Source organism: Cryobacterium sp. 10S3, from assembly GCF_034344045.1.
Taxonomy (GTDB): domain Bacteria; phylum Actinomycetota; class Actinomycetes; order Actinomycetales; family Microbacteriaceae; genus Cryobacterium; species Cryobacterium glucosi.
Map to the genome: position 1 here is coordinate 1,256,647 of NZ_CP133773.1, position 227,722 is coordinate 1,484,368.

A 227,722-nucleotide genomic window follows, 5' to 3' on the forward strand; every position below is an offset into this window, starting at 1 on the left:
TCACGGCAGAGAGGGCGACGCCCCAGCCGATGTGCACCGAGAGCAGCAGGGCCCCGACGGCGGCGCCGGCGCAGATCAGCAGGATCGCGGCCACCCGGCGGAACCAGGGCTGGCCCTTTCCTCCGCCGAGCCTCGAGTCGGCGGCCAGTCCCGTGATCGTCGACGTCACGACGACCGTCGTGACGTCCTTGACCCCGATGTGCCGGGCGACCCCGGCCTGGAGTCCCATCATCGCGGCGAGGAGGCTCGTGATCACCAGGTCGAAGGGCTGTGGCGGATGCCCGCCCCCGAGGAACAGGGCGATCGCCAGTCCCGCCATGATCACGCCCTGCACCGCGAACAGCACCGTCGCGTGGGTCGTCCAGCCGATCGCAACGGGCCGCAGCACCCGCCCGCCGACGGCGGCCCCGAGCATGAAGGTGAACAGGGCGAGCAGCGGGCCGAGCACAGGCAGGTTGCTCGCGCCGGCGAGGGCCATCCCGAGGATGACGACGTTCCCCGTCATGTTGCCGGTGAACACCTTGTCGAGCCCGAGGTACCCGACGGCATCCGCCAGGCCGGTGGAGAACGTCAGTGCGAGCATGAGGCCGAGGTGGAGGTTCGCGGGATGGCGGCGGAGCTTCTCGAGCACGGGTGATCCTTCGGGACGGGGACTGCTGCAATTGTTTCCTGGAGGTAAAACTCATGTCGATCGTGTCAACAGTGACCTGAAACGTACCGGCTGGTCGAATGGCACGCAAACGGGAGATAGCCTCGATCGCGAGGCACCAATAGTGTGAAGAACCACGTTCTTGTTTCCGTGTTCCTGGAAGGCGCTCCCATGTCGCACGTCGTATTGCAGCCCGGCATGGGGAGCATCGCGCCCGGGCACTACCTTCCGGCCACCCCGCAGACCGTGCTGTGGGGACGCCTGCCCTGCGCAGCGGATGCCGCGGTGTTCTCGATCGGATCCGGTGACACAGTCACGATCGACACTCTCAGCCACGAGGGACTGCTCGAGGACCAGGGTCGGGACCCGCTCGCCTTCTTCGGCGGCCACGGCGTCGCAGCGGGCGATGTGCTGGCGGATGCCGTCGCGCTCGCCGCAAGCAACTACCCGCGGGATGCTGAGGCGGACGGCCCGCACGTCGTGACCGGGCCGATCGAGGTGCGCGGGGCGCTGCCGGGCGACCTGCTCCGGATGACCCTGCTCGAGGCGACTCCCCGGGTGCCGTACGGCGTCATCTCGAGTCGCCACGGTCGCGGGGCGCTCCCCGGCGAGTACCCCGTCGGACCGGGGACGGTCTCCGTGTTCACCGAGGTCGACACCGATCCCGACTTCGGGACGGAAGCCGGGGCGCTCTTCGGCACCCTCCCGCTCGTTCCCGGTGGTGACCGGGTCGTGCGCTTCCCGCTCGACCCGTTCCTCGGCATCATGGGCGTCGGCGTCGCGGGAGACGCCCGGCCGCACTCCGTCCCTCCGGGCGCGCACGGCGGCAACCTCGACATCAGCCTGCTCACCGTCGGCAGCGCGCTCTACCTGCCCGTGCAGGTGCCTGGCGCGCTCGCCTACGTCGGCGACCCGCACTTCGCCCAGGGCGATGGCGAGGTGGCGCTGACCGCACTCGAGGCCAGCCTGCGGGTGCGCATCCGCTTCGACGTCATTCCGGCGGTCGAGGCGGCTGCGCTCTTCGGCGAACTGACCGGACCGCTCGCCGAGACGGGCGAGTTCCTCGTGCCGACCGGCCTCGACCCCGACCTCGACGAAGCGATGCGGGCCTGTGTGCGCGCCGCGATCGCCCTGCTCGGGGCGCGGTACGGCATGGACCCGACCCTCGCGTACGCCTACCTGAGCGCGGCGACCGACTTCAACATCTCCCAGGTCGTCGACCGTGTCACGGGCGTGCACGCCCGTATCCGGACGGCGGACTTCGGTGCCTGAGCGCACCCTCGCACCCCACCTCGTGCCGACCTCGGTCACGGGCGAGCTGCCGGCCGGCCTGCTCAGCGCATTCGAGGACTACGAGGCCGCGCTCGCCGCCAATGACCTCGGGGCCCTCGCCGGGTTCTTCGTGCCCGGACCGCACACGCTCCGCGGCGACGCGGCCGGCCTGCTCGTCGGGAGTGATGCGATCGCCGGGTTCCGCGCCGGCCGTCCCGGTGTCGTGCGGCGCAGCATCCGCTCGTTGCACGTGCGCGCCATCGGGACAGACCACGCCCTGATCGTCTCGGAGAACGAGCCGTTCGCCGGCGGGGCCGGGCTCGTGACCCAGCTGTGGAGCCGGACAGCCGCGGGCTGGCGGATCGAGACCGCGCAGGTCGCAGCGTCCGCTCCCGCGATCGACCGCAGCATCTGGCGGGTGGCCGGCACGCCGCTCGTCGCCGGCGAGGCCGGCGGGACCCTCGCGGGCGTTCGGGTCGCGGTCAAGGACCTCTTCGACGTGGCCGGGTTCGCGGTCGGGGCGGGGAACCCGTCCTACCTCGAGAGCGCGACACCCGCGACCGCGAGCGCGCCCTCGCTGACCGCACTCCTCCGGGCAGGGGCCAGCGTGATCGGCATCGCGCAGACCGACGAGTTCGCGTACAGCATCGCCGGGGCCAACGTGCATTCGGGCACGCCCCCGAATCCGCGCGTTCCGGGTGGGCTTCCGGGCGGTTCGTCAAGCGGGCCGGCCGCCGCCGTCGCTCTCGGCCAGGCCGACCTCGCCCTCGCCACCGACACCGCAGGGTCGATCAGGGTGCCGGCCTCGTACCAGGGGCTCTGGGGGCTGCGCACGAGCCATGGCGCCGTCAGCCGCGACGGGGTCCTGCCGCTCGCGCCCTCATTCGACACGGTCGGCTGGCTCGCGAGGGGCCAGGAGGTGCTCAGGACCGCCGCAGCGGCCTCGCTCGACACCGACCGGCAGCTGCCGGTGCTCGCCCGGTTCGCCGTGTGCGCCCAGACCGTCTTCGCCGCGGACGAGGGCGTCCAGGCCGCGTTCGTCGACGCGGTCGACCGCCTCGAGAGGAGCGGACACATGTCCGCGGTCGAGATCATCTCCCTCGACCCGCTCGCCGACCTGTTCGAGACCTTCCGCACCGTGCAGGCGGCCGAGGCCTGGCGGGCCCACGGCGACTGGGTCGACGCCCACCCCGGGACGCTCGGCCCCGACGTGCGCTCCCGTTTCGCGTTCGCCTCCCTCATCGACGAGGACGAAGCCGCCGGGCACCGGATCGACCTCGCCGAGGCCAGGGAACGGCTCGACGCGGCCCTCGACGGCCGGATCCTGCTGCTGCCCTCCGCCTCGTCGACCGCGCCGGCCCGCACCGCGTCAGGGGCCAGGATCGAAGCGATCCGCACCGCGACACTCTCACTGACCTGCCTCGCCGCGATCGGCGGATACCCCGCCGTGTCCCTTCCCGGCCTCTCCGTCGCAGGGGCGCCGCTCGGGCTCAGCCTCGTCGGGCCGCGGCACAGCGACCTCGCGCTGCTCGACCATGCCGCAGGCCTTTCCCAGGGGCTGGCCGCCGAAGTCGCGGCGGATGTCGGGACCGGCACGGCGGGGATCGTGGGTAACACCGTGGAAACGCTCCGTGCCTAAGCTGATGATGTGACGTATCCGCTGCAGTCGACCCCCGTTCCGAGCCTTCCGATCAACCCGCCGCAGCGCCTGCTGATGGGGCCGGGGCCGATCAACGCGGATCCCCGGGTGCTGCGCGCCATGTCCGCGCAGCTCGTCGGCCAGTACGACCCGGCGATGACGGGCTACATGACCGAAACGATGGGCCTGTACCGCGACGTATTCCGCACCGGTAATGAACAGACCCTCGTGATCGACGGCACCGCGCGCGCCGGGATCGAGGCCGCCCTCGTCTCGCTGATCCAGCCGGGCGACCGCGTGCTCGTGCCCATCTTCGGGCGCTTCGGGCACCTCCTCCGCGAGATCGCCGAACGCGTCGGCGCCGAGGTGCACGTGCGCGAGGTGCCGTGGGGCACCGTGTTCACGCCCGCCGCGATCGAACAGGCGATCATCGAGACCCGGCCGGCGCTGCTCGCGATCGTGCACGGCGACACCTCGACGACCCTCGCCCAGCCGCTCGACGAGCTCGGCGACATCTGCGCCAGGCACGGCGTGCTCTTCTACACCGACGCGACGGCCTCGCTCGGCGGCAACACCTTCGAAGCGGATGCCTGGGGCCTCGACGCCGTGACCGCCGGCCTGCAGAAGTGCCTCGCCGGGCCATCCGGTTCTGCGCCGGCAACGTTCTCGGCCCGCGCCGTCGACGTGATCGAATCCCGCCGGAGCATCGAGGCCGGGATCCGCGAACCCGGGGACGCGGTGCTGTCCAACCGGATCCGCTCGAACTACTTCGATCTCGCGATGCTCTTCGACTACTGGGGTCCCCGTCGGCTCAACCACCACACCGAGGCGACGACCGCCCTCTACGGCGCCCGGGAGTGCGCGCGCCTCCTGGTCGAGGAGGGGCTGGCGGACGCCGTCGCCCGGCACCGGCTGCACGGCTCGGCGATGCTCGCGGGAGTGCACGGGCTGGGGCTTTCCGTCTTCGGCGACCCGGCCCACCGGATGAACAACGTCGTCGCGGTCGAGATTCCGGACGGCGTCAACGGTGACGCGGTGCGCGGCTCCCTGCTCGAGGACTTCGGCATCGAGATCGGTACCTCCTTCGGTCCGCTGCACGGCAAGGTCTGGCGGATCGGCGTGATGGGCTACAACGCCCGCAAGGACACCGTGCTGACCACCCTTGCGGCGCTCGAACAGGTGCTCCGGCGCGCGGGGGCATCCGTCACGGGCGGCGGGGGAGTCGGCGCGGCCTGGGACCTGTACGCCGACGCGGACCGTGCCGGTGCCGACGCCTCCGGGGCCGCCGCCGACGCAGCTGCGGTGCTCTCATGACGGCGGCGGTGCCGACGGTGTCGGATGCCGACGCGGCCGTGATCCTCGCCCGGTGCGAGGAACTCGCCCGGCACTCGTCCCTCACCGACGGGATCGAGCGGACCTACCTCTCCGCGGAGCACGCCGCCGTCAACTACCGCGTCGCCGGCTGGATGGCCGCTGCCGGACTCACGACCTGGCAGGATGCCGCGGGCAACCAGTGCGCACGGCTCTCCGGCCGCACCCGCGGGCTTCCGGCCCTGATGCTCGGCTCCCACCTCGACACCGTGCGCGCGGCGGGCCGCTACGACGGCATCCTCGGCGTGCTCGTGGCCATCACGGTCGCCGGGCGGATCGCCGCCTCCGGCCGCCCGCTGCCGTTCGCCCTCGAGATCGCCGCATTCGGCGACGAGGAGGGCACCCGCTTCGGCACGACCCTGCTCGGCAGCCGGGCCGTCGCCGGCACCTGGCTCGAGTCCTGGTGGGACCTGCGCGACGCGAGCGGCACGAGCCTCCGCGAGGCATTCGCCGCCTTCGGGCTCGACCCCGCCAAGGTCGGCGACGCCGCCCGCGCCCCACAGGAACTCGTCGGCTACCTCGAGGCCCACATCGAGCAGGGGCCCGTGCTCGAGGAGGAGAACCGCGCCCTCGGCGTCGTGACCGGGATCGCAGGGGCCCGTCGCTTCCTGTTGACGGTCACCGGGTCTGCCGGGCACTCCGGGACCCCGTGGCCCCGCCGCCGCGACGCCCTCGCCGGGGCCGCGGAGTGCATCACCACGATCGAACGCATCGCCCGCGCCGAGGGTCTCACCGCGACCGTCGGCCACCTGAGGGTGCTTCCGGACGCCGTCAACGTCATCCCAGGGAAGGTCGAGTTCAGCCTCGACCTGCGTGCGCCGGACGACGCCGACCGCGACAGGGGCTGGACCCTGATCGAGGCCGCCCTCACCGACATCTGCGCCACACGCGCCCTGCATCTCGACAGCAACCAGGTTCACGAGGCGGCCGCCGTGGCCTGCTCGCCGCGGTTGCGTGCGGCGATTGCGGCGGGCATCCGCTCGACCGAGGGTGGCGCGGAGGCCCCGGCCGAGCCGGCCCCGCGCGAGCTGCCCTCGATCGCCGGTCACGACGCGATGGCGATCGCCGCGATCACCGACGTCGGCATGCTCTTCGTGCGCTGTGCCGGCGGCATCAGTCACCACCCGGACGAGTCGGTCACCTCGGCCGACGTCGCCCTCGCCGTTGACGCCCTCGAGGCCGCCGTCCGAGCCCTCGCCGCAGACTACCCGGCCCGGTAGTCACCTCGCCGCCGTCATGCCTCTGGCACGCCGGGGAGCGTGTCGACGTCGGCGCCCGTCGTGAGGTCGCCGCATTCGACAGGGAGCACGCCGTGGGCGAGCAGATAGGGCCGCGCCCCGGTGTCGCCGGTGAGCTGCGCCCGCAGCGGTTCCCAGTGCGCGCGCCCGATCAGCACCGGATGCCCCGGCCGGCCGCCGAAAACGGCCTGCCTCAGGCTATCCGGGGTCACGCCCGCGTCAGCGTCGAGCACCCGCGCGACCGTTGCGGCGTCGAGGTCGGGGACGTCCACGGGAACGACCGCAACGGCGCCCACGGCTCCGGCGAGACCGAGGACCGTGTCGATCCCCGCGTGCAGCGACGCCGACAGCCCTTCTGCCCAGTCGGCGGCATGAACGACGACCGTCGCACGGTCGGGGCAGGCAACCGCAGGGGCCGCCGCGTCGATCAGACCCGCCTCGGTAAGCAGAGCGGCGGCCGCGGCACCCTCGGCTCCGAGCACGACGATGACGGGCGAGCAACCCGCCGCGCGGAGCACGCGGACGGTCCGTACGAGCCACGGCACACCGTCGGCCCCGCGCACGAGCGCCTTCGGTTGCCCGAACCGGGAACCGGCCCCCGCTGCCAGCACAAGCCCCGCGACCGGGGCTTTCCCGGCATCCGCCCGGTCGCGCGCTGCGTCTGCATTCACCATGCCCGCCATCGTATGCGCTCTCGCCACGGGCACTCTAGGCTGGACCAGGACGAGGAGAACTGCCATGAAGAGGATGTCGACACCTGAGCTTCGCGAGGCGCTCCTGACCTGTCTGGCCGTACCCCGCTGGGTCGACGAGGTCGCGTCGCAGTCACCGTTCGATTCGGCAGCCGCCCTGCTCGCCGCCGCCCGCACGGCCGCGACACCGCTCAGCCGCAGCGAGATCGACGAAGCGCTGTCCGCGCACCCGCGGATCGGCGAGACCCCGCGGGGAGACTCGCAGGCCGCGCGGTTCTCCCGCAGCGAGCAGTCATCCGCCGACGCCGCAGACTCCACCCTCGCCGCGGCCATCGCCGAGGGCAACCGGGCGTACGAGGAGCGGTTCGCCCGGGTCTTCCTGATCCGCGCAGCCGGCCGGTCGCGCACCGAGATCCTCGCCGAACTGCACCGGCGCCTCGCGCTCGACGACGCCGCCGAGTTGAAGATCGTCGGCACCGAACTGCGCGACATCGCCCTGCTCCGGCTGGCCACGCTCGCCGGAACCGTCGCAGAACGCCTCGCCGCCGAGCGGGCCGCCCGGAATGGCGCCGCCGACTCGCCGGACTCCGAGGATCTCGTCGCGAGCGTGGTCGCCGACGTCGTCGCCGCGACGGCGGCCGCCGGCACCACGACCGCTCCGGCGACCCCTTCCGCCGCCGCGGCCGCCGCCGCGACCGCGACTCCCCGAAGCCGCATCACGACCCACGTCCTCGACGCCGTGTCCGGCCGGCCCGCAGCCGGGGTTCCCGTCGAGCTCGAGCGGAAGCTCGAGACCGGCTGGCACGTGCTCGCGAACGCCGGCACGGATGCCGACGGCCGGGTCTCCATGCTCGGTCCCGTCGATCTCCCCGCCGGTCGGTACCGCCTCACCTTCGACACCGGGCGCTACTTCGCCGGAACCGGCCAGCCGACCCTGTACCCGGAAGTCTCGGTGACCATCGACCTGACCGACCCGGCCGAGCACTATCACGTGCCGCTGTTGCTCAGCCCCTTCGCGTACTCGACGTACCGCGGCAGCTGACCCGAGCGGCTGACCGAGGCGTCTGCCCGCCCCTGACCGGCCACAGTCATCCGGGACGACCGCCGGATGAGAGACTGGCGGGGTCGGTGTCCTCACTCGTTCGCACGTGCGGTGATGCGTGCCGAAGTTCGGCCCGCTCATTGCCGCGTTCTCGATCGCGCTCGCGAATGCCCTCGAGAAGGAGCACCCCGAGCCCTGATCGGCGCCGGGAGCTCGGTGCCGCGGGGCGGGGCCGCGCTACTCGGGGGCGAGCACGCGGCGTCCACGCACGAACACTCCCGTGATCGCGGGCTGGCGGAGCGCGAGCAGCAGGGCGAAGAGGGTCTGGTCCGTGGCCATCCGCTCGTCGTCTGCCCGGATGCCACGGTTCAGGACGGTCGCAAGCGGCTCCCAGCGGTCCGGTTCGATGAGCAGGAAGTCGGCGTCCTTGCCCACGTCGAAGTTGCCGAACCTGGCCTCCATGTCGAGGGCGCGGGCGCCGGCAAGGGTGCCGGTGAAGAGCAGCGCGGCGGGGTCGAGCGAGAGACCGGCGTCGCCCGGCTCCGACAGGTGTACCTTGAAGCAGTCGTTGAGCACCCGCGAGACCAGCCACTCGTCGCCGGCGCCGATGTCCGAGCCGATCGCGACGTTCACGCCGAACGAGGTCGTACGCAGCCACGGCATCGTCCCGGAACCGAGGAACTGCTGCGAGGTCGGGCAGTGCGCCACCGAGGTGCCGGTCTCGGCGAGCCTGGCGAGCTCGGCATCCTCGCAGTGCACGGCATGGGCGAGGATGCTGCGCCGACCGAGCAGGCTCGACCCGCCCCGCTTCGACCCCGGCAGGAACAGCCCGTCGTAGGTGTCGAGGTAGGTGTCGACCCCGTACACCGCCTTCACGGCGTCGATCTCGCCGGTGCCGGGCCGGTTGTTCTCGTTGAGGTGCGAGTGGAAGTACACGCCGCGCTCGCGCGCGTCGTCGTAGAGTTCGCCGAGGCCGGCGAGGGTCTTCGGGGTCACCGAGAGGCTGAACCGGGGCACGACCGCGACCTGCAGCAGCGCCGTCGCGGGGTCGCCGGTGTCGACGGCGTGCCAGCGATCGATCTCGGCCCCGATCAGGTCGAGGGCCTCGGCCTCGCCGGTCAGGAGCGCGCCGGCAGGGCCCGACCCGACGGTCTGCACCCCGCGGCCGCTGACCAGGCGGAGCCCGGCGGCCTGGCTCTCGGCGAAAAGTGCATCCTGGGCGTGCGGGAACGCCGACCCGAAGACGAGGGCGCTCGTGGTGCCGGCCGCGACCCGTCGCCGGGTGAAGTCGCGGGCGATGCGCGCCGCGAACTCGGGGTCGCGCAGCCGGGTCTCGGCGGGGAACACGCAGTTGTCGAGCCACTCGAGCAGCTGGCCGCCGCCGTAGGCGTCGGTCGAGTAGGTCTGCGGGTAGTGCAGGTGGGTGTCGACGAAGCCGGGCAGGATGAACCCGCCGCGGTTGTCCGTCACCGGGTGGTCGCGGAACGCGGCCGGAAGAGCGGCGAATGGCCCGACCCAGGCGATTCTGCCGTCCGCACCGGTGACGAGGGCGCCGTCGGGCAGGGAGACGAGGTGCTCCCGGGCGTCGGCGACCACCGGGGATCCCGCGATGTGGAAGACGTGACCGCGATAGACGTGGGCGGTCGGCGCGGGAACGGCCGACGGATCGGGGGAGGCCGCAGACGCCGGCGCGGGGGTGCTCATCACAGCCATCGTACGGGCGGACCCGCAACGAAAATGACCACCTAGACGAGCCCCGTGTACGAGTCCCAGGCGGATCCTGCGTCCGCGGCGTCGTCGTGCAGCACGGTCGCCTGGATCAGCCCGTACGGGCGGTCGGCCGCGTGGTACACCTCGTTGTCGTTGGCCACGCCGAAGGGGGAGAGGTCGTAGAGGAAGTGGTGCTTGTTCGGGGCGGACAGGCGCACCTCGGCGACCACGGGAAAGGCCTCGAGCACGGCCCGGCCCATCTCGTAGAGGGTCTGCTGCAGGGCCAGGGAGTGCACGGTCGCGAACTGGGTGACGAGCACCTGCTTGATGCCGTCGTAGGTGGCCTCCCAGTCGACATCCGTCGTCGAAAAACGCCAGCCGGCCGTGAGCGAGGTCGCCATCACCCGGTCGGAGGTCGGCTGCAGGAGCGTGTACGGATCCTGCATGAAGCCGGCGAACTCGGAGCCCGTCGACTTGAGGATCACGAGGTCCTTGAGCCCGCCGACCACCCAGGTGCGCCGGTCAGCGCCCCTGCCCTCGACCGTGATCGCCGCCGTGCGCACCTCCTGGCCGCGCCGCACCCAGGTGTGGTCGTGCTCACTGCCGTCGATGAGAACCCGTTGCCAGGCGAACTCCTCGATCTCGACCCTGGCGGTGTGCACGGGCTCGACCGTGTCGACGAAGTGGGCGGCGAGGTCGAGGCCGTAGTTCTCGATCGAGAGCAGCCCCTTCTCTTTCGCGAAGGAGTATGCGGTCTGCTTCTGGGTGTCGGTCGGCAGCACGTTCAGCTGGTCGCCCGCGAGGTGCGCACTGGCGAAGTCGCCGCGGAGCGCGGTCGAGACGCTGATGTCGTGGATCTCGTGCCGGGGGGAGTCGCGGTAGATGCGCACAACCCGGTTTTCCGCTTTTCCGTACCGGTTGGGTCCGAGGATGATCGACATCGGGTGGTGCTCCTTCTGGTGGGTGGGGAAGGGTGGGGATTCAGAGCGTGGGGGCCGGGCGCGTGGGGGCCGGGCGCGTGGGGGCCGGGCGCGTGGGCGCCGGGCGGCGGAGCAGGGCGCCCCGGGGAGGGTGTTCCGGGCGGGCGGATGCCGCGGGCGACGTGATCCCGTTACCCGCCCCGGTGTCGTGCACGAGCGCGCCGGCGAGCCAGGTGCCGTGCACCCGTCCCCTGAGCGTCGCGCCGTCGAACGCGCTCACCGGGTTCTTGTGCTGCAGGGCGCCGACGTCGACCGTGAACGACTCCTCCGGCGCGAAGGAGACGAGGTCGGCATCCGCCCCCGGCCGGATGATCCCCTTGCCGGTGAGCCCCGCGAAGCGCGCCGTCGCGGTCGACATCCAGCCGATCACCCGGTCGAGGCCGATCCCGGCCGCGCCGGCGGCCGTCCAGACCGCGGGCAGGCTCAGCTCGAGGCCGGAGATCCCGCCCCAGGCGAGGCCGAAGTCGCCACCGTGGCCGAGCTTGAGCTCCCGGGTCGCTGGCGAGTGGTCGGAGGCGACGAGGTCGATCGTGCCGTCGAGCAGGCCGGCCCAGAGCAGCTCGCGGTTGGCGGCGTCCCGGATCGGCGGGCAGCACTTGAAGGCCGTCGCTCCGTCCGGGATCTGTTCCGCGGCGAAGGACAGGTAGTGCGGGCAGGTCTCGACCGTGATCGGCAGTCCCTCTGCCCGTGCCGCCCGCAGCCGCGGCAGCGCGGCGCCCGCCGAAAGGTGCAGGATGTGCGCGCTCACGCCCGTGCGGCGGACCGCGTCGATCACGCGGTCGATCGCGCTCGCTTCGGCCTGCGGCGGGCGGCTCGCGAGGAAGCCGGCGTAGGAGCGCCCGGTGGCCGGCGGGGCCGCGTCGAGTTCGGCGGGGTCTTCGGCGTGCACGAGCAGCAGGCCGCCGAATGCGGAGATCTCGGCGGCGGCCGCGAGGAGTTCCGCGGAGGAGAGCGCGGGGAACTCCTCGACGCCGGAGGGGGAGAGGAAGGCCTTGAACCCGAATACACCGGCTGAGTGCAGCTCGCGCAGGGTGCCGAGGTTGCCGGGGACCGCCCCGCCCCAGAAGCCGACGTTGACGCTCGCCTGCGGGCCGGCGGCCGCACGCTTGAGGTCGAGGCCGCTGACCGTCGTCGTCGGCGGGATGCTGTTGAGCGGCATGTCGATCACCGTCGTGACCCCGCCGGCCGCGGCGGCGCGGGTGGCGCTCGCGAAGCCCTCCCAGTCCGTGCGACCTGGCTCGTTGACGTGCACGTGGGTGTCGACGAGACCGGGCAGAAGCACGCGCCCGCTCGGCAGGCGGATGTCCGTGGCCGCCCCGTCGGACAGGCCGGAGTCAGCGATCGGCCGGGTCTCGACAGGTTCGTCGATCGGCAGGATCGCGGTGACGATCCCGCCCGTGATCGTCACCGCCCCGCGCACGAAGCCGGCAGGCGTGAGCACGGCGTCCGCCCGGATCACCCGGTCGACTCGTTCGCGCATCTGTCCTCCTGCCTGCTGGAATCTCAGGCCGTGACGCTGGCCAGATGGTCTAGCAAACACCCTGGTGAGGACCGCGGGGTGCCAATCGGGACTCTTGAAACGCGATCGTCACACGCCGGACGGTTGTCCGTAATACGGGCCCCGCCGCGCCTCCCTGGCAGGGTTCTGCGGGACCGGTTTCGCGGGCCGGACCGGCCTCCGGTCCCGGCTAGGCCGGGTTCGCCGCGAGGAAGGCGTCGATCTCGGAGAGGTACCCCTGTCGGTCGGCGTCGGACAACCAGCTCGCCTCGAAGGAGTTCCGGGCCAGCTGGACGAGCTCGTCCCTGCCGATGCCGGCCTGCCGGGCGAATGCCGTATAGGTGTCGGCGACATAAGCCCCGAAGTACGCGGGGTCGTCGGAGTTGAGGGTGACGAGCACGCCGAGGCCGAGCAGCTCGACGATCTCCCTCGCCTTCATGTCCGAGGTCACGAAACTGTTCGAGACCGGGCAGCAGGTCAGGCCGATCCGGCGTTCCCGGACGAGGGCGACGAGCGCCGGGTCCTCGAGGATGTTCGTGCCGTGGTCGATCCGGTCGACCCTGACCTCGCCGAGCACCTGGCGGATGTTCTCGATGCTGCCGACCTGGTCGATGTCGCAGTGCATCGTGAGCCTGAGGCCGGCCTCACGGGCGAGCCGGAAGACCTCGGCGAACTTCGCCGGGGGATTGCCGCGCTCGTCGGAGTCGAGCCCGACGCCGACGATCAGGTCGCGGTAGGGCAGGGCGGCCAGCAGGGTCTCGTGGGCGCTCTCGGCGGATGCGTCACGCAGGAAACAGAGGATCAGCTCGGCGGAGAGACCGTAACCGGCCGCATCCGCTGCAGCACGGTGCAGTCCGGTGATCACGGTCTCGAAGGGCACGCCGCGCGTCGTGTGCGCCTGCGGGTCGAAGAAGGCCTCGACGTGGCGGACCCCGTCTGCGGAGGCGCGACGGAAGTACGCGGTGGCGAGGTCGTAGAAGTCCTGCTCGGTGATCAGCACGTTCATCGCGGGGTAGTACACCGCGAGGAAGCTTGCGAGGGAGTCGAAGGCATAGCTCGCGCGCACCTCCTCGACCGTCGACTGGCCGATATCGACACCGTTGCGCGTGGCGAGGGCGAGTCTGAGGTCGGGTTCGAGGGTGCCTTCGAGGTGCACATGCAGCTCTGCTTTGGGCAATCCGGACACAAACGCGGCAGTAGGCTCAGTAACGGACGGCATCGGGGCTCCTTTTCGGGCGGACGCCGTGACCGTATCACGCGGCAGATGCACTTTTCCTCCCGCGACGGGTACCCAGCATGCTGCAACACGACGGAAACACTGTCGAGGTCGCAGCGTCATCTGCGGGGCCTAAATTCAGGGAACCCGCACGTGTGCCGCACAGCATTACACAGCAGCCGTCTTCCCTGACGGCACCCCCCCAACGGCACCCCACGAGCATCATCGAGAGGAACAGCTTCATGACCCGGACCCAAGGTTTAACAGCACACCGTTCACCGGCAGGGCGTCCCGCCCGTCGCATCCTGCAGGGAATCGCCGCTGCGGCAGCCGTGACCATCGCGCTCACCTCCTGCGCGACGAGTTCCACGCCGGCAGCCTCGGCTTCCGGTGCGCCCGCGTCCTTCGGCACCGCGAGCATCCAGCTGTCCTGGATCAAGAACACCGAGTTCATGGGTGAGTTCCTCGCCGACTCCAACGGCGACTTCACCAAGGCCGGCTTCGATTCCGTCGACCTCATCGCCGGCCCGGCATCCGCTGAAGCCGGCGTCATCTCCGGCACGGTCGACCTCGGCATCGGCAACGCGATCTCCACCGGAACCGTCATCGCGAACGAAGGCGCCCCGATCAAGATCATCGGCGCCACGTACCAGAAGAACCCGTTCTCGATCCTCTCGCTCGCCAAGGTGGGCAACATCAAGACCCTCGCCGACCTCAAGGGCAAGAAGATCGGCGTGCAGGCGAGCAACCAGAGCCTCTGGGACGCGTTCCTCAAGGTCAACAACATCGACCCGACCTCGCTGACCACCGTCCCCGTCGAGTACGACCCGACCCCGCTCTTCAACGGCGAGGTCGACGGCTGGTTCTCCTACCTCACCAACGAGGGCATCGACGCAGACCTCAAGGGCCTCGGCCCGGTCAACCTGCCGCTCGCCGACAACGGGCTCCCGTTCGTAGCGGAGACCTTCACGGCCTCCGACAAGGAGATCTCGGGTGACCGCGCGAAACTCAAGGGCCTCCTGATCGCCGAGATCAAGGGCTGGGCCGCCGCCATCAAGGACCCGGCCGCCTCCGCCAAGCTCACGATCGACAAGTATGGGGCAGACCTCGGCCTCACGATCGAGAAGGAGACGAAGCAGGCCACGATCCAGTCGACCGACCTCATCGTCAGCGACGACACCGTCAAGAACGGCCTCTTCACCATCAGCGATAAGCTGCAGCAGGAGAGCATCAAGACGCTCGCTGCCGCCGGTGTCACCATCACGGCCGACAAGCTCTTCGACATGAGCCTGCTGTCCGAGGTCTACGCGGAGAACCCCGACCTGGTCAACTACGCCAAGTAGGCGGTTCCTCTTCAAGCACGACAGCACCACCAGCAGTACGCAGGCACACCGAAACGAGGCCGCCCCGAAAGCGGCCGACGACGCCCAGTAAAGGAACGCACCCTGTGAGTACGACCGATGCCGGTGTCCAGAGCAACGCTCTGGGCACCGGCCTCCACATTTCCGGGCTCCACAAGGTCTTCACCGTGGGCCGGAAGGAAGTCTCCGCGCTCGAGGACGCGACCCTGCACACCGACAAGGGCAGTTTCCTGTCGCTGCTCGGCCCGTCCGGCTGCGGGAAGTCCACGATCCTGCGCATCCTCGCCGGCCTCGAGGAGCCCACGAGCGGCACCGCTAAGGTCGACGGCAAGACGCCCGCCGAGCTGCGCAGCGGCCACGAACTCGGCATCGCCTTCCAGGACGCCGCGCTGCTGCCCTGGCGCAGCGTGCGCGGCAACATCAAGCTTCCCTTCGAGGTCGCACGGATGCCCGTCGACGAGGACTACGTCTCCGAACTGATCAACCTGGTCGGCCTCAAGGCCTTCGAACACGCCAAACCCGCGCAGCTCTCCGGCGGAATGCGGCAGCGGGTGTCCATCGCCCGGTCGCTCGTGCTGAAGCCCTCCGTTCTGCTGCTCGACGAACCCTTCGGCGCCCTCGACGACATGACCCGCCAACGCCTCAACATCGAACTCCTCAGGATCTGGACCGAGAAGCCCGCGACCACGATGATGGTCACGCACGGCATCTCGGAGGCCATCTTCCTCTCGGACCAGGTCGCGGTGATGAGCCCCCGACCCGGCCGCATCAAGGAGGTCATCGACATCGACCTGCCCCGTCCGCGGCATCCGGACATGATGCGCTCCCACGAATTCCACGCCCTGCACGACCGCGCCTCCGAACTGCTCTTCAGCCCCGACGCCCTCTCCGTGGCGGAGACGGACTGATGCGCGGTCTCGCCTCGTTCCGCACGCTCCCGGCCTGGGCGACCGGGCTGATCGGCGTCGTCGTCGTCATCGTCCTGTGGTGGCTCGGCGCCGCCACGATTTTCCGCGGCATCGGCACCGTACCCGGCGGGGCGATCCCGACACCGGGCGCCGTCGTCGCCCAGCTCGTCTCGGACGGGTGGGCGTTCTACCTGTCCCACGTGTCGATCACCGTGGGTGAGGCGATCGTCGGCTTCCTCTGGGGCAATGCGGCCGCGCTCGTCCTCGCCGGCCTCGTGCTCGTCGTTCCCCGGATCGAGAAGGTCGCGCTGCAGATCGCGGTCATCACGTACTGCATCCCGATCGTCGCGATCGGCCCGATCGCCTACATCGTGATCGGCGCCCCGCGCGGCGGTGAGCTTTCCGGCACCGCGATCTTCCTCGCGGCCATGTCCGTGTTCTTCACGACCGTCGTCGGTTCCCTCGTCGGTCTCAAGGCCGCGACCCCCGCGAGTCTCGACCTCGTCACCGTCTACGGCGGCGGACGGTTCATGCAGCTCCGCAAGGTGCGGCTGATGGCCGGGCTGCCGAGCGTGCTCTCCGCCCTGCAGATCGCGGCCCCCGCCGCGCTGCTCGGCGCGATCCTCGGCGAATACCTCGGCGGCGTCGACCGTGGCCTCGGCATCGCGATGCTCGCGGCCGGGTCCGCGGCGAACGTCGACAGGGTCTGGGGGCTCGCGCTCGTCGCCGGTCTCCTCGCCGGCCTCGGCTACAGCCTCTTCGGACTGATCAGCAAGCTCGCGACACCCTGGCTGACTGGACGGAGCTCCTGATGGCCCTCGAGACCATGTCGGCGGCCCGCCCGCCGAGCGCAGCGAAGGTCGCCCGCGGCCTCGGCGCCGTCATCGGGCGCGCCGCGCTCACCGGCCTGATCACCCTCGTCATCGTCCTCGTCGCCTGGCAGGGCCTGATCCTGCTTCTCGGGGTGTCCCCGTTCATCGCCAAGGGACCCCTTGACGTCTGGAACTGGCTGTTCACCGTTCCGAACGCCGCCGTCAACCGCACGACGATCCTGACCAACCTCACCGTCACCCTCGGGGATGCCTTCCTCGGCTTCGTCGCCGGCCTCGTCGTCGCCCTCGTGCTTGCGATCGCGTTCACGCTCTCCCGCGGTATCGAGAGCGCGCTGATGCCGATCGCGCTGCTGTTGCGCTCGGTGCCTCTCGTCGCCCTCGTGCCGGTGATCAGCCTGATCACCGGGCGCGGACCGAGCCTCGTCGTCGTGATGGGCGCAATCGTGGTGCTGTTCCCCGCGCTCGTGAACATCGCGTTCGGGCTGCGGTCGTCGTCGCCGCAGATCAACGACGTCATCGCGGTCTACGGCGGCAACGCCTTCACGGCGCTCCGCAAGGTCGCGCTGCCGAGCTCGCTGCCGTCGTTCTTCGCGGCCGTCAAGATCTCGATCCCCGGCGCGATCACCGGCGCGCTCCTCGCCGAATGGCTCTCGACCGGACAGGGCCTCGGCTACGGCATCGTGATCGCCGTCGCCCAGGTGAAGAACTACGAGGTGTGGGCATCCGTCGTGGCGATCACGCTTGTGTCGATCGTGCTGTACGGCGTCGCGCAGCTCGTGGAGAACCTCGTGCTGCGCCGGATGGGCATGGAGAGCAGCACCGGGGCCTAGCCTCGCGCTCGGCGGTTGCGACAGCCGTAGTGGGCGCATCGGCGCGGGACTACTGTTCCTGGCATGGAGACGTCACAGAACCGTAAGCCGATGGGCAGTCTCAAGACTCCGACCCCGTTGCTCAAAGCACTGGCCGCCCAGCTCGGGCATCCGAGCGGGTGGCGAGGGCGGCTGGTGGGGCGGATGCTCAACCGACGCAACCGGGGAATCATCCGCGCCGCCGTGGACGCACTCGAGGCCACGCCGGATGCCCGGCTCGCCGATGTCGGTTTCGGCGGCGGTGTCGGGATCGAGCTGCTGCTCGACACGGTCGGACCGGACGGGCACGTCGCCGGAGTCGACCAGTCGGAAACGATGGTCGATGCCGCGCATCGGAGGTTCCGCGACGACCTCACCGCCGGTCGGCTGTCGCTGTTCGAGGCGTCGATGGAGTACCTCCCGCTCGCGGATGCGAGCCTCGACGGGGTGATCACCCTCAACACGTTCTACTTCCTGCCTGACCTCGGCCGGGCGGCGGCCGAGTTCGCGCGCGTGCTCCGGCCCGGCGGCCGTCTCGTGGTGGGCGTTTTCGACCCGGCCGCGATGCAGCGGATGCCCGTGGTCGAGCACGGCTTCCGGGTGCGTCCCACCGAGGAGATCACCTCCGCCCTCGAGGCCGCGGGCCTCGTGCAGACCCGGCATCTCCGTGTCGGACACGGCCCGGACGCGTACCACCTGCTGCTCGCATCGCCTGCCCCCGCCCGCGCGTAGCGAGGGGTACCTTTCCGGTCGAGGGGTACCCGTGCACCGGGCGCTCTCGACCGGAAAGGTGACTCTCAGGGGTGCATCAGACGCCAGATGCGGTCTCGGGACATCGGCAGCTCGTACGGGCGGATGCCGATCGCGTCACGGACCGCGTTCGCGAGCGCAGGAGCGACCGGGTTGTACGGCGACTCGCTCATCGACTTGGCGCCATAGGGGCCGAGGTCGTCACTCGTCTCCGCGAAGTACACCTCGGTGACGGGCAGGTCCGCGAGCAGGGGCACGTGGTAGTTGCGCATCACGCTCGTCGTCACGGTGCCCGCGCCGTCGAGCTGGACTTCTTCGTAGAGCGCCGTGCCGATCGCCTGGGCCACACCGCCCTCGATCTGGCCACGGCACTGCGCCGGGTTCATCACGACGCCGGCATCCGCGGACTGGATCGACTGCAGGATCCGCACCTCGCCGGTGAGGGTGCTCACGGCGACCCGGAAGGCCTGCACGTTGAAGGCGACCGAACGCACGGCGCCCTCCTCGGAGCTCGTGCCGCGGAGAACGGTGCCGGCCGCCGCGCGCGCGGCGAGGTCGGTGAGGGAAACGACGGTGCTGCCGCAGCGGAGGCCGTCGGGCTCGAGGAGCCAGGCGTCGGCGGGGGCGCCGGGGTGGGCATCCGTCGCCGCCTGCCGGAGCACGGCCGCGAGTGCGGTCGCCGCACCCAGCACGGCCTTACCGGCGACGACGATGCCGGCCGAGCCGAACGCGCCGGTGTCGTAGCCGATCGTGTCGGTGTCGGACTGCAGGATGTCGATCCGGTCGGGGCTCGTGCCGAGCGCGGTCGCGGCGAGCTGGGTGTGCACGGTCGTGGTGCCGTTGCCGAACTCGGCGGTCCCGACGCGCACGGCGTAGCGGCCGTCGCTACCCAGAGTGACGGATGCCTGGGCGAAGTGTCCGCGCGGCGGGATCGTCGCGATCATCGCGGTCGCCATGCCCTCGCCGACCCGCCACTCGGGTCCGTCGGGCACGGGAGTGCCATTGCCGCGGGCGAGGGCGGCCTCGGCGAGGTCGAGGCACTGGTCGAGCCCGTAGCTGCCGAAGATCAGGTCCTCGCCCTCGACGTGGGTGACGACGAGCGGGTCGCCCGGACGCACCGAGTTGAGCCGGCGCAGGTCGAAGGGGCTCATGCCGAGGTCGCGGGCGAGGTCGTCGAGCGCCGATTCGACACCGAAGATGACCTGGCCGAGACCGTAACCGCGGAAGGCGCCGGACGGGAGGTTGTTCGTGTAGACGCTGCGGGCATCCACCCGCTTGTTGGGCACGGAGTACAGGCTCACCGACTCGGAGCTGCCGTGGTACATGACGCCGGGCCCGTGGTTGCCATAGGCGCCGGTGTCGCTCAGCAGGTCGAGGGCGAGCGCGGTGAGGCGGCCGTCGTCGGTCGCGCCGAGGGTGACGCCGACCCGCATCGGATGCCGGGTGGGTGCGACCCGGAACTCGTCGGCGCGGCTGAACTCGTACTGCACCGGGCGCCCGGTCGCGAGAACCGCGAGGGTGACGAGGTCCTCGGTGAGGATCTCCTGTTTGCCGCCGAACCCGCCGCCGACGCGGGCGGTGAAGACCCGGACCGCAGCAGGGTCGAGGTCGAAGACGCGGCAGATCTCCCGCTGGACAAGGAACGGCACCTGGGAGCTCGTCCGCAGCACGAGCCGCTGCTCGGGGGTGCCGGCGTGTTCGAGCCAGCCGATCGTGCCGTGGGTCTCGAGGTGGGTGTGGGCGACCCGCTGGGTCTGCCAGGTGCCCGTGACCAGGTGGGTCGCCTCGCCGAGGCCGGCCTCGAGGTCGCCGTACTCGCCGTGCAGCTCGGCCACGAGGTTGCGGGAGGGGTCGGCGACGCGGCTCGCCGCGGCATCCTTCTCGCCGTGCACGAGGGGAGCGCCGGGCTCGGCGGCGAGGGCCGGGTCGAAGACGGCGGGGAGCAGGTCGTACTCGACGTCGATCAGGCGACAGGCGGCCTCGGCGATCGCGACGGTGTCCGCGACGACGGCCGCGACCCGCTGGCCGCGGAACCGGAGCACCCGGTCGAAGACGAGGGTGTCGTCGGGGTCGTCGTTGCGGTCCTCGTGCCGGGCCGTCGAGAACAGGGTCGCGGGGGAGTCGGAGTGGGTGAGCACGGCACGCACTCCGGGCAGGTCGGCGGCTCGCCCGGTGTCGATCGAACGGATGCTGGCATGCGCGTGCGGACTCTGCAGCACGCTCACGTGCAGCAGGCCGGGCACCGCGACGTCGAGCGTGTACGGTTCGAGTCCGCTCACGACCCGCTCGCTCGCCGGGGCGTGCGTGGAGGCGCCGACGTAGCCGCGGGCCGGCGTGGGCGTCGCGCGGGTGCCGGTGCGGACTACGGGACCGAGGCCGTCGGGCGGAAGGGTGCACGGGGCCGAACCGTCGGCCGGGGTGTGCCGCCCGTGGACGGCGTCATCGATCGCCCGGTAGCCCGTGCACCGGCAGATGTTGCCCTTGAGCAGGCGCGGCAGGTCCTCGAGGTCGTGCTCGGTGAGCGTGGACGCGGTCACGACCATGCCCGGGGTGCAGAAGCCGCACTGGAAGCCGGCGTGGTCGACGAAGCGCTGCTGCACGGGCGCGAGGTCACCCGGCGTGCCGAGGCCGGCGGCGGTCGTGATCGCGGTGCCCTCGGCGCGGAAAGCCGGGTAGATGCAGGAGTGCACCGGGGTGCCGTCGACGAGCACCGAACAGGCGCCGCAGTCGCCGGTGTCGCAGCCCTTCTTCACCTCGAAGTGCTCGAGTTCGCGCAGGAAGGTGCGCAGGCACTGCCCGGGCGCTGCCGTGGCGTCGACCCACTGGCCGTTGATCTCGAACCTCACGGGCGGGCCTCGCTTCCGGTCGAGGGAGTCTCTGCCGATATCGCAGCTGGAACGGTTTCCGGGCACTCGAGCTGCTGGCGGATCTCCTCGGCGAGCACGGCGCTGACCGCGGCGCGCCAGTCGGCCGCGCCGTGGGCATCCGTGAACCAGGCGTCGATGCCGTCGACGCCGGCACGGAGCGCGGACGCGGTCGGCAGGGTTGCGTAGCGCAGCTGCACCGGCCGGAGGGTCGCGGCCGTGACGGTGAGGGTGAAACGGCCGTCCCGGTCGAGGCGGCCGATGACGACGGCTCCCGAGCGGCCGATGGGGGAGAGCGCGATCTTGCGGAACGCGGTGCGGGCGCGCAGCGACGCGTCCGGGATGTGGATGGAGCGCAGCACGTCCCCGGTGCGCAACACGGTGGTCATGTCGCCGGTGACGAAGCCGGCGGCGGGAAGGTGCTCGTCGCTCCCGTCGCGGCGCCAGACGAGCACCTCGGCGTCGAGGGCCGCGGCGAGGCTCGTCATCGGGCCGGCGGGGAGGGCGGTAGCGAGGTTGCCGCCGACGGTTGCGACGTTCCAGACCTTGAATGAACCGTAGAGAGCGGTGCAGCATTCGAAGAGCAGCGGATGCGCGGTCCAGCCCGGCCGGGTCGGGAGCGCGGCGAGCTGGGCAAGGGTGCACGTCGCGGCGATCTCGAGGCCCTCAGGGGTCACGGTCAGCGCGGGCCAGCCGAACGACTGCAGGTCGACGAGGCCGGTGAGGTGAACCCTGGGATCGGCGAACAGCTCGGAACCGCCCGCGAGGGGAGCGACCGTTTCGCCGAGCAATCCCAGGTCGGCGCGCTCGCGGGCGGGCGTGATCGTCACAACGGTAGTGAGGTCCATTGCTGCTCCAGTCGTCCCGGGCCGAGTATCCAGTCAACCGCATTTCCGGGTCGGTTTCGTCCACGGTACCCTCCCCATCCGGGGCTGCGCCGCCGGGGTCGTGCAGCGCTCGTCAGTGGTCGCGGCCGTGGAGCTGGTCGATGAGGTGGGGAAGCACGTCGTCGAGCACGGCGAGACCGTCGCGCACGCCGCCGGTCGAGCCGGGCAGGTTCACGACCACGGTCCGGCCGCGGGCGACGCCGACGTATCCGCGGGAGAGCAGGGCGAGCGGGGTGGATGCCGCGCCCCGGCGGCGGAGCTCCTCCGCGAGTCCCGGGATGAGCCGGTCGAGGTGCGGCAGCGTCTGCTCGGGCGTCTCGTCGTGCGGGCTCACGCCCGTGCCGCCGGTCGTGATCACGAGATCGCAGTGCGCGGCGATCGCGGCGGCGAGGGCCTGGCCGACGCGGTCGCCGTCCGGCACGACGTGGAGGGCGTCCACGGTCCAGCCCCTGTCGACGAGCCAGGCGTCGATGACCGGCCCGGTGCGGTCGGGATAGATGCCGGCCGCAGCGCGGGTCGACGCGACGATGATCTGCGCGACGCGCGGCGTCGCATCCGTCGGGGTGTTCGTCGTCATGTCCCCAGTGTGCCGCACGGACAGCCGATCGAAGCAGAACGGGCAGCGAATCCGTAGATGAGGGAATATAGTGCTGCTTATGTCGCAAATACGGATTCGCGAGGCCGCCGGGTTCCTCGGCGTGAGCGACGACACCGTGCGTCGCTGGATCGACAACGAGGTGCTGCCCGCCACGACGGATGCCGCCGGCCGCATGGTCGTCGACGGCGTCGACCTCGCCCGCCTCGCCACCGAACACGCCGCCGTGCCGACCGACCCGTCCGGCACGGCGAGCTCGGCCCGCAACCGGTTCGTCGGACTCGTCACGCGCGTCGTGAGCGACCCGGTGATGTCCCAGGTCGAGCTGCAGTGCGGGCCGCACCGCGTCGTCTCCCTGATGAGCACAGAGGCCGTGCGGGAACTCGGCCTCGTGCCCGGGTCCGTCGCGGTCGCCGTCGTGAAGGCCACCACCGTGATCGTCGAAATCCCCCAGGAGCATTCGTGAGCACTCGCCGTCACCCCGCTCGACGTCACGTTCTTGCCTCGCTTGCCGTCCTGGCCGCCGCCGCGCTGACGACGGCGTGTGCCGGCCCGGCCGGGGCCGGCTTGTCCGCGTCCGCCGCGGCATCCGCTGCGTCGACGGGTGCCGCGAGCCGTGCGCCGGAGACCCTGACCGTCTTCGCTGCGGCCTCCCTGAAGAAGACCTTCACCGAGCTCGCGACCGAGTTCGAGGCCGCGAACCCCGGCGTGACCGTTGCGCTGAACTTCGCCGGTTCTGCCGACCTCGTCACCCAGATCACCGAGGGCGCCCCCGCCGACGTCTTCGCCTCTGCCGACACGAAGAACATGGCCAAGCTCACCGATGCCGGCCTCGTCGCAGACGCCCCGACGGTGTTCGCGACCAACACCCTCGAGATCGCCGTACCGCCGGGCAACCCGGCCGGCGTCACGAGCTTCGCCGACCTCGCGAACCCCGCCACCAAGGTCGTCATCTGCGCCGCCCAGGTGCCCTGCGGTACCGCGACCACCACGATCGAGAAGGCGACCGGCGTGACCCTGATGCCCGTCAGCGAAGAGAACGCCGTCACCGACGTGCTCGGCAAGGTGTCCTCCGGTGAAGCGGATGCCGGCCTCGTCTACGTCACGGACATCGCCGGAGCGGGTACGAGCGTCCTCGGCATCCCGTTTCCCGAATCCGGCTCGGCCGTGAACTCGTATCCGATCGGCGTCGTCGCCACGAGCCCGCACCGCGACCTCGGGACCCTGTTCGCGGACTTCGTGACCGGACCGACCGGGCAGAAGGTGCTCGCGGCCGCCGGCTTCGGCACCCCGTGAGCGTCACATGACACGGGCCAGCGGCGGGGCGGCGGTCTTTCTGCGCGGCACGGCGCGGGAGAATGCCGAGGTGCTCGGTGTGCCGCGCTGGATCGTTGCTGTCGCTGCCGTCGGCGCGCTCTTCATCGTGCTGCCGATCGTCGGGATGACCGCCAGGGTCGACTGGGCGAACTTCGGCGCGCTCGTCACCTCGCCGTCCGCGATCGCGGCACTGCTGCTCAGCCTCCGCACGGCCACGGCGAGCACGGCGCTCTGCCTGCTGCTCGGGGTGCCGATGGCGGTCGTGCTCGCCCGGAGTCGGTTCCGCGGCCAGCGCTTCGTGCGGGCGTTCGTGCTGCTGCCGCTCGTGCTGCCTCCCGTCGTCGGCGGCATCGCCTTGCTCTCGACATTCGGCCGCCGCGGGCTGCTCGGCCAGACCTTCGAGGTGCTCGGAATCCAGATCGCGTTCTCGACGACGGCCGTCGTTCTCGCGCAGGCGTTCGTCGCGCTCCCGTTCCTCGTGCTCAGCGTCGAGGCGACGCTGCGGGCCTCTGGCGCGCGATACGAGGCCGTCGCCGCTACCCTCGGCGCCGCCCCGAACACCGTGTTCTGGCGGGTGACCCTGCCGCTCGTCGTGCCCGGGCTCGTCTCGGGGGCCGTGCTCGCCTTCGCACGGGCGCTCGGCGAGTTCGGTGCGACCCTGACCTTCGCGGGCAGCCTCGAGGGCGTCACCCGCACGCTGCCGCTCGAGATCTACCTGCAGCGCGAGACGGATCCGGATGCCGCCGTCGCGCTCGCGCTCGTCCTCGTCGTGGTCGCCGTCGTCGTCATGGTGGCGACCCACCGGCCGCGAGGGCTCTCGTGACCTTCGAGTTCGAGGCGGTCCTCGCACGCCGAAACCTCGATGTCGCGTTCAGCGTGCAGCCGGGGGAGACCGTCGCGCTCCTCGGCTCCAACGGGGCAGGGAAGTCGACCGTCGTTCAGATCAGCGCGGGTCTGCTGCGACCCGATTCCGGCCGGGCGAGCCTCGCCGGCCACGTCCTCTTCGACCTGCCCTCGGCATCCGCTGCACCCGGCGGACGCACCGGCACCGTCTCCCGCGCCGGCACCTGGACTCCGCCGCACTCCCGCGGCACCGTGCTCCTCGCCCAGGAGCCGCTCCTGTTCCCGCACCTGTCCGTGCGCGACAACGTCGCCTTCGGCCCGCGGAGCGCAGGTGCCCCCCGCGCCAGGGCGCGTGAGCTCGCCGAGGAATGGCTCGTCGCCGCGGACGTCGCCGACCTCGCCGACCGCAAGCCCGGCGCCCTCTCGGGCGGCCAGGCGCAGCGGGTCGCCGTCGCGCGCGCCCTCGCCGCCCGGCCGCGCCTCCTGCTGCTCGACGAGCCGATGACCTCCCTCGACGTCGCAGCCGTGCCGGCCCAACGCCAGCTGCTGCACCGGATGCTGTCCGACCGTTCCGTGATCCTGGTCACCCATGATCCGCTCGACGCCCTCGCCCTCGCCGACCGGGTCATCGTGCTCGAGGACGGCCGGATCGTCGAGGCCGGCCCCACCCGCGAGGTCTTCGCGAACCCTCGCGCCGCATTCACCCGCGCCCTGACCTTCGGCCTCACCCCTGGGACGGCCGAATCCCGCGAAGACGGCTTAACCTAGGAGCATGACGCTTTCCGCCCCATCGTTCCGTCGTGCCGCCGCCGTGGCGCTGACCGAGGACGAGGTCGCCCGCATCCGCAACGACTTCCCGATCCTCGAGCAGCGCATCAACGGGCATCCGCTCAACTATCTGGACTCCGGGGCCACCTCGCAGAACCCGATCAGCGTGATGGAAGCCGAGCAGGAGTACTACGAGCAACGCAACGCGGCCGTGCACCGCGGCGCTCACACCCTCGCGTTCGCGGCGACCGAGGTCTTCGAGAGCGCCAGGGAGACCGTGGCCGCCTTCATCGGCGCGCAGCCCGACGAACTCGTCTGGACTTCGAACGCGACCGAGGGAGTCAACCTCGTCGCGTACGCGATCTCCAACGCCTCACTCGGCCTCGGCGGCCCGGATGCCGCCCGGTTCCGCATCGGGGCCGGCGACGAGATCGTCGTGACCGAGATGGAACACCACGCCAACCTGATCCCGTGGCAGCAGCTCGCCCTGCGCACCGGGGCGACCCTGCGCTTCATCCCCGTTCTCGACGATGGCACCCTCGACCTCGCGGCCGCGGCAACGATCGTCGGCCCGCGCACCCGCCTGCTCGCGTTCACCCACGCGTCGAACGTCGTCGGCACGATCAATCCCGTGGCCGAGCTCGTCGAGCTCGCCCACCGCTTCGGCGCCCTCGTGCTGCTCGACGCCTGCCAGACCGTTCCGCACCTGCCGGTCGACGTTGCCGCGCTCGACGTGGACTTCGCCGTCTTCTCCGGGCACAAGATGCTCGGCCCGACCGGCATCGGAGCGCTCTTCGGCAAGGCGGAGCTGCTCGCCGGGCTGCCGCCGTTCCTGACCGGCGGTTCGATGATCACGACCGTCGATATGGAGCACGCCGAGTTCCTCGCGCCGCCGCAGCGCTTCGAGGCAGGCACCCAGCGCATCTCGCAGGCGATCGCCCTCGCCGCCGCGGTCGACTACCTGACCGAAACCGGCATGGACCGGATCGCCCTCCGTGAGGCCGAACTCGGCCAGCGCCTCGTGGCCGGGCTCGCCGAGATCCCCGGCGTTCGGGTACTCGGCCCGGCCGCCGGCATCGACCGCATCGGCCTCGCCGCCTTCGACGTCGCCGGGGTGCATGCTCACGACGTCGGCCAGTTCCTCGACGAGGCCGGCATCGCCGTGCGGGTCGGCCACCACTGCGCCCAGCCGCTGCACCGCCGCCTCGGCATCACGGCGTCCACGCGCGCCAGCACCTACCTCTACACGACGACCGACGAGGTCGACCAGTTCCTGGCCGCCATGCACGAGGTCGCCCCCTTCTTTGGAGTGAAGCCATGAGTTCGAGCGAACTGCAGCAGCTGTACCAGCAGATCATCCTCGACCACGCCAAGTACCGGCACGGCGCGTCGTCCGAGCCGTTCGGCGTGTTCGACGCCGACGGTGCGCCGGGCCTGCGGCTCGCCGAGTCGCACCAAGTGAACACGACCTGCGGCGACGAGATCACCGTTCGCGTCGGCGTCCGCGCCGGCTCTGGTGCCGCAGCGGATGCCGCGGTGACGGATGCCGCCGGCCCTGCTCCCGTGATCGAACAGTTCGTCTGGCGGGGTGACGGCTGCTCGATCTCGATGGCGTCGGCATCCGTGCTCGCGGACACGATGACGGGACTGACCGTCTCCGAGGCGGAGGCGCTCGTCACGACCTTCCGCGAGCTGCTCCGCTCGCGCGGCACGATCGAGCCCGACGAAGAGGTGCTCGGCGACGCCGCGGCCTTCGCCGGGGTCTCCAAGTACCCGGCCAGGGTCAAGTGCGCGATGCTGCCCTGGGTAGCGTTCGAGGCCGCCCTGATGCAGGTTGCCGCCGCATCCGCTGCCCCCGCGGCCCCGCTCGCCTAGCCGCGCCCGGCACGATCGGGTCGCCGTATCCCGGCTGATTCTCTCCCGCGAGAGTACGATTTTGGCCCTTAAGACCGAGTCTTAAGGGCCAAAAGTGCGCTCTCGCGGAGTCTCTGGGGCGCCGTGCGAGCGGCGCGCGGCGGGAGGGGCGGGACGGGCGCGGGTCAGGCGCGGGAGCGCGCGACCAGGCTGAGGACGGCGCTGTCGGCGGCCAGGTTCGGCAGGAGCGCGGCGCCGTCGAGACCGTTGGCCGTGGGAAAGCGGATGTCCGCCGCCGGCCAGACCGCGCGCAGGTCGCGCTCGAAGCGGGTCGCGATCTCGGGTGCACGCAGCACGCCGCCGAGCCCTCCGATCACGGGTGCGTCGACCTCCGACTGGCCGACCCGTTCGAGTCCCGTGCGCACCGACAGGGCTAGCTCTGCGGACGCAGCGTCGCAGATCGCAGCTGCGACGGCATCCGTTGCCGCGAGGGCGGTGACCGAGCGCGACCACGCCGCGATCCGGCTCACCCGGGCGGGGTCTGCCTGCAGCTCGAGGTAGAGGGTTTCGAGGTTCGGGAATTCCTTTTGAACGGCATCGCGGAGGGCTGTCACTTGTCCGCGCCCGTCGTAGTCGCGCATGACCGCGTCGAGGGCGGCACGTCCGAGCCAGTAGCCGCTGCCGGCATCCGCGATCAGGTAACCCCAGCCGTCGACCCGGGCGACGGCGCCCACGCCGACCGCCAGAGTGACGACGCCGGTGCCGACGGCGATCACGGCACCGGGGGTGTCGCCGAGGGCGCCCAGGTACGAGGTCACCGAGTCGTGGGCGAGGAAGACGTCCTGCACGCCGAGCCCGTGGGTAAGGTGGCGGAGTTCGGCGGCGTCGGCGTCGGACTGCGTGAAACCGGAGATGCCGGCGCTCAGGGTACGAATGCCGAGGTCGTCGGAGAGCCCGCTTTCGGTCGCGGCGACGGCCTTGACGACATCGGCGAGCTGGGGCATCAGAGTCCGGTCGGTGCGGATACCGGCGAAGTCGAACGTGTCGTGGCGTCCGTCGGCCGAGCGGAGCAGGGCGCGGATGCCGGTCTGGCCGGCATCAATGGTGAGGGAGCGGGATACGTCGGTCATCGCGGGGCGTCCTTGGTCGTGGGGGCGAATCGAAACTGCGGTGCGACCAGCGAGGGTGTCGGTGCACAGTCCCTATCATTCCGTGTTGCCGTGCCCGGAGGGCAGTCCCCGCACGGCCAGTCCCGGAGCCGGACCTCGCAGACGGGCGTGCGCGCGACTCCGGGGTCGGCTAGCCTTCTGGTATCGCCGGTCCAACAGCCGGCCTCTGGGGGGAGAAATGTTGAACAACCTGACGGTCTGGCACGTGTTGATTCTGGTTGGCGGCTTCGTGGTGATGGCGGCTATCGCTGTGGCCATCATCGTCATCGCCATCCGGCTCGCGCGCCGCAAGTAGTTCGCTGTCAGCAGCCGGGGCCGGACGGGTTGGCCGTGCAGTCCTGGCCGACGAGGACCGTCGAGGCCGTGCTGACGACGACCGCGATCGGGGGCGCCGCGATCGTGAGCGTGCCCTGCACCGGACGCCACGGCTGACCGCTGGCGCGGTACTCAGCCGAGTACACGACCGACAGCACCACGGTGTGCCGGCCCGTTGACCTGAAGACGTGGCTGGTTGCGGTGTTCGAGAACTCCGGCACGCCGAGGGCGGCCCAGCTCGCGCCACCCGTCGCGGAGGCGATGGCCGCGCCGTCGCCGAGGTCCCAGTGGAACCGTGTCGGCGTGAAACGCACCTCGGCGGCGAACCCGAGCAACAGGCCCGTGCGCACATGCACGGATGCCTGGGCCAGGAAATTCGCCGGGAGCCCGGTGATCGCCCAGCCGTTGGGCTCCATGCCCTGGCCGGGTGCTGCCGCCGGGAAATTGACGAGATCACTGATGCGGACCACGAGATTCGGGTCGCAGAGCGGGCAGTTGACGGCGAACCCGTCCCGCACGAACGGCAGCCCCACAGTCGGTGTCGGGGTCGAGCCCGGAGCGCCCGCGCCACCCGTCCCGCTTGCACTACCCGTGCCGCCAGCCGTTCCCGAAGCAGCGCCGCCGGGTCCCGACCCCGAGTCGAACCCCGTCGACAGGTCCACGCCCCCGCCGTTCACGACCCCAGTGACAGGTGGTGGGTTTGAGCACTGGCTCGCGAGGTTCTTCCAACCCCCACACGGATCCCTCTCGGTGGCGAATCCTGCAAAACCCAATAGTGCGGGCAATAGGACGGAGATCAGCAATAGTTCGTGCCGGACCATGTGACCGACTCCTCTACAAGCAGCCGTCGACTCTGACTAGCGAGAGTGAAACGAACTTCAAGGGGATAGCGACGGGCTACGTCTGTTGAGACCCGACTAGCCCCCGACGCGTCTACCAGATCGGCTTGCGACGTATCCAGGCAAAGGTACGTTGTGACTTTCCCGGATGCCAAGTCAGTGCTCTGCAATCTCAGGGAGTCAAATTTCAGTTCCCCAATACCGTGGAGCCCCCCTTCAGCTAGGCCGTGAAACGATTGAATCTCATCGTCAAGCGCTCCTCCGGTGGCGACGGCGGACATCCGCTCGGGTGCCATCCCGCCCTCGTGGCCGATCTGCGTCGATAGCGCCTGGTACTCGGTGAATGACTTTCGCGCGGCCTCAAGGGCGTCGGCCTCTGAGGCGAAAGCGGGCGCATCCGCTGTCGGAGACGCGGACGGGCTCGCGAACGGCGCCGGCGACGACGCGCACCCGGACAGGGCGATCAGACCGGCTACGGACACGGCGGCGCACAGGGTCGTCGTCGCCAGTCGGTACCTCGCGCGGATCCGCATGCGGTCACGTTAGAACACTTGGGGACATCCCGCTCGAGTTATCCACAGGGCAAGCAGACGCGTGCTTAGAGGATGCGCTCCTCGAGCCAGGCGGCCTGCCGCAGCCAGTGGTGCCCGGATCCGCCCTCGTGCTGGTTGAACGGGTAGACCTCGATGTCCGCCTCGCCCGCGTAGTGGTTGAGGGCGGCGAAGACCGTCGACGGCGGGCAGACCGGGTCCATCAGGGCGACGGAGAAGAGGGCGGGAGCGGTCGCGCGCTTGGCGAAGTTCACGCCGTCGAAGTAGGAAAGAGTCGTGAAGGTCTGCTCGACGAGGTCGCGGTGCACCGAGAGGTACCGCACGATCTCCTGGTACGGGTCCCCGTCGGTGATCTCGACGGCCCGCTCGAAGTGGCAGAGGAACGGCACCTCGGGCATGACCCCGATGAGCCCCTCGCTGAGGCCAGCGGCCGCGAGCGCGATGCCGCCGCCCTGGCTGCCGCCGCACACCGCAACGCGGGTCGGGTCGACCCGGTCGATCGTGCGCACGGCGTCGATCGCGCGCGCGGCATCCGTGAAGACCCGGCGGTAGTAGTAGTCGTGCGGCCGCTCGATCCCGCGGGTCACGAACCCGGGGGCGGACGGCCCGGTGCCGTTCGGGTCGGGTGTCTCGCCGCCGGAGCCCCAGACGCTGCCCTGGCCCCGCGTGTCCATGAACAGGTAGGCATAGCCGGCCGTCACCCACGCGAGGTTCTCGTGCGGGAGTCCGCGGCCTCCGCCGTAGCCGTTGTACTCGACGACGGCCGGCAGCGGGCCGGTCGTGCCCGCCGGCACCAGGAACCAGGCGCGCACGGGCTGTCCCGCGAAACCGTTGAAGGTCATGTCGTAGACCTCGACCTGGCTGAGCGGGGAGTCGACCCGGGTCAAGTGCGGTTCGTCGGGAAAACGGCGGGCGTCCGCGAGGGTGTCCTCCCAGAACTCGTCGAAGTCGTCCGGCTCAGCGACGACCGGCCGGTAGTCGCGGAGCTCGGGCAGGCTGAGGTCGTAGCGGGACACAGAAAGCCTTTCGGTGAGGCACGGATGCGACCGGCCGCGCAGACACCTCGGCGACGATCGATCTCGTCCCCAGCCTAGTGTTGGCGCACTCCGCTCAACTCCGGCCCGCTGCCCGCTTCTTGTAATAATCCCGCCAGATCAGGCGGTGGATCGGAATCCACCGCGGGATGTCCCGCAGGCCAGGGATGAAGGGCACGAGCGTCAACAGCACGCTCAGCACGAGCATCAGGAGCACGACGAGCAGGTCGGCGTTGGGGGCTGACGCGAACGGCTCGATCTGGTACCAGAACGAGAAGAGCCACAGCCAGGACTGACCGGGGGTGTTCCCGGTCTCGTTCATCATGCCCAACTGGTCGCCGGTGAGATGCGCCGCGGTCGCGAGGTCACCGAAGTAGGCACCGTCGCCGAGGAACAGGATCGTGCGGGTGTAGTCGGAGTTGTAGAACGACTGCTGGGCGTTCAGCACGCCGTCGAGGGCGCCCTGGCTTGCCATTGTGAGGAGCGCATCCGTCAGGACCGGCACCGGGCCGTAGTCGCCGGTGGCGACCTGGGCTGGGTCGCCATCGGGGGCGTTCGTGAGGGCATCCGTGTATGCGGCGGTCCAGTCGGCCTTCTCGGTGTCACTCCCGGCGTTCCACGCGTCGAGAGCGGCGCTCGGCGGAGCGTTGAGGGTCGTCAGCGGGGTGATCACGAGGTCCTGGGCCGTATCGATCGGCAGCTGCACGCCGGAGAAGCTCTGCAGGTCGAATGCCCCGATGGTCTGGGTCGCGTCGGCGGTGGTGTTGTACGGCGGGCCGTAACCGGCGGTCTCGCTCGTGCCGCCGAGCTCGGCGGTCGCGGTGGCCACGAAGTCGGCGGGCTGGGCCTGGGCCCAGGACTTGAGGGTCACGCTCGGTTCGTCGGGCGAGCCGACGATCGCCGAGAGACCAACGATCACGAGCCCGACGACGACGAGGGCGACCGTGAGTTCCTTGAAGAGGTCGTACTCGCGCACGGTGCCGCGCCACGGGCGGCGCGCGAGGCCATCCCGGTCGGAACGGGACATGGTCGGGGCGCTCATCGGGTCGCCTCCGTCCGGTCCGTGCCGCTCAGCTGGGCGTCGGTTTCCGCCGCGTCGATCGGGGGGACGACCCCGTGCATCCGCACCAGGATCACGTGCAGCGCGACGACGGCTCCGACGGCGAGGGGAAGCAATACGATGTGGAACCCGAAGATCTGGCCGAGGTTGGCCACGTTGAACCACGCGCCGATGCCGGAGGCGTTGAGCGCATCCTTGCCCTCGAAGGCGATCCACTGGGAGTCGAAGTTGGTCTGCAGCAGGTAGCCGGTGAACGCCGCGACGATCGAGACGAGGAAGGCGCCCATCCCGGTGATCCAGGTGAGGGTGCGCCCACCGCGCCAGGCGGCCATCCAGTACTTGCCCCAGAGATGCACGACCATCGTCATGAAGAAGAGCTCGACGCTCCAGAGGTGCACGCTGTTCACGAAGTGCCCGAAGTCGGAGACGTGGTACCAGGCCGGGCCGTTCAGGCTCAGCACGACGCCGGAGACCACGATGAATACGAGCGAGACGATCGCGCCCATTCCGAAGACGTAGATCCAGGATGCGACGTAGCTCGGTTGGTCCTGCGGCAGTAGCTTGTCGGCGGGCAGGTGCTTCAGCAGCCAGCCCCTGGCCTTCCCTGTCCAGGTGTAGTACTCCTCGACCGGTTCGGTCTTCCGTTCCTCACGGATGCTCATGGCCGTTTCTTCCCGCTCGGGAACGGCAGGAAGAGGGCCAGCACGAACAGCAGGATCATCACGAGGATCACGATGAGGTTGCCGAGCTGGATCTGGAAGGCACCAAAGCCGAGATAGATGCCCGGACTGTCCTGGGCTGCAAAATAGCTGATGAGCGGATGCATTACGGCTCCATTGCTCGGGATATCGGCCAGCCGTTGGGTGAATCCGAGCGGCTATGCCCCGATGGATCTCACGCTATTCCCGTTCGGCCGGAATCGCTCATCATTGGTCGCGGAAATGCCCTGAGACTCCGTTCAGGAACGCGCACCTGAGGACGGAGCGCGCACGCCCGTACTGTGTGCTCAGGCCGCCGACGCGGCGCCGAGCTCGGCGCGGAGGGACCAGTCCTGTCCCTCGAGGATGATCTGGGCGCAGCGGCCGGTCGTCGAGTTCACGACGATCGGCGCCATCAGGTTGACGGTCGTCCCGCCTTCGCGCGGGTTGGTCACGACGAGCACGAGAGCCTCATCGGCGCCGGCAAGGTCGAGGGAGCTGGCGTGCTCGTCGGTGATGACGGGGGAGTAGTCCGGCAGATAGATCGAGGCGTCGAGCACGAAGAGCCGGGTATGCCGGTCCTCGGCGGACTGCAATGTGTACAGGCCGTCGGCTCCGGCGATCTCGGTGAGATCGAACTCGGTCAGCGGCGCGAGGCCGGGCGGTGGGGAGACGAATGTCAGGGAGGCGCTCACTGGAGGAAGTCCATCAGGGTGTGCTGCAATACCTTCGCGGTCACGGAGAGTGCAGCCTGGTAGCTGACCTCCTGGAGTTTGAGATCAAGGGCGGCCTGGGCGAGGTCCACGTCTTCGATCCCGGATCGTTGGGCCTCGAGCGTTCCGGCCTTGGTGACGAGGCCGGCGCCGGCGCTCTCGATCTGCGCCTGTCGTACGCCGTTGTCCGACTGCGCGGCGATGACCGTGGTCAGTCGGGTGTCGACGGTCGCGAGGTAGTCGCTCGCGGTCGCCGTCGGGGTCGCCCCGGCGGTTCCGGTCGTGGGGTCGAGGGCGTAGCTGATGTTGTCGATGAGAGTGAATACCGAATTCGTGTCGGGCCCGTAGATCTTCGATCCGTTGGAATCGACGCGGACGGTCGAGTCCGCGGCGACGCGGCGCTCGACGGTCGAACCAGAGGTGCCCGTGTAGGTCACCGTCGCCGGAATCGCCGGGGTCGCCCCGTTCGCCGGGATCGCCGCGGTCGTCTTGAAGGCCACGGCCTCGTCCGAGGTTCCGGCGAAGACGCTGCGACCGAGGTACTGGGTGTTCGCCTGGGTGAGCAGGTCCTGCTTGAGCCCCTGCAGCTGCGTGGCGAGGGCGCTCTTCGCGGTCTGCGAGAGCGAGCCGTTGCCGCCCTGCACGGTCAGGTCGCGCACCTGGTTCATGATGTTCGTGGTGGCGGAGAGCGCGGCATCCGCTGTCGTCAGCCAGCCGGTGCCATTGTCGACGTTGCGGGTGTACTGGGCGACCGCGGTCTGCTGGGCGCGCACCGCGAGCGAATCCGCGGCGCGCGTCGGGTCGTCCGAGGGGTTCTTCAGCGTCGTGAGCGAGGAGGCCTGCTCCTGCAGCTGGGTGAGCCTCGCGAGGTTGCTCTGCAGGCTGGTCTGCGCGGCGCGAATCTGCGTCTGTGTGGTGACACGGGAGATCATCGTCAGCGGCCCACCAATCCGGTCTTGTTGATGAGGACGTCGAGCATCTCGTCGACGGCGGTCATGACCCGGGCGGCGCCCTGGTACGCGTGCTGGAACATCAGAAGGCTCACGTTCTCCTCGTCGAGGTCGACGGATGCGTTGGACAGCTGGGCCTTGACCGCCGCGGTCGACGTGATGTCGGCCAGGGACGCGCCCTGGAGCTCGGACTTCGTGGTCACCGCGAGGCGGGTCACGACATTGGACCAGTCCGCGCTCGGTGAGGTGAAGGGGAGGTTCGTCGCGGGGTCGATGGCGGTGGCCTTGCCCGCGCCCAACTGCGAGACGGCGTCGGCGATCGTGCCGGCCGAGGTCACGGTGGTGGATCCGGTTGGGGCTGCAGCGGCGGTTACCGCGGCCCCGGCTGCGGTCAGCGCCGCCGAGAGGTCGGTTGCCGTCTTCGGCAGGACGCTCAGGCCGAGGGCAGCTGCCCCGGTGGTCGAGACTGTGAAGAAATTCCCGCCGGGAGTCGACGTGGGGTTGAAGACGGCGTTGACGCTCGTGGCGAGTGACGTCGCGAAGGCGTTGTAGGTGGCCGCGACGTCGGCGAGGGTCGATCCGGTTCCCTGGCCGTTCGCGTCGATGGTCGCCGGGCCGAGCAGCGAGAGCGCTCCGGCGAGTTCGCCGCCGTCGACCGAGACGGCCGTCGGCGGGGTCTTGCCGAGATCCCTGGTCCAGACGACCTGCACGGTGCCGGCCGTTCCGGTATTGGCTCCGGTTCCCGTCATCGAGGTGGCTCCGACGGCCGTCAGGCTCTGGGCCTGATCGCCGCTGACAAGGGCGTTCCCGCCGACGAAGATGCTGACCGTGCCGTCGGTCTGTTCGGAGACGACGCCGCCGGTGAGGGCGGCGATGGTCGTGGTGAGCGCGCTGCGCTTGTCGAGGAGTTCGTTGGCGGAGCCGCCCGCCGCGACCGTCATCCGGATCTGGGAGTTGAGTCCGGCGACCTGTGTGGCCGCGGCATTCACCTCGGAGACCATCGAAGTGACGCTCGAACGCTGGGAGGACCACTCGGTCGCGACGGCCTGGTAGTTGGACGCGATCTGGCCGGCCACGGCGTTGGCCTGGCTCAGCACGACGCCGGCCGGGGCCGCGTCGCCGACGCTGTTGGAGACGTCCTGCCAGCCGGCCCAGAACTTGGAGAGGGTCGCAGACAGCCCGCTCGTGCCCGGTTCGTTGGTGGCGGCCTCGACCGCGGAGAACGAGTTGGCGCGCACTGCGGAGAAGCCGGCTGCTGCGGCCGAGGCGCGCACCTGCGCGTCGAGGCTCGCGCTGCCGAGGCGGGCGATGCCGGTGACCGAAACGCCCTGGCCGGCGCCGACTCCGGAGGAGAAGAGACCGACGCGCGTCACGGCATCCACTGACGAGGTCGTCACGCGCTGACGGGTGTACCCCTCCGTGCCGGCATTGGCGATGTTCTGGCCGACGACGTCGAGGCCCTGTCGGGCGGCGACGAGGCCGGTGTATGCGGTGTTGAGTCCGCCGAATGTGCTCATGGGGTTCCCGTTAGAACGACTGGTCGAAGAGGCGGGCGGTCGGGGTGGACGCATCCGCTGTGCCGCGGGCGTCATAGGTGTTCGTGTTCACACGGATATCGGCGAGCGTCTCCTGGCTGGAGCGTGCGGCCGAGCGGAGCAGGTGTTCGTTGGCGTCGCGGAGTTCCTTGATCTGGGAGGCGAGCTCGCCGAGGGCCTTGAGGTGCGCCGTCATGATCTCGGTCCAGGGGCCGACGGGGGCGTGGGCGACGAGTTCGCGGAGCGTGGCGTCTTCGTTCGTTCCCCACTCGGCGGACATGGCGGCAACCTCGACGCTGCGGGCGAGGCCGGCTTCCTGCACGTGGCCGAGCACCTGCTCGACCTCGCGGGTGCCCTGCTGGAGCCAGCGGGTCTTGCCGTTCGTCAGGAGGAGCTGTTCTTCGTCGAGCTTGAAGACGAGCAGTTCGAGGAGCTCCCGCTCGCGCCACAGGAGGGCCGAGAGTTCATTGGCGCCCACGATTTCCTCCACACGATTCCGGTCGGGCCGAGGGACGCACGACCGCGTCGACTCTGGCTTCAGATGGCACTATCGGCAGGGTTTTGCCGCACGTAAGCGATCCGTGTGCCCAGACTGGCAGGTGGCGGCTGGGAATGTCCACCTAAATGAGGACAACGCTTTCCCAAAAGTGGGGGTGGCAGGGCGTGTCCGAGCAGGTAAGCGTTTCCCGGTTGGGGGGTAGTAGCCCCCCCAGAGTGGGGGTGCCGCACGGCCCGTCTCAGGGGCGGCTGATTGTATGTTTGACACGCGGACAAAACACTTTGTGTTAAAGGGGCCCCGAACCCCTGTCCGATCAGTGAATTTGTCCCAGTGCTCACCCGGTACGAAGCGAAGTAATCCTGGCCCTGCCAGAGGTCTCTCGCTCAACATCCGTTCGTGAAACACAAGGGGGCTGCGACGTGAATCGCACAGAGCGCAATCGGCTGGTCACCGACAACCTGCCCCTCGTCGGATACCTGGTTTCCGAGGTCTGGGCCAAGGCTCGTCACCTCTCACGCGATGATCTCGCGTCTGCGGGCGCGCTCGCGCTCGTCACGAGCGCGGATGCTTTCAACCCCGACCTCGGGGTTCCCTTCGGCGCATTCGCCCGTCGTCGCATCATCGGGGCATTCGCCGACGAGATGCGCTCCAACGACTGGGCCACCCGCACCGCCCGTCGACGCATCAAGGAAACCCGCGCCGTTCAGGAAACCCTCGCCGCCGCCCTCGGCCGTGCCGCGAGCGTCGACGAGATCGCCGCCGCACTCGGCGTCGACCGTGAGACCGCGGCTGCAGGCCTCGCCGACAGCGAGCGCACCGTGATCGCCCTCGACGACACCACTGCCGAGTACATCCCGGCGAGCACCGTGCTGCCGGGGGAGTCGCTGCTTTCCGCCGAGCGCCTCGCGTACCTGCGCGCGGCCGTGCTCGCGCTCCCGCCCAAGATGCGCGAGATCATCGAGCAGGTCTACTTCGACGACCGCCCGGTCAAGGACATCGCCGCGGACCTGGGCATCACCCACTCGGCCGTGTCCCAGCAGCGCGCGGAGGCCATCCGCCTGCTGCGCGACGGCCTCGGCACCCACTACGCCGACGATGAAGCCGACTACGTGCCGGAGTCCCGCGTGGCGCCGGCCCGCCGCAGCGCCTACCTGGCCAGGCTCGCCGATCACGCGATGCTCGGCATCGTCAACGAGCGGATGCCCGCCGTCGCGACCGACCTTCCCCTCACGCAGCCGATCAGCTTGCCGGTGCCCTCGCGGACCGCCGCGATCGCCGCAGCGAAGTACGCCACCGCTGCGGGATCCTTCGGCGACCACGGCGTTTACCCGGCCCGGGAATCTTTCTCGCTCAACGGCTAACGCACGATCGGCCAAGGCCGATAGATCTCAGTGTCAGCCCATGGATGGGTAGACGCACCGACACCCACTCACGGAGGAATACATCATGGGTATGCAGATCAACACCAACATCGCGGCGAACAACACCTACCGCAACCTGACCGCTACACAGAACGACATGTCCAAGTCGCTCGAGAAGCTTTCCAGTGGTCTTCGCATCAACCGCGCATCGGACGACGCGGCCGGCCTCACGGTCTCCGAGGCACTCAAGTCCCAGGTCGGTGGCCTCACGGTCGCCAGCCGCAACGCCCAGGACGGCATCTCGGTCGTGCAGACGGCTGAAGGTTCCTTGAGCGAGGTGCAGTCGATTCTGCAGCGCGTTCGTGACCTCGCCGTCCAGGCCGGTAACGACTCGAACAACAAGGACTCCCGCACCGCGATCACGACCGAGGTCACTGCGCTGACCAAGGAACTGACGCGTATCGGTGACTCGACGAACTTCAACGGCACCCAGCTGCTGGACGGATCGAGCAAGGCACTGAGCTTCCAGGTCGGCGCCAACTCCGATGCCAGCAGCCAGATCAAGGTCGACCTGACGGGTGCGAACGTCAACACCATCGCAACTGCGATCGGTGCGACGAACGTTGGTTCGTCCTACACGGTCGGCGCAGCCGGCACCAACGACGCCGTGCAGTCCTTCGTCGTCACGAACCCGGACAAGTCGGTCTCGACGATCGCGACGGCGGCGCTGTCGACCGGCGGTGGTACTGCGCAGGAAGTGGCCGATGCACTCAACAAGGACACATCCTTCTCCGGCAGCTTGATTGCTACCGTCGACACCGCAGGCAAGCTCAACGTCAAGGCATTGAACGGTGGAGCGGTGGCCGTCGCGAACCCTTCCGCCGGGCTGACCGCGGGTGCCGGTGGACTTGCTGCTTCGGGTGGCCTGGACTTCAGCACCGCTGCTGGCGCTGCGGCGGCAATCAAGGTTGTCGACGCTCAGCTCACCAAGGTGTCGACCGCTCGTGCCGACCTCGGTGCGGTTCAGAACCGGTTCGAGAGCGTCGTCAAGACGCTTGCCGTCTCGACCGAGAACCTGACCGCTGCCGGATCCCGCATCCGCGACACCGACATGGCCGCTGAAATGGTCAAGTACACCCGCTCCAGCATCCTGGTGCAGGCCGGTACCGCCATGCTCGCTCAGGCGAACCAGGGCAACCAGGGCGTGCTCAAGCTCCTCCAGTAAATCGGATAGCCCAGGCAGTCGGGCAACCGACCGGTGAACTATGGCCGGCGGCGCGCGGGAGATGAACTGGACCTCATCCCTCGAACGCCGCCGGCCATTCCACGTTCCACCCGCAGCACGACCAGCAGCACAGAGTTTCACACCTAAGGAGGTGGAGGCATGACGAACGCGATCGACGGGCTCATCAGCGGCCTGGACACCACGACCCTGATCAACTCCCTGATGACCGTCGAGGCTCGTCCCCAGACGCTCCTCAAGGCATCCGTCGCCACCTCTCAAAAGCTCATCACCGCACTCCAGGGCCTCAACGGCCAGGTCGCAGCCCTCGCGACCCTCGCGACCACGGCTTCGAAGCCGGCGGCCACCGACCTCTACGCCGCTACGAGCAGTTCCACGAGCGTGACCACGGCCATTTCGACCGGGGCCAGTGCGGGCCAGATCGACGTTGTCGTCGGCGCCCTCGCCAAGACCCAGGTCGGCGTCTCCGCCGCCCTGACCGTTTGGCCGGCCAGCCCCGCGGCACTCACCGTCGTCGTGAACGGCGTCAGCACCGAAATCACCCCGGCATCCACGTCCCTTGACGATGTCGTCACCGCGGTCAATGCGGCTGGTGCCGGCGTCACCGCGACTAAGGTCGCGTCGGGCGTGGACGCGAGCGGGGCCGCGCAGTACCGCCTCCAGTTCACCGCCAGCGACTCGGGACTGGCTGGCGCATTCTCGATCTACCAGGGCACCAAGGCTGAGGTCACGGCCAACACCGCGACGAACGTGCTCACCCAGACGGGCGCCGCCATCACGACCGCCGCGCAGGATGCGAGTCTCACTCTCTGGGCCGGCACCACGGCCGAGCAGAAGATCACCTCGTCGACGAACACCTTCGCTGACCTGCTGCCCGGAGTCGCGATCACGGTCTCCGCGGTCTCAACCTCGGCCGCGACGATCAAGGTCGCTCGCGACGATGCCGCGATCAGCTCCCTCGCCTCGGGCCTTGTGAGCTCGCTCAACGGCATCTTCGCCCTCATCTCCACCCAGACCGTCGTGACGAACAGCACCAACGCCTCTGGCGCCGCCGTGATGTCGCCCGGTGTCTTCACCGGGGACGGCGGGGTTCGTGACGTGAGCCAGAAGCTGCTCACCGCGGCATCCGCCCCGATCAACGGGCACTCGCCGTCGGAATACGGCATCAGCATCACCAAGACAGGCACGATGGAGTTCGACGCGGCAAAGTTCGCGACAGCCCTCGCAGCCGACCCGACGACGGTCAAGGCCGCCGTGCAGGAGATCGCGACCCGGGTCGCCGCAGCGGCAACGGCCGTTTCGGACAAGTACACCGGTGCGCTCACGAGCGAGATCACCGGACAGCAGTCCTCTGTGAAGAACATGAGCACCCGGATCGACGCATGGGACATCAGTCTCGCCACGCGACGCTCCACCCTGCAGGCCACCTACACGGCGCTCGAGGTCTCCCTCGCCGCTCTCAAAGCGCAGTCGAGCTGGCTCACGGCCCAGGTCGCTGCGATCCCGACCACTACTACTACGAGCGCTGGATGATGATGGCAATTATGAGCATGATGGGGAGCAACGCGCAGGCCCGCCGCGCACAGTTCAACCGCGAATCGATCCTGTCCGCCACGCCGGCGCGGCTCCTGACGATGCTGTATGACCGTCTTCTCCTGGATCTCAACCGCGCACAGGCCGCGCAGCTCAACCAGGACTGGCAGGTCGCCTCGGAGAACCTGCTGCACGCCCAGGCGATCGTCTCTGAGCTGTCGTCCTCCCTCAATGTCGAGGCCTGGGACGGCGCCGAAGGCCTGTTCGCGATCTACGTGTACGTGCAGAACGCACTCATGAGTGCCAACGTGCACCGGGACGTCAACCGCACGGTGGAGTGCATCGGACTGCTCGAGCCGCTGCGTCAGACCTGGCACGAAGCCGCCGAGCAGCTTCCCGCGCAGCCGATGGCTGCCCGGGTCGGAGGAGAGCTCGGTTATGCCTAGGCCGTCGGGATCGTATGAGGAGTGGCTGCGGGTGCTCGACGAGCTCGAGCGCAGCCTCGGCAGTGGTACCCGCAATGCGGTGCTCGCGATCGAGGGGGAGCGGTTCTCGACCGGCGTGCAGTGGCGCGCGCCTGAGCACCTGGGGCAGCTTCCCGTGCAGCTCGAGGAGCGTGCCCGGTTGCTCATCGCCGGCCAGCTCGAGTTGATCCGCGAGATCGAGGATGCGCGGCGCTCCGCCGGAGCACACCTGTCCGCCGTGCGCACCATCCTCACCGCCCAGCGCGCCAACGCGTCCGTCTATCTTGACGTCACCGGCTGATCGGACTCGTTGAGCGAGGCTTCTCCTCAACAGGTGCCTGATCAGAGGGAGTTTCCACAAGCCTGAGCCATGCTCAAAGAATGTCGGCGGTCCGTCGTAACGTGGGGGCATGACCGATCTTCCCCAGCCGCCCGCTTCACTCGATCAGCCGCATGGCGACCGGGTGCAGGGCGACCCGGTGCAGAGAGGCGTGCTCGGCGGGTTGCGGTCGATGGCTCATATCGTCACCGGGCTCGGTGGCTCGTCTGCCGCTGTCGACACGTTGAGCGATGACGCGGTGCTCGAAGGGCACGCATTGATTTCGGGAGCCCGGCGGGCACTCGACACCCAGGCAGCGTGGTTCGCCGCGACACTCGCCCGGCGGTCCCGGCCCGAACTCGGCGGCCAAGGCCTTGCGGCCCGGAAGGGGTTCCGGACCCCAGAAGATCTCCTGCAGAGTATTTCTGGGTCAAGCAAGGGCGACGTGGGCAAGCTGCTCGCGGTCGGCAGGCTGCTCGCCGAGGCCGACGCCGCTGAGAAGGCCGCCCGGGAAGCCGCCGAGGCTCAGAAGTTGCTGGACGAGACTCCGTTCCTCGACGGCGTCCCACCCCTCGACGGCGCGGCCCCGGGCCTGCCGCCGGTCGACCCGCCAGTGCCTGCGGCCGCGGTGCCGCCGTGGCACGCGCCGATCGGCCGGGCCCTGCGCGAGGGCTGGCTGAGCGTCGAGAAGGCAGACTCGCTCCGGAAAGGGCTCGGCGACCTGGACCGGGCGATCACCCCGGAGAAACTCGCCACGGCCCTGGCCCGGCTCCTCGCCGAGGCGCGCACGGTGAACGCTGACCAGTTATTCAAGCGGGCCCGGCGGGTGCGGGACGTGCTCGATGAGGCCGGCATCGCCGCCCGGGAGAAGGCCGTCTACGACGACCGGTCGTTGCGGTTCTGGCGACTCAACACGGGGCAGGTGCGCATGGTCGGGTTGTTCGCCCCGGAAGACGGCGAATACCTGATGAGTACCTACGACGCGATCACGAGTCCCCGCCGGGGCGGGGTCCGGTTCGTGGACAAGGTCCAGGCGGCCTGGTCGAAGCGGGTCCAGGACGACCCGCGCTCCACAGAACAACTCACCGCGGATGCGTTCCTGGCCCTGATGAAACTCGGCGTGAAAGCCGACCCGAAACGCATCGCCGGCGGTCGCAGCCCCGCCGTCCGCATGATCACCATCCGCCCCACCAGCGCCACACCCACCGGTTTCGCGCCCACGGGAACCACACCCACCGATGCCGCGCCGACCGAGGCCCCGTCACCCACAGCCGACGCTGCGGCGAACCCCAAAACCGCGGCACCCGCGCTCCAGCCGGGGGTGATCGAGGGGACCGCGGTGACGGTCTCGGCCGAGACGGTGGAACGGAACCGGTGCGACAGCGGGCTCCTCGATGTCACCTTCGACGACCACGGCAGCGGCGTCGACCTCGGCCGGGAGCAACGCACCTTCAGCCCCTCCCAAAGGGTGGCCCTCGCCATTCGCGACGGCGGCTGCCGGTGGCCCGGCTGCGACCGACCACCCTCCTGGACCGAAACCCACCACATCCAACACTGGAAAGACGACACCGGCGAGACCAACCTCGACCAGGGCATCCTTCTCTGCAGGGCCGACCACCTGCGGCTCCACAACGAACACTGGCGCATCGCACGCGACGACACGGGCCGCTACTGGCTCACTCCGCCACCCGGTCTCGACCCCGAGCAGAGGCCCATCCTCCTCACGAGCAAGAGCGAGATACTTCGCGACGACGACTGACGGGAGCGGGCGGTCGGCGGGCCGAAACGGCCGCTGCACCCCCCTTTCGAGCCAAGCGCCTGACTCGTGGAAAGAAGACCTAACGCGGGCCCGAACCGGGCCGATAGCTAGAGACGAGCACGGATTGCTCGCACCAGGCCACGGATCGGCCGTTCAGTACATCTGACGACGAATCGGGTAACCGTGCTTGAATCCGTGACCTCCACCGCTCTCACGAGCGCACTGGCCGCACTGTCGCTGCGGCAGAGCACCATCGCGAGCAATATCGCCAACGTCAACACCCCCAACTACCACGCCAAGCAGGTCGCGTTCGAGTCCGCCCTCGCCAAGTCGGTCGCCGACGGCAGCGGAAGCACGGCCGCCACGACCACCGATTCCCTCGAACCGACCAACGTCAACGGCAACAACGTCAACCTCGACACCGAGACGCTCGCGAACACCTCGACCGTGCTCCGGTACCAGTTCGCTGCCCAGGCAATCAACATGCCGTTCAGCGCCGTGCGCGCCGCGATGAAGACCGCCTGATGAGCCTCGACGCGATCGGAATCGCCGGCTCCGGCCTCACCCTGCACCGCAAGTGGCTCGACGCGATCGCCGACAACATCGCGAACGTCAACACCGTCACGCCCACGAGCGGCAACGCCTTCCAGGCCCGCTACATCGTGGCTCAGGCCGGCGCGGGTGTGAACGGCGTCGAGGTCGCGGGCACCGCACAGGGCTCGGCAGCCGGCATCCTCGTCTCCGACCCGACCAACCCGCTCGCCGACGCCGCCGGCTACGTGCGCCACCCCGACATCGACCTCGGCGAGCAGATGGGCGACCTGATCATGGCCCAGCGCGGTTACCAGGCGAACGCGGCCGTCGTCGACCGCGCCAAGACAACCTACGAAGCAGCACTTCAGATCGGCCGTGCCTGATGACCATCGCATCCATCGGGGCGCTCGCGCTCCAGGCCAGCCAGGCCACCCAGAGTGTGCAGGCGACGCAATCCAGCCAGGCCACCACGGCCACAGACGGCTCGGGCTTCGGAACTGCCATGGCCGGCGCCGTCGACAACCTGCAGCAGCTGCAATCGACCGCGAACACCCAGGCCGTCGCCGCCGTGACCGGAAACCTCAACGACATCGCGAGCGCCACCATCGCCGCGACCCGCGCACAGGTGAGCCTCGAGCTCGTCGCCGCCGTGCGTAACAAGGGCGTCGACGCCTTCAACGAGATCATGAGGATGCAGGCCTGATGCCCCGCCAGATCAGTTCCTTCTTCCAGCGACTCGGACAGAACATCCGTGAGTTCACCATCGCGCAGCGCACGGTCGCCATCATCGGTGTCGCGGTGCTCGCACTCGGCATCGCCGCGCTCACGATGTGGGCCACGAAGCCCGCGTACACGCCCCTGTTCTCCGGGCTCGCCGGCGCCGACGCGAGCGCGATCGTCGACCAGCTCGCGACCGACAAGGTCGACTATCAGCTCAGCGACGGCGGCGCGACGATCCTCGTTCCGCAGGCGGATGTCTACGCCGAACGACTCAAGGCCGCCGCGGCCGGGCTGCCGACCTCGGACACCGGGGGATACTCGCTGCTCGACAAGATGGGCGTCACCGCGAGCGAGTTCCAGCAGTCGGTGACCTACAAGCGGGCCCTCGAGGGCGAGCTCGCCAACACGATCCAGGCCATGCAGGGCGTCAAGACCGCCTCTGTTCGGCTCGCGATCCCCAAGGACACCGTGTTCGTGTCCGAGAAGCAGGACCCGACGGCATCCGTCTTCGTCGCCACCCAGACCGGCGTGACCCTCTCAAGCGACCAGGTCCAGGCCATCGTGCACCTCACGAGTGCCTCGATCGACGGCATGAAGACCACCGACGTCGCCGTGATCGACTCCAAGGGCATCGTGCTCTCGGCCGTCGGCACCGGCGTCACCGGAACCGGCGCCGAGCAGTCCACCGACTACGAGCAGCGCGTGCGCGGCTCGGTCCAGGCCATGCTCGACAAGGTGCTCGGCGCCGGTAATGCGACCGTCGTCGTCGCCGCAGACATGAGCGCGCAGTCGGCTTCCCGCGTCGAGGAATCCTTCACCTCACCGACGAACGCTCCCGCACTCAACGAGGCCGTCAAGACCGAGACGTACACCGGCACCGGCGCCTCGGGAGCGGCCGGGGTGCTCGGCACCACGACCACGACGACGACACCGACGGGAACGAGCACCGACGGCTCCTTCACCTCGGCGGACACCACGAAGAACAACGCGGTCAACAAGGTCACCGAGACCCGCACGATCCCGGCCGGTGCCGTCAACCGCCAGACGATCTCGGTCGCGGTGAACAAGGACACGATCGGCAGCGTCAACGTCGCCGACGTGACCAGCCTGGTCTCCTCGGCCGCCGGCATCGACTCGACCCGCGGCGACGCCGTCACCGTCGAGGTCGTGAGCTTCAACGGCCAGGCCGCCGCAGACGCATCAGCGGCTCTCGCCCAGCAGGACGCCCAGACCTCGGCGGACCGGATGGGGGAGATCGTGCGCATCGGCATCATCACCGCCGGAATCCTGATCACTCTGATCCTCGGCATGCTGCTCTACGCCCGCCGCTCCCGCCGCCAGAGCCGCGAATCGATCGAGGTCGACGAGATGCTCCAGGTACGTCCGGCCCTCGCCCCCGCCGCGGTTCCGTTCGGCCTCAATACCCCGATCGCGCCGATCATGATCGACCCGAGCCCCACCGTCGCCTTCGGTGTTCCCGCCTTCACCCCGCCGGCCGCTTCCGAGCGGATGCGTGTTGAGATCGACGCCCTCGCCCAGCGCGACCCGAAGAAGACCGCAGAGTACCTCCGCGGTCTCATGGAAGACCGGCAGCCCGCATGATCGACCCCCAGGTCCCCCTGACCGGAACCCAGAAGGTCGCCATCGTGCTGATGAACATGGAGCACGACCGTGCGTCCGAGGTGATGAAGCAGTTCACCGAGGCCGAGGCCGCCGACATCGCCGCCGAGATGGTGCAGCTGCGCCGGGTCGACACCGAGGTCGCCGAGACCACGGTCCTCGAATTCCACGACCTCACCATGCGCGGCACACGCTCCCCTCGCGGAGGCCACGCCTACGCGGTCGGCCTGCTCGAGGCATCCTTCGGCGCAGAACGCGCCGCCGGCGTTATGAGCCGGGTGGCCTCCTCGATGGCCGGCAAAGCCTTCGAATTCCTCGACACCGCTGAACCGCTCCAGATCCTCACGCTCCTCGACGGTGAACTGCCGCAGACCATCGCCCTCGTCCTCGCCCACCTCCGTCCCGAACACGCCTCCGCCGTGATCGCCGGCCTCGAGGGCACCCTGCCCGCCGAGGTCGCCCAGTGCATCGCCGGAATGGGAACGGCGACCCCCGAAGCCATCCGCGTCGTGACCGACTCGCTCAAGGCCCGCGTCGGCGCCGTCACCGCCACCCGGGACTCCGTCGAGGTCGTCGGCGGCATCCAGCCGCTCGTCGAGATCATCAACCGGGCGGATGTCGCGACCGAGCGCTCCCTCCTCGAAGCCCTCGACGCCCGCGACCCGGTCCTGGCCGAACAGGTGCGCGCCCGGATGCTCACCTTCGCCGACATCGTCCGCCTCGAGGACCGCGACGTGCAGCAGGTTCTACGTGGCATCGACGCCGGTATCCTCGCGATCGCGATGAAGGGCTCCACCGACGGCGTCATTGAGATCATCCGCAAGAACCTCTCCGAACGCAACCGGGAGATCCTCGACGACGAGATCCGCGCGCTCGGGCCCGTCCGCGTCTCCCAGGTCGAGGAGGGACGTGCGACGATCGTGCGCGCCATCCGCGACCTCGAGGCCCAGGGCAGCATCACCGTGACCCGTGCGGACGAGGACGCTTATGTTGTCTAGCCCCGCCATCCCGTTCCGTCACGCAGAGCCCGTGCTCGTGGATGCGTCCGTAGCCACCGCAGGAACCGCGCCCGCAGCCGGAAAGGCGGCCACTCCGGTCGCCCGTGCGACCGCCGAGACCGCCGGCGACCCGCCGTTCTCCGCGATCTCCTTCCCGACCCTGCGTGCCGTGTCCGGCGACAGCACGGTCGAGGCCGCCCGGGTCCAGGGGCATGCTGCTGGATACACGGCGGGCATGCGGGCCGCCGCGAGCGACATTGCGGCGCAGGTCGCACGCCTCGAGGCCGACCACGCCGCCCGGGTGTCGCAGGTCCAGGCGCAGCTCGACCGCACGGTCGGGCTCCTGACCGCCGCGAGCCACGCGCTCGACGAGCGCACCCAGCCCGTCCTGCACGAGGCCGAAGGCACCCTGCTCGCCACGGCGCTCGACCTCGCGGAGGCCGTGATCGGCTACCAAATCAGTGACGGGCCGAGTGCGGCACGGCTGGCCCTGCGCCGTGCACTCGACCCCGCGTCGCCGACCCGGCCGAACGTGGTGCGCATGCACCCCGCAGACCTCGACGTGATCGACCCGGCCGTCCTCGCCGCGACCGGCGTGACGTTCCAGGCCGACCCGTCGCTCGCCCGCGGCGACGCCGTTTCCGAGTTCGCGGACGGTTTCCTCGACGCCCGGATCTCCACCGCGTTCGAGCGGGCCCGCGCCGCGCTCCTCGGGGGAACCCGATGACCCTCACCTGGGAACCGCGCCCCGTTGCACTCGCCCGCGCCCTCCGCGTCGCCCGCCCGGAGCGGGTCGGCGTGGTCTCGTCCATCGTCGGCCTCGGCCTCGAGGTCCGCGGGCTCAACTCGGCGATCGGCGACCTTGTCGCGATCGGGAACGACGCCGAGATCGACGCGGAGGTCGTCGCGACGACGCAGGACGGCATCCGCTGCATGCCGCTCGGCCGGATGACCGGGATCCGGGTCGGCGCACCGGTCCGGTCCGACGCGACCCCGCACCTCGTGCCCACCGGGAACGGCCTCTTCGGCCGTGTCATCGACGGGATGGGCCGCCCCATCGACGGCAAGGGCCCCCTCGTCGTCGAGGAATACGTCTCGATCGACCACGACAGCCCCTCCGCGATGCAGCGGTCGCGGATCACGACGCCGCTGCAGCTCGGCGTGCGCGTGCTCGACACCCTCACGAGCGTCGGCCGCGGCCAGCGCATGGGCCTCTTCGCCGGCTCCGGGGTCGGCAAGTCCTCACTCCTGTCGATGATCGCGCGCGGCACCGACGCGAAGGTCTCCGTGATCGCCCTCGTCGGGGAGCGAGGCCGCGAAGTCCGCGAATTCCTCGAGGACGACCTCGGTGCAGAGGGCCTCGCCCGGTCGATCGTCGTGGTGTCGACCTCGGACGAACCCGCCATGATGCGCCTGCGCGCCGCCTTCGTCGCGACCCGCATCGCCGAGTCCTTCCGCGACCAGGGCGCTGACGTCATGCTGATGATGGACTCGCTCACCCGCGTCGCGATGGCCCAGCGTGAGATCGGTCTCTCCGTCGGCGAACCTCCGGCAACCCGCGGCTACCCGCCATCGACGTTCTCCCTGATGGCGCGCCTCCTCGAGCGCGCGGGCACCGACCAGTCCGGCTCGATCACGGGCATCTACACCGTGCTCGTCGACGGCGACGACCACAACGAGCCCATCGCGGATGCCGCGCGCTCGATCCTCGACGGACACGTCGTCCTCGACCGCAAACTCGCCGTCCTCGGCCATTTCCCGAGCGTCGACGCCCTCGCCTCGATCTCCCGGGTGGCCTCCCGGGTCAACACCGCGGAACAGAACCGGCTCGCGGGAAACCTCCGCAAGGTGCTCGCCGCGCGGCGGAACGCCCAGGACCTCCTCGACGTCGGCGCGTACAAGCCGGGCACGAACCCGCTCGTCGACGCGGCCGTGGAGAACGAGGCCGCGATCAACGAATTCCTGCAGCAGCGGATGGACGACCAGACGTCCGCCCCGCTCGCGTGGGACCAGCTCACCCGGCTCACCCGGCTGTTCGGAGGCATCTGATGAAACGCGACTTCGCCCTCGCCGGACTCCTCCGGCTGCGCCACCTGCAGCAGGACGCCGCCGCCGGGGAACTGGCCGCGGCCAACGCCCTGCTGAACTCGAACGAGGCCAGGCGCGCCGAGGCATCCGCAGCCCTGACCGTGCTGCCCAGTGAGGCGACCGGCACAGCATCCCTCGCCGCGATCGCGGCCGGGCGCACCTCGGCGCAGAGCATGCTCGCCGACCTCGATGCGCTCGGCCGGGAATACCGGCAGACCGCTGAGACCGCGCACGCCGCCTTCACCGCGAAGCGTGCCGAGTCCGTCGGGCTCGAAAAGCTCGAGGGCCGCCACGGCCTGTTCGTCGCCGCGGAGGACCTGCGGGCGGAGCAGACCGTGCTCGACGAGATCGCGTCGACCGGGTGGCACCGCCGCAAGGCCGGAGGCACCCGATGACGATGGTCGACGCCTTGAGCCGGATCAGCACGATCCAGGCCACCCTCGCGCGATTCGACGCACTGAGCGCCGCGTCGGCGTCGACGGCAGCGGCCGCGGCCGCTGCCACAGCCACGACGACCACGACGGCCGACAGCACCGGAACCGCGGCGACCTTCGCCGACGCCCTCGCGGCGGCGGCCAGCTCGGCCACGACCGCGGCGAGCGGCGCGGGCGTCGCGACCGGCAGCGTGACCGGAACCGACATCGTCACCGCGGCGCAGAAGTACCTCGGCGTTCCCTACGTCTTCGGCGGCAAGAGCTCGAGCGGCATGGACTGCTCCGGGCTCGTGCAGAAGGTCTATGCCGACATGGGCATATCCGTTCCCCGCCTCGTTTCCGGGCAGATGAAGATCGGCACCGAGGTCGCGTCCCTCGCCGACGCGAAGCCGGGCGACCTGATCGTGACCGGCGGCGGAGAGCACATCCTGATCTACGCCGGAAACCACAAGGTCATCCACGCTCCGTACGAAGGCCGCACGGTCTGCGAAGTCGAGGCCTACATGAAGGACTCCGACATCGACACCATCCGCCGCGTGATCCCGGACGCCCCCGCGACGTCCAGCACCGCTTCGACGGCCTCGGCGACCGCCCTCACCGCGGCGAAGGCCGCCGCGACGTCCGGCACCGCCGACCTGCTCAGCGCCGCCCTCGCCTCGATGATGAAGAGCGCCTCCTGATGGCCGCCTCCTTCGGAAGCGCGGTGTCCGCGCACGCCTCCCTCGCCCGGGCCAACGCCCAGGCCCTGCTCGCACGCTCGGCGACGGAGACCAGGACCGGGAACGGCACGGGTTCCGGAGCGAACACGAGTGCGGGCAGCTTCGCCTCCGCGCTCGACACGGCCAGGGACGCCGGGACGACCCAGCGTCGCGAGGCCGCGAGTGCCTCCGTCGACGCGCAGGCCGTGACCGCACGGGCGGCCCAGGCGGCCCTGTCGCGCTCGGCCGCGGATGCCGCCGCTCGCGAGCGCATGGACGCTTCCGCAGCACGGTCCTCGGCGCAGGCCGCCGCCCGGACATCAGTCGACCGGACATCCGCCGCCCGGACGTCTGCGCTGCAGGACACCCGGGACTCCGCAGGGCAGTCCACACAGAAATCCGGAGACTCGGCACGGGACGCCCAGGACGCGCGCGCGGTCCGGTCCGTGCAGATCGCCAGGGACGTGCGCTCGGCCCGGGCGGCACGCGGCGCCCGCACCGAGCGGGATGCCCAGGCGGAACCCGTGCCGTCGTCCGGCCGGGGATCGATGAGCACCGGGGTCTCTTCGGGTCAGTCTGCAGTCGGAGCGGCCGATGGTCCCGGATCGGCAGCGGCCCAGCAGGGTGCGAGTGACACGCAGGCGACCGTCATGCGTGACCTGCTCACTGCGGATTCGGCGTCCCTCTCGGCCGCTACCTCTGGCACGACAGCTGGCTCGACAGCAGCCTCGACTTCGGGCGCGGCGCCCGGCGACAGCTCGGCTGTCGGCCCGGTTTCCTCACGCTCGGTCTCTTCCGGTTCGACGTCCGCTGATTCCGCGGCAGCCGGTTCCGCGACGCTCGGCCGGGCACTGCCCGGCGCCGTCACCGCGGAAGCGCAGGCTCCGGTCGGCGCAGCACAGGCGGCTGGTTCACCGTCGAATTCGACAACAGCAACCGCGACGACCGCCGGGTCTCCGGTCGATTCCTCGTCACCGGTCGGTGCCCTCGGGAACCAGGCGGCCGCCGCCGTGATCGGAACGACCACCGGCGGTGCCGGCGTCACCGCCCCTGCTGTCCAGGCCCCGACTCCCGGCGCAGCCACCGACGGGACGGACGCAACGAACGGTCAGGCGGGTCCTACCGGAGCGGCGGCCGCAGGGTCCGCCGCCGGCCTCACAGACCTGGCCGGCCGCGCATCCGCCGCAGCCACCCGGACCGCTGGCGCTCCCGGCGCCGCGAACTCGAGCCTCCCGACCACGGCGCCCATCGACTCGCGCGCCGCCGCGTCGGTCAGCCCCGATTCGGTCAGCAACGCCTCGAACGGCAACGGCTCTGACAGCAGTGGTTCAGCCAGTACCGGTTCAGACAGTGCCGGCGCAGGCGGCTCGCGCGGGGGAGCGGTCGCCGACTCTGGCGCCGCATTCCGATCGGCAACGGCAACGGCCGCAAGCACTGCTTTCGCTTCTGCCGCGACTCCCGTGACTCCCACCGATCCGACAAGCGTGGGCACCGCATTCCCGGCCGCCCCGCACACGGTCGCTGCGAGTTCGACTGTCGCCGCGGCATCCGCTGCCGGCGCCTCGGCCGCGACACCGGGAGCGGCGCAGCTCGCCGACCTGCCGTTCGCCGGCCAGGTCGGCCGCGGCCTCGCGAGCCTGATCGGCGCCGCGAACGGCGAGCACGCGATGACCATCACCGTGAACCCCGACAATCTGGGTCCCGTGATCGTGCGGGCGCACATCGGCGGCAGTGCGATTCGGGTGGAACTGTTCGCCCCGACCGATCTCGGGCGGGATGCCCTGCGCGCGATCCTGCCGGAGCTGCGGCGCGACCTCGCCCAGGGCGGCACGGACACGCGGCTCGACCTGTCCGGGAACTCCCAGCCCGACGATTCCCGCGCTGCGGGCTCCGGTACCTTCGGCGCTCCCGGCCGGCAGGAGGCCAGGACCAGTCCGGATCCCGGATCCGTGCGGGCACCCGACCAACCGGGCGACGCCCGGGAGTCCGGCACGGCGGTCCGACCGCCGTTCCGGGACGAACCCCTCGGCTACCGCCCCTCCGTCGATGTGCTGGCCTGAATGACGGCCCAACGGATGACCGCCCAGAACCTGTTCCAGAACACGACCACAAGAACCACGAGAAGCACGAGAAGAGAGAACCCATGACGATCGAAGCCATCGTGGCCGCATCGGCAGCCGGAGCAACGGGAGCCGCGACCGCGACCGCCGGCGTGTACAGCGCGTCGACCACCACGCGCACGCCGAGCCAGAGCCTCGACTCCGAGGCCTTCATGAAGCTCCTCGTCACGCAGCTGAAGAACCAGGACCCGAGTTCGCCGATGGACTCCAACCAGATGATCAGCCAGACGACGCAGCTCTCCATGATGGAGAAGCTCACGGCCCTGTCGACGACCTCCGACGAGAGCTTCTCGCTCCAGATGCGCATCGCGGCCGCCTCCCTGGTCGGGCAGAACGTGACATACACGGATGCCGCCGGCACCTCGGTCACGGGAGTCGCCTCCGCCGTGTCCTACGCCGGATCGGTGCCGCAGGTCACGGTCGGGGGAGTGAGCGTCAAGCTCGACGCGATTTCCGGGGTCACGACCCCGGCGACCACGACCACTCCGGTCGTCGCGACCACCACGACCTGACGCCTGGCGCGTCCCGCCCGGCCGTACTCCACCACACGCTTTCCACCCATACCGTTTCGAAAGGCAGCATCCCATGCTTCGTTCCCTGTATTCCGGAATCTCCGGCCTTCGCGCGCACCAGACCATGCTGGATGTCACCGCGAACAACATCGCCAACGTCAACACGACGGCGTTCAAGTCTTCCTCGGCGCAGTTCCAGGACACCCTGTCCCAGCTGACCCACGGCGCGGGCTCCCCGCAGACCGTTGTCGGCGGCACCAACCCGGCCCAGGTCGGCCTCGGCGTGCAGGTCGCCGGCATCTCCACCAACTTCGCCCAGGGCTCCACCCAGTCGACCGGTCGCGCAACCGACATGATGATCTCCGGCGACGGTTTCTTCGTGACCCAGCTCGCCGGCGAAACCCTCTTCAGCCGCGCGGGCGCCTTCGACTTCGACGCGCAGGGCCGCCTCGTGTCACCGTCCGGCGCGCTCGTGCAGGGTTGGAACGCCGACGCGAAGGGCACGGTCAACCAGGGCGGAGCGCTGGGCACCATCACCCTGCCACTCACCACAATTCAGCCGCCATTGGCTTCGGCAACGGCCACAGTGACCGGAAACCTGCCTTCGGATGCGGCTGACGGTACAACCCTGAGCCGGGAATTCACGGCCTATGACAAGACCGGCGCCGCGAGTCAGGTCTCACTCAACTTCACGTACAGCGCAGCGGCCCCGGCCAAGTGGACCGTCACTTCTCCCAACTCGACGAGCAGCACGATGCTCACCTTCGCGGATGGGTCACTGACCTCGACTGCGAACAGCCTGCCGGTCACCGTCAACGGTGTCACTGTCGCCGTCGACCTGGGCACGATCACGGGCGCCGCCAACCTCAGTTCGTTGACTGCCGCGAGCACCGACGGCCACGCCGCAGGTTCGCTCACGTCGTTCACCCTCGGCAAGGACGGCACCCTTACCGGGCTGTTCAGCAACGGCAAGCAGCAGTCGATCGGCCGGATCGCCCTCGCGACCTTCACCAACCCCGGTGGCCTCGAGAAGGCCGGATCGTCCGAGTACCGGTCGACCACGAACTCGGGCACCGCTGTCCTCGGTGCCGCCGGATCCGCCGGAATGGGCACCCTCACGAGCGGTTCCCTCGAGATGTCGAACGTCGACCTCTCCCAGGAGTTCACGAACCTCATTGTCGCCCAGCGCGGCTTCCAGGCCAACGCCCGCATCATCACGACCTCCGACGAGGTCCTGACCGAGCTGACGAACCTCAAGCGGTAGTCCCGGCAGACGCAGGCGCGACCGGCGCCGGGTCCTTCGCGGGCCCGGCCGGCGGCATCCGCCTGCCCGCCCACACCCCGAGCTAACCTTCGGCGCGGAGCGACCGACAGTGGTGCCTGACGGCCGGTGTGGCCGTCGTGAGCCAGGGACGGGCCCCATGATCGTTGTGACACGGCTGAATGACAGCCAATTTGCGATCAACCCCGACCTGATCGAACGCATTCACGCCAGCCCCGACACGACCCTCGTCATGGTCGACGGGGCGAAGTTCATCGTCATCGAGACCCTCGACGAGATCATCGAGAAGATCGCCCGATTCCGGGCCCATGTGATCTCGCTCGCCTCCCTCACCGACGACCGCGACTACCGGTCCGGCGCCCGGTCGCTCGAGGTTCCGACGGGACCGCACGCGATCGAAGACGAGCTCGAACCGGGCAGCGGGCAGCGCCCGCGGAGGCTCTGATGGATCCGGCAACCCTGATCGGGATCGCCCTCGCCTTCGGCTCCATGGTCGCCATGATCACGATCGAGGGATCCTCGATCGCCTCCATCCTGTTGCCTGCTCCGATGATCCTCGTCTTCGGTGCCACGATCGCGGTCGGTATCGCCGGCGGAACCATCAGTGACGCCCTCAACGCATTCAAAGCGCTTCCCAGCGCGTTCAAGGGCAAGACCACCCCACCCCAGGACGTGATCGACCAGATCGTCGTGCTCGCCGAGAAGGCCCGCAGCGCAGGTCTCCTCGCGCTCGAGCAGGAGGCCGACGCGATCGACGACCCGTTCCTGCGCACGGCGCTGCAGAACATCGCGGACGGCACCGACGGAGACGAACTGCGGATCCTGCTCGAGGACGAGCTTTCGACCGCGACGAAGCTCAGCCGGAACGCCTCGAAGTTCTTCGTGACCCTCGGCGGCTACGCCCCGACTGTCGGCATCATCGGCACCGTCATCTCCCTCACCCACGTCCTCGAGAACCTCGACACTCCCTCGACCCTCGGGCCGATGATCGCCGCCGCATTCGTCGCGACGTTGTGGGGGCTCGTCTCGGCGAACTTCATCTGGCTTCCGATCGGGAACCGCCTCAAGCGGCTCTCCGACCTCGAGGTCGAACGGATGACCCTCCTGATGGAAGGCGCTCTCGCCGTCCAGGCCGGCAGCCAGCCGCGGCTCCTCGGCGAACGCCTCCGGGCCATGGTGCCGAACGCGCCGGCCAAGAAGGCCGCAAAGGCCGCCAAGGCGGACAAGGCGGACAAGCCGCTGTCTGAGGCAGCATGAGTGCCGGCGGCGGGCACGGCGGAGGACGCGGGCGAGGTCGAGGTCGCGGCCTCGAGGAGGAGCACGTCGAGCACGTCGACGAGCGCTGGATGGCGTCGTACATGGACATGGTCACCGTGCTGATGTGCATGTTCATCGTGCTGTTCGCGATGTCCTCCGTTGATTCGCAAAAGTTCTTTCAGCTCAAGAATTCCCTCGCGACAGGCTTCGGGGCCGTCGACGTCGGCAAGATCGACACGGCCACCGGGGTCGTCGTGTCGGCCGCGAACGCCAACGCCAGCGACCCGGCCGCGAAGGACCTCGGGACGGCGGGCGCAACCTCGACGTCGGCCGCGACAGCCTCGGCGACACCATCGCCAACAGCGACCCCGGCACCGACTCCCGCCCTCACCGACCTCCAGATCGCGACCCAGGAAATCGCCGACCTCTCCTCGGTGCAGGCGGCACTGAAGGCAGCCGTCACCGCGCAGGGCATCGACTCGATCGTGCAGTTCACGATCGACGCCCGAGGGCTGACCATCGGGCTCGTCGGAACGGATGCCTTCTTCGCTCCCAACCTCGCCACCCTGAGCCCGAAGGCGACGGCCGTCATCGACGCCATGTCGCCGATCCTCGCCGGCGACAAACGTGAGGTCACCGTCGAAGGCCACGCCGACCGGCACGGCGTCACCGTGAATTATGCGACCGACTGGGAACTCTCCTCGGCCAGGGCGACGAGCGTCCTGCGCAGGTTCGTCGAGGTCGGCGGTGTCGCGGGGGAGCGGATCTCCGCGATCGGCTACGGTTCGACCCGTTCGGTCACGACCGCGGACACCCTCGACGCGATGGCCCAGAATCGCCGCGTCGACGTTGTCCTGCTTTCGAGCGAACCGGATGCCGTCCGCGCGCTGATCCCCTCGATCCTCGCCGGGCAGGCGGGCGCCCCCTAAGCAGCGGACACCGTCAGGCATCCCGCGGTCGCCCCGCGGGCAGCCCGCCCGGGATTTCGAACGAATTCCCTGCGGACTGCTTACCGGTCGGATTCACCGGCCGATAGTTGCAGTCGTGACGGTCCAGGAACACAAGAGCATTGGCGTGCCCGCAGCGCCCGAGCGCACGGTCGAGGTGTACGACTTCCGACGTCCGACGACCCTCGCGCGCGAGCACTCGCGTGTCCTCGAGCTCGCCTTCGAGACCTTCGCGCGCCAGTGGGGCACCCAGCTGACCGCGAAGGTTCGCGTGATGTCCCAGGTCACCTGCGAGCACGTCCTGATGCGCAGCTACGACGAATACGCGAGCTCGCTGCCGTCGTCGACCGCGATGGTGCTCTGCCCGGTAGGCAGCCTCGCGGCCAAGGCCGTCATCCAGTTCCCGACCGCGGCGGCCCTGTCCTGGGTGAGCCACATGCTCGGTGGCAGCGAGGTCCCTCCACTTCCCGAGCGCACCTTCACCCAGATCGAACTCGCCCTCGTGCGTCGCCTGATGGAGGACGCCCTCGAGGACCTGCGCTACTCCCTCGGGACGCTCCTCGTCCTGCCGATCTCGTTCGGCGGCATCCAGTACAACTCGCAGTTCGCCCAGGCCGCGGCGACGAGCGATCTCGTCATCGTCGCGACGTTCTCGATGCGGGTCGGCGAGACGACTTCGACCGCCACCCTCGCGTTGCCCGCCGAGACCCTGCTTCCCCAACTCGGGGAGTCGATCCCGGTCATCACCGCCGAGGAACAACAGGAGAAGCTGAACGCCCAGCTCGCCTGGGTGCCCGTCGACCTGTCCCTGCAGCTCAGCCCGATCCGGGTGCTTCCGAGCGTCATCCTCGGCCTCGCCGTCGGTGACCTGCTGCCTGTCCCGCACTCCAGGCACCGCCCGCTCGACCTCGTCGTCGACGGGCACACCCTGGCCAGGGCCGCCGTCGGATCCAACGGCTCCCGCCTGGCCTGCATCGTCACCGACACCGAGGAACTGTCCCCATGAGCCCTGCCACGACCGCCATCCGCAATCTCGTCGAGGCCCTGCTCACGGTCCTGCCAACGCCCACCCGCCTGGAGGCGACCCCGTGCGCCGGCGAATCCCTCGCCGGCCGGCTCGGCGCCGGCGTCGTCGCCTCCTTCGTCGGCGTCACGAGCGCCGACCTCGCGATCGTCCTCACCGACCCGCACTCCCTCGACGCCGCAGCGGGCAATGGCGCCTTCTCGAGCCTCGACGTGCTCCGCCCCGCCCTCGACAGCGCCGCAACGGTCCTCGGCATCGGCGTACTCGGCGCCTCCCGCCTCGAAGACGTCACGTCCCTGTTCGCGGATGCCGACACGAGCGTCTTCGAGCTCGCGAGCGAGGGCGTCGTGAGCGCCTGGTTTGCGATCCGCCTCCGCGAGAACGGCGCCATCTCCGGGATCCCGCGCACCGGAAACCGGTCCGTCGTCGGAAAGCTCGGCCGGATCAACAGCGTCGAAATGGCCCTGACCGTCGAGATCGGCCGCACCCGGATGTCCGTGCGCGACGTGCTCGCCCTCGAACCCGGCGCCGTGATCGAGCTCGACCGCTCCGCGGGAGCCCCCGCAGACATCCTGCTGAATGGCCGCCTGATCGCCCACGGCGAGATCGTCGTCGTCGACCAGGACTACGCCGTGCGGATCACCCAGATCCTCGATGTCGCCGAGAGCCTGAGTTAGGTGGACACCCTCCTCGTCGCCCTCCGCGTCGCGCTGTCCCTCGCCGTCGTCGTCGGCCTCCTCTGGGTCCTGCAGCGCCGCATGCAGAAGGGCACCCGCCGTGGCCCCAAGGCCAGCCTCGTGTCGGTCGTGGGCCGGCAGGGCCTCGGCCAGAAGGCATCCGTCGTCGTCGTCGACGTGGAAGGCCGCAGGTTTGTGCTCGGAGTCACGGAACAGTCGGTCACCGTGCTGCACGACGCGCTGAGCCCGGCGGAGAGCTTCGCCACCACGCTGCACGCGGCGGACACGGACACGGACACGGACACGAGACGCTCCGCGGGGATCGCCGCGACGACCGCAACGGGCGCGTATGAGGCGGCCGCGAGCGTTGCGGCCGAGGACGAGGCGCTCCCCGCGCCGCTCACCTTCCGTCCCCGCCACGACCGGGGCACCCGCACCGCGGAGTCAGCCCTGCGCGCCGAGTCCGGACCGGGCTCGAGCTCCCGGCCGAACCGCCTGGCCGGATCGATCCTCTCGCCGGCGACGTGGCAGCAGACTGCCGCGGCACTCCGGCAGGGACGGTGAACACCCGCGCCCTGCGCCCCGGCCTGCCCGGGCTCCGTGCCCCGCGCTCCGATGCACTCCGCCGCGCTGACCGGGTGCGCTTCACCAGGCTCCTCGTGATGGCGGCGCTCGTGCTCGTCATCGTCCTCGCCGTCGTGCTGCTCACCACGAGCGCAGGCCACGCCGCGACGATCGCCCCGGTCGCCCCCGTCGACCCGGTGGCGCCGAGTACCCCGACGCCCGCGGCAGGCACCGGCCTGAGGGTCGACATCAACGGCCCGGACGGTTCACCGTCCTCGGCGATCGTGACCCTGATCGGCATCACCCTGCTTTCGGTCGCCCCGGCGCTCCTGCTCATGATGACGAGCTTCACCAAGATCTTCGTGGTGCTCGCGATGACCAGGAACGCCCTCGCGCTCCCGTCGATCCCGCCGAACCAGGTGCTCGCGGGCCTCGCCCTGTTCCTGTCGCTGTTCATCATGGCGCCCGTGCTCACCGACATCAACAACCACGCCCTGCAGCCCTACCTGAACGGCACGCTCTCCTTCGACGACGCGGTCACGATCGGCTCTGCTCCACTGCGCACCTTCATGCTCGCGCACACCCGCGAGGAAGACCTCGCCCTGATGACCAGGGCCGCGGACCAGGCCAACCCGGTCAGCCGCGACGCGGTGTCCCTGCTCACCCTGATCCCGGCGTTCATGATCTCCGAGCTGCGGGCAGCCTTCATCATCGGCTTCGTCATCTTCATCCCGTTCCTCGTCATCGACATCGTCGTCTCCGCCGCCCTGATGTCGATGGGCATGATGATGCTGCCGCCGGTGATGATCTCGCTCCCGTTCAAGATCCTGCTGTTCGTGCTCGTCGACGGCTGGGGACTGATCATCACGACCCTCATCACCAGTTACCGGGGTGGCTGATGGACACCAACGCCATCCTCGACATCGGCATGCAGGCGATCATCGTCGCGGGCAAACTCTCCGCGCCGATCCTGATCACCGCCCTCGTCGTCGGTTTCGCCATCTCCCTGTTGCAGTCGATCACGCAGATCCAGGAGGTGACGCTCTCCTTCGTACCCAAGGCGATCGCCGTCTGCCTCGCCCTGCTCATCTGCGGGCACTGGATGATCTCCGAGATCGTCTCCTTCACGACCGCGCTCTTCGACAAGATCCCGACACTCATCGGCGGCGGCTGATGAACATCACCCTCGACTTCACCTGGATCGAGGCCGTCATGCTCGCCGGGGTGCGCCTCATCGCCTTCCTCGTGATCGCCCCGCCGTTCTCCTACAACGCGTTCCCGCTCCGGATCAAGGGCATGCTCTCCCTCGGGCTCGCCCTCGCCGTTTCGCCCGTCGTCACCCCCGGCTACGTGTCCCCGGACACCGGCGGCTTCATCCTCGCGCTCCTGCTCGAAATCGTCGTCGGCGGCATGCTCGGCTTCCTCGTGCTGATCGTGTTCTCCGCCGTGCAGTCGGCCGGCAACCTGATCGACCAATTCGGCGGATTCCAGCTCGCCCAGGGCTTCGACCCGCAGGCGATGGTCAACGGCGCCATGTTCACCCGGCTCTACCAGATGACCGCCATCGCGCTCCTTTTCGCGTCCGGCGGCTACCAGCTCATCATCGGCGGCCTGACCCGGAGCTTCACGGCCATCCCGATCGGCGGGGGCATGGACCTCGCCGCCCCGGTCCAGGCCGCAACGAACGCCGTCGGCCAGCTGCTGCTCTCCGCCGTGCAGATCGCAGGACCGCTCATCGTCGTGCTCTTCCTCGCGGATGCCGGCCTCGGCCTGCTCACCCGGGTCGCGCCCGCGCTCAACGCCTTCGCCCTCGGCTTCCCGCTCAAGATCCTGATCACCCTCACCCTCGGCGCGAGCGCCTTCGTCGCGCTTCCGCGCATCGTGTCCGCCCTCACCGACACCGCCGTCACGACCATGCTCGGGGTGAAGTAGATGTCGGACTCCGGCGAAAAGACCGAGCAGGCCACCGATAAGCGGATGAAGGAGGTCCGCGCCAAGGGCCAGCTCTCCAAGTCGCAGGACCTCACCGCGTGGATCGGCATCGGCTCCGCCGCCGCCCTCGCCCCCGTCACGATCAGCCTCGGGTCCCAGGCCGGCGCCAGCCAGCTCGACGGACTGCACGCGATCGTCGCGAATCCGAGCCCCGAACTCGCCGAGCAGCTGATGGGCGACGCGTTCTCCTCGCTCGCCGGCACCCTGACCCCGATGCTCGCGACCGTGTTCGCCGTCGTGCTCATCGGTGCCGCAGCCCAGGGCGGCGTGCACCTCAAGAAACTCGAGGGCAAGTACGACCAGTTCAATCTCGTCACCGGGCTCGGCCGCACCTTCGGCGGCCAGGCTGTCTGGCAGGGTGTCAAGGCACTGTTGAAGACCGCGGCGGTCGGCGTCGTGCTGACCCTGGTGATCCAGGGGCTCGCCCCGATCCTGATGACCGCGGGCGGACTCCCGGTCGCCGCACTGATCGACGCGGCAGGGGGAGGCGCAGCATCGCTCGTGCAGGCGGCCGTCGTCTCCGGCCTCGTGCTCGCCGCCGCCGACGTCTTCGTGGTGATGCGCCGCAACCGGAAACGCACCCGGATGACCAAAAAAGAGGTCACCGACGAGAACAAGAGCTCGGAAGGCGATCCTCGGATCAAGTCGCAACGCCGCTCCCGGCAGCTCGCCATGAGCCGGAACCGGATGATCGCGTCCGTCTCGACCGCCGACGTCGTGCTCGTCAACCCGACCCACTTCGCCGTCGCCCTCCGCTACGAGCCGGGCAAGTCGGCACCGAGGGTCGTCGCGACGGGGGCAGGGGTCATCGCGCTCCGCATCCGCGAGCAGGCGGCGACCGACGGGGTGCCGATCGTGCGCGACATCCCGCTCGCCCGGGCACTCCACAGCGCCTGCAAGCTCGGCGACGAGATCCCGGTCGAGCTCTACAACGCCGTCGCCCGGGTGCTCGCGTTCGTGCTCGCGCTCAAGACCCGCGGCTCGGCGCGCGGCTCAGGGTACACGACCGGCTACGGCGAGGACGCCGGCGTGCACACCCTCACCCCGGCCGCCCACGCTGCGACGCCCGTGTTCTCCGGGGCGTCCGCTCCCGGTTCATCCTCACGCTCCGCCTCCCACTCCGCCGCTCACTCCACCGGAGGTTCCCGATGAAGACCACCCTCGCCAGGCTCGCCGTCCCGATCGGCGTCGTCGGCATCATCCTGCTCCTCGTCGTCCCGGTCCCCGCCGTGCTCCTCGACATGCTCATCATCGTCAACATCCTGCTCGGCCTCGTGGTGCTGCTCACGACCATGTTCGTCAAGAAGCCGCTCGACTTCTCGGTCTTCCCGTCCCTCCTCCTCGTTGCGACGCTGTTCCGGCTCGGCCTCAACGTCGCATCCACCCGCCTGGTGCTCGGCGACGGCTACGCGGGCCAGGTGATCGCCTCGTTCGGACAGGTCGCCGTCGGCGGGTCGATCATCATCGGCGCCGTCATCTTCCTGATCCTCGTCGTGATCCAGTTCGTCGTCGTCACCAAGGGAGCCGAGCGGGTCGCAGAGGTCGGCGCCCGGTTCACCCTCGACGCCATGCCCGGCAAGCAGATGGCGATCGACGCCGACCTCAACGCCGGCCTGATCACCGACACCCAGGCCAGGGAACGCCGGGCGGAAGTCTCAGCGGAGGCCGACTTCTACGGCGCGATGGACGGCGCGTCGAAGTTCGTCAAGGGTGACGCGATCGCCGGGATCATCATCATCATCATCAACCTCGTCGGCGGCATCGGCATCGGGATGATCCAGCGCGGCATGTCGATCACCGACGCGATGAGCACGTACTCGCTCCTGACCATCGGCGACGGGCTCGTCACCCAGATCCCGGCCCTGCTGATGGCCGTGTCTACCGGCATGATCGTGACCAGGTCCAACGCCGAGTCCGACATCGGGGCGACCGCGTCCGCGCAGCTCACCCAGTCCCGCAACGCGCTCATGATCGCCGGCGGCGCGGCCCTGCTGATGGCGCTCATCCCCGGGATGCCGATCCTCCCGTTCGTCGTCGCCGGGGCGAGCCTGCTGCTCGTCTCCCAGCGGATCAAGGCGAGCGAAGCCCGCGAGCAGGCCAGGCAGGCGGCCGCCGTCGTGGCCGAACGGGCGCCGGTGCGCTCGGATACCCCTGAGGACCTGATCGAGTCGATGCGGGTGCACACCCTCGAGATCCTGCTCGCCTCCGACCTCGTCGACCTCGTCTCGGGAGCCCAGGACGACCTTCTCGCCCGGGTGCGCGCCCTGCGCCGCAAGATCGCGATCGACCTCGGCGTCGTCGTTCCGCCGGTCCGCACCCGCGACAGCGTCGAACTGCCCTCTGCGACCTACGTCATCCGCATCGCCGGCGTCGAGGCCGGCCGCGGGCTCGCGCCGTCCGGCAAGGTGCTCGCCCTCGGCGACAACCTCGAGGGCCTGCCGGGCACCGCGACCGTCGAGCCGGTCTTCGGCCTCGCCGGCAAGTGGGTGCCGAGCGAGATGCGCCACAGCGCGGAGATGGCCGGAGCGACCGTGATCGACCGGGTGTCCGTGCTCGTGACCCACCTCTCCTCGATCGTCACCGGGAACGCGGCGCGTCTCCTCACCCGGGAGGACGTGCGGGTGCTGACCGACGGCGTCAAGCAGGTCAACCCGGCCGCCGTCGACGACCTGATCCCCGGCATGCTGTCGCTCGCCGAGGTGCAGCGGGTGCTCCAGGGCCTCCTGATGGAGCAGATCCCGATCAACGACCTCTCCCGGATCTACGAGGCGCTCTCGCTCCGGGCGAAGGCATCGACAGACCCGGAGGGCCTGATCGAAGCCGCGAGGCAGGGCCTCGGCCCGGCTCTCGCCGCCCAGTATCTCGACGAAGGCCTGCTCCGCGTGATCATGATCGAGCCAGGCCTGGAGCAGTCCCTGCTCGAGGGCATGCGCGCCTCGGAGCAGGGCACCCAGATCATGCTCGAACCCGCAAGGATCGACGCGATCCTGGGCTCGCTCAAGGCCTCGCTCGCCACCGTGGAGGCGAGCGGGCTGACCGCCGTGCTCGTCTGCGCCCCTGCCCTCCGCCCGGCGATCCACCGGCTCGTCTCCGCGCAGACCGGCGGGCTCCCGGTGCTGTCCTACCTCGAGGTCACCTCCGCGAACGTCGCCATCGAGACCGTGGGGGTGGTCCGTGGAACCGAAACGATTTCAGCTTGACGGTCCGACGCTTCCGGAACTGAAAGCACGCATCCTCGCCGAACACGGTGCGGATGCCCGCATCGTCTCGGCCGAACGGGTCACGGTCGGCGGCATCCGCGGCTTCTTCGCCCGGCGCCACTACGAGGTCACGGTCGAGGTGCCCGAGCGGCGCCGCCGGGCCGCGCACGCCCAGCCGGTGCGGATGGTGCCGCTCGAGCGCGACGATCAGGGCGGCGGTGACGGTGACGGAATCGGTGACGCCCACCCCGGACGCGCCGCGCGGCTCGGGATCCTCGCCCTGCTCGAGGACGCCGACGGGGCCGACGATGCGGGAACCCTCGCGAGGCCGCGAACCTCGGTCCAGACCCCGCTGCTCTCGACCGGGTCCGCCGGCTTCGCCCAGCTGATGGACGAACTCACCTTCACGGTGGCCGAGCCCGTTCCTGAGCGGGTGTCCGGGGCGCTTCCCCTGCGCGAGCCGGAGCCGTCCGGTTCCGTGACCGGTGCCGTGACCGGCGCCGGCGCACCGCGTGACGCGGGGACACGCCAACGGCCGGCGACCCTTTCGGTCCTGGCCGGGCATCCGTTGCCAGGACGGGCGGGCATGGCCGCCGTGCCGCGACCCTTCACCCATCCCGGAGACCTCGTCGTGCTCGTCGGCGCGCCCGCGGAGACCCTGCGTGTCGCCGGGATGATGGCCGCCATGGACGGGGCCGCCGAGGTGCTCGTGGCCGGCTCCGTGGTGTCGGAGGGGGCCCGTCGCGTCGACGACCGGCGCTCTGCCCTCGCGGCGCGCGCCGGGGGAGTCGCCCGCGGGCGCACGTGTTTCCTCGCTTTCGGCATCGGAGAGACGCCGGGGGACCGCGAGTACCTCGGCGGTGACCTGCTCATGGTCGGCGCGGACCAGACCTGGGTCGTGGTGGATGCCGGCCGGAAGCCCTCTGACACGGCCGAGTGGGTCGGACTTGTCGCGGCGATCATTCCGATCGACGCGGTCGCCGTGGTCGGGTCGACGACGACATCCTCCCCGGAAACCGTCGACGACCTCGGGATTCCGGTCGGCTGGGTCGACGGCGCCCCGGCAGCATCCGCGACGCTCGGACCGCCAGCAGCCCGCCTCCCTGACGCGCCCGATGCCCGCGCTAGGCTGGCATGATGCTGGTTCTCACGCGCAAGCCGGGGGAGAAAATCCTCATCGGCGATGACATCGTCATCACCGTCCTCGATGTGCGCGGCGACAGCATCCGCATCGGTGTCGACGCCCCGCGCGGTGTCAAGATCCAGCGCGACGAGGTGCTCCGAGCGGTCATCGAGGCGAACCTGTCCGCGAGCCGGAGCGGGAGCCTCTCCGACGAGGACGCCGAGGCCGCGGAGGCACACCTCAAGGCGGCCCTCGGCCTGTTGCGCCCGCCGATCGCGGCACCTGCAGCCGGAAACCCTGCAGCCGGTAACCCCGCAGCCGGGGAGCCCGCGTCCGCCACGCACCCACCGGTCCCGCACCCGCCGATTCCGGCGGCGTAGGCGGCGCCATCCGCCCCGGAGTCACGGAAAAAGCACCTTCGTCGAGTCGACGAAGGTGCTCCTTCCGCAACTGGGCGGACGTGCCGAACGGGGGGTTCCGGAACTATCCGGCAGTCGGGTTCAGGGTGGTGCGGTCCAGGCGGGCGACGCCGATCTTCGAGTCGGCCATGCCGTAGAAGACGTAGGTCCGGCCCTCGATCTCCTCGATCGCGGTCGGGAAGACCACGTTCGGCACGATGCCGCTGAGCTCGTCGGGCGTCTCGGCCTTCAGGAGCGGTTCGGTCGTGCGATGCAGGATGATCGTCGGGTCGTCCGCGTCGAGGATCATGGCCCCCGCCGCGTAGTTCACCTTCTGCTGCTGCGAGAACGCGCCGTCGATCACGCCCGTGACGCCGTGGTGCAGGAGCAGCCAGCCCTCCGGCACCCGCAGCGGGGCGGGTCCGCCGCCGATCTTGAGTTCTTCGAACGCGAACTCCGGCCCGGCGAGGAATCGGTGGCCGCTCCAGAACGCGAGCTTCGTCACGTCGGCGAGCACATCCGCGACCGGCACGTAGCTGATCCAGATGCTCTGCCTGGTGTCGGTGACCCCGGCGGGCACCCGGATGCCTTCACCCGGCTTGACCTCGCCGAGGTCCCACATCGGCCGGTGCAGCACCGCGAAGGACTCCACGCCGTTCGGACCAGTGACGGGCTCCGGGAAGAAGACGGTGTCCTTGTTGTGGAACAGGTTCAGGTCCATGTCCAGTGCTTCGTCGAAGGCGAAGAGCACCGGGCCGAGCCTGCGCCAGCTGCGGAGGTCGGCGGAGACCGCGAGGGCCGTGCGCGGGCCGAGCGGGCCGTATGCGACATAGGTCATCACGTGCAGGCCGAGCCGCGGGACGAAGGTGACGCGCGGGTCTTCGACGCCGGCGTTGTGGGCGCCGCGTTCCCAGCCCTGGTCGGGCTCGAGGACGACGCCCTCGCGCTCGACGCCCGTCGGCACGCCGTCGGTGATGATCACGCGGGCGAGTCCGACCCTGGAGACGTTCCCGGTCGCGACGAGGCGGGGAAGCAGGTACAGGGTGCCGTCTGGCGTGTGCCCGGAGCCGGGGTTGAGCACGCCCTCCGCCTCGAGGGCGTTGCCCGGTTCCGGCGTCATGACGACGCCCATCCGGGTGAGGCGGTAGGGGAATGCCGCGCCGGGCATCCGTTTCGGGGCGGAGGCGTGCGGCACGTTCGCCGGGGAGGGGGCGGACGAAGGGACGGGGGATGCTGCAGTGGATTCGCGCATGACTAGCCTTTCACGCCTGAACCGATGTCGGTCGAGACGAAGTGTCGTTGGAAGAGGATGAAGAGGATGACGGCGGGTCCGGCCAGCACGCAGGCGCCGGCGAGGACCGCTCCGAAGGGGTTCGCCGCGGAGGCCGCGACGGTGCTGATGTAGTTGGCGAGGGCGACAGCGAGCGGCTGCATCGAGGCCTGCTTGGTGACCAGGAACGGCCAGAGGAATTCGTTCCACGGGCCGATGAAGGTCAGCAGCACGACGGTGAGCAGGGCGGGGCGCACCAGCGGGAGGGCGATCCGCCAGAGCAGCACGACCTCGCCGGCACCGTCGATCCTGGCCGCGTCGAAGAGCTCGCGGGGGACCTGCAGGAAGTACTGCCGGAAGATGATCACGGCCGTCGAGTTGATCGCGAACGGCAGGATCATGCCGAGGTAGTTGTCGGCAAGGCCGTAGTCCCTCGCGATCATCACGTAGAGCGGGATCATCAGCAGCTGGAACGGAACGACCTGCACGAGCAGAACGAGCGCGAAGGTGATTCCGCGGCCGCGCCACTGCAGCTGGGCGAGCGCGTAGCCGACGAGGACTCCGAAGACGAGGGTGCCGACGATCACACCGCCGGTGAAGATGCCGGAGTTGAGCAGGGTCTGCATCAGGTTGACGCGGCTGTTGATGTCCGCGTAGTTCTCGAGGGTGAGGTTGGCCGGGTTCGGGAATGCTCCCGCGATGGAGGTGTCCGGCGACTTCTGGAGTGAGCCGACGATCATGTAGTAGAACGGGAACAGGAACGCCACGGCTCCGATGGTGAGCACGACGCCGCGGAGGATGTTCTGTCCGCGGCTCATGCCGCTGGTCGTGCGCCTTCCCGGTGCGCGCGTGCTGATTGTGCCCGTACCCGTGTCTGGTGTGCGCTTGCTCATGATTCGTCACCTCCGGCGATCTTGCGCTGGATGAAGGCGATGATGAGCACGCCGATCACCAGGATGATTCCGATCGCGGACGCGGTGTCCGGGTTGCCCTGCTCGATACCCTTCTGGTACATCAGCAGCACGGGAGAGGTCGATGCCCCGTTCGGGCCGCCGCCGCCGGTGAGGAGGTACGGCTCGGTGAAGAGGTTCGCTCCCGTCACTGTGGAGAGCAGCAGCACGAGCACCGTCGCCGGGCGCACGCCGGGGATCGTGACGGAGAAGAACTTGCGGATCGCACCGGCGCCGTCTGTCGAGGCGGCCTCGTAGAGCTCCGTCGACACGCTCTGCAGCGCGGCGAGGTACAGCAGAATGTAGAAGCCGAGCTGCTTCCAGGTCACGAACAGGGCGATCGTGGGCATCGCCCAGGTCGGGCTGATCAGCCAGGACGGGTCGGGGGCGAGCGGGCCGAGGATCTGGTTGACGAGGCCGCCGCCGCTGAAGAGGAAGAGCCAGACGCCGACGACCGCGACGCTCGCGGTGACGTAGGGCACGTAGTACGCGACCCGCAGGAAGGTGCGGCCGCGCACGGCCTTGTTGAGTGCCGTCGCGAGCACGAGCGAGAGCACGACGGTCAGCGGCACGTTGATCAGCAGGAAGATGCCGACGTTCCCGAAGGAGCGGATCACGGCCGGGTCGGAGAGCACCTCCTGGAAGTTGTCGAGGCCCACGAACGGCCGGTCGACCTGGGCGCCGGGGGCGGCGAAGAAGTAGTCGTGGAAGGCCATGTACACCGCGAAGACGAGCGGGTACGCGAAGACGGCGATCACGAAGACGAGGTAGGGGGCGCTGAGCAGGAGCCCGATCGGGTTCCGGCCCAGCCACGGGCGGCGCCGGGTGGCCCGCCCGCCGGGAGCCCGGATGGGGCTCCCGGCGGACGAGGTCCGCGATTCGGTGACGGTCACGAGGTGCTACTTGCTCGAGACCAGGGTGTTGATCTTGTCTGCCGCGCCGCCCAGGGTGGAGGCGATGTCGCCCTGCCCGAAGATGACCGACTTGGAGTAGGCGTCCCGGAACGTCTGCCACACCTCGACCGAGTTCGACACGTTCGGAACCTCGACGGTGCGCGCGGCCTGGTCGCCGAATGCGACGTAGGCCGGGTTCGCGGCGAAGTAGTCCGGGTACGTGGTGGTCAGGTCGGAGCGGATCGGCATCTGGCCGGTCAGGCTGAGGAGCTGGCCGTCCTGCGCCTCGCTCGTCGAGAACTTCAGCACGTCCCAGGCGGTGCCCTGGTTCTTGCACGCGGTGTACATGCCGACGTTCTTGGCGTCGCTGAAGGTGTAGGTCTTGTCAGCGGATGTCCCGGCGCTCGTCGGCACCGGAACGGCGCCCCAGTTCACCTTGTCCTTGTACACCGGAACAGCCCACGGTCCCACGATCGACATCGCGGCCTTGCCGTCGGCGAACGAGTCGCCCTGGTAGAGCTCTTTGTTCGCGAGTCCCTCGGTGTACATGGTCTTCCAGAAGTCGGCGACCTTGGCGCCCTCGTCGCCGGTGAACGTGGCCTTGCCGTCTTCGACGAGCTGCTTGCCCCCGGTCTCGGCGGCGTACAGCGGGTAGAAGTCGAACCAGCTCTGGTAGAACTCACTCGTCGGGGACGGGTAGATCGCGTTCGCCGCGGCCCCACTGGAGACCAGGGCGCGGGAGGCGGTCAGGAACTCGTCATAGGTGGCGAGCTTCGGGTTCTCCGGGTCGAGCCCGGCCTTGGCGAACATGTCCTTGTTGTAGAAGATCATCACAGGGTTGGACTTCCACGGCATCTGGTAGAACTTGCCGTCTGTCGACTCGTACTGGGTCGCGGTATCGCCCGAGCGGGCCTTGATGTAGGAGTCACCGTCGGAGAAGCTGCTCAGGTCGACGAGGCCGCCCTGCTTCTGGAACTGGGGAACTGCGACCGGGGCAGTGTTGTACACGAGGCATGGTGCGTTTCCCGCCGTGATGGCGGCGCCGATCACTTCCTCGCTGCTCTTGCCGGCCGGGATCTCCTGCGCGGTGACGGTTTCGTTCGGGTGGTCGGCGTTCCAGGCGGTCACCATCTGCTTGCCCCAGGCGATCTCGGTCGCGTTGTTCGAGTACCAGATCGTGATGGGGCCGTGGGCTGTGGTCGCCGCTCCCGCCGCGCCGCCGCCCGATGAGCAGGCGCCGAGGGCGAGGATGACGGCGGCCGATGCCGCGGTCGCGGCGAGGACTCGCCGGGTTCGTGCTGTGCTGTGCATGGTTTCTCCATTCAGTCCCCGCGGCAGCTCTGCCTCGGGTGTGTTTCGGGTGGTGCGGCACGCGGGGAAGGGCGTGCGGGAGGACCGCAGCCGACGCGGGGTCGGTGCGGTGGCGAAAGGTTCGGTGGCGGATCGGAGGTGAGGAGTGGGGGACAGTGCGGCAGCTAGGGCCGCAGCGGGGTACCGGCGGAGCCGCGGATGACGAGACGGCCTGCCGGAAGATCGACGTCGGGTGCCGTGCCGAGCGCCATGAGGTCGAGCAGGGTCCGGCCGGCGGCCCGGCCCCAGTCGCTCGGGGCGGTGCGCACCGTGGTGAGCGCCGGGTAGACGTACCGGGTGAAGTCGATGTCGTCGAAGCCCGTGATCGAGACGTCGTCCGGTACGCGCAGGCCGAGTTCGTGGGCGACGCCGAGGCCGGCGATGGCCATCGGGTCGTTGGCGAAAACGATCGCCGTGGGCGGCGAGTCCTGGGTCAGGAGCCGGCGGGCGGCATCCGCCCCCGCTGCGACGGAGAAGTCGGTCTCGATGGACTGGCCGGCCGGGAGACCGGCCTCCCTGAGGGCCGTGTCGAAGGCGGCCCGGCGGCGGCTGCCGTGCAGGAGCGCCGGGCTGCCGGCGACGTGGGCGATGCGCCGGTGGCCGAGGGAGACGAGGTAGCGCACGGTTTCGGCGACGCCAGGGGTGTCGTCGACCGAGATGCACGGGAAGGGGCTCTCGGTGTCCGGCCGGCCGAGGGTGACGGCGGGAAGGCCGAGTTCCTGCAGCAGCGGGATGCGGGGGTCGTTGTGCCGGAGGTCGCTCAGGAAGACCCCGTCGACGCGGCCGTCGGAGACGAGCGACCGGTAGGTGCGCATTTCGGTCTTCTCGTCGGGCACGACGCTCAGCACGAGGGCGAGGCCCTGCGGGGCGAGGACGGTCTCGACGCCGGCGATGAACGACGGGAAGAACGGGTCGGAGCCGAGGACCTCCGGGTCGCGGGCGATCACGAGGCCGAGCGCGAAGGAACGCCGGGTGGACAGCGACCTGGCTCGCAGGGAGGGGGTCCAGCCGAGTCGTTCGGCGATCTCGAGGATACGGACGCGGCTCTCGGCGGAGACACCGGGCCGGTCGTTGAGGGCGAAGGAGACGAGGCCTTTGCTGACGCCGGCCTCGCGGGCCACATCAGCAATGGTTACCTTGGGCTCACTCATCGCGCCTCCTCATCGATAGCACCTGCTCGAGTCTTCTGAACCGGTTTAGGCAAACCTATACCGGTTTAGTCCCCCACGTCAACCACTCGCGGAGCACATTCCTGCGGGGGAGACGCATAATGGGACGGGCGCCGGACTTCCCGGCACGCATCAGCCAGAACGGCCGCTCACGCCTTCCTTCCTCGACTTCCTCGGCACCGCCCGGTTCGATCCGGTGGCGGGTTCGGGCATCCTTGTCGCCGCCGCGCTGTATCTCCTGGGTATCCGTGCCGCCGGCCGCAGGGGGACCGCCTGGCCGCTCCTCCCGACCCTCGGCTTCTTCCTGCTCGGGCTCGGGTCCTGGGCGTGGGTGTCGTTCGGGTTCCTCGGAGCCTGGAGCCCCGACCTGCGCTGGGCGTTCACGACCCGGATCGCCCTCCTGCTCTTCGTGGTCCCGGCGCTGCTGAGCCTCGGCCGCCCCGTCGAGCTGGCGCGGGCCGCGCTCCAGGGCCGGGCCCTGCGCGGGTTCAACGCCGTGCTCGGGTCCTGGTTCGTGCGTCTCGTCGGCAACGCCGTCTTCGCCCCGCTCTTCGCGATCGCCGCCTTCCTGGTCTTCCTGACCCCCCTCGCCTACGTGCTGCGGAGCAATCCCGCAGCGGAGGCGAGCCTGACGCTGCTCGTGCCGCTGGTCGGACTGCTGATGGTGCTGCCGATCACCGACCACGCCCTCGTCCGCACGAGCCTTTTCATCACGGCAGAGTTCATGCTCGCCTTCGTCGAACTCGTGATGGATGCCATCCCCGGCATCCTGCTGCGCCTCAACGAGACGGTGCTCGACGGGGCCCCTGCCCTGGTCGGGTCGTTCCCGGCCTGGTTCCCCTCGCCGCTCTGGGACCAGCACCTGTCCGGCGACTTCCTCTGGTTCATCGCGGAGGTCGCGGACATCCCGGTGCTGATCATCCTGTTCCTGCGCTGGAACCGCACCGACCGGCACGAGGCGAAGCAACTCGACGAGCTCTCCGACGAGCAGATGGCCGCCCTCACCGCCGAGCACCTGCGCCGCGCACCGTGACCCTGCCCACCCTGACCCTGCCCTGCCGGGCCAGGCGGGGCTAGGGTGACTGCACGATGGATCTCCTCGGTGCCTTCTTCGAGGCCGGCGACTACTCGATAGCGCGGCAGGTCCTGCAGCGCGGAGTAGCTGCGATCTTCCTCGTGGCGTTCCTGTCCACCGCCAACCAGTTCCCGGCGCTGCTCGGGGATCACGGCCTGCTGCCGGTGCGCGACTGGGTGTCCCGCGTGCGGTTTCGCGACGCGCCGAGCCTCTTCCACTGGCGTTACTCCGACCGGATGCTGCGGGTGCTGGCCTGGGGCGGCGTCCTGCTGGCCGCAACCCTCGTCGCCGGCCTGCCGCAACTCGGCCCGCCCTGGCTTCCGATGCTCGCCTTCCTGCTGCTCTGGGCCGGGTACCTGTCGATCGTCAACGTGGGGCAGACCTTCTACTCCTTCGGCTGGGAGAGCCTGCTGCTCGAGGCCGGGTTCGTCGTCGCCTTCCTCGGGTCGAACGAGGTGGCCCCGCCGCTCACGATCATTGTCTTCGTGCGCTGGCTGGTCTTCCGGCTGGAATTCGGCGCCGGAATGATCAAGATGCGCGGCGGCCCGGAATGGCGGGACCTGACCGCGATGTTCTACCATCACGAGACGCAGCCGATGCCGAATCCCGTGAGCACCTTCGTGCACCGGCTGCCGGCCTGGTTCCACCGCGGCGAGGTGCTCGGCAATCATGTCGCGCAACTCGTGGTGCCGTTCTTCCTCTTCGCACCCCAGCCCGTTGCATCCGTCGCCGCCGCCGTGCTCGCCCTGACCCAGCTGTGGCTCGTGGTCACCGGAAACTTCGCCTGGCTGAACTGGATCACGATCGTGCTCGTCTTCGCCGCGGTCGACGACCGCGCATTCCGGACGGTCTTCCCGTTCCTCCCCGGCGCCGCAGGCGAGCCCTCGACAGCCCTCCCCGCCTCCCCGCCGTGGTTCGTCGTGCTCGTGCTCGCGGTCACCCTCCTGCTCGTGGTGCTGAGCTTCTGGCCGGCCCGCAACCTGGTCGCGCGCAGGCAGCTGATGAACGCGAGCTTCAACCGGTATCACCTCGTGAACGCCTACGGGGCATTCGGCACCGTGACGAAGGAGCGCTATGAGATCGTCGTCGAGGGCAGTTCCGCCGAAGACCCCGGCGACGAGACGGCCTGGCGCGCCTACGAATTCCACGGCAAACCGGGGGACCCCGCCCGCCTGCCCCGCCAGTTCGCCCCGTATCACCTGCGGCTCGACTGGCTGATGTGGTTCCTCGCCCTCGGCGTGCGCGACACCCGGTGGTTCGAGATGTTCCTGGTGCGCTTGCTCGAGGGCGACCGGCCGACCCTGCGGATGCTGCGGGTCAACCCGTTCCCCGACGCTCCGCCCCGCTACGTGCGCGCGCGGCTGTTCCGCTATCGGTTTTCGACGCGCGCCGAGCGGAGCGCCACCCGGGACTGGTGGGTGCGCACGCCTGCTGGTTTCTACGTGCGCCCGGTCGCGCTCCCGGGTGGCCCCCGTGCCTGACGTGAACGTGGTCGGGGCCGGGCCGAACGGTCTCGCCGCCGCGGTCGTCTGCGCGCGGGCCGGCTTGTCCGTGACCGTCAGTGAGCGCGCCGGAACGGCAGGCGGCGGACTCCGCACGAGCGAGCTCACCCTGCCCGGCTTCCGGCATGACCTCGGCTCCGCGGTGCACCCCGCAGCGCTCGCCTCCCCGTTCTTCCGCGCCTTCGGGCTCAGCGAGCGGGTGCCGTTCGTGATCCCCGAGGTGTCCTATGCGCATCCGCTCGATGCGCACCGCGCCGCCATCGCCTACCGCGACCTCGACCGCACCGCCGCGGAGCTCGGCCGCGACGGCCCGGCCTGGACCCGGCTGCTCAGGCCCCTCGTCGATCGGATCGACGGCCTCGTCTCCTTCACCGGCCACCAACTGCTGCGCTGGCCGGATGACCCGCGCGCAGCCCTCGACTACGGCCTCCGCGTGCTCGCCCTCGGCACCCCCGCCGGGCGGATGCTGTTCCACGGCCCGGCCGCGCCGGCCCTCCTCTCCGGCGTGGCCGCACACGCTCCCGGCCGCCAGCCCGCACTCGCGCAGGCGGGGGCCGGGCTGCTCCTCGCGGCGGAGGCGCACGCCGACGGCTGGGGCTACCCCGTCGGCGGAGCGCAGGCGATCGCCGACGCACTCGTCGCCGACCTGCTCGCCCACGGCGGCACGCTGCGGCTGAACACCGAGGTGCGCGGGCCCGACGACCTCGACCCGGCCAGGGTGACCCTGCTCGACACCTCGACGGTCTTCCTCGACCGTTTCGCGGGCCCGGCGCTTCCCGACGGCTACCGGCGTGCGCTCCGCCGGTACCGCTACGGCACCGGGGTCGCCAAGGTCGACTTCGCGCTGTCCGGCCCGGTGCCGTGGACGAACCCGCGGCTCGCCCTCGCGCCGACCGTGCACCTCGGCGGCAGTCGGGTCGAGGTCGAACGTGCCGAACGGCTGGTGTCCGGGGGACGCTCGCCGCGGCATCCGTTCGTGCTGCTCGCCCAGCCGAGTGTGCTCGACGCGAGGCGGGCGCCGGCAGGGAAGGCCGTGCTCTGGGCGTACACCCACGTTCCGGCCGGCTGGAACGGCGACCCGGCCCTCGCGATCGTGCGCGCGATCGAACGCTACGCGCCCGGATTCCGCGACACGATCCTCGCCGCCGCGAGCCACACGCCCGCAGAGCTCGCCGCAGGGAATCCGAACCTCATCGGCGGCGACATCCTCGGTGGGGCCGTCTCCCTGCGCCAGCTCGTCAAGCGACCGGTGGTGTCGACCCACCCCTGGCGCACGCCCGTTCCCGGGCTCTACCTCTGCTCGGCGTCGACGCCGCCAGGTCCCGCCGTGCACGGCATGAACGGATGCTTCGCCGCCGCGCTCGCCCTGCGCGAGCACTTCGGAATCCACACCCTTCCCGACCTCGCCCCCTGACGGATTCGACGGGGCGAGCGGATGCCGGGGGAGCCTCAGTCGTTCTCCGGCCAGTCCTCGGGGCCCTGCCGCTCCGTGGCGCGCAGCTTGTCGATGTCGCGGCGTTCCCGCTTGGTCGGACGCCCGGCGCCGCGGTCCCGCATGGGCACGAGCGCGACCTCCTCCCGCGGCGGGGGCGGCGGGGTCTTGTCCACGAAGCACTCGGCGGCGACGAGTGCGCCGACGCGCTTGTTCACGATCTTCGAGACCACGAGCACCCGGTCGAAACCGCTCGACCGCACCCGGACCTCGTCGCCGATGTGCACCGGCTGAGCCGACTTCGCCCGTTCGCCGTTCACCTTGACGTGACCGGCCCGGCACGCGGCCGTCGCGAGCGACCGGGTCTTGAACATCCGCACGGCCCACGCCCAGCTGTCCACGCGTGCCGTCGTCAGGGGGTCCATCCCTCGACTCTACGACCAGGCGCGGGCGTGCGGATGCCGGCCTCGCCGCATCCGCGCGTCGGCACCCGCCTCAGAGCAGCGAGGACACGATCAACAGCATGGTCACGCAGAACCCGGACACGAAGTTCAGCCAGAGGAAGCGCTTCCAGCCGGCATTGGCGGTCTCGGCGCGCGCGTCGCTCACCGACCGGAACGGCCACGCGGCCACAATGTACGGAACCGCGAGCACGGCGGCGAGAAGGCCGGGCCACCCGGTCGCGAGCATCAGCAGCCCGGCAGCAGCCCAGCAGCCGATCGCGAGCCGCACCGTCCGGCCGGCGCCGAGCGCGGTCGCGATCGAGGCGATCCCGCCCTCCCGGTCGGGCACGACGTCCTGCACGGCCCCGAAGGCGTGGCTGGCCATACCCCAGAGGAAGAACGCGGCGAGCAGGGCCACCAGGCCCGGTGTCCACTGCGCCCCGGCGACCGCGAGCCCGTAGACCGCCGGGCTGACGAAGTGCGTGCTCGACGTCACGGAGTCGACGACAGGGCGCTCCTTGAACCGCAGCCCGGGCACCGAGTACGCGGCAACGGCGAAGAGGCTCACCGCGAGCACGACCCACGACACCGGATGCCCTGTGCCAGCCAGCACGAGCATCGCGCCGAGCACGGGCACCGCCGTCACGATCCCGGACACCAGCACCGTGCGGTGCAGGGCAGGGTCGAGCATCGCGCCTTCGACGCCGCCCTTCCGCGGGTTGCGCAGGTCGGACTCGTAGTCGAACACGTCGTTGATGCCGTACATCAGCAGGTTGTACGGGATCAGGAAGAACAGTGTGCCGACCACGAGGAGCGCGTCGACGCGCCCGGTCGTCACGATGTAGCCGGCCGCGAACGGGTAGGCCGTGTTGATCCAGCTAAGGGGCCGCGAGGACAGCAGCACCTGCCGCGTCTTCCAGAGTGTCGTCGTACGGATGCTGCTCATCGGTTCCCCCCGCGCGTGGCCGATCGGCTGCTGGCGCTGTTGTCGTGATCCTGTGCGGGACCGTGATCCCGCCCCTGATCCCTTCCCTGACTGGATTCTCCCACGGTTCCGGTCCCGTCGACCGACCTGTCGACCGACCCGGCGACCGACCTGTCGACCGACCCGGGGCTGACCGGGGCGGCCCGTCCGCCCGGAGCCCGGCGCCCCGGCAGGAGCGTCCAGAGTGCGGGCAGCAGGAGGGCGGTGGCGAGCGGGTAGGCGAAATCCTCGACAGGGGCCAGGCCGAGGCGGAGGCCAGAGGTGTGGGCGGGGTCATAGGCGACGAGCCCGACGCCGATCATCACGTTGTCGAAGATCGCGCTCAGCACGAGCACAGCGAGCAATGCGCACCCGATCGCCGCGACCCTGCGCCGGGAAGGACGTCGCCGCAGTCCGGCAACGACCGCTGCGAGGGCCGCAGCGACGACGAAGACGAGGTCGAGCAGCAGGTAGGTCACGTGCGCCGCTTTCGACGTGCACCGCGTTCGAGAAGCAGCTCGGCCCCGCGCACGGCGTTCATGGTCAGATAGCAGAGGAAGGTGAGGAAGAAGAGCTCCTCGAGCGGGAGCTCCGGCGCGAGCTGGATGCCGGTCATCAGGTCCGTCTCGCCACGGTAGAAGATCCCCGCAGTGATGCCGCCCGCGTCCCAGGCCAGCAGGAAGGCCACGCCGATGGCGAGCACGGCGGCGGCCTTGCGGCCGTCGAGCCAGAAGAACAGCCGGAACCTGCGGTCGAGCAGCACCATGGCGCCGAGCGAGACGAGCAGGCTCAGCAGGTAGGCGACGCTCACGGTGTTCCGGGCGCGTCCGGCCCGTCCGCGGTGCGGACCCCGGTCGCGGCGGCTTCCGCGGCGCCGGCGCCGGCGGTGCCGCCCGCTGCGCCGGGCTCCGGGCGCAACGGCACCGTGACCCGGACCGCCGCCGGAACCGGCACGCGCCGGGGCAGGGGCTCCGCGAGCGGTCCCGTACTCGTGTCCGAGCGCATCCTCTTGAGCAGGATTTCGGCGCTGATCAGGCACATCGGAAGCCCGATGCCCGGGATCGTCGTACCGCCCGCGTAGTAGAGGCCGTCGATCTTCGAGGAGGCGTTCGACCCGCGGAAGAACGCGCTCTGCTTGAGCGTGTGTGCGGGGCCGAGTGCCCCGCCGCGCCAGGAGTTGAGGTCGTCGGCGAAGTCGCCCGGCCCGATCGTGCGGCGTACGACGATCCGGTCGGCGAGGTCGGGGATGCCTGCCCAGTCGGCGAGCTGCCCGATGGCGTCGTCGGCGATCGCCTCGATGGCGGGGGAGCCCGCGCCGTCGATTCCGCCGTGGCCGAGGCCGGGGTCTGCCGGGATCGGCACGAGCAGGAACAGGTTCGAGGAGCCGTCCGGTGCGACGCCGGGGTCTGTCGCGCTCGGCATGCAGACGTAGAACGACGCCGGTGAGGCGACGCTCGGCGTCTTCCCGAAGATGCGGCCGAAGTTCTCACCCCAGTCCCGGGTGAACAGGAGGGTGTGATGCTGCAGTTTCGGCAGCTGGCCGCTCACGCCGAGCAGAACGAGCACGGCGCCGGGCCCGGATACCCGGCGCTGCCACCAGGACTCCGGGTAGCTTTGCAACGGCTCGGGAAGAAGCTCGGTCTCGGTGTGGTGCAGGTCGGCGGCCGAGACCACCCGGTCGGCGGCGAGCCGAACGGTGGTCCCTGCCCTGTCGACGTAGCTGACCCCGGTGACGGATGCTCGAAGTCGCTTCGACACGCCAGGCCGCGTTCCCGGTGTGGTGGTGATGGCGGTGACTCTCGCGCCCGTGATCACTTCGACGCCCTCTGCCCTGGCGAGGTCGGCGATGCTGTCGATCAGGCGGGTGAAGCCGCCCTGCGGGTAGAGCACGCCGTCGGCAAGGTCGAGATGACTCATCAGGTGGTACATCGACGGGGTCTGGTCGGGGGAGGAACCGAGGAAGACGGCCGGATAGCCGAGGACCTGGCGCAGTCGCGGGTCGCGGACGTAGCCGGCGACGAACGTGTCGAGCGGCTGCAGGAGCAGCCGGGCGAGCCGGGGGAGGCGGGTCAGGACGTCCCGTACGAGCAGCGGCCGGAACGACTGGAAGCTCGTGTAGAGGAACCTGGACACGGCCATCCGGTAGGTGTCCTCCGCGGAGTCCAGATAGCGGTCGAGCGCGGCACCCGCTCCTGGCTCGAGGCTTTCGAACAGGGCTATATTGTCGGCGCGTTCGGCGCGGATGTCGATCGGGTCCGGGTCGTCCTCGAAGAAGACCCGGTAGCCGGGGTCGAGACGGCGCAGCTCGAGCTGCTCGGCAGAGCTCGTGCCGAACAGGCGGAAGAAGTGGTCGAAGACGCCGGGCATCAGGTACCAGGACGGTCCGGTCTCGAACCGGAACCCCTGTTCCGTCCACGATCCTGCGCGGCCACCGAGGGTGTCGTTGGTTTCGAGCAGGGTCACCCGGTGCCCGTCACGGGCGAGCAGGGCCGCACTGGCGAGGCCGGCGATCCCGCCGCCGATCACGATCGTGCGGTTTCCATTCGAAGGGGTCATTTCTTCCACGCTCCAGGGCCGAGGGCTGCGCCGAGGGCGATCATCAGTTTTTCCGGGTCGGGTACCCGCACCCGGGTGTTCAGCAGGGATCGGGCGGGCGTTCCGCGGAGTTTGACCGCGAGGCTCGCGAAGAGGCCGTGCGCTGCGGCAACCGCACGCCGACTCCCGCGGGGGAGCAGGGGCAGCGCGCGCGCCGCGGCGTCGAGGTCCGCGTCCATGTCGTCGAGGAGGAAGTCCTTCTCCTCGTCGGTCATGGTGAGCAGGTTCACTCCCGGGAAGTAGTTGCGTCCGAGATCGTCCCGGTCGGCGGCGATGTCCCGCAGGAAGTTGACCTTCTGGAAGGCCGCTCCGAGGCTGCGGGCGCCGGCCGTGAGCGTCGCCAGTTCGGTCTCCGTGCGTTCGGACTCGTGCAGGAACGAGCGCAGGCACATCAGCCCGACGACCTCCGCCGAGCCGTAGATGTAGTCGGCGATGCCGGCGGCGTCGAAGGGGGCCGGGTCGAGGTCGCGTCGCATCGACGCGAAGAACGGCGCCGTGAGCCGGGCGTCGATGCCGGTCGCCCGCGCGGTGTCCGCGAAGGCGTGCACGATGAGGTTGGTGCTGAAGCCGGTCTCGATCGCCCTCAGGGTCTCGTCCTCGAGCCCGTCGAGAGCCGCACGCTGGGCCGCGTCCGGGAGACCGGCCTGGCTGGCCGCGCCGTCGACGATTTCGTCCGCGATCCGCACAAGTGCGTAGATCGAGCCGACCTGGCGGCGTTCCCGCGCGGCGAGGAGGCGGCAGGCCAGCCCGAACGATGTCGAGTAGACGCCGATGACCTGGGCTGAGCTCGCATGAGCAGCCCGGGTGTACGTCGCGATCTGGGTGGCCGTGCCGGTCGTGGGCGTCGGGCGTCGGGTGTCGGTCATCGGCTGCGATTCACTGAGGTGTCGGCGAGCTGGGTGAGGGTCGTGCGGAGGACAGCGGGGATCGCGGCGGTGTCGAGCGCGGCGACCGCCCTGCGGGCGTGGTCGATCGCGAGCTCGTCGGTGGACTGCAGTGCCCCGCAGCTGCGCAGGAGCACCCTGGCCTCCTCTGCCTCGTCCTGGGTGAGGTCGGCCTTGCCGACGAACGGTGCGATCGCCGGCCAGTCGCCCGTCGTACCGGCGTAGGCAACGAGCGCGGTCTGCTTGCCCTCGCGCAGGTCGGTCAGTGCGCTCTTCCCTGTGCGCGCGGGGTCTCCGAAGACGCCGAGGATATCGTCGGTGAGCTGGAAGGCGACGCCGACGAGCCTGCCGAACCGTCCGAGGGCGACGATCGCCTCCTCGCTCGCCCCCGCGAGCACGGCCCCGGCCATCAGGGGAGCCTCGAAGGAGTAGACGGCGGTCTTCTGCTCGAGGGTCACGGTCACTTCCTCGACAGAGAGGGGAGTCTTCGAAGCGGTGTTCGTGACGTCCGCGAGTTCACCGGCCGCCGACACGAAGACGGCCCGGTCCAGAAGGTCGAGGAGCCGGCCGCGCTGCTCGGCGCCGATCGGCAGCAGGGCGAGTGCGCGGTGCGCCTCGCTCAGGGCGAGGTCGCCGGCGAGGATCGCCGCCGTAGTCGCCCAGGCGCCGGTCTGCGTCCCGACGGCGCCATGGGCGAGGGCGCGCTCCGTGAACCTGCCGGCGACGTTCGCGACGCCGCGACGGTGCAGGTCGCGGTCGATCACGTCGTCGTGGATCACGAACGCGGTGTGCAGGAGTTCGAAGCTCACGGCGACCGGGATCGCCAGGCTCATCTCTGTTCCGCCGAGTCCGGCGAACGCGGCGAGCACGAGCGCGGGACGCACCCGCTTGCCGCCACTGCTGGCCTGCTCGAGCGAGTCCCAGAGAGCGACGTAGTGCGTTCCGTAGTCGCTCGCTCGCAGCCTGGCCGCCGCGAAGTATCGCTGGAGTTCGGTCTCTACTTCGATGTGGGCGATCTCAGGCATCGAATCTCAACTCCTTCAGTTGGAGCACCATCCATGGGCTGAAGGCCCACGGGCTGGAGAGCGCGCTCGCGCGCAGGGTTTCGGGGTCGGTCCACACGTATTCGGAAACCTCATCGGGATTCGGCACGGGGTCGGTGTGCACCGTCGCGCGGTACACCGGGCAGATCTCGTTTTCCACGATGCCGCTCGCATCCGTCGCCCGGTAGCGGAACAGGGGAAGCGCCACGGTCAGTTCGTCGAGGTCGAGGCCGAGCTCAAACCGGCCGCGCCGTGCGATGGCCCGCCGCTGCGACTCGTCCGGGAGGGGATGCCCGCAGAAGGAGTTCGTCCAGACTCCCGGCCAGGTCCGCTTGCCGAGGGCGCGCCGGGTGACGAGAACCTCCCCGCGTTCGTTGAAGACATAGACCGAGAAGGCGAGATGAAGGGCGGTATCGGCGTCGTGCATCGTGCTCTTGGGCGCCGAGCCGATCGGGCGCCCTGATTCGTCGAGCAGTACGACGAGTTCGACCGTCTGGTCCACAGCCTGCATGTGATTCCTCCCCTTCCCGCCACCATACCCGTAGATATTGCTAACCAAGTTAGCTAATCGTGAGGCTAGCATGGTGGAATGTCCGAACGAGCCACTTTCCCGCCCCGGTCTCCGTCGCCGGAGCCGAGCTTCTGGACCGGCCAGGGGAACAACGGGACGACCGGGACCACCGGTGCTCGCGACGTTCTCGCCGCGCTCCGGGCATTCCGGGCCGCGGATGCCGCGATGCGCGAGCGCGCCAGGGCCGAGCTCGCGGTGAACGAGACCGACCTCGTGGCCATCAGGCACCTGATCCAGCGCGAGGCCCGCCGGACCCCGGTCAGCCCGAAGGATCTCACCTCCCACCTCGGGATCTCCTCTGCCGCGACGTCGAAGCTGCTCGCGCGCCTGACCCGCACCGGGCACATCCGCCGCGAGGCGCACGCCGTGGACGGACGGGTCCAGCTCATCTTCGCGACGCCGGCGGCGCATCAGGAGGTGCGCCGGGCGCTCGGGGGCGTGCACGAGCGGATGTTCGCGGCCGCAGAGGACCTCGAACCGTCCGAACGAAACGCCGTTATCCGCTTCCTCACCGCCATCGCCGACGCCATGTCCGCAACGACGACGGACACCGCGTCGCACCACGGCGGCACTCCGACCGGGGTCACAGCCCCGAGCGGGGGGACCGAAGCGGTTCAGGGGCACTCGACCACCTAGGCTTGACCGGTGCCAACACCAGCAGCAGACCATGTGACCGCCCTCCTCGCGTCCTACCAGGACTTCCCGGAGACGGGCATCCTCTTCCGGGACCTCAACCCCGTTTTCGCGGACGCCGTGGCCTTCCGGGCGCTCATCGACGAACTCGCCGGGCGGTTCGCCGGGCAGTTCGACGCGGTCGCAGGAATCGAAGCGCGGGGTTTCCTGCTCGCGGCGGCCGTGGGATACGCGGCGGGGGCATCCGTGCTCGCCGTGCGCAAGGGCGGCAAGCTGCCCGGCTCCGTGCTGTCGGAGAACTACGACCTCGAATACGGTTCGGCGTGCCTCGAACTCGAGATCGGCCAGCTGCCGGAGGGATCCCGGGTGCTCGTCCTCGACGACGTGCTCGCGACGGGCGGAACGATCGCGGCCACCTCCCGGCTCATCCGGCGTGCCGGCTATCGACTGACGGGCGTCGGCGTCGTGCTCGAGCTCACCGAACTCCTCGGCCGCGACCGCCTCGGCACCACCCCGCTGCACACCATCGTCGCCCTGTAGAACCACCCCGCAGCGGGCAGGCACCGACCGCACTGTGCGAAAACCGCACGCTCTGGGCCGAATGGCGGCCGGATGCCGCATGCTTGGTTCATGACGGGAAACGGCGACGAGTGGGTCTTCGCGCCAGACGGCCGCAGGTTCTGGGGACGCTTCGGGGCCGCCGGGCTGCTCGTGCACCACGCCGACCTCGGGGTGCTGATGCAGCATCGCGCCGCGTGGAGCCACAACGGCGACACCTGGGGGCTTCCCGGCGGCGCCCGGCATGAACACGAGACCGCCCTCGAAGCCGCGCTCCGCGAGGCGAACGAGGAGGCCGGCGTGCCCGCCGAACTCGTGAGCGTGCAGTTCAGCTCGGTACTCGATCTCGGCTTCTGGTCGTATACGACGGTCGTCGTACGCGCCCTCGAACCCTTCGAGCCCGTGATCAGCGACCGTGAGAGCATCGCACTGCGCTGGGTGCCCGCCGAGCTCGTCGACGCACTGCCGTTGCACCCCGGCTTCGCCCTGAGCTGGCCGGCCCTGCGCGCCCGCCTGGACGGGGCGGATGCCGGCGGCCCGGCCACCGACGTCCGCTCGCCGGAGTCGCGCGCCTGACCCGGTGCAGTCAGACGGCGGTCAGCACCCGGAAGACGGGATGGTCCGCGGCGATCGCCTCGAATGCCGAAACGGGTTCGTGCCGGTCCACGGGAATGTGCGGGCGCCCGCCCGGGGCCTTCTCGGCGAAGCGTTTCAGGATCGGCGCGCGGTCCTCCGCCGGCACCTCGACGAGCCAGACCGGGCGCGCCGTGCGCCTGCGGAGCGTCGCCCGGCCGCCAGCCGCGCGCACGTTCCGCACCCAGTTGCATTCGCCGAGCATCGAGACGAGGTACCACTGGCCGTCAACGTCGGCCATCCCGATCGGGAACCGGGTCACCTGTCCGCTGCGTCGCCCGATGACCTCGAGGGAGACCCAGCGTCTCGGCAGCACTCCGAGGCGCAGCGCCCGGTTCCACAACCGTGCATAGCGCTTCGCCGTGGCGTTCCCCCGCCCGCCGGAATACATCGCGCGAAGCCGGTCTGCCTGGGCGCCCATTACCGCGCCCTCCTCACCGGACGGGACGCCGGCCGGGGGACCGCGTGCGAATCGCCCCGGGGAAGCCACGGCACGATCGGGCTCGCCACGCGCTGGTATGCGGGATAGTCCGTGTCCATGCCCGAAGCGTACGCCGGGTTCGGCCGTCCGGCACCGTGCTTCCGGCACGCTCCACCCGATCCGTGACACCGGCCCCGTGCGACCCGCTACCGTTGACACCCGGAGGAATCATGAAACTGGAACCGTTGTTCCTCAGGCTCGACCGGGTCGCCGGTGGTCGGTCCGTGGAATACACCATCGCGCCCGAGATGCGCCGGCACCCCAGGACCAGGCGCACGTTCGTCGCGATTCTCTGGCTCCTCGCCGCGGAACTGGTCCTCGGCGCGGCCGCGGTCGTCATCGCTGTCGTCCTGTTCCTCGGCGGCACCGAGATCCCGACCTCGGTCTGGATGCGCACCTTCGTTGTGCTCGCGATGACGCTCACCCTGCTCTACTTCGCCTGGCGGGCGCAGAAGGGCTTCTACTGGGCCTACCTCCGGCTGCGCCTGTTCAGCAAGATCTTTCCGGTGATCACGCTCGTCCTCGCCGCCATCCCGGGCCTGTACCCGTTGTGGATGGTCAGCGAGCAGATCCTGTTCAGCCTCATCATGATCGGCGTCGGAGACTACCTCTCCTCCGACCACATGCGCGAGGCGTTCCCCAGGCCGCCGCGCACACCGAAGCCGCCGCGCACCCCGAAGCCGCCGCGCACCCCGAAGCCGCCGCGCACCGCACCGCCGCGCTAGCCTGGCGCGTTACGGACCCCACCCGAATGTCGCAGGGCGCCGCGACGCAGGCTCAGGCCTCCCGCACGACCTCCTCCGCGGCCTTGTCCGGGCGCCAGCCCCGCCACGACGGATGCCGCAACCGGCCATCCGAGGTCCACTCGAGATAGTCGACCTCCCCGACCAGGACAGGCCGCACCCAGTGCGCGTCCCTCACATCGGCCGCCGGCACCGCAGCGAACGGGCTCTCCGCCTGCGCGAGCCGGTCGAGCCGGCCACGCAGCACGACCAGGTCCCTGTCGCGGAAACCGGTGCCGACCCTCCCGACGTACTCGAGCCCCGCCTCGGACGGAATCCCGAGGAGCAGCGAACCGAGCGACCGCGACCGGTTGCCGTTCCCGGTGCGCCAGCCGCCGATCACGACCTCCTGAGCCCGGTGGTGCTTGATCTTGATCCAGGACCGCGACCGCCGCCCGCCCTCGTATCCGCCGTCGGCGTCCTTCGCGACGATGCCCTCGAGGCCGAGCTCGCGACTCACCCGCACGGCATCCTGCGCGTCGCCGGGCAGGTCAGGCGACAGCTGCACCGCCCCGTCGCCCGTGACGAGCGACTCGAGGATCGCCCGTCGCTCCGAGTACGGCGTGCGGTTGAGGTCGACCCCGTCGCGTTCGAGCACGTCGAACACGAGGTACTGCACCGGGGTGGCGGCGGCCGCGGCGGCCACCGTGCGGCGGGTCAGGTGCATCCGGCTCTGCAGCAGGCCGAAGTTCGGCCTGCCGGAACGGTCGAGTGCGACGATCTCCCCGTCGAGCACCGCGCTGGCCGTGTCGACAGCGGTCGGAACCGCCGCGAGGAGCTCGGGGTAGGCATCCGTCACCTCGTTGCCCGCCCGGGTGAAGAGCCGCACCGGCCGTTCGGCGCCCACCGTCGACAGGTAGGCGAGCGCGCGAATGCCGTCCCACTTCGGTTCGAAGGCCCACCGGATGTCCGTGACCAGGTCCGCGGCCGATCCGAGCGTCGCAAGCATGGGCGTGTACCGCCCCCGCGGGCTCGCATCCGGCCGCCCGCCCGGCGCGACTCCGCCGGTCCCGGTGCCGGGGGCCGTTCCGGGAGTCCGTCCGGAGTCCGCACCGGTCTCGGGGCCCGGGTGACCCGATGTCGTCGCGGTGTCCGGTTCGGCAGCGGCTGATTCAGCAGCGGATGCGGCGGCCGGTGCCACCGCCCGCCGGACCCTGGCGCCGGCCTTCGGCTTCATCAGGTGGATGAGCCAGTTCTGGGCAGAGCGGTCGTGAGAACCCCGACCCTGCGCGTTCGTGCGGATGAGTGCGAACCTCCGAGTGCCCTCGAGGCCCCCGCCCGGCTCCCCGTGCAGGGTCGCGATGACCTCGTCCTCCCGCCATTTCTCGAGGTCGTAGCGGCCGCGATCCCAGATCGACACCGTGCCCGCCCCGTATTCCCCTGCCGGAATCTCACCCTCGAACCCGCCGTACTCGAGGGGATGGTCTTCGGTGCGCACGGCGAGGTGATTCTTCGCCGGATCCGTCGGCACCCCGCGCGGGAGCGCCCAGGAGGCGAGGACACCCTCGTGCTCGAGACGGAAGTCGTAGTGCAGGTTCCTGGCGTGGTGTTCCTGGATCACGAAGCCCTGCCGGTCGGGGCTCGCGGTCACGGCCCCGGTGCCTGCTTCCGGCACCGGCTCCGGGGTGCGCGCCGCCGAGCGTTTGCTGCGATACACGGCCAGCCGGTCCCCGGGGTCAGGCGCGGGGGCATCCGCCCCCGCATCGCGCGCCGCGTCCCGGGCCGGTTCGCGCGCCCCCGAACCGTGCGCTCCGAGCAGCGCGGCGAGCGGATCGCCGCCGTGTTCGACCCGGCTCAGCGCCTGCTTGTAGTCGAGCTGGGCGAGTCCGGGCTCGGCGAGCTCCCGCCAGGTGCGGGGCATCGCGACCATCGGCCGGAACGTGCCGCGCAGGGAATACGGCGTGATCGTGGTCTTCGCAGCGTTGTTCTGGCTCCAGTCCACGAGCACCTTGCCGCCCCTGATCGACTTCTTCATGTCGCTCACCACGAGGTCGGGGTGGTCGGCTTCGAGTGCTCTGGCGAGTTCGTGCGCAACCTGCGAGATCTCGTCGGAGGTATGGGTCAGGTCGAGCGCGGCATACAGGTGGATGCCCTTGCTCCCGCTCGTGACCGGGAGCGGGTCGAGTCCCATATCGCGCAGGATGGCGCGGGCGAGCCTGGCCACCTCTGCGCACTCCGGAAGGGTGACGCCCTCACCGGGGTCGAGGTCGAGCACGAGCCGGTCGGGGTTGCGCCGGCTGCCGTCCCGCCCGAACTGCCACTGCGGAACGTGGAGCTCGAGCGCCGACATCTGCCCGAGCCAGGTCAGGGTCGCGACGTCGTTCACGAGCGGATACACGTTCGTGTGGTCGGTGTGCTCGATCGAGTGGCGCTGCACCCAGCTCGGCGCTGAGTCCTCGAGGTTCTTCTGGAAGAACATCTTCTCCGGCTTCTCCGCCGTGCCGACCCCGTGCACCCAGCGCTTGCGGGTCGCCGCACGGTTCGCGGCGTGCGGCACGAGCACCTCGGCGATCGCGGCGTAGTACCCGAGGACATCCGCCTTTGTGGTGCCGGTCTCGGGGTAGAGCACCTTGTCGAGGTGCGTGAGAGTGATCCGGTGACCGTCGACGGACACGACCTGGCTCGTCGCCTCGTTCATCCGGCCTCCGTTCCGATCGATTCGCCCGGGTTCTCCCGATGCCGTTCCACCAGCATGCCCGCGCACTCCCCGTCCGGCTAGTACGGGCGGCGGATGCGGTGTCTACTGGTTCGCATGAGATCGATCTGGAAAGGCTCCATCACCTTCGGCCTCGTCAACGTGCCCGTCAAGGTCTACAGCGCGACAGAAGACCACGACACCGCGCTGCACCAGGTCCACGACGCCGACGGCGGACGCATCCGCTACCAGCGGCGGTGCTCCCGCTGCGGCCGGATCGTCGACTACGCCCACATCAACAAGGCGTACGACGACGGCGAGAACACGGTCGTGCTCACCGAGGAGGAGCTCCGCAGGCTGCCGGCGGAGAAGAGCAGGGAGATCGACGTCGTCGAGTTCGTGCCGAGCGAGCAGCTCGACCCGATGCTGTTCGAGAAGAGCTACTTCCTGGAACCGGACGGCGCATCGCCCAAGGCGTATGTCCTGCTCCGGCGCGCGCTCGAGGCGAGCGACCGCACCGCGATCGTGCGTTTCGCACTCCGCCAGAAGACCCGGCTCGGCGCGCTCCGGGTGCGCGGTGACGTGCTGCTCCTGCAGGCGCTGCTCTGGAGTGACGAGGTGCGGGAGGCCGACTTCCCCGCCCTGGCCGAATCCACGAAGATCTCGCGGCAGGAGCTCGAACTCTCGGCGGCGCTCGTCGAGTCCTTCGCCTCCGACTTCACCCCCCAGGACTACCGCGACGACTACCAGGACCAGCTCAGGGAGCTGATCGAAGCCAAACTCGCGGCCGGAGAGACCGTCGAGGCGGCCGAGGCAGGGGAGGCGGGGGAGGCCACAGGAGAGGAGTCCGGCGGCGGCGAGGTCCTCGACCTGATGGAGGCGCTCCGGCGCAGCGTCGAGCGCAGCCGGGGAGGAGGGAAGGGCGGCACCGCAGCGGAGGGCGACGACACGGCGCGGCCCGCGAAACGGCGCATTCCGTAGAGCGTCGGCGCATCGGTAGACTCGCACAATGGCAGGGGCGGAAGTACCCATCATCAGTTCCAGGGTTCTGACCCTGCCCAACCTGCTGAGCGCCCTCCGGCTCACCCTCGTCCCGGTCTTCCTCGTCCTGCTCGTCCGCGGCGCGGATGCCTGGGCCCTCCTCGTGCTCCTCGTCGCGAGCCTCACCGACTACCTCGACGGCGTGATCGCGCGGCGCTTCAACCAGATCACCCGGCTCGGCCAGCTCCTCGACCCCGCGGCCGACCGCCTCTACATCTTCGCGGCGCTCCTCGGCCTGGCCTGGCGCGACCTCGTGCCCTGGTGGATCGTCCTCATCGTGATCGGCAGGGACGTCTTCCTGCTCGGCCTCGGGATCGTCCTTGCGAACCACGGCTACGGTCCGCTCCCGGTCAACCTGCTCGGCAAGGCCGCGACCTTCTGCCTCTTTTATGCGCTGCCGCTGATCATGCTCGGCCAGGCTTTCCCGATGCTCGGCTGGTGGTCCCTTCCGATCGGCTGGGCCTTCGGAATCTGGGGGGCATTCCTGTATTGGTGGGCCGGAATCATCTACGCTTTCGAGACGGCCAGGGTGATTCGGATTCCGCGGGCCATACCGCCCATTCGATCGGATACGATTGGGGGGTAGGAGGTGTACCGGTGATTGATTCCAAAAAGCCAGATGAGAGCCAGCGTAAGGCCGCGCCCGAAGAATATTCCGGCACCGACACGACGATGACGTTCAGCCAGGGCTTCGCAGCCCAGCTCGCGGCCGTCGACAACGACGTGACGGCAGAAGAACAGGAAGCGATCTCGGCCCTTCCCTCCGGGTCGGCTCTCCTCGTCGTTCGCCGCGGTCCGAACTCGGGCGCCCGGTTCCTGCTCGATGCCGATGTGACGACCGTCGGTCGGCACCCGCACGCGGACATCTTCCTCGACGACGTGACCGTGTCCCGTCGGCACGCCGAGTTCCTCCGCCACGGAACCTCGTTCGAGGTCAAGGACCTCGTCTCCTTGAACGGCACCTATTTCGAGGGAGTGCGCATCGAAACCGCAGCGCTCCACGACAGGGATGAAGTCCAGGTCGGCAAGTTCCGGCTCACGTTCTACGCCTCGCGACTCGATCTGGCGCCACAGGCGAGCGAGTAGTGGCAGCGTCCTCCGCCCAGGCCAGGCAGCCGGGTGCGACGTCGCTGTTGAGCATCGGACAGGTGCTCGCTCGCCTGACCCCGGATTTTCCCGACCTCACCCCGTCGAAGCTGCGCTTCCTCGAGGAGCAGCGCCTCGTCGCTCCCGCGCGCACCGAATCCGGCTACCGCAAGTTCTGCGCGAGCGACCTCGACCGGCTCCGCCTGATCCTGTCGATGCAGCGCGACCTGTACCTTCCGCTCAAGGTCATCCGGGGCTACCTCGACGACCTCGACGCCGGCAACTCGCCGACGCTGCCCGGGGGAGTGACTCCGGGTCCGTCGATGCTGTCGACCGAACGGCGCCTCAGCCGGGACGAGCTCATCCGCGAGGCCGGGGCATCCGCCGCCCTGCTGCACGACGCCGTGTCCGCCTCGATCATCCTTCCGGCGGAAGTGTACGGTGACGACGCTCTCGGAGTCCTGCGTGCCCTTGTCGAGCTCCAGCACAGCGGGATCGAACCGAGGCACCTGCGCGGCTTCCGCGGCGCGGCAGAACGGGAACTGGGGCTGATCGAGAGCGCCCTGGTGCCGCTGTCCCGACGCAGGGATGCGTCGAGCCGGGCGAAGGCCGCGGAAATGGCCGTCGAAATCGCCGGCAATTTCGAAGTCATCCGCGGCAGCCTGATCCGTTCGGCGCTCGGTCGCCTCACCAGTTAAGCTCGGCCGGATCGCCAGGAAGTCGTAGACTGCTGGAAGCGCCGCCGGACCGAATCCGATCCGGGCGAACCCCACCGATGGCAGTCGTACGACACGCCGACGCGTTCGGGCGGATGTCCGGGCCTGGGTCCAGTACCTCGGTAGCGTTGCATCTGCGGCCGCGCCGCACCCCATTCCGAGAGGCTATCGTATGAGCGAGCTCAGCAAGCGTGACGACGCCTCCCGCTACGGTGACGGACTCCTGTTCACAGACGGCATGCCGGACCTCGATGAGAATTCCGGGTACCGGGGCGCCGTCGCGGCCCGTGCCGCCGGCATCACCTACCGCCAGCTGGACTACTGGGCCCGTACCGAACTCGTCGAACCGACGGTGCGCGGTGCGACCGGCTCCGGCACGCAGCGGCTCTACGGCTTCCGCGACATTCTCGTCCTCAAGCTCGTCAAACGCCTCCTCGACACCGGCATCTCACTCCAGCAGATCCGCACGGCCGTCAACCAGCTCCGCGAGTCCGGGGTCAGCGACCTCGCCCAGACGACGCTCATGAGCGACGGCGCGAGCGTCTATCTCTGCACGTCCAACGACGAGGTCATCGATCTCGTCAGCCGCGGCCAGGGCGTCTTCGGAATCGCCGTCGGCAAGGTCCTGCGCGAGGTCGAGACGACCCTCGTCGAGCTCGACTCCCAGCCGTCCGACCCTTCCGACGAACTCGCCGTCCGCCGCCTCGCCCGCAAGGTCTCCTAACCCACCAGCAGGTCGAGCTCGCCATCAGGACTGGCTCGGTGGCAGGACTCGCTCGGTGGCAAGACGCGCTCGCTGGCAGGACTCGCTCGCCGCAAGGACACCCGCTTTCTCGCGGCCCCCGCGATCGAGGTGCGGAAAAGGCACCTTCGTCCCGCCTGGGAAGGTCTTTCGTCCGCAACCCAGCGCGGAATGTGACCCGGTTTGGGGCGGATCCGCCTAGCGCTGCTCCGCGTATTCGCCGATGCGTGCGGTGCGGAGGATACGGTCGAGCAGCTGGTCGAAGTAGCGGGCCATCTCCTGCGCGCTGTCGCCGGGCCAGGTGTGCAGCGGCTTCGCGGCGCCCTGCGCCTGCTGCAGCGACGTGCGCTCCGGCAGCTGGGGGCTGAGCACGAGCGGTCCGAACATGTCCCGCAGTTCCTTGATCCGGAACTGGTGCTCGAGGGACGCGATCCTGGCACGATTCACGATGATGCCGAGCGGCTGCAGCCGCGGGCTGAGTCCGCGGCGGATCTCCTCGATCGCGCGCAGTGCGCGGTCGGCGGCGGCGACGGAGAACAGCCCGGGCTCTGTGACGACGGCGACGCGGTCGCTCGCCGCCCACGCGGTCCGGGTCAGGGCGTTGAGGGAGGGCGCGCAGTCGATCAGCACCAGGTCGTAGTCCTTCTCGACCGTCGACAGGGCTTCTTCGAGCTTCCAGATGTCGCGGATGCTCGGGTGCGGACCGTCGAAGTTGATGGCGGACGGGCTGCCGATCATGACGTCGATCGTGCCCTGCTGGCCGCGGGTCCAGCCGCTCGGCACGATGGCGGCACGGACGATCTTTTCCTTGGGGGATGCGAGGACGTCGGCGATGTTCAGGTGGCCGGCGACCTCGATGTCCATGCCGGTCGACACGTCCGATTGCGGGTCGATGTCGACGACCAGGGTCCGTACGCCGCGGGCGAAGGCAGCAGACGCCAGACCCAGGGTCACTGTGGTCTTGCCTACTCCTCCCTTGAGGGAGCTAACGCTTAGTACGTGCACAAGTAGATACGTTACCTTCACTAGTCTTAGAGAACCTAACCGCCAGCTGTGTGCCCGTCGCCTCCTGAAAGGTCTGTATGTTCACGAAGATTCTTGTTGCCAACCGCGGAGAAATCGCGATTCGCGCGTTTCGTGCAGCGTATGAACTCGGCGCGAAAACCGTCGCCGTTTATCCGTTCGAAGACCGGAATTCCCTCCATCGCCTGAAGGCGGACGAGGCGTACCAGATCGGCGAACCCGGGCACCCGGTCAGGGCATACCTGACCGTGAGCGAGATCATCCGGGTCGCCGTCGAGAGCGGCGCCGACGCCATTTACCCCGGCTACGGCTTCCTTTCCGAGAACCCCGAGCTCGCACTCGCCGCCCGCGAGGCCGGCATCACCTTCATCGGCCCCGGCGAGCACGTGCTCGAAATGGCCGGAAACAAGGTCACCGCCAAGGAGCACGCGATCGCTGCTGGCGTTCCCGTGCTCAAGTCGAGCGCGCCATCGAAGGACCTCGACGAGCTCATCGCCGCAGCTGCCGACATCGGCTTCCCGATCTTCGCCAAGGCCGTCGCCGGCGGCGGCGGTCGCGGCATGCGCCGCGTCGCGAGCATGGAGGACCTGCGCGGTTCCCTCGAGGAGGCCATGCGCGAGGCCAACAGCGCCTTCGGCGACTCGACCATGTTCCTCGAGCAGGCCGTGCTCCGCCCCCGGCACATCGAAGTGCAGATCCTCGCGGACTCGACCGGCGAAACCGTGCACCTCTTCGAGCGGGACTGCTCCGTGCAGCGTCGCCACCAGAAGGTCATCGAGATCGCGCCGGCCCCGAACCTCAGCGACGAGATCCGTACCCGTCTCTACGCGGATGCCGTGGCTTTCGCCCGCTCCATCGGTTACGTCAACGCGGGCACCGTCGAGTTCCTGCTCGACACCGTCGGGGAGCGCGCAGGCCAGCACGTCTTCATCGAGATGAACCCGCGGATCCAGGTCGAGCACACCGTGACGGAAGAGGTCACAGACGTCGACCTCGTCGTCGCCCAGATCCGCATCGCCGCGGGGGAGACCCTCGCCGAACTCGGGCTCCTCCAGGACCAGATCCACCTGCGCGGTGCCGCGCTCCAGTGCCGCATCACCACCGAGGACCCCACGATGGGGTTCCGGCCGGACACCGGGAAGATCACGACGTATCGCTCACCCGGCGGGGCAGGCATCCGCCTCGACGGTGGAACCATCAACCCGGGCGCGCAGATCAGCCCGCACTTCGACTCGATGCTCGCGAAGCTCACCTGCCGCGGTCGCGACTTCACCGCAGCCGTCACGCGCTCCAAGCGGGCACTCGCCGAGTTCCGCATCCGCGGCGTCTCCACGAACGTCGCCTTCCTCCAGGCCGTCCTGGAAGACCCGGGCTTCGCGGCCGGCGACCTCAGCACCTCCTTCATCGACGAACGGCCAGACCTGCTCCGCGCCCGCGTCTCGAAGGACCGTGGAACGAAGATCCTGAACTGGCTCGCCGACGTCACCGTCAACAAGCCCAACGGGGTCCCGATCACCCTGCTGAACCCGGCAGAGAAGCTTCCGAAGCTCGACCTCAGCGTCCCGGCCCCCGCGGGCTCCCGCCAGCGGCTGCAGCTGCTCGGCCCGGCCGGTTTCGCCGCGGAACTCCGCGCCCAGACCGCACTCGCCGTGACGGACACCACGTTCCGCGACGCCCACCAGTCGCTCCTGGCGACAAGGGTGCGCACGAGGGACCTCGTCGCCGTCGCGCCGTACGTCGCCCGGATGACGCCGGAGCTCCTCTCGATCGAGGCCTGGGGCGGCGCGACCTACGACGTCGCGCTCCGCTTCCTCGGCGAGGACCCGTGGGAACGGCTCGCCGCCCTGCGGGCCGCGCTCCCGAACATCAACGTGCAGATGCTGCTCCGCGGCCGGAACACGGTCGGATACACGCCGTACCCGACCGAGGTCACCGACGCCTTCGTGCGGGAAGCGTCCGACACGGGCGTCGACATCTTCCGGATCTTCGACGCCCTCAACGACGTCTCGCAGATGCGCCCGGCGATCGATGCCGTCCTCGGCACCGGAACGAGCATCGCCGAGGTCGCACTCTGCTACACGGGCGACCTGCTCGACCCCGCGGAGGACCTCTACACGCTCGACTACTACCTGCGCCTCGCGGAGCAGATCGTCGACACCGGCGCGCACATCATCGCGATCAAGGACATGGCCGGGCTGCTTCGCCCGGCGGCCGCGGAGAAGCTCGTCGGAGCGCTCCGCGAGCGCTTCGCGCTCCCGGTGCACGTCCACACCCACGACACTCCCGGCGGCCAGCTCGCGACCCTGCTCGCCGCCGCGCGCGCGGGCGCCGACGCTGTCGACGTCGCGAGCGCACCGATGGCCGGCACCACGAGCCAGCCGTCTGCGTCCTCGCTCGTCGCCGCGCTCGCGCACACCGAACGCGACACCGGCATCTCGCTCAAGGCCGTCTGCGACCTCGAACCGTACTGGGAAGACGTGCGCCGCGTCTACCACCCCTTCGAATCGGGGCTCCGGGCCCCGACCGGGCGGGTCTACAGCCACGAGATCCCCGGTGGCCAGCTCTCCAACCTCCGCACCCAGGCCGTCGCACTCGGCCTCGCCGACGACTTCGAGCTCATCGAGGACATGTACGCCGCCGCGAACCAGATCCTCGGCCGCGTTCCCAAGGTCACGCCCTCGTCCAAGGTCGTCGGCGACCTCGCCCTCTATCTCGCCGCCGTCCGCGCCGACCCGGAGGACTTCGCCGCGAACCCGGGCAACTACGACGTGCCAGACTCGGTGATCGGCTTCATGGCCGGCGAACTGGGCGACCTGCCCGGCGGCTGGCCGGAGCCCTTCCGCAGCAAGGTGCTCGCCGGTCGCAGCATCCACATCGGCGTCACCGAGCTGACAGCACCCGAGCGCGAGGCGCTCGACGGCGACAGCCTGACCCGTCGCTCGATGCTCAACCAGCTGCTCTTCCCCGGACCGACCCGCCAGTTCGAGCAGATCCGCGAGCTGTTCGGCGACCTCTCCGTCGTCGACACCGTCGACTACCTCAACGGGCTGCAGCAGGGTATCGAACACTCGGTCGAGATCGACAAGGGCGTTCGCCTCTACGTCGGACTCGAGGCGATCGGCGAGGCGGACGACAAGGGCATGCGCACCGTCATGACCACGCTCAACGGCCAGCTGCGCCCCGTGTTCGTGCGCGACCGCGGCATCACCGTGAGCACCAAGGCCGCCGAGAAAGCGGATGCGAACCGGCCGGGCCAGGTCGCGGCTCCCTTCTCCGGGGTGGTCACCCTGCAGGTCGAGGAAGGCGCGATCGTCGAGGCCGGCCAGACCGTCGCATCCATCGAAGCCATGAAAATGGAGGCGGCCATCACCTCCCCGATCGCCGGTGTCGTCGAGCGGGTGGCGATCCCGAAGACGCAGCAGGTGGACGCCGGCGACCTCCTCGTGGTGGTGCGCCCGCGCTAGGCTGAAGGTCGATCGGCCGTCGCCCACCGTGGCGCCGGCCGGCCGGGGGCCCAGGCCGGGCCGACATTTTCACGACGAAGGGACGGACTGTGGTGCCGGAAAAGCGCACGGATACCGGAATCTCTTCGACGGGCGGCGGAGACGCGCAGCCCGGTGACGAGTACAACAGCGAGCTGCCGCCGCACACGATCGACAACCTCGCCGCTGCGCTGCCGGCAGGGCTCGCAGCCGCACCCCTCGCGTCGCCGGCGCTCGGGAGTACCGGCCCCGAAGGCGGGGGCGATGCTGGCCGCCCCGCGACGCACACCATCGAGATCAACACCGGGCCGGGCATCCGGGTCCCGGCCGGCGACCGCGTGACCCGGAACGACCGCGCCGACCGGGGTGAGCGCCTCGGCGCCGCCGCAGCAGGGGCCGTGCAGTCCCTCTCCGGCCCTGCGCAGACCGGTCCGGCGGATGCCGGGGCGCAGTCCCGCAGGGAGCGCCTGCGTCCCGATGGCGGCACCGTCCCGGAATCGGCGGCCATGCTCACGTCGGAACGCCTGCTCGCGGTCAATCGCCGCACCCAGCCGCCGCCCCACGGAGGCTGGAACGCCTTCGTCTACGCCGCGACGCTGCACCTCGTGAACCTCGGCGACTCGGCGAAGGTCCGCGCCCACAAGGACATGGACGCCCTGATCCGCAAGGAGTTCGACGGCGGCACCCGGTTCGTGCCGATCCTCACCCGCAAGGGCGGTGTCGGCAAGACCACGGTCACGGCCCTGCTCGGCATGGCCCTCGCCGACGCACGCGAAGACCGCATCATCGCCGTCGACGCCAACCCCGACCGCGGCACCCTCTCCGAACGGGTCAGCAAGCAGACGAGGTCGACCGTGCGCGACGTCGTCACGAAGGCCGCGTCCATCGGTGGCTTCACCGACTTCTCCACCCTCGTCTCCCGCGACGCGACCCGGCTCGACATCCTCGCCTCCGACACAGACCCGCTCCTGTCCGAAGCCTTCGACGAGGACGACTACAACGTGGTGGCCGACCTCGCGGCCCGGTACTACTCGATCATGCTCACCGATTGCGGCACCGGGATCGTGCACTCCGTGATGCGGGCGACCCTGCAGCGTGCTGACTCGATCGTGGTCGTCTCCGGAGGCAGCGTCGACGAAGCCAGGCTCGCCTCTGAGACCCTGACCTGGCTCGACGCCAACGGCTACGGCGACCTCGTCCGCAACTCGATCGTCGCGCTCAACACCGCGACCCAGGGCACCAACCTCGTGAAACTCGAGGAGATCGAGTCGCACTTCCGGTCGAGGGTCCGCGAGATCGTGCGTATCCCCTACGACCCGCAACTGGCGGCGGGGAGCGTGATCTCGTGGGAGGACCTGAAACCGATCACCCGGCTTGCCGCCCGCACCCTTGCTGCTCTCGTGGTCGAGGGCCTTCCTGCCCACCGCGGCGCGTGAAGCGCACCCGGTCAACCGACGTGCCCGTACCAACTGACTTGGAGTATTCCTGTGCCTGAGCGCCAGATCCGTCTCTTCGGAGATCCCGTTTTGAAGACCGTGTCCGCGCCGATCGAGATCATCGACGACCGGGTCACCCGGCTCGTCGTCGATCTCCTCGACAGCGTGCGCCTGCCCGGCCGCGCCGGCGTCGCCGCTGCCCAGATCGGCGTCAACCTGCGCGCGTTCAGTTACAACGTCGATGGCGTGATCGGGTACATCCTGAACCCCGTCGTCGTCGAGGTATCCGGCGAGCCCGCCCTCGTCGAAGAGGGCTGCCTGTCCGTTCCCGGCCTGTGGTACCCCACCAAGCGGTACCCGTTCGCGAGGGTCACCGGAACCGACCTCGCCGGCGAGCCCGTCGAACTCGCCGGCGACGGGCTGATGGCCCAGGCCCTGCAGCACGAGACCGACCACCTCGACGGTTTCCTCTACATCGACAAGCTCGACAAGGAGAACCGCCGGGCGGCCATGAAGGAGATCCGCGAGTCGGACTGGTTCTGACCGACCGTCAGCGCACGACCGGGTTCTGCTCGGTGACGACGGGCACGCCCTGGTACATGCCCTCGATGGTCGCGGAGAAGTCCCGCATGATCACGTCGCGCTTGATGCTGAGCTTCGGCGTGAGATAGCCGTTGTCCTCGGTGAGCTCGACGGTGAGGATCACGAACTTGCGGATCGACTCCGCACGCGACACGTGGGAGTTGGCGTGGTCGATGGCACGCTGCACCTCGGCGAGCACCGCAGGATTGACGGCCGCCTCGGCAAGTGACATCGAGGCATCCTCGCCGTTGTTGTGCAGCCAGACCGCGAGCATGTCGGGGTCGAGTGTGACGAGCGCAGCGATGAAGGGCTTGCGGTCCCCGACGACGATGACCTGGCCGACGAGGGGGTTGGAGCGGATCGGGTCCTCGAGCGCGGCAGGGGCGACGTTCTTGCCGCCCGCCGTGACGATGATCTCCTTCTTGCGTGCCGTGATGGTGACGAAGCCGTCCGCGTCGAAGTCGCCGATGTCGCCCGTGCGGAACCAGCCGTCGTCGAAGGCGGCCTGGGTCGCCTCCGGGTTGTGCCAGTACTCCTTGAAGACGTTGACGCCCTTCACCTCGATCTCGCCGTCGTCCATGATGCGGATCGAGACGCCGGGGATGGGAGGGCCGACGGTACCGACCTTGAACTGGTCTGTGCGGCCGACCGTCGCAGGGGCCGTGGTCTCGGTGAGCCCGTAGCCCTCGAGGATCTTGATGCCGAGGCTGTGGTAGAAGTGGCCGAGGAACTCGCCGAGGGGAGCGGAGCCGGAGACGGCGTAGCGCACCTTCCCGCCCATGGCCGTGCGGAGCTTGCTGTAGACGAGACGGTCGAAGATCGCGAACCGGATCTTCATCGAGAGGCTCACCGGGGTTCCCTCGGCGAGTGCCTTGGAGTGCTTGACGGCGAGGTGCGCGGCCGCCTCGAAGATCTTGCCGCGACCGGCGGCCTCTGCCTTCTGCTCCGCCGAGTTGTAGACCTTCTCGAACACCCGCGGAACCGCGAGAAGGAACGTCGGCTTGAAGGTCGCGAGCGCAGGCAGCAACTGCCGGGTGTCCGGCTGGTGGCCGACCCGCACGTTCCCGTGCACGCACAGCACGGCGATGAACCGGGCGAAGACGTGCGCGGTCGTGATGAACAGCAGGGTGGATGCGCCGTCCTCGTGGGTGAGGACGTCCGAGAGGGCGACGCCCGCGTTCCGGGAGGTCTCGACGAAGTTGGAGTGCGTGAGCACGCACCCCTTCGGCCGTCCGGTGGTTCCTGCGGTGTAGATCAGGGTCGCGATGTCTGCGCCGGTCGCGAGGTGGCGGCGGCGCTCGATCTCGGCATCCGGAACGTTGACGCCTCCGGCGACGATCTTCGCCAGGTCGCCGAGGTCGATCTGCCAGACGGTTCCGATGTTCGGAAGGTCGGGGTGCACCTCGTCGAACTTGGCGAAGTGGTCTGCGGTCTCGAGGATCACGGCGGCGGCGCCGGAGTCGCCGAGGATCCACTGCATCTGGGTGGGAGAGCTGGTCTCGTAGACCGGGACCAGGACGGCGCCGGCGTACCAGGTCGCGAAGTCGATCAGGGTCCACTCGTAGCGCGTCTTGCACATCAGGCCGATTTTGTCGCCGGGTTCGATGCCTGCTGCGACGAGCCCCTTGGCGAGGCCAACGACCTGACGGTGGAATTCGGATGTGGTCACGGGAGCCCAGCCGGCACCGCGGGGAACCGAGAAAAGCACGGAATCCGGGGTCGCGGCGAGGCGATCTGCGAGGAGGTCGGTGATGTTCGCCCCTGGATCGGCAGGGACGACTGCGGGCATATCGAACTGTTTCACGGCAACTCCTCTGGTACCGGGCGGATGTGCACACTCTAGCCGGGCGGAATGCGGAGCAGTCGTTTCGACTCGCAGCGCCGCGGCTCAGTACACTCTAGAGGGACGCCTCAGCATAAGTGTGTGCTGAGCTGGGCGGATGCCCGAGACTATCTACGAAAGAGGCCGGCTGTGCACGCCATTGGAATCGACATCGGCGGCACGAAGATAGCTGGAGCCCTGGTCGACGAGTTCGGCACCATTCTCCGTTCCGAGCGCACGCCCACAACGGCGGGGGACCCGCGCGCCATCGAAGACGCCGTCGTCGAGATGATCCAGAAACTCGCCGTCGGAGAGGACGTCATCGCGGCCGGCGTGGCAGCTGCCGGCTTCATCGACTCCGCGCAGTCCACGGTGTACTACGCCCCCAACATCAACTGGCGCAACGAACCGCTCCGGGCGACCCTCGAGGAGCGGCTCAACCTCCCGATCCTGATCGAGAACGACGCGAACGCGGCCGGTTGGGCCGAATTCTGCTTCGGTGCCGGCCAGGTCTACAGCGACATGGTCACGCTGACCATCGGCACCGGTGTCGGCGGCGCGATCGTTTCCAACGACCGCCTGTTCCGCGGCGGCTTCGGCTGCGGCGCAGAGCTCGGCCACGTGCGCATCGTCCCGGACGGCCTGCCGTGCGGCTGCGGTGCCCAGGGCTGCATCGAGCAGTACGGCTCTGGCAGGGCCCTGCTCCGCATCGCCAACTCCCTTGCGGATGCCGGCGGTATCGGCCTCGGCCTCGCATCCGCCCGTGACCGCAAGGGCAAGCTCAGCGGCAAGGACGTCGGCCGCCTGATCCAGGACGGCGACCCGGGGGCACTCGCGGCCCTCCGCCAGCTCGGCGACGCGCTCGGCCAGGCCTGCGCCTCGCTCGCGGCCGTGCTCGACCCGCAGATCTTCGTCTTCGGCGGGGGAGTCGCCGACGCCGGCGAGCTGCTCCTCGAACCGATTCGCACCGCGTACCTCGAAAACCTTCCGGCACGGGGCTACCATCCCGAAGCGGAATTCGCGATTGCCCAACTCGTCAACGATGCCGGAGTTGTCGGCGCTGCAGACCTGGCGCGGAAGCACGTCTTCCCGATCTAGGCTGTGCCCGACCCAAGAAGAGAGCGACCGATGTTCTACTGGATCATGAAAAACATTGTCGTCGGACCCCTCCTACTGGGGCTCTTCCGGCCGTGGGTGGTGGGCCTCGAGAACATTCCCAAGACAGGGGGAGTCATCCTCGCGAGCAATCACCTCTCGTTCATCGACTCGGTGTTCCTGCCGCTCGTGGTGCCGCGCCGGGTGATCTTCCTCGCCAAGAGCGAATACTTCACCGGAACCGGGCTCAAGGGCTGGGCGACGAAGCAGTTCTTCAAGGCGACCGGTCAGCTCCCCATCGACCGCTCGGGCGGCAAGGCCTCCGAGGACTCGCTCAACACTGGCCTGCGGGTCCTCTCCGGCGGCGGCGTGCTCGGCATCTACCCGGAGGGCACCCGCAGCCCCGACGCGAAGATGTACCGAGGCCGCACCGGGGTGGCCCGGATGCTCCTCGAGGCCGGGGTGCCCGTCGTTCCCGTTGCGATGATCGACACCGAGAAGGCCATGCCGACCGGCACGAGGATCCCGAAGATCCGCCGGATCGGGATCGTGATCGGAAAACCCCTCGACTTCAGCCGCTTCGAGGGGCTGGAGGGGGACAGGTTCGTGCTCCGCAGCGTGACCGACGAGCTGATGTACGAGCTCCAGGCCCTCAGCAAGCAGGAGTACGTCGACGTGTACGCCACGAGCGTGAAAGAAAAGCGCGCCAGTCTTTCGCGATAAGATCGCGTATCCCTTCCCGGCTCTTCCAGCCAGTCCCCTGGCGCGCACTCCGCGCGCCAACCAAGAGAAAACAGAGATAGTCCTGTGGTAGACACTACCGAACCCGTCGTTGTGGCCGATGAAGCTGTGATCGCCGGTCTGGACTATTGGCGCACTCTTCCCATCAAGCAGCAGCCGACGTGGCCGGACGCAGGCGCCGTCGCAGCGGCATCCGCCGAACTGTCGACGCAGCCGCCCCTGGTCTTCGCCGGCGAGGTCGACATCCTGCGCGACCGGCTCGCCCAGGCCGCCGCAGGGCACGCGTTCCTGCTCCAGGGCGGCGACTGCGCGGAGACCTTCAGCGGTGCGACCGCCGAGCAGATCCGGAACCGGGTCAAGACCGTGCTGCAGATGGCCGTCGTGCTCACCTACGGCGCCTCGATGCCCGTGATCAAGATGGGCCGGATGGCCGGCCAGTTCGCGAAGCCGCGCTCGAGCGACTTCGAGACCCGCGGCGGCGTCACCCTGCCTGCCTACCGCGGCGACATCGTCAACGGCTACGACTTCACCCCCGAATCCCGCGAGGCAGACCCTGCCCGACTGGTCAAGGGGTACCACACGGCCGCGTCGACGCTCAACCTGATCCGTGCGTTCACCCAGGGTGGTTTCGCCGACCTGCGCCAGGTGCACAGCTGGAACCAGGGCTTCGCCGCGAACCCCGCGAACCAGCGCTACGAGAAGGTGGCCAAGGAGATCGACCGGGCCATCAAGTTCATGATCGCGTGCGGTGCTGACTTCGAGGCGATGCGTCGCACCGAGTTCTACACGAGCCACGAGGGCCTGTTGATGGACTACGAGCGCCCGATGACCAGGATCGACTCCCGCACCGGAACCCCGTACAACACCTCAGCGCACTTCATCTGGATCGGTGAGCGCACCCGCGACCTCGACGGCGCCCACGTCGACTTCCTGTCCCGGGTGCGGAACCCGATCGGGGTCAAGCTCGGCCCGAGCACCTCGGCAGACGACATGCTGCGCCTCGTCGACAAGCTCGACCCGAACCGCGAGCCCGGCCGCCTCACCTTCATCACCCGGATGGGAGCAGGCAAGGTGCGCGACGCGCTCCCGCCGCTCCTCGAGGCGATCAAGGCGAGCGAGGCCAAGCCGCTCTGGATCACGGACCCGATGCACGGCAACGGCGTGACCACGCCGACCGGGTACAAGACGCGTCGTTTCGACGACGTCGTCGACGAGGTCCGCGGCTTCTTCGAGGCCCACCGCGCGGTCGGAACCCACCCGGGCGGCGTGCACGTCGAGCTCACCGGCGACGACGTCACCGAGTGCCTCGGCGGCTCGGAGCACATCGACGAGGCCGACCTCGCGACCCGCTACGAATCGCTCTGCGACCCGCGGCTCAACCACATGCAGTCCCTCGAGCTCGCCTTCCTCGTCGCCGAGGAGCTCGCAGCCCGCTGACCCGCAGGCATCCCGCCAGAGTGCCGCCGTACCCGCCGAGATCACCCGGCAGGGCGGCGGCACTCGGCGCATCCGGCGCCTCTCGAGGTCTGAGCGGATGCCGCGCTCCCGGAACAGGGACGCGCGCCCGCCGCGCCGCTGCGCGCCAGGCATGCCGGCAGCGGAACAGCGCATCTGGCGCGACGGTTGCATCGAGCGGACGCATGGTGATGGACACACGGCGCGCGAATCAGGCGGAGAAGCTGATCTTGACCTTTGACTTTGGCGGAACGAGCGTTCCCGCAGCTGGGTCCGTCTTCGTCACGATGAAGAAGGAGCCGGCCCCCGGCGTATCCGCAAAGAGGTTGTAGTCGAGCGTGAGGCCCGCTGCCTCGAGTATCTTCTTGGCGTCGGTCCAGTTCTTGCCGACGACATCCGGAATCGGGATCGGCGCGGGGCCCTTCGACGTCGTGAGCACGTAGGTGTCTCCGGCGCGGACCGGGCCGTCCTTCTGGGGAGCGGCGCTGACCACGTCTCCCTCGTCGATCGTGTCGCTGTAGACGGAGTCGCCGGTGGTGGCGAGCAGGCCCTTGTCCTTCAACAGCGACGTCGCCGTGTTCACCGACTTGCCGGAGACGTTCGGCACCGAGCCGAGCGAGGCGACGAGGTTGACCTTCATGCCTTCGAAGTACGGGCCGCCCTGGGAGACCTCGGTGCCATCGCTCTCCCGGGTCGCCGACATGACGATGCCGGCGGCGACCTCGCCGGAGAAGACCTGGTCCACCGTGCCGATCGCGGCGTTCAGCCCCGTGACAGCGGAGGACGCGGCATCCGTGGTGAGGCCGGCGAGCGGGGGAAGCGTGATCGGCTGCGGCCCCTGCGAGACGTAGAGCGTGACCGCGTTGCCCTTCTTCACGTGGCCGCCTTCGCCGGGGTCGGTGCTCGCGACCAGTCCTGCCGCAATGGTTCCGCTGTATTGCTGCGCGAGAGCGGACTGGAGTCCGAGTTCGGCGAGCTGGGCGGCGGCGGCGTCCGGGGCGACGGAGACGAGTGACGGCACCTCGACCTGTGACCCGGGGCCGCTGCCGAAGTACCAGCCGGTGCCCGTGCCGAGGCCGGCGAGCAGGAGAACGAGCGCGAAGAGCCAGTACCCGCGTACCTTGCGGCGTCGGGTCTTCGTGCTGAGGAGTTCCGCGTCCTTCGGCGGCTTCACGACGGGCGCGGGCAGCACGGTCGTCGCACCGGGGGCCTGCGCCTGCGCCGCGGCGCCGAAGATCATGGTGTCGGCATCGGCCTGGGCGGCCGCCGCACCGCTCGGCATCAGCAGGGTCTGCTGCACTCCGGTTTCGCCGTCGAAGGGGCGCATCTGCTTCTCGACGTCGAGGAGCTGGTCGAGCATGACCTTCGCGTCCCGGGGGCGCTGCTCGGGGTCCCTGGCGGTCGCCCAGCTCACGAGCTCGTCGAGTTCGTGCGGGACGGTCATGACGCGCAGGCTCGGCATCGGCACCGTGTCATTGGCGTGCTGGTATGCGATCTGCATCGGAGCCTCGCCGACGTACGGCTGTTCGCCGGTGAGCATCTCGTAGGTCATGATCCCGAGGGCGTAGATGTCGCTGCGCGCATCGGCGATACCGCGCGTGACGAGCTCGGGGGAGAGGTAGGCGATCGTGCCGAGCAGCGCCTGCCCGGTTGCGGTGTTGTTGTTCGCGGCGCGGGCGAGCCCGAAGTCGCCGATCTTGATCCGCCCGTCATCGGCGAGCAGCACGTTCTCGGGTTTCAGGTCGCGGTGCACGATGCCGGCCTTGTGCGCTGCGGCGAGGCCGGACAGCACCGCCTCGAGGATGTCGATGGTCTGTTCGCTCGTGAGGCGCCCGTAGTCCTTGAGCAGGTCGCGCAGCGTGATGCCCGGCAGGTACTCCATCACGAGGTACGCCATGTCGGCGTCCTGGCCCTGGTCGTAGACGTTGACGACGTTCGGGTGGGCGAGGCGCGCAGCCGAACGGGCCTCCTGGACGAACCGCGCCTTGAAGGCATTGTCGTCGGCAAGGTGGCCGTGCATCACCTTGAGCGCCACCCGGCGCTCGAGGCGCAGGTCGGTGGCGAGGTAAACGGTCGCCATTCCGCCACGGGCGATGCGAGAGCGCACCTGATATCGGCCGTCTATCAGACGGCCGATCATCGGATCGGCAGGACTATCGCTCACCAGTCGAGTCTAGGGAGAAGCGGGCAGATCCGCTGCTGGACACTCGCACGGCACGGCTGATCAGCCGAGTTCGGAGAGCCAGGAACGGGCAGAGGTCTCCCACTTCGCGTAGTAGTCGGGGAAGGCGGAGAGTTGTACGGCCTGCGCCGCCTGGGTGACGGAGAGTCCGTCCCAGCCGGGAATGTCGAGCAGCCCCCTGGTGACCCCGGGGTTCGGGTTTCCGGCGCCGCCGAAGAACGCCTGGCTCGCCCGGACCGGGTCCATCACCTGGTCCGGCGACCCCCACCCCTTGCCTGGGCGCTGCTGGAAGAGTCCGAGTGAGTCCCGGTCGCCGTAGTGGACGTTCCGCAGTCCCGATTCCTGGGCGGCGGCGACGAGGGCGATGACGAGGCCCTGGTCGTTCACGCCGGCCGCACGGCCGGTCGCCACGATGATCCGGGCGTTGGCGCGCATTTCGTCGGAGAGCGGCGTGACCTGGCCGAGGACGGCAGTGGGAGCCGGCCCGGGTTCGGGCGCCGGCAACGGGGTGACGGACGCCGTGGCGACCGATTCCGCCGCGGGCGCGGGGATCGAGAGCTGCTGGCCGGGGTAGATGATGCTCGACCAGCCGAGGTTGTTCGCCTGCAGGATCGCGCGGATGGACACTCCGGCGGCTGCCGCGATCGTCGAGACGGTTTCTCCCGTTGCGATCGTGTGACTCGCGCCGGGCGCGGCGGTCGTCGCGCTGACGAGCGCAACAGCCGGGGCCGCTGCTGCCGGGGCCGAACCGGTGGGAATGACGAGGGCCTGGCCCGGAAAGATGATACTCGCCCTGTCGAGGCCGTTGGCGCTCAGCACGGCCGCGACCGCGATGCCGTGCGCGGCCGCTATCCCGCTGATGGTGTCGCCCGTCACGATCGTGTAGCGCGTGAGTTCACTGGCAACCGGCGTGGGGGCAGGGGCCGCTGCCGGGGCGGCACCCTCGGCGAGGGTGAGTTGCTGGCCGGGGAAGATCTTCGTCGACCAGCTCAGCCCGTTGCTCGCGAGGACGGCAGCGGTCGAGAGCCCGAACCTGCTCGCGATGCCGCTCACGGTGTCGCCGGCGACGACCGTGTACTGGTTCGGTGCAGCCTCGGCCTGCACGCGTTGCGCAGGGGCGCTGGTCCCAGCGGATGCCGGCAGCTGCGCCGGGTTCTTGAGCGGCTTCCGGCTCAGGGAGGCTGCCTCGGCGGGCGACGCAAGATTGAGACCGATGGCGACCGTGCACGCCACGGCGAGCGGCAGGGCCGCGAAAATGCCGAGCGCGCGGGAACGGATGGCCGAGGACTTGCGGGGCCTGGCAGGGACGAGCTCGCCACTGGCCGGCGGTCGAACGATCCTGTTGGACTGTGCTGACATGACGCTCCATTCAGATTGGTCTGACACTCAGATGCTGTCGAGCCGAAAACCGCCGCCCGAGCTTGAGACTGGCTACAACCTTCACCGTGTCCACGAGCGTTAACTTGTCCACGACCTTCAACGTTTTCACACATGACTGCCGGAGTCAATCGGTATGACCCCCATCCGGGCCGCACGGAGCGCGCACCGGGGCATTCGGTGTTTGAAGTGGCCCGGGAATCATGGGAGGCTTGGAGGGTGACCGATTCGTTTTCAGATCAACCCTGGCTGACCATCCCCGACCTCGTTTCCCTGCTCGGGACCAGTCAAAGCCGGGTTCGCCAACTCATCGATGACAAGCAGCTCCTCGCGATCCGCCGGAACGGTGTGATCTCGGTGCCGGCCGCATTCGTCAAGGACGGTTCCCCGCTCCCTGAACTCCGCGGCACCCTGATCGTGCTCGCCGATGACGGCTTCACCGACGAGCAGGCCATGCAGTGGCTGCTCGAGGTCGACGACAGCCTCGGTGTCCCGCCGATCCAGGCACTTCTCGCCGGTCGTAAGGCCGAGGTCCGCCGCGTCGCCCAGGCGCTCGCCTAGGAGCGTGAGTCAGTAACGCCTATTCGGCTTTGATGCCAATGAATGCCTCCGATGTCGTCGGGTTGGGTTGGGGCGTTGCCGACGCGATCGTCGTGGGCTGGGGCTCTGTATCCGTTCGCGTGCCGATCGAAAATAGGGCCACGGCCGTGTTGACGACGCAGGGCAGGATCGCTGTCGCCCGTCAGGGCGGTCTTGCCTGGTCTTTAGGTTGCCGGGTGGGGAGCGCTTTGCGTGGCGAGGCGGGCTTTGGTTTGCAGGGTGTGGAGTTTCATTAGGTTGTGGCAGGCGGCGATCAGGTCCCACTCGTGGGCTGCTTGCTCCAACCCGCGCAGCAGCAGGAATTTTCCTTGCCTCGTGTGGATTTGACCGAACACGGGCTCCACGATCGCTTTGCGCCTGGCGTAAACGGCGCGGCCTTTCTTCGTCTTCAACTTCCGGGCCATGCGTTCCCGGAGCGTCGCATCGGCGGGGATCCGGCCCCGAGGAACCTCGGGAACACGTTCGCCATGCTTGACCCGGCCGGTCGCGATGAAGAACTCGGTCCCGCCGTCGCTGGCCGTCTCAATGGTCTTGGCGTAGTCCAGGTTCGCGGCTGAACAATACCCGGCATCGGCGAGGACCTGCCGGGGCAGAACGCCCGTCGTGGTGTGGAGTTTCTCGACCAGGGGCACGACCTGTTCAACATCCACGCCAATATTCGTCAGCGTCGTCGCGACGATGATCTGATGATCCGCATCCACGATGGCCTGCGCGTTGTAGGCGTAATGGAAGGACCCGTCAGCGGTCTTCATGATCCGCGCGTCCGGGTCGGTGAAGTTGCGTTGAGCCTTCGGATTCACGACCGCGTTCTCGGCCGCATCCTCACCCTTCGCCGTGACAGCATCGTCGTCATCGCCCTTATCCCGGGCTTTCTTCTCGGCCTCTTTCCGCGCCCGGGCGGCCGCGTCCGCCTCCAAAGCGGCGCGCGCCTCGGCCAGTTTCACGAGGCGTGATTCCCGCCTCGCGAGCTCCGGCGGCAACTCATCACCGCGTTTGTCTTTCCCGAACCGGGCATCCTCGGCCTCATCGATCGCATCGGCGTCCGCCAGGAGGGCGGAGACTTCATCGGCGAGGACTTTCTGCTTCTCCGTCAACCGGGCGTAACTCATCGCTTTGCGCCTGGACGCGTTCGCCCGGACCTTGGTGCCGTCCAACGCGACCTGCCCCAGCGACACCATCCCAGCCGCACGACACAGTTCCAACGCCTGCAAAAACACGTTCCCCAGGCTCGCGAGGTGCCGTTTCCGGAACCGGGCGATCGAGCGAAAATCCGGTGCCTGCTGCGCGGCCAACCAACGAAAAGCGACCACGTCCACACAGACCCGCTCCAACTCCCGTGACGAGCGAACCCCGACGCAATACCCGTAAAGCAGCACGCGGACCATCAGCCGAGGGTCATAAGGCGGCTGGCCCTTCGACTTCGCGTAGGACGCGTAGAACTTCTTCAGGTCAATTTGAGTTTCGACGATGTCGGCGATGAAACGAGAGAGGTGGTTCTGCGGCAGCCACTCATCCAAAGACGGTGGAACCAACATCACGGCCGCCGGCTCGAACGCCCGGAACCGCTTGTTCACGCCGGCGCCAGCCTCGACTCCGTCGTCCATGACCAGGTCAACATGTTCGAGTTCTGTCGCGGGAAACAAACCATCAAAATCGCTCATAAGCAATTTTCCCAGACCAACAACCCCAGCCCAGGAAATCCGTCGGCGTTTTAAACTTCGCCGTTACTGACCCACGCTCCTAGCCACAGGTTCGACCCCGGGCCCAGTTCACACGGCGAGCCCCTTCACAGGGCGAACCCCTCGGCTCGCCCCGCTCCCGGGTCGCCCCGGTCTCAGAACGACCGGCGCGTCACGGTTTCGGCGAGCCTCTCGAGCTGGTCCCGCATGTCGGGGGCGATCGGAGAGGCGTGGAGCGCGCCGCGCGCATCCGCGACCTGGTCCGTGATGAGCGTCTCGACGCTCTCGACGGCTCCGCTGGCCCTGATGAGTTCCTGCAGCGACAGGATCTGGGCCGCGTCGAGCCCCGGGTCTCCGAGGAGTCCGTCGAGGTACTCCCGCGCGGCCGGTTCGAGCGCGCGCCTGGCGAGTGCGATGAGCACGGTGCGCTTGCCCTCCCGCAGGTCGTCACCGCTCGGTTTGCCCGTCACGGCCGCGTCGCCGAACACTCCGAGAAGGTCGTCCCGGAGCTGGTATGCGATGCCGAGCGGAAGCCCGAAGGCGCGCAACGCGTCGAGGTGGGCCGTGTCGGCGCCCGCGAGTGCCGCCCCGATGACGAGGGGAGCCTGGACGCTGTACTTCGCGGACTTGAAGACGATGACCCGCATGGCGCGTTCGAGCAACTCCTCCTCCTGCTGCACGAGCCAGGCCCTTTCCTCGAGGATGTCGAGGTACTGACCGGCTGTCACCTCCGTGCGCATCTGGTTGAATTCGTGGCGACCGAGCCTGGCCGCCACAGGATCTGCGGAGGCCTGGAGGCCCTCGTCGAGGAGCTCGTCGCTCCACCCGAGGAGCAGGTCCCCGAGAAGGATGGCGGAGGCCCGGCCGAACTCGACAGGAGCGCCGGCCCAGCCGCCCGTGGCATGCAGGGATTCGAAGAGTTTATGGGCGGACGCCGAACCCCTGCGGGTGTCCGAATTGTCGATGATGTCGTCGTGGACGAGGGCGGCGGCATGGAAGATTTCGAGGGCGGCGGCCGCCGCGATGACCGGCGCGGAATCGAGCGCGTCCGAACCGGGGACGCTCTGCCAGCCCTGGTGGCAGAACTGGGCCCGGAAGCGCTTACCACCGCTGAGAAACTGCCGTGAGAAGTTCACCAGCGCGCTAAGATCCGGGCTGACAGTAGTCACAATTAGTTGACGGGTTTTCAGGAATTCGTCGATGCGAGTTTGAACCAGATCGACCAGTTGATTGCTTTCAGCCACCCGCCTAGCCTAGCTATCGCGGCGGGGCTAGAATTGGGATTCACCGGTGATCCTACAGAGGAGGAATAAGATGCCGCTTTCGGAACAAGAGCAGCGACTCCTTGAAGAGATGGAGCGCGGGCTCTACCACAACGACTCCGACTTCGTCGCGACCGTTGGCGGTTCATCGCTTCGCCCGAACTACCGCTCGATCGCCCTCGGCGTTCTCGCGGTCGTCGCCGGTATCGGGGGACTGATCGCCGGAGTCGCAGTGCAGCAGCTGTGGCTCGGAATCCTCGGCTTCGTCGTCATGTTCGCAGGGGTATTGCTCGCCACGTCACCGGGCAAGGCCGCCCGCAGGCTGTCGTCCTCCGGCTTCTCATCCTCCGGCACGTCACCGTCCGGGACGAGCGGGTCACGCCCGTCGGGTTCCGGCAAGTCCGGCCGCGGGTTCATGGACCGTCTCAATGACCGTTGGGATCGACGCCAGGACGGCAACTAGCCCTTCGGCTCCCATCCTCCACAGCACGACCGAAACTTCACAAAAGCAGGGCCGATCACAGATCGGCCCTTTTTTGTGCCCAAAATCGACTCTCGACCCCGCTCGCCCTTGGATTTCCCTCCACCCATCACTTAGCCTGTTCATCTGGTATTTTTCTAGAAATTTACTCGTTGATCGTGGCATTTCCCGTTTTCGTGGTCCAAAGTGGAGTAAAGTGGAGTAACACCTGAACTTGGCCGGAAGAGAAGGGGTGATGAATGTTCCTCGGGACCTATGCCCCCAAGCTCGACGACAAGGGACGCGTCATCCTCCCCGCGAAGTTCCGTGAGCAGTTGTCCACCGGCATCGTGATGACCCGCGGCCAGGAGCACTGCCTCTACGTCTTCACGACCCGGGCGTTCGAGGAACTGCACGAAAAGATCAAGCAGGCCCCGATCACGAGCAAGCAGGGCCGTGACTTCCTCCGGGTCTTCACCTCCGGAGCCAGTGCGGAAACTCCCGACAGCCAGAACCGCGTCACCATCCCCGCCAACCTCCGCAGCTATGCCGGCCTCGACCGCGAACTCACGGTGATCGGTGCGGGCGACCGTGTCGAGATCTGGGATACCGAGGCCTGGGACCTGTACCTCGCCGAACAGGAAACCTCGTTCGCCAACACCACGGAGGAGGTGATTCCGGGACTCTTCTAGAACCTGGCGCCTGACTCCCAGCCGTACGCCCTGACACACTTCCCCGGTGCCAGGACTGCCGGATGGGGATCAGGATCCAGGAACTACTCCCCGGGACCATGAACATCGACGAAATCCATACCCCCGTACTGCTCGAACGCTGTGTCGAGCTCCTCGCGCCGGCCCTGAACCAGCCCGGCGCCGTGCTCGTCGACGCGACCCTCGGCATGGCCGGGCACTCCGAGGCCTTCCTGACCCGCTTCCCAGGACTCACCCTCGTCGGCCTCGACCGTGACCTCGAGGCGCTCTCGATCGCCGAGGAGCGCCTCAAGCCGTTCCGCGACCGGATCCACCTCGTGCACACCGTCTACGACGGCATCCAGGACGCCCTCGACTCCCTCGGCATCAAAGAGGTCCAGGGCGTGTTCTTCGACCTCGGAGTCTCCTCGCTCCAGCTCGACCGGGTCGAACGCGGTTTCTCGTACTCCAAGGACGCTCCGCTCGACATGCGGATGGACAACACGAGCGACCTGACGGCGGAGCACATCCTCGCGACGTACAGCGAGTCCGAACTGCGCCGGATCTTCCACGAGTACGGCGAAGAGAAACTCGCGGCACGCTACGCCAAGGCCATCGTCGAGGCTCGGTCCACCGCCCCTCTCGTCCGCTCTGCCGAGCTCGTCGCGATCCTCACGAAGGTCACCCCCGTCGTCGTCCAGCGCACCGGACACCCGGCGAAGCGGGTCTTCCAGGCCCTGCGCATCGAGGTCAACCAGGAACTCTCCGTTCTCGAACGCGCGATCCCCGCCGCCCTCGACGCCGTCGCCGTGCACGGCCGGATCGTCGTGGAGGCCTACCAGTCGCTCGAGGACCGGATCGTCAAGAAGGCGCTCGCCCGGGCATCCACCTCGAGCGCCCCCGCCGGCCTGCCCATCGAGCTGCCGGAACACAAGCCACTGTTCACACAGTTGATCCGGGGCGCCGAACTCGCCTCGGAAGAAGAAAAGGCGAGAAACCCCCGTGCGACGTCGGTCAGACTTCGCGCCGCCGAGCGACTGAGGAGAGCCGGATGAGCGACAATCTCGCACGCGTGCTGCGACCGAACTGGGAAAGTGCCCCCCGGCACGACACCCCCGACCAGAAACCGCTGGACGCTCCGGCAGGCCAGCCAGGCTCGCGGCTTCGCCACATCGAGATCGTCGCAACGCGCAGCCAGCGCCGGGCACGACCCAAGATCGCCTTCGCCCTGTCCGCCGTCGCCGGGGTTGCGGTGATCATTGTCGCGCAGCTCCTGCTGAGCGTCGGAATCTCGCAGGGCGCGTACGAGGTGTCCCGCCTGCAGGCCAGCCAGACGGAACTCAGCCGCACCGCCGACAGCGTCACGGAGGACCTCGTCCGGGTCTCCTCCCCGCAGAGCCTCGCGGCCAACGCCGAGGCCATCGGCATGATCAGCAACTCCAACCCGGTCTACCTGCGCCTCTCCGACTCCGCAGTGCTCGGCGCCCCGAGTTCCGCAACGGGCAGTCAGGCCGGTGCGGCGAGTCTCGTGCCGAACGCGCTGCTCACCGGCGTACCTTTGGTGACACAGCCAGCCCAGGCCACCGGGCAGGGCGCGAGCGTCGCCGGCGCCGCGACGTCACCAGCCACCACGACCGCCCCGACAACCTCAACCGCCGCCGTGCCAGCCCCTGGCGCCGGACTCCCGACGCCCACGACTCGCTAGAACGCATTCCCGCACGAGCCGGGGTGCCACAACCGCGGCCCCGTCCGCAGTAAGGAACCGAAACTGTGGGTGTCAGTGCCAGGTCGACGCGCAGCGGCAAGCGCCGCATCGCGATCACGGTCGTTCTCCTCTTCGCGATCGTCGCACTCTTCGTGGTCAGGCTCGTCGACATCCAGGTCGTCCGTGCCGACACCCTCAGCGCCGATTCACTCGGCAACCGATCGGTCGAGCAGCCCATCTACGGCTCACGCGGTGACATCGTCGACGCCAACGGCGTCGTACTCGCCGGGACGGTGATGCGCTACAATATCACGCTGTCTCCCCGCAATGCCGTCGAGTTCACCCGCACAACGGCGGCGGGAGACCAGACGGTCACCGTCGCCCAGGCCGCTGCGGAGGTCGGCGCCATCACCGGTCAGACCGGAGACGCGATCCTCGCGATCATCTCTTCGTCGCTCGCCGCCAATCCCGCGTCGGATTACGCCATGGTGACCAAGGCAGTGGATGTCTCTGTGTTCCGGGCGGTCGACGCGCTCGAGATCCCGTGGATCTACTTCGAGAAGAAGCCCGGCCGGGTGTACCCGGACGGTGCGGTCGCAGGCAACCTCGTCGGATTCGTGTCGTCAGAGGGTGAAGCCCAGGCCGGCCTTGAAATCGGCCAGGACTCCTGCCTCGCGAGCACCGACGGAACGGAGACCTACGAGAAGGGCGCAGACGGCGTCCGGCTGCCGCAGAGCACCGTCACGGAGAAGGCGGCCGTCGACGGCGGAGATGTCGTGACGACGATCGACTCCGACCTGCAGTGGTTCGTCCAGCAGGCCCTGGCCAAGCAGGCCCAGGCCACCGGCGCGGCGTGGGGAACGGTCGTGGTGCAGGAGGTCAAGACCGGGAAGCTCGTCGCGGTCGCCGACTATCCCAGTGTCGACCCGAACAACGTCAACGGAACGACCAACCCCGATGACCGCGGCTCGCGCGCTTTCACGGCCTCCTTCGAACCGGGGTCGACCTTCAAGGCGCTCACCGCGGCATCCGTTCTCGATGCGGGCAAGGCCACGGTGAATACCCAGGTCGTCGCGCCCTATCGATACCTGCCGGGCAACGGCGCGAACATCAACGACAGTTCCGGTCACGCCGACCTGCACCTCACCCTCACCGGCGTGCTGATCGAATCCTCGAACACCGGTATGTCCAAGTTCGGCGAACTGCTGACCGACAAGCAGCGCTATGACTACATGACCAAGTTCGGCCTCGGCACTGCGACGGAGGCGGGGTTCCCCGCCGAAGACTCCGGAATCCTGCATCCCTACGACGAATGGGACCCCCAGACCAAGTACGCCACCATGTTCGGCCAGGGCCTGACCACGACGGCGCTCCAGATCGCGAGCATCTACCAGACCATTGCGAACAAGGGCGTCCGGTTGCCCGTCCAGCTCGTCGCCGGCTGCCGCCAGGCGGACGGCACCATGACGAATGTGCCGGCAGCAGCGGGAACCCAGGTCGTCTCGGCATCGGCCGCGCACGACACCTCGGACATGCTTGAGATGGTGTACCAGAAGGCCTGGCTGTCCAAGGTCTGGAACATTCCCGGCTACCGGGTCGCCTCGAAGACCGGAACGGCCCAGATGCCGGACGGCCACGGCGGGTACACCCACGGGTACCTTGTGTCGGTTTCCGGGTTCGCTCCCGCAGACGATCCGGAGTACGTCGTTTCGGTCAGTCTCGCCGATCCTGTTAAACTGAATTCGTCTGCAGCGCCCGCTCCGATCTTCCAGGAGGTCATGAGCCAGGTGCTGAAGAAGTACCGGGCAGTTCCATCGGGCGCTCCAGCGCCTGCCCTTCCCGGTACCTGGTAAGAAAGCGAGCCCCGTGACCGAGTTGGCACCATCGGCTCTCCGTCCTCAGCACCCGGTTGCGCGGTCGTTGTCGGGCATGGTTGATGAATTCGAACTTTTCCTGCGCGGCGACATCGAGGGTCTCGAAGTCTCCGGCGTGAGTATCTCCTCCCGTTCCGTCCAGCCGGGCGACCTGTACGTCGGCGTTCCCGGGCGAGCCTTCCACGGCGCGAGCTTCGCCGACGACGCCAGGGAGGCCGGAGCCGTCGCCATCCTGACCGATGAGGCCGGTGCGCTCGTCGCCGCCGGAAGCGGCCTGCCGATCCTCGTCACCCCGGACGCGCGCGCCGCTCTCGGCGCGGTCGCCGCCTGGATCTACCGGACCGACGAGAACCCGGCAACGCTCTTCGCAGTGACCGGAACGAATGGCAAGACGAGCGTCGTCTACCTCCTCGTCGCCATCCTGAACCAGCTCGGCGTCGTCACAGGCCTCACCTCGACCGCGGAACGCCGCATCGGCGACCTCGCCGTCGTGAGCTCGCTCACCACCCCGGAGGCCACCGAACTGCATGCCCTTCTCGCCAGGATGCGCGAAGCCGAAGTGCGCGCCGTCGCGATCGAGGTCTCCGCGCAGGCCCTCAGCAGGCACCGCGTCGACGGGCTCGTCTTCGATGTCGCAGGGTTCACCAACCTCAGCCACGACCACCTCGACGACTACGCCAGCCTCGACGAGTACTTCCAGGCCAAACTCGAACTCTTCCAGCCCGACCGGTCCCGGCGCGGCGTCATCACCGTGGACTCCGAATGGGGCCAGCGGATCGTCGCAGAGTGCCGCATCCCGGTGACGACCCTCAGCATCCATCCAGAGGTCGACGCCGACTGGCACCTCTCGATCGTGTCGGAGGACGCCCTCTACACGGAGTTCCTGCTCGAGGGGCCGGAGGGCCGCCGCCTGCAGACCCGTGTTCCGCTGATCGGCTGGTTCATGGCCGCGAACGCCGCACTGGCCATCCTGATGCTCGTCGAATCCGGCTACGACCTCGATGCCATCAATCACACCCTCGCCCGCGACGGCGGCATCGACGTCTACATCCCGGGGCGCACCGAGCGCATCTCCGGCGACCGCGGACCGCTCGTCTACATCGACTACGGTCACAGCCCGGACGCCTTCCTCAACACCCTCGCGGCCATCCGCACCTTCACGCCGGGGCGACTGTTCATGGTCTTCGGCGCCGACGGCGACCGCGACACCACCAAGCGCGCGGCCATGGGTGCCATCGCAGCCAGGGGCGCAGACGTCGTCGTCATCACCGACTTCCACCCCCGCTACGAGGACCCGGCCTCGATCAGGGCCGCCCTGATCGCCGGCGCCCGAGAGGCCGTCCCCGACGTGGAGCTCTACGAGGTCGCCGACCCGCGCACCGCCTTCCGCACCGCGCTCGGCCTCGCGGTCGAGGGCGACTCGATCCTCTACGCGGGCCCCGGCCACGAGAACTATCACGAAGTGAACGGCGTCAAGATCCCCTATTCCGCCCGCGACGATTCCCGGCTCGCGCTGCGCGAAGCGGGGTGGCAGTAGATGATCGCCCTCTCCCTCTCCGAGATCGCCGGCGCCGTCAACGGCGCCCTGCACCTCGACGGAGCCCTGAACGCCGACGGCTCGCCGACGACGCCGGCGACCGTCGTCTCCGGTGCCGTCGACACCGACTCGCGTGAGATCCGCCCCGGCGGCATCTTCGTCGCGAAGCCGGGGGAGACCACCGATGGTCACCTCTTCGCTCCTGCCGCGATCGACAACGGCGCCGCGCTCCTCATCGTCGAGCGCGCGCTCGACCTCCCCGTCGCCCAGATCATCGTCGCAGACGCGGTGGTCGCCCTCGGCGACCTCGCCACCTTCGTCGTGGCCCGCGTCCGCGCGGAGGGTCGGCTCCGGGTGATCGGCGTGACCGGGTCCAACGGAAAGACGACCACCAAGAACCTGCTGCGCGCCATCCTCGAACGCGTCGGCCCGACCGTCGCCGCCCGCGCCTCCTTCAACAACGAGGTGGGCGCGCCGATCACGATGCTCGCCGTCGACTTCGACACCCGGTTCCTCGTCGCCGAAATGGGCGCGAGCGGCATCGGCGAGATCGCCAGGCTGATCCGGATGGTCCGTCCGGACGTGGGGATCGTCCTCAAGGTCGGCCTCGCCCACGCCGGCGAATTCGGCGGAATCGAAGCGACCCTGGCCGCCAAGACCGAAATGGTCACCGACCTCCTCGCAACGGATGTCGCCGTGCTGAACGCCGACGACCCCCGCGTCGCCGGAATGCGGGCACACACCCGCGCCAGGGTGGTCTGGTTCGGCCAGGACGCCACCGGCACCTCGCGCGCACCGGACGGAACGGACTTCTCCGGCGTGCACGCGACCGGGATCGAGGTCTCGAGCAGCGGAACGACGTTCACCCTGCACCTCGCGGGCGGCGACACCCGCCCGGTGACCTTCCAGGTACTCGGAGAGCACCACGTGATGAACGCCCTCGCCGCTGCGGCCACCGCAGAGGTGCTCGGGATCGGCATCGACGACATCGTCGCGGCACTCGAATCCGTCGTCACGGCCGAACGCTGGCGGATGCAGGTGCTCGGCGGGCGTGACGGGGTCACGGTCATCAACGATGCGTACAACGCGAGCCCCGATTCGATGACGGCGGCCCTCAAGACCCTCGCCCAGATCCGGCGGCCGGGAGAACGCACCGTCGCCGTCCTCGGCGAAATGAGCGAACTCGGCGAATTCTCCGGGGACGAGCACGACCGCATCGGACTGCTCGCCGTGCGACTCAACATCTCCCAGCTCGTCGTGGTGGGACTCGCCGCCCGCCGGATGCACATCAGCACGATCAACGAGGGGTCCTGGGACGGGGAGTCGCTCTTCGTCGACGACCAGGACGACGCCTTCGCCCTCCTCACCGCGACCATCCGCCCCGGTGACACGGTGCTCGTGAAGTCGTCGAACTCCGCGGGCCTCAGGTTCCTCGGCGACCGCCTCGGGGAGTTCTTCTCATGAGAGCCCTGCTGATGTCCGGCGCGATGTCGCTCGTCTTCACGTTGTCCCTGACCCCGCTGTTCATCCGGCTCTTCCACAAGCTCGGCTGGGGACAGTTCATTCGCGATGACGGCCCGAAGAGCCACCACGCCAAGCGCGGCACCGCGACCATGGGTGGCATCGTCATCATCCTCGGCACCCTGATCAGCTACTTCCTTGCGATGTGGCTCACGGGCACCCCGATCACGGCGTCCCCGTTGCTCGTGCTGTTCATGATGGTCGGACTCGGGCTCGTCGGATTCCTCGACGACTTCATCAAGACCCGGAACCAGCGCAGCCTCGGCCTCGGCGGCTGGCAGAAGATCAGCGGGCAGGTGCTCGTCGCCGGCGTCTTCGCCGTTCTCGCGCTGCAGTTCCCGAACAGGCACGGCCTCACCCCGGCATCCACCAAGATCTCACTGTTGCGCGACCTGCCCCTCGACTTCATGAAGCTCGGGACCATCGTCGGGATCGCCCTGTTCATCGTCTGGATCTGCTTCCTCGTCGCCGCGACCTCCAACGGAGTGAACGTGACGGACGGCCTCGACGGGCTCGCGACCGGGTCATCGATCCTCGCCATCGGGGCGTACATCGTGATCGGCTTCTGGCAGTCCAACCAGGCCAGGTACGGGGGAGCGGATATCGGCGACCTCTACCGTTCCTACAACGTGCGCGACCCCCTCGACCTCGCCATCGTCGCCGCAGCGATCGTCGGCGGCCTGATCGGCTTCCTGTGGTGGAACACCTCACCCGCCAAGATCTTCCTCGGCGACACCGGGTCCCTCGCCATCGGCGGGGCGCTGGCCGCACTCGCGATCCTCAGCCGCACCGAGCTCCTGCTCGTGCTCCTCGGCGGCCTGTTCGTGATCGAAGCCGGCTCCGTGATCGTCCAGAGGGCGTACTTCAAGGTCACCCGGGGCAAACGGATCTTCCTGATGAGCCCGATCCACCACCACTTCGAGCTCAAGGGCTGGGCAGAGGTCACCGTCGTCGTCAGGTTCTGGATCGTCGGCGGACTCCTCGTCGCGGCGGGCGTCGGCTCGTTCTACCTCGAATGGCTGACCGCATGATGATGAGCAACAACCCATACGACACTCACTCTGGCCATCGCCGCCTCGACGGCCTCATCAGCTGGCACGCCGACTGGACCGGGCTCCGGGTCGCCGTCCTCGGCCTTGGCGTGACCGGCTTCGCCGCGGCGGACACCCTCGCCGAACTCGGCGCGGACGTCCTCGTCGTCGCCGGTAACGCCCCGGACGACCGGGCCAGGCTCCTCGGCGTGATCGGCGCCGGGCTCGTCCAGGCCGACCTGAGCGAAGTCCCCGCTGAACTCGCCGCCCACCGTCCGGAACTCCTCGTCGTCAGCCCCGGCTTCCACCCCGACCACCCGCTGCTGCTCTGGGCCGCTGCAGCCGGAATCCCCGTCTGGGGCGACATCGAACTGGCCTGGCGCCTGCGCGACAAGGTCGGCGCCCCGGCAGAGTGGATCCTCGTCACGGGCACCAACGGCAAGACCACGACCGTGCAGCTGACCGCGACGATCCTCGCCGCAGCAGGCCACCGGGTCGCCCCCTGCGGCAACATCGGCGTGCCCGTCCTCGACGCCGTCCGCGACCCGCTCGGCTGGGACGTGCTCGTCGTCGAACTCTCGAGCTACCAGCTGCACCACCTGCCACGCACCGGGCCGGGCGCCCTCGTGCCGTGGGCGAGCGTCTGCCTGAACATCGCGGACGACCACCTCGACTGGCACGGCTCCGCTGCCGCCTACCGCGAGGCAAAAGCCACCGTCTACGCCAACACCAAGATCGCGTGCGTCTACAACAAGGACGACGAGGCCACCCGCACGATGGTCGAGGACGCCGAAGTCCGCGAGGGCGCCCGCGCCATCGGCTTCGGCCTCGGCGTCCCCGGTCCGAGCGACCTCGGCGTCGTCGACGGCATCCTCTGCGACCGCGCCTTCCTCGAGGAACGCTTCGACACCGCGATCGAACTGACCACCGTGCCCGAGCTCCGCGCCCGCGGCCTCGGCGCCGCCCACCTCGTGGCCGACATCCTCGCCGCGAGTGCCCTCGCGCGGTCCTTCGACGTCGACGCACCGATCATCCATGACGTGCTCGAGACCTTCCAGCTCGACGAACACCGCATCGAGATCGTGGCAGACGCAGCGGGCATCCGCTGGATCGACGACTCGAAGGCCACGAACCCGCACGCAGCGGATGCGTCGCTCGCCGCGTTCGACTCCGTGGTCTGGCTCGTCGGCGGCCTGCTCAAGGGCGTCGACATCGACCACCTCGTCAGCACCCACGTGCCCCGGCTCCGGGGCGCCGTCATCATCGGCGTCGATCGGGACGCCCTGCGGGCGGCATTCCTGCGACACGCCCCCGGGTTGCCCGTATTCGAGATCGATGCCGCTGACACTGGACAGGTGATGCCGAACGCCGTCGCTGCCGCGGCAGGCATCGCCGAGTCAGGTGACGTCGTGCTGCTCGCACCGGCGGCGGCATCGATGGACCAGTTCTCCGACTACGCAGCACGCGGCCGCCTCTTCGCGGAAGCCGTTCACGATTATCTGGGAGGTGAGGCGGATGGCGAGACTGCCCCTGGCTCGAACGCCTAGGACCGCAGCCCCCCACCAGCCGGCGCCCGAGGCGCACAACCCCGCCACCCGCATCCATCTCGGACGCGTGTTCAAGGCGGAATCGACGAGCTACTTCCTGCTGCTCGGAACGACCCTCTTCCTCGTCGCCTTCGGCCTGGTGATGGTGCTGTCCTCATCGTCGGTCGACTCCTACCTCGAGAACGCAGGCTTCTTCGGCACCGTGCTCCGCCAGGGCGGCTTCGCGGCCGTGGGTGTCCCGCTGATGCTCTTCGTCAGCCGGATGCCGATCAAGTTCTGGCAGCGGGTGGCCTGGCCGACCCTGATCATCGCGTGCCTGCTGCAGTGCCTCGTCGTCTTCACCCCGCTCGGCATCACCGTCGCAGGGAACACGAACTGGCTGTCCCTCGGCGGGGTCCAGTTCCAGCCGTCCGAGGCGATCAAGCTCGCGCTCGTCATCTGGCTCGGCATGATCCTCTCCCAGAAGCAGGACCTGCTCGACGACTGGCGCCACGTCTACATTCCCGTGTTCGGCGTCGGCGGCGGATCGATCATGCTCGTACTGATCGGCGGCGACCTCGGAACCGTCATCATCATGGCCGGAATCCTCTTCGGCGCGCTCTTCTTCGCGGGCGTCCGGCTGCGGATGCTCGCGCTCCCGCTCCTGGTCGGCACGGTCGCGGGCGTGCTCGTCGCCGTCTCGAGCTCCAACCGGATGACCCGCATCCTCTCCTTCCTTAACACCGGCTGCGACGACCACACCGGAACGATCTCCGCGGCGTGCTGGCAGCCGCTGCACGGCACCTGGGCACTCGCCAACGGCGGGATCTTCGGCGTCGGACTCGGCAACTCCAAGGCCAAATGGTCCTGGCTGCCCGCTGCGGACAACGACTACATCTTCGCGATCATCGGCGAGGAGCTCGGCCTGATCGGCGCCATCGTCGTGCTCGGCATGTTCATCCTGCTCGCGTTCGCCTTCCTGCGGATCATGCGCTCGAGCACGAGCGTGCAGGCGCGCGTGTCGACGGCCGCCGTGATGGTCTGGGTCATCGGCCAGGCGCTCGTCAACATCGGTGTCGTCCTCGGCGTCTTCCCCGTCCTCGGCGTCCCGCTTCCGCTCGTCTCCGCGGGCGGCACAGCCCTGCTCTCGACCCTGATCGCGATCGGCATCGTGCTGTCCTTCGCCCGCGCGCACCCCGATCCGGCCGGGCGCACCCCCGGCGGAACCGAGCACCCGGCGGCACGGCCCGGACCGAGACGGGTGTCCGAGTGACCACGTACCTCCTGGCCGGCGGCGGGACCGCCGGCCATGTCAACCCCCTGCTCGCGGTCGCCGATGCGATCCGCGCGCGCGAACCCGACGCGGTCATGATCGTGCTCGGCACCAGGGAAGGCCTCGAGGCCCGCCTGGTACCCGCACGCGGCTACGAGCTGATCTTCGTGCCACGGCTGCCGTTCCCGCGCCGCCCGAACCGCGCCGCCGTGCTCTTCCTGCCCCGGTTCAACCGCGCCGTCAGCGACCTCGCCGCCGTGCTCCGTGCCAGGAAGGTCGACGTCGTCGTGGGCTTCGGCGGCTACGTCTCGACGCCGGCCTACCTCGCGGCCCGCCGGGCGGGCATCCCGATCGCCATCCACGAGGCGAACTTCCGCGCGGGACTCGCGAACCGCCTCGGGGCCTGGCTGACCACCCGGGTCGGCGTCGTGTTCCCCGGAACCCGGATCCGCCACGGCCGGGTCGTGGGAATGCCGCTGCGGCCGGAGATCCAGAACCTCGACCGCCCCGGTGTCCGGGCGGAGGCGCTGCGCTTCTTCGACCTCGACCCCGGCAGGCCGACCCTCCTCGTCACGGGAGGGTCCCTCGGCGCGCGCCGCCTCAACGGCACGGCCGTGCAGTCAGCATCGGCGCTGGTCGCGGCCGGCTGGCAGGTGCTGCACATCACCGGGCAGAAGTCCGAGGTCCCCGACCCGGCCATCGACCACTACCGGATGATCGAGTACTGCGACCGGATGGACCTCGCCCTCGCGAGCGCGGACTTCGCCGTCTCCCGGGCAGGGGCCGGGACGGTCTGCGAGCTCAGCGCGCTCGGCATCCCCGCCGTCTACGTGCCCTACCCGGTCGGAAACGGGGAACAGCGCTTCAACGCGGCCTCCGTCGTCGCCGCGGGTGGCGGGATCATCGTCGACGACGCGGCCTTCCTGCCCGCCTGGGTCGCTGACGAGCTCGTGCCGCTCCTCACCGACCGGCCGCGCGTGCGCAGGATGGGGGAGCTCGCGGCATCCGTCGGAGGCCGCGACGGCGCCGAGCGGATGGCGGACCTCGTCAGCGATGCCCTCGGCCACCCACACGGCGGCGTCAATCCGGCAATCCCTGGCGCCGACGCGTAACGTAGAGGCCGCACCACACCCGATTTCGACACTGAGATTCGACACTGAGAAGAGCGGCACCACGTGATCAAGCCCGACCTGAACCTCGTCATTCCTGCGGACCTGGGAACGGTACATTTCGTCGGCATCGGCGGTTCCGGAATGAGCGGCATCGCGCGGCTCTTCCTTGCGGCCGGCCACACCGTGACCGGCTCCGACGTGCGCGAGTCCGCGAACGTGCTCGCCCTGCGCGAGCTCGGAGCGCGGATCAGCATCGGCCACGCCGCGGAGAATGTCGGGGATGCCGATTCCCTCGTCGTCACCGGGGCGCTCTGGCAGGACAACCCCGAGTACGTCCTCGCCCTCGAGCGCGGCCTCCCGGTGCTGCACCGGGCCCAGGCGCTCGCCTGGCTGATCCAGAAGCACCGCCTCGTCTCCGTCGCCGGCGCACACGGCAAGACCACGTCGACCGGGATGATCGTCACGGGCCTGCTCGGCATCGGCAAGCACCCGAGCTTCGTCAACGGCGGAGTGATCGAGTCCCTCGGCGTCTCGGCGGGCGCGGGAACCGATGACCTGTTCGTTGTCGAGGCCGACGAATCCGACGGGTCCTTCCTGCTGTACAACACGGCCATCGCGCTCGTGACGAACGTCGATCCGGACCACCTCGACCACTACGGGTCCCTCGAAGCTTTCGAGGCCGCCTTCGTGCAGTTCTCCCACGCAGCCACCGAGCTCGTCGTGATCTCCGCAGACGACCCCGGCGCGGTCCGGGTCACCCGGAGCCTCACCGGCCAGAAGGTCGTCACCTTCGGCGAGGCCGCCGACGCGACCGTGCGCGTGCACTCCGTCGTGACGGATGGTCCCGTGAGCTTCTCCGTCTCGTATGCGGGCCAGGACTACTCAGCGACCCTGCGGATCCCCGGCAGGCACAACGCGATCAACGCGGCAGGCGCCTTCGCCGTGCTCGTCGGACTCGGCTGCGACCCCGCAGCGTCGCTCGCGGCCATTGCCACCTTCGGAGGCACCCAGCGCCGCTTCGAACTGCACGGCACCGTGAACGGCGTCAGTGTCTACGACGACTACGCCCACCACCCGACGGAGGTCGCGGCCGCGCTCACCGCGGCACGGACCGTCGTCGGGACCGGGCGCATCATCGCCGTGCACCAGCCGCACCTGTACAGCCGCACTCGCCTCTTCGCGCAGGAGTTCGCGGACACCCTCGAACGCACCGCTGACCAGACGGTCGTGCTCGGCGTCTACGGCGCCCGCGAGGATCCCGAACCCGGCGTGACCGGCGCCCTGGTCTCCGGAAAGTTCCACGACGCATCCAAGGTCGCCTACGTGCCCGACTGGCAGGAGGCCGCCGACTACGTTGCGCGCATCGCCAGACCCGGCGACTTCGTCGTCACACTCGGCTGCGGTGACGTCTACCGGATCGTCCCCCAGCTGCTCGAATCGCTCGGCGACCGCGTCCAGGCCCAGGGATAGCACGGGGGAATGAGGCGACCAGAGGGCTTCGACCGGCCGGAGCAGCCGCCCACCAGGGACGGCGCCGCGCCCAGCGCTGCCACACCCGGCGGCCGGGGAACGAAGCGTTCGTCGCGCCGCCCCGCGGACACCGCGACTCCCGCCGGCGGCCGGGGAACGACCGACGGCACCAGCACCGAACCCATCACGGTCCCGAAACGCCGGCCAGAGCAGCCGCACCTCGCCTCCGTCTCGCCTCTGCACTCGTCAGGAGCGCAGCAGGCCGAACCCGTCACCGAGCCGATCACGACGGTGCCGGCGCGGTCACCGGGCGCACGGCCGCCGAAGGGGCGGGCGTCTGACGCAAAGACGGAGACCGCCGGTACGGCAGGGGAGGACGCAGAGCCCGCGCTGACCCCCGCAACGGCCCGGCGCAAGTTCCGCGCCGCCCGACGTGCACGCAAGCGTTACGAACGCGAGGAGGTGCGCCGCTTCACCTGGCGCTCGCGCCGCCGCCGCACGGCCTGGCTCGTCGCGCTCGGTACCGTGGCCGCTCTCCTCGGGTTCGTTCTCATCGGGACGTACTCGCCGCTGATGGCGCTCCGCACGATCGAGGTCGTCGGGACCAGCCGGATCTCCGCCGACCAGGTCACCGCCGCGCTCGGCGACCAGCTCGGTACCCCGCTGCCCCTCGTGGACTTCGCGCGGATTCGCGAGGACCTCGGTACGTTCCCGCTGATCCAGAGCTACGTGACCGAGAGCAGGCCGCCGGACACCCTCGTGGTGCGGATCGTCGAACGGACGCCCGTCGGCACGGTCGTCGTCCCCGGCGGGTTCAACCTCGTCGATGCCGCGGGCGTCGTGATCCAGAACGGCCCTGCACGCCTGGCCGGCTATCCCGTGATCGACGCGCGGGCCGGCGTCGGCAGCGCCGGGTTCCAGGCCGCGACGGCCGTCATCGCTGCCGTCCCGGATGCCGTCCGCCAGCAGCTCGACACGGTCACGGCGGCGACCACCGACGACGTGACCCTGGTCCTGACCGGTGGGGCCCGGGTGGTGTGGGGGAGTGCGGAGCGATCGGAGTACAAGGCCGTCGTGCTCGCCGCGCTCATCGTGAGCCACCCCGTCGGCACCGTCAAGGAATACGACGTCTCTTCTCCGGACAGCGCCGTCCTCCGCTGATCCGCGGGCCATCCGCCGGCCGGGGAACCGAGTCGTCCCGCCACGCGTAATCCGCACGGTGATTTTTCCGGGGTTGTTCGCGACACGCGGGCGCGCCTCCCCGGAGGGGGATGCGTGGCGCTTACCTTCGAAATCAGGAATTGCATACTCAGCATAACTTTAAACTTCGACCAGAGGTTTAGGGTTCCACCGGAGGCCGGACGTGTCAACAACAAACCAGAACTACCTCGCTGTCATCAAGGTTGTTGGAATCGGCGGCGGCGGCGTCAACGCTGTCAACCGCATGATCGAACTCGGCCTCCGTGGCGTCGAGTTCATCGCCATCAACACCGATGCCCAGGCGCTGCTGATGAGCGACGCCGACGTCAAGCTCGACGTCGGTCGCGACCTCACCCGTGGCCTCGGCGCCGGCGCGGACCCCGAGGTCGGCCGTCGTGCCGCCGAGGACCACGCCGAAGAAATCGAAGAAGCCCTCGCGGGAGCCGACATGGTCTTCGTGACCGCCGGCGAAGGCGGCGGCACCGGCACCGGCGGCGCACCCGTCGTCGCCCGCATCGCGAAGTCCATCGGCGCGCTCACCATCGGCGTCGTCACGAAGCCGTTCGGCTTCGAGGGCAAGCGCCGCCAGGCCCAGGCCGAGGCGGGTGTCGCCTCCCTCAAGAACGAGGTCGACACGCTCATCGTCGTGCCGAACGACCGCCTGCTGGAAATCAGCGACCGCGGCATCAGCATGCTCGAGGCCTTCGCAACGGCCGACCAGGTCCTCCTCGCCGGCGTGCAGGGCATCACCGACCTGATCACGACCCCCGGTCTGATCAACCTCGACTTCGCCGACGTGAAGTCCGTCATGCAGGGCGCGGGTTCCGCGCTCATGGGCATCGGCTCCTCACGCGGTGCAGACCGCGCCATCAAGGCGGCAGAACTCGCCGTCGCCTCCCCCCTGCTCGAGGCGTCCATCGACGGCGCACACGGAGTGCTCCTCTCGATCCAGGGCGGCTCGAACCTCGGCATCTTCGAGATCAACGACGCGGCCCGCCTCGTCCAGGAGGCCGTGCACCCCGAAGCCAACATCATCTTCGGTGCCGTCATCGACGACACCCTCGGTGACGAGGTCCGGGTGACGGTCATCGCAGCAGGCTTCGACGGCGGAGAACCCGGTGTCAAGGCCGTCGAGGTGCGCCACGCGGACCTCGTGGCCGCGGGTGTCGCCGCCGGCGCCGTCTCCGCTACGGCGGATGCTGCATCGGGCGGCGCTGCGAGCGTCTTCGGCACCGAAGAGGCAAGCGTCGCGACCTGGTCCGCCGGAGAAGCAGGGACGGCCGTCGCCGACCCGGCCTTCGAAGAAGACCCCGACGACCTGGACATCCCCGACTTCCTCAAGTAAACCCATCGTGACCGAATTGCGTCCTGAGCCGTCCGGCCTCGCCGGGCGGCTCGACGTCGTGCGCGAACGGGTCGCCTCGGCCGCCAGGGACGCGGGCAGGGACCCGGCGGACGTGACGACGATCGTCGTGACCAAGTTCCATCCCGTCACGATGATCGAGGAACTCCTCCGGCTCGGTGTGCACGACTTCGGCGAGAATCGCCACCAGGAGGCCCAGGAAAAGGCCGGCGCCCTGGCCGGCCGCGACCTCACCTGGCATTTCGTCGGCCAGGTCCAGGGCAAGAAGGCCCGGCAGGTGCGCGCATACGCTCACGTCGTGCATTCCGTCGACCGGGCGTCCCTCGCGACGGCCCTCGGCTCTGCCGATTCGTCCATCGACTGCTTCATCCAGGTGAACCTCACGGACGACCCCGCTCGCGGGGGCGTCGATCCCTCCGGGCTCGATGCGCTCGTCGAGCACGTGCTCGGCACGCCGGGATTGGGCTTGCTCGGGCTCATGGCCGTCGCCCCGCTCGGGGCGGAACCGGCAGCGGAGTTCGCCAGGGTCCGGTCACTCGGGGAGGGCATCCGAAGGGCCGCGCCCGAGGCGCGATTCCTGTCGATGGGCATGTCGCAGGACTATCCGGAGGCCATCCGCGAAGGGGCGACACACCTTCGAATTGGCACCGCAATCACCGGGAATCGCCCGACTCTCGGTTAATCTGAGTACGAAGAATCACCAACACGGAGGTCGAGATGTCCAACCCGCTCAAGAAAACCATGGTTTACCTGGGGCTGGCAGACGAAGAGCTGGAGTACGAGGCGCCCGTCGCCCCACCCGCGGCCGATCAGAATGCCGTCTCGAATTCCGCCCAGCCGAAGACCGCCGCGCCGCACCAGGCCGGCCCGTCCGCGACGCGCGTCGAGGGCTCTCACGGCACCAATGGCCGCGCCCCGGTGACCCCGCTGCGCAAGACCTCCACTCCCAAGAATGTGGCTGCCTCAGAAATGAATGAAATCCTCACCGTCCACCCGCGCCAGTACCGCGATGCCCAGCTGATCGCGGAATCCTTCCGCGAGGGCATTCCGGTCATCATCAACCTCTCCCAGATGAGTGACGCCGACGCGCGCAGGCTCATCGACTTCGCAAGTGGCCTCTCCCAGGGCCTCTACGGCAAGATCGAACGTGTCACCGCCAAGGTGTTCCTGCTCTCGCCGTCCCACATCGTCGTCTCGGGCGACAACGCCGCCGAGGAGTCCGACACGGAGTCGTCCTTCTTCGCGCAGTCATAGTCTCGGCCGTGTTCGTCGTCACACTGCTCGCCTGGATCATCTACTACGCCCTGCTGTTGTATTTCTTCGTCATGTGGGGACGCTTCATCGTCGACCTCGTCCGCAGCGTCAACCGCTCGTGGCGCCCGCAGGGAATCACGCTCGTTCTGGTCGAATTCATCTACGTGGTCACCGATCCACCGGTCAAATTCTTCCGGCGCATCCTGCCGCCACTGCGGGTCGGCCCGATCGCATTCGACTTCGGCTGGAGCCTGACCATGCTCTGCACGATCATCGGCATGGGCGTCGTCGGCGCTCTCCGGTAGTTCTCGCGTCCGTTCCGGAGTGCGGCATGTATTCTTGATCGAGGCGTCCCGGGTTCGCGTGTGCAACACGCTCCGTCCGGTAGCGTCAATTATTCGTTCGACAAAAAGTTCTCAACTGAGTTTTAAGGGTGGAAAGCCATGGCGCTAACTCCGGAAGATGTAGTCAACAAGCGGTTCCAGTCGACCAAGTTCCGTGAAGGATACGATCAGGACGAGGTGGATGACTTCCTCGACGAGGTCGTCGTGGAGCTTCGCCGCCTGACTGCCGAAAACGAGGAGCTCCGCGCCGGTGTCAGCACCGAAGCCGGAAGCACTCCCGTCGTCGCCCCCGTCGAAGCCGTCAAGGCTCCCGAGGTCGTTCCCGCGCCCGTCGTCGTTCCCGCGGTCGTCGCCGCAGCGGCTCCCGTGGCCGAGCCGATCGACGAGACCGCCGGCACCACGAACCTGCTGCAGCTGGCCCGCCGCCTGCACGAGGAACACGTCAAGGAAGGCGCCGAGAAGCGCGACGCCCTCATCGCCGAGGGTCACGCAACCGCGGCCCGCCTCGTTGCGGAGGCCGAAGCCAAGCAGCGCGCGCAGAACACGATCCTGGACAAGGAACGCTCCGTCCTCGAGAACAAGATCGACGGGCTCCGCACCTTCGAGCGCGAATACCGCCAGAAGCTGAAGAGCTACATCGAGGGCCAGCTGCACGACCTCGACGCTGCCTCACCGGTCGGCGCCGAGAGCGCGCAGAAGCCGAGCTACCAGGGCTTTGGCTCCTAAGGTCCGAACGAAAGGGCGATCCAGCGCGCTCATCGTTCTGGGCCTCGCCGCGCTGGGCGTCTATGCGCTCGACCAGACGGCCAAGTTCCTCGTCGTCAGTTCGCTGACCGAAGGAAGTACCGTCCGGGTTCTGGGGGATGTGCTGCAATGGCACTACGTCCGGAACCCGGGCGCGGCGTTCAGCCTCGCCACCGGCATGACGTGGATCTTCACGATCATCGCCGCGGCGGTCGTCGTGTTCATCGTGATCTTCGCCGGGCGCATCCGCTCCCTGGCGTGGGCGCTCGTCTTCGGCCTGCTCCTCGGCGGCGTGCTCGGAAACCTCACCGACCGGCTTTTCCGGGAGCCGTCCTTCGGCCTGGGCCACGTCGTCGACTTCATCACGACACCCTGGCTGATCCCCGCCATTTACAACGTCGCGGACGCGTCGATCGTCACGAGCATGGTGATCTTCATGATCCTCACCATCCGCGGCATCGGCCTCGACGGACGCAGGGCCGTGCGCGAGCCGGCCGGCACCGCCCATGATGCCGATCCGGCCGACCCCGGCTCGACCCCGGCACCGCCCCTGCCCGCCGAAGGCACCCCGGCAACACCCACCCAGTTAGCACCCTGATTCCCCCCATGGAAACCCGCTCCCTCCCCCTTCCGGACGGCCTCGCCGGCGTTCGCGTCGACGCCGGCATCGCCAAACTCCTCGGTTTCTCCCGCAGCTTCGCCGCAGAGGTCGCCGAGGCAGGCGGTGTCGCGATCGACGGCGTCGTGGTCGGCAAGTCCGACCGCCTGCACGCGGGAAGCTGGCTCGAGGTGAACTGGCAACCGAAGGACGCTCTCGAAATCGTTCCGATCGAGGTCCCAGACCTCACGATCGTCTACGACGACGAGAGCATCGTCGTCGTGAACAAGCCCTCAGGTGTCGCGGCCCACCCGAGCGTCGGCTGGACGGGCCCGACGGTTCTCGGCGCGCTCTCCGCCGGCGGCTACCGGATCGCGACCTCTGGGGCCTCGGAGCGCGCGGGCATCGTGCATCGCCTCGACGTGGGCACGAGCGGACTCATGGTCGTCGCGAAGTCGGAGACGGCGTACGTCGCCCTCAAGAAGGCCTTCCACGACCGCGAGGTCGAGAAGATCTACCATGCCGTCGTGCAGGGCCATCCCGACCCGAGTGCAGGCACGATCGACGCGCCCATCGGCAGGCACCCGCGCTCCGACTGGAAATTCGCGGTCATCGCCGGCGGCAAAGACTCGGTCACCCACTACGAGACCCTCGAGGCCTTCCCCTCGGCGTCCCTGCTCGAAGTGCACCTGGAGACGGGACGCACCCACCAGATCCGGGTACACATGGCCGCCCAGCGGCATCCGTGCGTCGGCGACGCCATGTACGGTGCAGACCCCTCGATCACGGCCAGGCTGGGACTCACCCGGCAGTGGCTGATCGCCAAACAGCTTGCGTTCTTCCACCCGGAATCCCGGGAATGGGTCACCTTCTCCGCCGAATACCCCGCGGACCTCGAGCATGCCCTGACCGTGCTCAGGGATGTCTAGGCCAGGAACACCACACACCATCTACCGGAGCATCCGTGTCGAATACCACTAGCGCGAACGGATCGAATGATTCTTTCGTGCACCTGCATGTGCACAGCGAATACTCCATGCTCGACGGAGCCGCGCGGGTCAAACCGCTGATCAAAGAGGCCGTCGAACAGGGAATGCCCGCGGTCGCCATCACAGACCACGGCAACATGTTCGGCGCGTTCGACTTCTGGAAGTCCGCGACGGACGCCGGCATAAAGCCCATCATCGGTACTGAGGCCTACATCACCCCCGGCACCGACCGGCGGGACAAGACCAGGGTCAAATGGGGCACGAGCGGCCAGAACCGCGACGATGTCGGCGGCAGCGGCGCGTACACGCACATGACGCTGCTCGCCGAGAACACCGCGGGCATGCACAACCTCTTCCGGCTCTCGACGAAGGCCTCACTCGAGGGCTACTACTTCAAGCCCCGCATGGACCGCGAGCTGCTGAGCGAGTTCTCGAACGGCCTGATCGGCACGACCGGCTGCGTCGGCGGCGAAGTGCAGACCCGCCTCCGTCTCGGCCAGTACGACGAGGCGAAGAAGGCTGCGGGGGAGCTGAGGGACATCTTCGGACCGGAGAACTACTTCTGCGAGATCATGGACCACGGCATCGACATCGAGCGCCGCACCATGAGCGAGCTGCTCCGCCTCGCCAAGGAGCTCAACCTCCCGCTCGTCGCCACGAACGACCTGCACTACACGCACGCCCACGATGCGACGGCGCACGCCGCCCTGCTGTGCGTGCAGTCGGCGTCGACCCTCGACGACCCGAACCGGTTCAAGTTCGACTCAGACGAGTTCTACCTCAAGACCGCGGCCCAGATGCGGCACCTCTTCCGCGACAACCCGGAAGCCTGCGACAACACGCTCCTGATCGCCGAGCGCTGCGAGGTGAAGTTCGACACCCAGGCCAACTACATGCCGCGCTTCCCGACCCCGGAGGGTGAGAACGAGGAAAGCTGGTTCGTCAAGGAGACCGAGCTCGGCCTGGCCCGCCGGTACCCGAACGGCATTCCCGCCGAGGTGCGCACCCGGGCAGACTACGAGGTCGGCATCATCGCCCAGATGGGCTTCCCCGGCTACTTCCTCGTCGTCGCGGACTTCATCATGTGGTCCAAGACGAACGGCATCCGGGTCGGCCCAGGGCGCGGATCGGGAGCCGGGTCGATGGTCGCGTACGCGATGGGCATCACCGACCTCGACCCGCTCGTGCACGGCCTGATCTTCGAGCGGTTCCTCAACCCGGACCGCGTCTCCATGCCTGACTTCGACGTCGACTTCGACGATCGTCGCCGCGGCGAGGTCATCCACTACGTCACCGAGAAGTACGGCTCCGAGCGCGTCGCCCAGATCGTCACCTACGGCACCATCAAGGCCAAGCAGGCCCTGAAAGACTCCAGCCGGGTACTCGGCTTCCCGTTCGGGATGGGCGACAAGCTCACCAAGGCCATGCCGCAGCCGATCATGGGCAAGGACATGCCGCTCACCGGCATGTTCGACAAGGACCACCCGCGCTACCGCGAGGCCGTCGACTTCCGCGCGATCATCGAGACGGATGCCGAGGCCCGCACGGTCTTCGACACCGCGCTCGGCCTCGAGAACCTGAAACGCCAGTGGGGCGTGCACGCGGCCGGCGTGATCATGTCGTCAGACCCGCTGATCGACATCGTGCCCGTGATGAAGCGCGAGGCCGACGGCCAGATCGTCACCCAGTTCGACTACCCGGCGTGCGAGTCCCTCGGACTGATCAAGATGGACTTCCTCGGGCTCCGCAACCTCACGATCATCGACGACGCCCTCGACAACATCGCCGTCAACCGCGGCCACCGGCCCGTGCTCGAGGACCTCGGCCTCGACGACCCCATCGCATACGAGCTGCTCGCCCGCGGTGACACCCTCGGCGTCTTCCAGCTCGACGGTGGCCCGATGCGCGCACTGCTCCGCCTGATGAAACCCGACAACTTCGAGGACATCTCCGCCGTCATCGCGCTCTACCGGCCGGGGCCCATGGGCGCGAACTCGCACACCAACTACGCGCTGCGGAAGACCGGGCAGCAGGAGATCGTGCCGATCCACCCCGAACTCGAGGAAGCCCTCAAGGACGTCATCGGCACCACATACGGCCTGATCGTGTACCAGGAACAGGTCATGTCGATCGCGCAGAAGCTCGCCGGCTTCTCGCTCGGCCAGGCCGACCTGCTGCGCCGGGCCATGGGCAAGAAGAAGAAATCGGAGCTCGACAAGCAATTCGCCGGGTTCTCCGCCGGGATGAAGACCAACGGGTACTCCATGGAGGCGGTGAAGACCGTCTGGGACATCCTGTTGCCGTTCTCCGACTACGCCTTCAACAAGGCGCACTCCGCGGCGTACGGCGTGGTCAGCTACTGGACCGCCTACCTCAAGGCGCACTACCCGGCCGAGTACATGGCGGCCCTGCTGACGAGCGTCGGCGACTCCCGCGACAAGCTCGCGCTCTATCTCAACGAGTGCCGCCGGATGGGCATCCAGGTGCTCCCGCCGGACGTCAACGAGTCCATCGGCTATTTCGCGGCCGTCGGTCCGGACATCCGCTTCGGGCTCGGCGCCGTGCGCAACGTCGGCTTCAACGTCGTCGATGCGATCCGCGCCTCGCGCGACGAGAAGGGCCGTTTCGAGTCCTTCCACGATTTCCTCCGCAAGGTGCCGATCCAGGTCGCCAACAAGCGCACGGTCGAATCCCTCGTCAAGGCCGGCGCCTTCGACTCCCTCGGAGCGACCCGCCGGGCCATGGTCGAGATCCACGAGGGCGCCGTCGAGTCCGCCGTGAAGATCAAGCGCGACGAGGAACACGGCATGGTCGGCTTCGACTTCGACAGCCTCTTCGACGACCCGCAGGAGACCGAACAGGTCCCGGACCGTCCGGAATGGAGCAAGAAGGAGAAACTCGCCTTCGAACGCGACATGCTCGGCCTCTACGTCTCCGACCATCCGCTCGCCGGCCTGGAGATCCCGCTCGCGAAACACGCCTCGACCTCCATCGCCGACCTGCTCGCCTCCGAGCAGACCCAGGACGCTGACACCGTCACGATCGCCGGCCTCATCACGAGCGTCCAGCACCGGATCGCCAAGAAGAGCGGCAACCAGTACGGCATCATCCAGGTCGAGGACTTCGGCGGCGACATCGACGTGATGTTCATGGGCAAGGCGTACCAGGAGTTCGCGCCCGCGCTCATCAACGACTCGATCGTCGTGGTGCGCGGTCGGGTGAGCCTCCGGGACGACGGCATGAACATCCACGCATACAGTCTCTTCGCGCCGGACCTCGGACAGACCGGCGACTCTGGCACCCTCGCGATCACCCTCGCAGAGGCGCGCGCGACGACCGACACCGTCACCGCGCTCGGCGACGTGCTGATCCGGCACCGTGGCTCCTCGGAGGTGCGGCTCAAGCTGATCAAGAACGATTCGGCCCGCGTCTTCGAACTGCCGTACCAGGTCACGATCAGCGCAGACCTGTTCGGCGAGCTCAAGAGCCTGCTCGGCCCGTTCTGCCTCAGCTAGAGGTCGCCGTCCCAGCCGAGCCGGCCGCGTCCGCCGCGCCGGGCGCATAGCCCGTCGGCTATGCGCCCGGGAATAGCCTTGGACCATGACACGTCGCACGAGCGAACCGTTCTACACCCCGGCCATCGTGGCCGGCCGGGCCATCTTCGGGGTCTTCCGGCTCAAGGCTGCGGCGACCGGCTTCGAGAACCTCCCCGATACCGGGGGAGCCGTCCTGGCGATCACGCACTTCGGCTATGCCGACTTCGCCCTCGTCGAATGGCAGGCCTGGCTGCACAACCGCAGGCACATCCGCTTCATGGCCAAGAAGGGCGCCTTCGACAAGCCCGTCGTCGGCTGGCTGCTGCGCGGTATGCACCACATCAGCGTCGACATGCAGGCGGGGGCCGCAGCATACGGCGAGGCCGTGGCCGCCCTGCGCGCGGGTGAACTCCTCGGGGTGTTCCCGGAAGGCGGGGTCAACGCCTCCTTCACCGTGCGCGAGCTCAAGTCCGGCGCGGTCCGGATGGCGAGGGAGGCCGGCGTCCCGGTGATCCCTGTCGCGGTCTGGGGCGGCCACCGGCTGCTGACGAAGAACCACAAGCCCACCCTGCGGGAGGCGTACCGGGTGCCGATCCGCTTCTCCGTGGGAGCGCCGTTCGAGCTCGACCCCGCCGTCGACGCCCAGGAGCTCACCGCGCAGCTCCACGACACCCTCCAGGCCATGGTCGACGAACTCCAGGCCGGGTATCCCGTCGACGGTTCCGGCCAGTGGTGGCAGCCGCGCCATCTCGGCGGCGCGGCTCCGACCCCGGAGGAGGCTGCGGTCGTCGAGGCAGAACGCCAGCGACTCCGCGCGCTCAAGCGCACTGCCGCGACACGCGACGACGCCTGACCCGGCCAACGGGTCGTTCGCCTCGGCTCAGAGCGCCGCTTCCGGTCCGGGCACCCGGTACATCCGCTCGTGGTAGAGCAACGCCTCGTCTTCGTCGCCGAGGCCGCCCTCCTCGATCTGGACGACGATCACGGCGCCGTTGTGCACAGAGACCCGCTCGATGATGTGGCCGACCATCCAGCTCGTCACGTCGTTCAGCACCGGCAGGCCGTGCGGACCCTCATGCCAGTGGTCACCGGCGAAGCGCAGGGCGTTCGGCCCGCTCATCCGCTCGGCGAGGGCGCGATTGCGTGCGCCAAGGGTGTGGATGACGACGCGGTCCGTCTCGGCGATCGCCGGCCAGGAGCTTGCCGTCCTGGCCATGTTGAAGGTCGCGAGCGGCGGCACGGACGACAGCGAGGCAAGTGAGGTCGCCGTGAAGCCGACGGGGGTTCCGTCGGTCTGGCGCGCCGTCACGCACGCGACACCGGCGGCGTGGCGCCGGAACGCCTGCTTGAACGCGGCGAGGTCGAGAGGGGCGTTCGGATCTCCCTCGAGCCGGGGAACGGTCGGTGTTTCGCGGATGTCGTTCAGTTCGTTCATGTCACTTGCCCCAAGGTCTGTGAAGGCCACCCTATTCCCGTGTGATGGATGTTGGTGGCTAGGCTGGTCAGATATGATCCAGAGACTTGACCTACGAGGCACCCGGCCGACGCCGGCCGAACTGCTCGCCACGATTCCGCGCGCCGTCACCGATGTGACCGCCGCGAGCGCCGTGGCCGCCGAGCTCATCTCCGACGTCCGCGCGCGCGGCGAGGCGGCGCTCTACGACCAGGCCGAACGGCTCGACCGGGTGCGCCCTGACGCGCTCCGGGTCCCGGCCGGCGACATCGCCGACGCCCTGGCCGGGCTCTCGCCCGAAGTGCGCATCGCCATCGAGGAGACCATCCGGCGGGTCAGGCTCGCGAGCGAGGCCCAGGTGCCGCCGCACGTGACCACGACCATCGACGAAGGAGCCGTGATCACCCAGCGGTGGCAGCCTATCCGTCGCGTGGGCCTCTACGTGCCGGGCGGCAAGGCCGTCTACCCTTCGAGCGTCGTGATGAACGTCGTGCCCGCGCAGGTCGCCGGGGTCAGCTCGATCGCGCTCGCCTCACCGCCGCAGCAGGCGTTCGGCGGACGCGTGCACCCGACCATCCTCGCCGTCGCCGGGCTCCTCGGCGTCACCGAGATCTACGCCATGGGCGGCGCCGGCGCTGTCGGCGCGTTCGCATACGGGGTGCCGAGCCTCGGCCTCGACCCCGTCCAGCTCGTCACCGGCCCCGGCAACGTCTACGTCGCCGCCGCCAAGCGGCTCGTCCGAGGCGTCACCGGCATCGACGCGGAAGCCGGCCCCACCGACATCCTCGTGATCGCCGACTCCGGCGCAGACCCGCTCCTCGTCGCGGCCGACCTGGTCAGCCAGGCCGAGCACGACGAACTCGCGGCCGCCGTGCTCGTCACCGATTCGGTCGAGCTCGCGGATGCCGTCACCGCGCGACTCGCCGTGCTCGCGGTGACAACCCCTCACGGTGAGCGGGTGACCGCCTCGCTCTCCGGAACCCAGTCCGCGATCGTGCTCGTCGACGACCTCGCCGCCGCCGCCGCATTCAGCAACGCCTTCGGGCCGGAGCACCTCGAGATCCAGACCAGGGACCCGCACGTCGAACTCGCGCTCATCGAGAACGCCGGGGCCATCTTCCTCGGCCCGAACTCACCGGTGAGCCTCGGCGACTACTCAGCGGGCTCCAACCACGTGTTGCCGACCGGCGGCCAGGCCCGGTTCTCGTCCGGCCTCGGGGCGTACACGTTCCTCCGCCCGCAGCAGGTCGTCGAGTACAGCAGGGACGCACTCCGCGGTGTCGCCGCCAATATCGCGGCGCTGTCGGACGCCGAGGATCTCCCCGCGCACGGCGCGGCCGTGACCGCCCGCTTCGCCTGACCCGAACCGATTCGACGGAGATTGTGTCCGGAAGCCACGGGGGAGTGCCGTTCCGGGGTGTTTCAGACCGAGCGCCCGTCGAATCGGTCAGGGCGTCGGGGCGAGGGTGTGGCGCGACGCGCCCGGGCGACGGCGAATCCCCCGGAAAGGGGCGCTAGGCTGGCAGCACAATGTTCTGCCCGTTCTGCCGCCACCCGGACTCCCGAGTCATCGACTCGCGCACGAGCGACGACGGACTTTCCATCCGTCGCCGTCGCCAGTGCCCCGAATGCGGTCGCCGGTTCAGCACGACGGAGACCGCGAGCCTCAACATCGTCAAGCGCAGCGGCGTCGTCGAACCGTTCAGCAGGGACAAGATCGTCACCGGTGTCCGCAAGGCCTGCCAGGGGCGGCCGGTGACGGACTCCGACCTCGCCCTCCTCGCCCAGCGCGTCGAGGAGACCATCCGCCAGACGGGTGCCTCCCAGGTCGCCGCGAACGACGTCGGCCTCGCGATCCTGCCGCCGCTGCGTGAACTCGACGAGGTCGCCTACCTCCGCTTCGCGAGTGTGTACCGCGCGTTCGACTCCCTCGAAGACTTCGAGAGCGCCATCGACCAGCTCCGCAGTGAACACGAGGAGAGTCTCCGCAACGGGGCCCTCGGCGACGAGCCCGAACTGTAGCCGGTGTACCCCTTCTTCTTCCGGCACGTGCTCGCGCGGCTCGACCCCGAGCGCGCACACCACCTCGCCTTCACGGTGATCCGTCTCATTCCGAGCCGGGGCATCGGGCGGCTTGTCCATGCGTTCACCCGGCCGAGAACCGACCAGGCCGTGCACACCCTCGGCTTGCGCTTCGATTCCCCGTTCGGCGTCGCCGCAGGCTTCGACAAGGACGGCCTCGCCGTGATCGGCCTGGGCCGCCTCGGTTTCGGCCACGTCGAGGTCGGCACGATCACGGCGCTGCCGCAGCCGGGAAACCCGAAACCGCGGCTGTTCCGGCTGGTCCCCGACCGCGCCGTGATCAACAGGATGGGCTTCAACAACCAGGGCGCTGCAGCGGCAGCAGTGCGCCTCGCCCGGGTGGGTTCGATCGCTGGACGGCCGGTGCTCGGCATCAACATCGGCAAGAGCCGCGCGACCGCGGTGGACGACGCCACGAGCGACTATCTCGTGAGCGCCAGGGCCCTCGCGCCCCTCGCCGACTACCTCGTCGTCAACGTGAGCTCGCCGAACACCCCCGGCCTCCGCGGCCTGCAGGAACTCGACCAGCTGGCCCCGCTTCTCACCGCCGTCCGGGCGGCGTCCGGGAGCACCCCCCTGCTCGTCAAGATCGCCCCTGACCTTCGCGACGAGGAAGTCACCCGCATCGCCGAACTCGTCGTGCGGCTCGGCCTCGACGGCATCATCGCGACCAACACGACCATTTCACGCGAGGGTCTCTCGACGGATGCCGCCAGGATCGAGGCCATCGGAGCCGGCGGCCTGTCGGGGGCCCCACTCCGGGCCCGCTCGCTCGCGGTACTGCGCCTGATCCGCGCGAGCGTTCCCGCCGGCCTCTGCGTGATTTCCGTCGGAGGAATCGACACCGCCGCCGACGTCGCCGAGCGGCTCGATGCCGGGGCGACCCTCGTCCAGGGCTACACGGCGTTCCTGTACCGTGGCCCGCTCTGGGCGCGCCAGGTCAACCGCGGCCTCGACCGGCTCCGCGCGTAACCTCCCCGCCTGACGTCAGCGGCCGGTGCGAGGTGCGCGGGCATCCGCCGATCGCTCAGATGAGCGGTGCGCCCGGCGCGAGGACTCCGAGCGCTACGAGTTGCCTGGCGAGGCTCGCACCGTCCGGCCCGTAGACCCAGCGGGGGTCCGTGGACTCGAGGGCGGCATCCTTTGCCCGTCGTCCGGCGAGAACCGCCTCGCTCGGGGAGAGCTCGCGAATGGCGACGGCCTCGACGCTGCCGGGGAACTCGCGCTGGAACTCGCTGTAGATGTCCTCGTCGTGCTGGCCATCGTCCCCGACCAGGATCCAGCGGATCCCGGGAAACTCCAGGGCCAGGCGACGCAGGTTGGCGCGCTTGTGGTCGGTGCCGCTGCGGAACCACCGGTCGTGGGTGGGGCCCCAGTCGGTGAGCAGCAACGCGCCGGCGGGGTAGAGGTTACGGGAGAGGAACCGGGTCAGGGTCGGCGCGACATTCCAGGCGCCCGTCGACAGGTAGATCACCGGGGACCCCGGCGCCGCCGCGGTGAGACGGTCCAGGAGTACGGCCATGCCGGGGGTGGGCACCCTCGCGTGTTCGTCGAGCACGAACGTGTTCCAGGCGGCGAGCAACGGCCGGGGGAGGGTCGTGACCATCACCGTGTCGTCGACGTCGGAGATGATGCCGCGATCGACGAGCGGAGCGACGATGAAGAGCGGCGCATCGACGGGTGCCGAGGCATCCGTGCTGAGTCGGGCGACCTGCCAGCCCGGCGTGAGCGGCAGCCGGATGACCGTGTCGACGACGCCGCCGCGGTCGGCGCTCACGCGGTGGCTGAAGCCGTTGATCTCGATCGTGACGGTGACGTCGTGCACGGGAACCGCGGTGAAACTGCGCCAACCGCGGATGCCGGCCTCGCGCCGTTCGGCTCGCCAGCGTCTGCGCGTGACGGCCTTCTTGGTCCGAGCCGGCTTGGCCAGCAGAACCCGGCAGAGAATCCGCACCCATTCGGTGCTTCCGTATCCCGCGTACGGGATGACCGTGGGCAGATAACCGCGTTTGCGGGCGCTACGCTCGCGACGTTCGTGCATCCAGTCTTCGATCCGGGCTGCGCGATGCATCATTTTCGCAGGTCGGCCCGCATTCGTTGTTCTGGAAGGCTTCGGCACGCCTCCTAGTTTGTCATGTGCCGCCCCTTTCGGGAGGATCCAGTCGTGCCGCGACCCGTTTGGCATCGCCGGGGGGACAAGACCCGTAGGATTGGGTCCTACTTCAAGGAGGACAAGTGTCAGTGAGTGACCTTTTCGAGGGGGACATCGTTGAGGCCGGCGCACAGGTCCGGATCGAACCCATCCAGCAGCGCAGCACGGCACGCCTGTCCGGCCTGCTCGATGCCGCTGCCGTCGTCGTCGACGAGGTCGGCTTCGACCGGATCACGACCGCGATGGTGGCTGAACGCGCGGGGGCATCGATCGGAACCGTGTACCGCTACTACCCGGACCGGGTCGCAGTACTGCATGCCCTGCGTGAGCGGGCCATTCAGCGATATCGACTCCGCGTCGCCAGGGAAATCAAGCTTGCAGACCCGAAGACCGCCTGGGAGACCATCGACTGCGCCATCACGGCCTTCGTCGAGATGTACCGGACCGAACCGGGCTTCCGCATCATGCACTTCGCCGACAGGGAACGGCTTCCGATCAGCTCGGCGAGCCCGGCCGACGGGATCGAGGTCGGCTTCCTGGCCGGCCAGCTCGCAATCGCTCTCTCCGAGCGGTTCGGCCTCCCGTACGGGCCGGATCTGCTGTTCCGGCTTGAGGTCATGGTCGAGATGGCCGCAGCGGTCCTGTCGAGAGGGTTCCAGTCCAACGTCCTGGGCGACGAGCGATACATCGCGGAGGCGAGGCGGGTCATCGCGGTATACCTGGCGGGCTACTACGGCGAGGAACTCGAGCAGGACGGTGCAGCAGTCCCAGTCTTGGAATCTGCTGAGTAGAGCTTGGCATCCGGCGGCTTTCCTGATTGGGTGGGAGATCGCTGGCACGTGTTGATTCGACATCAAGCGAGGAATGGGCCACTTCCATGATTGAGTTCCGATCGGTGACGAAAGAATTCCCGGACGGCACCCTTGCGGTCGACGACTTCAGCCTCACGGTTCCCTCGCACCGCACGACCGTGCTCGTCGGATCCTCCGGCTCCGGGAAGACCACCCTGCTGCGGATGATCAACCGCATGGTCGATCCGACGTCCGGCACGATCGAGATCGACGGCGTCTCCGTCGCGTCCCTCGAACCCGTGAAGCTGCGGCGCAGCATCGGCTACGTGATGCAGAATTCGGGACTGCTCCCGCACCGCACCGTCGTCGACAACGTCGCGACCGTGCCCCTTCTGCGTGGTGTGCCGCGCAGGACGGCGCGGGCGGATGCGCTGCGCCTGCTGGACACCGTCGGGCTCGACCGCGCCATCGCCGACCGGTACCCGAGCCAGCTTTCCGGCGGCCAGCAACAGCGCGTCGGCGTTGCCCGCGGCCTCGCCGTCGATCCCAATATCCTCCTGATGGACGAGCCCTTCGGCGCCGTCGACCCGATCGTGCGCGCGGAGCTGCAGCAGGAGCTCATCCGGCTGCAGCACGAGCTCGGCAAGACCGTCGTGTTCGTGACGCACGACATCGACGAGGCGTTCCTGCTCGGCGACCAGATCGCCATCCTGCGGGAGGGCGGCCGGATCGCCCAGCTCGGCACCCCGGCCGAGATCCTCGCCAACCCGGCCGACGACTTCGTCGCGAGCTTCGTCGGTGCCGACCGGGGAAAGCGCGCCCTGCACGTCGAGAGCCAGGACGGCTCGGACGTGCTCGTCGACTCGGACGGGCGACCCGCTGGCGTTCTCGTCGGCCAGCGCTCCGGCGCTGGCCCGTCCGGCGGGGCCCGGTCAGACGTCCCGCACATCGTACCGACGGAAGGCCCGCCCCGGTGACGTGGCTCTGGTCGAACCTCGACCTGGTCTGGCTCCGCACCCTCGACCACATCGTGCTGAGCCTGCCGCCGATCCTGCTGAGTTTCGTGTTCGCGCTCCCGCTCGGCTGGCTGGCCAACCGGTACCGGCCGACCCGCGGGGCGATCCTGTCGATCGCCGGCCTGTTCTACGCCATTCCGTCCCTGCCGCTCCTGTTCATCCTGCCGGTGATCATCGGAACGAGCCTCCGCTCGCCGGCGAACCTGATCGCCGCACTCACCCTCTACGGGCTCGCGCTCATGGTGCGTGTCGTCGCCGACGGACTCGCGTCCGTCGACCCCGACGTGCGGCAGTCGGCCACCGCGGTCGGTTTCTCGGCGTGGAGCAGGTTCTGGCTCGTCGAACTCCCGCTCGCCGGCCCCGTGCTCCTCGCCGGGGTGCGCGTCGTCGCCGTCAGCACCGTGAGCCTCGCGACCGTCGGCGCCGTGATCGGAGCAAAGAGCCTCGGCAGCCTGTTCACCGACGGTTTCCAGCGCGGCATCCAGGTCGAGATCATCACCGGCATCGTGGCGACCGTCCTGCTCGCCCTCGTGCTTGACGGGGCTGTCGTGCTGCTCGGCCGGGTGCTGATGCCGTGGACCCGCCGGACCCGGCGCATCCGCCCGGCACCCGCTGCGGTGCTCGGACCCATGCCCGTCGTTCGGAGTGTCGCATGAATTACTTCACGGATGCGGTCGCCTCGCTCCTCGACCCGGCGCACTATCCCGGGCCGACCGGGATCCCGGCCCGGCTCGGCGAGCAGCTCCTCTTCACGGTGGTGACCCTCGTGCTCGCCTCTGTCATCGCCATCCCGGTCGGATTCCTGATCGGGCACACCGGGCGCGGACGGGGGATCGCCGTCGCGACCTCCGGCGGGTTGCGCGCCATCCCCACCCTCGGCCTGCTCACCCTCGTCGCCCTCTGGATCGGCATCGGGCTCGGCGCCCCATACGTTGCCCTGACCGTGCTCGCGATCCCGCCCATTCTCGCCGGCGCATACACCGGGTTCGAGGCGGTCAACCGCGCGACGATCGACGCGGCGAGGGCCGTCGGCATGACGGAGCTTCAGATCGTGCGCCACGTTGAGATACCCCTCGGACTGCCCTTGCTCATCGGCGGGCTGCGGTCGGCGACCCTGCAGGTCGTCGCAACGGCCACCCTTGCCGCATACGTCGCCGACTTCGGGCTCGGCCGGTTCCTCTTCGCGGGGCTCAAAACCAACGATTACGCCCAGATGCTCGGCGGGTCGATCCTGGTGATCCTGCTCGCCCTCGTTCTCGAGGGCCTGTTCGCCGGTCTCCAGAAACTCGTCGTACCCCGCGGCGTCGCAGTCGGACGCCCCCCAGTCGACCGGAAGGCGTCGACCCGACGTCGCCCGGGGATGGAACCCGCCATCACGAAAGGAATCTGACAATGTTCACAGCGAAAAAAGGCCGGCTCGCGGCAGTCGCCGCGGTCGCGGTTGGGGCCGTCGTAGCCCTTGCAGGGTGTGCGTCCAGTAATCCACTGGGCACCGGAAGTAACGCGTCGAGCGCACCGACGACACTCGTCGTCGGATCCCAGGACTACTACTCGAACGAGATCATCGCCGAGATCTACGCCCAGGCGCTCGAGTCGAACGGATTCACCGTCGACCGCCAGTTCCGGATCGGACAGCGCGAGGTCTACCTGCCCGAGCTGAAGTCCGGGTCGATCGACGTCTTCCCCGAGTACACCGGAAGCCTGCTGCAGGCGCTCGACAAGGCCGCGGCCGGCGGAACGAGCGATGCCGTTCACGACCAGCTCGTCAAGGCCCTCCCGAGCGGCCTGACCGCCCTCGACAAGTCCGACGCGAGCGACCAGAACTCGTGGACAGCGACCCAGGCCTTCGTCGACACCTACAAGCTCACCGATCTCGCCTCCCTGAAGAACGTCACCGAGCCCATCACGGTCGGCGGCAACTCCGAACTGGAGACGCGGCCATACGGGCCGACGGCGCTCAAGGACAAGTACGGCATCACGATCGCCGGATTCGTGCCCGTTGAGGACAACGGCGGACCGCTCACCGTCAAGGCGCTGGTCGACAACAAGATCCAGCTCGCCAACATCTACACGGCAGACCCGAACATCAAGTCGAACAACCTCGTCGCCCTCTCCGACCCCGACGGCCTGTTCTTCCCGGACAACGTCGTGCCCATCGTCTCCAGCAAGGTCGACGAGAAGGCTGCCAGCGTCCTCAACAAGATCAGCGCGGCGATGACCGCTGCGGACCTCGTGAGCCTCAACGCCCAGAGCGTCAACGACAAGGAGTCGGCGGACAAGATCGCCTCCGCGTGGCTCGCGCAGGCGAAGCTCTTCTAGTTCGTCGCTCTCTCACCGCGGTCACCCGCGACCTCCAGGACCGCCCGGTTGCCTCGCAGCCGGGCGGTCCTGTCTGTGTCCGCTCAGGCCTGGGCGAGGAGCACGGCCGGCAGGACGAGGAGGGCAGCGGCAGAGCCGAGAACGGCGACGGAGGCCGCCGCGGTGAGGCGGGGCGGCGGGGTCAGCAGCCGGCGGACCCGGGGCGTGACGAGATCGACGGGACGGTCGCGGGAAACGAACGCCGCGGCATCCGCCGCCCCGGCGGAGAACCGGGCCTCAGGCGACCGGCCGAGCCCCGCAGAGCCGACGAGCGCGATCGCCGTCGCGAGGGTGTGGTCGTCGACGGCGAGCCTGGCCTGGTCGTCCGCGAGCATCTCGACGAGAAGGGCGACGGCGTTCTCGGCCCGGTTCGCGATCGGGAACCAGGGCAGGGCACTGTGCCAGGACTTGAACGCGACGAGCACGAGGTGGTGCCGCTGGGCGAGGTGGGCCTCCTCGTGGGCGACGACGGCGCGTACCTGCGGCGGGTCGAGCAGGCTGAGCAACCCGCGCGAGAGCACCGTCGCCGAGTGCGTCACGCTCGGCAGGCAGTATGCGACCGGGGAGGCGTGGTCGATGACGCGGGTGCCCGGTCGTCCCTCGAGGGGCTCGCTGAGCAGCCGGACCAGGTTGAGGTGCCTGCGCTGCTGGCGCTCCGCGTGCACGAAGGTCACGGCGAGGTTGAGTACGAGGTGACCGCCGAGCAGGAGCGCCCCGCAGAGGGCGAGAACGTGGTCGAGGGAGGTGCCTGCCGGGACCGAGCCGGTCGCGAGGTGGTCGGCGAGCGAGCGGATGCCGGCGACCGGGTTCGCGCCGAACGGGATCAGCCCGTAGACGAGGAGCGCCCCGATCATCGCGAGCCCGCCCGCGAGGGCGATCGACTGCCAGAGCACGAGGGCGACGCCGGGGGAGCCTGCCGGCCAGGCGGACCGCGCGAGCAGCACCGGAACCGGCCAGGCCAGCAGGACCGCGAGCACGCCGAGGGCGAGCGCCGTCGTCAGCACGACGACCGGTTCACTCGCGGTGCAACGGGATCGTTTCGAGGAGGCGGCGGAGAGTCTCCGCCTCCTGGGGACTGACATTGCCGATGAACCGGGCGAGGGCATCCTGCCGGTCGGGGGCGGAGCCGAGCACCTCGTGCATCAGCCCTGCAGTGTGTTCGGCGCGGGTCGTCATGGCACGGTAGCGATGCGGGCGGATGCCCCGGTCTCGAACGACGAAGCCCTTGGTTTCGAGACGCGACAGCACCGTGAGCACGGTCGTGGTTGCGAGCGGCTTGCGGTTCGCTGCACTCGCGGCCGGCGTGAGCAGGCGGTCACGCAATTCATTCGCCGGCAACGATTCCCCGGAATCCCAGAGGACATCCATCAGCAATCTCTCCAGCACACCGAGACTTCCCATAGTCAGGGAGTTTAGTATGCCGTTCCGCCTTCTTCTACGGGGTGTAGAAGTGTATATTTTCTACGTACCGTAGAAATGACGATCGCCGGGAGGGCGCATGAACGAGTGGCTTGACCCGCTGCTGCTATCGAGATGGCAGTTCGGACTGACAACCGTGTACCACTTCCTGTTCGTCCCGCTCACGATCGGCCTCGCCCTGACCGTCGCGATTTTCCAGACCGCATGGGTGCGCACCGACAAGACCAAGTGGCTCCAGCTCACGCACTTCTTCGGCAAGCTCTTCCTGATCAACTTCGCTATGGGCGTTGTCACCGGCATCGTGCAGGAGTTCCAGTTCGGCATGAACTGGTCGACATACTCCCGCTTCGTCGGCGACGTCTTCGGCGCACCGCTCGCCTTCGAGGGCATCACCGCGTTCTTCCTCGAGGCCACCTTCATCGGCCTGTGGATCTTCGGCTGGGACAAGCTGCCCAAGGGACTGCACCTCGCGACGATCTGGCTGACCGTGGTCGGATCGATCGCGTCCGCGTACTTCATCCTCGCGGCGAACGCCTTCATGCAGAACCCGATCGCCTTCCGGATCAATGAGGAACGTGGCCGGGCCGAGCTGACCGACATCGGCACGCTGCTGACCAACCCGATCTCGCTCGCCTCGTTCCCGCACACGATCTTCGCGTGCTTCATGGTGTCCGCCGGCCTGATCATCTCGGTCGCCGCGTTCCACCTCTACCGCAAGCAGCACGTCGACACGATGCGTCCGGCGCTCAAGTTCGGCCTGTGGATGATGGTCATCTCCGGTGCCCTGACGACCGTCTTCGGCGACTCCCTGAGCCTCGCGATGGTCAAGGCCCAGCCGATGAAGATGGCCGCGGCCGAGGCGATGTACCACACGGCGACGGGCGCCAACGCGTCCTTCTCGCTCTTCACCCTCGGTACCCCCGACGGCGTGAGCGAACTGTTCTCCGTCCGCATCCCCTACCTGCTCTCATTCCTCTCCACGCACACCCTCGACGGCACCGTCGAAGGCATCAACAACCTGCAGGACCAGTACACGACGCTGTACGGGCCCGGCGACTACACCCCGATGATCTGGGTCACCTACTGGGCCTTCCGCTGGATGATCGGACTCGGCATCGCGCACATCCTGGTCGCCGTGGTCGGCCTCTGGCTCACCCGCAAGGGCCGCAGCCCCCGGGCCACCTGGGTCTGGAAGGTCGCCATCTGGTCCTTCCCGTTCTCCCTCGCCGCCATGAGCGTCGGCTGGGTCTTCACCGAGATGGGTCGTCAGCCCTGGCTCGTGTTCGGGCTCCTGAAAACCCAGGACGGCGTCTCGCCCAACGTGACCGGCCTGACCATCCTGATCTCCCTCATCGCCTTCACGCTGATCTACGGCGCCCTCGCGGTCGTCGAGTTCCGGCTCATCCTCCGTGCCGTGCGGAAGGGCCCAGAGGATGCCCCGGTGCCGGACGCTGAGACCGGCATCACCCCCCAGCGCGTCACGGTCTACTAGGAGCAACTGATGGAACTCAACATTCTCTGGTTCTGGATCATCGCCGTGATGTTCATCGGCTACTTCGTCCTCGACGGCTTCGACTTCGGCGTCGGCATGTCCCTGCCCTTCCTCGGCAAGGACGACACCGACCGCCGGGTGCTGATCAACTCGATCGGACCGGTCTGGGACCTCAACGAGACCTGGGTCATCGTCGCGGGCGCCTCGTTGTTCGCCGCCTTCCCCGAGTGGTACGCCACGATGTTCAGCGGCTTCTACCTCGCCCTGCTCGTGATCCTCCTCGCGCTGATCGCGCGCGGGGTCTCCTTCGAGTACCGGCACCAGCGGCCGGAATCCGAATGGAAGAAGTGGTTCGACGGCATGATCGTCGTCGGCAGCGCCCTCCCTGCCCTGCTCTGGGGCGTCGCATTCGCCAACGTCGTCCAGGGCGTCCAGCTCGATGCCGGGCACAACTACACCGGCACCTTCTTCGACCTGCTCAACCCGTACGCCCTCCTCGGCGGGGTGACGACGCTGCTCCTGTTCTTCACCCACGGCGTCGTCTTCGTCTCCCTCAAGACCGAAGGGGACATCCGCCTTCGTGCCCGCAAGCTCGCCACCAAGGCAGGGCTCGTGACGATCGTCGTCGCAGCGTCGTTCCTGCTCTGGACCGTGCTCGCGTTCGGCAGCCTCTTCACCGCGCTGTTCGCCGTTGCCGCGGCCGTCGCGCTGATCGGGTCGTTCCTGCTCAACCTCCGCGGCAAAGAGGGCTGGGCATTCACGCTCATGGCGGCGACGATCGGCCTGGCCGTGCTCACCCTGTTCGCCTCGCTGTTCCCGGACGTGATGCCGGCGAGCAACGACGCCGCGAACAGCCTGACCATCGACAACGCGTCGTCGACGCCGTACACGCTCCAGGTGATGACGTGGACCGCGGTGATCGCCGCCCCGGTGATCTTCCTCTACCAGGGCTGGACATACTGGGTCCTGCGCAAGCGCGTCAGCCGCAGTAGCATCGAGCTCGCCGCGCTCTGACCTGCGGGCGCTCCCGCTGCGCCAGCAGTAGTTGCCGCGACCGCCGCCACCGAATAGTTACCGGCGAACAGTTTCCACCGAACAGAACGAGTACATGCGACCCCTCGACCCCCGGCTGCTCCGCTACGCCTCTGCCGCGCGGTGGTTCCTGGTCATCGGTGCCGTGCTCGGTCTGGCGCAGACGCTCGTCGTCGTCGTCTTCTCCTGGTTGCTCAGCCAGGTGATCACGCTCGCGGTGGGAGGCCACGACGTGACCGAACTCGGTCCGTACGTCGGGGGGATCGCCGCGGTCGTGGTCCTGCGCGCCGCGCTCGTCTGGCTGCTCGAGGTCGCGGCGAGCCGCGGCGCGGCATCCGTCAAGAGCCAGCTGCGCACCCGGGTACTGCGCGGGGTCGCCGAGCGTGGCCCGGACTGGCTTGCCGGCCAGCAGGGCGCACGCGTCTCCACCCTCGCGACCCAGGGGCTCGACGCCCTCGACAACTACTTCGCCAGGTATCTGCCGCAGCTGCTCCTCGCCGGGATCGCGACGCCGATCCTCGTGCTCGTGATGCTGTGGCAGGACCTCCCGAGCGGCATCACGGTGATCATCGTGCTCCCGCTCATTCCGCTGTTCATGGTCCTGATCGGCCAGGCCACCCAGGCCGTACAGAAGCAGCAGTGGGAGTCGCTGCAGCGGCTCGGCACCGGCTTCCTCGACCTCGTCGGCGGCCTCGGCACCCTCAAGATCTTCGGCAGGGAACGCCGGCAGACCGAACGGGTGCGCACGATCACCGAGGACTACCGGGCTCGCACCATGAAGGTGCTCCGGGTGTCATTCCTGAGCGGCTTCGTGCTCGAGCTCGGGGCGAGCCTCTCGGTCGCGCTCGTTGCGGTGTCGATCGGCCTGCGGCTCGTCGACGGCTCGCTCGGACTCGGCGTCGGACTCTTCGTGCTGCTGCTCGCGCCGGAGGCGTTCCTCCCGGTGCGCCAGATCGGCGTTCAGTTCCACGCCGCCGCCGACGGACTCGCCGCGGCCGAAGAAGTCTTCCTGATCATCGAGGGCGGTCCGGCAGCCGGGACGGCGATGGAGACAGCGGATTCAGCGAAGACAGCGGATGCAGCGGATGCCGCGGCGCCTGCGGTGCCGGCTTCGGTCACGACGCCGACGGGCTCCCTTCGCTTCGACGCGGTCACCGTGCGACGCGGAACGACCGTGACGCTCGCCGCGTTCAGCGCGACGCTCGCGCCCGGCCGGCTCGCGGTCATCGCAGGGCCGAGCGGCGCGGGCAAGTCGACCCTCGTCGCGACCCTCCAGGGCTTCGTGCCGTATTCCGGCTCCATCACCCTCGGCGAAACGGCCGTCGTGCCCGGGGGTCCTCGGCCCTGGCTCGCCTGGGCCGGCCAACGGCCGGGACTCCTCTCCGGGACGATCGCAGACAACGTCGCGCTCGGCGCCCCCGGCGTCGACCAGGCCCTCGTGGCCCGCGCACTCGACCTCGCCGGCGGCGGCGACCTGGACCCAGGGACAGCCCTCGGCGTGAACGGGGACGGTCTCTCGGGCGGCCAGGCTCAACGCGTCGCCGCGGCGAGGGCCATCTATCGCACGCTGGCGGACCGATGCCCGGTGCTCGTCCTCGACGAACCGAGCTCCGCCCTCGACGAGGCCGCAGAAGGCCGGTTGATCGCGGGCCTTCGCGAGCTCGCGGCCGCCGGCACGATCGTCATCGTGGTGAGCCACCGACCGGCCGTCGTCGCCGCGGCCGACCTCGTTCTGCAGGTCGTCCCGGTGTCCGAGGTGCCGGCATCCGCCGTTTCGCTCGGGGAGGACGCCCATGTCTGAGTTCCTGCCCCCCGCCAGGGTCCGCGCGATCCTGCGGCTCGCCCAGCCGTCCACGCGGCGTTTCCTGCCCGGGCTGGCCGCCGGCGTCGCGAGCGCCCTCTCCGCCGTGGCCCTGCTCGCGACGAGCGCCTGGCTGATCACCCGCGCCGCCGAACAGCCGCCGATCCTCTACCTGTCGATGGCGATCGTCGGCGTGCGCGCCTTCGCCCTCGGCCGCTCCGCGTTCCGCTACCTCGACCGGCTCACGAGCCACGATGCCGCCTTCCGCCAGCTCGCAGCGCTCCGGGTCGGCGTCTTCGAACGCATCCTGCCGCTCGCCCCCGCTGGACTCGCGAACACCCGCCGCGGTGACCTGCTCACGCGTCTCGTCCGGGACGTCGACGACCTGCAGGACTTCCCGCTGCGGGTCGTGCAACCGCTGGCAACGGCCGGGATGCTCGCCGTGGTGAGCGTCGTGGGCGTCTGGCTGCTCTCGCCGCTCGCGGCCCTCGGACTGGCGCTCTGTCTCGTCCTCGCCGGAGTGCTCGGCACGGCCGCGTCGGGGAGCGTCGCCGCCGGCTCCGAGCGGGAGCTCGCTCCACTCCGCGGGGACCTCGCCGACCGGGTGCTCGAACTCGTCGAGAACATCGACGTGCTCACGGCCTTCGGAGTGCTCGACGCCCGTCTCGAAGGGCTGGCCGGCGCCGACGACCGGCTGCGCCTGGCCACCCTGCGCCGATCCGTCGGCGTCGGCATCCAGGGCGCCGTGCTCTCCCTTTTCGCGGGCGCCGCGACCGTCGCAGCGCTGCTCGCCGGGTTCGGCGGGCTCTCGGGCGGCAGCCTGCCCGGCCCCGATTTCGCCGTGATCGTGCTCGTTCCGATGGCGGTCTTCGAGATCTTCGCCGTCGTGCCGGCCGCCCTCGGCGCCTGGCGCCAGGTGCGATCGAGCGCCCAACGTGTTGCGGATGCCGTACCCACCACGGTCCCGCGGGAGATCCCGATCGAGAGCGACGCCGATTCCGGGCGGGACGCCGTCGCCGCCATGTCCGCGCAGCCTGTGCTGCTGCTGAGAGGGGTCGGCGCTTCCTGGCCCGGCGCCACGGAGCCCGGCGTCTCCGGCGTGACCCTCCGCCTCGGCCCCGGTGAACGCGTCCACCTCGCCGGCCAGAGCGGCGCCGGCAAGACCACGCTCGCGCAGGTGCTCGTCCGTTTCCTCGACTACACCGGTTCGTACACGCTCGACGGGGTCGAGGCGAACACGCTCGCACCCTCCGCCGTGCGCCGCGTCGTCGGACTGTGCGAGCAACAACCCTGGCTCTTCGACGACAGCATCCGCCAGAACCTGCTGTTCGCCAGGGAAACCGCGAGCGACGACGACCTGCTCGCCGTGCTCGACCGGGTCGGCCTCGGCGACTGGACCGCACAGCGCGGAGGACTGGACGCGAGGGTCGGCGAACGCGGTGCCCTCGTCTCCGGCGGCCAGGCCCAGCGGATCGCCCTCGCCAGGGCGCTCCTGGCGGACTTCCCCGTGCTCGTCGTCGACGAACCCACCGCGAACGTGGACGAGGCGCAGGGCGACCGTCTCGTTCGGGACATCCTCGCGACGGCGGCAGAGGACGGCAGGGCCGTCCTGCTCATCTCGCACACCCCGGTGCCCGATGAGCTCATCACCGCCCGGGTGACCCTTCCCGCCTGACCCTGCCCGTCCGAGCCCGTCCGGCACTCCCGGGCCCGCCCGTCTGAATCTGCCGGTCCGGTCCGGCGAGCGCCCTAGGCTGGGGGCGTGTCCGCATCAGCCCGTCCTCGTCGCAGTCCCGGCAGGGGCGACGTCGAACGCTGGGACCTCGACGGCTGGTGGGACCCGGCGGATGCCTTCGACGCGCTCTACCGGGACAGTGCCCACGCGATCTGGCTCGACGCCGGCCCCGGCGCGCAGGCCGGCTTCAGCTACCTCGCCGGGCCGACCGAACGCTCCCGGTTCGTGACCGCCTCGGTACTGGATGGAACCGTGACCGTGACGGTTCCCGGCGACCCGCTCACCGTGCCCGCCACGAGCACCGGCACCGTTTTCGACTTTCTCAGCACCGATCTCACCACGCCAGGCGGCCCGCCGGGCGGTGAGGGAGCAGGCGGCTTCCACCTCGGCTGGGTCGGCTGGCTCGGGTACGAGCTCGGCGCCCAGACCCTGGGCGTGCCGCAGCCTCCCTCGCGCTACCCCGACGCCGCCCTGCTCGAGGTCGACCGGATGCTCGCCTTCGACCACGAGAGCCGCACCGTCACCCTGCTCGCCCGCAGGCAGCCGGGGGAGCCGGCCCGCCTTGCCGAGGACTGGGCCCGCGCCGTGCGGGCGCGACGGGACAGTTCTCCTGCGGCGCGGCATCCACTGTCGTCGGCCGGCGCGGTGGCTGCGGTGGACGTCGCGCCCGAGCAGCCCGGATCACCGCCCCGCGCCCGCTGGCGGCACGGCTCAGCCGACTACGCGGCCCTGATCGAACGCTGCCAGGCCTTCATCGCCGCGGGGGACGCCTACCAGCTCTGCCTCACCAACGAGATCACCGTCGACGTGCGACCGCACCCCGTCGTGGCCTACCACCGGCTGCGGGCCGGCAGCCCGAGCCACCACGGCGGCCTGCTGCGCTTCGGGGACACCGCCCTGTTGAGCGCATCGCCGGAGCAGTTCCTCACCGTCGGCACCGACGGCAGCCTCTCGAGCAAACCGATCAAGGGCACCAGGCCGCGTTCCGCGGATCCCGCCTCCGATGCCGGCCTCCGCGCCGACCTCGCCGCGAGTGACAAGGAACGCGCCGAGAACCTGATGATCGTCGACCTGATGCGCAACGACCTCGGCCGGGTGGCCGAACTCGGCACCGTCGCCGTCACCCGCCTCCTCGACGTCGAGAGCTACGCGCACGTCCACCAGCTCGTGAGCACGGTCGAGGCGCGCCTCGCCGCGGGGCTCACGGGCACGGATGCCGTCCGGTCCTGCTTCCCGGCCGGTTCGATGACGGGGGTGCCCAAGCAGAGCGCCGTCAGCCTGCTGCGCGGCCTCGAGGACGGTCCGCGCGGCATCTACTCGGGTGCGTTCGGCTACTTCGGCCGCGACGGAGCCGTCGACCTCGCCATGGTGATCCGCAGCATCGTCCTCGATCCCGCAGGAGCCTCGATCGGAACCGGCGGCGGAATCACCACCCTGTCCGTCCCGGCGGAGGAGGTCGAGGAGACCCGGATCAAGGCCGCGGCGCTCCTGACCGTGCTCGGTTGCGGCCCTGACCTCGTTACCGGCGCGGGTTGAGTAACCTAGAAGCTTGGACTGTGAAGCGTTCACGCCCGAATCACCAGAATGAGAGTCCCGTGGCACACGAGCACGACCGCACCCCATACGGCGTAGAGATCGACGAGGACGTCTATGACTTCGCCGCGATCCAGGCGAAGTGGCAACCCATCTGGGACGAGCTCGAACCGTTCCGGACGAGCGACCCCGACGACACCCGTCCGCGCAAGTACGTGCTCGACATGTTCCCGTATCCCTCAGGCGACCTGCACATGGGCCACGCCGAGGTCTACGCGCTCGGCGACATCGTCGCCCGGTACTGGCGCCAGCAGGGCTTCAACGTGCTGCACCCGATCGGCTGGGACTCCTTCGGCCTCCCCGCCGAGAACGCGGCCATCAAGCGCGGCATCGACCCGCGCGGCTGGACCTATGACAACATCGCGCAGCAGAAGAAGAGCATGAAGCTCTACGCCGCCTCCTTCGACTGGTCGCGTGAACTGCACACGAGCGACCCCGAGTACTACAAGTGGAACCAATGGCTGTTCCTGCAGCTGTACAAGAAGGGCCTCGCCTACCGCAAGGACAGCTGGGTCAACTGGGACCCGATCGACCAGACCGTGCTCGCGAACGAGCAGGTCCTGCCGGACGGCACGAGCGACCGCAGCGGCGCGATCGTGATCAAGAAGAAGCTCACCCAGTGGTACTTCAAGATCACCGACTACGCCGACCGCCTGCTCGACGACCTCAACCAGCTCGAGGGCACCTGGCCGGCCAAGGTCCTCAACATGCAGCGCAACTGGATCGGCCGCTCCATCGGCGCCGACGTCGACTTCGCCATCGAGGGCCGGGAGGCCGTCGTGAGCGTCTTCACGACCCGCCCGGACACCCTCTTCGGCGCGACCTTCATGGTCGTGGCCCCCGACTCCGACCTCGCCGCCGAGCTCGTCGCCGACTCCACTCCCGAGGTGCGCAAGCGCTTCCAGGACTATCTCGTGCAGATGCAGAAGAGCACGGACATCGAGCGCCAGGCCACCGACCGGCCGAAGACCGGCGTCTTCCTCGAACGTTTCGCGATCAACCCCGTCAACGGTGAACGCCTGCCGATCTGGGCCGCAGACTACGTCTTCGCGGACTACGGACATGGCGCCGTGATGGCCGTTCCCGCACACGACCAGCGCGACCTCGATTTCGCCCGGAAGTTCGACCTGCCCGTCCGGGTCGTCGTCGACACGACGGCGCCCCTGACCGGTACCCTGCCCGTGATCACGCCCGGCATGATCGACGGCACGGAGGAACTGCCGCTCGACCCCACGCCGCTCGATCCGGCAGAAACCGGTGTCGCGCTGGCCGGGGAAGGCCGCCTGATCAATTCCGGAGCCCTCACCGGCCTCAGCAAGAACAACGCGATCAAGCGCATCGTCGAGCAGCTCACCCAGGACGGCACCGGAAGGGCCGCGAAGAACTACCGGCTGCGCGACTGGCTCATCTCCCGCCAGCGTTACTGGGGCACCCCGATCCCGATCATCCACGGCCAGGACGGCGCAGAGATCCCCGTGCCCGAAGACCAGCTTCCGGTGCTGCTGCCCTCGACGGAGGGCCTCGATCTCAAGCCGAAGGGGACCTCGCCGCTCGGCGGCGCCACGGACTGGGTCAACGTACCCAACCCGATCGACGGCACCCCTGCGCGCCGCGACGCCGACACGATGGACACCTTCGTCGACAGCTCCTGGTACTTCCTCCGGTTCCTGAACCCGAACGACGACACCCAGGCCTTCGACCCGAAGGAAGCCGAGAAGTGGGCTCCCGTCGACCAGTACGTCGGCGGCGTCGAGCACGCGATCCTGCACCTGCTCTACGCCCGGTTCATCACCAAGGTGCTCTTCGACCTCGGTTACGTGACGTTCACCGAGCCGTTCACCGCACTGCTCAACCAGGGCATGGTCATCCTCGACGGCACCAAGATGTCCAAGAGCAAGGGCAACCTCGTCTACTTCACCGAGGAGATCGACCAGTTCGGCGTCGACGCCGTGCGCCTCACGATGGCCTTCGCCGGCCCGCCGGAGGACGACATCGACTGGGCGGACGTCTCCCCGGTCGGCTCGGCCAAGTTCCTCGCCCGCGCCTGGCGCATGGCCAAGGACGTCACGAGCGCGCCCGACGTGCTGTGGAAGACCGGTGACCCCGCCCTCCGCCGGGTCACGCACCGCTTCCTCGCCGACGCGCCCGGCCTGATCGAGTCCTTCAAGTTCAACGTCGTCGTCGCACGCCTGATGGAGCTCGTGAACGCGACCCGTAAGGTCATCGACACCGGCGCAGGCCCGGCCGATGCCGCGGTGCGGGAGGCCGCTGAGGCGACCGCCATGGCGCTCAACCTCTTCGCGCCGTACACCGCGGAGGACATGTGGCAGCGCCTCGGCTACGAGCCGTGCGTCGCGCTCGCCCAGTGGCGCAAGGCCGACCCGCGGCTCCTCGTCGAGGAGTCCGTCACGGCGATCGTGCAGGTCGACAGCAAGGTGCGCGAGCGCCTCGTGGTCTCGCCGAAGATCTCCGCTGACGACCTCGAGGGCCTCGCCCGCGCATCCGCATCGGTCATTCGCTCGATCGGGGACCGGGAGATCGTCCACGTGATCGTCCGGGCGCCGAAGCTCGTGAGCATCGTCACCAAGCCCGTCTGAGGTCCTGACGTCGTGAGGTCCTGAGGCACCTCGAGGATCCTCGAGGTGCCAGTGCCCTCGCCGATGCGCGTTGCGCGCCCTCGACAGGCCTGGGGCCGGTCCGGTTGTCCACCGGTCCGGCCCGGGCCGGCGCCCCGCGGGGCGGCGCGCATAGCCTGCCCGGATGGAGACTCCACGACCCTCGTCCTGGCCGGACGGGGAACCCGGGACAGGGCAGGGAGGGCGGTCCGGCCGGGGTCACGACCTGGAGCCGAACCCCGCCGACGCGGCTGGGCCGTTTCCCGACCGGATGTCGCCGCTCGACACCCTCTCGCCGTCCGCCCGCCGGCCGAACCGGGCCAGGCTCCGGATCGGCCTGGGCGCGGCGGTCGTGCTTGTGCTGGCCGCTCTCCTCATCGCGGTGATCGTCACCGCGCTCGGGCCGCAGGCCGGGCGGCAGGTCCTCGTCTCCGCGGTGGGCGGAGCCGCAGGCCGCGGAACGTCGACGGCGTCCCCGCCGGCCTCCCCAGACAAGGGTCCTGCCTCCGGAGCGGCCGGCTCCGGAACGGGGCGGGCCTCGCCGTCTCCGGACGCCGCTCGCACACCCGTCATCCTCGTGCACGTCCTCGGTGCCGTCCTCCGGCCGGGCCTGTTCGAATTGCCGGTCGGTGCCCGCGTGGTCGACGCCGTGTCGGCTGCAGGGGGATTCACCGCGGCGGCCGATCCGGCAGGGACCAATCTCGCCCGGCCGCTCGCGGACGGCGAGCAGGTCTACCTGCCCGCCATCGGTGAGACGGTACCGGGTGGAGCGGGCGGCACCGGTGGCACCGGCGGCACCGGCGGAAGCGCGGCCGGTTCAGGTGGAGCGGCCGGTCTTCCGGCGGTGAAGATCAATCTCAACCGGGCGACGGTGTCCGAGCTGGACGCGCTGCCACGGATCGGCCCGGCCATGGCGCAGCGCATCGTCGACTACCGGTCCGCGAACGGACCCTTCGCCGCCATCGAGGACCTCCGGAACGTGACCGGGATCGGAGACAAGACCTTCGAGGCCCTGAAAGACCTCGTGACGGTGTGAGACCGCCGACGGGAGGTAGTTCCAGGGCGGACGCACGCCTCGTGATCCCCGCGGCAACGGCCTGGGCAACGGCCTGGTGGCTCACGGGCGCCCCGGTGTCCGCAGGGCCGGCCGCGGCGGCCCTGTGGGGGGCCGTGCTCGCTGCGACCGGATACGCGGTCCTCCTGGCGCGCAGGGGAGACCCGCGCTCGGTGTCCAGCCCCGCGGCCGGCGCGGGGATCCGCCGGGCGATCCGGCGCCTGGCGACCCGGTTGCCCGCGAACCGGACGGTGACCGCGGGAACCGTCCTGGTCTGCTGCACGGCCGCGGCCCTCCTGGCCTCGCTCGTCGCGGTCGCGGCACCCGCCCGACTGCCGGCCGGCGTCGCGAAGATCGCGGCGGCCCATGTGCCTGTCGCGGCGCGGATCGTGGTCGGTTCCGTGCCGGCCAGGGCCCCGGCACTGTCGGGATTCGGTGGTTCCGATGCCGGTGCCGATGCCGATCCCGGCGCCGGCGCAGGGAGCGGGCGCATTCGGTTCAGGGGCGCCCTCGTCGCACTGGACGCGGGGACCGGTTCGGCCAGGGCAGCCGCGCACGACACCGGGGACGGCCTGTCCGTTCCGGTCCTCGTGTTCGCAGCGGCGGCGGGGGAGAGCCTGCGGATCGGTGCGACCGTGAGCCTGGACGCGACACTCGTGTCCACGGAGCCGGGCGACTCCGCCGCGCTGCTGGTCTTCGGCGACGGACGACCGGTGCCCGTCGCCGAAGCGCCGTGGTGGCTCGACTGGGCCGACGAATTGCGCGCCCGCTTCGCCGCCTCGGCCGCAACCCTCCCCGGTGACGGGGGAGCGCTCCTGCCCGGGCTCGCGATCGGCGACACGAGTGCCGTCGGCGACGACCTCGACGCGGCGATGAAGTCCAGCTCGCTCAGCCACCTTACCGCGGTCTCCGGGGCGAATTGCGCGGTCGTGATCGCGATCATCATGCTGATCGGCGCCAGGCTCAGGCTCGGCCGGCTCCGGCTCGGGCGCGGTGCGCGCATCACCCTGTCGCTCGGCGTCCTGCTCGGCTTCGTCGTGCTCGTCACCCCCGAGCCGAGCGTGCTCCGCGCCGCCGTGATGGCGGCGGTGCTCCTCATCGGACTGGGCATCGGCAGGCCCGGTCGCGGTCTGCCCCTGCTCGCGCTGTCCGTCATCGTGCTGCTGGCGACGGACCCCTGGCTGTCCCGCAGCTACGGGTTCGCACTTTCCGTGCTCGCCACCGGCGGCCTTCTCGTGCTTGCCGGGCCGCTGACCCGATCCCTGGCCCGCTGGCTGCCGACCGGGCTCGCCGCCCTGATCGCGATCCCGCTCGCAGCGCAGCTGGCCTGCCAGCCCGTGCTCGTGCTGCTAAGCCCCACCTTTCCGCTCTATGGCGTTCCGGCCAACCTGCTCGCCGAGCCGGCGGCCCCGCTCGCCACGGTCCTCGGCCTTGCGGCGTGCCTGCTGCTGCCCTGGCTCCCCGGCGTGGCAGGCGTCGTTCTCTGGGCGGCGTGGGTCCCGTCCGCGTGGATCGCCGCAGTCGCGCGGACCGCGGCGGAGCTGCCGGGCAGCAGCCTGCCCTGGCTCGGCGGGCCATTGGGGGTGCTCGTGACCCTGGTCCTCACCGCGGCCGTGCTCGTGTTGCTTCTGCGGCAGGGCACACGGACCGGGTCACGAGCCGGAATCGGGGAGCGAATGGGAGGCCGCGACGGCGACGCCGGTTCACGCGGTGCCCGCCGGACCCGCTCGACGCTCGACGGCTGGTCGGCCGTCGCGCTCGTGGTGCTTGTGCTGGTCGTCGGTGGATACGCGGGCACCCTGATCGGAAAGGGCATCGGCCGCGCCCTGACCTTCCCCGCCGACTGGCAGATCGCAGCGTGCGATATCGGCCAGGGTGATGCCGTCGTCGTCAGGGACCACGGGACCGACCGGGACCGCTTCGCCCTCGTCGACGTCGGGCCGGACCCGAAGCCGCTCAAGCAGTGCCTGCGCTCGCTCGGGATCGACCGGATCGACCTGCTGGTGCTGACCCATTACGACATGGACCACATCGGCGGAATCGCGGCCGTGATCGGCCGGGTCGGCACCGCACTCGTCGGCATCCCCGAGAACGCGCAGGACGAACGGCTGCACGCCCGGCTCACCGAGGGCGGCGCCGAGGTACGGCAAGCGGCGAAGGGCGACGCGGGCACGCTCGGCGGCCTGCGCTGGGACATCCTCTGGCCCGTGCCCGGCGGGTCGGAGATGCAGACCGGCAACCCGGGGAGCGTCACGATCGAATTCGACGGGCGCGGCATCCGCTCGGTGTTTCTGGGCGACCTCGGCGAGGACGCCCAGGTCGCGCTCGACCGGGTGTCCGCGCCGGGCAGGGTCGACGTCGTCAAGGTCGCCCACCACGGCAGCCGGGACCAGAGCCCACAGTTCTACGCCGAGTTGCACGCAACCGTAGGACTCATCTCCGTCGGTGCCGACAACGGCTACGGGCACCCGACGGCCTCCCTGCTCGACATGCTCCGCTCGGTCGGCACCCTCGCCGTGCGCACCGACCGGCAGGGGCTCTCGGTCGTTGCACCGGCCGCCGCCGGGGGAGGAGCCCTCACGGTCTGGACGGAGAAGGGCGGCTGAAACCGGTGTCGTGTCGAGGCTCAGTGTCCCCGGTGCCGGTTAGGCTGGAAACCCTGAGCCCGCCCGTGAGCAGGCCCAGGGGAGAGGACTCGCGTGGCCGTCCGCAGCGCAGCACCCGCCAAGACCGCCCGCACCGGCAAGGCCGTCGCGATCCCGCAACTCGCCTGGCACGAGGTCCGTCCCGCCCCGATCGTGCTCGTCTCCGGCACAGAGACCTTCCTCGCCGAACGGGCCATCCGGCAGCTGCGGGACTTCCTCAAGCTCGAGGACCTGAGCCTCGAGATCAGCGACGTGCTCGCCGACAGCTACGCGCCAGGTGAGCTGCTCACGATGGCGAGCCCGTCGCTCTTCGGCGAACCACGCCTGATCCGGGTTACGAACGTCGAGAAGTGCAGCGACACCTTCCTCGCCGAAGCCCTCGACTACCTGGAGAACCCCGCGGACGACACCTATGTCGTGCTCCGCCACGCCGGTGGCGTGCGCGGAAAAAAACTCCTCGACACCATCCGGTCCGGTCTCGGCGGCGGCATCGAGATCGTCTGCGCGGAACTCAAGAAGGACACCGACCGGCACGACTTCGCCGCGGCCGAATTCCGCACGGCAGGCAAACGGGTGAGCGGCAGTGCCCTGCGCGCCCTCGTGGCTGCGTTCTCCGGAGACCTCGCCGAACTCTCCGCGGCGTGCCAGCAGCTCATCGCCGACTCCACGGCCGAGATCACCGAAACCACGGTCGACCGGTACTACGGCGGCCGTGTCGAGGCGAATGCGTTCAAGGTCGCCGACGCCGCGATCGCGGGCAAGTACGGCGACGCCCTTGTCATCCTGCGTCACGCGCTCACCTCCGGTGCAGACCCGGTCCCCGTCGTCGCGGCGTTCGCCATGAAGATCCGCACGATGGCCAAGGTCTACGGCGCCCGTGGCGGATCGGGCCAGCTCGCCGGCCAGCTCGGCCTGGCGCCCTGGCAGGTCGAACGCGCCCAGCGCGACCTGCGCGGCTGGACCGACGAGGGACTCGGACGCTGCATCGTCGCCCTCGCTGAAGCGGATGCCGCGGTCAAGGGCGCCGAACGGGATCCCGTTTTCGCCCTCGAACGCCTCATCGGCGTCATCGCCCGCCGGGGCGAGGACTGACTTCCCGCCCCGTCACGACCCAGCTGACCGCGTGACACCATAATCGCTTGACATGACACCACGATGGTGTCACCATGGTGACATGGAACTCGGACAGTACGTCACCGACCTGCAACTCCAGCTGGCGGAGACCGCGGCGAACGGCGCGGAGGACACCCGAGCCGTCGCCGAACGGCTCGCCGCCGGGCTGGATGCCGCGGCCAGGCTTGTGCTCCTCGACGTCCTGTCGGCGGCGGTCGGGGAGATCACCCGTGAGCTCGCGCCCGGTTCGGTCGACCTGCGACTCCGTGGCCGCGAGATCGAGTTCGTGGTGACCCAGCCGAACCCGGAGTCGGACGCCGACGAGCGGCCGGCCACACCCGTCGACCTCGACGATGCGAGCACCTCGCGCACGACGCTGCGCCTGCCCGATGCCCTCAAAGCGCGGGTGGATGAGGCGGCCGCGGCCGACGGGCTGTCCGTCAACACCTGGCTCGTCCGGGCGATCGCTGCGGAAGTCCAGCCCAGGCAACGACGCTCCGCCCAGCGCACGCTCCGCACCGGCGACAACTTCGCAGGCTGGGCGCGCTGACCGGCCCCGCCCCGGCATCCACCGGCCCGCATGTCGGGGCCGGACACCCGTTCCAAGAACTGCTCCAGCCCACAGAAAGGGAGGCGCCAGCATGCCCAGCTACCCAACACCCACCCCGATCGACCTCGCCATCAACCTGCCGGTCGGCATGATCGACGTCTTCGCCGGCGACCGCACGGAGACCGTCGTAACGGTGTCGGCGACCAACCCGGCAAAGGCCGTCGACCGCCGCGGCGCGGAGGAGACGACGGTCGACTTCGACGGCCGGCGACTGACCGTGACCGGTCCGAAGCCCCGCTTCAGCGTCATCGGCCCGACGGAGTCCGTCGACGTGACGGTCGAGCTCCCCGCGGGGTCGCGGCTGACCGCAGAGATCAGTGTCGGCGGCGTGCGGACCGTCGGGCGCCTGGGCAACACCCGCATCAAGTCCTCAACCGGACCCGTCGACCTCGACGCCACCGGCGACCTGTGGCTGCGCGCGGCGCACGGCAACGCGACCGTTGCGACCGTCGGGGGTGGAATCGAGGTCACGGCCGACCACGGCCAGATCCGGGTCGGCACCATTGCCGGTGACGCGATCCTCAAGGCGTCCCACGGCAGCATCATGGTCGGGGAGGCCTGTGGCGATCTCGACGCGAAACTCTCCTACGGCGACCTCGACGTGACACAGGCGCTCGCCTCCGTCACGGCGAAGACCGCATATGGCAGCATCCACGTGCACGAGGTCTCGAGCGGTTCCATCCAGGTCGAGAGCGGCTACGGCCAGGTCACCATCGGCGTCCGGTCCGGCGTGCCCGCCTGGCTCGACCTCTCCTCGAAAGACGGGAGGGTGCGCAACGAACTGGCGGGCGACCGCGCTCCCGACGCTTCGGAGCCGACCGTCTCGGTCCGTGCCCGCACCCAGCACAGCGACATCAGCATCCGGCGCGCCCGATGACCGTGCCGTCCGAGATCCCCACCACCAGAAGACATCACGAGAAGGGAAGACCATGACCAGCTCAGCGATCGACGTCCACGGACTGTGCAAGTCCTACGGCGGACGGGTCGTACTCGACGACGTCGACCTCTCCGTTGCCGCGGGCACCGTCACAGCGTTGCTCGGCCCGAACGGCGCAGGGAAGACGACAACCGTGCACATCCTGTCCACGCTCGTGCGACCGGACGGCGGCACGGCTTTCGTGAACGGATGCGACGTCCTGCGCGACCACGACGGCGTGCGCGCCGCGATCGGCGTCACCGGCCAGTTCTCGGCGGTCGACGGCCTGCTCACCGGCGAGGAGAACCTCCAGCTGATGGCCAGGCTGCGTCACCTCGGCGCGAAACGATCGAAGGCCAGGGTGACCGAACTGCTCGAGCAGTTCGACCTCGTCGAGGCGGCCCGCAAGCCGCTCGCGACCTATTCCGGCGGGATGCGCCGCCGTCTCGACCTCGCGATGACGCTCGTCCAGGCCCCGAGCGTGATCTTCCTCGACGAGCCCACCTCCGGGCTGGACCCGAGGAGTCGCCACACCGTCTGGGACATCGTGCGCGACCTCGTCGCGCAGGGGACGACGGTGCTGCTCACCACCCAGCAACTGGCGGAAGCGGACGAACTCGCGGACCGCATTGCGGTGCTCGACGGCGGCCGGATCGTCGCGGAGGGAACGCCGGACGAGCTCAAGCGCCTCGTGCCAGGCGGGCACATCCGGCTGCGTCTCCCGGATAGCGCGGCGCTCGACGCTGCCTCGCGCCTGTTCGGTGAGTCCGCTCGCGATGAGGCGGGACTCGCGCTCACGGTGCCGGGCGACGGTACGGTCGGCGCGCTGCGCGGCATCCTGGATCGCCTCGATGCCGCCGGCGTCGAGGTCGACGACCTCAGCATCCACACCCCGGATCTCGACGACGTGTTCTTCGCCCTCACCGGCACGAAGGATCGGCCGGGCCGGGTCGACACGAAGGGAACCGAATCATGACCACCCTCACGGCCCGGCGTCAGGCAACACCACGCGGCCGCCGGCCATCGCATACCGTCGCCGACGCGATCACCATGCTGCGTCGCAACCTGCTGCACATGGTTCGGTATCCCGGCCTGTCGATGTTCACCATCCTCGGGCCCGTGGTGATTCTGCTGCTCCTCGTCTTCGTGTTCGGCGGCACGCTCGGGGCAGGACTGCCCGGCGTCGATCCCGCGAGCGGCCGCGACGCCTACCTCGCATACGTCATGCCGGGCATCCTCGTGATCACCATTGCAGGGACCGCGAGCGGCGCCTCGATCACCGTCGCGATGGACATGACCGAGGGCATCACGGCACGGTTCCGCACAATGTCGATCTCGCGCGCTGCAGTCCTCGCCGGGCACGTCGTCGGCAACACGATCCAGGCGATCATCGCCGTCGCCCTCGTGCTCGGAGTCGGCCTCCTCGTCGGATTCCGGCCGACGGCGGGAGTCGCAGAGTGGTTCGCCGTCGCCGGACTCACCGTGCTCGTCTCGTTCGCGGTCAGCTGGCTCGGAGTCGCCATGGGCATGCAGTCGAAAACCGTCGAGACCGCCAGTAACCTGCCGATGATCCTGACGATCCTTCCGCTCCTGGGCAGCGGCTTCGTGCCGACGGGCTCGATGCCGGAATGGATGCAGTCGTTTGCGCAGTACCAGCCGTTTACGTCGTTCATCGAGACCGTCCGCGGTCTCCTGCTCGGCACCCCGCTCGGCTGGAACCCGATGCTCGCGATCGGATGGTGCGCCCTGCTCTCGGTCGCCGGCTACGTCTGGTCGATGGCCCTCTACGAGCGCACCTCGGTGCGCTGACAGACCCGGGTCCCGCCCCGCGAAGGGGTCGGGACGACAAAAAAGCCCCCCGCCTGAGGCGGAGGGCTTTTTGGGTGGTGCAGAGACTAGACGAGCGCGCCGACGGACTTGGCGAGCGCCGACTTCTTGTTTGCGGCCTGGTTGCGGTGGATGACACCCTTGCTGACGGCCTTGTCGAGCTTCTTCGACGCAATCGCGAGGCTGGCGACAGCCTTGTCCTTGTCGCCGGAGGTGACAGCGAGGCGCGCAGCGCGAACAGCGGTCTTGAACTCGCTCTTGACCGCCTTGTTGCGCTCCTGGGCCTTCTTGTTGGTGCCAATTCGCTTGATCTGCGACTTGATATTTGCCACGTTTATACGCTTTCGTTAGGTTCTTGTTCGGATGGGCCGCGTGGCGGTAGAGGGCGCCGTACGGCAAAATCGTGGTGGGGTGGGACCCAACACGCAAGCCAACAGGCAACGATACCAGTTAATCGGTCCGGCCGATAATCGGGTCGGCTACTCGGTCTCCCCGGCCGAACCGCGTTCGATCTGCCGCAGCGGAGACGGCGAAATCGGCGGCGGGCCTGAGCTATGGGAGAATTACCGGATCATGTCACCCAGACCCCTCACGGCGTTCCTGCCGGCCGCAACACCGCCGGCATTCATCCGTAACTTCTGCATCATCGCGCACATCGACCACGGCAAGTCCACCCTCGCCGACCGGATGCTGCAGATCACCGGCGTCGTCGACGACCGCCTGATGCGGGCCCAGTACCTCGACCGCATGGACATCGAACGCGAACGCGGCATCACGATCAAGAGCCAGGCCGTGCGGATGCCCTGGGAACTCGACGGCCAGGCCTACGCGCTCAACATGATCGACACCCCCGGTCACGTCGACTTCACCTACGAGGTCTCCCGGAGCCTCGCGGCCTGCGAGGGCGCCATCCTGCTCGTCGACGCGGCCCAGGGCATCGAAGCCCAGACCCTCGCGAACCTCTACCTGGCCCTCGAGAACGACCTCACGATCATCCCGGTGCTCAACAAGATCGACCTGCCCGCCGCAGATCCAGACAAGTACGCGAAGGAACTCGCGAGCCTCATCGGCGGCAAGCCGGAGGACGTGCTGCGCGTTTCCGGCAAGACCGGAATCGGCGTCGCCGAACTGCTCGACCGCGCCACCCGGCTCATTCCCGCCCCCGTCGGCGACCCGGACGCCCCCGCCCGCGCGATGATCTTCGACTCGGTCTACGACAGCTACCGCGGCGTCGTCACCTACGTCCGTATGATCGACGGCAAGCTCAGCCCGCGCGAGAAGATCCAGATGATGTCCACCCGGGCGACGCACGAGATCCTCGAGATCGGCGTGACAAGCCCCGAACCGACCCCGAGCAAGGGTCTCGGCGTCGGCGAGGTCGGCTACCTGATCACCGGTGTGAAGGACGTCCGCCAGTCCAAGGTCGGCGACACCGTCACGACCGCGCTGCGCCCGGCAACCGTCGCCCTCCCCGGCTACACGGAGCCCAAGCCGATGGTGTTCTCCGGCCTCTACCCGATCGACGGCAGCGACTACCCCGCTCTCCGTGAAGCACTCGACAAGCTCAAGCTCTCCGACGCGTCCCTCGTCTACGAGCCGGAGACATCCGTCGCCCTCGGCTTCGGGTTCCGCTGCGGGTTCCTCGGGCTGCTGCACCTCGAGATCATCACCGAGCGCCTCGACCGCGAGTTCAACCTCGACCTGATCACGACGGCCCCGAGCGTGATCTACGAGGTCTCGACCGACGACAAGAAGTCCGTCACCGTGACGAACCCGAGCGAGTTCCCTGACGGCAAGATCGCCAAGGTCGAGGAACCGATCGTCAAGGCCGCGATCCTCGCGCCCAAGGATTACGTCGGCGTCATCATGGAACTCTGCCAGGGCCGCCGCGGCACCCTGCTCGGCATGGAATACCTCGGTGAGGACCGGGTCGAGATCCGCTACACGATGCCGCTCGGCGAGATCGTCTTCGACTTCTTCGACCAGCTGAAGAGCAAGACCGCCGGGTACGCCTCGCTCGACTACGAACCGATCGGCTCGCAGGAGGCAGACCTGGTCAAGGTCGACATCCTGCTGCAGGGCGAGCAGGTGGACGCGTTCAGCGCCATCGTGCACCGCGACAAGGCATACGACTACGGCGTGCTGATGACCGGGCGGCTGCGGAAACTCATCCCACGGCAGCAGTTCGACGTTCCGATCCAGGCCGCGATCGGAGCCCGCATCATTGCCCGCGAATCGATCAGCGCCATCCGCAAGGACGTCCTCGCCAAGTGCTACGGCGGCGACATCTCCCGCAAGCGCAAGCTGCTCGAGAAGCAGAAAGAGGGCAAGAAGCGCATGAAGATGGTCGGCCGCGTCGAGGTGCCGCAGGAGGCCTTCATCGCCGCGCTCTCGGGGGACGAGCCGGCCAAGAAAGAGAAGAAGTAGGCGGATGCGGCGTTCCACCTTCACCGACGCGGCCGTGACCTATGCGGCGATCGGCGGCACCCTCGCCCCCGATCTGCTCCGGTACCCGCCGCGCGGTTACCGGCCGCTCGAACGCACCGTTCGCCTCGGCAGCGGTGAAGAGCGGTTCCGGACCGCTGCCGCGCTCCTGATGACCTGGGGCGTGCAGCTCGGCAGTGGCATGACCGTCACCGACCTCCAGCAGAGCACCGGCGTCCAGTACTCCGGGATCGTGTTCAACGCCGACGGCACCCCCTCGGTGAACCAGGAGCACCCGGTCGACGAGGCGACGTTCGCCGACGACGGCACCCCGTACATCGTCAACGGCATGTCCGCGCGCCTCTCGGTGGCAGTGGGCCCGTTCACCGTCGACTCGCCCGTACGTGTCGTCTACGTCATCGACGAGACGGACCGCATCGGTTTCGGCTACGGCACCCTTGACGGCCACCCCGCGAGCGGCGAGGAGGCGTTCATCGTCGACCGACAGGCCGATGACTCCGTCTGGCTGACGATCCGGGCCTTCTCACGTCCGAGCACCTGGTACTACCGGCTCGCCTGGCCGATCGTCCGCATGCAGCAGGCCAAGTACACCGCCCGCTACCTGCGCGCCCTGCACCCGGTCGGCGCGGTCTGACGATGGGCAGCGCCCTTCCCCTCGGCGATCCGGCACCGCGCGACGGCCTGCTCCCGGCATCCGCCGCCGTCGGGGCATCCGAGCGCGACTTCGGCGTGTACCTGCATGTGCCGTTCTGCCGGGTGCGCTGCGGCTACTGCGACTTCAACACCTACACCGCGACCGAGCTGCGCGGAGCGTCCCAGCACGACTACGCGGGCCAGGCCTTCGCCGAGGTCGAGTCCGCAGGGCGCATCCTCCGCGACTCCGGGGTTCCGGACCGGGAAGCCGCGACGGTGTTCTTCGGCGGCGGCACCCCCACACTCCTGCCCGCTGTGGACCTGGTCCGGATGCTCGACTCCGTCCGCGACACCTGGGGCCTCGCGGACGGCGCCGAGGTGACCACGGAAGCCAACCCGGACTCCGTCGACGCCGCCTACCTCGACACTCTCGCCGCCGCAGGCTTCACCAGGGTCTCCTTCGGCATGCAGTCCGCCGTGCCCCGGGTGCTCGCGACCCTCGAGCGCACCCACGACCCGGAGCGCATCCCGCTCGTCACCGGGTGGGCCCGCGATGCCGGGCTCGACGTCAGTCTCGACCTCATCTACGGCACGCCGGGGGAGACCCGTGCCGACTGGCGCGCGAGCCTCGAGCAGGCCATCGGCCTGTCCCCGAACCACATCAGCGCGTATTCGCTCATCGTCGAGGACGGCACGAAGCTCGCAAGGCAGATCCGCCGAGGCGAACTCGCCCCCGTCGACGAGGACACCCAGGCCGAGTTCTACGAACTCGCCGACGAACTCCTCGACGCGGCCGGCTACGGCTGGTACGAGGTCAGCAACTGGGCGACGGATGCCGCGCACCGGTCCAGGCACAACCTCGCATACTGGCGCAGCCAGGACTGGTGGGGGGTCGGACCCGGTGCGCACAGCCACGTCGGCGGCGTGCGGTGGTGGAACGTCAAGCACCCCTCCGCATACGCCGACCGGATCCTCGCCGGGGACTCACCTGCCGCAGGGCGCGAGACCCTCGACGACACGACCCGCGAGGTGGAGCGGGTCCTCCTGCTCACCCGCATCCGGGAGGGCATCCGGATCGACTCGCTCTCGCCGCTCGGTCGCCGCGAGGTCGCCGGTCTCATCGCCGATGAACTCGTCAACGCGAAAGCCGCCCTCTCCGGGACGGTCGAACTGACCAGGAGAGGACGGCTTCTCGCGGACGCCGTCGTACGGCGGCTTCTCGCGGATTAAGGTGCTGCGGTCTAGCTGACGAACTTGATGGTGAGCGGGTAGGTGTAGTACTCGCCCTTGTTGGCCGCGAGGGCCGCGATGATGCTGAAGACGACGCTCAAGACCCAGACGGCGGGCAGCAGCAGGAACCCGACCAGCGCCAGCGTCAGCACTCCGCTGACCACATAGGCGATGGCCAGGGTGATCTGGAAGTTGAGCGCCGTCGCCGCGTGCGCGCGGATGAACGGGCCGCGGTCCTTGAGCACGAGGTAACCGATGAGCGCGGGCACGAACTCGAAGAGGATTCCGCCCACGTGGATCAGGGTGGCCCACAAGCGTTCGTCCGACGGGTTCATCGGCGTAACGGGCTGGTAGGAATTGGCGGGGGGTGGTGTGGACATTCGGGCTCCTTGTACGCGTTATCTGGTTGTGCTGGTCCCGCGAGATACTCCGGGTGGTGTGAGGTTCCGCCGGTCGCCGCGCTACTTGATGAGACGCAGGGCGAAGGGGTAGCGGTAGGCCTGGCCGTCCTTCGCCTTCAGGAACCCGAGGATCGAGAAGATGATCGCCACGACCCAGGCGGCGAAGATGATCAGGGCACCGACGAACGGGAGGATCGAGCCGATCACGTAGAGGATGGCGATCGTGATCTGGAAGTTCAGGGCTTCCTTGCCTTCCTGGGCGGTGAAGCGACCGCGATCCTTGAACACGAGCCAGATGATCAGGGAGGGGAGCGGGCCGATGATGCCGCCGAGGTGCGCGAAGGACGCCCACTGGCGGTCCTCGGTCTCGGTGAGGGGAGCAGCGGCAACGGGTGTGGGTGCTGCCGGCTGGTATGGCTGCTGCGGGGGGCGCTGGCCCAGGTTCGGATCTTCGCCGTTGTTACCGGTTGAATTGCTCATCATCGTGCCTTTCCGTGCGGATGGAGGACCGTTACAAGACTCAAGGTACTGCGCCCAATCATCCGCTAGCAATGGGGGTGTCCCCGTGTGTCGCGATATGATTGGCAGTCAAACGCCGTGAGTGCCAAAGTCGCCGGCACCCAGCCACCCGGAAAGGAGGCGATTCAGTCATGGTTTCGGATCGCAGCCTCGAAGTTCTGCGGGTCATTGTTCAAGACTACGTCGCCTCGCGCGAGCCCGTCGGGTCAAAAACCATCGTTGACCGGCATTCCTTCGGAGTGTCGGCGGCGACCATTCGCAATGACATGGCTCTCCTCGAGGAGGAGGAGCTCATCATCGCCCCGCACACCTCCTCAGGGCGGATCCCGACCGACAAGGGGTACCGGCTCTTCGTCGATCACCTCGCCGATCTGCGCCCGCTCTCCGCAGCGCAGCGCCAGGCCATCGAGACGTTCCTCGGGCAGTCCGCAGACCTCGACGAGGTTCTCGCCCGCAGCGTCCGGTTGCTCTCCCAGCTCACCCACCAGGTCGCGCTCGTGCAGTACCCCTCGCTGTCTCGTGCGAGGGTGCGCCACATCGAGCTCGTGGCGCTCTCGGAGACCCGGCTCCTGTCCGTGCTGATCACGGATGCCGGCCGGGTCGAGCAACGCGTGATCGAGCTGCCCCGGCCGCTCGAGGAGCAGCTGCTGGTCCGCCTCCGCGCCCGCCTCAACGCCGCCGTGGTCGGCCTCAGCATGAGCGCAGCAGCGATCGCGCTCACGGATGCCGCCGACCTGGCCGGCGAGCAACCGGACGTTGTCTCCCTGGTCACCCTCACCCTTCGCGACCAGGTCGGTGCGAACCGGCAGGAGCGGCTGGTGATGGCCGGCGCCGCGAACCTCGTGCGCACGGAGGAAGACTTCACCGGGAGCATCTATCCGGTGCTCGAGGCCATCGAGGAGCAGGTCGTCCTGCTGCGCCTCTTCGGCGAGATGGCGACAGACCAGCATGGGGTGTCGGTGAGTATCGGCAGGGAGAACGCGCCATTCGGACTCTCCGAGACCAGCGTGCTGACCAGCGGCTACAGCTCGCAGGGTGGAGACCTTGCCCGCCTCGGCGTCCTGGGCCCCACCCGGATGGACTACTCGAACAACATGGCGGCCGTCCGTGCCGTCGCCCGCTACCTGTCCCGCCTGCTCGAATAGGCGAGTCCCTCGACCAGCCCCCACGCCGCACACCTACGAAAACAGACCTAGGAGAGCCAGCTTTGGCTGACCATTACGAAGTACTCGGCGTCGCACGCGATGCCTCCACCGACGAAATCAAGAAGGCGTACCGTCGCCTCGCCCGCCAGCTCCACCCCGACGTGAACCCCGGCGCGGATGCGTCTGAGCGGTTCAAGCACGTCACCCACGCCTACGACGTGCTGAGCGACCCGAAGCAGCGCGACAACTACGACCACGGCGGCAACGGCCGTACGGGCGGAAACGCCGGGTTCGACGGCAACTTCGGCAACTTCGGCGACATCTTCGAGACCTTCTTCGGAGGGGGCGGCGGCAGCCGTGGACCGAGGTCTCGCCGCGAACGCGGCCAGGACGCCCTGATCAGGGTCGAACTCGACCTCGACGAGATCATTTTCGGAACCCACCGCGACCTCGAGGTCGACACGGCCATCGTCTGCGCGACCTGCAGCGGAACCTGCTGCCAGCCGGGGACCGCCCCTGTCACGTGCGACATCTGCCACGGCACCGGCAACATCCAGCGCGCCGTGCGCTCCCTGCTGGGCAATGTGATGACCTCGAGCCCCTGCGGCTCCTGCCGCGGTTTCGGCACGATCATCGCAACCCCGTGCGTGACCTGCCAGGGCCAGGGCCGTGTCCGCGCCCGCCGCACTGTTCCGGTCGACATCCCCGCCGGCGTCGACACGGGCCTGCGCCTGCAGATGCCCGGGAGCGGAGAGGCCGGACCTGCCGGCGGCCCCAACGGCGACCTGTACCTCGAAATGAAGGTCCGCCACCACGACGTGTTCAGCCGCGACGGTGACGACCTGCTCTGCACCCTCGACGTGCCCATGACGGATGCGATCCTCGGCACGACCACGACGGTCAAGGCCCTCGACGGCGACATCACCGTCGAGATCCGTGCCGGAGTGCAGGGCTCCGAAGTCATCACGGTCAAGGACCGCGGAGTCTCGCGCCTCCGCGGCAATGGCCGCGGCGACCTCAAGGTCGGGATCCACGTCGTGACGCCGACCAAGCTCGACCACAAGGAGAGGGAACTGATCGAACAGTTCGCCGCGAAGCACAAGTCCCCGGCTCCCGCGCTCAGTGCGGTGCAGCAGGGACTCTTCGCGAAGCTCCGCGACCGGTTCCGCGTCTAACCGGATGGCGCACTTCTTCATCGACGAGTCCCTCCGCGCGGAGGACTGCCCCGTCGGAGCCGTCGCGACCATCACCGGTGCCGAGGCCAGGCACGCGGTCACCGTGAGCCGGGTCCGGCCGGGGGAGCACCTGCTCGCCGGGAACGGGTCCGGCCTGCTCCTGGAGACGACCGTCGAGGAAGCGGAGACCGGACGGCTGGTCCTGCGGGTCGACAGCGCGCGGAACATCGCGAGGCCGAGCCCGCGCATCCGCCTTGTTCAGGCACTCGCCAAGGGCGACCGCGACGAGATGGCGGTGCAGGCCGCGACCGAACTCGGCGTCGACGGCGTCGTTCCGTGGGCGGCCGCCCGCTCGGTGACGCGCTGGGAGGGCCAGAAGGTCGCCAAGGGACGGGAGCGTTGGCGCGCCATCGTACGCGAGGCGTCCAAGCAATCGATCCGGCCCTGGCTTCCCGAGGTCGCAGACCTCACGAGCACCAAACAACTCGCCGTGCTGGCGCGGGGCACGCGGATGCTGCTCCTCGAGCCCACCGCCGACATCCGGCTGACCCGGTTGCCGTCGATTGACGACGCGGCCGACGCGGCCGATTCCCAGGCAACCGCGGCGCGGGACATCGTGCTCGTCGTCGGTCCGGAGGGTGGCATCGCCGCCTCGGAACTCGAGATGCTCGAAGCCGCCGGGGCCGTGCGGGTGCGCCTCGGCGACACCGTGCTGCGCACGTCGACGGCCGGGCCCGCCGCCCTCGCCGTGCTCAACGCCGCCCTCGACCGGTGGTGACCCCCGGCAGGTTAAGATAGGACCATGTCAGAAACCGGCGCAGAACCCTCCGTCTTCAGCCGCATCGTCGCGCGCGACATCCCCGCGACCATCGTCGCCGAGACCGAACGCATCATCGCATTCGTCGACATCAACCCGCAGGCCCCCGTGCACATCGTCGTCACGACCAAGACGGAGGCGTACCGCAACGTCGTCGAACTCGCCGCCGGCGACCCCGGACTCCTTGCCGAGCTCGTCGCCGTCGCCGGGCGGGTCGCCACCGAGCTTTCCGACGGCCAGTTCCGCCTCGTCTTCAATACCGGCGCCGCCGCCGGACAAACCGTGTTCCACGTCCACGCCCACGTGCTCGCCCTGAAACCGTCGGAGGACGGGGCGACCGGCTCGCTCGGGGAGGGAACACTTGGTTCCGTCTGAGCTGTCTGAGCCGTCAGAGAAGTCCGTGCCGTCCCTGCCCTCCGGTGCGCTCCCGTCCGAAACGACGGTCGAGACCCGGATCCTCATCGACGGGGTCGCCATGGTGCGCCTCCTCGGCGCGCAGGACCGGCTGCTCGGCGCGATCGAGAAGGAACACCCCGCGGTCAGCGTGCACGTCCGCGGCAACGAGATGACGCTCTCCGGTGAGCCGAGCCAGGTCGCCGCCGCCCGCCGTCTGATCGAAGAATTGCTCGTGATGATCCGCGAGGGCCGTGACCTCGCGCCGGCCGAGGTCGAGTCGAGCGCCCGCATGCTCGGCGAGGACAGCACCTCGAGCCCCTCCGTTCGCCTCGGGCCGCCGATCCTCACCTCACGGGGCAAGAGCATCCGCGCGAAGACGATCGGCCAGAAGGAATACGTCGATGCCATCGACACCGACACGATCGTTTTCGGGATCGGCCCCGCCGGAACCGGCAAGACCTACCTCGCGATGGCGAAGGCTGTCCAGGCCCTGCAGCGCAAGGAGGTCGACCGGATCATCCTCACCCGTCCGGCCGTCGAAGCGGGGGAACGCCTCGGCTTCCTGCCCGGCACCCTGACCGACAAGATCGACCCCTACCTGCGTCCGCTCTACGACGCGCTCGGCGAGATGATGGAGCCGGAACTCCTGCCGAAACTGCTCGCGGCCGGCACGATCGAGGTCGCCCCGCTCGCCTACATGCGCGGCCGCACCCTGAACAACTCCTTCGTCGTCCTCGACGAGGCGCAGAACACCACGCCGGAACAGATGAAGATGTTCCTCACCCGGCTCGGCTTCGGGTCGAAGATGGTCGTCACCGGCGACGTCACCCAGATCGACCTGCCCGCAGGCACGAGCGGGCTGCGCCTGGTGACCCGGGTGCTCGACACGGTCGACGACATCCGCTTCGTGCGCCTGACGAGCGCGGATGTCGTACGCCATTCCCTCGTCGGCAGGATCGTCGACGCGTGGACCGAATACGACGCACTCAGGCAGGCGCAGCGCATCGAAAGCGAACAGGCCCACGAGTTCGTCAAGCGCGGCCCAGAACGACCCGGCGGCATCCGCGACCGCTTTCCGAAACGGAGACCCTCATGAGCATTGAAATCAACAACGAATCCGACATCCCGGTCGACGAGGTCGCGCTCCAGCGCCTCGCGGCCTTCGCCCTCGACACCATGCACGTGCACGCCGACGCCGATCTCGCGATCCTCCTCGTCGACGAGGGCGCGATGGAGCAGTTGCACGTGCAGTGGATGGATGAACCGGGGCCCACCGATGTCCTGAGTTTCCCGATGGACGAACTCAGGCCGGGCACAGAAGACGCCGAAACACCGGCCGGCCTCCTCGGTGACATCGTGCTCTGCCCGCAGGTCGCCCAGGGCCAGGCCGAGACGGCCGGGCACTCGACCCTTGACGAGCTCCTCTTGCTGACCGCGCACGGGATCCTGCACCTTCTCGGCTTCGACCACGCGGAGCCCGACGAGGAGAAGGAAATGTTCGGGATCCAGCGCGACATCCTGATCGGCTTCGCCATGCAGGAACGCCGCCGCGCGCGATGAGCATCGGGTGGTTTCTCGTGGCGGCCATCGTCCTGGTCGCCTTCGGCGGCCTGATGGCCGCCGTCGATTCCGCCATCCTCGCCCTCTCCCGCGTCGACATCGCCGAGCTCGCCGAGACCCACCGGGCGAAACGGTCCCTCCGCGCGATCTCCGCAGACACCGGCGCCCACCTCAATGCGATCAGCTTCATGCGGATCATCGCAGAGACGACCTCCGCGGTGCTCGTGACCCTCGTCTTCGCCACCACGATCGAGCAGCTCTGGCTCGCCCTCGTGCTGTCCGCGGCCCTGATGACGGCCGTGTCGTTCGTTCTCGTGGGCGCGAGTCCGCGCAGCGTCGGCAGGGCGCACCCGGACGGGTTGCTGGCCGGGACCGCGCCGCTCGTGCACTTCCTGCGCGTACTGCTCGGGCCGATCGCGAACGCCCTCGTCGCCCTCGGCAACCGGGTCACCCCGGGGCGCACCCGGCTCGCGACCTTCACCTCGGAAGACCAGCTGCTCAGCATGGTCGACGAGGCCACCGAGCTCGACGTCCTCGAGGAGGACGACCGGGAACTCATCCACTCGATCTTCGAGTTCAACGACACCGTCGTCCGCGAGGTCATGATCCCGCGCACCGACATGGTGACGATGGAGGTCGATGCCTCCCTCGGCGAGGCGATGGGCCTCTTCCTGAGCAAGGGCTTCTCCCGAGTGCCCGTCATCGACGGCGAAGTCGACGATGTCACGGGCATCGTGTACCTCCGCGACGTCGCCCGGCTCGTCTACGAGCGACCGCCGAACATCGAGAGCCTCACCGTCGGCGACCTCGCCCGGCCCGCCGTGTTCGTCCCCGAGTCGAAGAAGGCCGACGAGCTCCTCCGGCAGATGCAGCTCGAGTCTAACCACCTCGCGATGGTCGTCGACGAGTATGGTGGCATAGCGGGCCTGGTCACGCTTGAAGACCTGATCGAAGAACTCGTCGGCGACATTTCCGACGAGTACGACCGTGATGTCGTCGAGGTCGAAGACCTCGGCCACGGCCGGTTCCGGGTCAGCGCCCGGCTCCCGGTCGATGAACTCGGCGAACTGTTCGACCTCGAACTCGACGACGACGAGGTCGATTCGGTCGGCGGACTGCTGGCCAAGGCCCTCGGACGACTGCCCGTTGCCGGGTCGGTCGCACGAACGAGCGGGCTGGTCCTCACCGCGGAACGCACCGAGGGCCGCCGCAAACGGATCAGCACAGTGCTGGTCCAACGAGACGAAGCGCTGATCGAAGTGCAGACCGCATTCCTCGGAGTGACGGACGATGAGGGAGTAAACGGCCATGACCACAGAAAATGAATTCCGGGCGGGGTTCGTGTCGTTCGTCGGCCGACCCAACGTCGGCAAGTCGACCCTCACCAATGCCCTGGTCGGTGAGAAGGTCGCCATCACCTCGTCGAAGCCGCAGACGACCCGGCGGGCCATCCGCGGGATCGTGCACCAGAAGGACGGCCAGCTGATCCTCGTCGACACGCCGGGCATCCACAAGCCGCGGACCCTGCTCGGCGAGCGACTCAACAGCCTCGTCCAGTCCACCCTCGCCGGTGTCGACGTGGTGGGCCTGTGCATCCCCGCCAACGAGCCGATCGGCCCGGGGGACCGCTTCATCAACGAGCAGCTCGACAACTTCCCGCGCGCCCGCAAGGTCGCGATCGTGACCAAGATCGACCTCTCCTCGAAGACGAGCGTCGCGAACCAGCTGCTCGCGGTGTCCGCACTCCGGGACTGGGAAGCGATCGTCCCGATCTCGTCGACGAGCCGCATCCAGCTCGACATCCTCGCCGCCGAGCTCCTGCGCCTCCTGCCGCTCTCCGACGCCCCGCTCTACCCCGCGGATGCCGTCACGGACGAAAGCCTCGAATCGCGCATCTCCGAGTACATCCGTGAGGCGGCGCTCGAGGGCGTCACCGACGAACTGCCGCACTCCATCGCCGTGACGATCGACGACATCATCGAACGCGACGACCAGGAACTCGTCGAGGTCTACGCCAACCTCTTCGTCGAGCGGGACAGCCAGAAAGGCATCATCATCGGCAAGTCAGGCAGCCGGCTCAAGGACGTCGGGGTGCGGGCGCGCAAGCAGATCGAACCCCTCGTCGGCAAGCGGGTCTTCCTGTCCCTCCGGGTCAAGGTCGCCAAGGAATGGCAGCGCGACCCGAAGCAGCTCGGTCGCCTCGGGTTCTAGGGGTTCGTCGCCCTGAACCTTTGCTGGGGACGGGCAGGCCTGCCAGCATCCTTCCCTGAGCTATTGCTCAGAACCCGCGATTTGGCGGGAAGGCCATCCCTCGGAGTGTGAGGGTAGGGAGGGAGGAAACCGAAATGGCCGCATTGCTTGACACCAGCATCGTTGCTGGGCCCGTCGTCGTGGTCCTCTACGTTCTTGCCGGACTCGCCGTCCTCCTCGTGCTCGTCCGCCGGTACAGCGGAATCGTCTTCTTCCGTGTCGCCGCGAGTCTCTCAGCAGGGGCGCTCTTCGGCTGGGTGCTCGCCTGGCTGACGAGCGATGTCTGGGACCTGTTCGGTGTGTCGCTGTCGATGGTGACCCGCGGCTGGGTCGTGGCCGTCTTCGCCGGGATCGGTCTCGCGATCAACAGCCTGACCGGCCGTGGCTGGCGGCGGGGCGTCGCGATCGCCCTGATTCCGCTCTGCCTCCTCGCCGCCGCGGCCGGCATCAACGCCGACTTCGGGCAGTACACCACGGTGCGCGCGGCACTCGGAGTTCCGCTCTACGGAGCACTCGACGTGGGCGCGACCGCCGCAACGGCGAGCAGCGTGGGGGAGACCGCGGGCAGCATCGGCACCGTCACGATTCCGGCAACCGTATCCGGCTTCGACGCCCGCCCGGCCATCGTGTACCTGCCGGCCGCCGCCCGCACGGCACATCCTCCCGTGCTCCCCGTCGTCGTGATGCTCTCCGGCCAGCCGGGAACACCGGCAGACGTCTTCACCGCAGGGAAACTCGACGCGATCCTCGACACGTACGCCGCCGCCCACGCCGGCCAGACGCCCATCGTCGTCGTCCCTGACCAGTTGGGGGCAGCGGACCGCAACCCCATGTGCGTCGACTCCGTGCTCGGCAACAGTGCCAGTTACCTCACTGTCGACGTGCCCGCCTGGATCCGGTCCACCTTCTCGGTCGCCGCAAGCCCCGCCGGGTGGACCATTGCGGGGTTCTCCCAGGGCGGCACCTGTTCCATCCAGCTCGGCGCCGCGCACCCGGAGCTCTTCGGCACCATTCTCGACATCTCAGGCGAGCTCGTGCCCAGGAACGGGGATGCCGCCCACACGATCCAGACCGCGTTCGCCGGCAGTGCCACCGCTTACGCGGCCGCCGCGCCGGCCGCGATCCTCGCTGCGCACGCCCCCTATTCCAACCTGCACATCATCTTCGCCGTCGGGGCAGGTGACACGCGTTTCCTGGCCTGGGCGAACACCCTCGACGCCGCGGCGACCGCGGCCGGCGCAGGCACGGACCTGATCGTCTCGCCAGGGACCGCGCACGACTGGCACACCGTGCAGTTCGCCTGGACGACCGCTTTGCCGCTGATCGCGGCCCGCACCGGACTCGCGGTGACCCCGTGAACGCCATGTCGACGTCCACCGAAGGCTCCCACGGTGCCGGCGGAACAGCCGAAACCGGGTGGCTCTCCCGGGCCGGAGCCGGTCTCGCCGTGACCATCCGGGTCGTCTGGCGACGGCTCAGGACACAGCCGGTGTCCCTCGGCTACGCGCTCATCCTGCTCGTCCTCGCACTCTCGACGGGCATCGTCCAGGGGCCGTCGCGGTGGATCCGGCTCTGGTTCGGGACCGGATACGAGTCGGTCATCGACGGCGGGCACTGGTGGTCGCCGATCACGAGCGTGTTCCTCGTGGACAATCTCGCGGAACTCCTGCTCGCGATCCTCGCGACCCTCGTGGTCCTCGGCTATGCCGAGCATCTCCTCGGCAGTGGCCGAACGGTCATCGCCTTCCTGTCGACGGCCATCCTCGGCACCGGGATCGGTCTCCTGCTCCAGGACGCGGGTGTCGCGAGCGGAGAGATGTGGTCACGGGGCGTCAGCGAACTCTGGGCGCTCGACCCGTTCACGCCGATCTTCGGCACGATCATGGCGGCGAGCAGCTTCGCAGGGCCGCTCTGGCGGCGACGCATTCGCGTATTCACCCTGATGGTTGCCCTCGTGCTCGTGCTCTACTCCGGCCAGCCCTCAGACGTGTACCGCCTTCTCGGGGCCCTCGCCGGTCTCGCGCTCGGGGCCGTCTTCCGGCCCCGGCGGATCGACCTGACCTGGCGCCGCAGTTCGCACCGCGAGACGCGGACACTCCTCGCGTCCGTGCTCGGCATCCTCGCCGTCGGCCCGGTCATCACGATCTTCTCCGGAACGCGCTTCGGCCTCCTCGCTCCGCTCGGACTCCTGCTCACCCAGGGCGTGCCCTCCGTCACCGATGTCGTGGACCGGTGCCTCCTGGGCGATATCACCCGGCAGTGCGTGCACGAACTAACCCTCGAGAGGGTCGCCGGCGTGGGGCCGGTGCTCGTCTCGCTGCTGCCGCTCCTCACCCTTCTTGTCGCCGCCTTCGGAGTCCTGCGGGGCAGACGATTCGCGGCCTGGCTCGCGATCGTCGTGAACACCGGCATGGCCGTTCTCGGCGCCTGGTACTACGGCCTCCTGCCGATCTCCGGCCAGCCGTACGTCTGGCACTGGCGCTCCTTCCAGTACTGGGAGGTCGCCGTCGTGCTCGTCGTGTCGGTGCTGGTTCCGCTTGCAACTGCCGTGCTGATCATCGTGAACCTGCGTCGCTTCCCCGTGCGCAGCAGGCCGGGCAGGCTCCGCCGCTTCTTCGTGACGACCGTGGTCTCCTTCTTCGGCCTCGCGGCCGTGTACGTCATCGGGGGACTCGCGCTCAGCGACCGGTTCACCCCCGCCGTGAACCTCGTGGACCTCGTCAGCGACGTGCCGGAGCGGTTCATTCCCGTCGGATTCCTCCGACTCGAACGACTCTCCTTCCTGCCGACCGACTGGGCGTCGACCTTGCTCTACCAGTGGGTCGGACCGGTGTTCTGGGCGATCGTCATCATCGGGGCGATCCAGTGCATGCGCAGCACCGTCGCCGGCGGCCGGAGCGACGACGCGGCCCGGCTGCGGGCCATCCTCAGCAGGGGCGGTGGAGGCTCCCTCGCATACATGACCACGTGGGAGGGGAACTCACTGTGGTTCAACGCTTCCGGATCGACCGCGATCGCGTATCGCGTGGAGGCCGGCGTCGCCATCACCACGACGGAGCCGGTCGGACCCGTCGAAGACGCCGCGCGGGCGATCGCCGACTTCGCCATCATGTGCGACGACCACGGCTGGGTCCCGGTCTTCTACAGCCTGCACGGCAGCTGGCAGGCGACCTTCGCCCGGATGGGCTGGCAGACCATGGGGATCGGCGAAGAGACGATCCTGAGGCCCCGGACCTGGGACACAACCGGGAAGAAGTGGCAGGACATCCGCTCGTCGATCAACCGGGCGGAACGTGCCGGAGTGCGCGCGGAATGGACGACGTACCGCGCGCTTCCCGTGCTCGAGAACGTGCAGATCTCCGAGATTTCCGAGCTCTGGGTGCAGGAGAAGGAACTCCCCGAACTGGGCTTCACCCTCGGCGGACTCGACGAGCTCCGTGACCCGGCGGTCCGGCTCATGCTGGCGATCGACGAAGGCCAGGTCGTGCACGCGGTGACGAGCTGGCTCCCGAGCTACCGGGACGGGAAGGTGATCGGCTGGACGCTCGACTTCATGCGGCGGCGCCCGGACAGCATGAACGGTGTGATGGAATTCCTGATCGCGCAGACCGCCCGGCAGATGAGCGAACAGCCGGAAATCGAATTCCTGAGCCTCTCCGCGGCCCCGCTCGCCCAGACCGGCGCGGGCGACGGAGACAACCGGGCGTCGAGCCTCGCCTCCCGGTTCATCGACTTCCTCGGGCGCAGCCTGGAGCCCGTCTACGGGTTCCGTTCGCTCCTCGCCTTCAAACGGAAGTTCCAGCCCGAATTCCACCCGCTCTTCATGGCCTACCCCGACCCGGTCGCCCTTCCTGCGATCGGGCTCGCACTTGCACGCGCGTATCTGCCGGCTCTCTCCGTGCGGGAAGCCCTTGCTTTCGCCAGGAGCCTGACCTGACCTGACCTGACCTGACCTGACCTGCCGGGACTACATCGCTCGGAGGATTTCCGGTTCACTCAGGGATGACGTTCCTGCGGCGCCCCCTGGCGGTCCGGCACGGGGTCGTAGGCTGGGAGGATGGTCGAGCCGGGAGTGTCCACGCGTGTCGCACGGTACCGCTGGATCCGTGTGATTCCCCGTCGTTCGCTCGCCCTCGACATCGTCATCGCCGGCCTCTTTTTCCTGCTCCTTCTCCTGGTCGACTCGGGCAGCCCCGCGACCGTCCTCGTCCTGGTCGGGTTCGCTGCGGCGCTCGCGGTGCGCCGGTTCTCGCCGGCCCTGGCCCTCACCCTCGCCTGGCTGGCCGCGACCGGACAGATGCTCGCGGGCGAGCCGGTGCTCGGCGGTGACGTGGCCGTCCTGGCCGTGCTCTACGTCACGGCGGCCTATGCCGGACCGGCCACGCGCAGGGCCGGCCTGATCTCGGTCGCCGTCGGCGCGCTGGTGGCCGGGGTCTACCTCGCGGTCGCACAACGCGGCGTGGGACACCTCGGAACAGTGCTCGCGCAGGGGGACATCGGCGCCCTGGTCTGGTCGACGGCGATGCTGACCTTTGTCAGCCTGGCCGTTCTCGGCCTCTCCTGGACCCTGGGTCTGCTGAAGCGCTCCCGGCAGGCCGCAAGGGACAGCAGATTCACCCAGTACCGCGCCGAGGAGGAGCAGCGCCAGGCCCAGCGTGCCGTGGTCGTCGAACAGGAGCGCAACCGCATCGCCAGGGACATGCACGACGTCGTCGCACACTCGCTTGCCGTGGTGATCGCCCAGGCCGACGGCGCCCGCTACTCGAGGGCGAAGAACCCGGACGCCGTCGACGAGGCGCTCATCACCATTTCCACAACCGCACGGGAGGCCCTCGGAGATGTCCGGATCCTGCTCGCCCGGCTGCGGCAGGACGTGGTCAGCGGACCGCAACCCGTGCTCGCCGACCTCGACCGCCTCGTCGAGCAGATGCGCGGCACGGGACTCGACATCCACTGGACGACGACCGGCACGCCGGCCACGCTCGGCTCCGGCGCCCAGCTCGCCGTCTACCGGATCGTGCAGGAGGCGCTCACCAACGCACTCCGGCACGGTGACACCAGCCGGACCGTGGCTCTCCGACTCGACTGGACCACCGACTGGGTCGCGGTGACGATCAACAATGCCCTCCGGATCGCGCCGTCCACCGTGGCCCCAGGGGTGGCCGGCGTCGGGGAGACGCACGCGGTGGAGATCGGCCACGGCCTGCCCGGCATGCGGGAACGGGCGCTCCTCGCCGGCGGTTCGCTGACCGCAGAGCCCGACGAAGGGTACTTCCGCGTCGCGGCACACCTGCCGGCCATCATGGCGGGGCCCGTCGTGCGTCCGGTCCAGGCCACGGACGTGCGTGCATGAGCGAGGTCGCGGCGGCGGACGCCCCGCGCATCCGTGTCGCCCTGGTCGACGACCAGGCGCTCTTCCGTGCCGGGATCCGGATGCTGGTATCTTCGCAGGCCGACCTCGAGTTCGTCGGCGAGGCGGGCAGCGGCGCCGCTGGCGTCACCATGGCGGCCGCAGTCAGTCCGGACGTGATCCTGATGGACATCCGGATGCCCGTGATGGACGGGATCGACGCGACCGTCGCCATTCTGGCCGCGGCCGAGGCTGCCGGCGTGATGCCGCCGCGCATCGTCGTCCTCACGACCTTCGAACTCGACGAAAGCGCGAGCAGGGCTATCCGGGGCGGGGCGAGCGGCTTCCTGCTCAAGGATGCGGATCCCGAGTTCCTGCTGGCCGCAATCCGTACCGTGCACGCGGGCAACGCCGTCATCGCAGCATCGGCGACCCGCGAACTCTTCGCCCACTTCGACGCGCCGGCCCCCGCGCAGCCGGTGGAACCCGAGGCCTTCGGCACACTGACCAGCCGCGAACGCGACATCTTCGCCCTTGCTGCCCTGGGCCTCAGCAACGCGGAGATCGCGGCGCGTGAATTCCTCAGCGAGGCCACCGTCAAGACGCACATCAGCCGTATCCTCTCCAAGCTCATCCTCCGCGACCGGGTTCAGCTCGTCGTGTATGCCTTCCAGCACGGCCTCACGGAGTAACGAGCGGATGACCCGGTCCGGCCGGTAGTCATCCCCTCGGCATCCGGGATACCTCTGCTGCCCGATGCGGTGAGGGGGGAGCGATTCCTAGCGTTGAAGCATGGAAATCACATCTGCAGAACTCGGCCTCGCGGCCAGAGTCACCAACCTCTGTAAAACCTATGGATCAGCCACCACCTCGGTAACGGCGCTCGACGACGTGTCCATCGGCATCCGTCGTGGCCAGTTCACGGCGATCATGGGACCGAGCGGCTCGGGCAAGTCCACCCTGATGCACATCATGGCGGGACTGGACGAGGCAGGCTCCGGTCGGGTTTGGCTCGGTGATACCGAGATCACCGGCCTGGGCGACTCGGAACTGACGGTCCTGCGCCGCCGCCGGATCGGCTTCATCTTCCAGTCGTTCAACCTCGTCCCGACGCTGGACGTGCGGGGGAACATCACCCTGCCGTTCGCGCTCGACGGGCGGCGGCCGGATGCGGCGGAGAAGGACTGGATCGATCAGCTCACCGACTCCCTCGGCCTCGGCGACCGGCTCAGGCACCGTCCGCACGAGCTGTCCGGTGGCCAGCAACAGCGAGTGGCCATCGCGCGGGCCCTGGCCACCAGGCCCGAGCTGGTCTTCGCCGACGAGCCGACCGGGAACCTCGACTCCCGGAGCGGGCGCGAAGTGCTCACCCTGCTCAAGGCGGCGAGCACCGGCTACGGCCAGAGCATCGCCATGGTCACCCACGACCCCATCGCGGCCAGCTTCGCCGATCGCATCCTCTTCCTCGCGGACGGCAGGGTCGTCGAAGACCGGGAACGGTCCACCGCCGAAGAGATCTCCGGCATCATGCTCGGCATGGAGCAGTGCGCATGAGCGGCAGCGAAACCGCCAGCGCCACCGGGCACGCCGGCCGTGGTGCGAGCCTGGTCGTGGCGGCGCTCGCATCGGCCTTCGGGGTGCTGCTCCTGGAAACGACGAGCGTGCTCGCCACCGTCGTGAGTGGCAATGACGTGTCCCGCATTGCAGCGGTCCGTGCAGCCCTCTCGATCGTCGCATTCCTGTTCATCACGATTGCGGTGTACGTGAGTGCGATCGTGACCACCAACACGGTGGCCACCGTCATCGCCGGTCGGACCCGCACGATCGCGCTCATGCACCTGATCGGGTCGAGCGCGGGTGACCAGCGCCGCGCCGTGGCCCTCGACGGGCTGAAGGTGGGGCTCGCCGGAGCCGTGCTGGGCGCCGCCGCCGGCATCCTGCTGAGTTTCGCCGGTGTCCGGCTTGCCTTCGGCGCCGGGCTGATCCCGGATCTCGGCTACCGTCTCCTCGAGCCCTTGCTCGCCTTGCCCGTCGTCATCGTCGTGTTGTCCACCTGGTGCGCAGCGTGGGTCGGGTCTCGCCGGGTCCTCACCGTGAGCCCGATGCAGGCTGTCGGTGCAGCACAGGAGCGCACGCTCGAAGAGTCGGCTCGGCGCCCGGGCCGCAATGCCTTCGCGATCGTGCTGATGGCCACGGGCGTACTGTTTCTCGCCGGGGGAGTCTGGGCCGGGCAGGTCACGGAGTACGGCGTGCTGCTGGGACTTGCCGGCGGCCTGCTCTCGTTCACCGGCCTTGTGCTCGGGTCGCATCTGATCATGCCGCCCATGTTGAGCCTGGTCGGCCGGTTCCTGGGCGGCAGCGCGCCGGCCCGGCTTGCTGTCGCGAACGCCAGTCAACACCCGGAGCGCAGTGCCCGCACCACTATCGGACTGGTCATCGGGGTGACGCTCATCACCATGTTCGCCGTCGCGGGATCGACCTTCGAAACCATGATGCAGCCGCTGATGGACGACCCGGTGACGCGTGCGGCCGTCTCCGAGACGGTGTCGACCAGCCTCGCCGTGATCTCAGTGCTCGTGGGCTTCAGCGCCCTGATCGCCGCAGTCGGCATGATCAACAACCTGGCACTGAGCGTGCTGCAGCGTTCTCGCGAGATCGGCCTGCTCAGGGCCCTCGGTTTCACCGGCAGGCAGGTTCGCGCGATGATCCTCGCCGAAAGCGTGCAGATGACCGTGGCGGCCGTCACCCTCGGCCTGGTGCTCGGGGTCGCATACGGGTGGGCGGCGGCACAATCACTGTTCGGATCCGTCACCCATGCCGGTCTGGTGGCGCCGTCGATTCCGTGGCTCCTCGTCACCCTCTGCGTGGTCGGTACCGCCGTGCTCACCGTCGGGGCGACGATCCTGCCCGCTCGTCGGGCGGTGTCACTGGCGCCGATTGCGGCCCTCGCCGCCGGGTGAGACCGGTGGTCCTGCGACGGATGCCGCGCCCGCGACGGGAGCGCGGCATCCGTCGACCGCCGCTTCAGACTCTTCTCAGGATGCCGGCCGGAAATCGGTGTTAGCATTCCCTTGTGTTGTTCGGTCAGCTCCTCCTTCGCTGCCGCGACGAGTCCTAATCTGAGGCCTCCCTCGTCGCGGCGTTTGTTGTTGGCTATCCCAACCCCAGCGAGGAGATCACGATCATGAGAAACAACCAGTCCGCATCGACGATGCCGATCCACAAGTACCGTCCGTACCACGAGCAGTTCGCGGTCGACCTGCCCGATCGCACCTGGCCCTCGAAGCACATCGAAGTCGCACCGCGCTGGTGCGCCGTCGACCTGCGTGACGGCAACCAGGCGCTGATCGACCCGATGAGCCCTGAGCGCAAGCGCATCATGTTCGACATGCTCGTGCGCATGGGTTACAAGGAGATCGAGGTCGGCTTCCCGTCGGCCAGCCAGACCGACTTCGATTTCGTGCGCAGCCTCATCGACGAGGATGCCATCCCGGACGACGTCACGATCCAGGTGCTCACCCAGGCGAGGGAACACCTGATCCGGCGCACCTACGAATCGATCGCCGGCGCCAAGCAGGCCATCGTGCACCTCTACAACTCCACGAGCGTGCTGCAGCGCGAGGTCGTCTTCCGCGAGGACAAGCAGGGCATCATCGACATCGCCCTCTTCGGCGCACGCACCTGCCGCGCTCTCGAAGCGACCGTCCCCGGCACGACGATCTACTACGAGTACTCCCCGGAGAGCTACACCGGCACCGAACTCGAATTCGCGGTCGATGTCTGCAACCAGGTCATCGCCGTCCTCGAGCCGACCCCGGAGCGGAAGGTCATCATCAACCTGCCTGCGACCGTCGAAATGGCCAGTCCCAACGTCTACGCCGACTCGATCGAGTGGATGTCCCGGCACCTCGACCAGCGTGAGAACGTCCTGATCTCCCTGCACCCGCACAACGACCGCGGCACCGCGATCGCGGCGGCGGAGCTCGGCTACCTCGCCGGCGCAGACCGGATCGAAGGCTGCCTCTTCGGCAACGGCGAACGGACCGGCAACGTCGACCTCGTCGCCCTCGGCATCAACCTGTTCACCCAGGGCATCGACCCGCAGATCGACTTCGGCAACATCGACGAGGTCAAGCGCACCGCCGAATACTGCAACCAGCTGCCCGTTCCCGAACGCAGTCCCTGGGCAGGAGACCTCGTCTTCACCGCCTTCAGCGGGTCGCACCAGGACGCCATCAAGAAGGGCTTTGAAGCCATGGCGGCGGATGCCGCGGCGCAGGGCCGATCCGTCGACGAACTCCAGTGGGCGGTTCCCTACCTGCCGGTGGACCCGAAGGACCTCGGTCGCAGCTACGAAGCCGTGATCCGGGTCAACTCGCAGTCCGGCAAGGGCGGCGTCGCTTACCTGCTCAAGACCGACCACTCCCTCGACCTGCCCCGCAAGCTCCAGATCGAGTTTTCCGGGGTCGTCCAGTCCAAGACGGATGCCGAGGGCGGCGAGGTCACGAGCGAGCAGATCTGGGAGATCTTCAACGACGAGTACCTGCCGAGTTCCAGTGGGCAGCCCGACGACAAGTGGGGCCGGTTCGAACTGTTCTCCACGCGGACCTCGAGCGATCTGGGCGGCCGTGTCGACCTCACGGTCGACCTCCGGGACGACGACGGAGTCGAGCGCGTCGAGGGGGCCGGCAATGGTCCGATCGCCGCGTTCCTGGGAATCATGGCCGAGCGCGGCATCGCGATCACGCTCTACGACTACGTCGAACACGCCATGTCCGCCGGCGGAGACGCCCTGGCTGCGTCCTACGTCGAACTCGACGTCAACGGCCGGCGCTACTGGGGTGTCGGCATCGACGCCGATATCTCGACCGCCTCGCTGAAGGCCGTCGTCTCCGCGGTCAACCGCGGCATCCGTGCGGTGGCAGGCGACCTCGCCCTGGCGGGTGTTCCGGCCTAGGAACCGGCTCGATCAGCGGGAAGGCAGGTATCCGGTGGCCTCGACTCCCACTGAGTCCCGACGTTCTCGGACGGTCACGGATCGCCTCTATTCCGTCGGAGTGGGCATCAAGGGCATCGACGGCGTGATCGAACTCGCCGCCGGACTCGTGTTGTGGGTGTCACCCGCCCTCGTCCACGCCCTGCTCGCGGGAGTAGCGGGCGAGGCGGGGGAGGGCGACTCCTCCGCCATGCGCTTCCTGGCGCAGTACGTAGCCCGGCTGGATTCCGAGCTTGCCGCAACGGGAGCCGGCTTCCTGATCGCCTTCCTCATCACCCACGGAGCCGTGAAGGTGGCTCTCGTCTACTGCCTCCTGCGCAAATGGCACCGGGCCTATCCGTACGCGCTGGGGATCCTGATCGCCTTCCTCGGCTACCAGCTCTACGCCTTCGTCCTCCGCCCCACAGTGGGCATGGCCGTCATCACCGCGCTCGATGCCGCAATCGTCGTTCTCGTCTACCGCGAATACCGTGAACTCAATCCGCGAACCGCCCGGCAGGTCTGATTCTCAGCGCCCCTGGACGATAGCGCCCCTTGACGATACGGATCCATGGGATGTGAGTCGGGGCATGCGAATCGGGGCGATCCGCCCAACGGCGGATCGCCCCGATCGCTGTGGTTTCTTAACTGCGTTCAACTGCACATCCGAAGGGCTGGTTTCTTTCCGGATTCAGCTGTGAACACGCACCCCTGCGGGACGTGTCTCGGCCGGTCGCTCGACTACCGACGTCGCCATCTGCGCCGGCTGCGTCGAAACAAGCACACGCGTCGCATCGTCGATCACCCCGGACAGCAACTCGAACAGGCGGTCGTCGGGATTCGGGGTGCATGCCTCAGCAATACCCTGAACCGAGACCCGGATGATCGTCTCCGCCGTGCGATCGGTGAACTTGGTACGCGACCATGCCCCCATGGAGGAGATGAACTCGCGCGCCCACCGCTCGGTCTCCGGCGCCGCGTCGAACGCGGTGCGGATACGGGCCTCGAGTCCTTCGGGCAACTCGCCATCGAGCCCCTCCAGCTGGCGCTCGCAATTCAGGATCCCGACGGCAAGCGCACGCTGGTGATCCGAGCTGCTCACGGGAAGCGCCGCGGTCGCGGCCCTGACCGCGATCAGTAGCCGCACCCGGGGGTTGTCGCCCTTGAGGCCGATGACCGACGGGATCAGGGGCACCAGGCGGGCCCGGGAACTGTCCGAGGTGCAGTCGTTGACCATGCGGGCGAGGGAGGCGACCAGGGGGTGCGTGCACGCCGGATGGTCACTCCACGCTTCGCCTGCGAGGTAGGACGCGAACTCCATGAAGCAGGCACCGGAGCGCGGCGTGCGGTGTTTGCCGCGGGACAGGACCGGCATCAGGCTGGGCACCGGCATCGGATCGGGCGAGTTGCCCTTCAGCATATTCATGGATCCTCCAGACAAGTGAGTACTCCTCACTAGTGTCTCCCCGCGGGCCCACAAATGCGAGAGGGAATCCCGCCGATTTCTCCGTCCCTCCCACGCCGTCTGGGTGGGCCCAACTCCCGCACATTCCCGCCCTGCAGCTGCGGTGCCGCGGAATTCCGAGCTCCGGACCTGGTCGGGGGATTCAGTCGTGGGTGCGACGGCGGCGGAGCGTTGCGGGGCGCACGCGACGCCGCCAACGCGGCCAGCTGCCGATCGCACGCTGTTCTGGCAGGCTCCAGCCGTACCGGGCCGCGAGGATCCGCATCACCGTGGTCACGATCACGCAGGCGATCGCGGCGATGGTGATGTCCACGTGCAGTTCGAAAAGCACGACGAGGAGCGCGCTACCGAATCCGGCGGCCATGGCGTAGAACGAACCGACGTGCATGACGGCGATCGGAACGTTGAGCATCATGTCCCGGAGCGCCGAGCCGCCGACGGCCGTGATCACGCCCACGAACAGCGACGGAATCTCCGGGAGGCCGTGCGCGAGCGCCTTGCTCGTCCCGAGAGCGGCGAACAGGCCGATCGTCACAGCGTCGAGCGCGATGATGAACGGGCCGAGGCGGTTGAAGAGGCTCTGCAACAGCATGCCCAGGAGAGCGGATCCGCCTGCGATCGGCAGGTACCAGTTGCTCTGCAGGGCAGCGGGCACCCCGCCGAGCAGGATATCGCGCAGGAGTCCGCCGCCGAGGCCGACAGTGACACCGATGATCGCAATGCCGAGCAGGTCGAAGCGGCGATCGGTGAATCGCCCGGCGAACATGGCCCCCTGGATCGCGCCGATGGCGACCGCCGTCAGGTCGATCCAGAGCGGGATCGTGAACAGGATGGGAGGCACCCTCCAATGAAACCATCCGCCGCGGGGTTTCCTGACCGTCGACAGGCGCGTGGAGGCAGGAACCGCTCGACCGGCGCGTCGGCCGGGACCGGACCCACAAAGCCCGCTCGGGTGGGAGAATAGGACGTGCCTGTTTACCGTGATGAAGCCGTCGTGCTGCGCACCCACAAACTGGGTGAAGCCGACCGGATCGTCACCATGCTCACCCGCCAGCACGGCAAGGTCCGTGCCGTCGCCAAAGGCGTCCGCCGCACGGCCTCCAAATTCGGGGCCAGGCTCGAACCGTTCATGGTGGCGGATGTGCAGCTCTACGAGGGCCGCAGTCTCGACATCGTCACCCAGGCCGAGTCGATCGGCTCATACGGCGCCCTGATCTCCGGCGACTACGCCAGTTACACCGCGGCGAGCGCCATGGTCGAGACCGCAGACAAGCTCACGGAGGCCGAGGGGTCCCTGCAGCAGTACCTGCTCCTGGTCGGGGCCCTGCGCTCCCTCTCCCGGATGGAACACGGCGCGAGCCTCACCCTCGACTCCTACCTGCTGCGTGCCCTGTCGATGGCCGGCTGGGCGCCGAGCTTCCAGGGCTGCGCGCGCTGCGGCGCACTCGGCGATCACTCCGCGCTCGTCGTGCAAGTCGGCGGAATCGTCTGCGACGACTGCGCGGCCCCCGGGTCGCCCCGGCTGGACAAGGCGACCATCCTGCTCCTCGGCTCCCTGCTCGCCGGGGACTGGGACCAGGCCGAATCCATGCCAGAGCAGACCAGGAACCAGGCCAACGGAGTCGTCGCCGCATACACGCAGTGGCACCTCGGCCGGGGCCTCCGATCCTTGGAGCACGTCAGTCGATGACCCCGAAGCCGTTCACGCACAAGGACGCCATGCCCTTCCGACCGCTCGAATGGACCGGCCAGTACCCGCCGGCGCTGCCGGCGAAGGTCGTTCCCGAGCACGTCGCGATCGTCATGGACGGCAACGGCCGCTGGGCGAACGCGCGCGGACTCCCGCGGGTCGAAGGCCACAAGGCCGGCGAGGCCGCGCTCCTCGACGTCGTCGCCGGCGCCATCCAGATCGGCGTCAAGCACCTGAGTGTCTACGCCTTCTCGACAGAGAACTGGAAACGTTCCCCTGACGAGGTCCGCTTCCTGATGGGCTTCAACAGGGACGTGCTGCACCGGCGCCGCGACCAGCTCAACGACTGGGGCGTGCGCGTGCGCTGGGCTGGCCGCAAGCCGCGCCTGTGGGCATCCGTCATCAACGAACTGCAGTACGCCGAGCGCCTCACGGCGGGCAACACCGGACTCACCCTGACGATGTGCGTCAACTACGGCGGGCGCACCGAGATCACGGATGCCGTCCGCGCGCTGGCCGAGGAGGTCGCCGCCGGCCGGTTGAAGCCTTCCGGAATCACCGAGAAGGCGATCCAGCGCCAGCTCTACACGGCAGACCTCCCGGACGTCGACCTTTTCGTGCGGAGCTCGGGGGAGCAGCGCACGAGCAACTTCCTGCTCTGGCAGAGCGCATACGCCGAGATGGTCTTCCTCGACACCCTCTGGCCTGACTTCGGCAGGGCGGAGCTGTGGCATGCCATCGAGCTCTACGCCGCCCGCAACCGCCGCTACGGCGGGGCGGTCGACACCCCAAGCGTTTGATCCACTCACGCGGCAGGGGGAATAGATCGGGGGACCGGCGGCTTGGACCGGGTGTGAGCGAAACTATCAAGGTCGACATCTGGTCCGACGTGCAGTGCCCCTGGTGCTACATCGGAAAGCGCAAGTTCGAGGCAGGGGCCGCCCTCTTCGACGGCTCGGTCGAGGTCGAATACCACAGCTTCGAGCTGGCCCCCGATACCCCGGTCGACTTCGCCGGCAGTCCCATCGATTACCTGAGCGAGCGCAAGGGTATCCCCGTCGCCCAGGTCACCGAGATGCTCGCCCGCGTGACTGGAATCGCTGAGAGCGTCGGCCTGCACTACGACTACGACTCGGTGCACCAGACCAACACCGTCATATCCCACGAGCTGCTGCACTACGCCAAGGCCCACGGTCGCCAGCTCGACATGAAGGAACGCCTGCTCAAGGCCTACTTCGTCGACGGAAGGCACGTCGGTCGCATCGAAGACCTCGCGGACCTCGCCGCCGAAATCGGACTCGACCGAGCGGATGTCGTCCGCGCGTTGACCGCCCACGACTATCTCGCCGACGTGAAGGCGGACGTAGCCCAGGCAAATGCCTACGGAATCCAGGGCGTCCCGTTCTTCGTGATCGACGGGAAGTACGGCATCTCCGGGGCCCAGGACCCCGAGGCCTTCGCCGGCGCACTCCGCCAGGCCCAGGCCGACCAGAACGAGGCCGCAGGAACGACCGCAGCAGCAGGGGAGGACCGTTGATGACCGATGCCAGCGTCGTCCCCGCCGTCCCCGTCACCGCGGCCCCGGCACCGCGCGTCACCCCGTTCATCCAGCTCCTCGGCCAGTCCGGCGCCGGGAGCTGCGAGGGCGATTCCTGCGGAATCTAGGCCTCGATCGGTGCGGGTCGCTCCCACGGGTCAGCAGGGCCGCCCGCATCTGGGAGAATTGAACCAATGACTCCTGAACTCACCGCTTCGCGCACGGACCCGTCGCCGGTCCCCGCGCTGCGGATCGGCCCGCTCACGCTCGACGTGCCCGTCGTCCTCGCACCGATGGCCGGCATCACCAACACCGCGTTCCGCCGGCTCTGCCGGGAATTCGGCGCCGGGCTCTATGTGAGTGAAATGATCACCTCGCGCGCGCTCGTCGAGCGCACCCCGGGCTCGATGCGCCTCATCGACCACCACGAGAGTGAGACCACCCGCTCCATCCAGCTCTACGGGGTCGACCCGAAGACCATCGGCGAAGCTGTCACGATGCTCGTCTCCGAGGACCGCGCAGACCACATCGACCTCAACTTCGGCTGCCCGGTCCCCAAGGTGACGCGCAAGGGCGGCGGAGCCGCCCTGCCCTGGAAGCTCGGCCTCTTTCGGAGCATCGTCGAGGCCGCGGTGAACGCGGCAGGCGCCGTTCCGGTCACGATCAAGATGCGCAAGGGCATCGACTCCGACCACCTCACCTACCTCGAGGCAGCGAGGGCAGCAGAAGGCGCCGGCGTTTCCGCCATAGCACTGCACGCGCGCACGGCGTCCGACTACTATTCCGGGCAGGCGGACTGGACGGCGATCGCGACCCTCAAGCAGGCCATCACGAGTGTCCCCGTGCTCGGCAACGGCGACATCTGGTCGGCCCAGGACGCGGTTCGCATGGTCGCGGAAACCGGCTGCGACGGCGTCGTCGTCGGCCGAGGCTGCCTCGGCCGGCCCTGGCTGTTCGGCGATCTCGCGGCGGCCTTCGGTCCGGCAGAGGGTGCCGGGGCCGCACTCATCCAGCCGAACCTCGGCGTCGTGGCAGACACCTTCCGTCGGCATGCCGAACTGCTCACCGAATTCTTCGACAGCGAGGAACGTGCCTGCCGCGACGTGCGCAAGCACGTGGCCTGGTACTTCAAGGGCTACTCGGTCGGCGGCGAACTGCGGGCCAGCCTTGCCTCCGTGGTCTCCCTCGCCCAGCTCGACGACCTTCTCGGCACCCTCGACCCGACCCAGGAGTACCCGGGCATCGGCGCGGAGGGTCCCCGCGGCCGGGCAGGCAGCCCCAAGAAGACCAGCCTGCCCGAGCACTGGCTCGACTCGCAGGAACTCGTCGGCTCCGAACGCGCTCGGCTCACCGAGGGCGAAGGGGACACCAGCGGTGGCTAACCGATCGGGGTACACGAGCTTCGACGAGGAACGCTACTTCCCGGAGGAACACAGCTCACGCCGCAGCGACTTCGCGCGCGACCGCGCCCGGCTGCTGCACTCGAGCGCCCTCCGCCGCCTCGCCGCAAAGACCCAGGTGCTGAGCCCGACCGCCGGACTCGATTTCGCCAGGAACCGGCTCACCCACTCCCTCGAGGTCGCGCAGATCGGACGCGAGCTCGCCCAACGCCTCGGCCTCGACCCCGACGTCGTCGACACTGCCTGCCTCGCGCACGACATCGGGCATCCTCCGTTCGGCCACAACGGCGAGAAGGCGCTCAACGCCTGGTCCCTCGACATCGGCGGGTTCGAGGGCAACGCCCAGACGCTGCGCCTGCTCACCCGGCTCGAACCGAAGGTCTTCGGCCCCGACGGCCGCAGCTACGGGCTCAACCTCACCCGCGCGAGCCTCGACGCGAGCTGCAAGTACCCGTGGCCCGCCGGCGAATCCGTGTCCGACCCGAGCGGCCGCGCCAAATTCGGGTACTACCCCGACGACCTGCCCGCTTTCGCGTGGATGCGCACCGACGCCCCCGACCGGATGCTGTGCATCGAAGCCGAGGTCATGGACCTCTCCGACGACATCGCCTACTCCGTGCACGACTTCGAGGATGCCGTCGTCAACGGCTACCTCGACCTCGCCGCCCTGAACGGCCGCGCGAGCACCGAGCTCGTCTCCTCGATGCACGCCTGGATCGGCGGCGCCGTCTCCCACGCCGACCTCGCGGCGGCATACGACCGCCTCGGCGCCCTCGACTCCTGGCTGCGCGGCTGGACGGCAGGGCGGCGTGACCAGGGTCGGCTCAAGAACCTGACGAGCCAGCTCATCGGTCGTTTCTCCGGAGCAGCCGTCTATGCCACCCGCCAGGCCTACCCGGCCGAGCGCATCGCGCGCTTCGGCGCCCACGTCGTGGTGCCGCCGAATATCGCAGCCGAGATCGCCGTGCTCAAGGGCGTCGTCGCTGCCTTCGTGATGTCGAAGAACACCCGGCAGCCGATCTACCAGCAGCAGCGCCAGGTCCTGACGCTGCTCGCCGACCGGTTGCTCGCCACCGGCGACGAACACCTCGACGCCGGCTCGAAGGAAGACTTCCACGCCGCCGCGGACGATGCCGCCCGCAAGCGCGTCGTCGTCGACCAGGTCGCGAGCCTCACCGACCAGTCCGCGCTCGCGTGGTACGAACGCCTGATCCAGAACTGAGCCTGTGCAGAACCCGGCCCGTGCCGAAGTCGGGCGTGCGGCGGGATAACATTCAGCTATGGCAGGCCTGATTCGACAAAGCGACATTGAAGAGGTCAAGGCCCGAACCAATATCGCCGACATCGTCGGCGACTACGTCAGCCTCAAGTCGGCCGGCGTCGGCTCCCTGAAGGGGTTGTGCCCCTTCCACGACGAACGCAGCCCGAGCTTCCACGTCCGCCCGCAGGTCGGTTTCTACCACTGCTTCGGTTGCGGCGAGAGCGGCGACGTCTACTCCTTTTTGCAGAAGATGGACCACGTCACCTTCAGCGAGGCCGTGGAACGACTCGCTGGCCGGGTCGGCCTCGAACTGCACTACGAGGGCGGCGGGGCGGATGCGCCGGACCACACCAACCGCGCGCGGCTCTACGCGGCCAACCAGGCCGCCGCCGACTTCTTCGTCGAGCAGCTCGGCAGCGCAGGGGCCGCCGTCGGCCGAACATTCCTCGGCGAACGCGGCTTCGACGCCCACGCGGCGACCCGGTTCGGGATCGGCTTCGCCCCGAAGAGCTGGGACGAACTGACCAAACACCTCCGTGGTCGCGGCTACTCCGATGAGGAGCTGACCCTCGCCGGACTGGTGTCGAGCCGGGAGGGATCGAGCGGCGTCTACGACCGCTTCCGCGGCCGGCTGGTCTGGCCCATCCGCGACATCACCGGCCAGACGATCGGCTTCGGGGCGCGCAAGCTCCTCGACGACGACAAGGGCCCGAAATACCTGAACACCCCGGAGACCCCGATCTACCACAAGGCGCAGGTGCTCTACGGGCTCGACCTCGCGAAGCGGGACATCTCCCGCAGCCACCAGGTCGTCGTCGTCGAGGGGTACACCGACGTGATGGCGTGCCACCTGGCCGGGGTGACGACCGCCGTCGCGACCTGCGGAACCTCCTTCGGAGTCGACCACATCAAGGTCCTCCGCCGGGTCCTCGGCGACGACAGCGGTGTCGGCGAGGTCGTTTTCACCTTCGACCCGGATGCCGCAGGCCAGAAGGCCGCCGTCCGCGCGTTCAGCGAGGAGCAGCGTTTCTCCGCGCAGACCTTCGTCGCCGTCGCCCCGGAGGGCCTCGACCCGTGCGACCTGCGGCTGCACAAGGGCGATGGGGCCGTGCAACGGCTGATCGAGTCCAAGAAGCCGATGTTCGAGTTCATGATCCGGCAGTTGCTCGCCCAGTACAACCTCGAGACTGTCGAAGGGCGGGTCTCCGCACTCCGGGCGGCGGCCCCGCTCGTGAGCGATATTCGCGACCCCGCCCTCCGGCCGGGCTATACGCACGAGCTCGCCCGGATGCTCGGCATGGAGCTCGGCGAGGTCGGCCGGGCCGTCTCGGCCGCGCTCAGCCGCTCACGCACCGCGCCGGGGACATCCGCCGCCGCCCGAGGCGGTGAGACCGGCGAGCCCGCGCGCGAACGCCCGTTCTCGATGGTCGAACTGCCGACGGACCCGGTCACCCGACTGGAACGCGACGGGCTGATGGCCATGCTCCAGCGTCCTGCCCTCGTCGGTGTCGAACTGCTGCAGCGGGCGGTGCAGACGGGATTCTCCCACCAGTCCCTCGCTGTCGTGCGTGACGCGATCGCGGCGAACCTGGATACCCTCTCGGCGCCGGACTGGATCGAGCGCGTTGTCGCGGACGTACCGGTTTCCCTGCAGAACCTGGTCACCGACCTGGCGATGGCGCCGCTTCCCGAACGCACCGAACGCGAAGTCGAACGCTACGTGCGCGACGTGACCGTCGCGCTCATCGACCGGGACTTCCTCCGCCAGAAAGCCGAGCTGCTCGGCCGGCTGCAGCGTGCTGACCCCACCGACCGTGTGCCGTACACGGCGCTGCAGCGTGAACTCATGCGGGTCGAACTCGAGCGGCGCAACCTGAGGGATGAGTAACTGAGCACACCTCGCGTGTTGCAGCTGGGTAAATATTCTGGCGAGAATTCGGGCAAACTGCGTTTTTCGTGATATTCCTTTCGGTACAGCAATGCAGAGGTGCGGCTCCCTCGCATGCCGCCTCTGCCGCATTTCGAGAGAAAGAGGCTCACGCACATGGCATTTTCACCCACCAGGCGCACCAGGCTGATCGGGGGACTGGCGCTCGTCGCCGCTTCCGCGCTCGTCCTCGCCGGCTGCTCGGCAGGCGGCACCACCGCAAGCGCCGGAGGCACCCTCCTGATCGGCACGACCGACAAGGTCACGACGCTCGACCCGGCCGGCTCGTACGACAACGGCTCGTTCGCCGTGATGAACCAGGTCTTCCCGTTCCTGATGAACAGCGCATACGGCACCGCCGATGTGACGCCGGACATCGCGACCAAGGCCGAGTTCACGACCCCCACCGAGTACACGGTCACGCTCAAGCCCGACCTCGTCTTCGCGAACGGTCACAAGCTCACGTCCTCAGACGTGAAGTTCAGCTTCGACCGCCAGCTGTCGATCGCGGACGCCAACGGCCCGTCGACCCTGCTGTACAACCTCGCGAGCGTCGCGGCTCCGGACGACACCACCGTCGTCTTCACCCTGAAGGCCGCGAACGACCAGGTCTTCCCGCAGATCCTGTCGAGCCCTGCCGGCGTGATCGTCGACGAGGAGACCTTCTCGGCGACCGCGATCACGCCCGATGCCGACATCGTGAAGGCGAACGCCTTCGCAGGCCAGTACGTCATCACGAGCTACGACTTCAACAACCTCATCGGGTACAAGGCCAACAAGGATTACAAGGGCAACCTCGGCGCGGCGAAGTCGGATGTCGTCAACGTGAAGTACTACGCCGACGCGTCGAACCTCAAGCTCGATGTGCAGGAAGGCAATATCGACGTCGCCTTCCGCAGCCTGTCGTCGACGGACATCGATGACCTGCGCGGCAACGACAAGGTCAAGGTCGTCGACGGACCCGGCGGAGAGATCCGCTACATCGTCTTCAACTTCGACACCCAGCCGTTCGGCGCCAAGACGCCCGAGGCCGACCCGGCCAAGTCGCTCGCCGTGCGCCAGGCCGTCGCCGACCTCGTCGACCGTGCCGAAATCGCCAAGCAGGTCTACAAGGGCACGTACACGCCGCTCTACTCCTACGTTCCGGCCGGCATGACCGGTGCCACCGAGTCCCTCAAGGGCCTCTACGGCGACGGCAACGGAGGACCCGACAAGGCGAAGGCCAAGGCAACGCTCGAAGCCGCCGGCATCACGAGCCCTGTCGCCCTCAACCTGCAGTACAACACCGACCACTACGGCCCCGGCTCGAGCGATGAATACGCGCTCGTCAAGGACCAGCTCGACGCCTCCGGCCTCTTCACGGTCAACTTGGCTTCGACCGAGTACGTCACGTACTCCAAGGAGCGCGTGAAGGACGCATACCCCGCTTACCAGCTCGGCTGGTTCCCGGACTACTCGGACGCGGACAACTACCTGACGCCGTTCTTCGCCGATGGTAACTTCGTCGGAAACCACTACAGCGACTCTGTCGTCAACGACCTGATCAAGCAGCAGGCCGTCACGACCGACAAGGACGCCCGTACCAAGCTCATCGAGGAGATCCAGGACAAGGTCGCAGCCCAGCTGTCGACCCTGCCCCTCCTCCAGGGCGCCCAGGTCGCCGTCACCGGGACCACGGTCACCGGAACCACCGACACGCTCGACGCATCCTTCAAGTTCCGCTACGCGGCGCTGAAGAAGGGCTAAGTCCGGCCTGTTTCACCAGTTGTAACCGGGGGGCATTCAGCCAGAGCGCTGGGTGCCCCCTTTCAATTCTCGATCGATAGGCAGTGATGACAACAGTGGCAGCGCGCCCGACCGCCCCCCAGGGAATCCGGCGCAAACGAACCTCCCCCGGCGGGGGCATCGGTCGTTACATCGCGGTCCGCTTCCTGCTCATCTTCCCGACGATCTTCATACTCGTCTCCATGGTCTTCTGGCTGATGCGCGCGACCGGCGACCCGATCACGGCCGCCCTCGGTGGCCGCCTCACCGCCGACCAGCTCGCCGAACGCATCCACGCCGCCGGCTACGACCGGCCGATCCTGGTCCAGTACTTCGAGTACCTCGGCCAGATCTTCACCGGCAACTTCGGCACGACGATCAGCACGAACAAGCCCGTCGTCGACGTCCTCCTCACCTATGGCGTCGCCACGGCTGAGCTCGCGTTCTACGCGCTCCTTGTCGCATTCATCGTCGGCATCCCGCTCGGCATGGTGGCCGCGTACTTCCGCGACAAGGGCCAGGACGCCTCCCTCCGGATCTTCGCGATCCTCTGCTACGCCACCCCGGTCTTCTTCTCCGGCCTGCTTCTCAAGCTGATCTTCTCGGTCTGGCTCAAGGTCCTGCCCGTCGCGGGACGGGCGACGACCGGCTCGGAGCTGCAGATGCAGTTCCTGCCCAGCAAGACCGGGATCTACACGATCGACGCGATCATGACCGGCAACCCCGCGGTGCTCATGGATGTGCTCGCGCACGCCGTGCTCCCGGCGATCGCCCTGGGCCTCCTCACCGCCGGTGTCTTCCTCCGTCTCGTACGCACCAACGTCATCGGCACCCTCGGCACCGATTACGTGGATGCCGCCCGGTCGCGGGGGGTGAGCGAGTTCCGGCTGGTCTCCAAGCACGCGTACCGGCCGGCCCTGATCCCGATCATCACCGTGATCGGCCTGCAGATCGCCCTGCTCCTCGGCGGTGCCGTGCTGACCGAGACGACCTTCGAATGGAAGGGCCTCGGCTTCATGCTCTCCGAATTCCTCAAGGCACGTGACTTCGTCGCCGTGCAGGGCATCGTCGCCCTGCTCGCCGTGATCGTGGCGCTGTCCAATTTCATCGTGGACATCATCGCCGCGATCATCGACCCGAGGGTGAGGTACTGACCATGAGCCACACGCCAGACACCACCAGTGCCCCCGTCCGCCGCGGCGGCCTCGCCGCACTCTGGAACCGGCTCCCCGTCGTGCACCAGGTGAAGCAGAGCATGGGCCTGCAGCGGGGAATGCTCGTCACCGGCCTCGTCATCACCGGCCTGTTCGTGCTCACCGCCATCTTCGCCCCCGTGATTTCGCCGTACGGCTACAGCCAGTTGCGTGACGCGAACGGCCCCTTCGGCGCCCAGGTGGCCCCGGGTGGCGCTCACATCCTCGGGACCACCGTCGGCGGCTACGACGTGCTGTCCCGCGTCCTCTGGGGTGCCCAGACCGCCCTGTTCGTGATCGTCGTCGCGGTACTGCTCTCCATCTTCGCCGGCGTGTTCCTCGGCCTCGTCTCCGGCTACTTCGGCGGTTGGCTCGACCGCATCCTCGTCGTCGTCTGCGACGCGGTCTACGCGTTCCCGTCCCTGCTGCTCGCGATCGTGATGTCGATCGTGATCTCCGGCGGCAAGTCCGACCTCGTCGGCGGAGTGGTCGCGGCGGCCATCTCCATCACCGTCGTGTTCATCCCGCAGTACTTCCGGGTGATCCGCGCGGAGACCGTCCGGATCAAGGCGGAGGCCTACGTGGAGTCCGCCAGGGTCCTCGGCGCGAGCAACGGCCGGATCATGTTCCGGCACGTGCTGCGCAACGCCACTCGCACCCTGCCGCTCATCTTCACGCTCAACTCCTCCGAGGCGATCCTCACCCTCGCCGGGCTCGGCTTCCTCGGCTTCGGCATCGAGCCGAGCGCCGCAGCAGAGTGGGGCTACGACCTGAACAAGGCCCTCTCCGACGTCACGAGCGGCATCTGGTGGACCTCGCTGTTCCCCGGTCTCGCGATCGTGCTCGTCGTGCTCGGCATCACCCTCGTCGGCGAGAGCCTCAACGACCTCGCCGACCCGCGCCTCCGCGGTCGCCGCTCGGTCGGCAAGGTTGTTTCCGTCGTCGCGGCGACGTCCGTCGTCCCCGGCGGTACGCTCACGGGCGGCCCTGGCGGCCTCGACGGCCTCGAGGGCGGCGCCGACGGCATCGACGCCGACATAGACAGCTTCACCGACGAAGGATTCGAGGACCGGTCATGACCGCGGCATCCGCCACCACCCCCGAGTCCGCCGGAGCCGTGTCCAGCACCGCGCGAAGCTCCGACGTGCTCAGCATCACTGACCTCACTGTGACCTTCGCGACCGACGCCGGCGCCGTGCACGCCGTCGCCGGCGTCAGCCTCCGGGTCGCGCCCGGCGAGGTGCTCGCGATCGTCGGCGAAAGCGGAAGCGGCAAGACCGTGACGGCCAAGACGATCCTCGGCCTGCTTCCGGAGACCGCGACGTCATCGGGAGCCGTGTTCCTCAGCAGCAAGGACGGCTCGAGCACGAACAACGTGATCTCCGTCGGCAAGCAGAAACTCCGCCAGCTCCGCGGCACCGACGTCTCGATGGTGTTCCAGGAACCGTCCACCGCGCTCAACCCCGTCTACACCGTCGGCTGGCAGATCATGGAGGGCATCCGCGCCCACGGCCAGTTCAGCCGCGCCGAGGCGAAGAAGAAGGCCGTCGAGATCCTCGGCAGGGTCGGCATCCCCGACCCTGAGATCCGGGTCAACTACTTCCCGCACCAGTTCTCCGGCGGCCAGAAGCAGCGCGTCGTCATCGCGATGGCCCTCGTGCTCGACCCCGGACTCATCGTCGCGGACGAGCCGACCACGGCGCTCGACGTCACCGTGCAGGCCGAGATCCTCGACCTGCTGCGCCGTTGCCGCGACGATTTCGGCACAGCGATCGTCCTCATCACCCACAACATGGGCGTCGTCGCCGACCTCGCGGACCGGGTCGCGGTGATGTACCAGGGCAAGGTCGTCGAAGAAGCGGATGCGCGCACCCTGTTCGCCTCCCCGCAGAACGACTACACGAAGAAGCTGCTCGCCGCCGTTCCGCACCTCGGCCAGGGCGTCGTGCACGCCGCAGACCGCGCGGCGGCGCGGACGCCCGGCTGGACCGCCGAGACGCCCGTCGTCGTCGCGAAGGACCTGCGCATCGAGTATCCGGGGCGGATGGGCCGCGGCGGCTTCACCGCCGTCGACGGCGTGAGCTTCAGCATCCGCCCTGGCGAGGTCCTCGGCCTCGTCGGCGAGAGCGGAAGCGGCAAGACCACCATCGGCCGCGCCATCGCCGGCCTCACCCGGGTGACGGACGGTTCCCTGACCGTGCACGGCCACCAGATGAACGGGTTCAAAGAACGCGCCTTCAAGAAGTTCCGCAGCGACATCGGCTTCGTCTTCCAGGACCCGGCATCGAGCTTCAACCCGCTGCTGACCATCGCCGACTGCGTCGCGGAGCCGCTCATCGTGCACGGCAGGGCGAAGAACCCTGCTGAGGCACGGGCCAGGGTCGACGAACTGCTCGAGGCCGTCCAGCTCCCGCGCAGTTACGGCGACCGGTACCCGCACGAGCTGAGCGGCGGCCAGCGCCAGCGCGCGAGCCTCGCGAGGGCACTCGCGCTCGAGCCCAGCCTGCTGATCGCCGACGAGCCCACCTCGGCGCTCGACGTCTCGGTGCAGGCCCGCGTCCTCGAGCTCTTCGCAGAGCTCCAGCGGGAATTCGGTTTCGCGGCACTCTTCATCAGCCATGACCTCGCCGTCGTGGATATCCTCGCCGACCGCATTGCGGTGCTCTACCACGGCAAGCTCGTCGAGGAGGGCACGAGCGCAGAGGTGCTCGGCGCCCCGAAAGATCCGTACACGCAGCGCCTGCTCGCCTCGCTGCCCGTTCCGGACCCGGTGGAACAGGCCGGACGCCGTGAGAAGCTGCGGGAGCTGCGTACGGCAGGATAGGAACCATGACTCGCGGCGCGGCATGGACCTTTCCCATCGCGATGGACGACCTCTCCGTCTCGTATCCGGCCCACGGTGCGAGCGACTCCTTCGCCGCCCTGCGCGGGATCACCCTCCGGGTCAATCCCGGTGAGGTGCTCGGTGTGCTCGGCGAAAGCGGCTCAGGCAAGAGCACCCTCGCCAGGGTGCTCTCCGGGAGCGGGGGATCGGCCGGCACGGACGTACGACCGCTGATCACCGGCGGCGAGGCGACCGTGCTCGGCCTGCGGTTGCGGGGCATCAGCCGCCGCAAGCTCGCCCGGTTGACCCTCGAGGTCGGGATGCTCGCCCAGGACGCCGGCCAGACGCTTCCGGCAACACTCACCGTCAGCGAGCTCGTTGCGGAGCCCGTGCTCGAGCGCGACGCCCGGTACCAGGCCGGTGCCCTCAGGGCGCTCGTGGCGACCATGGTGGATGCCGTGCGCCTGCCGCTCACCGTGCTCACGAAATACCCGTACGAGCTCAGCAGCGGCCAGCGGCAACGCGTCGCGCTTGCCCGCTCGCTCGTGCTCGGCCCCACCCTCCTGATCGCGGACGAACCGCTCGCGGGCGTCGACGTCACCGTCCGTGACGCCGTCGTCGACCTGATCGGCGAACTGCAGCGCGAACGCGCGTTCACGGCCGTCGTGATCAGCTCAGACCTCGCCGTTCTCCGGCGCGTGACCGACCGGATCGCCGTGCTGCACCAGGGCGTGCTCGTGGGCCTCGGCACGATCGACGAGGTCTTCGCCGACCCGTGGCATCCCTACGTCGCCGAGCTTGCTTCGGCACTCACCCAGGACGGACAGCATGACAGCGATACCTGAGCACGCCCAGCATGAGGCCGTCCTGGCCGGCACGGTCACGGCCGTTCCGCTCGGGCAGCGGCCGCCGAGCGGGCCGATCGCGATCCTCCCGCACCCCGCAGACACCGCCACGTGGGCGGTGCAGGCGGCCGGGGGAGTCCTCGGACCGCTCTCGGATGCCACCCGAGGATTGATCTGGCTCTCCTACGGGCGTGCGGACGAGCTCCGCGCCGCTCTCGACGACAACCCGGGCATCGGCTGGGTCCAGCTGCCCTGGGCGGGAGTCGACGCGTTCAGCGACCTCCTGGCCGAGCAGGACCGGCCCGGACTGCTCTGGACGAGCGCCAAGGGCGCATACGCCCAGCCCGTCGCCGAGCACGCCTTCACGCTCACCCTCGCGCTCCTGCGCGTGCTGCCCAAGCGTGCCAGGGCCCTGAGCTGGAGCACCCTGCCGGAGGGGCGCTCCCTCTACGGTCGCCATGTCGTGATCATCGGCGCAGGCGGCATCGCCCTCGAACTCATCCGGCTGCTCGAACCGTTCGGGACGACGGTGACCGTTGTGCGCCGGTCCGCACAGCCCGTGGCCGGCGCGGCGCGCACGGTGCAGACGAGCGCCCTGCACGAGGTCCTCCCTGACGCCGACGTCGTCGTCGTCGCGGCAGCGCTCACCAAGGACACCCGGCATCTGATCGGCGCCCCCGAGCTCGCGCTGATGAACCGCAACGCCAACCTCGTCAACGTGGGCCGCGGTCCGCTCATCGACACCGATGCCCTCGTCGCGGCCCTCGCCGCAGGGAGCATCGCCGGCGCAGCACTCGACGTCACGGAACCGGAACCGTTACCCGACGGGCATCCGCTCTGGACGGAGCCGCGCTGCCTGATCACGCCGCACTCGGCGGACACGCCCGAGATGACCGCTCCGCTGCTCGCCGAACGGATCCGGCTCAACGTGCTGGCCTTCCTCGGCGATGGCCGTTTCGTCGGCGTCGTCGACCCGCAGCGCGGGTACTGAGCCCGTGCCGGGCCGGTGCCGAAGCGCTGGGAGGAGACCGCTTCCCGGCCCCGATTTGGCGAACGGCCGATTCTTGGTAAAGTAATAACGCTGTTCAAGCGGAAACGCTGTTCCAGCTTTTCCTCGATAGCTCAATTGGCAGAGCATCGCACTGTTAATGCGACGGTTCTTGGTTCGAGTCCAAGTCGGGGAGCGAAAGGCCACTCAGGGCTCCACCCCGGGTGGCCTTTTCTATTTCTATTTCATTCTGTTTTCTCTTTTCGTCCGGAAGTTCTGGAAAGGCGACACCGTGGAGTTCTGGCCTCTCGCAGCCGGCGTGCTCGCCGCAGTCGCCGTCGTCCTGCTGCTGTTGTGGCTCCTCACGGCTCTGCGCCTTCGCCGCATCATCTTCGACCGCACGGCGGCCGAACGGATGCGTATCGACCTCGAACTGTCCCTCGCCGAACAGAACGGCCGCCTCGGCATCATCCGAGAGCTTCAGGACGGTGCGGTGCTGAACGTCGCCCGGCTGATCACGCAGGCAGAGGGTGCGCGGTACACGGCGGAGAACGACCCGGCGAGCGCGGTCCGGGTCGCGACGGCCCTCGTCGAGGACGGCAGGGTCGCCCTCGCGGACATGCGCAGGGTGCTCACGATCGTGCGCGAGGGCGAAACCGTCGACACGCCCCAGCCGGGCCTGCAGTCCGCGCGGAACCTGTTCCGCGTGATGCGCGACGCCGGCCTCGAGGTGAGCTTCGCCGAGTCCGGCGACCGTTTCCCGCTCAAGCCGGGCGCCGAACTCGCGATCTTCCGGATCCTGCAGGGCGCACTCGCCAACGCCCTCACGCACGGCGGCCGCGGCACGGCGGCGAACGTCTCTTTCACCTGGACCAGGGACGGCCTGCAGCTCCTCGTCGACGACGACGGCATCCGCGCGGCCGCCCGCAGGGTGAGCTCCGACCCCGACGAGGTCGCCGCGCGCACCCGGTACACGATCGACGACGACCTGCACGCGCTCAGCGAGAGCGTGTCCGGTGCGGGCATCACCCAGATGCGTGAGCGCGCAGAGCTCTTCGGCGGCACCTTCACGGCGGGCACCGTCCCGGGTGTCGGCTTCTCCGTGTCCGTAGTCTTCCCGTCCCTGCGCTACCACAACGGTGTGCACGGCGTGAACCTCTCCCGGTAGCGGGATGCCCGCGCAGCTCCCTCCCGAAGACGACGCTGCCGAGGACGACGCTGTCGACGACGACGCTGCCGTGGACGACACCTCGAAGGACGACACTGCCGAGGACGCCGCCTCCCAGGAGATCGCCGCCCGGGCTCTCGACCGGGTCGCGACGCGCGAGGGCATCGCCGTCGGCGTCGCGACGGCCGCATACGGGTTCTCCTTCGGGGCGCTCTCCGTCGCGTCCGGCCTCACGCTCTGGCAGACGGCGTTCCTCAGCCTGGTGATGTTCTCCGGGGGATCCCAGTTCGCCCTGATCGGAGTACTCGCGGCCGGCGGGGTCGCGGCGGGGCCATCGGCGATCGCCGGTGCCGCGCTGCTCGGCACCCGGAACGGCCTCTACGGCATTCGCACCGCGCCCATCGTCGGCCGCGGCTGGCTGCGCCGGTTCGCGGCGGCGTGGATCACGATCGACGAGTCGACGGCCGTCGCGCTCGCCCAGCCGACCCCGCGGTCGAGCCGGCGCGGGTTCTGGGTGACCGGCCTCATCGTGTTCGCCGGCTGGAACCTGACGACCTTCGTGGGCGCCCTGATCGGCAACACCCTCGGCGACACCCGCGCGTACGGCCTCGACGCCGCGGCCGCTGCCGCTTTCGTCGGCCTGCTCTGGCCGCGGCTGAAGCGGCGGCAGGCCCTCGTCGTCGCGGTGGCCGCCTTCGTCGTGGCCACAGCCCTGACGCCCGTTCTCGCGCCCGGGCTGCCCGTGCTTGCGGCCGCGCTCGTCGCCATCGTCGTCGGCTGGTCCAACTGGGCCGGCGCGCGCTCCGGCACCCCCTCTGGTACTCCAACGCGGGGGAGCGGCAGGTGACCCTCTGGCAGATCGTGATCGCGGCATCCATCGCCTGTGTCGTGCTGAAGCTCGCCGGCTATCTGGTGCCGGCCTCCGTGCTGAAGAAGCCGACCCTGGCGAGAATCAGCGAACTCGTGACCGTTGCCCTGCTCGCGGCCCTCATTGCGGTGCAGACGCTCGGCGCGGGGACGGGCGTTGCCCTGGACGCCCGGGTGCCCGCGGTCCTCGTCGCGGTCGTCCTGTTCGCCCTGCGGGTGCCCTTCATCGTCGTCGTGATCGTGGCCGCGCTTGTGGCGGCAGGCCTTCGAGCCCTCTTCTGAGCCTATTCGTCGAGGTTGTCTACGCCCGGCAGCCAGGCGAGGCCGGGACCGCCCCAGCCGCGCTTGCGCGTGACCTTCGTTGCGATCTTCGCGTAGAAGTGCTCGAGGCGATCCACATACACCGTGCCGTCGAGGTGATCGAATTCGTGCTGGAAGATCCGGGCGAGCCAGCCGTCCGCGTGGATTTCGAACGGTTTCTGGTCGAGGTCCACGGCGCGGAGGATCGCCCGGGGGGAGCGGAGCAGCGGGAATCGCTCGCCTGGGTACGACAGGCACCCCTCGACGTCCTCGTCTTCGTCGGCCTCTCCGGCGGGGACCGGAGTGATCCAGAGCTCGGGGTTGATCGCGACGCCGCGCCACTGTCGGTTGTCGTCGTCGAGGTAGGCGTAGGTGAACAGACGCAGCGGGATGCCGACCTGCGGGCCGGCGAGACCGACTCCAGGAGCGGCGTCCATCGTCTCGAACATGTCCTGGACGAGATCGCGGAGCTCCTGGTCGAAGGTCTCGACGGGCTTGGCGGGGGTGTGGAGGACGGGGTCCCCGAAAATAACAATTGAGCGAACGGCCATTCAGCAAGGATATCGGGCCGTTCCGTCGTAGGGTCGTTGAGTGCACCTCGACCTGATTGACTTCACCGTCGACCTCCCCGTCGACCCTCGCCAGGCGATCGGCATACCGCTCGCCCTGATCGGCGGCGTGTTCCTGTCGCTCGGAGCCCAGTTCCAGCACCGGGGCGTCAACAAGGTCGAAGCCAACACCGTTGCGGTCACGGGAGGCCTCGACCCGCACCAGCTGCTGCTCCTGCTGCGCCGGCCCTCCTGGGTGATCGGCACCCTCATGCTCGGCCTCGCCATCGTCTTCCAGCTCTCGAGCCTCGCCTTCGCCCCGATCATCGTCGTGCAGCCCCTCGGCGCCGTCGCCCTCGTGATCACGTCGATCGTCAACGCCCGGGTGACCAGGACCCCGGTCAACCGGGCCTCCAAGATCGCCATCGCGCTCTGCGTCGGCGGCATCGGGCTCTTCGTCACCGTCGCGGCCTTCTTCGCCGTGGACAAGCCGGTGACCGACAAGAACCTCATCACCATCCTGATCGTGCTCGCCGCGGTGCTCGTCTCCTTCGTCGTCGCGTTCGCGCTGCTGCACACCCAGTTCAAGGCGATCTTCTACATCACCGGCGCCGGTGTGCTCTACGGCTTCGTCGCGACCCTGGCGAAGGTGATCATCAACCGCACTCAGAACGGCAATTTCGAGTGGCTGACGCTCACCTGCGTCGCCGGCCTGCTCCTCGCGGCAGCTCTCGGCGCTTACTTCGTCCAGAACGCGTATTCGTCGGGACCGCCCGATCTCGTGATCGCCGGCCTGACCGTGATCGATCCGCTGGTGGCGGTCGGAATCGGCATCGTCGTCCTCGGCGAGATCGCACAGGCTCCAGCGTGGGCGGGAGTAGCGTTCGCATTCGCAGGCGCCATCGCGATCTGGGGTGTCATCCTGCTGTCGCGGCACCACCCGCAGGCATCCGTTACCGTATCGGAATAGGGCGCGCCGTCGCCGAGGATGGGCGAGAACACGCGGATTTAGAATAGGGTGCTAGGAGATGTCGGCCGCGTTCGCGCCGTCCAAGACCTGAAATACCGCCGGATGACGACCTCCGGCCCACACACGTTGGGACACCCTCACTTTGTCAGACTCGACCGCTTCGCCACTAGGTTCGACCCCTGTGGCTCCGGGTTCGAAAAAGCCGATCAAGGTCCTCATTGCCTGCGACACGTTCGCCCCTGACGTCAACGGCGCGGCGAAGTTCGCCGAGCGTCTCGCCGCCGGCCTGACCTCCCGCGGCCACGAGGTGCAGGTCTTCGCGCCGGCTGCCTCGGCCAAGCACGGCACCTGGACCGAAGAGCACGAGGGACAGACGTTCCTCGTGCACCGGATCAAGAGCTGGCGCTGGTACCCGCACGACTGGCTCCGCTACGCGCTGCCGTGGCTGATCCATGCGGAGAGCCGCCGAATTCTCGACACCTTCAAACCGGATGTCGTGCACTTCCAGTCCCACATCAACATCGGGCGCGGCGTCACGATCGAGGCCGCGAAGCGCGGCATCCGCATCATCGGGACGAACCACTTCATGCCCGAGAACATGCTCGAATTCACGCTCATTCCGAAGAGCATGCACGAGCGTCTGATCAAGATGGCCTGGAAGGCGGCTCGCCGCACCTTCGGCCGGGCGGAAGCCGTCACGACGCCGACCGTGCGCGCCGCCGAGTTCCTGGAGAAGTACACCGGACTCGAGGGCGTGCTCGCCATCTCGTGCGGCATCGACGCCCATAACTATTCACCGTCCTTCGAGCCGCGCACGGAGAACCGGATCCTCTTCGTCGGCCGAGTGACGAGCGAGAAGCAGATCGATGTGCTCCTGCACGCCGTGACGCTGCTCGCGCCTGAACTGGACACCCAGGTCGAGATCGTGGGCGGTGGCGACCAGAAGCGCAACCTCGAACACCTCGCCCAGAGCCTGGGCATCAGCAACCGCGTCGTCTTCCGCGGCTACGTGACGGATGAGGAACTGCGCGCGGCATACACCCGCGCCACCTTGTTTGCGATGCCGTCGATCGCTGAGCTGCAGAGTATCGCGACTATGGAGGCAATGGCCTCGGGCCTGCCGATCGTCGCCGCGAACGCCATGGCGCTGCCGCACCTCGTCCACGACGGACAGAACGGCTTCCTCTTCGAGCCAGGAAGCGCCCAGGACCTTGCGGACAAGCTGACCCGTGTACTCACTGCGGGCCCCGAAGTGCTCGACGCCCTCAAGCACGAGTCGCTCCGGCTGATCGGTGCCCACGACATCAATCGCACCCTCGACACTTTTGAGAGCCTGTATCGTGGGGAACCGGTGGTCGACACGATCACCTCAGATGCCGCCGCCCGCTCCACGGAGTGACTGCGGTTGGGGGCGGTAGCTCAGCTGGTTAGAGCAGCGGACTCATAATCCGTCGGTCCCGGGTTCAAGTCCCGGCCGCCCTACTCGAAATCTGCCTTGATCAGGTATTCTTGTCCTCGCTGAAGGGGCAAGACTCGATGCATGCAGTCTTTATCCATTGTTTATTCCGAAGTGCTCGCCTACTGACGGCGCTCATGGAGAAGGTGCGCGACCGAGTTCGCTCGGTCTGGAGTGACCTCGAACACCTACGGGTGGACATCATCGAGGTGATGCTCGGCACAGCGACACGCGCGCCGCTCAGCAACGCGACGTTCTCTCCACGAGGCCTACAGTTCTCGCCACGGAGTCAGATCGGGATCGCGCTGTTCATTGTCGGGCTGGCAGTCCTCGCATTCGGTGCCGGCTGGATGCTCGGGCAACGTCAAGCGGCAAGCCAGCGACGATTGTCCGATCCGGGCAGGCCAGGCAACTGAAAGGTTCCGCTGCGTGGCCCGCGAGCCCAACCCCTATCGGGACGCTATCGAGAACGGTGTCACGGGTGATACCGTGTGTCCATGCCAATGACCCTTCGCTTGACCGATGACGAGGCGGACGCCCTGCGTCGCCGTGCCGAGTACGAGAGGCGGTCCATGCAGGACATCGCCAAGCAGGCGGTGCGTGAATACGTCGAGAACCACAGCCGACAGGACCTTCTGGGTAGTGTCCTTGACGAGGAGCTCCCGCGCTACGCCGAAGCGCTTGAACGCCTGGGAAAGTGATCTATCTCACCTACGCTGATCTCCTCTACGTCGGGCAGCGGGCCCTCGGAGGAGACATGCCGGTCCGTGACCAGGGGCTGCTTGAGTCGGCGCTGGCCCGTCCGCGCGCGAGCGCATTCGGAAGGGATGCCTACGGAAGCCTCAACGAGAAAGCCGCGGCGCTGACGCACTCCTTGGCCCGCAACCACGGCTTGATTGACGGCAATAAACGCCTGAGTCTCGCTGCTCTGCTCGCATTCCTCGGTATGAATGGAAGACGGCTGACCTGGTCGAATGATGAGGCCTATGAATTCATCATGGACGTTTCTTCCGGGCGGCTTGACGACGTCTCCGAGATTGCGGAACGCATTGATCTGGGAAGCGAGGAGCGCTGAGACACAGGCGCCGTGGTCGACTCGAGAGTCGTGAAGGCTTCATTCCTCTCGCCGAGGTGTGGGTGACTGTCACTGGAAGCTGAGCCTCTGTCCCAGGGGACCTGCAAAGGCGTATCTGGTCGACTGGTCAGGCATGCCCTACATGCGATTCCTGCTAGGCAACATCGCAAAGGGAGAATCCCTCCCGCAACGGCTCAAGGTGATGGGCACTCTGCTCCGGGATACCCGTGGCCAACTCGCGAGCCTGATCCACTCGCACTGCACCTCGGCAGCTGCCCTGGCCCGGCACATTGGGCTTTCCGCGGATGTCGAGAACACGCTCGCGTACACCTTCGAGCGATTCGACGGCGAGGGCCTGCCGGCGGCAGTTTCCTGCGACAAGATCCCGATCGAAATGAGAGTCGCCCAGTTCGCGGATGTCGCCGAAGTTCACTACCGGATATACGGGCTCGACGCCGTGATCGCGATGGCCAGAAGCAGGCGGGGCGGACACCTCGATCCCGACGTCGTCGATGCTGCGCTTGGCTCGCCCGACGAGATCTTTGCGCCCGTGCCCGCCGGTGACTCCTGGAGTGATGCTCTTGGCTATGCACCCGATCGGGAGGTCCGACTCACCGACGAGAGTCTCGACCGGTTGGTGTGCGCGATAGGCGACTTCGTTGACCTCAAGTGCCGCTTCGCCTTCGGCCACTCCCGGCGCGTGGCCACGCTGTCGGCGAAGGCAGGCGAATTGTTGGGACTCGACGCCGGTAACCTCCGAACGCTTCGACGAGTGGGATACGTGCACGACCTCGGCTGTCTGGGCGTCTCCAACCAGGTGTGGTCCAAACCGGGCGAGCTGACTCCGTCAGAGTGGGAGCGCGTTCGCAGCCGGGGCCGCCAATGAACGTCTTGGGATGCGCCTGCCGGAGCACACCGACGCCGTTAGGCACGACGAGCGTGCCGCTTCCTCGGCAGAGGAGCAGAATGCTCGTAGTCGAGTTTCAACGTTGACCGGGAGGAAGAATGAGCGACCTCGATGTGCGCGAATCTTTTCTGCGGGCAATCACAGACAACGATCCGGAGGCCATGCGCGAGGGCCTCGAGCGTTTGTTCGGCCTCACCAAGGAGGGGCTCTCACCTGACGCTGAGTTTCGGCTTCGTGATGAGACCTACGTGATGGAGATGCCGCAGTCGGGGGAGCGCATCCGTGGACGTGAGGCCATGCGGGCAATGCAGGAGGCTTTTCCTGTTCCCCCCTCGATCACCCTGCGCCGAGTCGTGGGGTCGGGGCAAATCTGGGTCGTCGAGGGGACGAATGACTATGCCGGGGATGTGTGGCACGTGGTGGTCATCCTGGAGTTCGGAGCGGACGGGTCGATCATCCGGGATACCCGCTATTACACGCGAAAGTCGGAGGCACCCGGATGGCGGTCTGAATGGGTGGAGCCCCTCGACTAGATGACTCTGCTCAGGGGTTGTGTCAGTTGTAATTTCTCACAGAACAGGACACTCCTGGAGCTGCATGAGACCACCTGTTCACTGGAACCCGTGAACCCCGACTGCGGAGTCTCTGTCATTCGCTCCGAGACCTGATCTCGACGGATTCCCCGTTTCCTGGGGAACCTCAACCGGGCGACGTGCGTGTCAGCCGGGGTACGTTGGGAGACGTGACTAGCCGAAGCGGACGCATCGCCCTCATCGCCGTCGGCGTGATCGCTCTGATCCTTGGTGGCGTCTGGACCGGGCAGGGCATGAATCTGATCCCGGGAAGTTTCATGACGGGTAGCCGGATGTGGCTTTCCATCGGGCTCATCCTCGCAATCGTTGGCATCATCCTGATTTGGCTCGGCCTGCGACGGCCGGGGCACGGCCGCACGAGCAGGTGAGACGTGCCTTCCCCGCAGTCACTCAGCGAAGCTGACCGACGCCTCGTCGCAACCTGGGCTGCTGACTGTGCTGAGAGAGTCTTGGTCCATTTCGAAACGGAGGCGCCAACGGACGGCCGGCCACGTGATGCCATCGCTCGTACTCGGGCATTTGCTCAGGGTGATCTTGATACCGCCGGTGAAATTCGCAGGCGCTTCGTTGCTGGTCGGGCCGCGCAGGCAGTGAACTCTCCCTCGGCAGTGGCAGCTGCTCGGGCTGCCGGACAAGCTTCCGGCGTCGCGCACATGGGCGCGCACGCACTCGGCGCAGCCGCATACGCAGCGAAAGCCGCCGGGCTAGCCGCCGCTGATCAGGCTACGGCAGTCTCCGATGAGGTCTCCTGGCAGCTCGAGCACATGAATGCCCAAGTCAGGGCGGCGCTTCGGCAGTTGCCGCCCCTTGGTGAGGATTCCGCGGGCCCACTCGGTTCAGGTCTTCTCGCGTCGGGCATCCTCGGGTCGATCATTCGGAGGATTCAGGCCGCCTTGGGCAGTAGCTCGACAGAGCAGGGTCTCCGGTAGCCGGACGGCCACGGTGACATTTCAGCGCGGAAGTGCGATCGACCAGGACCGATGGATTGGCTGGAAGTTGACGATCGATTCTCTGCCCTGAGTGACATGCACCAAGCGTGAATTGCGGAGGCTCGAGGTTGCCCACATGTGGTGCCGGGGGAGCTGTTGCGACGGGCGAGCGGCTAGAGTCCGATCACGGAGTAGCGGCGTTCGATTCCCGCGGTGGCGTGACCCCACTCGCTGCTGGCGACACGTTCCTGGTGGGCTTCGAAGGCGGATGCGTGCTCAAAGCGCTCTTCGACCTGCCACACCAGGGGATTGCTCGTCCGGGTGACGTTGAACGACAGGCATCCCGGTTCGGCGCGGGTGAGGGCAAGGTGCAGTTGCAGGTATTCCCGGACAGTTTCCGCTTGGTCCTGGGTGCGACAAACAAGCTGCCCGCTGAGGGACACCTCGCCGCCGACTAGCTTCTTCTTCATCTTGAAATTGGTCAGCTGCACGCCGGCCGTCACCGGATGTTGTTCTGCCTCGACGGTGAATCCGGAGCGCTCAAAGAAGGGGCGGGCTGTAATGCTGACGTCAGCTGTCAGCTCTGTCAGCTGCTCCTGGCGCGCGCGGGCCTCCACGTGGCCGATCAGTTGCCGTGCCACCCCGCGTCCCAGGTAGCGAGGGGCGACGAACATCATGTCGATATGTCCCTCAGAGTCCACGTCGGAGAAACCCGCCGGCGCACCATCCACGGTTGCCACACAACTGTTCCGCGCCTGCATCGCCGTATGCCAAGCGGACAGCTCGCGCGCTTCTGGCCGCGCCCACGCCTGAATCTGCTCCCGCGAGTAGTCGGCGGCAGCGGTTTCTGTCACAGCGGCAAGGAAGATCGCTAACGTGTCTGCGGCATCCGCTTGACAATATGGCCGGATGATAACGGCCGGCGTGCCGGCACCTGTGTTCAGATCCACAGGATCAGCATCCCACGTGGACTGTGCATGACCGTGCGGCACTCACTGTGAATCCACGGGGGGCAGTCCGCCGTCGTCGATCTGGTCGGTCGGCCGCAGGGTTGAACGATCCGACAAGGCGACCGAGCAGACCTGCTTACCGTCGTCGACCCGCCCGGTCCTGCGGTCGGCGATCGTGCGCCCAAGAATGCCGGCCTGGATCTTTCGTCACCTGATCGGCGGGCACGGATTGCGCGCAGAGCTCGGCGTCGTTCTGGTTTCGGAGACGATTGACCCTGAGACACCCCTCGCCTACGCTGGCATCGTGTCCAGGATCTTCGGTACCCAGTTCTCCGCGGTGTATCCGCTCTACGTGGCGAAGGTGGAGCGCAAGGGCAGGACGAAGATGGAGCTCGATCAGGTGATCATGTGGCTGACCGGATTCGACGACACGACGCTTCGCCGTCACGCCCAGGGTGGAACAACGTTCGAGGAGTTCTTCGCAGAGGCGCCGATGAATCCCAGCGCGTCGCTGATCACCGGTGTGGTGTGCGGCATCCGCGTGGAGACCATCGAGGACCCGCTCATGCAAAAGATTCGCTATCTCGACAAGCTCGTCGACGAGATTGCGAAGGGTAAACCGTTGGAAAAGGTGCTCCGTGCACCCGCCACGACCAGGACGGCCTGAATTTCTGATCAGTTCCCGCTGGCTCGACTGAAAGCCACGAGGCGAGCCTGCATTTCCCAGTAGGACGTCGCGGTCTGTGCCTGACGGTTATCGCGCAGGGCCGTGACAGTGTCCACGGCCCTGTCTATGGCTGCACGGTACGGCAGCGACCCCGAGCTCACACGCTTCACCCCCAGATCGCCGAGCTCGGCCACAGTCAGGGAGGGGTGCGCGAGCACATTGACCGGCAGCGCCACAACCGCGGTGATCCTCCGGATGTCCTCAGGATTCACGAGGCCGGGCACAAAGATTCCGTCGGCCCCGGCGTCGGCATAGGTGCGTGCTCGAAGCAGGACGGCCTCGACAGTCGCGTGCTCGCCGAACCAGAGATTGTCCACCCGCGCATTGACGAAGATGTCGGGGCTGAGGTCTTTGACGGCGCTGATTTTGGCGGCAGCCGTCGATGCATCCACGAGATGCCCATCCCGGCTGTCCTCAAGATTGACGCCGGCCACGCCCAGGACCTCTAGCTCGGCCACAAACTCCGCAACCTCCGCTGGGTCGTCGGAGTAGCCGTCTTCGACGTCCGCTGTGATGTGGACCGACATGCGGCCCAGTCGCGCCGCAAGTGCGACGGTTGCCGCCTTGCTGGACCCGCCACCATCCGGCAGGCCGGCGCTGGCCGCGATGCCAAAGCTCGTCGTGCCGACGGCCGGAAATCCGGCGTCCGCGAATGCCAGGGCCGAGCCGACGTCCCAGGCATTGGGTAGCACGAGCGGTGAGTCACGGTAGTGGAGTTGCCGAAAAGTTGACATCGTTGTTCCCGTCCTGCGCCAGCCGAATCGATGAATTCTCGTCAGCGTACTAGTGGGTGGCGAGCGCGCAAGCCGGTCCGAACGCTAACGCTTCTCGTCGAGTTCTTCCGCGGGCCAATGCTCCTGCATTGTCGCCCACCAGCGGGCCAGTGCTTCGCGTTCCGGCTGCGCCGTGACAGCACCGGCCGCAACCAGGTCCCGCCCGATCGGGAGGTCGATGCACGCTCCATCGAGTACCTGTGCGTCGACATAGCCGAGTACCGATCTCAATGTGGCGAGTGCACCGTGCCCGCGTCCCGGTGAGGCCACGTTGATCCACGCGACCGGCTTCCTGGTCAGAACGCTGCTGCCGACAGTCCAATCCAGAAGATTCTTGAAGCTGCCCGGGAGTGTCCCGGCATACTCTGGCGTGCTGAACACCACCACGTCGGCGTTGTTGATCTGTTGTCGCAACTCCGCGACCGGACCTGGAACCGGGTCGTGGTCATCGTCCGGGTTGAAGGCGGGTAGTGCAGACAAGCCTTGGTACACCAGTGCGATCGAGCCTGCTGGCGCCAGGTCGCGCACCGTGGTCAGCGCCGCGTTGTTGGTTGAAGACTGCCGAGTGCTGCCCGAAACAAGGAGGAGTCTCATATTCGTACTTCCCATACAGACCACAGGCGGAGGAAAGCAGCCGGAAGGATCATCTCGTCGGCGCATCGTCTCCGGCCCGGGCGCATCAGCGAGCCGTGAGTTCGTGTGCCGTACGCGCGGAGCGTACCGATTGGTAATGCCGCGCAGCGCGAGCGCGGTTGCCGCAAGCGACCGAGCACCATTCCCGTCTGGGGTGTGTCTTCACGAAGTAGAGCACGCATCCGGGCGCGTGGCATGCCCGCAGATTCGAACCGTTTTCGCCCAGCAGGTGCTGGGCGTGGTAGGCGACGTCGGCGAGGCCGGCAACCACCGGAGAAACCGCGGATTCGGGGGAGAGCGCGAGAGCCGCTCCGCTCAGCCGCAGCTGCGGGATCGGACGCTGGTTGGCGGCGGCGTTGATAGTGAGCAGCGCGTCCTCCACGCTCGCCATGGGCGATTCGGCAGTCCGACGATCATCGTCCGTCACGTGGGCTGCCAATCGGCGCACCGCGTCTCGCAGATTCCGTGCCGTCAGGAACTCGTCCCGAGTCGTTGCCGCGCCTGCCCGATCGATGCGGACGGCATCCAGCCAGGCGTCTACGCCTGTCGGTGTCGCGAAGTCGTCGTGAAGGCCCTCCGTGTCTGCCCAGATAGTCGCCATCAGGCGGACCGGCATCGGCTCGTCGGCGAGCGCCCAGCTGCGGTCCAAGCTCCTGTTTCCCATGCGGACAAACTATCACGGAAGAAATCACTTGCATACGTTAGAAAGATCGTGATAGTAATTGTCACGGATGAACATGAGTTCATGCATTAGAAAACGAGGAGAAGAACCATGACTGCCACCATCACTGCTATCGTCCCGATCCAGCCCGAAACCGCGACGGGCGTCGCCAGGGACCTGCTTGACCAGGTCCAGAAGGGACTGGGTCTCGTGCCGAACATGGCCAAGGTCATGGCCAACAGCCCCACCCTGCTGAAGGGTTACCTCGCTCTCTCCACCGCAGTCGGATCCGGCAGCCTTTCTGCTGCGGTGCGCGAGCGCCTCGCTATCTCGACCGCTCAGCTGAACGGTTGCGAGTACTGCCTCTCCGCCCATACCTTCATCGGAGGCAACATCGCCAAGGTCGATGCTGCCGAGCTCGACTCCGCGCGCCGAGCGCAGTCACGTGACCCGCATGTGGCCGCACTGCTGACCCTCTCCAACATGATCGCGGAGAATGCCGGTGACGTCGGCGATGACGCGCTTGGTGCAGCCCGTGCCGCTGGTGTGACCGACGCGGAGATCGGCGAGGTCGTCGCGAACCTCGCGCTGAACATTCTGACCAACTACTTCAACGTGCTCGCTCACGTGGAAAACGACTGGCCTGTCGTCGGGCTGTAATCCTCGACTCGATTCTCCAGGAGATGATGACGATGATCGGGACGCCCCAACTCGCCGACGTCGGCTTTCACGCCGGCGAACTGGCCGTGCAGCGCCAGGCCGGTGTCACAATCGACGCGGCCCGCCTGTCAGGGATGCTCGGGCCTGTCACTCTGACCGCCCGGATGGCCGGGTTTCTCAGCGATCGAACGTTTCTCGTCATCTCCGGGAGGGATCGCTCCGGACGCCTCTGGACGTCCCCGCTGGTCGGCCGTCCCGGTTTCTTGGAGGTGCTGTCCGACACCTCCGTTGCCGTTCATGCCGTGATCCCGCCGGGTGACCCACTCCGCGGGCTGCAGGCCGGTCAGAAGATCGGGATGGTCACGGTTGAATTCGCCACCCGGCGCCGGGTGCGTATCAACGGCGCACTCACGGTGAGCGGCGGTGATCTCCTTGTCGTGGACGTCGAACAGGCCTTCGGCAATTGCCCGCAATATATCCAGCAACGTGTTCTCGTGCCCGATGAGATCGATGGGGCGGGCAGCGAGCACGTCAGACACGGCAGCACGCTCTCGATGGAAGACCGTGAGCTGATCAGTGCCGCCGACACGTTCTTCCTCGGCACAGTGAATCCCGAGCGGGGGTCCGACGCGTCCCATCGTGGCGGTCCGTCCGGGTTCGTCCGCATAGACGGGCACGGGCTGTGGTGGCCCGACTACCAGGGCAACAACCTCTTCAACAGTTTCGGCAACATCACCGTCAACCCCGAAGCCGCCCTGTTGGTCATTGATTTCGCGACCGGCAAGTCGTTGCAGCTATCCGGCACGACCCAGATCGAATGGGGTGAACCCGGTCGGCCCGGAGATGACGGACATACAGGCCGCATTGCTCGCTTCACCCTGCAACGCCTCGTGGCCGGCCAGGTTCTTCCGGTCCGGGAGATCACTCACACCCCTTATCCGCGCAACCTCGCGCTGACGGATTGACAAGGACCGTTCCGTTGACACTGGCGGCCACTCCGCACCTACGCTGCAGCGCTGCTCTGGCGTTCCCTCAACGCCCCGGACGAGTTTTAATCGGACAACCGGAATGTGGCGCGGTGAGAGGCGCCGACTGAACTGAACCACGGAAGGAACGTGATCTGCATGAATGCGAATCAGGAGTCCAATGGCGAGACCCGCCTGGCCTACATTCTCGGCGTACCCCTGGCCGAGAATGTCGTGCGCCAATGGCCGCAAATGGGCGAAATCGTGCGCACCAGCACACTCATCGGCAGCGTCGAGGGCAACTTCGCGGAACTGACACTGGAAGTCGGCAGACGCCTGCGCCTCGGGGATGTCCTGGTGGTCGAGTGGACCTGCAACTACGGCGACGGACGCCTCTACCGCAACGTGACCATCGGCGAACTCGAGAACGGGGAAGCCGTGCGCGTCACGGACTACTGGGGCGAACCCACCGACACGCCTCTCTGGCGAGTGCCGCTGACCGACCGCCTCGACATGCCCGGCGACGGCATCTGGAAGGACAACGACCACCTGAGCCACCACTGACGCGAAAGCGACCTGACAACCGGTCCGCGGATTCCGAGCACAGGACGGTCGGGGTGCCGCCGTGCTTGCGGCGCCGTTCTCGGCGCCGATGGCTGCACTGCCTCAGCGGCGGCCCAGCCGACCGATGGCGAACCCGACGACGCCGATGAGCCCGCCGAGGGCGACCCAGCCCGCGGCGCGGCCGCCTCTTGCCGCGTCCGGTAGCGGATGCGGCGACGCGGCCTCCGTCGCCCCCGCCCCGACAATGGCCACGGAAGCCGCCTCTGCCAGCGGCACCGCGGCATCCGCTGCCGGGGCGACGACGGACGCGTTGCGCACGAACAGCACGAACCACGCGAACACGATCAGCACGGCGACGAGTTCGAGGGCGGTGAGGTTGTAGTACCCGATCGGGTACCAGAGCAGCACCGCACCGCCGATCGCGAGTACGAAGACCGTCGTCGTGACGACGAAGCTCCGGGGGAGGTCCTTCAGGACGAGCGGGACCAGCACGATGAGCGCGACGAAGCCGACGACGGCAGAGGTCGCGAAGGTGTTGTGCACGACGAAACTGACGTCGACGGGCACGAGGCCGACTCCGATGAGCGCAACGCCGACGATGATGATGATGATCCGCACGAGCGGGACGCCGCGGAGGTCGCTGCCTGCGGCGCTCCGCCGCGAACGCAGGTCGAGGGTCAGGTAGTCCGCGAGGGTCGTCATCACGAGTCCGGCGAGGAGGATCGTCAGGTTGAACGCGTATGCGGAGGTTGCGTCCCCCATTCCGAGTGCGCTGAAGTTCGCCTGCCACCAGCGCGGGTCGGCCGCCGTGAGCATGCTCGAGAATACCCCGGCGGCGAGGAAGAGGCCCAGGAGTGAGGCGAGGCGGGTCGTCGTGATCTCCGCGGCGAGGAGGAACAGCGCGAAGGTGCTCGCTGCGACCGTCAGCGTGACGAACAGGGTCGCCGCGAACGGGTCGAGCAGCAGTTCGCGGAAGGCCAGCTGGAACACCGCGTAGACCGAGCTGATCAGGAGGCCGGCCATTGCGGCACCGGTCACCGACAGCCCGATGGTGTCGAGGATGCGTCGGATGCGGGCACGACTGCGCCATCGCGGAGAGTGCCGGGTGAAACGGACATAGGACCATCCGAAGACCAGCAGTCCGATCAGTCCGGCGATCTGGGCCGAGAGCCCGCCGACGGAATTTTCGCCGGCGAGGCCGACGGCACGGCCACCGAACACGATCACGGCAGCGAGGAGCCCCGCGAGCGCGCCGACCGCAGCGGCGATCAGGGCACCGGATTCCACCTCGGATCGGCCGTTACCGGTGCGTTCGTCCTCCACCGGCGGTTCCGGGTCCGCGCGGGAAGGAGTCATCTCTCTATCCTGTCGCGCTTTCGAGGCTGCTGTGGCCGCTGAGCGAGGTGTCGGCCTATGCGGGCGGGGCCTCACTCACGAAGCAGGAGATTGCACTCGCGAGGTCCGGCCGGACCATCCGGGCGACCGGGGTGCCGAATTCGATGACCTCGTAGCCGTCGCGGTTCCTGGCGATGAAGCCGATCACGCTCAGCGCGTTGTCCTTCGCGATCCGGGAGTCGCTGACCCGCCACTCCCGTCTCGAGAGCGCGCGCACCTGGACGTCGCTGGGCGAACGGGACTGAAGTGCGGCGGCGATCATGGTGGGTCCTTTCCTCGACATGAACCGACCGTAGGTTCGGTTCCTATCGGTTGCCTTGGGGCCCGATGTGAAGCCGATGAGGCCCGGCACACTCCGATCCGGGACTCAGGTTCCGATCCCGAGCAGCAGGCTCACCGCGATCACGGTCATGATCACCGCGATTCCGATGTCGAGAATCCGCCACGACACCGGCCGGCCGAAGACCGGGCGCAGCAGCCGGGCGCCGAAACCGAGCGCTGTGAACCAGATGACGCTGCCGAGCACCGCCCCGAGACCGAAGTACCAGCGTTCGTCGCCGTGGGCGGCGGCGACGGAGCCGAGGAAGACAACGGTGTCGAGGTAGACATGCGGGTTGAGCCAGGTGAGCGCCGCGGTCGTCGCGAGGACCTGGGTGAGGCTCGCGGCAGTGCCGACGACCGAGGTGTCGAGCGGCCGAGGGAGAACGGCCCGACGTGCGGCGAGCGCCGCGTAGCCGAGCAGGAATGCGGCACCGACGATCCGGACCACGACGAGCAACCACGGCACCGTGCGGATCAGCGCCCCGAATCCGGCGACACCGACCAGGATCAGGATCGCGTCGGAGGCTGCGCACACGATCACCACGGCGAGCACGTGTTCCCGGCGCAGTCCCTGCCGGAGCACGTAGGCGTTCTGGGCGCCGATCGCAACGATGAGGGACAGGCCGAAGCCGAGGCCGGCGAGGGTGGTGAGGATCATTCTCCGACCGTACCTCGGCGGCGAAGGATGAGTACAACGAAACTTTCTTAGGAGGCATTAGTCTGGCTAATCATGACGATTGACAATGCGCAGCTCAGGGCCCTCGCGGCGACGATCGATTGTGGCTCCTTCGACCTCGCCGCCGCGACCCTGCACATCACGCCGTCCGCGGTCAGCCAGCGGATCAAGGCCCTCGAGACCTCCGCGGGCCGGGTGCTGGTGCGGCGGACGAAACCGACAGAGATCACGGATGCCGGCCTGCCGTACCTGAGGCTGGCCCGGCAGATCGACGCTCTCGTCCAGGACGTCGTCTCCGGGTCGGAGTCGGAAGCGCGCGCGGGCGTTCCGCTCGCCGTCAACAGCGACTCGCTCGCGACCTGGGTGCTTCCGGCACTCGCCGGCCTGCCCGACTCGATCACCTTCGACGTACGCCGTGAGGACGAGGATCACTCGGCCGAACTGCTGCGCGCGGGAACGGTGATGGCCGCGATCACGACCGACGCGCGTCCGGTGCACGGTTGCTCCGTCACCCGGCTCGGCAGCATGCGTTACCGGCCGATGGCGCACCCGCGCTTCGCCGCTCGATGGTTCGCCGCGGGGCCCACAGCGGATGCGCTGTCCCGCGCGCCCATGGTCGTGTTCGACGCCAAGGACGACCTGCAGGACCGCTTCCTCCGGGGGCGGAGCCGTCGGCCGGTCACGCCTCCCCGGCACTCGATCCCGGGGTCCGCGGACTTCGCGGAGGCCGTCCGCCTCGGGCTGGGCTGGGGCATGGTGCCCAACCAGCAGATCCTCAGCGGCGAGGCCGACGGTGTGCTCGTCGATCTCGCGCCGGGCCGGCACATCGATGTGGTGCTCTACTGGCAGCAGTGGACGCTGCACACGCCCGTCCTCGCGACGATTTACGAGGCGATCCGGGCCGCGGCCGCGGAGCACCTCGACTGAACCCTGTCGCCACCAACCACTGCCGGCAGGGACCTTGCCGTCAGTCGGCGAGGATTCCGTAGAGGGAACGTCGGAGGTCGTCGATCTGGGTGACGGCCTTCGCGCGCTGCTCCGGGGTCGCGGCGAAGCGGAGTTGGTGGATGACGCCCATGAGCTTGGCGACGCTCTCGTGGAGATTCGCTTCGGCTTCGACGCGTGCCGTCGAACTGTCCCAGACGCGGGCAAGGGCGTCCGCGTTCTCGGTGACGTAGGCGCGGCCGGGCTCGCTGAGCTGGAATTCGGTGCCGGTGCCGTCACCGGTCGGGGCGATGAGGCCCTCGTCGACGAGCTGCTGCAGCGTCGGGTACACCGATCCGGGGCTCGGGCGCCATGTGCCTCCCGAGCGCTCGGTGATCTCCTTGATCAGTCCGTAGCCGTTGAAGGGCGCTTCGGAGAGCAGCGAGAGGATGGCGAGGCGGACATCCCCCTTGAGCTTGCGCTGGGCACCCGGCGGCATGAAGCCGCGCGGGCCGAAGCCGCCGAAGCCCGGGCCGAAACCCGGGCCGAAACCGGCTCCGAAACCGGGCCCGGCGCCCCGGCCGAAGCCGCGGCGCTCGTGCCGGTCGCCGGAGTCGTGGGTATGGGGTTCGCGAAAATCGTTGTGCATGGTGGTGTCCAATCGGGAAGCGGGTGGTCGACGGTCGAGAGGATCGGCGATGGCTTAAAGATATATCGGTGAATAGTCCTGAGCAATGACTCTCAGTGAATACGCAGCCGGGAGGTCGAGCGTGATGCGCGGTGAGTGCGGCAGCATGGACCACATGCAGGCCGACCCAGAGTTCAATCCGGAGTTCTTCGAGATCAACCCACTCTTCTCTCGCCCGGGGGAGGACAGCGTTGCGCCGCGGTACGTCCTCGGCGCGGGCCCGATGGAACCGGAGACGGCATACCAGATCATCCACGACGAGATCATGCTCGATGGAAACGCCCGGCTGAACCTCGCCACGTTCGTCGGAACCTGGATGGACGAGCACGCCGGGCGGCTCTACGCGGAGTCCTTCGACAAGAACATCGTCGACAAGGACGAATATCCGCAGACCGCCGCGATCGAGGAGTATTGCTGGCGGATGATCGCCGGCCTCTGGCACGCGCCCGAGCCGATGGAGACCATCGGCACGTCGACGATCGGCTCCTCGGAGGCCTGCATGCTCGGCGGACTCGCCCTGAAACGCCGCTGGCAGCAGGCCAGGCGAGCGGCCGGGAAGCCGACCGCGCAGCCGAACCTCGTGATGAGTTCCGCGGCACAGGTGTGCTGGGAGAAATTCTGCAACTACTGGGACGTCGAGCCTCGATTCGTGCCCATCAGCGAAGAGCATCCGAGCCTGGACGGGCACGACCTGGCGAGCTACGTCGACGAAAATACCATCGGCGTCGTGGCGATCATGGGTGTGACGTACACCGGGGTCTATGAGCCGGTCGCGGCGATCAGCGCCGCCCTCGACGAGATCGAGGCGCGAACCGGAGTGTCCGTTCCCATCCATGTTGACGCGGCCTCCGGCGGGATGATCGCACCCTTCCTGCAGCCGGAGCTCGAGTGGGACTTCCGATTGGTACGGGTGCACTCGATCAACACCTCCGCGCACAAGTACGGCCTTGTCTACCCGGGACTGGGCTGGATCGTCTGGCGGTCGAAGGATTCACTGCCAGAGGACCTGGTCTTCCATGTCAGCTACCTCGGCGGGAGCATGCCCACGTTCGCGCTCAACTTCTCGCGTCCCGGCGCGCAGGTGCTCCTGCAGTACTACCTCTTCCTTCGGCTCGGATTCGACGGCTACCGTGCCGTGCAGCAGTCCGCCCAGGACGTTGCGCGGTACCTCGCGCGCGGCATCGAGAAGATCGGTGCCTTCACACTGTGGAATGACGGGTCGGACATCCCGGTCTTCGCCTGGCGCCTCACCCCCGGCCACACCCGGAACTGGAACCTCTTCCACCTGTCGGACCGGCTGCGCTCCCACGGCTGGCTCGTTCCCGCGTACTGGATGCCCGACAACCTGTCCGAGATGACCGTCCAGCGGATCGTCGTACGGAATGGGCTCAGCATGGACCTCGCTGCGCGCCTGCTCACAGTGATCGAGGAGGAGACGGCGTATCTCGACCGGCTCGAAGGTCCGATGCCCGTCGAGGGGCAGCATCCGGGCTTCACACACTGACTCCTGACGGGTGCCCCCTTGCCGGTTCGGGCGTCTCTTCCTATGCTCACGACGGGACCGCCGCCCAGGCGGGCCGACGTACAGAGGAGAATGCGATGACGCTCAAATACGGTGTGCTGGCTGTCGTTGAGGCCCGGGCCGGGCAGGAACAGGCCGTCGCGGATTTCCTCGCCGGTGCACAGGCACTGGCGGCCGCCGAGCCGGGCACCCGGACCTGGTACGCCTTCCGGGTCAATGACGATACGTTCGGCATCTTCGATACCTTCGACACCGAGGAGGATCGCCAGGCACACCTCACGGGGGCCATCCCGGCAGCGCTCGCCGAACATGGTCCGACCCTGCTCGTGAGGGACCCCGACATCAGCCTGATCGACATCCTCGCCGCCACCTAGTCGACGGCGAACCCCTCAGCCGCCGCCGACGTGGGTGCCCGGACGGCGGAGCGGGTCGGGTTCGACCTCGCGCATGATCTCCCGCACGACGGGGGCGGTGTCGCCCTGGCCGAGCAGGAGGTAGCGCATCAGATGGAAGAGCGGGTTCCCCTCCGACCATTCGAAGTAGACGTGCGGGCGTACCCCGGAGGCATCCCGCAGGGCGAGCAGGATCGCAGCGATGGCGTTCGGCGCCGCCGGGCTCTGCGCGCGCAGCACCCGGTAGCCTTCGATCTCAACTCCCCGGACGTGCACGATCTTGCTGAAGCCGGAGGGGTCGATGACCTCGATCTCGAGGAAGAGCACGTCCGCGGTTCCGGGAACCGGATTCATCCCACGCTGGTCGGCCTCCTTCGCCGCGTACTCGGCGCGGTCGCCGCTCTGGGGCTTGTTCGCGATGATGTTCAGGGCGCCGTCATAGACGAGGGAATCGGCGACGAACTGCCGGGCCATCCCGTCGAATTCGACGCTGTCCACCCGGAGCTCGGTCGTCCGTGTCACGCGTGAGATCAGGGACACGGCGATGATCGCCGCGATGAAGAACACTGAAATCGTGATCCCGTCCGGTTTCTCGACGATGTTCGCGCCGAGGGCGTAGAGGAGCGCGAGCGACAGGACACTGAAGCCGATGCTCGCGCGGCGTTGCCTGCGGCGGACGGCAGAGATGGTCACGGCGACGGCGCCGGACACCATCATGGCGAGGATCCCGGTCGCGTACGCGCCGGCCTGCGCGTTCACATCCGCCCGGAAACCGATCGTGATCAGCACACTCACCCCGGTGTACACGAGTACGACCGGGCGGATGGCGCGGCTCCAGTCCGGCGCCATCCCGTACGACGGCAGATACCGCGGCACGATATTGATCAGTCCGGCCATCGCGGACGCACCCGCGAACCAGAGGATCAGGATACTGCTCACGTCATAGACGGTCCCGAAGACCTCGCCGACGCGCTCGTGGGCGAGGAAGGCGAGCGCGCGCCCGCTCGCCGCGCCGCCCGCCTCGAACTCGGCCGGTGGGATGAGCACGGTCGTCACGAAGCTGCTCGAGAGCAGGTAGACGCTCATGATGAGGGCCGCGGTCGTGAGGAGCCTGCGGGTGTTGCGGATCCGCGAGGCGAGTCGTTCCTCGGGGCTCCTGCCGTCCGCGGCGACGAGCGGCATCATGCTGACACCGGTCTCGAAACCCGAGAGACCGAGGACGAGGAGCGGGAACGCGATCACGGCGGGCCCGAGGATATCGCCGAAACCGCTTCCCCGTGCGGTGAGTGCGTCCGTCCAGTTCGCGATCACCCCGGGTTCGGTGAAGGCGTCGTGGAGTCCGACGCCGATCACGACTCCATTGAGCAGCAGATACACCGCGACGAGGGGAATGGCGACGGAGACGGCCTCGCTGAAACCGAGCAGGAAGACTCCGCCGAGGATGAGCAGCAGCACGACCGTGATCGGCACGGCCTGGCCCGCGAGGAAGCTCGGCGCAAACGGGTTCTCAAGGATGTGCACCGTCGCATCCGCCGAGGACAGCGTGATCGTGATGATCCAGCTGGTCGCGACGAAGCCGAGCAGGATGAGCACGAACACCTTGCCGCGCCAGAACGGCAGCAGCCGCTCGAGCATCGCGACGGACCCTTGCCCGTGCGGGCTCTCCTTCGCGACGCGGCGATACATCGGCAGCATGCCGAGGAGGGTGAGCGCGACGATGAGCAGGGTCGCAACGGGTGAGAGCGCGCCGGCGGCGAGGGCCGCGATACCGGGCAGGTAGGAGAGGGTCGAGAAGTAGTCGACGCCGGTGAGGCACATCACCTGCCACCAGGGGTGGGTGGATGCCGTCCCCTCTGCGCTCTCGAGGCCCACCGGTTGCACCCGGTTGGCCAGGAGCCACCGGCCCAGGGGCCCGTATGCTGCCTTCGTGCGGATCGGACTCGGAACGCTCGCGGGGATCTCGGGACGAACGGCACGGCCCGGAGTCTGGTCCATGGTCACACGAGCTTTCGGGCGTCATCCTCGTCGCGCACGTCGACGATGTCGTGGGCGGCCAGGTCGTGGTGGATCGGTGTCCGGCGGTCGCCGAGCGGTTCACCGGTGCCACCCCACATTCCGGAGATGACCTCGGCCATGATCGAGACCGCGGTCTCCTCCGGCGTGCGGGCGCCGAGATCGAGGCCGATCGGGCTGTGCAGCCGCGCCAGTGCGACCTCGGGCACGGCTGCCGCGCGCAGCCGGTCCAGGCGGTCGTCGTGGGTGCGCAGGGAACCCATGGCGCCGACATAGGCGAGGTTGTCGTCGGCGAGGGCCAGCTCGAGGAGAGGGACGTCGAACTTCGGATCGTGGGTGAGTACGCAGACGACGGTGCGCGCGTCGAGGAGGCCGGCAGCACTCTGCTCGGCGAAGTAGCTGTGCGGCCAGGCCACGACGACCTCGTCGGCTCCGGGGAACCGTGCAGGAGTCGCGAACACGGCGCGGGCATCGCACACGGTGACCCGGTACCCGAGGAAGTCGGCCAGCCGGGTCAGGGCCGCGGCGAAGTCGACAGCGCCGAACACGAGCATCCGTGGCCGCGGGGCGAAGCTCGTGACGAAGACGCGTAGTTCAGCGCCATCGCGTTCTCCGTCCGGCCCGTAGCCGATCGTCGAGGTGCGTCCCGCCGCCAGGAGGCCGCGGGCATCGTCGCCCACGACGTGGGTGAGCCGTTCGGAACCGAGGTCTCCGGTCACCCCGTCGCCGCGCACGATGAGGTGACGGCCGAGGATGCGGGGGTCGGGGTGCTCGATGACGGTCACGATACCGACCGGAACGGACGTCGCAAGGTCGCGCAGGACTGTGTCGAGCTCCGCGAAGGTCTCGCGGGAGACCGGTTCGACGAAGACGTCGAGGATGCCGCCGCAGGTCAGGCCGACCGCGAAGGCGTCGTCGTCGCTGATGCCGTAGCGCGCGAGGGCCGGCCGTCCGGTGCGGATCACCTCCTGCGCGAGTTCGTAGACGGCGCCCTCGACGCAGCCTCCCGATACCGAGCCGACGACGGCGCCGTCGCTCGTGACGAGCATCGATGCTCCTGCGGGCCGGGGCGCGGAGTGGAACGTGCGTACGACCGTGGCGAGCGCCGCCGTCCGCCCGCGTTCCCAGGCGGGAACCAGTTCTTCGATGACGTCACGCATTGCGGAGTCTCACGGTCGGCGCCCCTGGCGGATGTCTGCGGCCGAGCGGGCTGCACCGTGCCGGCCGAGCCGGTAGCCGACGAAGCCGACGACGGCGAGCAGGCCGAGGAGTGTGGCCGGGTTGCTGAGGCGCTCCATGATCATCGCCCTGGCGAAGCTGAAGGCGTCGAGGCTCGATCCGGCGGCCGGAGGCGGCGGAGTCCTGGGAACCGGCCGGGCGGGAACGTCCGCCGGGTGCACGATGCCGATCGGTGCCGTCGCGCCCGGCTCGGCGTCCACGGGCACGGTGTTCGCAGGCACTGCGTTCGCAGGCACGGTGTCCGCCGGCGCGGGCGCCTCGCTCAGCATCGCCTGGAGGTTCTCGGCGAAGAGCGCCATCATCTGGTCGGTGACACTGCCGATGATGCTCTTGCCCATCACGGCGACCTTCCCGGAAAGGTCGACGTCGGCGTTCACGGTGCCGTGGGTCGTCCCGTCCGCCTCGGTGAGGACAAGCGTCGCCGTGCCCTGCGCGGTGCCCTGGCCGCGCGCCTCCTGGGCGCGCCCCTCGAAGACCGCCCGGTGGGCATCTGCATCCCGCTCGATCACGTTCATCATTCCTTTGTACTGCATTGCC

At 68.7% G+C, this 227,722-nt stretch carries 221 protein-coding genes, 2 tRNA genes and 1 pseudogene (2 of these 224 running past the window's edge); 163 read left to right on the top strand and 61 right to left on the bottom strand.

Annotated elements, in window-relative coordinates; genetic code table 11:
• On the bottom strand, window positions 1–631 hold the 5' portion of the coding sequence (locus RHM57_RS05815; RefSeq protein WP_241975460.1) for a YoaK family protein. The gene continues 77 nt to the left of window position 1, outside the view; the window shows 631 of its 708 coding nt (coding positions 1–631); its start codon is at window positions 629–631; the stop codon falls past the left edge of the window.
• Window positions 632–820: 189 nt separating this feature from the next.
• Here RHM57_RS05815 and RHM57_RS05820 point away from each other — a divergent pair, with 189 nt between their 5' ends.
• The 4 genes from RHM57_RS05820 (at window position 821) to RHM57_RS05835 (ending at window position 6,151) form a co-directional block, all read left to right on the top strand.
• On the top strand, window positions 821–1,921 hold the full coding sequence (locus RHM57_RS05820; protein WP_322189633.1) for an acetamidase/formamidase family protein: 1,101 nt from the start codon (window positions 821–823) through the stop codon (window positions 1,919–1,921).
• On the top strand, window positions 1,914–3,560 hold the full coding sequence (locus RHM57_RS05825) for an AtzH-like domain-containing protein (RefSeq protein WP_241985082.1): 1,647 nt from the start codon (window positions 1,914–1,916) through the stop codon (window positions 3,558–3,560). Before RHM57_RS05820 ends, RHM57_RS05825 begins: the two co-directional genes overlap by 8 nt.
• A gap of 75 nt (window positions 3,561–3,635) precedes the next feature.
• Window positions 3,636–4,874 (top strand): pyridoxal-phosphate-dependent aminotransferase family protein, encoded by a 1,239-nt coding sequence (locus tag RHM57_RS05830; protein ID WP_134448997.1) that lies wholly within the window; start codon window positions 3,636–3,638, stop codon window positions 4,872–4,874.
• Window positions 4,871–6,151, top strand: a complete 1,281-nt coding sequence (locus tag RHM57_RS05835) for an allantoate amidohydrolase (RefSeq protein WP_322189634.1) — start codon at window positions 4,871–4,873, stop codon at window positions 6,149–6,151. The genes RHM57_RS05830 and RHM57_RS05835 overlap by 4 nt, the downstream gene beginning before the upstream one ends.
• A gap of 14 nt (window positions 6,152–6,165) precedes the next feature.
• Here RHM57_RS05835 and RHM57_RS05840 read toward each other — a convergent pair whose 3' ends face one another.
• Entirely contained in the window at window positions 6,166–6,843 is a 678-nt protein-coding gene (locus tag RHM57_RS05840) for a nucleotidyltransferase family protein (protein ID WP_241987340.1), read from the bottom strand.
• A gap of 73 nt (window positions 6,844–6,916) precedes the next feature.
• On the opposite strand from RHM57_RS05840, the pseudogene uraD reads away from it, so the two are divergent.
• Both uraD and uraH read left to right on the top strand, forming a co-directional pair.
• A pseudogene (gene uraD, locus RHM57_RS05845) lies at window positions 6,917–7,375 on the top strand (2-oxo-4-hydroxy-4-carboxy-5-ureidoimidazoline decarboxylase); the annotation flags it as partial.
• 201 nt (window positions 7,376–7,576) lie between these two features.
• Window positions 7,577–7,903: a hydroxyisourate hydrolase gene (gene uraH / locus RHM57_RS05850; protein ID WP_134448999.1), complete on the top strand. Its 327-nt coding sequence runs from the start codon at window positions 7,577–7,579 to the stop codon at window positions 7,901–7,903.
• Between the two features lie 237 nt (window positions 7,904–8,140).
• Here uraH and RHM57_RS05855 read toward each other — a convergent pair whose 3' ends face one another.
• The 4 genes from RHM57_RS05855 to add form a co-directional block, all read right to left on the bottom strand.
• Window positions 8,141–9,607, bottom strand: coding sequence for an amidohydrolase family protein (locus tag RHM57_RS05855; RefSeq protein ID WP_134448921.1), 1,467 nt, complete (start codon window positions 9,605–9,607; stop codon window positions 8,141–8,143).
• Between the two features lie 41 nt (window positions 9,608–9,648).
• Complete coding sequence (pucL, locus tag RHM57_RS05860) at window positions 9,649–10,554, bottom strand: factor-independent urate hydroxylase (protein ID WP_134448922.1); 906 nt, start codon at window positions 10,552–10,554, stop codon at window positions 9,649–9,651.
• A gap of 40 nt (window positions 10,555–10,594) precedes the next feature.
• A complete protein-coding gene (gene allB / locus RHM57_RS05865) occupies window positions 10,595–12,073 on the bottom strand; it encodes an allantoinase AllB (protein ID WP_134448923.1) in 1,479 nt (492 codons plus the stop codon).
• A gap of 208 nt (window positions 12,074–12,281) precedes the next feature.
• The gene (gene add / locus RHM57_RS05870) at window positions 12,282–13,310 is read right to left on the bottom strand and encodes an adenosine deaminase (RefSeq protein ID WP_322189635.1); all 1,029 of its coding nucleotides are present in this window, start codon (window positions 13,308–13,310) and stop codon (window positions 12,282–12,284) included.
• A gap of 239 nt (window positions 13,311–13,549) precedes the next feature.
• Here add and RHM57_RS05875 point away from each other — a divergent pair, with 239 nt between their 5' ends.
• From RHM57_RS05875 to RHM57_RS05895, 5 genes are all read left to right on the top strand, one after another.
• Window positions 13,550–14,650 (top strand): ABC transporter substrate-binding protein, encoded by a 1,101-nt coding sequence (locus RHM57_RS05875; protein WP_134448925.1) that lies wholly within the window; start codon window positions 13,550–13,552, stop codon window positions 14,648–14,650.
• Between the two features lie 104 nt (window positions 14,651–14,754).
• Entirely contained in the window at window positions 14,755–15,576 is an 822-nt protein-coding gene (locus tag RHM57_RS05880) for an ABC transporter ATP-binding protein (protein ID WP_134448926.1), read from the top strand.
• The gene (locus tag RHM57_RS05885) at window positions 15,576–16,388 is read left to right on the top strand and encodes an ABC transporter permease (RefSeq protein ID WP_134448927.1); all 813 of its coding nucleotides are present in this window, start codon (window positions 15,576–15,578) and stop codon (window positions 16,386–16,388) included. The genes RHM57_RS05880 and RHM57_RS05885 overlap by 1 nt, the downstream gene beginning before the upstream one ends.
• On the top strand, window positions 16,388–17,239 hold the full coding sequence (locus RHM57_RS05890) for an ABC transporter permease (RefSeq protein ID WP_322189636.1): 852 nt from the start codon (window positions 16,388–16,390) through the stop codon (window positions 17,237–17,239). Before RHM57_RS05885 ends, RHM57_RS05890 begins: the two co-directional genes overlap by 1 nt.
• Window positions 17,240–17,302: 63 nt before the next feature.
• On the top strand, window positions 17,303–17,989 hold the full coding sequence (locus RHM57_RS05895; protein WP_322189637.1) for a class I SAM-dependent methyltransferase: 687 nt from the start codon (window positions 17,303–17,305) through the stop codon (window positions 17,987–17,989).
• 65 nt (window positions 17,990–18,054) lie between these two features.
• Here RHM57_RS05895 and RHM57_RS05900 read toward each other — a convergent pair whose 3' ends face one another.
• From RHM57_RS05900 to RHM57_RS05910, 3 genes are all read right to left on the bottom strand, one after another.
• Window positions 18,055–20,853: a molybdopterin-dependent oxidoreductase gene (locus RHM57_RS05900; protein WP_322189638.1), complete on the bottom strand. Its 2,799-nt coding sequence runs from the start codon at window positions 20,851–20,853 to the stop codon at window positions 18,055–18,057.
• Window positions 20,850–21,719 carry an FAD binding domain-containing protein gene (locus RHM57_RS05905; protein WP_322189639.1) on the bottom strand — a complete coding sequence of 290 codons (870 nt, stop codon included), beginning with the start codon at window positions 21,717–21,719 and terminating at the stop codon, window positions 20,850–20,852. Before RHM57_RS05905 ends, RHM57_RS05900 begins: the two co-directional genes overlap by 4 nt.
• Before the next feature lie 112 nt (window positions 21,720–21,831).
• Window positions 21,832–22,335: a MogA/MoaB family molybdenum cofactor biosynthesis protein gene (locus RHM57_RS05910; RefSeq protein ID WP_134561260.1), complete on the bottom strand. Its 504-nt coding sequence runs from the start codon at window positions 22,333–22,335 to the stop codon at window positions 21,832–21,834.
• Between the two features lie 79 nt (window positions 22,336–22,414).
• On the opposite strand from RHM57_RS05910, the gene RHM57_RS05915 reads away from it, so the two are divergent.
• The 6 genes from RHM57_RS05915 to sufU are packed head-to-tail and all read left to right on the top strand — an operon-like array spanning window position 22,415 to window position 27,156.
• Entirely contained in the window at window positions 22,415–22,819 is a 405-nt protein-coding gene (locus RHM57_RS05915; protein ID WP_134448930.1) for a TOBE domain-containing protein, read from the top strand.
• Window positions 22,816–23,649: a molybdate ABC transporter substrate-binding protein gene (gene modA, locus RHM57_RS05920; RefSeq protein ID WP_322189640.1), complete on the top strand. Its 834-nt coding sequence runs from the start codon at window positions 22,816–22,818 to the stop codon at window positions 23,647–23,649. Before RHM57_RS05915 ends, modA begins: the two co-directional genes overlap by 4 nt.
• A gap of 7 nt (window positions 23,650–23,656) precedes the next feature.
• Window positions 23,657–24,493: an ABC transporter permease gene (locus RHM57_RS05925; protein ID WP_322189641.1), complete on the top strand. Its 837-nt coding sequence runs from the start codon at window positions 23,657–23,659 to the stop codon at window positions 24,491–24,493.
• A complete protein-coding gene (locus RHM57_RS05930; protein WP_134448932.1) occupies window positions 24,490–25,281 on the top strand; it encodes an ATP-binding cassette domain-containing protein in 792 nt (263 codons plus the stop codon). The genes RHM57_RS05925 and RHM57_RS05930 overlap by 4 nt, the downstream gene beginning before the upstream one ends.
• 4 nt (window positions 25,282–25,285) lie before the next feature.
• A complete protein-coding gene (locus tag RHM57_RS05935) occupies window positions 25,286–26,602 on the top strand; it encodes a SufS family cysteine desulfurase (RefSeq protein ID WP_134561257.1) in 1,317 nt (438 codons plus the stop codon).
• Entirely contained in the window at window positions 26,599–27,156 is a 558-nt protein-coding gene (gene sufU, locus RHM57_RS05940) for a Fe-S cluster assembly sulfur transfer protein SufU (RefSeq protein ID WP_134448934.1), read from the top strand. The genes RHM57_RS05935 and sufU overlap by 4 nt, the downstream gene beginning before the upstream one ends.
• 164 nt (window positions 27,157–27,320) lie before the next feature.
• On the opposite strand, the gene RHM57_RS05945 is transcribed toward sufU, so the two are convergent.
• The 10 genes from RHM57_RS05945 to RHM57_RS05990 form a co-directional block, all read right to left on the bottom strand.
• Window positions 27,321–28,265, bottom strand: coding sequence for an N-acetylglucosamine kinase (locus tag RHM57_RS05945; protein WP_322189642.1), 945 nt, complete (start codon window positions 28,263–28,265; stop codon window positions 27,321–27,323).
• Window positions 28,266–28,606: 341 nt separating this feature from the next.
• Window positions 28,607–29,281 (bottom strand): hypothetical protein, encoded by a 675-nt coding sequence (locus RHM57_RS05950; RefSeq protein WP_322189643.1) that lies wholly within the window; start codon window positions 29,279–29,281, stop codon window positions 28,607–28,609.
• A 775-nt stretch (window positions 29,282–30,056) separates the two neighbouring features.
• Window positions 30,057–31,025 carry an acetylxylan esterase gene (locus RHM57_RS05955; protein ID WP_134561254.1) on the bottom strand — a complete coding sequence of 323 codons (969 nt, stop codon included), beginning with the start codon at window positions 31,023–31,025 and terminating at the stop codon, window positions 30,057–30,059.
• A gap of 94 nt (window positions 31,026–31,119) precedes the next feature.
• Window positions 31,120–32,085 carry a hypothetical protein gene (locus tag RHM57_RS05960; RefSeq protein WP_322189644.1) on the bottom strand — a complete coding sequence of 322 codons (966 nt, stop codon included), beginning with the start codon at window positions 32,083–32,085 and terminating at the stop codon, window positions 31,120–31,122.
• Window positions 32,082–32,765 (bottom strand): cytochrome b N-terminal domain-containing protein, encoded by a 684-nt coding sequence (locus RHM57_RS05965; protein WP_134448939.1) that lies wholly within the window; start codon window positions 32,763–32,765, stop codon window positions 32,082–32,084. Before RHM57_RS05965 ends, RHM57_RS05960 begins: the two co-directional genes overlap by 4 nt.
• Window positions 32,762–32,929 carry a hypothetical protein gene (locus RHM57_RS05970; protein WP_166787363.1) on the bottom strand — a complete coding sequence of 56 codons (168 nt, stop codon included), beginning with the start codon at window positions 32,927–32,929 and terminating at the stop codon, window positions 32,762–32,764. The genes RHM57_RS05965 and RHM57_RS05970 overlap by 4 nt, the downstream gene beginning before the upstream one ends.
• A 180-nt stretch (window positions 32,930–33,109) precedes the next feature.
• The gene (locus RHM57_RS05975; protein ID WP_134448940.1) at window positions 33,110–33,496 is read right to left on the bottom strand and encodes a flagellar assembly protein FliW; all 387 of its coding nucleotides are present in this window, start codon (window positions 33,494–33,496) and stop codon (window positions 33,110–33,112) included.
• A complete protein-coding gene (gene flgL / locus RHM57_RS05980) occupies window positions 33,493–34,446 on the bottom strand; it encodes a flagellar hook-associated protein FlgL (protein ID WP_134448941.1) in 954 nt (317 codons plus the stop codon). Before flgL ends, RHM57_RS05975 begins: the two co-directional genes overlap by 4 nt.
• Before the next feature lie 2 nt (window positions 34,447–34,448).
• On the bottom strand, window positions 34,449–35,981 hold the full coding sequence (flgK, locus tag RHM57_RS05985) for a flagellar hook-associated protein FlgK (protein ID WP_322189645.1): 1,533 nt from the start codon (window positions 35,979–35,981) through the stop codon (window positions 34,449–34,451).
• Window positions 35,982–35,991: 10 nt separating this feature from the next.
• Window positions 35,992–36,477 (bottom strand): flagellar protein FlgN, encoded by a 486-nt coding sequence (locus RHM57_RS05990; protein WP_322189646.1) that lies wholly within the window; start codon window positions 36,475–36,477, stop codon window positions 35,992–35,994.
• A gap of 440 nt (window positions 36,478–36,917) precedes the next feature.
• Between RHM57_RS05990 and RHM57_RS05995 the strand changes: the two genes are divergently transcribed.
• From RHM57_RS05995 to csrA, 31 genes are all read left to right on the top strand, one after another.
• Window positions 36,918–37,859, top strand: coding sequence for a sigma-70 family RNA polymerase sigma factor (locus RHM57_RS05995; RefSeq protein WP_322189647.1), 942 nt, complete (start codon window positions 36,918–36,920; stop codon window positions 37,857–37,859).
• Window positions 37,860–37,944: 85 nt separating this feature from the next.
• Window positions 37,945–39,084, top strand: coding sequence for a flagellin (locus RHM57_RS06000; RefSeq protein ID WP_134448945.1), 1,140 nt, complete (start codon window positions 37,945–37,947; stop codon window positions 39,082–39,084).
• A gap of 159 nt (window positions 39,085–39,243) precedes the next feature.
• On the top strand, window positions 39,244–40,635 hold the full coding sequence (gene fliD / locus RHM57_RS06005) for a flagellar filament capping protein FliD (protein ID WP_134560255.1): 1,392 nt from the start codon (window positions 39,244–39,246) through the stop codon (window positions 40,633–40,635).
• Entirely contained in the window at window positions 40,632–41,081 is a 450-nt protein-coding gene (gene fliS, locus RHM57_RS06010) for a flagellar export chaperone FliS (RefSeq protein WP_322135983.1), read from the top strand. Before fliD ends, fliS begins: the two co-directional genes overlap by 4 nt.
• Window positions 41,074–41,400: a hypothetical protein gene (locus RHM57_RS06015; protein ID WP_134448947.1), complete on the top strand. Its 327-nt coding sequence runs from the start codon at window positions 41,074–41,076 to the stop codon at window positions 41,398–41,400. The genes fliS and RHM57_RS06015 overlap by 8 nt, the downstream gene beginning before the upstream one ends.
• A 109-nt stretch (window positions 41,401–41,509) precedes the next feature.
• Window positions 41,510–43,177, top strand: a complete 1,668-nt coding sequence (locus RHM57_RS06020; RefSeq protein WP_322189648.1) for an HNH endonuclease signature motif containing protein — start codon at window positions 41,510–41,512, stop codon at window positions 43,175–43,177.
• A gap of 183 nt (window positions 43,178–43,360) precedes the next feature.
• The gene (locus tag RHM57_RS06025; protein ID WP_134448949.1) at window positions 43,361–43,702 is read left to right on the top strand and encodes a flagellar basal body rod protein FlgB; all 342 of its coding nucleotides are present in this window, start codon (window positions 43,361–43,363) and stop codon (window positions 43,700–43,702) included.
• A complete protein-coding gene (locus RHM57_RS06030) occupies window positions 43,702–44,094 on the top strand; it encodes a flagellar basal body rod protein FlgC (RefSeq protein ID WP_134448950.1) in 393 nt (130 codons plus the stop codon). Before RHM57_RS06025 ends, RHM57_RS06030 begins: the two co-directional genes overlap by 1 nt.
• Window positions 44,094–44,414, top strand: coding sequence for a flagellar hook-basal body complex protein FliE (gene fliE, locus RHM57_RS06035; protein ID WP_134448951.1), 321 nt, complete (start codon window positions 44,094–44,096; stop codon window positions 44,412–44,414). Before RHM57_RS06030 ends, fliE begins: the two co-directional genes overlap by 1 nt.
• Window positions 44,414–46,033, top strand: coding sequence for a flagellar basal-body MS-ring/collar protein FliF (gene fliF / locus RHM57_RS06040; protein WP_134448952.1), 1,620 nt, complete (start codon window positions 44,414–44,416; stop codon window positions 46,031–46,033). The genes fliE and fliF overlap by 1 nt, the downstream gene beginning before the upstream one ends.
• The gene (fliG, locus tag RHM57_RS06045; protein WP_134448953.1) at window positions 46,030–47,049 is read left to right on the top strand and encodes a flagellar motor switch protein FliG; all 1,020 of its coding nucleotides are present in this window, start codon (window positions 46,030–46,032) and stop codon (window positions 47,047–47,049) included. The genes fliF and fliG overlap by 4 nt, the downstream gene beginning before the upstream one ends.
• A complete protein-coding gene (locus tag RHM57_RS06050; protein ID WP_134448954.1) occupies window positions 47,039–47,776 on the top strand; it encodes a FliH/SctL family protein in 738 nt (245 codons plus the stop codon). The genes fliG and RHM57_RS06050 overlap by 11 nt, the downstream gene beginning before the upstream one ends.
• Window positions 47,773–49,098, top strand: coding sequence for a FliI/YscN family ATPase (locus RHM57_RS06055; protein WP_134448955.1), 1,326 nt, complete (start codon window positions 47,773–47,775; stop codon window positions 49,096–49,098). The genes RHM57_RS06050 and RHM57_RS06055 overlap by 4 nt, the downstream gene beginning before the upstream one ends.
• Window positions 49,098–49,532, top strand: coding sequence for a flagellar FliJ family protein (locus RHM57_RS06060; protein WP_134448956.1), 435 nt, complete (start codon window positions 49,098–49,100; stop codon window positions 49,530–49,532). The genes RHM57_RS06055 and RHM57_RS06060 overlap by 1 nt, the downstream gene beginning before the upstream one ends.
• Window positions 49,529–50,251, top strand: coding sequence for a C40 family peptidase (locus RHM57_RS06065; protein ID WP_322189649.1), 723 nt, complete (start codon window positions 49,529–49,531; stop codon window positions 50,249–50,251). The genes RHM57_RS06060 and RHM57_RS06065 overlap by 4 nt, the downstream gene beginning before the upstream one ends.
• Complete coding sequence (locus RHM57_RS06070; protein WP_322189650.1) at window positions 50,251–52,329, top strand: flagellar hook-length control protein FliK; 2,079 nt, start codon at window positions 50,251–50,253, stop codon at window positions 52,327–52,329. The genes RHM57_RS06065 and RHM57_RS06070 overlap by 1 nt, the downstream gene beginning before the upstream one ends.
• 83 nt (window positions 52,330–52,412) lie before the next feature.
• The gene (locus RHM57_RS06075; RefSeq protein ID WP_134448959.1) at window positions 52,413–52,901 is read left to right on the top strand and encodes a flagellar hook assembly protein FlgD; all 489 of its coding nucleotides are present in this window, start codon (window positions 52,413–52,415) and stop codon (window positions 52,899–52,901) included.
• Window positions 52,902–52,974: 73 nt separating this feature from the next.
• On the top strand, window positions 52,975–54,165 hold the full coding sequence (locus tag RHM57_RS06080; protein ID WP_134448960.1) for a flagellar hook protein FlgE: 1,191 nt from the start codon (window positions 52,975–52,977) through the stop codon (window positions 54,163–54,165).
• A gap of 157 nt (window positions 54,166–54,322) precedes the next feature.
• Window positions 54,323–54,628, top strand: a complete 306-nt coding sequence (locus tag RHM57_RS06085; RefSeq protein ID WP_134448961.1) for a flagellar FlbD family protein — start codon at window positions 54,323–54,325, stop codon at window positions 54,626–54,628.
• Window positions 54,628–55,440, top strand: a complete 813-nt coding sequence (locus RHM57_RS06090) for a motility protein A (protein WP_322135973.1) — start codon at window positions 54,628–54,630, stop codon at window positions 55,438–55,440. Before RHM57_RS06085 ends, RHM57_RS06090 begins: the two co-directional genes overlap by 1 nt.
• Window positions 55,437–56,369: an OmpA/MotB family protein gene (locus RHM57_RS06095; RefSeq protein WP_134560271.1), complete on the top strand. Its 933-nt coding sequence runs from the start codon at window positions 55,437–55,439 to the stop codon at window positions 56,367–56,369. Before RHM57_RS06090 ends, RHM57_RS06095 begins: the two co-directional genes overlap by 4 nt.
• 115 nt (window positions 56,370–56,484) lie before the next feature.
• On the top strand, window positions 56,485–57,393 hold the full coding sequence (locus tag RHM57_RS06100) for a flagellar motor switch protein FliM (RefSeq protein ID WP_241985086.1): 909 nt from the start codon (window positions 56,485–56,487) through the stop codon (window positions 57,391–57,393).
• Complete coding sequence (fliN, locus tag RHM57_RS06105) at window positions 57,390–58,088, top strand: flagellar motor switch protein FliN (RefSeq protein ID WP_134448964.1); 699 nt, start codon at window positions 57,390–57,392, stop codon at window positions 58,086–58,088. Before RHM57_RS06100 ends, fliN begins: the two co-directional genes overlap by 4 nt.
• Window positions 58,089–58,652, top strand: a complete 564-nt coding sequence (gene fliO / locus RHM57_RS06110; RefSeq protein WP_134448965.1) for a flagellar biosynthetic protein FliO — start codon at window positions 58,089–58,091, stop codon at window positions 58,650–58,652.
• A 98-nt stretch (window positions 58,653–58,750) separates the two neighbouring features.
• The gene (gene fliP, locus RHM57_RS06115; RefSeq protein ID WP_322189830.1) at window positions 58,751–59,551 is read left to right on the top strand and encodes a flagellar type III secretion system pore protein FliP; all 801 of its coding nucleotides are present in this window, start codon (window positions 58,751–58,753) and stop codon (window positions 59,549–59,551) included.
• Window positions 59,551–59,826 carry a flagellar biosynthesis protein FliQ gene (gene fliQ, locus RHM57_RS06120; RefSeq protein WP_134448966.1) on the top strand — a complete coding sequence of 92 codons (276 nt, stop codon included), beginning with the start codon at window positions 59,551–59,553 and terminating at the stop codon, window positions 59,824–59,826. The genes fliP and fliQ overlap by 1 nt, the downstream gene beginning before the upstream one ends.
• A complete protein-coding gene (locus RHM57_RS06125; RefSeq protein ID WP_134448967.1) occupies window positions 59,826–60,584 on the top strand; it encodes a flagellar biosynthetic protein FliR in 759 nt (252 codons plus the stop codon). The genes fliQ and RHM57_RS06125 overlap by 1 nt, the downstream gene beginning before the upstream one ends.
• Window positions 60,585–61,796, top strand: a complete 1,212-nt coding sequence (locus RHM57_RS06130) for an EscU/YscU/HrcU family type III secretion system export apparatus switch protein (RefSeq protein ID WP_322189651.1) — start codon at window positions 60,585–60,587, stop codon at window positions 61,794–61,796. It abuts the gene before it with no gap.
• Window positions 61,793–63,844: a flagellar biosynthesis protein FlhA gene (locus tag RHM57_RS06135; protein ID WP_322189652.1), complete on the top strand. Its 2,052-nt coding sequence runs from the start codon at window positions 61,793–61,795 to the stop codon at window positions 63,842–63,844. Before RHM57_RS06130 ends, RHM57_RS06135 begins: the two co-directional genes overlap by 4 nt.
• On the top strand, window positions 63,819–64,982 hold the full coding sequence (locus tag RHM57_RS06140) for a hypothetical protein (RefSeq protein WP_322189653.1): 1,164 nt from the start codon (window positions 63,819–63,821) through the stop codon (window positions 64,980–64,982). The genes RHM57_RS06135 and RHM57_RS06140 overlap by 26 nt, the downstream gene beginning before the upstream one ends.
• On the top strand, window positions 64,982–65,347 hold the full coding sequence (csrA, locus tag RHM57_RS06145) for a carbon storage regulator CsrA (RefSeq protein WP_322189654.1): 366 nt from the start codon (window positions 64,982–64,984) through the stop codon (window positions 65,345–65,347). Before RHM57_RS06140 ends, csrA begins: the two co-directional genes overlap by 1 nt.
• A 103-nt stretch (window positions 65,348–65,450) precedes the next feature.
• Here csrA and RHM57_RS06150 read toward each other — a convergent pair whose 3' ends face one another.
• The 5 genes from RHM57_RS06150 to RHM57_RS06170 form a co-directional block, all read right to left on the bottom strand.
• Window positions 65,451–66,533, bottom strand: coding sequence for a glycosidase (locus tag RHM57_RS06150; RefSeq protein ID WP_322189831.1), 1,083 nt, complete (start codon window positions 66,531–66,533; stop codon window positions 65,451–65,453).
• A gap of 86 nt (window positions 66,534–66,619) precedes the next feature.
• A complete protein-coding gene (locus RHM57_RS06155) occupies window positions 66,620–67,453 on the bottom strand; it encodes a carbohydrate ABC transporter permease (protein ID WP_134449008.1) in 834 nt (277 codons plus the stop codon).
• Window positions 67,454–67,524: 71 nt separating this feature from the next.
• Complete coding sequence (locus RHM57_RS06160) at window positions 67,525–68,436, bottom strand: carbohydrate ABC transporter permease (RefSeq protein ID WP_241975471.1); 912 nt, start codon at window positions 68,434–68,436, stop codon at window positions 67,525–67,527.
• Between the two features lie 48 nt (window positions 68,437–68,484).
• On the bottom strand, window positions 68,485–69,789 hold the full coding sequence (locus tag RHM57_RS06165; RefSeq protein ID WP_134448979.1) for an extracellular solute-binding protein: 1,305 nt from the start codon (window positions 69,787–69,789) through the stop codon (window positions 68,485–68,487).
• Window positions 69,790–69,953: 164 nt separating this feature from the next.
• Window positions 69,954–70,979 carry a LacI family DNA-binding transcriptional regulator gene (locus RHM57_RS06170; protein WP_134560284.1) on the bottom strand — a complete coding sequence of 342 codons (1,026 nt, stop codon included), beginning with the start codon at window positions 70,977–70,979 and terminating at the stop codon, window positions 69,954–69,956.
• A gap of 214 nt (window positions 70,980–71,193) precedes the next feature.
• On the opposite strand from RHM57_RS06170, the gene RHM57_RS06175 reads away from it, so the two are divergent.
• The 3 genes from RHM57_RS06175 to RHM57_RS06185 are packed head-to-tail and all read left to right on the top strand — an operon-like array spanning window position 71,194 to window position 74,988.
• Window positions 71,194–72,030, top strand: coding sequence for a cytochrome c oxidase assembly protein (locus tag RHM57_RS06175; RefSeq protein ID WP_241985087.1), 837 nt, complete (start codon window positions 71,194–71,196; stop codon window positions 72,028–72,030).
• Between the two features lie 56 nt (window positions 72,031–72,086).
• On the top strand, window positions 72,087–73,553 hold the full coding sequence (locus RHM57_RS06180) for a lipase maturation factor family protein (protein ID WP_322189655.1): 1,467 nt from the start codon (window positions 72,087–72,089) through the stop codon (window positions 73,551–73,553).
• Window positions 73,546–74,988, top strand: coding sequence for an NAD(P)/FAD-dependent oxidoreductase (locus RHM57_RS06185; RefSeq protein ID WP_322189656.1), 1,443 nt, complete (start codon window positions 73,546–73,548; stop codon window positions 74,986–74,988). Before RHM57_RS06180 ends, RHM57_RS06185 begins: the two co-directional genes overlap by 8 nt.
• 35 nt (window positions 74,989–75,023) lie before the next feature.
• Here the strand turns inward: RHM57_RS06185 and RHM57_RS06190 are convergent, their stop codons facing one another.
• The 8 genes from RHM57_RS06190 to idi all read right to left on the bottom strand — a co-directional run bounded on the left by RHM57_RS06190 (window position 75,024) and on the right by idi (window position 81,446).
• On the bottom strand, window positions 75,024–75,431 hold the full coding sequence (locus RHM57_RS06190) for an RNA-binding S4 domain-containing protein (RefSeq protein WP_134448983.1): 408 nt from the start codon (window positions 75,429–75,431) through the stop codon (window positions 75,024–75,026).
• Between the two features lie 70 nt (window positions 75,432–75,501).
• Window positions 75,502–76,395: a prenyltransferase gene (locus tag RHM57_RS06195; protein ID WP_134560289.1), complete on the bottom strand. Its 894-nt coding sequence runs from the start codon at window positions 76,393–76,395 to the stop codon at window positions 75,502–75,504.
• Window positions 76,392–76,892: a lycopene cyclase domain-containing protein gene (locus RHM57_RS06200; RefSeq protein WP_322189657.1), complete on the bottom strand. Its 501-nt coding sequence runs from the start codon at window positions 76,890–76,892 to the stop codon at window positions 76,392–76,394. The genes RHM57_RS06195 and RHM57_RS06200 overlap by 4 nt, the downstream gene beginning before the upstream one ends.
• Complete coding sequence (locus RHM57_RS06205; RefSeq protein WP_134448986.1) at window positions 76,889–77,224, bottom strand: lycopene cyclase domain-containing protein; 336 nt, start codon at window positions 77,222–77,224, stop codon at window positions 76,889–76,891. Before RHM57_RS06205 ends, RHM57_RS06200 begins: the two co-directional genes overlap by 4 nt.
• Window positions 77,221–78,969 (bottom strand): phytoene desaturase family protein, encoded by a 1,749-nt coding sequence (gene crtI, locus RHM57_RS06210; RefSeq protein WP_322140783.1) that lies wholly within the window; start codon window positions 78,967–78,969, stop codon window positions 77,221–77,223. The genes RHM57_RS06205 and crtI overlap by 4 nt, the downstream gene beginning before the upstream one ends.
• Entirely contained in the window at window positions 78,966–79,874 is a 909-nt protein-coding gene (locus RHM57_RS06215; RefSeq protein WP_134446123.1) for a phytoene/squalene synthase family protein, read from the bottom strand. Before RHM57_RS06215 ends, crtI begins: the two co-directional genes overlap by 4 nt.
• Complete coding sequence (locus tag RHM57_RS06220) at window positions 79,871–80,917, bottom strand: polyprenyl synthetase family protein (protein ID WP_134446122.1); 1,047 nt, start codon at window positions 80,915–80,917, stop codon at window positions 79,871–79,873. Before RHM57_RS06220 ends, RHM57_RS06215 begins: the two co-directional genes overlap by 4 nt.
• Window positions 80,910–81,446 (bottom strand): isopentenyl-diphosphate Delta-isomerase, encoded by a 537-nt coding sequence (gene idi, locus RHM57_RS06225; RefSeq protein ID WP_134446121.1) that lies wholly within the window; start codon window positions 81,444–81,446, stop codon window positions 80,910–80,912. Before idi ends, RHM57_RS06220 begins: the two co-directional genes overlap by 8 nt.
• Before the next feature lie 78 nt (window positions 81,447–81,524).
• Between idi and RHM57_RS06230 the strand changes: the two genes are divergently transcribed.
• The 3 genes from RHM57_RS06230 (at window position 81,525) to RHM57_RS06240 (ending at window position 83,273) form a co-directional block, all read left to right on the top strand.
• Window positions 81,525–82,142, top strand: a complete 618-nt coding sequence (locus tag RHM57_RS06230; RefSeq protein ID WP_134446120.1) for a MarR family winged helix-turn-helix transcriptional regulator — start codon at window positions 81,525–81,527, stop codon at window positions 82,140–82,142.
• A 9-nt stretch (window positions 82,143–82,151) separates the two neighbouring features.
• Window positions 82,152–82,679 (top strand): adenine phosphoribosyltransferase, encoded by a 528-nt coding sequence (locus RHM57_RS06235; RefSeq protein ID WP_322189658.1) that lies wholly within the window; start codon window positions 82,152–82,154, stop codon window positions 82,677–82,679.
• 90 nt (window positions 82,680–82,769) lie between these two features.
• The gene (locus RHM57_RS06240; protein ID WP_134446118.1) at window positions 82,770–83,273 is read left to right on the top strand and encodes an NUDIX domain-containing protein; all 504 of its coding nucleotides are present in this window, start codon (window positions 82,770–82,772) and stop codon (window positions 83,271–83,273) included.
• A gap of 10 nt (window positions 83,274–83,283) precedes the next feature.
• Here RHM57_RS06240 and RHM57_RS06245 read toward each other — a convergent pair whose 3' ends face one another.
• The gene (locus RHM57_RS06245; RefSeq protein ID WP_322189659.1) at window positions 83,284–83,751 is read right to left on the bottom strand and encodes a nitroreductase/quinone reductase family protein; all 468 of its coding nucleotides are present in this window, start codon (window positions 83,749–83,751) and stop codon (window positions 83,284–83,286) included.
• 230 nt (window positions 83,752–83,981) lie between these two features.
• On the opposite strand from RHM57_RS06245, the gene RHM57_RS06250 reads away from it, so the two are divergent.
• Entirely contained in the window at window positions 83,982–84,536 is a 555-nt protein-coding gene (locus tag RHM57_RS06250; protein ID WP_322189660.1) for a hypothetical protein, read from the top strand.
• Between the two features lie 52 nt (window positions 84,537–84,588).
• On the opposite strand, the gene RHM57_RS06255 is transcribed toward RHM57_RS06250, so the two are convergent.
• The gene (locus RHM57_RS06255; protein ID WP_322189661.1) at window positions 84,589–87,231 is read right to left on the bottom strand and encodes an ATP-dependent DNA ligase; all 2,643 of its coding nucleotides are present in this window, start codon (window positions 87,229–87,231) and stop codon (window positions 84,589–84,591) included.
• Window positions 87,232–87,345: 114 nt separating this feature from the next.
• On the opposite strand from RHM57_RS06255, the gene RHM57_RS06260 reads away from it, so the two are divergent.
• The 5 genes from RHM57_RS06260 to RHM57_RS06280 all read left to right on the top strand — a co-directional run bounded on the left by RHM57_RS06260 (window position 87,346) and on the right by RHM57_RS06280 (window position 90,795).
• Window positions 87,346–88,209: a Ku protein gene (locus RHM57_RS06260; RefSeq protein WP_322189662.1), complete on the top strand. Its 864-nt coding sequence runs from the start codon at window positions 87,346–87,348 to the stop codon at window positions 88,207–88,209.
• 28 nt (window positions 88,210–88,237) lie between these two features.
• Window positions 88,238–88,855 (top strand): CDP-alcohol phosphatidyltransferase family protein, encoded by a 618-nt coding sequence (locus RHM57_RS06265; RefSeq protein ID WP_134446115.1) that lies wholly within the window; start codon window positions 88,238–88,240, stop codon window positions 88,853–88,855.
• An 86-nt stretch (window positions 88,856–88,941) separates the two neighbouring features.
• The gene (locus RHM57_RS06270; protein WP_134446136.1) at window positions 88,942–89,355 is read left to right on the top strand and encodes an FHA domain-containing protein; all 414 of its coding nucleotides are present in this window, start codon (window positions 88,942–88,944) and stop codon (window positions 89,353–89,355) included.
• Window positions 89,355–90,053, top strand: coding sequence for a MerR family transcriptional regulator (locus RHM57_RS06275; protein ID WP_134446114.1), 699 nt, complete (start codon window positions 89,355–89,357; stop codon window positions 90,051–90,053). The genes RHM57_RS06270 and RHM57_RS06275 overlap by 1 nt, the downstream gene beginning before the upstream one ends.
• Before the next feature lie 190 nt (window positions 90,054–90,243).
• Window positions 90,244–90,795, top strand: coding sequence for a MerR family transcriptional regulator (locus tag RHM57_RS06280; RefSeq protein WP_134446113.1), 552 nt, complete (start codon window positions 90,244–90,246; stop codon window positions 90,793–90,795).
• 216 nt (window positions 90,796–91,011) lie between these two features.
• On the opposite strand, the gene RHM57_RS06285 is transcribed toward RHM57_RS06280, so the two are convergent.
• On the bottom strand, window positions 91,012–91,818 hold the full coding sequence (locus RHM57_RS06285; RefSeq protein ID WP_134446112.1) for a ParA family protein: 807 nt from the start codon (window positions 91,816–91,818) through the stop codon (window positions 91,012–91,014).
• A 77-nt stretch (window positions 91,819–91,895) separates the two neighbouring features.
• Here RHM57_RS06285 and RHM57_RS06290 point away from each other — a divergent pair, with 77 nt between their 5' ends.
• The 3 genes from RHM57_RS06290 (at window position 91,896) to def (RHM57_RS06300) (ending at window position 97,297) form a co-directional block, all read left to right on the top strand.
• A complete protein-coding gene (locus RHM57_RS06290; protein ID WP_134446111.1) occupies window positions 91,896–95,300 on the top strand; it encodes a pyruvate carboxylase in 3,405 nt (1,134 codons plus the stop codon).
• An 89-nt stretch (window positions 95,301–95,389) separates the two neighbouring features.
• The gene (locus tag RHM57_RS06295; RefSeq protein ID WP_322189663.1) at window positions 95,390–96,754 is read left to right on the top strand and encodes a MinD/ParA family protein; all 1,365 of its coding nucleotides are present in this window, start codon (window positions 95,390–95,392) and stop codon (window positions 96,752–96,754) included.
• Window positions 96,755–96,805: 51 nt separating this feature from the next.
• Window positions 96,806–97,297, top strand: coding sequence for a peptide deformylase (def, locus tag RHM57_RS06300; protein ID WP_134446110.1), 492 nt, complete (start codon window positions 96,806–96,808; stop codon window positions 97,295–97,297).
• Window positions 97,298–97,304: 7 nt separating this feature from the next.
• Here the strand turns inward: def (RHM57_RS06300) and RHM57_RS06305 are convergent, their stop codons facing one another.
• On the bottom strand, window positions 97,305–99,140 hold the full coding sequence (locus tag RHM57_RS06305) for an AMP-dependent synthetase/ligase (RefSeq protein WP_134446109.1): 1,836 nt from the start codon (window positions 99,138–99,140) through the stop codon (window positions 97,305–97,307).
• 168 nt (window positions 99,141–99,308) lie between these two features.
• On the opposite strand from RHM57_RS06305, the gene RHM57_RS06310 reads away from it, so the two are divergent.
• From RHM57_RS06310 to RHM57_RS06320, 3 genes are all read left to right on the top strand, one after another.
• Complete coding sequence (locus tag RHM57_RS06310) at window positions 99,309–100,256, top strand: ROK family glucokinase (protein WP_134446108.1); 948 nt, start codon at window positions 99,309–99,311, stop codon at window positions 100,254–100,256.
• 30 nt (window positions 100,257–100,286) lie between these two features.
• Window positions 100,287–100,976: a lysophospholipid acyltransferase family protein gene (locus tag RHM57_RS06315; RefSeq protein WP_134446107.1), complete on the top strand. Its 690-nt coding sequence runs from the start codon at window positions 100,287–100,289 to the stop codon at window positions 100,974–100,976.
• Window positions 100,977–101,060: 84 nt separating this feature from the next.
• A complete protein-coding gene (locus RHM57_RS06320; RefSeq protein ID WP_370295004.1) occupies window positions 101,061–102,431 on the top strand; it encodes a class II 3-deoxy-7-phosphoheptulonate synthase in 1,371 nt (456 codons plus the stop codon).
• A gap of 229 nt (window positions 102,432–102,660) precedes the next feature.
• On the opposite strand, the gene pknB is transcribed toward RHM57_RS06320, so the two are convergent.
• Window positions 102,661–104,613, bottom strand: a complete 1,953-nt coding sequence (gene pknB / locus RHM57_RS06325) for a Stk1 family PASTA domain-containing Ser/Thr kinase (protein ID WP_134446106.1) — start codon at window positions 104,611–104,613, stop codon at window positions 102,661–102,663.
• A 60-nt stretch (window positions 104,614–104,673) separates the two neighbouring features.
• Window positions 104,674–105,990 (bottom strand): muramidase family protein, encoded by a 1,317-nt coding sequence (locus RHM57_RS06330; protein ID WP_134446105.1) that lies wholly within the window; start codon window positions 105,988–105,990, stop codon window positions 104,674–104,676.
• Window positions 105,991–106,227: 237 nt separating this feature from the next.
• Here RHM57_RS06330 and RHM57_RS06335 point away from each other — a divergent pair, with 237 nt between their 5' ends.
• The gene (locus RHM57_RS06335) at window positions 106,228–106,569 is read left to right on the top strand and encodes an Rv2175c family DNA-binding protein (RefSeq protein WP_134446104.1); all 342 of its coding nucleotides are present in this window, start codon (window positions 106,228–106,230) and stop codon (window positions 106,567–106,569) included.
• Window positions 106,570–106,772: 203 nt separating this feature from the next.
• Here the strand turns inward: RHM57_RS06335 and RHM57_RS06340 are convergent, their stop codons facing one another.
• Both RHM57_RS06340 and RHM57_RS06345 read right to left on the bottom strand, forming a co-directional pair.
• A complete protein-coding gene (locus RHM57_RS06340; RefSeq protein WP_322189832.1) occupies window positions 106,773–108,212 on the bottom strand; it encodes an IS1182 family transposase in 1,440 nt (479 codons plus the stop codon).
• Between the two features lie 230 nt (window positions 108,213–108,442).
• Window positions 108,443–109,531 carry a polyprenyl synthetase family protein gene (locus RHM57_RS06345; RefSeq protein ID WP_134446103.1) on the bottom strand — a complete coding sequence of 363 codons (1,089 nt, stop codon included), beginning with the start codon at window positions 109,529–109,531 and terminating at the stop codon, window positions 108,443–108,445.
• A gap of 70 nt (window positions 109,532–109,601) precedes the next feature.
• Between RHM57_RS06345 and RHM57_RS06350 the strand changes: the two genes are divergently transcribed.
• From RHM57_RS06350 to RHM57_RS06455, 22 genes are all read left to right on the top strand, one after another.
• Window positions 109,602–110,012 (top strand): DUF3040 domain-containing protein, encoded by a 411-nt coding sequence (locus RHM57_RS06350; RefSeq protein WP_134446102.1) that lies wholly within the window; start codon window positions 109,602–109,604, stop codon window positions 110,010–110,012.
• A gap of 257 nt (window positions 110,013–110,269) precedes the next feature.
• Entirely contained in the window at window positions 110,270–110,701 is a 432-nt protein-coding gene (gene mraZ / locus RHM57_RS06355) for a division/cell wall cluster transcriptional repressor MraZ (RefSeq protein WP_134446101.1), read from the top strand.
• A gap of 98 nt (window positions 110,702–110,799) precedes the next feature.
• Window positions 110,800–111,753 (top strand): 16S rRNA (cytosine(1402)-N(4))-methyltransferase RsmH, encoded by a 954-nt coding sequence (gene rsmH / locus RHM57_RS06360; protein WP_322189833.1) that lies wholly within the window; start codon window positions 110,800–110,802, stop codon window positions 111,751–111,753.
• Window positions 111,750–112,403: a hypothetical protein gene (locus RHM57_RS06365; RefSeq protein ID WP_134446100.1), complete on the top strand. Its 654-nt coding sequence runs from the start codon at window positions 111,750–111,752 to the stop codon at window positions 112,401–112,403. Before rsmH ends, RHM57_RS06365 begins: the two co-directional genes overlap by 4 nt.
• Window positions 112,404–112,468: 65 nt before the next feature.
• Entirely contained in the window at window positions 112,469–114,256 is a 1,788-nt protein-coding gene (locus RHM57_RS06370) for a peptidoglycan D,D-transpeptidase FtsI family protein (protein WP_241975250.1), read from the top strand.
• A gap of 13 nt (window positions 114,257–114,269) precedes the next feature.
• Window positions 114,270–115,814 (top strand): Mur ligase family protein, encoded by a 1,545-nt coding sequence (locus RHM57_RS06375; protein ID WP_134446099.1) that lies wholly within the window; start codon window positions 114,270–114,272, stop codon window positions 115,812–115,814.
• Window positions 115,815–117,278 (top strand): UDP-N-acetylmuramoyl-tripeptide--D-alanyl-D-alanine ligase, encoded by a 1,464-nt coding sequence (locus RHM57_RS06380; protein ID WP_134446098.1) that lies wholly within the window; start codon window positions 115,815–115,817, stop codon window positions 117,276–117,278.
• Window positions 117,275–118,366 carry a phospho-N-acetylmuramoyl-pentapeptide-transferase gene (gene mraY, locus RHM57_RS06385; protein ID WP_134446097.1) on the top strand — a complete coding sequence of 364 codons (1,092 nt, stop codon included), beginning with the start codon at window positions 117,275–117,277 and terminating at the stop codon, window positions 118,364–118,366. Before RHM57_RS06380 ends, mraY begins: the two co-directional genes overlap by 4 nt.
• 2 nt (window positions 118,367–118,368) lie before the next feature.
• Window positions 118,369–119,913: a UDP-N-acetylmuramoyl-L-alanine--D-glutamate ligase gene (gene murD, locus RHM57_RS06390; protein ID WP_134558367.1), complete on the top strand. Its 1,545-nt coding sequence runs from the start codon at window positions 118,369–118,371 to the stop codon at window positions 119,911–119,913.
• The gene (gene ftsW, locus RHM57_RS06395) at window positions 119,882–121,165 is read left to right on the top strand and encodes a putative lipid II flippase FtsW (RefSeq protein WP_134446096.1); all 1,284 of its coding nucleotides are present in this window, start codon (window positions 119,882–119,884) and stop codon (window positions 121,163–121,165) included. The genes murD and ftsW overlap by 32 nt, the downstream gene beginning before the upstream one ends.
• Complete coding sequence (locus RHM57_RS06400) at window positions 121,162–122,277, top strand: UDP-N-acetylglucosamine--N-acetylmuramyl-(pentapeptide) pyrophosphoryl-undecaprenol N-acetylglucosamine transferase (protein WP_322135938.1); 1,116 nt, start codon at window positions 121,162–121,164, stop codon at window positions 122,275–122,277. Before ftsW ends, RHM57_RS06400 begins: the two co-directional genes overlap by 4 nt.
• Before the next feature lie 63 nt (window positions 122,278–122,340).
• A complete protein-coding gene (murC, locus tag RHM57_RS06405) occupies window positions 122,341–123,747 on the top strand; it encodes a UDP-N-acetylmuramate--L-alanine ligase (protein ID WP_134446094.1) in 1,407 nt (468 codons plus the stop codon).
• A 9-nt stretch (window positions 123,748–123,756) separates the two neighbouring features.
• Window positions 123,757–124,908 (top strand): FtsQ-type POTRA domain-containing protein, encoded by a 1,152-nt coding sequence (locus RHM57_RS06410; protein ID WP_322140786.1) that lies wholly within the window; start codon window positions 123,757–123,759, stop codon window positions 124,906–124,908.
• Window positions 124,909–125,110: 202 nt separating this feature from the next.
• Window positions 125,111–126,292 carry a cell division protein FtsZ gene (ftsZ, locus tag RHM57_RS06415; RefSeq protein WP_134446092.1) on the top strand — a complete coding sequence of 394 codons (1,182 nt, stop codon included), beginning with the start codon at window positions 125,111–125,113 and terminating at the stop codon, window positions 126,290–126,292.
• Window positions 126,293–126,299: 7 nt separating this feature from the next.
• Window positions 126,300–126,992 (top strand): YggS family pyridoxal phosphate-dependent enzyme, encoded by a 693-nt coding sequence (locus RHM57_RS06420; protein ID WP_322135936.1) that lies wholly within the window; start codon window positions 126,300–126,302, stop codon window positions 126,990–126,992.
• 35 nt (window positions 126,993–127,027) lie between these two features.
• Complete coding sequence (locus tag RHM57_RS06425) at window positions 127,028–127,564, top strand: cell division protein SepF (protein WP_134446091.1); 537 nt, start codon at window positions 127,028–127,030, stop codon at window positions 127,562–127,564.
• Between the two features lie 8 nt (window positions 127,565–127,572).
• On the top strand, window positions 127,573–127,869 hold the full coding sequence (locus tag RHM57_RS06430) for a YggT family protein (RefSeq protein WP_134446090.1): 297 nt from the start codon (window positions 127,573–127,575) through the stop codon (window positions 127,867–127,869).
• A 138-nt stretch (window positions 127,870–128,007) separates the two neighbouring features.
• Window positions 128,008–128,634, top strand: a complete 627-nt coding sequence (locus tag RHM57_RS06435; protein WP_134446089.1) for a DivIVA domain-containing protein — start codon at window positions 128,008–128,010, stop codon at window positions 128,632–128,634.
• On the top strand, window positions 128,624–129,250 hold the full coding sequence (lspA, locus tag RHM57_RS06440) for a signal peptidase II (RefSeq protein WP_322135935.1): 627 nt from the start codon (window positions 128,624–128,626) through the stop codon (window positions 129,248–129,250). Before RHM57_RS06435 ends, lspA begins: the two co-directional genes overlap by 11 nt.
• A gap of 8 nt (window positions 129,251–129,258) precedes the next feature.
• A complete protein-coding gene (locus tag RHM57_RS06445) occupies window positions 129,259–130,179 on the top strand; it encodes an RluA family pseudouridine synthase (protein WP_134446087.1) in 921 nt (306 codons plus the stop codon).
• Between the two features lie 107 nt (window positions 130,180–130,286).
• Window positions 130,287–133,754, top strand: a complete 3,468-nt coding sequence (gene dnaE / locus RHM57_RS06450) for a DNA polymerase III subunit alpha (RefSeq protein ID WP_416172975.1) — start codon at window positions 130,287–130,289, stop codon at window positions 133,752–133,754.
• Window positions 133,755–133,839: 85 nt separating this feature from the next.
• The gene (locus RHM57_RS06455) at window positions 133,840–134,628 is read left to right on the top strand and encodes a lysophospholipid acyltransferase family protein (protein ID WP_134446085.1); all 789 of its coding nucleotides are present in this window, start codon (window positions 133,840–133,842) and stop codon (window positions 134,626–134,628) included.
• A gap of 27 nt (window positions 134,629–134,655) precedes the next feature.
• Here RHM57_RS06455 and RHM57_RS06460 read toward each other — a convergent pair whose 3' ends face one another.
• A complete protein-coding gene (locus RHM57_RS06460; protein ID WP_322189664.1) occupies window positions 134,656–135,210 on the bottom strand; it encodes a flavin reductase family protein in 555 nt (184 codons plus the stop codon).
• A gap of 73 nt (window positions 135,211–135,283) precedes the next feature.
• Here RHM57_RS06460 and hisD point away from each other — a divergent pair, with 73 nt between their 5' ends.
• The 3 genes from hisD (at window position 135,284) to RHM57_RS06475 (ending at window position 138,282) form a co-directional block, all read left to right on the top strand.
• Window positions 135,284–136,588, top strand: coding sequence for a histidinol dehydrogenase (gene hisD, locus RHM57_RS06465; protein ID WP_322135932.1), 1,305 nt, complete (start codon window positions 135,284–135,286; stop codon window positions 136,586–136,588).
• A 170-nt stretch (window positions 136,589–136,758) separates the two neighbouring features.
• On the top strand, window positions 136,759–137,250 hold the full coding sequence (nrdR, locus tag RHM57_RS06470; RefSeq protein WP_322140787.1) for a transcriptional regulator NrdR: 492 nt from the start codon (window positions 136,759–136,761) through the stop codon (window positions 137,248–137,250).
• 3 nt (window positions 137,251–137,253) lie between these two features.
• Entirely contained in the window at window positions 137,254–138,282 is a 1,029-nt protein-coding gene (locus RHM57_RS06475; protein ID WP_322140788.1) for a quinone-dependent dihydroorotate dehydrogenase, read from the top strand.
• 55 nt (window positions 138,283–138,337) lie between these two features.
• Here the strand turns inward: RHM57_RS06475 and RHM57_RS06480 are convergent, their stop codons facing one another.
• Window positions 138,338–139,384, bottom strand: a complete 1,047-nt coding sequence (locus RHM57_RS06480; protein WP_166787235.1) for an App1 family protein — start codon at window positions 139,382–139,384, stop codon at window positions 138,338–138,340.
• A gap of 167 nt (window positions 139,385–139,551) precedes the next feature.
• Between RHM57_RS06480 and RHM57_RS06485 the strand changes: the two genes are divergently transcribed.
• From RHM57_RS06485 to RHM57_RS06505, 5 genes are all read left to right on the top strand, one after another.
• Entirely contained in the window at window positions 139,552–140,253 is a 702-nt protein-coding gene (locus RHM57_RS06485; RefSeq protein WP_241975252.1) for a TetR/AcrR family transcriptional regulator, read from the top strand.
• Window positions 140,254–140,339: 86 nt separating this feature from the next.
• Window positions 140,340–141,230 (top strand): ABC transporter ATP-binding protein, encoded by an 891-nt coding sequence (locus RHM57_RS06490; protein ID WP_134446079.1) that lies wholly within the window; start codon window positions 140,340–140,342, stop codon window positions 141,228–141,230.
• The gene (locus RHM57_RS06495; protein WP_134446078.1) at window positions 141,227–141,925 is read left to right on the top strand and encodes an ABC transporter permease; all 699 of its coding nucleotides are present in this window, start codon (window positions 141,227–141,229) and stop codon (window positions 141,923–141,925) included. Before RHM57_RS06490 ends, RHM57_RS06495 begins: the two co-directional genes overlap by 4 nt.
• The gene (locus RHM57_RS06500; protein WP_322189665.1) at window positions 141,922–142,659 is read left to right on the top strand and encodes an ABC transporter permease; all 738 of its coding nucleotides are present in this window, start codon (window positions 141,922–141,924) and stop codon (window positions 142,657–142,659) included. The genes RHM57_RS06495 and RHM57_RS06500 overlap by 4 nt, the downstream gene beginning before the upstream one ends.
• Before the next feature lie 2 nt (window positions 142,660–142,661).
• Complete coding sequence (locus tag RHM57_RS06505) at window positions 142,662–143,588, top strand: ABC transporter substrate-binding protein (RefSeq protein ID WP_322135929.1); 927 nt, start codon at window positions 142,662–142,664, stop codon at window positions 143,586–143,588.
• 83 nt (window positions 143,589–143,671) lie between these two features.
• Here the strand turns inward: RHM57_RS06505 and RHM57_RS06510 are convergent, their stop codons facing one another.
• Both RHM57_RS06510 and RHM57_RS06515 read right to left on the bottom strand, forming a co-directional pair.
• On the bottom strand, window positions 143,672–144,631 hold the full coding sequence (locus tag RHM57_RS06510; RefSeq protein ID WP_241987356.1) for a M56 family metallopeptidase: 960 nt from the start codon (window positions 144,629–144,631) through the stop codon (window positions 143,672–143,674).
• A gap of 10 nt (window positions 144,632–144,641) precedes the next feature.
• Window positions 144,642–145,028, bottom strand: a complete 387-nt coding sequence (locus RHM57_RS06515; RefSeq protein ID WP_134446075.1) for a BlaI/MecI/CopY family transcriptional regulator — start codon at window positions 145,026–145,028, stop codon at window positions 144,642–144,644.
• Between the two features lie 97 nt (window positions 145,029–145,125).
• Between RHM57_RS06515 and RHM57_RS06520 the strand changes: the two genes are divergently transcribed.
• From RHM57_RS06520 to RHM57_RS06580, 13 genes are all read left to right on the top strand, one after another.
• The gene (locus RHM57_RS06520; RefSeq protein WP_134446074.1) at window positions 145,126–146,538 is read left to right on the top strand and encodes a cytochrome ubiquinol oxidase subunit I; all 1,413 of its coding nucleotides are present in this window, start codon (window positions 145,126–145,128) and stop codon (window positions 146,536–146,538) included.
• 9 nt (window positions 146,539–146,547) lie between these two features.
• Complete coding sequence (cydB, locus tag RHM57_RS06525) at window positions 146,548–147,552, top strand: cytochrome d ubiquinol oxidase subunit II (protein ID WP_322135926.1); 1,005 nt, start codon at window positions 146,548–146,550, stop codon at window positions 147,550–147,552.
• 94 nt (window positions 147,553–147,646) lie between these two features.
• A complete protein-coding gene (cydD, locus tag RHM57_RS06530) occupies window positions 147,647–149,371 on the top strand; it encodes a thiol reductant ABC exporter subunit CydD (protein WP_322140789.1) in 1,725 nt (574 codons plus the stop codon).
• Window positions 149,364–151,046, top strand: a complete 1,683-nt coding sequence (cydC, locus tag RHM57_RS06535) for a thiol reductant ABC exporter subunit CydC (RefSeq protein ID WP_322140790.1) — start codon at window positions 149,364–149,366, stop codon at window positions 151,044–151,046. Before cydD ends, cydC begins: the two co-directional genes overlap by 8 nt.
• A gap of 87 nt (window positions 151,047–151,133) precedes the next feature.
• Window positions 151,134–152,642 (top strand): anthranilate synthase component I family protein, encoded by a 1,509-nt coding sequence (locus tag RHM57_RS06540; protein WP_322135921.1) that lies wholly within the window; start codon window positions 151,134–151,136, stop codon window positions 152,640–152,642.
• 59 nt (window positions 152,643–152,701) lie between these two features.
• Window positions 152,702–155,296 carry a leucine--tRNA ligase gene (gene leuS / locus RHM57_RS06545; protein ID WP_134446069.1) on the top strand — a complete coding sequence of 865 codons (2,595 nt, stop codon included), beginning with the start codon at window positions 152,702–152,704 and terminating at the stop codon, window positions 155,294–155,296.
• A gap of 163 nt (window positions 155,297–155,459) precedes the next feature.
• Window positions 155,460–156,350, top strand: coding sequence for a helix-hairpin-helix domain-containing protein (locus tag RHM57_RS06550; RefSeq protein ID WP_322189666.1), 891 nt, complete (start codon window positions 155,460–155,462; stop codon window positions 156,348–156,350).
• A 41-nt stretch (window positions 156,351–156,391) separates the two neighbouring features.
• A complete protein-coding gene (locus tag RHM57_RS06555; RefSeq protein ID WP_322135919.1) occupies window positions 156,392–158,974 on the top strand; it encodes a ComEC/Rec2 family competence protein in 2,583 nt (860 codons plus the stop codon).
• Between the two features lie 93 nt (window positions 158,975–159,067).
• Complete coding sequence (gene holA, locus RHM57_RS06560) at window positions 159,068–160,105, top strand: DNA polymerase III subunit delta (protein WP_322189667.1); 1,038 nt, start codon at window positions 159,068–159,070, stop codon at window positions 160,103–160,105.
• An 82-nt stretch (window positions 160,106–160,187) separates the two neighbouring features.
• The gene (locus tag RHM57_RS06565; protein ID WP_134446066.1) at window positions 160,188–160,676 is read left to right on the top strand and encodes a toxin-antitoxin system HicB family antitoxin; all 489 of its coding nucleotides are present in this window, start codon (window positions 160,188–160,190) and stop codon (window positions 160,674–160,676) included.
• 91 nt (window positions 160,677–160,767) lie between these two features.
• Window positions 160,768–161,613 carry a DUF4097 family beta strand repeat-containing protein gene (locus RHM57_RS06570; RefSeq protein WP_134446065.1) on the top strand — a complete coding sequence of 282 codons (846 nt, stop codon included), beginning with the start codon at window positions 160,768–160,770 and terminating at the stop codon, window positions 161,611–161,613.
• A 52-nt stretch (window positions 161,614–161,665) separates the two neighbouring features.
• Window positions 161,666–162,628 carry an ATP-binding cassette domain-containing protein gene (locus tag RHM57_RS06575; protein ID WP_134446064.1) on the top strand — a complete coding sequence of 321 codons (963 nt, stop codon included), beginning with the start codon at window positions 161,666–161,668 and terminating at the stop codon, window positions 162,626–162,628.
• Window positions 162,625–163,461, top strand: coding sequence for an ABC transporter permease (locus RHM57_RS06580; RefSeq protein ID WP_134446063.1), 837 nt, complete (start codon window positions 162,625–162,627; stop codon window positions 163,459–163,461). The genes RHM57_RS06575 and RHM57_RS06580 overlap by 4 nt, the downstream gene beginning before the upstream one ends.
• 86 nt (window positions 163,462–163,547) lie before the next feature.
• On the opposite strand, the gene rpsT is transcribed toward RHM57_RS06580, so the two are convergent.
• Window positions 163,548–163,811 carry a 30S ribosomal protein S20 gene (gene rpsT / locus RHM57_RS06585; RefSeq protein ID WP_134446062.1) on the bottom strand — a complete coding sequence of 88 codons (264 nt, stop codon included), beginning with the start codon at window positions 163,809–163,811 and terminating at the stop codon, window positions 163,548–163,550.
• Between the two features lie 241 nt (window positions 163,812–164,052).
• Between rpsT and lepA the strand changes: the two genes are divergently transcribed.
• The 3 genes from lepA to hemW are packed head-to-tail and all read left to right on the top strand — an operon-like array spanning window position 164,053 to window position 167,787.
• Window positions 164,053–165,906, top strand: a complete 1,854-nt coding sequence (gene lepA / locus RHM57_RS06590; RefSeq protein ID WP_134558470.1) for a translation elongation factor 4 — start codon at window positions 164,053–164,055, stop codon at window positions 165,904–165,906.
• 4 nt (window positions 165,907–165,910) lie between these two features.
• The gene (locus RHM57_RS06595) at window positions 165,911–166,558 is read left to right on the top strand and encodes a DUF1990 family protein (protein ID WP_134446060.1); all 648 of its coding nucleotides are present in this window, start codon (window positions 165,911–165,913) and stop codon (window positions 166,556–166,558) included.
• Window positions 166,559–166,560: 2 nt separating this feature from the next.
• Complete coding sequence (hemW, locus tag RHM57_RS06600) at window positions 166,561–167,787, top strand: radical SAM family heme chaperone HemW (RefSeq protein WP_322189668.1); 1,227 nt, start codon at window positions 166,561–166,563, stop codon at window positions 167,785–167,787.
• Window positions 167,788–167,798: 11 nt separating this feature from the next.
• On the opposite strand, the gene RHM57_RS06605 is transcribed toward hemW, so the two are convergent.
• On the bottom strand, window positions 167,799–168,167 hold the full coding sequence (locus RHM57_RS06605; RefSeq protein ID WP_241975265.1) for a DUF4870 domain-containing protein: 369 nt from the start codon (window positions 168,165–168,167) through the stop codon (window positions 167,799–167,801).
• Window positions 168,168–168,248: 81 nt separating this feature from the next.
• On the bottom strand, window positions 168,249–168,668 hold the full coding sequence (locus RHM57_RS06610) for a DUF4870 domain-containing protein (protein WP_241975264.1): 420 nt from the start codon (window positions 168,666–168,668) through the stop codon (window positions 168,249–168,251).
• Window positions 168,669–168,838: 170 nt separating this feature from the next.
• Here RHM57_RS06610 and hrcA point away from each other — a divergent pair, with 170 nt between their 5' ends.
• The 16 genes from hrcA (at window position 168,839) to RHM57_RS06690 (ending at window position 186,901) form a co-directional block, all read left to right on the top strand.
• Window positions 168,839–169,852, top strand: a complete 1,014-nt coding sequence (gene hrcA / locus RHM57_RS06615) for a heat-inducible transcriptional repressor HrcA (RefSeq protein ID WP_134446057.1) — start codon at window positions 168,839–168,841, stop codon at window positions 169,850–169,852.
• Between the two features lie 62 nt (window positions 169,853–169,914).
• Entirely contained in the window at window positions 169,915–171,027 is a 1,113-nt protein-coding gene (dnaJ, locus tag RHM57_RS06620; RefSeq protein WP_134561406.1) for a molecular chaperone DnaJ, read from the top strand.
• A 4-nt stretch (window positions 171,028–171,031) separates the two neighbouring features.
• Window positions 171,032–171,805 (top strand): 16S rRNA (uracil(1498)-N(3))-methyltransferase, encoded by a 774-nt coding sequence (locus tag RHM57_RS06625; protein WP_322135910.1) that lies wholly within the window; start codon window positions 171,032–171,034, stop codon window positions 171,803–171,805.
• A 24-nt stretch (window positions 171,806–171,829) separates the two neighbouring features.
• Entirely contained in the window at window positions 171,830–172,219 is a 390-nt protein-coding gene (locus tag RHM57_RS06630) for an HIT domain-containing protein (RefSeq protein WP_134558466.1), read from the top strand.
• A gap of 100 nt (window positions 172,220–172,319) precedes the next feature.
• Window positions 172,320–173,336 carry a PhoH family protein gene (locus RHM57_RS06635; protein WP_134446126.1) on the top strand — a complete coding sequence of 339 codons (1,017 nt, stop codon included), beginning with the start codon at window positions 172,320–172,322 and terminating at the stop codon, window positions 173,334–173,336.
• Window positions 173,333–173,800 (top strand): rRNA maturation RNase YbeY, encoded by a 468-nt coding sequence (gene ybeY, locus RHM57_RS06640; RefSeq protein WP_134446053.1) that lies wholly within the window; start codon window positions 173,333–173,335, stop codon window positions 173,798–173,800. Before RHM57_RS06635 ends, ybeY begins: the two co-directional genes overlap by 4 nt.
• The gene (locus tag RHM57_RS06645) at window positions 173,797–175,125 is read left to right on the top strand and encodes a hemolysin family protein (protein WP_322135909.1); all 1,329 of its coding nucleotides are present in this window, start codon (window positions 173,797–173,799) and stop codon (window positions 175,123–175,125) included. Before ybeY ends, RHM57_RS06645 begins: the two co-directional genes overlap by 4 nt.
• Window positions 175,109–176,011: a GTPase Era gene (gene era, locus RHM57_RS06650; protein ID WP_134446051.1), complete on the top strand. Its 903-nt coding sequence runs from the start codon at window positions 175,109–175,111 to the stop codon at window positions 176,009–176,011. The genes RHM57_RS06645 and era overlap by 17 nt, the downstream gene beginning before the upstream one ends.
• Window positions 176,012–176,145: 134 nt before the next feature.
• The gene (locus RHM57_RS06655; RefSeq protein WP_134446050.1) at window positions 176,146–177,408 is read left to right on the top strand and encodes an alpha/beta hydrolase; all 1,263 of its coding nucleotides are present in this window, start codon (window positions 176,146–176,148) and stop codon (window positions 177,406–177,408) included.
• Window positions 177,409–177,413: 5 nt separating this feature from the next.
• Window positions 177,414–179,987 carry a bifunctional lysylphosphatidylglycerol flippase/synthetase MprF gene (locus RHM57_RS06660; RefSeq protein WP_134446049.1) on the top strand — a complete coding sequence of 858 codons (2,574 nt, stop codon included), beginning with the start codon at window positions 177,414–177,416 and terminating at the stop codon, window positions 179,985–179,987.
• A 120-nt stretch (window positions 179,988–180,107) separates the two neighbouring features.
• Window positions 180,108–181,403 (top strand): sensor histidine kinase, encoded by a 1,296-nt coding sequence (locus RHM57_RS06665; protein ID WP_322135907.1) that lies wholly within the window; start codon window positions 180,108–180,110, stop codon window positions 181,401–181,403.
• Complete coding sequence (locus tag RHM57_RS06670; RefSeq protein WP_134446047.1) at window positions 181,400–182,092, top strand: response regulator; 693 nt, start codon at window positions 181,400–181,402, stop codon at window positions 182,090–182,092. Before RHM57_RS06665 ends, RHM57_RS06670 begins: the two co-directional genes overlap by 4 nt.
• Window positions 182,093–182,192: 100 nt before the next feature.
• Window positions 182,193–182,954 (top strand): ABC transporter ATP-binding protein, encoded by a 762-nt coding sequence (locus tag RHM57_RS06675; RefSeq protein ID WP_134446046.1) that lies wholly within the window; start codon window positions 182,193–182,195, stop codon window positions 182,952–182,954.
• On the top strand, window positions 182,951–184,360 hold the full coding sequence (locus RHM57_RS06680; protein ID WP_322135906.1) for an ABC transporter permease: 1,410 nt from the start codon (window positions 182,951–182,953) through the stop codon (window positions 184,358–184,360). Before RHM57_RS06675 ends, RHM57_RS06680 begins: the two co-directional genes overlap by 4 nt.
• Before the next feature lie 224 nt (window positions 184,361–184,584).
• Window positions 184,585–186,357, top strand: coding sequence for a 2-isopropylmalate synthase (gene leuA / locus RHM57_RS06685; protein ID WP_134446044.1), 1,773 nt, complete (start codon window positions 184,585–184,587; stop codon window positions 186,355–186,357).
• Window positions 186,358–186,457: 100 nt separating this feature from the next.
• Window positions 186,458–186,901, top strand: a complete 444-nt coding sequence (locus RHM57_RS06690) for a DUF2127 domain-containing protein (protein ID WP_166791039.1) — start codon at window positions 186,458–186,460, stop codon at window positions 186,899–186,901.
• Window positions 186,902–187,066: 165 nt separating this feature from the next.
• Here the strand turns inward: RHM57_RS06690 and RHM57_RS06695 are convergent, their stop codons facing one another.
• Window positions 187,067–187,801 carry a hypothetical protein gene (locus tag RHM57_RS06695; protein WP_198413475.1) on the bottom strand — a complete coding sequence of 245 codons (735 nt, stop codon included), beginning with the start codon at window positions 187,799–187,801 and terminating at the stop codon, window positions 187,067–187,069.
• Between the two features lie 181 nt (window positions 187,802–187,982).
• Complete coding sequence (locus tag RHM57_RS06700) at window positions 187,983–188,681, bottom strand: trimeric intracellular cation channel family protein (RefSeq protein ID WP_134446042.1); 699 nt, start codon at window positions 188,679–188,681, stop codon at window positions 187,983–187,985.
• Between the two features lie 126 nt (window positions 188,682–188,807).
• Here RHM57_RS06700 and recO point away from each other — a divergent pair, with 126 nt between their 5' ends.
• From recO to RHM57_RS06785, 17 genes are all read left to right on the top strand, one after another.
• The gene (gene recO / locus RHM57_RS06705; protein WP_134446041.1) at window positions 188,808–189,530 is read left to right on the top strand and encodes a DNA repair protein RecO; all 723 of its coding nucleotides are present in this window, start codon (window positions 188,808–188,810) and stop codon (window positions 189,528–189,530) included.
• On the top strand, window positions 189,527–190,330 hold the full coding sequence (locus RHM57_RS06710) for an isoprenyl transferase (RefSeq protein WP_322135903.1): 804 nt from the start codon (window positions 189,527–189,529) through the stop codon (window positions 190,328–190,330). The genes recO and RHM57_RS06710 overlap by 4 nt, the downstream gene beginning before the upstream one ends.
• A 53-nt stretch (window positions 190,331–190,383) precedes the next feature.
• Complete coding sequence (locus RHM57_RS06715; RefSeq protein ID WP_134446039.1) at window positions 190,384–191,067, top strand: DsbA family oxidoreductase; 684 nt, start codon at window positions 190,384–190,386, stop codon at window positions 191,065–191,067.
• On the top strand, window positions 191,067–191,195 hold the full coding sequence (locus tag RHM57_RS06720; RefSeq protein ID WP_277612969.1) for a hypothetical protein: 129 nt from the start codon (window positions 191,067–191,069) through the stop codon (window positions 191,193–191,195). The genes RHM57_RS06715 and RHM57_RS06720 overlap by 1 nt, the downstream gene beginning before the upstream one ends.
• 66 nt (window positions 191,196–191,261) lie before the next feature.
• Complete coding sequence (dusB, locus tag RHM57_RS06725) at window positions 191,262–192,449, top strand: tRNA dihydrouridine synthase DusB (protein WP_134558464.1); 1,188 nt, start codon at window positions 191,262–191,264, stop codon at window positions 192,447–192,449.
• Complete coding sequence (locus RHM57_RS06730) at window positions 192,442–193,689, top strand: deoxyguanosinetriphosphate triphosphohydrolase (RefSeq protein ID WP_241975263.1); 1,248 nt, start codon at window positions 192,442–192,444, stop codon at window positions 193,687–193,689. The genes dusB and RHM57_RS06730 overlap by 8 nt, the downstream gene beginning before the upstream one ends.
• 58 nt (window positions 193,690–193,747) lie before the next feature.
• On the top strand, window positions 193,748–195,616 hold the full coding sequence (gene dnaG, locus RHM57_RS06735) for a DNA primase (protein ID WP_134446036.1): 1,869 nt from the start codon (window positions 193,748–193,750) through the stop codon (window positions 195,614–195,616).
• 156 nt (window positions 195,617–195,772) lie between these two features.
• Window positions 195,773–197,401, top strand: a complete 1,629-nt coding sequence (locus tag RHM57_RS06740) for an ABC transporter substrate-binding protein (protein ID WP_134558462.1) — start codon at window positions 195,773–195,775, stop codon at window positions 197,399–197,401.
• A gap of 86 nt (window positions 197,402–197,487) precedes the next feature.
• A complete protein-coding gene (locus RHM57_RS06745) occupies window positions 197,488–198,573 on the top strand; it encodes an ABC transporter permease (RefSeq protein WP_134446034.1) in 1,086 nt (361 codons plus the stop codon).
• Between the two features lie 2 nt (window positions 198,574–198,575).
• A complete protein-coding gene (locus RHM57_RS06750; RefSeq protein WP_134558461.1) occupies window positions 198,576–199,691 on the top strand; it encodes an ABC transporter permease in 1,116 nt (371 codons plus the stop codon).
• Window positions 199,688–201,436 carry an ABC transporter ATP-binding protein gene (locus tag RHM57_RS06755; RefSeq protein ID WP_134446032.1) on the top strand — a complete coding sequence of 583 codons (1,749 nt, stop codon included), beginning with the start codon at window positions 199,688–199,690 and terminating at the stop codon, window positions 201,434–201,436. Before RHM57_RS06750 ends, RHM57_RS06755 begins: the two co-directional genes overlap by 4 nt.
• 5 nt (window positions 201,437–201,441) lie before the next feature.
• Entirely contained in the window at window positions 201,442–202,281 is an 840-nt protein-coding gene (locus RHM57_RS06760; RefSeq protein WP_134558459.1) for an ATP-binding cassette domain-containing protein, read from the top strand.
• The gene (locus tag RHM57_RS06765) at window positions 202,265–203,272 is read left to right on the top strand and encodes a D-isomer specific 2-hydroxyacid dehydrogenase family protein (protein WP_134446030.1); all 1,008 of its coding nucleotides are present in this window, start codon (window positions 202,265–202,267) and stop codon (window positions 203,270–203,272) included. Before RHM57_RS06760 ends, RHM57_RS06765 begins: the two co-directional genes overlap by 17 nt.
• A 120-nt stretch (window positions 203,273–203,392) precedes the next feature.
• Window positions 203,393–203,465: transfer RNA gene (locus tag RHM57_RS06770), tRNA-Asn, on the top strand.
• Between the two features lie 96 nt (window positions 203,466–203,561).
• Complete coding sequence (locus RHM57_RS06775; RefSeq protein ID WP_134446029.1) at window positions 203,562–204,437, top strand: sensor histidine kinase; 876 nt, start codon at window positions 203,562–203,564, stop codon at window positions 204,435–204,437.
• Between the two features lie 4 nt (window positions 204,438–204,441).
• A complete protein-coding gene (locus tag RHM57_RS06780) occupies window positions 204,442–205,284 on the top strand; it encodes an AzlC family ABC transporter permease (protein ID WP_322189669.1) in 843 nt (280 codons plus the stop codon).
• Complete coding sequence (locus RHM57_RS06785) at window positions 205,281–205,586, top strand: AzlD domain-containing protein (protein WP_134446027.1); 306 nt, start codon at window positions 205,281–205,283, stop codon at window positions 205,584–205,586. Before RHM57_RS06780 ends, RHM57_RS06785 begins: the two co-directional genes overlap by 4 nt.
• A gap of 2 nt (window positions 205,587–205,588) precedes the next feature.
• Here RHM57_RS06785 and def (RHM57_RS06790) read toward each other — a convergent pair whose 3' ends face one another.
• Window positions 205,589–206,155: a peptide deformylase gene (gene def, locus RHM57_RS06790; protein ID WP_134446026.1), complete on the bottom strand. Its 567-nt coding sequence runs from the start codon at window positions 206,153–206,155 to the stop codon at window positions 205,589–205,591.
• A 40-nt stretch (window positions 206,156–206,195) separates the two neighbouring features.
• On the opposite strand from def (RHM57_RS06790), the gene RHM57_RS06795 reads away from it, so the two are divergent.
• The 10 genes from RHM57_RS06795 to RHM57_RS19565 all read left to right on the top strand — a co-directional run bounded on the left by RHM57_RS06795 (window position 206,196) and on the right by RHM57_RS19565 (window position 212,082).
• Window positions 206,196–207,122 (top strand): DMT family transporter, encoded by a 927-nt coding sequence (locus RHM57_RS06795; RefSeq protein ID WP_134446025.1) that lies wholly within the window; start codon window positions 206,196–206,198, stop codon window positions 207,120–207,122.
• A gap of 181 nt (window positions 207,123–207,303) precedes the next feature.
• A complete protein-coding gene (locus RHM57_RS06800) occupies window positions 207,304–208,521 on the top strand; it encodes a glycosyltransferase (RefSeq protein WP_241975262.1) in 1,218 nt (405 codons plus the stop codon).
• 9 nt (window positions 208,522–208,530) lie between these two features.
• A tRNA-Ile gene (locus RHM57_RS06805) sits at window positions 208,531–208,604 on the top strand.
• Window positions 208,605–208,772: 168 nt separating this feature from the next.
• Complete coding sequence (locus RHM57_RS06810) at window positions 208,773–208,994, top strand: hypothetical protein (protein ID WP_322135894.1); 222 nt, start codon at window positions 208,773–208,775, stop codon at window positions 208,992–208,994.
• Window positions 208,995–209,075: 81 nt separating this feature from the next.
• Window positions 209,076–209,279: a ribbon-helix-helix protein, CopG family gene (locus tag RHM57_RS06815; protein ID WP_174774583.1), complete on the top strand. Its 204-nt coding sequence runs from the start codon at window positions 209,076–209,078 to the stop codon at window positions 209,277–209,279.
• Window positions 209,276–209,653 (top strand): type II toxin-antitoxin system death-on-curing family toxin, encoded by a 378-nt coding sequence (locus RHM57_RS06820; protein WP_134446439.1) that lies wholly within the window; start codon window positions 209,276–209,278, stop codon window positions 209,651–209,653. Before RHM57_RS06815 ends, RHM57_RS06820 begins: the two co-directional genes overlap by 4 nt.
• A 133-nt stretch (window positions 209,654–209,786) precedes the next feature.
• Window positions 209,787–210,539, top strand: coding sequence for an HD-GYP domain-containing protein (locus RHM57_RS06825; protein WP_322135892.1), 753 nt, complete (start codon window positions 209,787–209,789; stop codon window positions 210,537–210,539).
• A 119-nt stretch (window positions 210,540–210,658) separates the two neighbouring features.
• On the top strand, window positions 210,659–211,093 hold the full coding sequence (locus RHM57_RS06830) for a nuclear transport factor 2 family protein (RefSeq protein ID WP_134558450.1): 435 nt from the start codon (window positions 210,659–210,661) through the stop codon (window positions 211,091–211,093).
• Window positions 211,094–211,302: 209 nt separating this feature from the next.
• The gene (locus RHM57_RS06835; protein WP_198413350.1) at window positions 211,303–211,521 is read left to right on the top strand and encodes a hypothetical protein; all 219 of its coding nucleotides are present in this window, start codon (window positions 211,303–211,305) and stop codon (window positions 211,519–211,521) included.
• A gap of 3 nt (window positions 211,522–211,524) precedes the next feature.
• The gene (locus RHM57_RS19565) at window positions 211,525–212,082 is read left to right on the top strand and encodes a putative immunity protein (RefSeq protein WP_134446442.1); all 558 of its coding nucleotides are present in this window, start codon (window positions 211,525–211,527) and stop codon (window positions 212,080–212,082) included.
• Window positions 212,083–212,255: 173 nt separating this feature from the next.
• Here RHM57_RS19565 and RHM57_RS06840 read toward each other — a convergent pair whose 3' ends face one another.
• Window positions 212,256–213,032: a GNAT family N-acetyltransferase gene (locus RHM57_RS06840; protein ID WP_322135891.1), complete on the bottom strand. Its 777-nt coding sequence runs from the start codon at window positions 213,030–213,032 to the stop codon at window positions 212,256–212,258.
• Window positions 213,033–213,336: 304 nt separating this feature from the next.
• Between RHM57_RS06840 and RHM57_RS06845 the strand changes: the two genes are divergently transcribed.
• Window positions 213,337–213,699: a DUF2200 domain-containing protein gene (locus RHM57_RS06845; protein ID WP_134561208.1), complete on the top strand. Its 363-nt coding sequence runs from the start codon at window positions 213,337–213,339 to the stop codon at window positions 213,697–213,699.
• A gap of 8 nt (window positions 213,700–213,707) precedes the next feature.
• On the opposite strand, the gene RHM57_RS06850 is transcribed toward RHM57_RS06845, so the two are convergent.
• The 3 genes from RHM57_RS06850 to RHM57_RS06860 all read right to left on the bottom strand — a co-directional run bounded on the left by RHM57_RS06850 (window position 213,708) and on the right by RHM57_RS06860 (window position 215,814).
• Window positions 213,708–214,493 (bottom strand): isocitrate lyase/phosphoenolpyruvate mutase family protein, encoded by a 786-nt coding sequence (locus RHM57_RS06850; RefSeq protein WP_322189670.1) that lies wholly within the window; start codon window positions 214,491–214,493, stop codon window positions 213,708–213,710.
• 84 nt (window positions 214,494–214,577) lie between these two features.
• Window positions 214,578–215,126: an NADPH-dependent FMN reductase gene (locus RHM57_RS06855; protein WP_198413351.1), complete on the bottom strand. Its 549-nt coding sequence runs from the start codon at window positions 215,124–215,126 to the stop codon at window positions 214,578–214,580.
• Between the two features lie 85 nt (window positions 215,127–215,211).
• Complete coding sequence (locus RHM57_RS06860; protein WP_198413352.1) at window positions 215,212–215,814, bottom strand: CGNR zinc finger domain-containing protein; 603 nt, start codon at window positions 215,812–215,814, stop codon at window positions 215,212–215,214.
• A 123-nt stretch (window positions 215,815–215,937) separates the two neighbouring features.
• Here RHM57_RS06860 and RHM57_RS06865 point away from each other — a divergent pair, with 123 nt between their 5' ends.
• From RHM57_RS06865 to RHM57_RS06875, 3 genes are all read left to right on the top strand, one after another.
• Window positions 215,938–216,486 (top strand): carboxymuconolactone decarboxylase family protein, encoded by a 549-nt coding sequence (locus RHM57_RS06865; protein ID WP_134561063.1) that lies wholly within the window; start codon window positions 215,938–215,940, stop codon window positions 216,484–216,486.
• Between the two features lie 23 nt (window positions 216,487–216,509).
• Complete coding sequence (locus RHM57_RS06870; protein WP_322189671.1) at window positions 216,510–217,451, top strand: pyridoxamine 5'-phosphate oxidase family protein; 942 nt, start codon at window positions 216,510–216,512, stop codon at window positions 217,449–217,451.
• Window positions 217,452–217,610: 159 nt separating this feature from the next.
• Entirely contained in the window at window positions 217,611–218,015 is a 405-nt protein-coding gene (locus RHM57_RS06875) for a hypothetical protein (RefSeq protein ID WP_134446448.1), read from the top strand.
• A 102-nt stretch (window positions 218,016–218,117) separates the two neighbouring features.
• Here the strand turns inward: RHM57_RS06875 and RHM57_RS06880 are convergent, their stop codons facing one another.
• From RHM57_RS06880 to RHM57_RS06890, 3 genes are all read right to left on the bottom strand, one after another.
• A complete protein-coding gene (locus RHM57_RS06880; protein WP_134446449.1) occupies window positions 218,118–219,371 on the bottom strand; it encodes a hypothetical protein in 1,254 nt (417 codons plus the stop codon).
• Window positions 219,372–219,426: 55 nt separating this feature from the next.
• Window positions 219,427–219,693, bottom strand: coding sequence for a hypothetical protein (locus RHM57_RS06885; protein ID WP_134446450.1), 267 nt, complete (start codon window positions 219,691–219,693; stop codon window positions 219,427–219,429).
• Window positions 219,694–219,777: 84 nt separating this feature from the next.
• The gene (locus RHM57_RS06890; RefSeq protein ID WP_134446451.1) at window positions 219,778–220,389 is read right to left on the bottom strand and encodes a LysE/ArgO family amino acid transporter; all 612 of its coding nucleotides are present in this window, start codon (window positions 220,387–220,389) and stop codon (window positions 219,778–219,780) included.
• A gap of 72 nt (window positions 220,390–220,461) precedes the next feature.
• Between RHM57_RS06890 and RHM57_RS06895 the strand changes: the two genes are divergently transcribed.
• A complete protein-coding gene (locus RHM57_RS06895) occupies window positions 220,462–221,334 on the top strand; it encodes a LysR family transcriptional regulator ArgP (protein WP_322189672.1) in 873 nt (290 codons plus the stop codon).
• A gap of 40 nt (window positions 221,335–221,374) precedes the next feature.
• Here RHM57_RS06895 and RHM57_RS06900 read toward each other — a convergent pair whose 3' ends face one another.
• A complete protein-coding gene (locus RHM57_RS06900) occupies window positions 221,375–221,980 on the bottom strand; it encodes a PadR family transcriptional regulator (RefSeq protein ID WP_134558443.1) in 606 nt (201 codons plus the stop codon).
• A 145-nt stretch (window positions 221,981–222,125) separates the two neighbouring features.
• Here RHM57_RS06900 and RHM57_RS06905 point away from each other — a divergent pair, with 145 nt between their 5' ends.
• Both RHM57_RS06905 and RHM57_RS06910 read left to right on the top strand, forming a co-directional pair.
• On the top strand, window positions 222,126–223,523 hold the full coding sequence (locus tag RHM57_RS06905) for a glutamate decarboxylase (RefSeq protein ID WP_416173114.1): 1,398 nt from the start codon (window positions 222,126–222,128) through the stop codon (window positions 223,521–223,523).
• A 95-nt stretch (window positions 223,524–223,618) separates the two neighbouring features.
• Window positions 223,619–223,915, top strand: a complete 297-nt coding sequence (locus RHM57_RS06910) for a putative quinol monooxygenase (protein WP_134446454.1) — start codon at window positions 223,619–223,621, stop codon at window positions 223,913–223,915.
• A gap of 15 nt (window positions 223,916–223,930) precedes the next feature.
• Here RHM57_RS06910 and RHM57_RS06915 read toward each other — a convergent pair whose 3' ends face one another.
• The 3 genes in view from RHM57_RS06915 to RHM57_RS06925 are tightly spaced (at most 9 nt apart) and all read right to left on the bottom strand, a layout consistent with a single transcriptional unit that may run on beyond the window.
• Window positions 223,931–225,928: an amino acid transporter gene (locus RHM57_RS06915; RefSeq protein WP_322135883.1), complete on the bottom strand. Its 1,998-nt coding sequence runs from the start codon at window positions 225,926–225,928 to the stop codon at window positions 223,931–223,933.
• A 2-nt stretch (window positions 225,929–225,930) separates the two neighbouring features.
• Window positions 225,931–227,106 carry an XdhC/CoxI family protein gene (locus tag RHM57_RS06920; RefSeq protein WP_322135882.1) on the bottom strand — a complete coding sequence of 392 codons (1,176 nt, stop codon included), beginning with the start codon at window positions 227,104–227,106 and terminating at the stop codon, window positions 225,931–225,933.
• A 9-nt stretch (window positions 227,107–227,115) separates the two neighbouring features.
• Window positions 227,116–227,722, bottom strand: partial view of an SRPBCC family protein gene (locus tag RHM57_RS06925; RefSeq protein ID WP_322135881.1) — the 3' portion only. It continues 164 nt past the right edge of the window; only the last 607 of its 771 coding nucleotides appear in the window; its start codon lies beyond the right edge, outside the window — the gene reads right to left on this strand; its stop codon occupies window positions 227,116–227,118.

What these genes read in the sequence shown, in the direction of transcription:
- RHM57_RS06190 (WP_134448983.1), bottom strand. Translation starts at nt 75,431, where the DNA reads ATGGACCCCCTGACGACGGCACGCGTGGACAGCTGGGCGTGGGCCGTG.
- lepA (WP_134558470.1), top strand. Translation starts at nt 164,053, where the DNA reads ATGTCACCCAGACCCCTCACGGCGTTCCTGCCGGCCGCAACACCGCCG.
- RHM57_RS05875 (WP_134448925.1), top strand. Translation starts at nt 13,550, where the DNA reads ATGACCCGGACCCAAGGTTTAACAGCACACCGTTCACCGGCAGGGCGT.
- fliG (WP_134448953.1), top strand. Translation starts at nt 46,030, where the DNA reads ATGATCGACCCCCAGGTCCCCCTGACCGGAACCCAGAAGGTCGCCATC.
- RHM57_RS06170 (WP_134560284.1), bottom strand. Translation starts at nt 70,979, where the DNA reads ATGAGTGAGCCCAAGGTAACCATTGCTGATGTGGCCCGCGAGGCCGGC.
- RHM57_RS06135 (WP_322189652.1), top strand. Translation starts at nt 61,793, where the DNA reads ATGAAGACCACCCTCGCCAGGCTCGCCGTCCCGATCGGCGTCGTCGGC.
- RHM57_RS06340 (WP_322189832.1), bottom strand. Translation starts at nt 108,212, where the DNA reads ATGGACGACGGAGTCGAGGCTGGCGCCGGCGTGAACAAGCGGTTCCGG.
- RHM57_RS06870 (WP_322189671.1), top strand. Translation starts at nt 216,510, where the DNA reads ATGATGACGATGATCGGGACGCCCCAACTCGCCGACGTCGGCTTTCAC.
- RHM57_RS06580 (WP_134446063.1), top strand. Translation starts at nt 162,625, where the DNA reads ATGACCACCCTCACGGCCCGGCGTCAGGCAACACCACGCGGCCGCCGG.
- RHM57_RS06830 (WP_134558450.1), top strand. Translation starts at nt 210,659, where the DNA reads ATGAGCGACCTCGATGTGCGCGAATCTTTTCTGCGGGCAATCACAGAC.
- RHM57_RS06780 (WP_322189669.1), top strand. Translation starts at nt 204,442, where the DNA reads ATGCCCGCGCAGCTCCCTCCCGAAGACGACGCTGCCGAGGACGACGCT.
- fliE (WP_134448951.1), top strand. Translation starts at nt 44,094, where the DNA reads ATGACCATCGCATCCATCGGGGCGCTCGCGCTCCAGGCCAGCCAGGCC.
- RHM57_RS05855 (WP_134448921.1), bottom strand. Translation starts at nt 9,607, where the DNA reads ATGAGCACCCCCGCGCCGGCGTCTGCGGCCTCCCCCGATCCGTCGGCC.
- RHM57_RS06125 (WP_134448967.1), top strand. Translation starts at nt 59,826, where the DNA reads ATGAACATCACCCTCGACTTCACCTGGATCGAGGCCGTCATGCTCGCC.
- RHM57_RS06030 (WP_134448950.1), top strand. Translation starts at nt 43,702, where the DNA reads ATGAGCCTCGACGCGATCGGAATCGCCGGCTCCGGCCTCACCCTGCAC.
- RHM57_RS06090 (WP_322135973.1), top strand. Translation starts at nt 54,628, where the DNA reads ATGGATCCGGCAACCCTGATCGGGATCGCCCTCGCCTTCGGCTCCATG.
- RHM57_RS06380 (WP_134446098.1), top strand. Translation starts at nt 115,815, where the DNA reads ATGATCGCCCTCTCCCTCTCCGAGATCGCCGGCGCCGTCAACGGCGCC.
- RHM57_RS06905 (WP_416173114.1), top strand. Translation starts at nt 222,126, where the DNA reads ATGGACCACATGCAGGCCGACCCAGAGTTCAATCCGGAGTTCTTCGAG.
- RHM57_RS06460 (WP_322189664.1), bottom strand. Translation starts at nt 135,210, where the DNA reads ATGAACGAACTGAACGACATCCGCGAAACACCGACCGTTCCCCGGCTC.
- RHM57_RS05885 (WP_134448927.1), top strand. Translation starts at nt 15,576, where the DNA reads ATGCGCGGTCTCGCCTCGTTCCGCACGCTCCCGGCCTGGGCGACCGGG.
- RHM57_RS06255 (WP_322189661.1), bottom strand. Translation starts at nt 87,231, where the DNA reads ATGAACGAGGCGACGAGCCAGGTCGTGTCCGTCGACGGTCACCGGATC.
- RHM57_RS05935 (WP_134561257.1), top strand. Translation starts at nt 25,286, where the DNA reads ATGACGCTTTCCGCCCCATCGTTCCGTCGTGCCGCCGCCGTGGCGCTG.
- flgK (WP_322189645.1), bottom strand. Translation starts at nt 35,981, where the DNA reads ATGAGCACATTCGGCGGACTCAACACCGCATACACCGGCCTCGTCGCC.
- fliP (WP_322189830.1), top strand. Translation starts at nt 58,751, where the DNA reads ATGGCGGCGCTCGTGCTCGTCATCGTCCTCGCCGTCGTGCTGCTCACC.
- RHM57_RS06060 (WP_134448956.1), top strand. Translation starts at nt 49,098, where the DNA reads ATGAAACGCGACTTCGCCCTCGCCGGACTCCTCCGGCTGCGCCACCTG.
- RHM57_RS06180 (WP_322189655.1), top strand. Translation starts at nt 72,087, where the DNA reads ATGGATCTCCTCGGTGCCTTCTTCGAGGCCGGCGACTACTCGATAGCG.
- RHM57_RS06195 (WP_134560289.1), bottom strand. Translation starts at nt 76,395, where the DNA reads ATGAGCAGCATCCGTACGACGACACTCTGGAAGACGCGGCAGGTGCTG.
- csrA (WP_322189654.1), top strand. Translation starts at nt 64,982, where the DNA reads ATGCTGGTTCTCACGCGCAAGCCGGGGGAGAAAATCCTCATCGGCGAT.
- RHM57_RS06655 (WP_134446050.1), top strand. Translation starts at nt 176,146, where the DNA reads ATGGCCGCATTGCTTGACACCAGCATCGTTGCTGGGCCCGTCGTCGTG.
- RHM57_RS06745 (WP_134446034.1), top strand. Translation starts at nt 197,488, where the DNA reads ATGACAACAGTGGCAGCGCGCCCGACCGCCCCCCAGGGAATCCGGCGC.
- sufU (WP_134448934.1), top strand. Translation starts at nt 26,599, where the DNA reads ATGAGTTCGAGCGAACTGCAGCAGCTGTACCAGCAGATCATCCTCGAC.
- RHM57_RS06645 (WP_322135909.1), top strand. Translation starts at nt 173,797, where the DNA reads ATGAGCATCGGGTGGTTTCTCGTGGCGGCCATCGTCCTGGTCGCCTTC.
- RHM57_RS06625 (WP_322135910.1), top strand. Translation starts at nt 171,032, where the DNA reads ATGGCGCACTTCTTCATCGACGAGTCCCTCCGCGCGGAGGACTGCCCC.
- rsmH (WP_322189833.1), top strand. Translation starts at nt 110,800, where the DNA reads ATGAACATCGACGAAATCCATACCCCCGTACTGCTCGAACGCTGTGTC.
- RHM57_RS06515 (WP_134446075.1), bottom strand. Translation starts at nt 145,028, where the DNA reads ATGGGAAGTCTCGGTGTGCTGGAGAGATTGCTGATGGATGTCCTCTGG.
- hemW (WP_322189668.1), top strand. Translation starts at nt 166,561, where the DNA reads ATGGGCAGCGCCCTTCCCCTCGGCGATCCGGCACCGCGCGACGGCCTG.
- RHM57_RS06675 (WP_134446046.1), top strand. Translation starts at nt 182,193, where the DNA reads ATGGAAATCACATCTGCAGAACTCGGCCTCGCGGCCAGAGTCACCAAC.
- RHM57_RS06020 (WP_322189648.1), top strand. Translation starts at nt 41,510, where the DNA reads ATGACCGATCTTCCCCAGCCGCCCGCTTCACTCGATCAGCCGCATGGC.
- RHM57_RS06290 (WP_134446111.1), top strand. Translation starts at nt 91,896, where the DNA reads ATGTTCACGAAGATTCTTGTTGCCAACCGCGGAGAAATCGCGATTCGC.
- RHM57_RS05905 (WP_322189639.1), bottom strand. Translation starts at nt 21,719, where the DNA reads ATGGACCTCACTACCGTTGTGACGATCACGCCCGCCCGCGAGCGCGCC.
- RHM57_RS06095 (WP_134560271.1), top strand. Translation starts at nt 55,437, where the DNA reads ATGAGTGCCGGCGGCGGGCACGGCGGAGGACGCGGGCGAGGTCGAGGT.
- cydC (WP_322140790.1), top strand. Translation starts at nt 149,364, where the DNA reads ATGTCTGAGTTCCTGCCCCCCGCCAGGGTCCGCGCGATCCTGCGGCTC.
- RHM57_RS06550 (WP_322189666.1), top strand. Translation starts at nt 155,460, where the DNA reads ATGGAGACTCCACGACCCTCGTCCTGGCCGGACGGGGAACCCGGGACA.
- ybeY (WP_134446053.1), top strand. Translation starts at nt 173,333, where the DNA reads ATGAGCATTGAAATCAACAACGAATCCGACATCCCGGTCGACGAGGTC.
- ftsW (WP_134446096.1), top strand. Translation starts at nt 119,882, where the DNA reads ATGGCGAGACTGCCCCTGGCTCGAACGCCTAGGACCGCAGCCCCCCAC.
- RHM57_RS06150 (WP_322189831.1), bottom strand. Translation starts at nt 66,533, where the DNA reads ATGCCCGGCGCGGCATTCCCCTACCGCCTCACCCGGATGGGCGTCGTC.
- RHM57_RS06875 (WP_134446448.1), top strand. Translation starts at nt 217,611, where the DNA reads ATGAATGCGAATCAGGAGTCCAATGGCGAGACCCGCCTGGCCTACATT.
- RHM57_RS05890 (WP_322189636.1), top strand. Translation starts at nt 16,388, where the DNA reads ATGGCCCTCGAGACCATGTCGGCGGCCCGCCCGCCGAGCGCAGCGAAG.
- RHM57_RS06055 (WP_134448955.1), top strand. Translation starts at nt 47,773, where the DNA reads ATGACCCTCACCTGGGAACCGCGCCCCGTTGCACTCGCCCGCGCCCTC.
- RHM57_RS06520 (WP_134446074.1), top strand. Translation starts at nt 145,126, where the DNA reads ATGAACGAGTGGCTTGACCCGCTGCTGCTATCGAGATGGCAGTTCGGA.
- RHM57_RS06505 (WP_322135929.1), top strand. Translation starts at nt 142,662, where the DNA reads ATGTTCACAGCGAAAAAAGGCCGGCTCGCGGCAGTCGCCGCGGTCGCG.
- RHM57_RS06000 (WP_134448945.1), top strand. Translation starts at nt 37,945, where the DNA reads ATGGGTATGCAGATCAACACCAACATCGCGGCGAACAACACCTACCGC.
- RHM57_RS06080 (WP_134448960.1), top strand. Translation starts at nt 52,975, where the DNA reads ATGCTTCGTTCCCTGTATTCCGGAATCTCCGGCCTTCGCGCGCACCAG.
- RHM57_RS06755 (WP_134446032.1), top strand. Translation starts at nt 199,688, where the DNA reads ATGACCGCGGCATCCGCCACCACCCCCGAGTCCGCCGGAGCCGTGTCC.
- RHM57_RS06455 (WP_134446085.1), top strand. Translation starts at nt 133,840, where the DNA reads ATGACACGTCGCACGAGCGAACCGTTCTACACCCCGGCCATCGTGGCC.
- allB (WP_134448923.1), bottom strand. Translation starts at nt 12,073, where the DNA reads ATGCGCGAACGAGTCGACCGGGTGATCCGGGCGGACGCCGTGCTCACG.
- RHM57_RS06660 (WP_134446049.1), top strand. Translation starts at nt 177,414, where the DNA reads ATGTCGACGTCCACCGAAGGCTCCCACGGTGCCGGCGGAACAGCCGAA.
- RHM57_RS06480 (WP_166787235.1), bottom strand. Translation starts at nt 139,384, where the DNA reads ATGATGCATCGCGCAGCCCGGATCGAAGACTGGATGCACGAACGTCGC.
- RHM57_RS06245 (WP_322189659.1), bottom strand. Translation starts at nt 83,751, where the DNA reads ATGGGCGCCCAGGCAGACCGGCTTCGCGCGATGTATTCCGGCGGGCGG.
- crtI (WP_322140783.1), bottom strand. Translation starts at nt 78,969, where the DNA reads ATGACCCCTTCGAATGGAAACCGCACGATCGTGATCGGCGGCGGGATC.
- RHM57_RS06720 (WP_277612969.1), top strand. Translation starts at nt 191,067, where the DNA reads ATGACCGATGCCAGCGTCGTCCCCGCCGTCCCCGTCACCGCGGCCCCG.
- RHM57_RS06490 (WP_134446079.1), top strand. Translation starts at nt 140,340, where the DNA reads ATGATTGAGTTCCGATCGGTGACGAAAGAATTCCCGGACGGCACCCTT.
- fliF (WP_134448952.1), top strand. Translation starts at nt 44,414, where the DNA reads ATGCCCCGCCAGATCAGTTCCTTCTTCCAGCGACTCGGACAGAACATC.
- RHM57_RS05835 (WP_322189634.1), top strand. Translation starts at nt 4,871, where the DNA reads ATGACGGCGGCGGTGCCGACGGTGTCGGATGCCGACGCGGCCGTGATC.
- dusB (WP_134558464.1), top strand. Translation starts at nt 191,262, where the DNA reads ATGACTCCTGAACTCACCGCTTCGCGCACGGACCCGTCGCCGGTCCCC.
- RHM57_RS06605 (WP_241975265.1), bottom strand. Translation starts at nt 168,167, where the DNA reads ATGTCCACACCACCCCCCGCCAATTCCTACCAGCCCGTTACGCCGATG.
- cydD (WP_322140789.1), top strand. Translation starts at nt 147,647, where the DNA reads ATGCGACCCCTCGACCCCCGGCTGCTCCGCTACGCCTCTGCCGCGCGG.
- RHM57_RS06635 (WP_134446126.1), top strand. Translation starts at nt 172,320, where the DNA reads ATGGTGCGCCTCCTCGGCGCGCAGGACCGGCTGCTCGGCGCGATCGAG.
- def (WP_134446026.1), bottom strand. Translation starts at nt 206,155, where the DNA reads ATGGCCGTTCGCTCAATTGTTATTTTCGGGGACCCCGTCCTCCACACC.
- RHM57_RS06895 (WP_322189672.1), top strand. Translation starts at nt 220,462, where the DNA reads ATGACGATTGACAATGCGCAGCTCAGGGCCCTCGCGGCGACGATCGAT.
- RHM57_RS06280 (WP_134446113.1), top strand. Translation starts at nt 90,244, where the DNA reads ATGAGCGAGCTCAGCAAGCGTGACGACGCCTCCCGCTACGGTGACGGA.
- RHM57_RS06015 (WP_134448947.1), top strand. Translation starts at nt 41,074, where the DNA reads ATGCCTAGGCCGTCGGGATCGTATGAGGAGTGGCTGCGGGTGCTCGAC.
- cydB (WP_322135926.1), top strand. Translation starts at nt 146,548, where the DNA reads ATGGAACTCAACATTCTCTGGTTCTGGATCATCGCCGTGATGTTCATC.
- RHM57_RS05830 (WP_134448997.1), top strand. Translation starts at nt 3,636, where the DNA reads ATGGGGCCGGGGCCGATCAACGCGGATCCCCGGGTGCTGCGCGCCATG.
- RHM57_RS06695 (WP_198413475.1), bottom strand. Translation starts at nt 187,801, where the DNA reads ATGAATATGCTGAAGGGCAACTCGCCCGATCCGATGCCGGTGCCCAGC.
- RHM57_RS06270 (WP_134446136.1), top strand. Translation starts at nt 88,942, where the DNA reads ATGACGTTCAGCCAGGGCTTCGCAGCCCAGCTCGCGGCCGTCGACAAC.
- nrdR (WP_322140787.1), top strand. Translation starts at nt 136,759, where the DNA reads ATGTTCTGCCCGTTCTGCCGCCACCCGGACTCCCGAGTCATCGACTCG.
- RHM57_RS06250 (WP_322189660.1), top strand. Translation starts at nt 83,982, where the DNA reads ATGAAACTGGAACCGTTGTTCCTCAGGCTCGACCGGGTCGCCGGTGGT.
- murD (WP_134558367.1), top strand. Translation starts at nt 118,369, where the DNA reads ATGAGCAACAACCCATACGACACTCACTCTGGCCATCGCCGCCTCGAC.
- RHM57_RS06070 (WP_322189650.1), top strand. Translation starts at nt 50,251, where the DNA reads ATGGCCGCCTCCTTCGGAAGCGCGGTGTCCGCGCACGCCTCCCTCGCC.
- fliS (WP_322135983.1), top strand. Translation starts at nt 40,632, where the DNA reads ATGATGATGGCAATTATGAGCATGATGGGGAGCAACGCGCAGGCCCGC.
- RHM57_RS06155 (WP_134449008.1), bottom strand. Translation starts at nt 67,453, where the DNA reads ATGAGCCGCGGACAGAACATCCTCCGCGGCGTCGTGCTCACCATCGGA.
- RHM57_RS06760 (WP_134558459.1), top strand. Translation starts at nt 201,442, where the DNA reads ATGACTCGCGGCGCGGCATGGACCTTTCCCATCGCGATGGACGACCTC.
- RHM57_RS06265 (WP_134446115.1), top strand. Translation starts at nt 88,238, where the DNA reads ATGGCAGGGGCGGAAGTACCCATCATCAGTTCCAGGGTTCTGACCCTG.
- RHM57_RS05820 (WP_322189633.1), top strand. Translation starts at nt 821, where the DNA reads ATGTCGCACGTCGTATTGCAGCCCGGCATGGGGAGCATCGCGCCCGGG.
- RHM57_RS06630 (WP_134558466.1), top strand. Translation starts at nt 171,830, where the DNA reads ATGTCAGAAACCGGCGCAGAACCCTCCGTCTTCAGCCGCATCGTCGCG.
- RHM57_RS06130 (WP_322189651.1), top strand. Translation starts at nt 60,585, where the DNA reads ATGTCGGACTCCGGCGAAAAGACCGAGCAGGCCACCGATAAGCGGATG.
- RHM57_RS06410 (WP_322140786.1), top strand. Translation starts at nt 123,757, where the DNA reads ATGAGGCGACCAGAGGGCTTCGACCGGCCGGAGCAGCCGCCCACCAGG.
- era (WP_134446051.1), top strand. Translation starts at nt 175,109, where the DNA reads ATGACCACAGAAAATGAATTCCGGGCGGGGTTCGTGTCGTTCGTCGGC.
- RHM57_RS06680 (WP_322135906.1), top strand. Translation starts at nt 182,951, where the DNA reads ATGAGCGGCAGCGAAACCGCCAGCGCCACCGGGCACGCCGGCCGTGGT.
- RHM57_RS06880 (WP_134446449.1), bottom strand. Translation starts at nt 219,371, where the DNA reads ATGACTCCTTCCCGCGCGGACCCGGAACCGCCGGTGGAGGACGAACGC.
- RHM57_RS06085 (WP_134448961.1), top strand. Translation starts at nt 54,323, where the DNA reads ATGATCGTTGTGACACGGCTGAATGACAGCCAATTTGCGATCAACCCC.
- RHM57_RS06435 (WP_134446089.1), top strand. Translation starts at nt 128,008, where the DNA reads ATGGCGCTAACTCCGGAAGATGTAGTCAACAAGCGGTTCCAGTCGACC.
- RHM57_RS06920 (WP_322135882.1), bottom strand. Translation starts at nt 227,106, where the DNA reads ATGCGTGACGTCATCGAAGAACTGGTTCCCGCCTGGGAACGCGGGCGG.
- hisD (WP_322135932.1), top strand. Translation starts at nt 135,284, where the DNA reads ATGATCCAGAGACTTGACCTACGAGGCACCCGGCCGACGCCGGCCGAA.
- RHM57_RS06610 (WP_241975264.1), bottom strand. Translation starts at nt 168,668, where the DNA reads ATGAGCAATTCAACCGGTAACAACGGCGAAGATCCGAACCTGGGCCAG.
- RHM57_RS06670 (WP_134446047.1), top strand. Translation starts at nt 181,400, where the DNA reads ATGAGCGAGGTCGCGGCGGCGGACGCCCCGCGCATCCGTGTCGCCCTG.
- RHM57_RS05910 (WP_134561260.1), bottom strand. Translation starts at nt 22,335, where the DNA reads ATGACGACGAACACCCCGACGGATGCGACGCCGCGCGTCGCGCAGATC.
- mraY (WP_134446097.1), top strand. Translation starts at nt 117,275, where the DNA reads ATGAGAGCCCTGCTGATGTCCGGCGCGATGTCGCTCGTCTTCACGTTG.
- RHM57_RS06065 (WP_322189649.1), top strand. Translation starts at nt 49,529, where the DNA reads ATGACGATGGTCGACGCCTTGAGCCGGATCAGCACGATCCAGGCCACC.
- RHM57_RS06425 (WP_134446091.1), top strand. Translation starts at nt 127,028, where the DNA reads ATGTCCAACCCGCTCAAGAAAACCATGGTTTACCTGGGGCTGGCAGAC.
- dnaE (WP_416172975.1), top strand. Translation starts at nt 130,287, where the DNA reads ATGCTCGACGGAGCCGCGCGGGTCAAACCGCTGATCAAAGAGGCCGTC.
- fliN (WP_134448964.1), top strand. Translation starts at nt 57,390, where the DNA reads ATGAGCCCTGCCACGACCGCCATCCGCAATCTCGTCGAGGCCCTGCTC.
- RHM57_RS06050 (WP_134448954.1), top strand. Translation starts at nt 47,039, where the DNA reads ATGTTGTCTAGCCCCGCCATCCCGTTCCGTCACGCAGAGCCCGTGCTC.
- RHM57_RS06765 (WP_134446030.1), top strand. Translation starts at nt 202,265, where the DNA reads ATGACAGCGATACCTGAGCACGCCCAGCATGAGGCCGTCCTGGCCGGC.
- RHM57_RS06825 (WP_322135892.1), top strand. Translation starts at nt 209,787, where the DNA reads ATGCCCTACATGCGATTCCTGCTAGGCAACATCGCAAAGGGAGAATCC.
- RHM57_RS06350 (WP_134446102.1), top strand. Translation starts at nt 109,602, where the DNA reads ATGCCGCTTTCGGAACAAGAGCAGCGACTCCTTGAAGAGATGGAGCGC.
- RHM57_RS05945 (WP_322189642.1), bottom strand. Translation starts at nt 28,265, where the DNA reads ATGACCGACGTATCCCGCTCCCTCACCATTGATGCCGGCCAGACCGGC.
- RHM57_RS06900 (WP_134558443.1), bottom strand. Translation starts at nt 221,980, where the DNA reads ATGCACAACGATTTTCGCGAACCCCATACCCACGACTCCGGCGACCGG.
- add (WP_322189635.1), bottom strand. Translation starts at nt 13,310, where the DNA reads ATGCCGTCCGTTACTGAGCCTACTGCCGCGTTTGTGTCCGGATTGCCC.
- RHM57_RS06165 (WP_134448979.1), bottom strand. Translation starts at nt 69,789, where the DNA reads ATGCACAGCACAGCACGAACCCGGCGAGTCCTCGCCGCGACCGCGGCA.
- RHM57_RS06365 (WP_134446100.1), top strand. Translation starts at nt 111,750, where the DNA reads ATGAGCGACAATCTCGCACGCGTGCTGCGACCGAACTGGGAAAGTGCC.
- RHM57_RS06330 (WP_134446105.1), bottom strand. Translation starts at nt 105,990, where the DNA reads ATGTCAGCACAGTCCAACAGGATCGTTCGACCGCCGGCCAGTGGCGAG.
- RHM57_RS05915 (WP_134448930.1), top strand. Translation starts at nt 22,415, where the DNA reads ATGTCGCAAATACGGATTCGCGAGGCCGCCGGGTTCCTCGGCGTGAGC.
- RHM57_RS06230 (WP_134446120.1), top strand. Translation starts at nt 81,525, where the DNA reads ATGTCCGAACGAGCCACTTTCCCGCCCCGGTCTCCGTCGCCGGAGCCG.
- RHM57_RS05840 (WP_241987340.1), bottom strand. Translation starts at nt 6,843, where the DNA reads ATGGTGAATGCAGACGCAGCGCGCGACCGGGCGGATGCCGGGAAAGCC.
- RHM57_RS06740 (WP_134558462.1), top strand. Translation starts at nt 195,773, where the DNA reads ATGGCATTTTCACCCACCAGGCGCACCAGGCTGATCGGGGGACTGGCG.
- dnaG (WP_134446036.1), top strand. Translation starts at nt 193,748, where the DNA reads ATGGCAGGCCTGATTCGACAAAGCGACATTGAAGAGGTCAAGGCCCGA.
- RHM57_RS05965 (WP_134448939.1), bottom strand. Translation starts at nt 32,765, where the DNA reads ATGAGCATCCGTGAGGAACGGAAGACCGAACCGGTCGAGGAGTACTAC.
- mraZ (WP_134446101.1), top strand. Translation starts at nt 110,270, where the DNA reads ATGTTCCTCGGGACCTATGCCCCCAAGCTCGACGACAAGGGACGCGTC.
- RHM57_RS05895 (WP_322189637.1), top strand. Translation starts at nt 17,303, where the DNA reads ATGGAGACGTCACAGAACCGTAAGCCGATGGGCAGTCTCAAGACTCCG.
- pucL (WP_134448922.1), bottom strand. Translation starts at nt 10,554, where the DNA reads ATGTCGATCATCCTCGGACCCAACCGGTACGGAAAAGCGGAAAACCGG.
- RHM57_RS06890 (WP_134446451.1), bottom strand. Translation starts at nt 220,389, where the DNA reads ATGATCCTCACCACCCTCGCCGGCCTCGGCTTCGGCCTGTCCCTCATC.
- RHM57_RS06885 (WP_134446450.1), bottom strand. Translation starts at nt 219,693, where the DNA reads ATGTCGAGGAAAGGACCCACCATGATCGCCGCCGCACTTCAGTCCCGT.
- idi (WP_134446121.1), bottom strand. Translation starts at nt 81,446, where the DNA reads ATGCAGGCTGTGGACCAGACGGTCGAACTCGTCGTACTGCTCGACGAA.
- RHM57_RS06665 (WP_322135907.1), top strand. Translation starts at nt 180,108, where the DNA reads ATGGTCGAGCCGGGAGTGTCCACGCGTGTCGCACGGTACCGCTGGATC.
- RHM57_RS06855 (WP_198413351.1), bottom strand. Translation starts at nt 215,126, where the DNA reads ATGAGACTCCTCCTTGTTTCGGGCAGCACTCGGCAGTCTTCAACCAAC.
- RHM57_RS06500 (WP_322189665.1), top strand. Translation starts at nt 141,922, where the DNA reads ATGAATTACTTCACGGATGCGGTCGCCTCGCTCCTCGACCCGGCGCAC.
- leuA (WP_134446044.1), top strand. Translation starts at nt 184,585, where the DNA reads ATGAGAAACAACCAGTCCGCATCGACGATGCCGATCCACAAGTACCGT.
- RHM57_RS06565 (WP_134446066.1), top strand. Translation starts at nt 160,188, where the DNA reads ATGGAACTCGGACAGTACGTCACCGACCTGCAACTCCAGCTGGCGGAG.
- RHM57_RS06445 (WP_134446087.1), top strand. Translation starts at nt 129,259, where the DNA reads ATGGAAACCCGCTCCCTCCCCCTTCCGGACGGCCTCGCCGGCGTTCGC.
- RHM57_RS06215 (WP_134446123.1), bottom strand. Translation starts at nt 79,874, where the DNA reads ATGACCGACACCCGACGCCCGACGCCCACGACCGGCACGGCCACCCAG.
- RHM57_RS06575 (WP_134446064.1), top strand. Translation starts at nt 161,666, where the DNA reads ATGACCAGCTCAGCGATCGACGTCCACGGACTGTGCAAGTCCTACGGC.
- RHM57_RS06315 (WP_134446107.1), top strand. Translation starts at nt 100,287, where the DNA reads ATGTTCTACTGGATCATGAAAAACATTGTCGTCGGACCCCTCCTACTG.
- RHM57_RS06240 (WP_134446118.1), top strand. Translation starts at nt 82,770, where the DNA reads ATGACGGGAAACGGCGACGAGTGGGTCTTCGCGCCAGACGGCCGCAGG.
- RHM57_RS06595 (WP_134446060.1), top strand. Translation starts at nt 165,911, where the DNA reads ATGCGGCGTTCCACCTTCACCGACGCGGCCGTGACCTATGCGGCGATC.
- RHM57_RS06710 (WP_322135903.1), top strand. Translation starts at nt 189,527, where the DNA reads ATGACCCCGAAGCCGTTCACGCACAAGGACGCCATGCCCTTCCGACCG.
- RHM57_RS06075 (WP_134448959.1), top strand. Translation starts at nt 52,413, where the DNA reads ATGACGATCGAAGCCATCGTGGCCGCATCGGCAGCCGGAGCAACGGGA.
- RHM57_RS06850 (WP_322189670.1), bottom strand. Translation starts at nt 214,493, where the DNA reads ATGTCAACTTTTCGGCAACTCCACTACCGTGACTCACCGCTCGTGCTA.
- RHM57_RS06815 (WP_174774583.1), top strand. Translation starts at nt 209,076, where the DNA reads ATGCCAATGACCCTTCGCTTGACCGATGACGAGGCGGACGCCCTGCGT.
- RHM57_RS06260 (WP_322189662.1), top strand. Translation starts at nt 87,346, where the DNA reads ATGAGATCGATCTGGAAAGGCTCCATCACCTTCGGCCTCGTCAACGTG.
- fliQ (WP_134448966.1), top strand. Translation starts at nt 59,551, where the DNA reads ATGGACACCAACGCCATCCTCGACATCGGCATGCAGGCGATCATCGTC.
- RHM57_RS06910 (WP_134446454.1), top strand. Translation starts at nt 223,619, where the DNA reads ATGACGCTCAAATACGGTGTGCTGGCTGTCGTTGAGGCCCGGGCCGGG.
- RHM57_RS06750 (WP_134558461.1), top strand. Translation starts at nt 198,576, where the DNA reads ATGAGCCACACGCCAGACACCACCAGTGCCCCCGTCCGCCGCGGCGGC.
- hrcA (WP_134446057.1), top strand. Translation starts at nt 168,839, where the DNA reads ATGGTTTCGGATCGCAGCCTCGAAGTTCTGCGGGTCATTGTTCAAGAC.
- RHM57_RS05970 (WP_166787363.1), bottom strand. Translation starts at nt 32,929, where the DNA reads ATGCATCCGCTCATCAGCTATTTTGCAGCCCAGGACAGTCCGGGCATC.
- RHM57_RS05960 (WP_322189644.1), bottom strand. Translation starts at nt 32,085, where the DNA reads ATGAGCGCCCCGACCATGTCCCGTTCCGACCGGGATGGCCTCGCGCGC.
- RHM57_RS06865 (WP_134561063.1), top strand. Translation starts at nt 215,938, where the DNA reads ATGACTGCCACCATCACTGCTATCGTCCCGATCCAGCCCGAAACCGCG.
- RHM57_RS06570 (WP_134446065.1), top strand. Translation starts at nt 160,768, where the DNA reads ATGCCCAGCTACCCAACACCCACCCCGATCGACCTCGCCATCAACCTG.
- RHM57_RS06220 (WP_134446122.1), bottom strand. Translation starts at nt 80,917, where the DNA reads ATGCCTGAGATCGCCCACATCGAAGTAGAGACCGAACTCCAGCGATAC.
- RHM57_RS06915 (WP_322135883.1), bottom strand. Translation starts at nt 225,928, where the DNA reads ATGGACCAGACTCCGGGCCGTGCCGTTCGTCCCGAGATCCCCGCGAGC.
- fliD (WP_134560255.1), top strand. Translation starts at nt 39,244, where the DNA reads ATGACGAACGCGATCGACGGGCTCATCAGCGGCCTGGACACCACGACC.
- RHM57_RS05925 (WP_322189641.1), top strand. Translation starts at nt 23,657, where the DNA reads ATGACACGGGCCAGCGGCGGGGCGGCGGTCTTTCTGCGCGGCACGGCG.
- flgL (WP_134448941.1), bottom strand. Translation starts at nt 34,446, where the DNA reads ATGATCTCCCGTGTCACCACACAGACGCAGATTCGCGCCGCGCAGACC.